The organism is Draconibacterium sediminis, assembly GCF_000949475.1.
Lineage (GTDB): Bacteria > Bacteroidota > Bacteroidia > Bacteroidales > Prolixibacteraceae > Draconibacterium > Draconibacterium sediminis.
Window position 1 is genome coordinate 922742 of the sequence record NZ_JRHC01000001.1, and the last position, 230686, is coordinate 1153427.

Consider the following 230686-nt stretch of genomic DNA (forward strand, 5'->3'; position numbering starts at 1 on the left):
CGTTGTTGGTAAAATGTAATATGTGGGCAAAAACCAATTGCGCCACCGACTGCGTGCTGTACGCCGGAATATTGCAAACGGTAATTCCTGCGTCGTTTGCGGCAGCTGTATCAACCACATTATAACCTGTTGCAAGTACTCCAATGAATTTTAGCTTTGGCAGCCTGCCAATGATTTCGCGGTTAAGAATGACCTTGTTGGTGTAAACGATCTCGGCATCTGCAGCCCGTTCAAGGGTTTGCTCCGGAGCGGTGCGGTCGTAAACGGTTAATTCTCCCAATGTTTTCATTTTCTCCCAGCATAAGTCTCCGGGATTTAGTGCATAGCCATCCAAAACAACGATCTTCATACTTCTGATTTTTTATTTCTTGTCAAAAATAAACAAAATGAGCAACCCGCTTATTTCGCGAATCGAAATGAAAGCTCTATATTTAATGTGTTATACAAAAAAAGATAAAATAAGGACGAATTAAATTGTGGATTCTTTGCCCGGCACAATACTGTCTTTACTGTGCTGTGTTAGCCATTCACAAAAACTAATGACCCTATGGAAACGAGTAACCCGGGCAGTGCACCTGCCATAAAAAAATTAAGAATTCTACTGGCTGAAGACGACCAGATTAATCAGAAGTTGTTTTCGTATATGTTAAACGATATTGCCGAAGAACTGCTTATTGCGTCAACGGGAGTAGAAGCCATAAATATGCATAAAGAACATTCTGATATCGATTTAATTTTAATGGATTTAAAGATGCCCGAAATGGATGGCTACGAGGCTGTAAAAAATATCAGGGAATTGGATAAGGAGATAAAAATATTTGCCTTATCGGCCTTTGCCCCCGAAACGCAGAAGGCAGCATCAAACGGAAACGATTTTAACGATTACGTGAGCAAACCCATTCGTAAAGCTGACCTTTTAAAAATTATCGGGAAACATTTTTAAAACTATTTCAACTTAAAATCAAAACTCTTTAACTATTCCGATGGTAAATCCCAGGTCATCGGCTTCGTCGGTAATAAGTGGCCGGTTGAGAACGATATCAAGCGTTGTTTTCAGGGGGACAAATTCTGCTGAAAGATCAAGAACTTCGCCTAGAACAAAAGCATCCCACTCTTTTTCCACCACTTTAACGGCAATGGTTTTCAGGTTGCCCGAAAGAATCCATTTATCGAGGTGTTTGGTGTAGTTGTACTGGGCGTTGATAAAGCCACCGTCCTGGTAGCGGTCGCCACGTTGTATCGACATCCATGGCGAAACTTCAGCAGTAAAGGTATGTACCGAATTTGAGGGTTTCCGGAGAAAGTTCCAGTTCCAGGTAACTACCGGCTGAATCCACGAAAGGTTGTCAACCGTTTCGCTGTACTGGTAACTGAGAAAAATTACCCGCGACCGATTGGGTATCATTCGTGCTTCCTGTCGCGCAAAAACAAGGCTGTCGGCTTTTTCCGATTCGCGCGTGTGGTTCACGCCGCCAATTAAATAAATCGGAGTCAGGTTTTTTAAATCGTGGGCGTAGTAAAAATACAGACTCCAGGGGCCGCCAACCGAAAACTCAGTACTAAACTCGCCCGTTGGTTTTTCTTCGGTAAATAAATTGGTAGGATCTAGCCATTGCGAGCGCAACGAAACACTGGTTTGCGCCTTGCAATTCAATACAAATACGAATAGAAGTGCGGCGATGCCAATGCGGTAAATACAGGTTTTAGTTGTCATGGTTAAGTTGATTGTAGTCAAACCAAAAATCACAGGATTTCTGATTTAAATGAATACTTTCTGAATAAATAGACGCTTAATTCCGGGAAATACCTATTGATTTTAACATAAGATGTTTAAATTTAGAGCACCAAAAACGTTAAACCTTTGCCGTTGCAGGCAGAAATAATGAAGTTCTTCTTATTGCAATAAAGCAGTTGCCCATTAAAAATAGCACAACAAAAAGCAAAAAATGAAAAACAATCGAATCAGAAATGTATTAAAAGGCCTCAGTTTTACATCAGCGATGTTCATCTTTCAGGCGTGTTATGGTACCCCGCAGGATTTCGGATACGATAGACTGGTTGAAGGACAGGTTACTTCCGAAACAACCGGATTGCCGATAAAGGGGATTAAAGTATCGGTTGCCGGTGATAACAGTTATTACGTCACAACAGATGATGAAGGGAAATTCTTGATGTATTCGGAAAAATTTGAGAATTTAGTGGTTGGATTCGAGGATATTGATGGGGCAGAAAACGGATCTTTTCGGGATTTGTTCAAAACGGTTGAGGATATAAGCGAATCGGTGTACCTGGAAATCGCGTTGAAGGACAAACTATGATTTCGCTTAAAAAATATGCTTTCAGGCAATTTAAAAAGATAGAGACCCGGGCGCACGAACTTAATTATTTGTTTTGGGAGTGTACCACCCGATGTAATTTAAATTGTATCCACTGCGGAAGCGATTGTGCAAAAGACAGCACTTTTAACGATATGCCGCTCAATGATTTTCTGAAGGCCATTGACACCATTGAAGGTAAAGCCCCAAATTTTACCATCGTATTTACCGGAGGAGAACCTTTGTTGCGAAACGATTTGGAACAGTGTGGAAAAGAACTGAGAAGGAGAGGGTTTCGGTGGTCGATGGTATCAAATGGGCACCTGTATAATAATGAAAGACACTATTCCTTATTAAATGCCGGAATGGGCGCATTAACGATTAGTCTCGACGGGTTGGAAGCATCGCATAACTGGATGAGAAATAACAGCAACAGTTTTCAGAAAGTGCTAAATGCCATTGAGTTGGCAGCTTCGTCCAAGCGTTTAAACTTTGATGTGGTTACCTGTGTAAATCAGAAAAACATTAACGAGCTGAGGCAGATTAAAGACCTGCTGCTTGCAAAAAATGTCAAAGCCTGGCGTTTATTTACCATTATTCCGATTGGCCGTGCGGCAAACAATCCCGATTTGCAATTAACCGATAAGCAGTTTGTCGAGCTGATGGATTTTATTGCTGAACAACGAAAGTCAAAAGACATTGATGTGAAATTTAGTTGCGAGGGATACGTGGGCAAATACGAATCGCTGGTGCGCGATAGCTCATTCTTTTGCCGGGCAGGCATAAATATTGGCTCGGTTTTAATCGACGGCTCCATTTCGGCTTGCCCAAATATAGATAGAAGCTTTGCGCAGGGAAATATTTATACCGACAATTTTTACGAAGTGTGGCAGAATAAATTTCAGCCCTTTCGAAATCGGAACTGGACAAAAACCGGGCAATGTAAATCGTGCCGCGAGTACAAGGATTGCCAGGGAAACGGATTTCATAACTGGCACGGCAACAAACAGAATGTTTTGGTTTGTCATCATCAGAAAATAGAAAAGGGAAGTGCTTAGTTATCCCTGCAGTGTTCCGAAGCTTTGGGACTTACCCGCTACGGGAATAAGGTTAATAAGGTTTTGTAATGTTGGCTATTGGTTGCTACAAAGGTTAATTTTGAAAATAAGGTTTTTACGCGAAGAAATTATAAACCTTATCGAATTGGGAACCTTAGTAGCCTGTGTTTATCAATTCCAGCCAACCTTATTATTTTTTGTTGGCGCCTTGCACAGCAATTACAGAATCAGCGATTTTAAGTGTTTGCTCTGCCGCTCATTCGTAAGCCAACGGAAACTCCTCTTGTAGAAGTAAGCTGGTTTTAATAAGGTTTTGCAATGTTGTGTGTGGGTTGCTTCTAAGGTTAATTTTGAAAATAAGGTTTTTACGCGAAGAAATTATAAACCTTGTCGAATTGGGGAACCTTAGTAGCCTGTGTTTATCAATTCCAGCCAACCTTATTATTTTTTGTTGGTGGCTTGCACAGCAAGAACGGTGAGATTGCGTCATACTGATGTCCGCTGCCCGTCTTCCCCTTGTAACAGAACGCCCCTCAATGCGTATAAAACAAAGCCTGATGCGTACCGTAGTGATCATTTTTTACGACCGTATATTTTAAAGTTATAACATTAAATCAAAAGCTATGAATCCAACAAGTAACATAAAAAATCGCGAGCGAATAGTTCATATCCCGGTTCCCGGAAAACTAAAACCGATGGCCCATGCAAACCGCATACAGGCATTGATTGATGATATAGATGAGGAACTGAACAGCAAATTAAAAATCGGCTATAAAGCCTGGAAAGAGGATGGTAGTCCGATTGAAAAAGGAGACGAATTTAATTTAGATATTATCGTCTCGGTAGATGATAAGCACTACAAGAATTTAGCCTTCGAGAATATCAAGGTCACCTTTGCGTCCGATAATAAATTTGCTACGTTGCTAAATCCAACACAGACAAAATTCATCCGGTGTATCGAAAAAGAATTTAGCCGGATTACCGGATCACATTCGGCAAAAGTACAAGCCCGGCTTTTGGCCACTGCAGCCATTTATACTGAAGATGTTAAGGATACAATCGAAAATATGGGAATGTTGGTGGTTGAAGCCGATCCGATCATTCAGTCACTATTCCATATCCACCGGGTAATGAGCGATATTCCTGTTGAGATACAACCTGGGCATTAACTGAAAATACCGCCCGCGTTCTCCAGATGTTTCAGGATGTATTTGGTGCGCTATTCGTTAGAGTTGAAATGAAAGATTCATTCATTGGCAGAGGTACGGAATTTAAATAATTAGGATGAGTAAGGATTCAGTCTGTCAGGGAGTTACTGTTTGTGTTTTTATGGCTGAAGCAACAGTCGGTTTTCACCAATAAACAAGCAAAAGTTTAATCTGGTACAAGCGCATACAACCAAAAGTGCATTTGTGTGTTTATAGTTCAAAAAAAGACTAATTTTTGTGCATTGGTAAAACAATAAATTTTCAGTCTCATCGGAAGTTTATTCGCCAAATACCTTTATTGCGCACGAGAACTAACTTGTACCGCTATGACTAATCTAAAAACCTTACTCAAATCGATTGCCTATCTGGGCACTGCTGAAACGTATTTAATTGTTGAAAAGAGTGCAATTGCGCTGGTAAACATGATCAGCTTTTTTTCGGTTGGCGTGTTGCTAACAGTTTCCATTCTCGATTTTATTTACTCGCCGGGCGAATTCTACTTTAATATTCTGTACCTGTTTTTATTTCTGCTGCCGCTGTATTTGAATCATAAAAAGCGTCATGATTTGGCCAAAACAGTGCTGCTGGGCATTTTTTTGTCGGCCATTTACCTCGGAACGTTTGTAATGAAATTCGGTGGTTACTTCCAGTTTACCATCATTCTGCCCGTATCGCTGTATTTTTTGCTTTTTGTTGAAATCCGGGGTTGGCGGTTTTATTCAGTATTGTCCGTTGCCGGGCTTTATATTGCCCTTAATATTGTCGAGTTCTTTTTCAGTGATTCGGTATTCACCCTCAACAGTGTTATCGATTTTCTGGTGTATCTCGGCTCGCTGTTGGTGTTTACATTGGCGCTTATTTTCTTTATTAAAAAGATTAAGTTATCAGAAGATCTGTTAAAGGCAAAGTTGCGGTTTGAAAATGCCATTGCCGAATTTTCGCAGGCGATTTTAACCCATGGCAATAACGGCATAAAACGAGGATTGGGTATTGTGCTGAATGCATCGAAAGTGTCGCGCATTTATATTTTCGAACTTTCAGCCGACGGGGGATTTATAAGTCAAACCTACGAAGTTTGTGCGAAAGGTGTGAAACCCGAAATCGATAATCCTGCATTGCAGCACATTCCGGTTAGCGAACCCGTAATATCCCGCTGGGTCGAAAATTTCAAACAGAAACAGATAATTAAAGGTCTGGTTGAAGATTTCCCTCCAATAGAAAAAGAGGTTCTGAAAAACCAGGGCATTCAGTCGATACTTGTAATTCCAATTTATTCGGGCAACGAATGGGTTGGGTTTATAGGATTTGATGATGTGTACGAGAAACGAATCTGGGATCGTGCATTTATTGGTTTGTTGTATACCATTGCCGATATTATTGGCCTGCACATGTGGAATGTAAAAAACCAGGAGAAAATAATGAGGCAAAACGAAGAACTGCAAATGCTGAATGCCACAAAAGATAAGTTCTTTTCGATTGTTGCACACGACCTGAAAAATCCATTCAATTCGTTGATAGGCTTTAGCGATTTACTCGAGGAGGAAGTAAAACGGAGCGATAACAGTATGATTAAACAGTTTTCGCACTACATAAACAGAGGATTGTTGCAGTCGTACGATTATTTAACGAACCTGCTCGAATGGTCGCGCATTCAATCCAAACGAATAGAATACCGGCCCACCGAGTTTCGTCTCGATCATTTAGTGCAGGAAGCCGCCGATATGCTTTTTATTCAGGCCCAAAGTAAAGACATAAAGCTAAAGGTGTCGGTGCAGCCCGAATTAAAAATTGTAGCCGACCTTAATATGATAAGAACGGTGATTGTAAACATGGTTTCGAACGCCATAAAATACAGCGAAAAAGGCGAGGAGGTAAAAATCATCAGCGAGCGCCGGCCAGAACATGTATCCATTCAGATAGTGGATAACGGTGTGGGCATTAGCAACGAGATGTGCGAGAAACTTTTTTGCATTGAAGGGTCGAGCAGTACGCCCGGCACGAACAACGAAACCGGAACCGGGCTGGGGCTGATTATCTGTAAGGAACTGATAGGTATGCACCAGGGAGATATTCGTGTTAACAGCGAAGAAAACAAGGGAAGCGTATTCCAGATTTTATTGCCTGTTGGCTTAAACTAAACTCCGCTGGCGCCTTCCTTAACCTGGGGATGTAATTGGTGTGCAAATGGGAAGTATTAATAAGAGCAAACTTTTAGCCGCTGGCAGAGGCGAGAGTTATAAATCCGCATCAACGAAGGATATAAGGTTAATAAGGTTTTTGAATGTTGTATGTTGGTTTCTACTAATGTTAATTTTGAAAATAAGGTTTTCATGTGACGAAATTACAAACCTTATCGAATTTCGGGTAAGCTTAGTAGCCTGTGTTTATCGATTCCAACCAACCTTATTATTTTTTATTGGTGGCTTGCATCGCGATTATGGGAGATTTCTTCGGTCGTTAGATAAGCGACAACCGTTTACCACCCCATCCGTCAGCCGACGGATACACCCCTCCTGGCAGGAGGGGAAATTGGGCTTCTGGAAAATTGGTTTTGTCATTGAGGTATGAAGGTGAGTACGAACGTTTCTCCTCCTCGAGAGGAGGAGTACACCACGATTCATCGGGGTGGGAGGTGGTGTCGATTTTCAAACTCATTTCAAGCGGCTGTTCCGGAGGGCAGCCTTTTGTTTTTGGAAATAGTCCGTTAATAACTATTGGTCGATGTAAATCCTGATATATGTTTGTTGGGATTTTTTTGTTAAATTGGAAGTTTAATATTTGTATGTAAAACATTGGTCTCAAAATTATGGAGGTAAAGGATCTTTTAACTACTTACTGGAGTCAAATGACATTGGTGCTTTTAGGCATTGGGTACTTAATAAAAAGGGTTTTAGATATTAAATTGAAAAAAAGAGAAATAAATCATGATTTGTTTCAGCGTAATAGGATTGGTGTTGTTAATAGGTTTTTTGAGAGCTATGCTCAAATGGAGCTAGTATGGGAACATATTGCGGTATATGAAATATTAAATAGAAAATATAGCACAAAAGAGATAGATGAAATTATTTTTCCATCATTAAATAAGTTGTCAAATATACTGTTTGAATTGAAAATTTATTTTGCAAAAAGTGATATGAGTAATTTCGAAGAGGTTGTGGAGGGAATGAAAAAAATTAATTCAAGGTTGAGTGAGTTATATTTTAGACATAGCAAGGAGGATAAGGTAACAGAGAAGGCAAACGATTTTTGGATCTATAGAAGAGAAGTGTTAAAGAGGAATAGCGAGTTGATTGAAAAATTATGTATAAATATTCGAAAAACATATGGTGAATATAGATAGTGGATTTTGAGTCAATATATCAATTGAAAGCATTTTTGGTTAACTTCCTCGCTCGCGCCAATATTCAATCGGTGTGCAATTCGGTAGAATTGAATTTACAATCGCATTACAAAGTGTATATAAAAACAAAAGGGAAAAACTTAGTTTTTCCCTTTTGTGGTGCCACCTGGAATCGAACCAGGGACACACGGATTTTCAGTCCGTTGCTCTACCAACTGAGCTATGGCACCTTTCTAAAGTTGGGCTTTAAGTAGCACCCCCTTTATTTTGGTGTTGCAAAAGTATACATTTTTTTAAAATCACAAAGTTCAACACAAAAAAAAGTGAAAAAAAATTGATTTTTTCAGCTCAGAGAATTAGTCGTATTTATATAGGACCGGGCATTAATTATGTGTTTTTATTTGAAATAGAATTACTTGAGCCCCTAAACTCCCAAAGAGAGATAGTTCCACCTCTTTTTTCGGGTTAGTGTGGCGCTACAAATTCCGCAATAAGCATTTCGTAAATTTTGGCCGATCATCGATGTTTTCGATTTTACATAGAAACCTTTCATGCGTTTTGTATACGGTATGAGCTTGCAATCCAATACTTTTTATACTTTTGCACGATTAGTTTAAAAGACAATGGTTGATACTGATTATCTGATACATACATTACATAACGGCATTCGAATAATTCATCAGCAAACCGATTCGCCGGTGGGGCATCTGGGGGTTTTAATAAATACCGGATCGCGCGACGAAATGGAGGATGAACATGGCCTGGCACACTTTATCGAGCACTCGGTTTTTAAGGGCACAAAAAAGCGCAAGTCGTTTCACGTGTTGAGCCGCATCGAGGGTGTTGGCGGCGAGCTGAATGCCTATACCACAAAAGAAGAAACCGTGCTGTATGCTACTTTTTTAAGCGAGCATTACGAACGCACGGCCGAACTGCTGAGCGATATTCTTTTTAACAGCACTTACCCCGAAAAAGAACTCAACCTCGAAAAAGAGGTGGTGGTAGAGGAGATAAATTCGTACTACGATTCGCCTTCGGAATTGATCTTCGATGAGTTTGAGGAGCAGGTTTTTGATGGTCATCCCATTGCCCGCAATATTCTGGGCACAAAAGAAAAGCTGCGTTCTTTTAACCGCGATATGATTTTCAATTTTATTGCCAATAACTACCATACCGATCAAATGGTGATCAGTTCGGTGGGGAATATTGATTTTGCGGCTTTGCTAAAAATGCTGGAGAAGTATTTTGGCGAGGTGGAGCAAAGTTTGCGTCAGTTGAAAAGAGAGCAGTTTGTGAATTACCAGCCGCAATCAAAAACGGTAGTAAAAGATACTTTTCAGGCGCACTGCGTGATGGGTAATCTGGCTTTCGATTTTAAAAATCCGAAGCGAATTGCCATGGTTTTGCTGAACAATGTGCTGGGCGGACAGGCGCTAAACTCGCGCCTAAACCTGGCCATGCGCGAACGTCGCGGAATGGCTTACAACGTGGAATCGGCCTACACGGCGTATTCCGATACCGGATTGTTTAACGTGTATTTCGGTACCGACAAAGAAAACCTGAACAAAGCGGTGGCGCTGGTGCATAAAGAGTTTGATTTGCTGCGCGACAAAAAAATGGGAGCCGTTCAGTTAAGTCGGGCAAAAAAGCAGTTGATTGGCCAGATTGCCATTTCAACCGAAAGCCGCGAAGATATGATGCTCACCATCGGGAAAAGTTTTATGCTGTTTGATAAGGTGGATCCTTTGCGTGTGATCTTCAAAAAAATTGAGGCGATTAGTGCAGAGGATATCCAGGAAGTAGCCAACATTATACTGGACAAAAACCAGATGAGTACGTTGATTTATAAATAGAAGGGAATGGACAGGCAGAAGGCATTGCACCAATATATTTTAGATCATATCGATGAGGAAGATCCGGTATTAATTGAACTGGATCGCGAAACCAACCTGAAAGTACTGGGTGCCCGTATGATTTCGGGGCATTTGCAGGGACAGGTGCTTACTATGCTGGCAAAAATGATCCGCCCGAAAACGATTCTCGAGCTGGGAACCTTTACCGGTTATTCGGCTATTTGCCTGGCAAAAGGTTTGCCTGAAGATGGCAAGCTGATTACCATTGAGGTTGATGATGAGCTGGAGATGCTGGCCGCTAAATATTTCGAAAAAGCCGGTGTGGCGCATTTAATCGAACAAAAAATCGGGGCTGCCACAGAACTGATTCCTTCGCTCGACCAATCCTTCGACCTGGTTTTTATCGATGCCGATAAGCGCGAATATGTGCAGTACTACCAGCTACTAATCGATAAAATGCGGCCGGGAGGCTACATCATTGCCGACAACACACTGTGGAGCGGAAAAGTGCTGGATAAACCCCGTTTCGATGATACGCAAACCATTGGTATTCTTGAATTCAATAAGCTGGTTAAAAACGACGACCGTGTGGAAAAGGTCATCCTTCCGTTGCGTGATGGCATGACTGTTATTCGTAAGAAGTAGTTTGTCGTTGTCTTTCCATATATCATTAGGAGGAGTCCGTATGGCGTAAAGGCCAAAAGAGGCCGTTCCACTGCTGTATTGTAAGCTGCAATGAAGCTGGGCCTCGTCCGCCAGCTGGCGGACGGAAAACAAGCGGTGACGGCGTTAAAAAATTACTGATGTTTGAGGAGCCCCGAAGTTTCGGGGGGAGTTTCAGGAATTTTAGACGGCATCGTGTAGCTTTTCCGAGAGAAGCGGGCGCAGCCTTGGGTTTTGTGTCTACTCTTTGGGCTAAGCCAAAGAGTAGAATCCGCCTGATAAGGCATAAAGATGATTTCTTATGCTTGGTTACTTATATTTAAATTTCGAAATTTGATCAACTCAATTCCTTAGTTGTCACTACTATTCCCCGTTGCCGGTTGTGCCTTTTTAGCCTGAAACCCCGGTTTCCGCTTTCTGTTCGGATTGTTATTCCTTCGTTTGTTTGGTCTTTTGTTTTTGTCGCCACCTTCCGAAGCGGTTTGTTTGTTTTGCGGAGTGTTGCTCTTATTTTCGAAATTCCGGCCTCCCTTTTTGTTGGTTCCCCGGTTGTTGCGTCGTTTTTTGTTGCGCGCAGGCTTTTTATCATCGAAACGATCCAGGCTTTCATCAAGGGTAACTTCCATACTATTTTGCTCTTTTGGCAGAGCACTGAAAGTCTGGACTTCGGGTTTTATACCCCTTTTGTTTTTCTGAATGATATCGCGCACCTGCTTTAACGACAGGTTAAAAGTAGTTCCCATACTTCCTTGTAACCCGTACCAGATCTCTTTCTTCAGGTAATCGGTTTTAAATGGTTTGGCAATTCCCGATGCCAGTTCAAGGTCGAGTAGTTCGCGCGGAAATTCATTTCCTGCCTCAATGTAAGCGTCAAGTTCGTATAGCAAACAGCATTTTAGTTTTCCGCAGGCACCGGCCATTTTTTGTGCCGATGGCGACAAACCTTGTTTCAATGCCGCTTCCGACGAGATACTTGAAAAATCGGTTCGCCAGCTCGAGCAGCACAATTCGCGTCCGCATGAGCCAATTCCTCCAATCAAACCGGCTTCCTGACGGGCACCAATTTGTTTCATTTCCACTTTAATGCGGAATTCGCGGGCATACACTTTTATCAGCTCCCTGAAATCAACACGGCCTTCGGCCAGGTAGTAGAAAATTGCTTTTTTGTTGTCGCCTCTGAACTCAACATCGCCAATTTTCATGTCGAGCCCAAGTTCCTGTGCTGCCTGACGTGCCCGTATCATGGTGGCTTTTTCGCGGCTGCGTGCCTCGTTTAGTTTCTGAATATCGGCATCCGAAGCTTTGCGGTAAACCACATTCAGGTTATAACGCGACGGGTTTTTTATTCGCAGCTTAAACTGTTTTTCGGCCAGGTAACCGGTTAGGGTTACTTCGCCAATGTCGTGCCCCGGCGAGGAGGCAACAACTATGCGGTCTCCACGTTTTAGCGGAAGATTTTCAACATTTTTATAGTATTCTTTGCGGGTTGACTTAAACTTAACTTCAACAATATCTGATTTATCGGTGGTGTCTGGCAAATCACTCAGCCAGTCGTATCCTTGTGTTATGCTACTTGTTGAATTATTGAACGAACATCCATTACAACTCATATAATCCTCTCTGCTTTCTGTCTGATGCGTGGCTTGCGCATTTATTGCACTGAGCTTCACGCCCATCCTGTAAATAATTCAATGCAAAGATTGGAAAAAAGAATTGATTTTTCTAATCTGGAACAAGTCTAAATTAAAATATTGTATTTTATTTATGCCGGAAATGAGCTTTTTTGTTCCTTTATTGGAAATTAAATAAGGCAGAAAATTCTCATGAATCTCTTAAAGCGGCTTTTAGTTGTAGTCTTTGTGGCCCTCGCATTCGATGGGCTGGCTTTTCAATTGTCTCCCAAGGCAACAGTTAGCATCATTACCTGCAACCCGGGAAACGAAATGTATTCGGTTTATGGTCATTCGGCCATTCGGGTAAAAGATCCGCATCTGAACTACGACGTGGCTTTTAATTACGGAATATTCGATTTTAGCAGCCCCAATTTTTTGTATCGTTTTTGTGCCGGGCAAACCGATTACCTGCTTGGCGCTTATCGTTTTGATGTTTTTTTGAACGAATACCGTCAAGATAAACGCAGCGTTTTTGAGCAGGAACTAAACCTCACAGCGCAGGAAAAGCAAGCGGTTGTTGATTTTTTGGTATGGAATGCCCAGCCCGAAAACCGGGTGTACCGCTATAATTTTTTCTTTGATAACTGTGCCACGCGGGTACGCGATGTAATTGCCGATAACGTAAATGGAGGCATAACTTACACCGACAGTGCCAGCCATAAAACCCTGCGAACGCTGATAAAAGATTATCACCTCAAAATACGGTGGCTGAATTTTGGTATCGATTTTTTGGTCGCTGCAGAATCCGACCGGGAGGCAACGCTCGAAGAAGAAATGTTTTTGCCCGATTATGTGATGCAGCATTTTGCATCGGCAAAAAGAAATGATAACGGGCAGTATATCGCACAACCGGGGCAAGTGCTTTACCAGGCACCTGAACAAAAACAAGGACTGACATGGCTTTGGGGGCCGCTTGCAGTTTTTTCGTTGTTGTTGCTGGTGGTAGCCTATTTCACCTGGAAACAGTTAAAGAACGAAAAAATGAAGCCCGCGCTTGATATTGTGCTTTACGTTATAAACGGATTGGGTGGTTTATTGCTTACCTGGTTTACCATTTATTCCGAACATCCGGCAATGAGCCCGAATTACAATCTCATGTGGCTGGTGCCGCTGAGTCTGCTGTTTGCAATTGTTTACATACGAAAAAAGTGGCGTCCGGCAGTGCGTTATTATCACCTTGTCTTTGCGGTGTGGATGATCGTGTTTTTTGTTTCATCGCCCTTTATTCCGCAAAAATTTCATCCGGTGTTTTTTATTATGGCAGCCACATTTTTTATCCGTGCACTGGCGCATTCTCTGCTAATTCTGAAGTCTTTAAAAGCCGCTCGCAAATAGGCTTCGCCAGGGGAAGTGTTGATGACGAATGATATCCTTTGCACCGGCTTTCAAGGAGGTGATATATTTTTGCCTTTTGCCTTTCAACTTTTTCCTTGATGCACCCCGTGAATTGTTGAAAAGTTTGGATGAACAAATTTGTCATGGATTTCTTCCATGCTTTGAAACAATTATCTTTGCTCAACGATGGCAAAAAATGATAAGAAATATGTAGAAACTCCGCTGATGAAGCAATATTATACCATCAAGGATAAACATCCTGATGCGGTGTTGCTTTTTCGGGTGGGCGATTTTTATGAAACATTTGGAGAGGATGCCATAAAGGCGGCGGAAATTCTGGGGATTACATTAACGCGCCGGGCAAATGGTTCCGCCAGTTATGTGGAGTTGGCAGGTTTCCCGCATCATGCGCTGGATACCTATTTACCCAAACTGGTACGGGCCGGGCAGCGGGTTGCGATTTGCGAACAGCTGGAAGATCCGAAAATGACGAAGAAGATCGTGAAACGCGGTATTACCGAACTGGTAACTCCCGGTGTTTCCATCAACGATAATATTCTTGAGAACCGCGAAAATAACTTCCTCGCATCGGTCCATTTCGACAAAAAGCGGGCTGGTATTGCCTTTCTTGATATCTCGACCGGTGAGTTTTTGGCGGCCGAAGGAAGTTTTGAATACATCGACAAATTATTGAATTCGTTTCAGCCCAAAGAAGTGTTGTTTCAACGCGGAAGAGGGAAGGAGTTCAACGATCTGTTCGGGACAAAATTTTACACCTTTAACCTGGAAGACTGGGTGTATACCGATGATGCGGCAAACGACCGACTGAAGCGGCATTTCGAAACCACTTCGTTAAAAGGATTTGGTGTGCACAGCATGCAGTTGGGCATTATTGCTGCCGGAGCGATTTTGCATTACCTCGATATTACACAACATCAGAAGCTAAGTCATATTTCGGGATTGAGCAGGATTGAGGAAGAACACTATGTTTGGCTCGACCGGTTTACCATTCGTAACCTCGAGTTGTTTGCGCCGCTTCACGAAAGTGGAAAAGCGCTCATTAACGTGATCGATAAAACCATTACGCCAATGGGATCGCGCCTGCTGAAACGCTGGATGGCGCTGCCTTTAAAAGATATCGATCCGATAAACGAGCGGCTGGAAGTGGTGGAGCTGTTCCTGAAAGATCCGGAGACCAAAGAAAACCTGGAAGAACATCTTCGCCAGATGGGCGATTTGGAACGACTCATCTCAAAAGTTGCGGTCGGCCGCATCAACCCGCGCGAAGTAGTGCAGGTGAAAAATGCCCTGGCGGCAATTGTGCCGATAAAAGCTGCGTGTGCCGGCGTTGACAATACGGCCTTAAATCGTTTTGCCGAGCAGCTAAATCCTTGCGATTTAATTAGAGCGCGAATTGAAAAGCAGATTGTTGCCGATCCGCCAACAGCCGTCAATAAAGGAAAAGTGATTGCCGAAGGTGTCTCGGAGGAGTTGGATGATCTGCGGAAAATCGCTTACTCAGGAAAAGATTACTTGGCGCAAATTCAAAAACGCGAAAGCGAAAAACATGGCATTCCATCGCTGAAGATCAGTTTCAACAATGTTTTTGGGTACTACATCGAGGTGCGAAATACGCATAAAGATAAAGTGCCCACCGATTGGATTCGTAAACAAACGCTGGTAAGTGCCGAGCGATACATTACAGAGGAGCTGAAAGAATACGAGCAAAAAATTCTTGGTGCTGAGGAGAAAATTCAGGCGCTGGAAGGTAAATTGTTTGGTGAGCTGATTTTTGAGCTGTCGGAATACATTTCGGCTATTCAGTTAAACTCGCACATTCTGGCGCAAATCGATTGTTTATTGTCGTATGCCACGTGTGCAACAGCTTATAAATATTTCCGCCCGGAGGTAAACGAGGCCACTTCAATTGAGATCAAAGAGGGGCGACATCCGGTTATCGAGCACCAGTTACCAATTGGTGAGTCGTACATTGCAAACGACGTAATACTCGATCAGGAAGATCAGCAGATCATCATCATCACCGGGCCAAACATGGCCGGTAAATCGGCACTGTTGCGTCAAACAGCATTAATTGTACTGATGGCGCAAATGGGATCGTTCGTCCCTGCTGAAGTAGCGAAAATCGGTTTTGTGGATAAAATTTTCACCCGTGTTGGAGCCTCTGATAATATTTCGCTGGGCGAATCAACTTTTATGGTGGAAATGAATGAAGCGGCCAGCATCCTGAATAATGTTTCCGATCGCAGCCTGATTCTTTTCGATGAGCTGGGGCGCGGTACATCAACTTACGATGGTATTTCCATTGCCTGGTCGATTGTGGAGCATCTGCACGAACATGCCTTTACCAAAGCAAAAACGCTTTTTGCCACCCACTACCATGAGCTTAATGAAATGGAGGGAGCTTTCCCAAGGGTGAAAAACTATAATGTTTCCATAAAAGAGGTGGGGAACAAAGTTATCTTCTTACGAAAACTGGTGCGTGGAGGCAGTAACCACAGTTTTGGTATCCATGTGGCGGGCATGGCCGGAATGCCAAAATCGGTAATTCAGCGTGCCGAGCAGATATTATTGAAACTGGAAGGCGGAAAAGAAAAGGAAAGTTTAAGTAAACCTTTAGTGGAGATTGGCGAAAAACGTGAGGGGATGCAACTGAGCTTTTTTCAGTTGGATGATCCTGTACTAAAGCAAATTAGAGATGAAATAGCCGGGCTTGATGTGAATAATCTTACGCCAATAGAAGCCCTAAACAAGCTAAATGAGATAAAGAAATTGACAGGAATTTCTTAATGCACTTCAATAATTTTTGCCAGATAAAAAAATAGCAATATATTTGCATCGCTTTTGAAAAAGCAAGTTCATTAAAATATGCGAGAATAGCTCAGTCCCGACAAACCAGAAATCTTTGATTTCATTGTTTGCCGAGGATGCTCGAAAATCAATCAAATTATAAATTTGAGTTTTTCGGCATTGGTAGAGCACAACTTTTTGGCAGAAGTTGAATATCGGTATTTGAAAAATATTTTGCGAGAATAGCTCAGTTGGTAGAGCACGACCTTGCCAAGGTCGGGGTCGCGGGTTCGAGTCCCGTTTCTCGCTCATTCACGATAATGCAAAGGATGCCCGGGTGGTGGAATGGTAGACACGTTGGACTTAAAATCCAATGATCATTATGATCGTGGGGGTTCAAGTCCCCCCCCGGGTACCAAATTGCGAGAATAGCTCAGTTGGTAGAGCACGACCTTGCCAAGGTCGGGGTCGCGGGTTCGAGTCCCGTTTCTCGCTCTTTAAAAGGCTTCACAATTTGTGAGGCCTTTTTTTATTGCCCTTAAACTGATAACTTGCTCTTATGAGCTATTTTGTTTACATCCTATATTCTCCTAGTGCTGATGTCTATTATAAAGGGCAAACTTCAGATATTTCGGAACGCCTCAAACGTCATAATTCAGGGAGAGAAAAAGCAACTAAACACGGAATTCCCTGGGAATTAGTTTGGGCGACCAATAAAGCAACAAGAGGGGAAGCTTTAAAATTAGAACGGAAGCTGAAAAATTTGTCAAGAGAAAGAACTACTCAGTTTATTCAAAAATATAAGGTCGGGGTCGCGGGCCCTGACGATTCCCGAGGAATGTCAGGATGCTGACCAAAAGCGTCAGCATTCGAGTCCCGCCTGTGCTGACAATATCGTCAGGATTTCTCGCTCTTTTAAAAGGCTTCACAATTTTGTGAGGCCTTTTTTTATGCCTTATATTTTGCATTTGGTTGGCTGCCGGGCTTTTCGCTTTACCGGTTTTGTCAAGCTTGGTTTTTGTAATTGGTACGTGGGCTCCCGTCGTCGCCTTCGTCCAATAACAAAAACTTGTCGCTTATCTGCAACAGGGTGTCGCTGCAATCCCTGCCAAAGGGGGCGGCGGTTCTTTAGTTTTTGCACCATGCTTTAGCTACGTGTCACTTTAATTAGGAAAAGGAATGGCTTTAGCCTTTAATCTAATACTTAAAGGCTAAAGCCCTAGTTTTACCATGTATTTAATCACCGGGCTAAAGCCACGGTGCAAAATACGGTATTTCGAATTTTAAGGACTAAAGTCCGAAGTCGGGAATTATGCTTAACCCCGGCATTAATGCCGGGGTTAGTGAACTAAAAAACAAGCTGGACTTTAGTCCTTAATGAATAACTTCCCTTTTTTCTCACCTCCCAATTTGTTAGGCCTTTCACTTTCCCAACATTATTACTATTTTCACCACAAACCAATTAAACTATACCATGCAAAAACAAATTCATCTATCAATTTGGGTACTGTTTTTAACTACCATTCTGTTTTCATGTCAACCAGTGCAGCAAAAAGCAGAACAAGAGGCTGACGCGACACAATTTATTACCATCGACGGGCCTGATTTGATCGCACCCAACGGAGAGAAATTCTTTATCCAGGGAATTAACCTTGGCAACTGGCTGAATCCGGAAGGTTACATGTTCAAGTTTCAAAAAACAAGTTCGGCACGGCTTATCGATGAGATGTTTCGTGAAGCAGTGGGACCCGATTTTACCAACCAATTCTGGAAACAATTCAAAGATAATTACATCACCCGCGAGGATATCCGCTACATAAAAAGCACGGGCGTGAATTCCATTCGTCTGCCTTTTCATTATAAACTGTTTACCGATGAAGATTACATGGGACTCTATTCCAATCAGGATGGTTTTGCACGTATCGACAGTTTGGTGGAGTGGTGCCGCGAATCGGAACTGTACATTATTCTGGATATGCACGATGCGCCCGGAGGGCAAACCGGTGCCAATATCGACGATAGTTATGGTTATCCGTGGTTAATGGTCAGTGAAGAAAGTCAGGAGTTGTTTGTGGATATCTGGCGAAAAATAGCCGATCGGTATAAAAACGAACCGATGATTTTAGGTTACGATCTGTTGAACGAACCCATAGCCACCTATTTCCCTGAAGATGAGGCGATGCTCAACAAACAACTGGAGCCTTTGTATATGAAAGCGGTTAAGGCCATTCGGGAGGTGGATATTAACCACATTGTTTTGCTGGGTGGTGCCCAGTGGAACGGTAACTTTACAGTGTTTACCGACTCGAAATTCGACGATAAGATAATGTACACTTGTCACCGTTACTGGTGTGATACCTTGCAGGCAAATATTCAGGATTTTGTTGATTTCCGCAACTCAGTGAATCTACCCATTTATATGGGCGAAACCGGAGAGAATACCGATGAGTGGATTGCTGCCTGGACACGCCTGATGATCAGAAACAACATCGGTTATCATTACTGGCCTTACAAGAAAATGGGGAGCCCACGTTGTATGGTAACTATCCCAACACCCGAAAACTGGGATGTGATTGTAGATTTTGCCGAAGGACCACGCGATACCTACGAAGCAGTGCGGGCAAATCGCCCTGATCAGGAGCTGGTTAAAAAAGTAATGATAAATTATATTTCGAATCTTAAATTGTCGAAATGTGAAGTAAACGGGGGCTACATTCGGGCGATGGCTATGGAGCCGTAATGATCTTGATTTTCTTTTTGAAAAATACTTTATAAAAAAATCAAAAAGTCTGGCATTTGTTTGAACTTCCCAAATTGAATGACGATATTGGTCGCCCTATCCTGCAGTGCGCAGAAGGAATACTGATACAAAAATTCAAATCCATTAATCATGAATTTCAAAATCAAACTGTTGTTATTGTTTTGTGGGATTTTCTCACTTGCAAAAGTTCAGGCTCAAGATGCGAAGAAGCCCAATATTATACATATTCTTGCCGATGACGTGGGTTTTGACGACCTGAGTTGTTTTGGCTCGAAAGACATTAATACGCCCAACCTGGATAAGCTGGCGGCAGAAGGAATGAAATTTACGAGTTTTTACGCGCCACACGGCACATGTACCCCATCGCGGGCAGCCACTTTAACCGGAAGGTATGCGCCAAGGGTAAATAACGGCACTGGTTTGTACGTATTGTTTCCACATTCGAAACACGGCCTGGAAGACGAGCTGGAGGTTTCAATCACCGAATTGCTGAAAGAACAGGGCTACACGACCGGATTATATGGGAAATGGCATTTAGGGCACTTGCCGCAATATTTGCCTTGTGTTCATGGTTTCGACGAGTTTCTGGGGATTCCATATCCCAACGATCATGGCCCGGAGCGTATCGGAAATTCAGGATGGCGGCCAAATGGCATCAGCGATCCGGAAATTCCGTTGATCGAGCAGGCACAGATTATAAAGCGATGTGATAATAATGATCTGGCCGAGTTGCCAGCATTATTTACACGCGAAGCCTGCAAGTTTATTTACAGAGCAACACAGGAGGAAAAACCGTTCTACCTGCAATATGCGAATATTGAGACGCACACGCCCTGGTTTGTGCCAAAAGGTTTCGAAGGGCAAAGCAAAGCGGCTGCCTATGGCGACGCTGTTGAATACCTCGACCGTTCGGTTGGCATCATTCTAAATACTTTAAAACGACTGAAAATTGAAGACAATACCATTATTGTATTTACATCGGATAATGGCCCTTTGGTGCACCGCGACGAAGAATTGGAAAATTGCTACGGGAAATTTGGTTTTACCGACCCTGACCGCGAGCATATTTTGCGCGAAGGCAAATACCAGGAGCGTTACGAAGGTGGAATCCGCGTATCGTGTATTATGAAATGGCCGGATGTAATTCCTGCTGAGACGGAATGCGATGTGCCGGTGACGGGAATGGATTTGTTTACCACATTTGCCAATATTGCCGGTGCGGAAATTCCTGCCGACAGGGTAATCGATGGTAAAAATATTTTGCCTCTCATGAAAAATGAAGCAGGAGTTGCTGCACCTCATAAGGCTGTGTATGGTTTTACAGCAACAGGAAGGCTAATGAGCGTGAGATACAAAAACTGGAAATTGATTTTGCCCGGAAAACACTGGACCGGCAATTTGGATAAAGCACATTTATACGATGTAGAAAACGACCCGGGTGAGAAAGAAAATGTTGCAGATAAGAATCCCAAAGTGGTGGAAACGATTTTAGCAATGGCTGGTGAGGCAACGGACGCTATTAAAAACAATAAACCAATATCGGAATAGGGTTCAATCCTAACGAAAAATTACAGCATAAAAAAAGCGTGGCAGTGGCACGCTTTTCTTTTTATTTTACTTTAATGGTTTATTCAAACACATAGCGGATATTCAAACCAAAACCTCCCCAGTGGAGGCTGGTTTCGTCGATCACCTCCAGCGATGGGCGGTAATCAAGCCCTAAGGCGATCGGGATATTTACAAAGCGGTATTCGAGCCCGATTTCAAAGGCAGCACCCAGGTTAAAATTGGTTTCGCTGTCTTTTGCTCCCTCCTTATACACCGTTTCATCTAAAATTGCCAGGTACGGTCCAACGCCCATATACCAGTTAAATGCTTCGTCGGTTATCGGGCGGTACAGGAAATCCCAAAGCAGGTCGGCTGCAACGCCATCGCCAAACGAAAGGTCGGCATGCAGGCGGTTAAATTCACCTGTAGAGAAAATTCCATCGATGGCAACGCTTCCGGCCGAAACATCGCCAAAACGCACCCCCAGTTCCTGGGCGTTTCCAATAAAAATACCTGTAACAGCTAAGATGGCTGTTAATACAATTGTTTGTAATGTCTTTTTCATTTTAATAAAAGTTGTTTTCTGAATTTTAATTTATTTTCCTAGAATTTTAATCATATCTCCACGTTTCAACACATCGCTCAATTCGCGGTTGTTTAGTAAGGCCATTTCTTCGAATTTATCTTGCGGAACTTTGTAATAAGCGAAAGCATCTTTTAACGAAACCGTTGCACTATTGATAGAAATTACCTTTATCCGGTCGGGTTTAATATTCAGTTTCGAAGCATCGGTAAGTCGCGCAAAGTTTTTCATTGTCGACTCAAACGCGGGCTTGTGTTGGCTAAAATTCGCATCCAAACAAAGGCCATGGAAGGTATAAACCATTGCATCTTTTTCGATAAAATACGACAGGATTTTTACCACCTGCTCTTGACCTGCATCGTTTTGAGATACCTGGTCCGAAATTGTTGCAACAGCATTCAGGCCGTTCAGTGTCAGGTTGCTTTTGTCTACCAGCGTAAGTTTTAAGTCGGATATCGTTTTTTGCGCAACCGCGTCGGCACCTTTTTCCTGCGACAGCTCAAAAATCATAGCTGCATTTTTGTCTTCAGGAACAATCTGCACCTGAAGTGGTGAATTGATCAGTGTCCAGTTTTTGGGTATCGGGAATTGAAAGGCCAGGTCGGGATGATAAAACATATTGTTCTCCACAAAACCGTGGCGTGGATTTTCCCCATACACAATTCCATCAATCATTTTAAGATATTCGTCGGTGTTTACCGCGTAATTCTGTTGGGGTAATTGAGCTTGCCATTCAGCAGTAGTTTGTTTTACCGCAATATTTCGCTGCCCCGGATCGGGGTGTGTCGACATCCAGGTGGGAACACCTTCGTGGCTGCTTGCCATTTGCATTTTGTTCAACACTTCAAAAAAGTCGGCCATTTTATTGGCATCGTAGCCAATCTTTGATGAGTATTCAACTCCCAGGCGGTCGGCTTCGCGTTCGTTGGCACGGCTAAAACTTAAAAATAGAAGTTGCATTGCGGCCATAGCTTCATTGGCAAACTGTGCCACTTCAGGTACGGCTACCATTCCGGCGGCAAGGGCAACCTGGCTAATTTGTTGCCGCGTTTGTTGTTGCGCCGTGTGGCGAGCGGTAACGTGTCCCATTTCGTGTCCCAATACGCCCATCAGTTCTGCTTCGTTGTTAAACTGGGCTAAAATTCCGCGGGTTAAATAAATGTATCCGCCCGGCACGGCAAAAGCATTTACCACCGGCGAATCCAAGAGCCTGAAGTGGTATTGCAGGTTAGGGCGATGCGAAATCTTACCCATTTCTGTTCCCTTTTCGGTAATAAAATTCAGCAATGCCTCATCTTCATATAATCCAAATGTTGAAATTACCGTCGGGTCGTATTGCGTTCCCAGTGCAACTTCCTGCTCTTCCGACATCAACATGAGCTGTCGCTGTCCTGTAACCGGATTAACGGCGCACGATGGGATCAGCAGTAATAACGAAACGGTTAAAAGAATTACCGAAAGTGTTTTGATTGTTTTCATTTTTCCTGAAATTTTGAAGTATGGTTAAGAATTCACATTTAAACGTGTCAAATTGTTATTTATAGCTTGCCTGTATTAGCTTAATTGTTAAATTCGCTTCTATACAAAGATAATATTTACTTCATTTTTTAAAATCACCCGTATGTTAATACGTAAAACTGTACTTGTTTATTTTAGCCTCCTGGCGTTTCTTTTTTCGGCCAGTGCGCAGAACGAAGCATTGTCGAAAATTGATATTCCTGAATTAAAAGAATACCTCACATTTATTACGTCTGATGAATTACAGGGACGCGCATTGGGTACCGAAGTTGATGGCCTTGAAATAACGGCGAACTACCTGGCCGCTTATGCAAAAGAAATTGGGCTGAAACCTGCTGCAGATAACTATTTTCAGACAGTTCCGATTTTGCACACCGTACCGAGCACAGATGATTTTATTGAAGTAAAAAATAAAAAGGGGAAGTCGGTTTACCGGTCGGAAGAGCTGGTGAAATTAACCCAGACTTCCGGCATTTTTAGTCTTGATGAGGAACCCGTTACATTTATTGGTTTTGGCGAAAATATTGAGTCGCTGGATATAAATGATAAGCTTGTAATTGTAGCTCAGGGAAGTGCTGAATCGTTTTCAGGCGAAGAAAAATTTGAATGGCAAAACCGTGTAGAGAGCACAAAAATAAGTGCCATAATGGAAAAGCAACCGAAAGCTTTGCTGGTGATTACCAATCCGAAAGACACGGAAAATAAAACCTTTAAACAATTGCAAGGCTGGATGAGTAGGTCGGGCTACAGCGTAAAAACCAACGACGATATTACCGCACAGCCTGCGGTTTTACTGGCCACGTCAAAAGTTGCCGATGCCTTGCTGGGTAAAAAAGGACAATACCTTAAGTACCTTGAAAAGGTGGCTGCCGGATCGGAGGCAGTTATTGAAGTTGCGGAAACACTAAGCCTTAAAGCAGGAACAAAACCTGAATTGCTGGAAGCAAAAAATGTTGTAGCATATATTGAAGGATCAGATCCGGTTTTAAAAAACGAATACGTTGTATTTATGGCGCACTACGATCATTTGGGAGTTGGAAAAGATGGTGATGTATACAACGGCGCCGACGACAACGGATCGGGAACAGTGGCCATTATGGAAGTGGCCGAAGCTTTTGCATCGTTAAAAGTAAAACCGAAACGAAGTATTGTTTTTCTGTGGGTAACCTGCGAAGAGAAAGGGCATTTCGGATCAAGTTATTATTGCGATCACCCGGTGTTTCCGTTGGATAAAACCGTGGCTTCCATTAACCTTGATATGGTAGGCCGCGTTTACGATGGCCCACGCGACGATGTTTGGAAAGATTCGCCCAAAAAAGTGAAAGATTTTGATGGATTGTACACCCTTTCGAACGATGTGTGGCCCGAATTGGCTGAAATAAATGCAACACACTGTGCCGAGCTGGGATTGGTTCCCGACACGAGTTTGCCAAAAGAGCGTTTTTTACGTGCCAGCGATCATTACCATTTCCACAAATATGGTGTACCTATCTTAAATTATGCCACCGGTTATCATGCCGATTACCACAAAGTTGGCGATGAGATTGAAAGAATAAATTTTGAAAAAATAAAACGTGTTGCCGATCTTTGCTTTTTGGTAGGTTTTGATTTGGCCAACAAAAAAGATATAGAGTTTTAATCATAATATTTCAAACCGAAGAACATGAACACCAAACTTCTTTTCACACTGCTTTGTGTAGCAGTTTCGATAGTGGCTGTTGCTCAAAAAAACGAATTACAAACCATTACCGAGAATGACCTGAGAGCACACCTTGAAATTATTGCCGGCGATAATATGCGTGGTCGCGATTTTTTTACCGAAACGCCGGGCCTTGATCTCGCTGCGGATTACCTGAAAGCTCAATGTGCAAAAATGGGACTGACTCCCGGAGTTGAAGGCTATTTCCAAAATGTTGAATTGCAGGCTGTAACACCTGATCCTGACCAGACGGTATTAAGTTTAAAAGACGCCAACGGAAATAAAAGTTACCAAACAAAAGATATTTTTTCGCTGGGAGGGCCTCCAAAAAACGACACCATTTCAGGCGAAGTGGTGTTTGCCGGTTATGGTTGGTACAACGAGGATACAAAATACAACGATACAAAAGACCTGGATTTAAAGGGCAAAATTGTGCTGGTGATGACCCGCACCCTCGAACAGGTCAAAGAAGGATCCGGGCCTGACATGGATACCGAAATGAAAAAAATGTCGAGAGCCATGATGGGAGGCGCAAAAGCGGTGATTTTGGTGAATGATCCGATGAATCCAAATCCCGAATACATTGAAAGTATACGAAAATATGCAACCGGTGGTAGTCTGACCCTAAAAGGAGCAAAAAGCTCGCTTATTCTTCCTATAAGATTGATCTTTGGGTCGGAAGAACTGGGTAATAAAATGTTGGAAGGATCAGGGAAAACTTTGGATGGCTTACAACAGGAGATACTCGAAAGTAATAGCCCAAAATCATTTGCCATAAACAATTTAACAACTGAAATTAATCTGGTTAAATCAAATGAATCAATTGTCGGAAAGAATGTCATCGCAGTGGTTGAAGGCAGCGATCCGGAATTAAAGAAAGAGTGCATTGTTTTTACCGCGCATTACGATCATTTGGGAACCGACGGCGAAGGCGGTATTTATAATGGTGCCGACGATAACGGATCAGGTACTGTTGCCCTGTTGGAAATTGCCGAGGCATTTCAAAGCATGAAAAAGAAACCCAAACGCAGTATCGTTTTTGCCTGGGTAACCGGCGAAGAAAAGGGGCTGCTGGGTTCTGATTATTACTCACAGCATCCGGTTATACCGATGGAAAATACACTGGTGGATATTAACCTTGATATGATCGGTCGCTCGGCAGAAACGGAACTGGATTCAGTGGATGTGAACTCAAAAAGTCTGGCAGGTCCTAACGGAATGTACATTATTTCCGGAAGGCAAAGTTCAGAGCTGCTGGATATCAGCGATGAGGTTTGTGAAGACCTGGGACTTGTACCGAGCGATGAATTAACAAAAGCCTTTTTAACGCGCAGCGATTACTACCACTTTTATAAAAACGGTGTACCGATTCTTGGTTTGTCAACCGGTCTGCACGACGATTATCATGAAATTACCGATGAGCTCGATAAAATCGATTACCATAAGATGAAAAGGGTTACGCAGTATGCGTTTTCGGTAGCTTACAAGCTGGCCAATCAAACGAAACGATTGGTTGTTGATAAGCCGGTTAAATAGTTTCGAAAATTACTTCGCAGGGAAACAGCTCTTTTAATTCATTTTGAAAGAGCTGTTTTTTTTGCTCCAATCCGTGCCTTCAAAGTCATGACTTTTGACTGATAAATTTGTGTTAATTTTTACCACCCGCCATTTGTGTTTAAAATGAGCAAAAGTTAATTATATATTTTTGTGCTCTAAAAATATAGATATATACATATAACAATACGAAATGTCTAAATATTTAATCATTGGAGGAGTTGCCGGCGGTGCAACAGTGGCGGCCAGGCTACGTCGTTTAGACGAGCAGGCGGAGATAATAATGTTTGAACGTGGAGCACATATTTCATATGCAAACTGCGGATTGCCCTATTATATCGGAGATGTTATTAAAGATCGGGAAAAATTGCTTTTGCAAACACCCGAGAGTTTTAAAGCCCGCCTAAACGTTGAGGTTCGGGTTTTTAATGAAGTGGTAAAAATTGATCGCGAAAATAAGGCGGTTGTTGTTCGCAATGTGGAAACCGGCGAAGAGTACACCGAATCGTACGATAAGCTGGTATTGTCGCCGGGCGCAGAACCGATCAAACCTCCTATTTCCGGAATTAAGGATCCATCCATTTTTACCTTACGCAATGTTGTCGATACCGATAAGGTTAAGGCCTACTGCAACGACCATCAACCAAAAAGAGCAGTGGTGGTTGGCGCCGGTTTTATTGGGCTTGAAATGGCCGAAAACCTACACCATTTAGGGATGAAAGTTTCTATCGTAGAAATGGCGAAACAAGTGATGGCGCCGCTCGATTACGAAATGGCGGCAGTAGTTCACCAGCACCTGAAAACAAAACAGGTGGAGTTCTTTTTGAAAGACGGTGTTACTTCGTTTAAACGTGAAGGTGGCGTATTGAATGTTACTTTACAATCGGGACGACAGATTGAAACGGATCTGGTAATTCTGTCGATTGGAGTAAAACCTGAGAATAAACTGGCGCGCGAAGCCGGGTTGGAGCTCGCTCCAAATGGCGGAATCATTGCCAACGAATATTTGTTGAGTAACGATGAAAACATTTATGTACTGGGTGATGCGATGGCTTTCCCGCATCCGATAACAGGAAAACTGAGCAATATTTATCTGGCTGGTCCGGCCAACAAACAAGGCCGTATTGTTGCTGACAATATTGTTAGCGGAAACACGCGGAAGTACAAAGGTGCCATCGCAACGGCAATTGCCAAAGTGTTCGATATTACTGTGGCATCAACCGGTATTCCTGAAAAAACGCTGAAGAATGAAATGATGCCTTACACAGCAAATATCATTCACGGTGCCTCGCATGCCGGTTATTATCCCGATGCTTTGCCATATACGCTGAAAATCCTTTTCCACCCTGAAAACGGAAAATTGTATGGCGCGCAAATGATCGGTTACGAAGGAGTTGACAAACGAATCGACCTGATTGCAACCGTACTGAAACAAGGTGGAAGCATTTATGATTTGCAGGATATTGAACACGCTTATGCACCTCCATTCTCATCGGCAAAAGATCCGGTGAACCAGGCAGGTTTTGCGGCTGAAAATATCGTGAGCGGCAAACTTAAAATCGTAAGCTGGGATGAGATTCATAACTTTCATTCGGAAAACATTGTGTTGCTTGATGTTCGTACCGCAGCAGAAAATGAACTGGGACATATTGAAGGTTCGGTGAATATTCCTGTTGACGATTTGCGTGGCCGATTGGATGAATTGCCAAAAGACAAAAAGATAATTGTTTATTGCGGCGTTGGTTTGCGCGGTTACATTGCCTGCCGGATTCTTACACAATCGGGTTTTAGCGAAGTGTACAATCTTAGCGGTGGATACAAAACTTACGAGCACTCGATTTGCAAACAGAGTAACGAAGATATTTTCGAGGCCAACTACATTACCAAAAACGACCATATTTATCGCGGGAAAGCAGATAACGGGCAGGAGGTAATTGAAGGCGCTGCCGTAAAAACCATTCAGGTTGATGCTTGCGGTTTGCAGTGTCCTGGCCCGATATTGAAGCTGAAACAGGAAATTGAAAATATTAAACCCGGGGAGCGTCTGGAGCAAATTGCCACCGACATGGGGTTTATGAAAGATGTGAAGTCGTGGTGTAACATGACCGGTAATAAGCTGGTTTCGGTTTCTGCTGAAAAGGGAAAAGTAAAAGCCCTGATTGAAAAAGGTAAAAAACAAGAGGAAAGCAGTAAGAAGACAAGTGCGGCACCGGCAAAAAATAAAACCATGGTGGTTTTTAGCGACGACATGGATCGTGCGCTCGCATCGCTGGTAATTGCCAACGGAGCGGCAGCCATGGGAAGCAAGGTAACTTTGTTCTTCACTTTCTGGGGATTGAACGTGATCAAAAAATCAGACAAGCCACATGTTGAAAAGGACATAATGAGCAAAATGTTTGGTTCGATGATGGCCAAAGATGCCGGCGATTTGAAACTCTCGAAAATGAACATGATGGGAGTGGGTGCCAAAATGATGAAAAAGCGCATGCTGGCTAAAAAAGTGGACTCGCTGGAAGATATGCTTCAAACAGCCATGGAGAATGGTGTACAAATGATTGCCTGCCAAATGTCGATGGATGTAATGGGCGTTGACAAAGAAGAATTAATGGAAGGCGTTGAAATTGGCGGTGTGGCTACTTATTTGGAAGAAGCTGACCAGTCGAATTTGAATTTGTTTATTTAAGAGATTGGAACGCTGAGAACGCAGATTTAAAAGATTTGTGCGGCTAATATTATTGAGGGTCTCACGAACAGTGAAACCCTCATTTTTTTTCGAAATTATTGAAATCAATGGTACCCGGTTTGAGTATATCGACCAATGATTTTTGATGACAGATTATTAAGGAAGATACTTCTTAAATCTGCAATCGACATTCGTTGATCATCATTCGTTATTTAAAGCAGCCTTCAAACCTTCGGTAGTGGTGTAGTATTTTACAATCATATTTGGTACTTCCCATTCCGGAAGTTTACCATCAACCAGATATTTCAGATATTTTTCGGTTACCTGTCCGAAATGGGCTTCGTGACCCACACTGTACTCTTCCGGGATATTCATTACCCACCTGTTATCACCAATTTTTTCTACAGCGATCCCCGGGTATGTTTCCGCCAGGCCGGTAACAGCATTATTCAGACTTCCGGCAAATTCTTTCACATCAGCGTTGGTCGATTCAATGTACAGTTTTGGCTTATAACCTTCTTTCTCTCCCTGAACAATTTCCAGGTTACATTTGGTTCCACGCATAATCGAATAGTGGGTATCTGCCGCACCTTCCGGAGCCTGGAAATTCCAGATTACCGATGCTTTGGCATGAATTCCTTTAAGCTTGTAATTGATCTCTCCGTTAGAGTAGACTTTTAAAATATCCCCATCAACATCTTTTTTCAAATATTCCGGATATTCATCAAGATAGGTGACCTTTTTAAACATCTCGGGAGTAAGATCAGTGGTCCAGCGACGGGCTGAAACAATTTCCACATCATCCTTCGATAAAATAACTTCAGGAAAAGCTTCCCACTGGATCAAGTCAACCAGGTGGGTATTCACGTCAACTATACCTTCGCCTTGTTGATTTGTGTCGAAAAACCATGCCGGACGTTTTAGCGGATTTCCCGAAACATATTTAAAGAAGTGGTGCACACTTTCTTTTGTTATTGCAGGTTCTTCTTCAGTTCCTTTCACAAGCGTACCAAAAACCTCAGGAAGTTGCGATAATTCGCGCTGCAACATGGTGGTAATTTCATGGCGCTCGGTCATAATATCGTACAACAAAACCCCGTTTTCTTCGGCCACCTGAAATGCTTTTTCAAGTTTCGAAAATTCCTCCGGCGTAATTACCATTGGTTTATCGGCCAGCACATTAATTCCGGCTTCAACAGTTTTTAAAATATAATCGGTTTTTTTTCCGTTATTTCCTGCCGTTACCATAACGTTGCCGGGTTTTTCTGCCAGCATTTTTTCAAGGTAATCTTCACCTTTATAAACCTTTTCTACCCACGAAGTAGGATTTTCTGCGCGTGTGTTGTAGCCTTCAATTCGTTTCAGGTGATCCTCTACATCTGCACCATCAGGTGCATATACGTTTACAAGCGGATCAACCTGTTCGTACATCGATTTTTGCACCAAAGCTGCATGAAAATGTCCCGGGTCGAGGGTCATAATTTTCACTTCTCCTTTTGCTCCCGTAAACATATTCTTTTCTTTTTCAGAATCAGTTGATTTTTGGTTGCTGCCCGTGCATGCTGAGAACAGAATTGCCAGTGCGGCGGCTGCAGTTGATAGATGTTTCATGAAATAATTTTATTAGTTAATAGATTTCCGTTAGCGTACACGCAAAATTATACTTTTAATTCTGTTTAGAAAGCGAATGGGCAAAAAGATGCTATTTTAGAAAAAATGGTTCAAGATTGTACAACTAATAAATTGCCAAATTAAAGAAGTTCAATGACTCATAACCTTTCAATCTGCCATTCCTTTAGCAATCAAAAATCGTTAATCAAGATTAGAAATCTATGAACCCAATGCCCAATGATTTAATCTTTCTAAGGTTCAATGTAGTATTTTATGCTGCAATCGTAATCGGTGTAATGAATGTACGTGTTGTTTTCCATCCATAAAACCACTGTTTTTGCATCTTTTGGCTGATAGCGGGGGATGTATGGCCGTACATTATCCAATGTTGAATTTTGCGTAATTGGCTCAATGTCCCACGAATTTCCACCATCGCCCGTAGTACGTTTTTCAATTTCAAAAACGCCGTTTATCTCTCGCGACAGGTAAATTTCGTTGGGTTTATTCGGGTTGAAAGTCATGTTGCCCATGTAATGCGGTTCGCGCTCCGTTTGGCCTTCAGGTGTTTGCGGAAACCATTTCCCGGCTTTGCAAATTTCATGGTCTTCCCAGGTTTTTGTGTCGGCATTGTACCAGGCGTAATAGTAACGATGATCGGTTTCCTGCGGGTGACGAGAGTACAAAATGTACGGTGTACCTTCTTTTTCAACGATATCGCAAATCCAGCCACGGCCGGTTTCTTCATTGGCTTTGTACACCACAGTAGCATCAGTAACCTGAAACGGCAGACCGCCGAGATCACAAATTTTTGTACCGTCAGCTTCCCAGAATGCACCTTTTTCGTAATAGCAATAATAAACCGAGTTGGTTGGTTCATTCCGTGGATGCCCGTCGGTAAATATCATGTGGATTTTTGATTTACCATCGGAATGATATTTTACGTAAGGCCGGTTGTTGTGTGTAAACGGAACATCGCTCATTACCACATATTGTTTGTTCCAGCTTTTGCCGTTGTCTTCCGAAATAATCAGGTTGGGTTTATAGCCAATCCAACGGCCAAACACAAACAGTTTATTATCTTCTTCGCTTAACACAAAAGGATTGGCATAGGTGTAAGTTTCTCTTGGAAAATTCGTCAGCAATTCTTCGGTTTTTGGTTTGAAAACCACGTTCTCGCCAAAACTTTCAATATCAGTACCCTTTGTTGTAGTATTGCTCAAAACCCCTTTACCTGTTGAATGCCAGGCGTACATGGTAAATAGGTTTCCATTTGGAAGCATCGTAAAAGCCGGATTATCATGATCGTCAACTTCAAGCTGCGAATAAATGGTATTGAATTTTGCGTCACCGGTTTCCGGATTTAAGGAAGCCACCTCAATCGATCCGTCTTTTTTTACCCAACCGGTAACAATATTATCGGCATCGGTGTATATCGCACGCGGATCGGAAAACCAACACCACGCACCATCATCACTAAGTGTATGAATAGCTGGGCTTTGTTGTTGTGTTGTTTCGGTGCCCTTTTTTGTTGAGTAATTGCATGCCACGAGAAATACAAGCGAAAGAACAGGTAATAGCAGAATAGGTTTCATGATAAATATTTTGGGAGTCAAAGTTATTAAATCATACTTCTCTACTTTGATTCAGTATTATCAAATTTTCCATTTTTTCTGTTAAAGATTTGATCTTTATAGTATTTTTAAGGGTAATAATCGGACAAACAACAACTATGATGAAACGAGCGACCACCTTGTTTTTAATTCTCACATTTTATCTCAATACTTTTTCGCAGCAGGTTGATTTCCTTCCAAACGACTGGCAAAATCCGGCCGTTTTTGAAAAAGGACAAAATGCACCTCATGCATTTCATATTCCTTACGCATCGGCTGATGACGCCATTCAGAATATGCCAAAGAAATGCGCGAACTATAAATTGCTAAACGGCCAGTGGAAGTTTAAGTGGGTGGAAACACCAAAACAGGTGCCTGTAGATTTTTGGCAGCCCGGTTTTGACGCTATAGGTTGGGATGAAATAGAGGTTCCATCGAACTGGCAAATGGAAGGTTACGGGCATCCAAAATTCCGGAATGTGGCCATATCGTTTGAGAACGATCCGCCGAATATTCCCGATTATTACAATCCGACCGGATGCTATAAAAAGAAATTTACCGTTCCTGAAAGCTGGGAAAACAAAGAGGTGATGTTGCGTTTTGAGGGCATAAAGTCGGCCTCGTATGTTTGGGTGAACGGACAACGCGTTGGATACAATCAGGGCGGTTTTGAACCGGCAGAGTTTAATATCACACCGTTTATAAAAAAGGGTGAAAACGATCTGTCGGTTCAGGTGATTCGTTTTTCCGATGGTTCGTATCTCGAGAACCAGGACATGTGGCGTTTGTCGGGCATTTTTCGTGATGTGAAATTATGTGCCCAGCCAAAAACTTTTATCCACGACCATTATGTGGTGACCGATTTTGATGAATATTATAAGGATGCAACTTTAACGGTAGAAACCCATATTCAGAATCAGTTGCCGGAGGTGGCAGCGGGCGAAATAATTGTTGATGTTTATGATCCGGAAGGCCGGTCGATTTTAAAAGACGGATCACTTCGGGAAGATTTTGAAGTGGATTCGATGGGGAATGTTAAAGTGCAGTTGTCTGCTTTGGTGGTTGAACCGCCGCAGTGGTCGGCTGAGTTTCCTAATCTTTTTGTTCTTCTGGTGCAACTAAAAAATGCAGATGGAAAGGTAACCGAAGCATTCACCCAAAAAATTGGTTTTCGCGAAGTGGAGCACAAGGATAAGATTTTAACAGTGAATGGTGTTCCGGTTAAGCTGAATGGCGTAAACAGCCACATGCATCATCCGGAACACGGGCAGGCGGTACCACTGGAAACGTTAAAGCAGGATTTGCTGCTGATGAAACAGCACAACATTAACTGTGTGCGAACCTGTCATTATCCGCCAACACCTGAATATATTGCTTTGGCCGATGAACTGGGGATGTACATTTTTGATGAAGTGGGCGATGAGGCGCACAACAATATCTGGTTATCGGAAAAACCGGAGTGGACCGAAATGTACCGCGACCGTTCACGGAAACTGGTATATCGCGACCGGAATCATCCGGCAGTGATTGTTTGGAGTGCCGGAAACGAATCGGGTAGTGGCCAAAATATCAACGAAGTAATTAAAACCGGAAAGGCGATCGATCCGAGCCGCCCGGCGTGGATGTATGGCGGAAACGCTTTTTATATTCCTTTCGAGGATTTGGTGGGGCCGCGTTACTGGATTCCGGTTGATTATAAAAACCTTGCACAGGGGAAAGTGTTGCCAGCCAACGATATACGCGCGTCGTTTATGGATGAGTACCTGGCTGCCACAGGAAATGGCCTGGGCGGAATGGACGAATACTGGGAATACATTTGGAAATATCCGCGATTAACAGGTGGCGCCATTTGGGACTGGATCAGCCCCGGAATAAAAACGCCACGCTGGATATTGCCGGATCTGTCGCCACAAAAAAATGATGGACAGATAATGGGACGCCCCCTATTTCAGCAGGGCGTTTATGGTTGGGGGCTGGAATTCTCGGGACATGATGATTGGGTGGAGTTTTACCGCGATCCGAGTCTGGATATTACCGGAAATCAGCTAACCATTGATTTTTGGGTGAAACCATCTGAAATTCCACAGCCCAATGTTTTTGTCGCCAAAGGAGCACACAGTTATGGTATTCAAATGGCCGATGCGGAAACGCTTGAATTTTATGTGTTTGGAAACGAACGTATTTCTGCCAAAACAAAAGTGGGTGAAAATTTTTATGAAAACTGGCACCGTATCACCGGTATCTGTAACGGAAGTCAATTGCAGCTTTACATCGATAATAAACGTGTTGCCACTACTTCGTTTTCTGGAAATATTAGCTCAACACCTTTCCCGCTTTGTATTGGTCGCGAGGCCGAAACGCAGGATCAGGGCGAACACTCAGGGCGTTTGTCAAAAATGGTGATCGACGATGTGCGGGTGTTTAACCGGGCTGTAAATATCAATAATATCGAGAAGGAAAAATCAGGATTGGTGCTGCATCTGAACTTTGAAGAAGATAAAAAAGACGGTGATTTCTATGCTGTTGGTTTGGGCGGAAGAACTTACGGAATCATCTGGCCCGACAGAACGGTTCAGCCTGAAATTAACCAGATCAAACGATCGGGGCAGCCGGTAAAAATTGAAGCTGTTGACATTGAAAATGGTGTGCTGAAAGTAACTAACCGTCATCATTTCAAAAATTTAAATGAGCTGGAAGGGTTCTGGCAGGTTAAAGTAGATGGCGAAACCAGTCAGCGTGGATTTTTTGATTGCGATATTCCGGCAGGCGAAACAGGCGAAGTAACAATTGATTACCGCCGGCCACGAATTGAATCTACCACGGAGTGTTTGCTGGAAGTTTCGTTTGTGCTAAAAGAAGACCGGAACTGGGCACCAAAGGGCCACGAAATTGCCTGGGAGCAGTTTGCAGTGCCAACCGATTTTTATTTTGTTGATGAGGAAGAGAACAACCAGAAGGTAACGGCCACCGAGGATGAAAATTATATACGGATAAACGGCAACGATTTTAGCTATTCCATTAATAAAAAAACAGGAAGTTTTGTGTCGTTAAAATACAAGGGCACCGAGTACCTCGAGGGCGGACCGGAATTTATGGTTTGGCGCGCACCAATTGCCAACGATATCGATCCGTGGGGAAGTTACATGTTTGGCGACAGCAATGTTACGCCGGGAATGGGACGAAGTATCGATAACCAATTACGAACACTGGGAATGCGCGACCTGGTTTCAGTCGTGGACGACTATGAGTTACTGCAAGTGAGCGAGGATGAGGTAACGCTGAAAATGGATGTATTTGCCAATTCAAGTCTTGATCCATCGAAGCGAAAAGATCAGTGGTTTTTTTATTCGGCATTCGAGCAAAAACAAACGTGGACATTTTCTGCAGACGGAAGCATTCATTTGGATCAGGAAGTTATTCCGCATGGCCCAATGCCCGAAATGTTGCAAAAAGTTGGCCTGCAATTTCAGCTACCAAAAAGTTTTAACCAGGTTCAGTGGTATGGCCGCGGCCCGTTTGAAAACTACCCCGACCGCAAAACAGGGGCAAAAGTGGGGCTCTATCATTCAACCACCGACTCCATGTATGTACCTTACATTATCCCGCAGGAATACGGTAACCGTAGTGATGTGCGCTGGCTAAAAGTGCATAACGACGACGATCGTGGATTATTGATACAAGGAAATGAGCTGATGAATTTTAGCCTGCATAAATACACCACCGATAATTTGTCGCGCGCCATGTACACCTACCAGTTGGAGGAGGCTCCAACTACGATTCTGAATGTTGACTACGAAGTTTCGGGAGTTGGGGGTACGGCCATCCGCCAACTGCAAAAATACCGCGTGCGGCCCGATGTGAAAAAGTATAAGTTAACGATTAAGCCGTTCTGATTAAATATAAACCTTCTAGGTTTTTAACACCTTGAAGGTTTATACATCAACAAATAGGATTCCGGTTAGGGGTGAAAAACCTATAGCCTGCCAATATCCCTGTTGCCCGAACCTTTTTCCATTCCCACATTTAAGTCGCCCAGTTCTGCACGTGCTTTTTCAACTACCTGCATCAACTCGGCAGCTTTCTCAGGATAATATTCTATTACATTGTACTGTTCTCCCGGATCGCGCATCATATTATAGAGCTCGGGTGTTTCAACGGTCATTTGAATACGCTTTCCACCATTTCCGTCTCTACCCGGTTCGGTGTTGTAAGATGCCCATGTATGAGGGAGTACCAGTTTCCAGTTTCCTTTACGAACGCCATTCAGGTTGTTTTTGCCGTAATAAAACAAAATGGTTTCGCGAGGATTGGCGGTGGTATTTCCTTTCCAAAGTTCAGCAATACTGGTACCGTCTATATCTAAATCGGGAAGCGATGTTTCGGCTATCTCTGCAAAACTGGGTAGTATATCGATGGCGCAGCCCAGTTTATTACAAATTGTTCCTGCTGGAGTTTTTCCAGGCCATTTTATAATAAACGGTACACGCTGTCCGCCTTCCCAACTGGTGGTTTTCCCTTCGCGCAATCCTCCGGCCGACCCGGCATGGTTGCCAAAATTAAGCCACGGACCGTTGTCGGTGGTGAAAATAATAAGGGTATTTTCGGCAAGCCCATTCTCAGCAAGCACCTTTTCAATCTGACCAACACTCCAGTCAATTTCCATCATTACATCGCCGTATAAACCCTGTTCGCTTTTCCCGCGAAATTTATCGGATACTCCCAAAGGGATATGAGCCATGGAATGTGGCAGGTATAAGAAAAACGGTTGGTTGGCATTTCGGTTAATAAAGTCGACCGCTTTTTCGGTATAAAGAGTGGTAAGTGTATCTTGTTCTTCCCAACTGTTAATGGTAAAAAGCACATCATTATTATGCATCACCGGAAGAGGCGGGTTTTTTAACCGGTCATGTCCTTCAGGAAGTTTTTGCCCGGTATTGGATAGTGGCCACATATCGTTGGAGTAGGGTAGCCCAACATATTCATCAAATCCATTTTGAAGTGGTAAAAACGCATTATGATGTCCAAGATGCCATTTCCCGTAAATTCCGGTTGCGTAACCTTTTTCTTTCAGCATTTCGGCAATAGTTGTTTCATCAGGATTAATGCCGACCTTGCTGTAAGGGAACAGTGCGCCCGAAATTCCAATGCGGTTAGGGTAACAACCTGTTAGTAACCCTGCCCGCGAAGCACTGCAAACAGGTTGTGCGGCGTAAAAGTTGGTAAAACGCATGCCCTCAGCTGCAAGCTTGTCGATATTTGGAGTGCTGTATCCCGTTCCTCCATAACAACAAGGGTCGCCATATCCCATATCATCGATAAAAATAACCACAAAATTTGGCGATTGCTGCGTGGTTTTTGTTTGCTGGTTTTTGGGTGTACACGAAGCAGTAAATAAAACTACTACTGCAAAAATGAGAGAAGTTAGATTTTTCATTTTTAAAGGTTTAGGTTAATTCTGAATAACAAAAATAGGATTTTGTGCGAGACCGGCTCAGCTTTTATGTGCATAATGTTTGTGAAGGAATTCAAAAAAGCGGTTAACCCGTTCCACTTTCGTATCGTCATTTTTTGATTCCTCAATATGCTGAATCCAGAATTTCTTGCCGGATATGGGAAGCTTGTCAAAATATTTCTTCATGTCGCAGTCGTTGTCGAGCAGCCATTGCAGGTAGTCCGGAATCTCAACCGTACGAGGCTTAGGTGCTTGTTGCAATTCAATAGTTATGTTATCTCCCTCGCGTTTACCAATTTTATCTCTGATTTCTTTTTTCAGATGAAGCCAGTGTCCGCCTTTTCCGTTTGGTAGTAAATTCATTGAAACAACATGGCCATCAATCGAAACCTGGCACCACACATGTCGTTTTGTACCAAATTCTTTGTGGCTGTCAAAAGGAAATTCAGCATAAACGCCTTTAAACGGCCCGTTAATCAAAGTCGCTTCAAATTTAAATTTCTTCGTCATTTCCCAGGAATCTTAGGTTTCGTTGCAACCCTTTATAACCGGTTCGTTTTACCGCCGAGTTTTTAAAAAGCTCGTTAAACAACGGGCGTTCCATATTTTCCCAATCCTGTTTCTGAAGCGTTAAAAGTTTGGGGTGAGGTTTTAAACCTGCTTCGTTGTGTGGTTCCGATTTTAAGTTCCAGGGACACACATCCTGGCAAATATCGCAGCCAAACACCCGGTTTTCAAACTGGCCTTTTAAATTGGAGTCCATTTCGCCACGCACTTCGATGGTTTGGTACGAGATACATTTCCGGGCATCAACCACGCGCTCGGCAACAATGGCTTTTGTGGGGCAGGAATCAATACATTTTGTGCATCTCCCGCAATGGTCGCGTACCAGTTTGGGGTCGTCATAAGGTAATTCAGTATCGATGATCAGTTCGCCAATAAAAAAGAAACTACCATGTTCCGGCGAAATGAGGTTGCTGTTTTTTCCTACCCAGCCAAGACCGGCTTTTCGAGCCCAGGCGCGCTCTAAAACCGGTGCCGAATCAACAAATGGCCGCCCTGAACAAGGCGCTATTTCTTCCTGAATAAACTGAAGTAACTCCTTCAGTTTATCTTTCATCACAAAATGATAGTCGGTGCCGTAAGCATATTTCGATAGTACCGGCGCTGCTGGATCATCTTGCGTTGTTTCCGGGAAATAATTCAGCAGCACAACAATAATTGTTTTCGCATTTTCAACCAGCAACGAAGGATTCAGACGCTTGTCGATATTACGGTTCATATAGCCCATTTCGCCATGCATATCGTTTTCGAGCCATGTTTTCAGGCGCGTTTCTTCTTCCTCCAAAAACGAAACCGGAAGAATGGCGTGATCGAGAAATCCGAGCGATTGTATTTTTTGTTTCAGTTGCTGCAGCATACTTAAATGTTGTTGTGCAAATTAATACAATCAGCCTGAACTAAAAAATAGCGGCAGTTCGGAAACCCTGAATGAAATCAAACGAAAGCTTTGGATATTATAGCAAAGGTGTATTAACTTGGCGCCATTCAACATCACAAGATTATTTTATGCGCATTGCTGTTATCGATTTAGGAACCAACACCTGCAACCTGCTTATTGCCGAAATGCATGGTGCAGACTACAAGCTGTTGCACCAAAGCAAGGAAATGGTGAAACTGGGCGACGGAAAAATCAGGGATAATCAAATTAGCGACGAAGCTACTTTTCGGACTAAAGCAGCATTTGTTTCGCATAAAAAGGTGATGGACACTTTTGGTGTTGATGAAATAAAAGTTTTTGCCACATCGGCGGTGCGCACAGCCGATAATAAGGAGGAATTTGTAGCGGCAATTGAAAAGATTTGCTCTTGTTCCGTTGAAGTTATTTCCGGCGAACGCGAAGCAGAACTCATCTTCAAAGGTGTTTTGCTGGCTTTTCAAAAAATTGAATTCCCTTCTGTAGTCCTGGATATTGGAGGTGGCAGCAACGAGCTGATATTAACCCACCAAGAAGCAATTCTCTGGAAAGAAAGCCGGCCAACAGGCATGTCGCGGATTATTAATTCATTTGATCTCTCTGACCCGATAAGGGATGAGCAGATTCGCGAACTTCAACAATTTTTTGCAGCCGAACATCAAATGGCAATTCATAACTGTAAAGAAAAAAAGGTTGCCACTTTAATTGGTTGCTCTGGTGCTTTTGATACGATTGCAGATATGATTGATGAGGTAAATCCGGGGGAGAAACAACGGGTAACACAGGTCGTTACGCTGGAAGAATTTTATACGGTTTACGAAAAATTGCTGAAATCTACCCGCGACGAACGTTTGCAAATGAAAGGAATGGATTATGTGCGTGTCGACCTGATTGTGCCGGCAGTAATCCTGATTGAAACGTTGATTTCTGCCATTGGAATTAAACAGATCGTGCAAACCGATTTTGCTTTGCGCGAGGGTGTGCTTTACGAAATGCTTGCTAAATAATTACAGAAGCGTAAGTCCCGCATTTTTTACATTTTCCATCCGCATCAAGCGTTGTGATATCCGTATTGTAGTGATTTCGTGAAATAAGTGGCGCGTTGCAATTCTTGCAATAAGTGGTTGATCGTTCCTGGTCGCTAACGTTTCCAAGATAAACATGTTGAAGTTGTGTTTTGGCCACATCGTACAACTCAACTAATGTTTCAATTGGCGTGGCGGGTGCATTTAACTTGTATTGCGGGTAGTAGCGCGATAGGTGCAGCGGAACTGATTCTCCCAATTCACTACTAATCCAATTTATCATGTTTTTAAATTCTACTATGTCATCGTTCAACCCTGGAATAACCAACGTTGTAATTTCCAGATGGGCCTGACTTTCTGCAATTTGTTTGAGTGTATTTAAAACCGGTTGCAATTTCCCTTTGGTGTATTTTTTATAGAAGTTGTTTGAGAATGCTTTCAGATCGATATTAAAAGCATCAATAAAAGGCAGCAATTTTTTCAACGGTTCTTTATTGATATAACCATTGGAAACCACTACATTTTTTAATCCTTCTGAATAAGCCAGTTGTGCGGTATTCAATAAAAACTCGTAAAAAGTAAAAGGTTCGTTGTAGGTGTATGCGATACCGATGTTGTTCCAGGTTTTTAGCGCTTCTTTTACAATCTTCTCAGCGCTTATGTTGTGAAAGCCTGAGAACTCAGAAGCTTTACATTGCGAAATCCGGTGGTTCTGGCAAAAGCTGCATTGCAGGTTACAACCCACTTCGCCAACCGATAAAATGTTTTTGCCGGGGTGGAAATGGTAAAGCGGTTTTTTCTCGATGGGATCCGAACCAAGCGCAGCCACTTTATTATACACGTTGGTAATTAAAACGCCTCCGTGGTTGGTTCGCACTTTACAAATTCCTGTTTGGCTGTCGGATAAAATACAGTTCCACGGGCAGAGTTCGCACTGAACTTGTCCGTTCGTGATTTTGCTATAGAATAAAGCTTCCTGCATTTCCTGTCAAACTTTTTTAAAGTTACGAAAGGAAAACGAGAGTAGTTGCTTTGGTCTTATCCAATTTTTGATCCGAGCTTTTTGATGGCCTGTTGCATATCGTCCATTTGTTTCATCAGGCGATCGATGTCAGTTTCAGGTTCCGGAATTTTGGTATTCAGGTAACATACAAATTTCCAAACTTCGGTAACTTCTGCTATTGGCAAGTCGTAAGATTGAAATTCTTTATTCAGCGAAATCAGGTGCAGCGAGCGTTCTGTTTTAATATTATTATGTGCCACTTTAAAAACAATGCCTTCGTCGCGCGTAACAATAATATAGGCATCGTTGCTTTTTATATTGAAAAAATCCTGAATGAATTCTCCAATTACGATCGATCCGGCGGGGATGGGCAACATCGAGTCGCCTTCGATGGTAAAAGCTCTGTATTTTTTTTCTTTCGACAAAAACGGCAACTGAAAAACCGGAAGTTTCCCGATGTATTCCGGGTCGGCAAAACAATTTACATAACCTGCTTTGGCTTTTTCGCTTACAAACTCAATATTGTCGTTGTTGTCTGAATCAACCGTTGTGGCAATTACCCGCAACTTGGAGCCGCGTATAAACACATCAAAACCATTTTGCAGATCGGCAAACTGACTTTCTGATAATTGTTGCAAATCCACATTAATCAGTGTGTCGATGGCGATGCCAAAATATTTCGAAAAAGCCTGAAGGTGCGAAACGGTGGGTTGGCTGATCTCATTTTCGAGTGCATTTACCGAAGTTCGTTTTAACTCCATCGCTACAGCCACCTCGTTTTGTGTGCGTTTTTTTCTTTTTCGTAACAGTTTGATATTCTTGCCAAAATAGTTCATGTGGGAAAAATTATTTCTTCAAAAGTAAAAAATATTCTTGCAGTTTAAAAAGAAATGATTAATTTATTATCGTCAGAAATGATAATATAATTATCAAAATAGAATGTATTTGTTTTTGATCAACATATTTCCTTAATGTTCCTAAATGTTTAAACCCAAAATGAACTGAGGTTCCTGATCCCCGGCATAAACGCCGGGGATTTTTTTGACTACAAACTACAATATGAGATGAAACGAGCATGAATGAATCCGTACATGAGAAACTGAAAATATTATCCGACGCTGCAAAATACGATGTGTCGTGTGCATCGAGCGGAAGCAACCGGGCCAACACCAGCAAAGGAATTGGCAGCGGTGTGGCGTGCGGCATTTGCCACAGTTTTACCGAAGACGGACGCTGTGTGAGCCTGTTTAAAATACTGATGACCAACAATTGTATTTACGATTGTGCTTACTGTATTAACCGCCGTACAAACGACCGTCCGCGGGCAACTTTTACGGCACAGGAAATCGTCGACCTTACCATTGGTTTTTACCGCCGAAACTACATTGAAGGATTGTTTTTGAGTTCGGGCGTGATAAAAAGCCCTGATTACACCATGGAGCGAATGGTGTTGGTAGCTAAAAAATTGCGTAAAGAAGAAAACTACAACGGCTATATTCATCTGAAAGCAATTCCGGGAGCGAGCCGCGAGTTGATTCATGAAGCCGGAATCTGGGCCGACCGGCTGAGTGTAAACATGGAAATCCCGACTGAGCCGAACCTGAAAAAGCTGGCACCGGAAAAGAACTACCCTGATATTGTTACACCCATGGGGCAAATCCGCGATTCGATTTTGGTGGCGAAGGAAGAACGGCAAAAGTACCGCAAGGCACCTCGTTTTGCTCCGGCCGGACAAAGCACACAATTGATTGTTGGAGCAACTCCCGAAACCGACCGGCAGATTATTTTACTGTCGTCGGGATTGTACAAGCAGCAAAACCTGAAACGCGTATATTTTTCAGGCTATCTGCCGGTGAACAGTTACGATGAGCGTTTGCCGGCGATTAACCGGCCGCCGTTGGTACGCGAAAACCGTCTGTACCAGAGCGACTGGCTGATGCGTTTTTATCATTTTAAAGCTGAAGAGATTTTAAGCGAAGATCAGCCGTTCCTTGATTTGGACGTAGATCCGAAACTGGGATTTGCCCTGCGAAATATGCACCTGTTTCCGGTGGATATTAACCGCGCAGATTACGAAATGATTCTTCGGATTCCCGGAGTTGGGGTGCAGTCGGCACAGAAGATTATTCTGGCGCGTAAACACCGCCGGCTAAATTCATTGCACCTTAAAAAACTGGGGATAGTGATGAAACGTGCCAAGTATTTTATAACGTGCAACGAACTACCATCGCCGGGAATGGGGTGGGAGCCGCAGCGACTAAAACACAAGTTGTTGTGCGAAATGAATTCGAAATACAAAAAGTCGCTTGATACGCAGTTGAAGCTGTTCACCGATTTTAAACCGGTGCTGCCAACGTTGCATTAGTCTCAGTTTTCAGTCGCAGTATCCAGATCCAGTATCCAGAATCTAGTATCCAAAAATCCAGTATCCAGTCATGAAAATATACACCTACGATAATACTTTTGAGGGATTTTTAACCTGCGTTTTCGATTGTTACAGCCGAAAAGATTTTCCGGTTGATATCTGTTCGCGATATGGTGAGCAGCGCTACCTTTTTGTTGAAAGCATTGATGTGCCTACTAATCCTATAAAAGCCGAGCGGGTTTGGAAAGGCATCCAGAAACACCTGTCGGGGAAAAATAAACAACTGTTGTTTTATGCTTACCTGTCGGAAGAGCTGGGGATTGAAATGAAAATCTACCGTTTCTTGCGTCGTATGTTCAGCGGGCATTTGAACCTGGAAACCGATTATGGCGATCCGGATGTGTTGTATCTTACACAAGCCTCGCAAAAGGTGAAAAAGGAGGCCATGCGAATGATGCAGTTTGTGCGGTTTCAGCGCACCAAAGACCGGATGTATTTTTGCGGCATCGAACCCAAATATGATGTCATTCCGTTAATCATTAATCACTACCAAAAACGTTTTACCGACCAGCGCTGGCTGATTTATGATTTGCGGCGCAACTACGGAATTTTGTACGGTAACGATAAGGTAGAAGAAGTGGTGCTTACAAAAAAGCAGTTTAATGCATACAACGGCCAGGTAAAAGAGGAGTTGCTGCACGAGGGCGAAGATTTTTATCAAAAACTATGGCGCTCGTACTTTAAACACATTACTATTGAAGAGCGCAAAAACCTCAAATTACAACGCCAACATATGCCGCGGCGCTTTTGGCGTTATCTGCCCGAAAAGCAGGAGGCGAATTGAAAGAATAAAACAGCAGGGTTGTTTTCAGAGTCGTTTGCTGATAAAGTGATTAAGAAGGCGTTAACATAACCTGTTGTGTTTTTTATTTATATTCGCATGAGTCAACACTCTGTCAACAAACCGAAAATTAAATAACCGAAAATGAAAAAAATCAATTCTTTATTCTGTCTGATTGTCTTATTATTCCTCAGTCAATTTGCAATTTCACAAACCGTTTACCAGTGGCGCGGTATCGATCGCGATGGAAAGTACAACGAATCCGGCCTGCTCAACGAATGGCCCGAAAATGGTCCGCAGTTATTGTGGTCAACCGAAAACCTTGGTCCCGGTTATGCCGCCCCGGTAATTACTTCAGATAAATTACTGATTGTAGGAGTTGAAAACGGTATCAGCAAACTGTTTGCTTTCGATCTGAACGGTAACTTATTGTGGAAAACACCAAACGGAAAATCATTTGTAGGAGATGGATACTCTGCCCGGTTCCCGGGGGCCCGGTCAACACCAACCGTGGTGGGCAACATGGTTTATGCAACTTCGGGGTTGGGGAGACTGGCCTGTTTCGATTTGAACACCGGAAAAGAAATGTGGGCAGTTGATATGGTAAACGACCTGAAAGGGCATTTGAATGATTTTGGTTATGCCGAGTCGGTGGTTATCGACGAGCGCGCGGTTTATTGTTTCCCGGGCGGAAAAGATATAAGCGTAGCCAAACTCGACCGCTTTTCCGGAAAAACCATCTGGACATCGGAAGCAACCGGCGATACCACTCACTTTGTTTCACCAATTCTTGTGAACCTGCCTTCGCGAAAAGTTTTTGTTTCCGTATCGCGGCACTATGTGTTTGGCGTTGATTGCGCAAGTGGTGACTTACTCTGGAAATACGATATTGCCATGCGCTACGATGGCGATCATGCCAATTCGCCTGTTTATAAAGCACCGTATTTGTATATTGTTACCAACGATGATAAAGGAAAGGGTACCACAAAACTGGAACTTTCGGCCGACGGGAGCAGTGTAAAAGAAGTGTGGAGTAATGAAGAGGTGAAGAATAATATGGGAGGTTTTGTTTTACACGACGATAAATTGTTTGTTACTACCGAAAATAAATACCTGAATATACTGGATCAGGAAACAGGAAGTGTTTTGGATAAAGTAAGATCGTCATTTGGGTGTACCGTTTTTGCCGACAATAAATTAATTGTTTATGGTACCAATGGCGATGTGCGCCTTTTCAATTACGAAAACGGTAAACTTAATCAGGCTGGTTTATTTAAAGTAACGATGGGAAGCCAGGAGCATTTTTCGCATCCGGTAGTGGCTAACGGTGTACTTTATATCCGGCACGGAGAAGCTTTGATGGCCTGGGAGATTAGGTAAAAAAATACGAAAACAATGTTCCGCAGCTCCGGAAAGGCCAAACTCAACTGCAAACAGGCTTTCCGCAAGCGCGGAAAGTCAGAAATGAGTTCGGAACAGGGTTTCCGCAGCTCGGGAAAGTTACAAATGAGGTCAAAACAAAGTTTCCGCAGGCGCGGAAAGCCGGAAATGAATTTATGACAAGCTGTCTGCACCCAGGGAATGTCAGAAATAGAGCTTAGATATAATTTCCTATAGGAAAAAGAAAAAGGATCGGATCTTTTAAAAGATCCGATCCTTTTTTTATCTCGAAGCAAGCAACTCGATCCTTCTTATAAATCTTCTTTTTTAGTTGCCGGTAATACCAAATTCAAAATGATACCAACTGCAGCAGCCAAACCAATGCCTGCCAGCGAGAAGGTTCCGTATGAAATAACGGCACCACCAATTCCAACAGTAAGAACAATTGAAACAATAACCTGGTTACGGGTTTCGCCCATGTTGGTTTTTGAATCAACCAACGTTTTAATACCGATAGATGCGATCATTCCAAAAAGGAGAAGCATAATTCCGCCCAGCACTGCCTGTGGAATGGTTTTCAGGAAACCACTGATTTTTCCAACAAAAGCAAAAACAATTGCGGTTATTGCCGCTATGCGTAAAATAAATGGATTTGTAACCTTGGTAAGTGTTATGGCTCCGGTTACTTCCGAGTAAGTGGTGTTAGGCACACCTCCAAAAAAACCGGCCAGTCCGCTGGCAATACCATCACCAAGCAGCGTACGGTGCAAACCTGGTTTTTCAATAAAGTTTTTGTCGCATACACCACCAATGGCATACATATCGCCCACGTGTTCGATAATCGGAGCAATAGCTACCGGAATCATGTACAAAATAGCCTGCCAGCTAAATTTAGGAGCGGTAAACTCGGGTAAACCTATCCAAGCAGCCTCTTTAATCGGGGTCATATCAACTTTCCCCATTATTATGGAAAGAACGTAACCAACAATTATGGCAATGAATATAGGAATCAGTTTGATCATCTTTTTGCCGAAAATAACTACTGTTACGGCTGTAAGTAACGAAACCACGGCAATCAGCCAGTCGGTTTTTGCCATGTCAACAGCGGTAGATGCAAGCGATAATCCAATTAACAGAATAATTGGGCCAACAACAACCGCTGGGAAAAGACGCTCGACAAAGGTTAATCCACGTAATTTAACCAGTGCTGAAACTACGCCGTAAACTACACCAACAGCAATAATTCCTGAAAGTGTACCGGGCCAGCCATAAAGTTTTGTGGCTTCAATAATTGGTGCAATAAAAGCAAAGCTGCTACCCAGGAAAACAGGTACCTGTCCTTTGGTAATTAAATGAAAAAGCAGCGTGCCAATTCCGGCAGTGAAAAGTGCAACGGCGGGATCGATGCCCACAAGCAGCGGCACCAAAACGGTAGCACCAAAAGCCACAAATAAGAACTGTACACCCAATACGGTGTTTTTGAAGGTTAATTGTTCACGTAAAGTTTTACCACTCATGTTTTTTGTATTTGTTTAAAATTTGCGCAAAAATATACCCGTTTGCGAAAGAAACGGGTATAAAGTATATTTTTTATTGAAGGATTTCGGCAGGAATCTCCTTAATTGGTTTTATCCGAACTGATTTTACAAATAAATCACCGCCTTCAGACTGGATTTGGATTTTTCCTGAACTCAGCGGTTTTATTTGTCCATCTTCATTAATTCCGGTATTGGTATTTACCATGGTAACTTGTCCGTTAATCACATGAACCGTAGTTCGGCCATAAGTGTACAGTTCAACAGTGTTCCATTCTCCTAATGGGTTTTCTGCATCAACCGCTTTTATTATGCCGGGGCCGTTAAAGTCTTTTCCAAACTGGGTAAGTTCTCCGCCTTTTGAAAATTGAAATCCTTCATCTGTTTTTGTTACTTCAGTTTCGCAGCAAGTATTGTTCATCAGGTAAGTGTCTCCCAGCTTTTCGTGCATTAGCTGGCATTCAATGTTGGTCATCCATGTGCCAATAGCTTCACCAAATTCGCCAAAACTATGATACAGCAGTCCGCTGTTTCGTTTGGTGTAAACCTGGTCGCCCCACTTAAATACCAATTCCAGGTGGTAGTTGGCAAAAGTGTCGACAGTAGCCAGCGAGCCGTTTACTTCGCCTGAAATGTGAATAAGCTTTTCGCCCTCAACATCAACAACTTTAAAAACCTCTTCGGGTTTGGCCTGTTCGTGTAGATCTTCGAATCCGGTAAGCGGAGTTCCGATGAATGTTTCCCATCCATCGAGATTTTCACCATTATACACCGGTTGCCAGGGTGCTTCGCACGAACTAAATAATACTGTTAGAAATGCAAGTGAAATAAAAAATGTAAATTTTTTCATGAGTTAATGGTTTAGATATAATTGACATAAAAAAACTGCCCCATAAATATAGGACAGTTTCTTAAATATTTTTATTTTTTTCTCTATTAAACCGCTGTGCCAGCTAATTGCTGCGCTCGTTCCAAAATTGCCGTATCGTCCAGGAGAACTATTCCTCCGTTTGGTCCCGGCTCCATGTGAATTCCCACTGCTCTTCCATCGGTGTAGTTAGCGCCTCCGAAATAATTCCTGACAGTTTCTTCTCTTAATTCAAATTCTTGCGCTATTTGTCTAATCGAACCGTCAGGTAAGCTGTCTTTAATTTTACGCAGCTCGTTAAATGTTATTCTTTTTTCCATATCGCTGTGGTATTAATTAATAAATATTGTATTTGTAAAGAACGTGCATTAAAATTATAATTAATAATTTAATAATAAAAGCGTCATGAACAGCTATTGTTAAATGTTATAACACAAGAGGAAAATTATGTGTATTACGGAGGTGCTTGATTGTTGTAAAGGGCTGGTATGTAGCGATATTAGATTTTAGCGATATGTTGTAGAACAGGTGAGATTAGGGAGTCTGTTAACATTTTTTAAGGGAAGAAGGTCGGCCCGATTTTATTCCGAGATAATGCTGTCGTAAATGGCCTGATGCATCGCCGTACGAATGTTCAATTCGTAGAGTTTGCTGTTGTTGCGGGTAGGGTAAACACGGTTCGACATAAAAATGTATAGCAGCCTGTTTTCGGGATCGGCCCAGGCAAAAGTTCCGGTGTATCCGCTGTGCCCAAAACTGCTTTTGCTGCTCGACACTGCAGGGTAGGCATCTTCCAGCTTGTTTTTGTAGTTATCGATGAGGGGTTTGTCGAAGCCCAGCCCTCTGCGGTTTTTGTTTTCGGGATACTGAATACGTGTAAATTCGTTAAGCGTTAAATCGGAAATATATCGGCGTCCACCAAAATATCCTTTTTGCAGGTACATTTGAAATACTTTGGCCAGATCGTTTGTTGATCCAAATAAACCGGCATTTCCCGATACGCCGCCCATCATCGCCGCTCCTTCGTCGTGCACATAACCCCGCAGTTTCTCCATTCTGAAAAAGTCATCTGTTTCGGTAGGAATAATCTGGCTAAGCGGAAAATGTTTGTAGGCATTAAAGGTAATGGTATGCGCGCCCAAAGGCCGGTAGAAAGAAATTTTCACATACGATTCGTACGGGGTGCCGGTAAGGTTTTCAATAATATCTGGGTAGAGGTAAAAGCTCAACCCTGAATACAGGTATCTTTTTCGGGGCAGCAGGTTTGATGTGCGGATGGTATCGAACATTGTTTTTTTGAAATCGTGATTCATGCATAAACGTTCTGATACGCGAATATCATAAAGTGGCGAAGGATGATCTTTAAACACATTTTTATCAAGTGTGCCATCTGCCTGTACTGTCATTGTCCAGAACGGGATCCACGAAGCCAATCGAGCCTGATGCGCTAAAATCTCGCGAAAGCTCAGGTTTTCTTTGTTGCTGCCAATAAAATCGGGCCAGTATTTACTAAACTTATCATCAACGTTCATTTTTCGTTCGTCAACCAAGCGCATAATGGCGGGTAGCGGCCCCGTAACTTTGGTAACCGAAGCCCAATCGTAAATATTATCCCGGTTTACCGGGTAAATGCTGTCGTAGGTCTGAAAACCGTAGCACTTGTGAAAAACCACCTTCCCGTCTTTGGCTACCAAAACCTGGCAGCCGGGGTATGCACCTTCCGAAATGCCAAGATTCGCCAGTGAGTCGATTTTCCGGTTCAGAATAGCAGAACTCATTCCGGCTTCCTCGGGAATGGTATATGAAAATGTTTGGTTGGAGGCAATTTCTAATCCGTCGCCGGCTTTAAAACGCCTGTCGGAAGTAACCGGAAGTTTTCCGTTGGCTTTAAATGCCCCAAAAACGAGCTGTGCTGCCAGCTCCTGTGTAAGTTCATTATCCTGGTGCGCCACGATCAAGGCATCGGCATGATGAATGTTGGCAAAATGTTTCAACGCATAAGCGTTTCCGAAAAGCGTAAATACCACGTTTTGTTCATGTACAAGATCAATAACCGCTTGTTTTTGTATTTCAGAAATGCCGTATTCGTTTGATGAGTATTTGTTAATCCCTGTAATTCCGGCAATGACAAAGTTGTAGTTATCCAGTTTTTGGCGAAGATTTGCCCAGGTTTTTTCTGTGGCATCTTTTGGTAGCCAAAAATGATCCATACCTGAATATTTTTCCAGCGTATTTTGGAAGATTGATTTTTGGTTGCCGCCAATCATTATTGTTGCAATATTGCGTTTTTCTAAATCCTGCACCGGAAGTGTACTGTCGTTATTTACGACAACTGTCATCGATTTTTTTATCAGTTTTCGGTTGGTAACCTGATATTCGGGAGCGTTAAGATCAGCAGTGATATTTTTTAAATCTACCGCTTGGTAGTTGTTTAGTCCCACCCAGCGTTTTAGCGCCAAAACGGTTCTGCACTTTTCGTTGATCTCATTTTCGGTAATTTCGCCATTGGCAATGGCCGCTTTTATGGTTGCCACAGCTTTTCCGGCATCATCCACAAACTCTATCATATCGTTTCCGGCAATCAGTGCTTCCAGTTCGGCTCTTCCGGCGGTGGTTTGTACGCCTTTCATGGTTATGGCGTCGGTAACCACAAAACCTTTGAAGCCAATTTCGTCTTTCAAATAATTGGTAATTATTTTTTTCGATAGCGATGAGGTAATTCCTGAATTATCGAGAGAAGGAACATTTAAATGCCCCGACATAATTCCTGCAATTCCTTTATCCGATAAATAACGAAAGGGGTAACTTTCAATACTGTCGATCCGGCTTTTCGAATGCGGAATAAGCGGCAGAGTTTTGTGCGAATCGGTTTTGGTATCGCCATGCCCGGGAAAATGTTTAGCCACGGGAATAACGTTGTTGTCTTGCATCCCTTTTGCCACCATCCACGACTTCTCAGCTACATTGTGTTTTTGTTCTCCAAACGAACGAAAACCGATAACCGGGTTAAATGGATTGGTGTTAATATCGGCAACCGGTGCAAAATTCATCTGAATGCCCATACGTTTTAGCTGGCTGGCAAAATCCTGGCCCATTTGGTAGAGCAGGGAAGTATCCTGCACGGCACCCAACGATTGTGCGTAAGGATAAACAATTGTGCTGTCGGTTCGCATAGCCGGTCCCCACTCGCCGTCGATAGCCACCAATAGCGGTGTTTCAGAAGCTTCCTGAAACTGATTGATCCAATCAGCATTTTTTGTTGGCGAGCCTTGCATTACCAAAATTCCACCGGGTTTCCAGTCCTGTATTCTTTTCCTGAAAATGGCCTTGGCCGCATCGTTCTGTTTCGGGTAAACGGTAATCATCATCAGCTGTGCTATTCGCTCATCCAAACTCATTTTTTCGAGTTGCTGGTTTACCCATTCATCGTTCTTGTATTGCAGAAACGGAGGTTCCTGGGCAGAAGAACAGTTGACCAGTGAGAATACCAGAATGATACAAAGTAGAAATATTGTAGGTGTTGGTTTCATCGTTATAAATTCGCTAAAAATTTGTGCTACACATTAAACGTTCATCGAAATAAAATAGTACAAATAGCGCATCATAATTTTATTTCGTTTCCGTTTCAACTTTTTAACTAAATCGTTGCTTTTTAAAAAATTTAAAAACTATCTTCGCTTGCGCAAATGTAATATTTTAAAGCCTATGTTCAGGATTTTTTTAGTGTTAGTTTTATGGATATCTGCCAGCGGTTGCATGGCACTGCAAGATAATGAAATTATTGTAGGAGCGGAGCGTACTTCGCTATATTTAGATGCCTTGAAAGGCAAAAATGTGGGGTTGGTTGTAAACAACACCTCTATTGCTAAAGGCCAGCACCTGGTTGATTTTTTATTGAATCACGAAGTTGATGTAAAAAAGATATTTGCGCCTGAACATGGTTTCAGAGGCGATGTTTCGGCCGGAGGAGAAGTAGTGGACGGGCTGGATAAAAACACGGGCTTGCCGGTTTTTTCGCTCTACGGAAAAAACAAAAAACCGACTGAAGAACATTTTAACGGTCTGGATGTGGTTATTTTCGATATTCAGGATGTAGGTTGCCGCTTTTACACCTACATTTCAACCATGCATTACGTTATCGAGGCCTGTGCTGAGTATGATATTCCGTTAATTGTTTTCGACCGTCCAAATCCGAATGGCGATTATGTGGCCGGCCCAATCCGGGAAGAAGGTTTTGAATCGTTTGTTAGCCTCGATCCCATTCCTATTGTTCACGGATGTACGGTTGGCGAGCTCGCCAATATGATCAATGATGAAGGTTGGCACGCTGCCAACAAAAAATGCGATCTTACGGTTATTCCGGTAGAAAACTACGATCATTGGATGGCTTATTCTTTACCGGTGCGCCCGTCGCCCAATTTGCCCAATGATCTTTCTGTGCGCTTATATCCGTCGTTATGCTTTTTTGAAGCTACCAGTGTAAGCGTTGGACGCGGAACCGATTTCCCGTTCCAGGTTTTGGGTGGTTTAAACGAAAATCTTGGCACTTTTGAATTTACTCCGCGAAGCATTCCCGGAGTGGCCATAAACCCACTAAACAAAGACAAAAAATGTTACGGTGTTGATTTGCGAACATTGGAAGAATCGCCAAAATTTACCTTGAAATACTTCCTCGACTTCTACAATAAATACGAGAACGAGTCTGATTTCCTTACGCGCGAACGCTGGCTGAACCTGCTTGCCGGAACCGAATCGATGATCAAACAAATCAGAGAAGGGAAAAGCGAAGCTGAAATTATTGAAAGCTGGCAACCCGGGCTGGAAGAATTTAAACAACTGAGAAAAAAATATTTATTATACCCCGATTTCGAATAAACAAAAACTATGAGCCCATATCTTGTTCTTGGAATTGTACTTGGTTATTTTTTAGTACTTATTTTTATTTCGTGGTTAACCGCGCGGAAAGCCGATACACAGGCCTTTTTTACTGCAAACCGAAAATCGCCGTGGTATTTGGTGGCCTTTGGAATGGTTGGAGCTACTCTCTCGGGAGTAACGTTTATTTCTGTTCCGGGGGAAGTTGGTAATTCTGCCTTTTCATATCTGCAATTTGTTCTCGGAAACCTAGTGGGATACTGGTTGGTAGCAGGTATTTTACTGCCTTTGTATTATCGTCTAAACCTGGTTTCTATTTATTCGTTTCTTGATGAACGTTTTGGACCACGATCATACAAAACCGGCTCTTTTTTCTTTTTGATATCGAAACTGATTGGGGCTGCATTCCGGTTATTTCTGGTAGCTGGAGTATTACAAATCGCCTTTTTCGATGCTTTTAATATCCCTTTTTCGTTAACCGTAATTGTTACCATCGCACTAATTTGGGTGTATACTTTTAAGGGAGGTATTAAAACCATCGTTTGGACCGATACGCTGCAGACACTCTTTTTAGTGAGCGCGGTTATTTTTACCATTGTAGCCATTTCTCGAAGCCTTGATTTGAATCTGTCAGGCTTGGTGAAAACCATTGCCGATGACAATAACTCACAACTTTTCTTCTGGGACTGGCGCTCTGGAAATAACTTCTTCAAACAGTTTGTTTCCGGAATGTTTATCACCATTGTTATGGTTGGTATGGACCAGGATATGATGCAGAAAAACCTGACCTGTAAAAATAAGTGGGAGGCCCAGAAAAACATGCTGGTGTTTAGTATGTCGTTTCTTTTCACAGTGGTGCTGTTTCTTAGCCTGGGAGTAATGTTGTACATTTTTGCCCGCGAGCATGGAATTAGCATTCCTGAAAATACCGACGATCTTTACCCGATGTTGGCTTTAAAATATTTTGGATTGCCTGTGGGAATTGCCTTTTTATTGGGTATTACAGCAGCAGCCTATTCAAGTGCCGATTCGGCATTAACTGCGTTAACAACATCGTTTACTGTCGATTTCCTGAAAATCCATAAGTATCCTGAAGAAAAGAAACGCCGTATAAAAATGTTGTCGCACTTGATGTTTTCAGTGCTGTTAATTGCGGTAATTCTTGTTTTCGATGCTATTAATAATCAGAGTATTGTGGTGGCTGTGTTTACCGTTGCCGGATATACTTACGGCCCAATTTTAGGCTTATTCCTATTTGGCATGTATTCATCGCGAAAAGTGAAGGATAAGTGGGTTCCGTACATCGGTATTTTTGCACCCGTTTTGTGCTACTTTATTTCAAGTTACTCCGAAGTACTTTTCAATGGCTATCAGTTTGGATTCGAATTGCTTATCCTGAATGGGGCAATAACAATGCTTGGTTTATTACTTATTTCTGAAAAAAGTGCAGTTAAAGGCTAAGGATTGCAAAGAAATGTTAAAAATTGTGAATTGATTTTTTATATTTGTAAAATAACGGCGAAAAGTGGACGTTATAAGGATATAAATTAATTCGAATTGGTTAAATATTTACTTCAAATACTGGCTGCAGCCCTTGTGCTTGTCATGCTCTTTTCGTGTGAGGATGAGGGATATTTGACGTCTACCGATGCGCAACTTAAGTTTTCTGCTGATACGGTAACATTCGACACCATTTTTACTTCCATTGGCTCAACAACCCGACGATTTACGGTGAGTAACCCTTATAACGAGGATGTTCTTATTTCGCGTATTCGTTTGGCAGGAGGCGATGCTTCAAGCTTCAGGTTAAATATTAATGGTTTTGAAAGCAGCGAACTCTACGAAATTACATTACCTGCAAAAGACAGTATTTATATTTTTGTTGAGGTTACCATCGATCCAACCGGACAAAACCTGCCAATGGTTGTGCAGGATTCGATTGAATTTACAACCAACACAAATTTCCAGAGTATAATGCTGGAAGCTTACGGTCAGGATTTTAAGCTGATAAAAAGCGAACGGATTAAAACAACTACCTGGACGGCTGAAAAACCCTATCTGGTTTATGATTATGCCTATGTTGACAGTTTGGCGACACTAACGATTGAGCCGGGGACAAAAATATATTTCCATAAAGGTGCCGGAATGTATGTTCGTGGAAATGTAGTTGCCGAAGGTACTTTTGAATCGCCGATTATATTCCGGGCCGACCGTTTGGAGGCATCGTATGAGAATATTCCTGATCAGTGGAATGGCATTGTGTTGTATTCCGGAAGTCATGATAACGTATTCAATTTTACAACCATTAAAAATGCAAATATTGGGTTACAGGTCGGAACCATTGAAAACGAGGGGTATGCCTCGGTAACGCTTACCAACTCCAAAATTGAAAATATGGCTTATGCCGGAGTGTTTGCGTTGAAATCGAAGATTTATGCCTACAATGCACTGATTAGTAACTGTGGTTTTTATGCTGCTGCGTTGCTTGTTGGTGGCGAATATGAATTTTACCATTCAACTATTGCCAACTATTGGGGTAATTACGGACAAGCTGTGCGAACCACACCATCATTGGTTGTTTCGAATGTGCTGGTTGTTGAAAATTCAAACGGCGAACAAGTTTCGTATAATGGTGATTTGACCAAAGCAACCTTTGGCAACAGTATTATTTACGGTAATATTGGCAACGAATTGGAGTTGGGTAATAACGAAGAAAACACATTCAATTACCTGTTCGATCATTGTATTATACAGGCACCCGATACCTTAAATACGAGCAATACAAATCATTTCATTAATGCGATGATCGGGATGGAATTTGATCCTCGTTTTGTTGATCCGTACGATGATTACAACTTCGAGTTGGATACTTTGTCGGCAGCAAAAGACGTAGGAACAAAGAAGTATTCAGAGCGATTTCCGGTTGATTTGCTGAACAGAAGCCGAACCGGCGAAGATGGCCCCGACCTGGGAGCATACGAACGCATTGAAAAGTAAAATGAAATACTTCTTTATTTGTTTATCCCTTATTCTGCTCATTGTAAAAAGCAATGCTCAAAATGCTGATGCCGAATTTTCAATACTCTTTTATAACGTAGAAAACCTGTTTGATGTACGAAACGATTCGTTAACTGCCGATGATGAGTTTACGCCTTCAGGAGAGAGGCATTGGACGCGAAAACGTTTCGAAAACAAAATCAATAATATCTCGAAAGTAATACTAAATGCCGGCGGTTGGCAAATGCCCGATTTAATTGCTTTGGCAGAAATCGAGAATCGTTATGTACTGGAAAAACTTACCGAAGATACACCGCTAAATACTACGCCGTACAAAATTATCCATAAAGAGTCGCCGGATCCGCGTGGTATTGATGTTGCTTTGATCTATAATTCCGAAACCTTTTATCCGCTTGATTATGCGTATTATCCGCTGGAAGATAAAAACGGAGGCGTTAGAAGAAGTCGAGAAATACTTTATGTATTGGGAAAAGTAAATTGTGGTGATTCCATTCACGTGTTTGTAAATCACTGGCCTTCGCGGTATTCCGGTTTGTTGGAAACACGACCGGCACGACAGCAAGCGGCGCGTTTGCTTTTGTCGAAATACAAGGAGATCATTCAAAAAAACGAAAAGGCAAAAGTGGTTATCGTAGGCGATTTTAACGATCAGCCAGGTGATGAAAGTATAGCACAGGATCTTGGTGCTGCTGATTCTTTAAATAGCAAATCCGCTGGTTTATACAATCTCTCTTTGCCCTGGATGAAGCAGGAGGAGGGGACTTTAAAGTATCAGGGGCAGTGGTTTGTTTTCGATCAGATTATTGTTTCACCGGAATTGTTGACCGCAACGAATGGATTAAAGACAAAACCGGAAAATGCAACAATTTGCAAACTACCCTTTTTATTTGAGCCCGACGAGACCCGCGGAGGCCGAAAGTTGCATCGCACCTATACGGGCTTTCGATACAATGGCGGATTTAGCGACCATTTACCTATTCTGTTAAAGTTGCAGGTGGATTAACCTTTTGGCTTCAGCCCCATTTCTTCTGCTTTTTTCATCATAAAAGCAAAAGCTTCTTCGTAATTGTTATGAATCTCTCCATCCAAAATAGCTTCTTTAATGGCATCTTTTAGCAAGCCAACTTCTCGGCATGGCGATAAGTTGAACGTCTCCATAATCAGGTCGCCGTCAACCGGAGGCTGAAAATTACGAATAGCATCTTTCTCTTCAATCTCCTTTAACTTTTGGCGAACCACTTTAAAGTTTTTCATGTAGCGTTTCACCTTCTCCGGATTCTTCGATGTGATGTCGGCCTCGCAAAGCGTCATTAAATCATCAATGTCGTCACCGGCCTCAAAAAGCAGGCGTCTTACTGCCGAGTCGGTTACAATGTCTTCCGAGAGAACAATTGGTCGCATGTGCAGGCCTACCATTTTCTGAACGTATTTCATCTTTTCATTCAGCGGTAATTTCATTCGCTTAAATATCTTGGGAATCATTTTTACACCCACAAAATTGTGTGCGTGAAAAGTCCAGCCCAGGCCTTCAACAAAACGTTTTGTTTTGGGTTTGGCAATGTCGTGCAATAATGCCGACCAGCGTAACCACAAATTATCTGAGTTGGGTACCAGGCGGTCGAGTACTTCAATGGTGTGATAGAAATTGTCTTTATGACCGATGCCATTTACTTTATCAACACCTTTCATATTTTGCAACTCCGGGAAAATTATCTCCAGCAAACCGGTTTCTTCCAGTAATCGAAATCCTTTCGAAGGTTTCGGTGCCATAATAATTTTATTCAGTTCCTCGATGATGCGCTCGGCCGACACAATTTTAATACGGTCTTTGTTTCGGGCAATTGCTTTTAGCGTTTCATCCTCAATCTCAAAATCAAATTGAGTGGCAAACCGAATGGCACGCATAATACGTAAAGGATCGTCGGAGAAGGTAACATCCGGATCGAGCGGAGTGCGGATGATCTTATTATTCAAATCATCCATCCCGTTAAACGGATCGACCAGCTCGCCAAAACGATCGCCATTTAAACTAAAAGCCATGGCATTGATGGTAAAATCGCGGCGGTTTTGATCGTCTTCCAGTGTACCGTCTTCCACAATCGGTTTTCTCGAGTTGCGTTGGTACGATTCTTTTCGGGCACCTACAAACTCAATCTCAAGATCTTTGTATTTTAACATGGCGGTGCCAAAGTTTTTAAATACATTAACCCTTGGGCGTGGTTTTAGGTTTTTGGCTACTTCTGTAGCGAAATCGATGCCACTGCCAATGGTTACAATGTCGATATCTTTTGAAGGTCGTTCGAGAAACAGATCACGTACATATCCTCCAATCACATAAGTTTCTGTTTCAACACGGTCGGCAACCGCCTGTATATCTTTGAAAATCTTCTCTTTTAGCTTGCTGTTCATCTGACAAAAATCGTATTTCAAAATGGGCTATTCTGCCACTTTGATAAAAAATCGTGACAAAATTACAATTATTTAGTTGAAATTAAGTAGTAACTTGGGAATTCAAAATTTGGTATTATCTTTGATATGTAAATATCGAAATAAATAGATATATAAATACTGAAAAATATAAGATTATGTTGGAACATTTAACAAAAGAAACATTTAAAGAGAAAGTTTTCAATTTTGAAACGAATAAAGAGTGGAAATACGAAGGTGAAAAGCCATGTTTGATTGACTTTTACGCCGATTGGTGTGGACCATGTAAAATGGTTGCTCCGGTGCTGGAAGAGTTGCAATCGGAGTATGGCGACAGCATCGTAATCTACAAAGTAAATACTGAAGAACAGCAGGAATTAGCCGGAATGTTTGGTGTACAAAGTATCCCTTCATTGCTGTTTGTGCCGCAAGACGGACAACCGCAAATGGCAATGGGAGCACTTCCGAAACAAACTTTCGAGAAAGCAATTTCTGACGTGCTGAAAGTTGAAAAACCTCAGGCTAATTAAGAAGATCGAGTACTTTTTCAAGTTGTATACCGCGGGAACCTTTTATTAAAATGTTCCCGTTTTTTATGGGTTCACTTCTCAGGTAAGCACATAATTCATCAACATGAATAAATGATTTTATGCTGTCCCCGGTGTTGACTTTCGTGAATTCTTTACCCACCAAAAAAGTGCTGCTTTTCAAATCTTCGGGAATCAGTTTAACGATCTTTGTATGTTCATCCTCTGAATATTCTCCCAGTTCAAGCATGTCGCCAAGAATCAAATATTTGTCGCCTTTTAAATTCTCCAGGAAACTTTCGATGGATGCCGCCATACTTGTGGGATTGGCATTGTAGGCGTCCATAATAATCTTTAGTTCGCCTTTGTTTATCAACTGCGAGCGATTATTGGTGGGTTGGTATTCTTTTATGGCTTGCTGAATTTTTAGCGGATCAACATCAAAATAATTTGCGATGCAGGCAGCCGCTAAAATATTTTCAAAATTAAAATCGCCAATCAGATTGCTGTTCAGGTAAAGTACGCCCTTTTTAAAATTGGCTTTTACATGAATAAACGGAGGACTTTGGATGGTTTCGCCGGTGAACGACGCATTTTCTTTTCCGTAAGAAATACGTTTAGGAAGTGCTTCGCCAATTTCTTCAAGTAATTTATTGTCGGCGTTGTAAAAGATAACTCCATTCTTTTTCCCGATGTAATCGTACAATTCGCCTTTGGTTTTAATTACCCCTTCAAACGATCCAAAACCTTCGAGATGTGCCCGGCCTATATTGGTGATTATTCCAAAATCAGGATCGGCAATTTTGCACAAATCGGCAATTTCACCCGGATGATTGGCTCCCATTTCCACCACGCCAAATTCGGTGTTTTTATCCATTGCAAGCAGCGTTAATGGCACTCCTATATGGTTGTTTAAATTCCCCTGAGTAAAGCTTACTTTGAATTTTTTAGCAAGTACTGTTGAGATCAGCTCCTTCGTGGTCGTTTTTCCATTGGTGCCGGTAATAGCAAGTATTGGCAGTCCCAATTGTTTTCGGTGATAATGGGCCAGTTGCTGTAATGCTGTAAGAACATTATCTACCAAAAGAATTTTGTCATCAGTGGCGTATTCCGCTTCGTCAACAATGGCATAAGCTGCTCCTTTTTTAAGGGCATCGTAGGCATATTTATTGCCATTAAAATTGGCCCCTTTTAATGCGAAAAAAATACAGCCATTCTCAATTTTTCGGCTATCGGTAGATACTTGTGTTGATTTTAGAAAACAACCGTAGATAGTTTCAATACTTGTCATAAAGCAAAAATACGATTCAATTTGGCATAAAAAAAGCTCCGCAATTGTACGAAGCTTTTCTGAAAATATTTTTATGAATTAGAAACCTTCAGGGCTTCCAACTCTGGTCATTGCACAACGGAAACCAAGATCGTTCTGTGCCTTGGTTTGCTCCAGGTAACGACGTGTTCCGGGAACCAGCCAGTAAGGGCGATCTAGCCACGATCCGCCTTTGTAAACACGAACTTCATCATCAATTAATGAAGAGAACGCGCCAGGCCTGTCGTCCTGAATATACATGCCTTCGGTTTGTTTGTCGTTACCAATCCATGTATCTCCTTCAACAATTTGCGAGGTAGGATCACCATCCAAAACATTTCGGTAGTCCATTCCGGCAATTGTATCTCTTATAAGTTCACCATATTGATCTCTCATCAGTTGACCGTTTGGGTCGCGACGGTATTCTGTAATTACGTTACCACGGAATGGGTTAAACTCTTCCACATCGTTTAACGACATTGGACGGTAAACATCGGCCACCCATTCGTTAACGTTACCCGACATACAATACAGGTTGTAATCGTTAGGTTCGTATGAGAAAACTGGTGCAGCAATATCTGCGTTATCGTTCAGTGCTCCTGCCATACCCATCATATCACCACGTCCACGAACAAAGTTGGCTTTTAAGCGGCCTTTTTCTTTTTTCTTATCCTGACGCAGGTACGAACCGTTCCACGGATACAATTTACGGTCGGTAAGTAATTCTCCATCGGTATTACCAATTAAACCGTAGGCTGCATATTCCCATTCTGCTTCGGTTGGCAGGCGGTAATTCGGGAGCATAATACCATCTTCCCATTTTGGGCGACGAGTTGTTCCGTCAGGATTTTCAACAGGTTTGTCACCTTCTGTTCCCTGGTATAATCCTGCTAAATAAGTATCTGTTGTATATACGTTTTCGCCCGTTTGGGTATTGTCATGCGTAATAATCTCTCTGTCTACCAATATTTGTTCGTTAACCCTGTCGGTACGCCAGGCACAATAAGCTTCGGCCTGTTCCCAGCTAACTCCAACCACCGGATATTCTGAATACGCCGGATGACGGAAATAATTATTTACGTAAGGTTCGTTGTAAGCTAAATCTCTACGCCAAACACTTGAGTCAGGCGTAATGGCCTTCATTCTTTCTACATCGCCGGGGTATACACGACCTGTCCAGTGGGTAAATTCACGATAGTCCTGATTTGAAACTTCTGTTTCGTCCATATAAAACGAAGCTACAGTAACTCTTCGCGGGTAATTGTCGTTGCGGTACATAACGTCCTGCTCAACACGACCCATAGTAAACGTACCACCCTGAACAAAAACTAAACCTGGTCCGGCTTCCTGCTCGTAACCCGAAATATTTGGAATATTTCCGGTCTCTTCAGCATTGTATTCCCAACCAGTAGTTCGTGATGAATCTCCTTTGCCTCCTATTCCGAATAATCCACATCCGGAAACGAATGCAGCTAAGGCAATAAAAACGAATGGTTTTAATCTTTTAAAATTCATTGTTTGTATAAATTTTCTCATCGACACAAATATAACTAATTTGTTCAATTCTTATTGTTCAGTCTTTTCAATTATTTTATTCTTCATTTAAGAAGGATGTTAATATCTTTGGCACTATTCGGTGTTAAACCGTGGTTGGTTTGCGGCTTTATTTGCAATATTTGAATGCGGTAGCCGTTTACAAGCTTATATTATTGACCGTGATTTTATGAATAAATATATACTTCTATTATTTGTTTTTTTGCTTGGCTTTGCTGTTAACGATGTGCATAACGAGATTATTGTACTCAGCTGGCAGGAAAATCCGGGGCGCCACGACGGAGAAGTATTAGAATTTTTTGAGAATGCTGATATATCGGGCGATCTGGCGCATCTGGCTTTGCCCGTTTATACCCGGCTTTATAAGCTCGAAAATCCAAATAAAATACTTCGGTTTAGTATCAGGAATCCCGTTTTTGAGGAGGTGAGTGACAGTATAAAGAAACTGTTAGCTGTTGAAATTCCATCAGAACTGCAAGTTACTACATCTGTTTTGCAGTCGGGGAACGAAAAAAAAATAGAACTTCAGATCATTCCGCTGAAAGAAGAGAATGGTAAAATTTACCGGTTAAAAAGTTTTGAATTACGCGCTGCTCCCGATGTTTATAAAAAGTCGGTTCAAACCATAAATTGGAAATCAGAGTCCGTTCTTGCAACGGGTAATTGGGTAAAAATCCGTGCAACAGGAAAAGGGATTTACAAGATACCCCATTCGAGATTAATTGATTGGGGATTTTCAGATCCTGCGCAGGTTGGTGTATTTGGAAGCGGAGGAAAAATACAATCGGAAGATCCCGGTGAGATTGATTACGATGATTTGGAAGAGTGTGCCGTTTGGACAGCCAGTAATAATGGCGAGCAGTGTTTGTTCTTTTATGCACCCGGAATTACTGAATGGGATTTAAACACTTCAGGAATTTTTTCACATCGTTCGAATGAATATACCACGCAGGGATATTTCTTTCTGGGAAACACAGGAACACCAAAACAGCCCGAAACACTTGACAATGTTTCAGATGAGATAACCCATTCAACATCAACGTTTGATTGCCTCGACCTGATAGAGTATGAAAAATACAACTTGCTGGAACTGGGATCAGGGAAGCGCTGGTTTGGCGACCGGTTTACCAATGGCGGATCAAAAAGCTACACTTTTACGATTTCTGATCCCGCAGAAGGTTCGACAGCCAAATTAACAGTTAGCGGTGCTGCGCGATCGTTTCGGTCGTCGAATTTTTCGGTTGCTGCCGAAGGAGCAGAAGCCGGAACGGTATCATTCAGAAGTGTTGACACCGGTGAAACATACGGTATTTATGCCGATTCGGAAAAAGCAACCATGGATGTGGGCTTATCGGAAGGCGAGCAAGAGATTCGTGTGACCTACAATGCCGCGAACAGCAGTGCCGAAGCGTGGCTCGATTATATAGAACTGAACTACCGGAGAAACATTGTTGCGGGTGATTCTCCTTTGTTTTTCAGAGATTCGGAATCGGTTGGAGCGGGCAGTATTGTTGAGTTTCAGATTGCAAATGCAGAAGATGCTACTAAAGTATTGGACGTTTCAGACATTAACAATGCAAAAGAAATAAATGCGGTGCTCAATGGTGCCGAGTTACGATTTAAACAGGAAGCTTCGGAACTGAAAGAATACGTGGTATTTAATACTACAGGCAGTTTCCCGGAGCCGGCTTTTGTTGAAGAAGTTGAGAATCAGAATCTACACGCCATAAATACACCGGAGTTTCTAATCATTTCGCACAGTAATTTTATGAGCTCTGCCGAAGAACTGGCCGATTTTCACCGAACACAGGATGGAATGAGCGTGGAGGTGGTTGATGTAAATGCTATTTATAACGAATTCAGCTCGGGAAGTAAAAGTGCCACCGGAATCAGGAATTTTATAAAAATGATTTACGACCGGGGGAATACATTAAAATATGTCTTGCTTTTTGGCGACGGTAGTTACGATAACCGAAATATAACCGGAAGCGGACTGAACTTTATCCCCACTTATCAGTCGGCGAATTCGCTTGATCCGCTAAATTCATTTGTAAGCGACGATTATTTTGTAATGCTCGATGCCGGAGAAAGATTATCCTATGGTTCTATCGACCTGGGTATTGGACGAATTCCTGCATCAACGGCTTACCAGGCGCAGCTGGTGGTTGATAAAATAAAACGATATTACGAACCGGATGCTTTGGGCGACTGGCGAAACGTAGTTTGTATGATCGGCGATGATGGAGATACCGGAATTCATATGCGGCAGTCGGAGCAAATTGCCGATACACTCAATCGAAATCATGGAGAATTTATTACCGACAAGATATTTTTTGATGCTTATACCGAGGATGTTACGCCGGCTGGCGAACGTTACCCTGATGTAAATGCCGCAATAAACGAAAGGGTAGAAGAAGGGGTACTGATTCTGAATTATATCGGGCATGCCAACAATAGTTTTCTGGCGCACGAACATGTATTGGAAAAAGGTGACATTAACTCATGGTCGAACCGAAATCAGTTGCCAATTTTTGTAACAGCAACTTGTGAGTTTAGTAGGTTTGATGCGGATGAAACCTCGGCCGGCGAGGAAGTGTTGATGAATCCAAACGGCGGAGGAATCGGACTGTTTTCTACTACTCGTGTGGTAACTTCGGGAGCGAACTTTTTGCTGAGCCGCAGTTTTTACCGTTTTATCTTTGCCAAAGACGAGAATGGTGAGCATTACCGCATGGGCGATGTTATGCGTCTCGCCAAATCGAACCTGGCCAATGGAATTAATAAACGCAACTTTTCGTTGCTGGCCGATCCGGCATTAAAACTTTCGTATCCGAAATACCAGGTGATAACCACGTCGATAAATGGCGCCGATGCAACAAGCAGCCCCGACACTATTGGTACGCTCGAAAAAATTACCATCGAAGGTTATGTGGCCGATTATTTCGATAAGCGGATAGATGACTTTAACGGTGAGATAACGCACACGGTTTACGATAAGGAAATAGATATGACAACACTTGGAAATGGCGATGATAACCGGCCATTGACTTTCCAGGTGCAGAACAACATTATCTACTCGGGAACAACCAGCGTTACCAACGGGAATTTTAGCTTTAGTTTTGTGGTGCCCAAAGATATTTCATATAAAATTGGCTCGGGAAAAATTATGTATTACGCCCAAAATGGCGAAGAAGATGCGCACGGTGCGTTTACAAATTTTAGTATTGGTGGCGAAGGATCGAACATTGCCGATAACAGCGGACCTGAAATTCAACTTTACCTGGATTCAGAAGATTTTCAGTCGGGCGATAAAACCGGTAAGAACCCAACGCTGCTGGCATATTTGTCGGACGAAAACGGCATCAATACGGTTGGAACCGGAATCGGACATGATATTACAGCGGTGATCGACAACGATTATTCAAAAGTGTACGTGCTTAACAATTATTACCAGGCCGAAAAAGATGACTACACAAGTGGCTCATTACAATTTCCGTTAAACAATCTTTCGGTTGGAAAGCATACCTTGTCGCTAAAAGCATGGGATGTTGCCAATAATTCAACGGAGGTGGAAATTGAGTTTGAGGTTACCGGCGATTTTATCATCAACGAAATAAGTAATTATCCGAACCCGATAACGAATTATACCTATTTTGTAATCGGGCACAACCAGGCAGGCGAAAGCTTTTCGGCTGTTTTCGACATTTATAACATCAACGGTAAACTTATCGATCAGTTTGAAACGGAGATAAGCTCGAACGGAAGCACTACTAATCCGGTGCGCTGGGATCTGTCAGAATCAAAAATTCCGCTTACTCAAGGTGTATATGTATACCAGGTTTTTCTGAAAAACAACGAAGGGGTAATTGCTTCTAAGTCAGGTAAATTACTGGTGATGTAATAATTTTTCGCTTTCAGTAAAATTTTTTCTTAAAAGCTGCGTTCTCATTCTTGTAAGCTTACAAGCTACAGCAAAAAGAAATGCTACACCCGGAATGAAAGTATTCAGGGTACAGATTTAACCTATTGTTGCAAAGACAAATGTTATATCTTTGCACGCTCAATTTTTAAAAGTATGATTAAATTAATACGAATTTTATTTGTGGTGGCGCTGGTTGCCATGGTAAGTAAAAATGTACAGGCCCAGACAGTTTCGGGTGCCAATACGATAACCACCGCCGTTCCGTTTTTGGCGATTACGCCTGATTCGCGCGCCGGAGGTATGGGTGATGCAGGTGTGGGTACCACTGCCGATGTAAACTCGCAGCACTGGAACCCGGCAAAGTATGTTTTTATGGAGAGCGAAATGGGAGTTGGCTTATCGTATTCGCCATGGTTGCGTAACCTGGTTGATGACATCAACCTGGCTTACCTGACAGGATACAAAAAACTGGATGACGTGCAGAGTCTTAGTGCTTCACTTCGTTATTTTGCGCTTGGCGACATATTAACGATGAATGATCAGGGAGAGCAGGGAATTCAGCTGAACCCAAACGAATTTGCCATAGATTTTGGTTACTCTCGTTTGTTGAGTGATGTTTTCTCGGGTGCGGTTGCGATACGTTACATTCGTTCCGACCTTACCGGTGGACAACTTGTAAATGGTGTCGCTTCTCAAGCGGGTAACTCGTTTGCGGCCGATGTGGCTTTTTATTATTATAACGAATTCAGTGCGGGTCGACAAGACAATATTTTTGCTGCCGGTATTAATATTCAGAATATTGGTTCTAAAATATCTTATACCGATGGAACGGTAAAAGACTTTATTCCAACCACACTGAAACTGGGTGCATCATACACGATGGAGCTCGACGATTACAACTCGTTTGCTTTTGCAGTTGAAGCCAATAAATTATTAGTGCCAACGCCGAATGACTCGCTTTACAGTGATGGTGCTGTAATTTCCGGAGGAATTGGGTCTGATATTGGTGTTATCGAAGGTATTTTTAAATCGTTTGGCGATGCGCCGGGCGGATTTAAAGAAGAAATGCAGGAAATAACCTGGTCGGTAGGTGTTGAGTACTGGTACAACCAACAGTTTGCTTTGCGTGCCGGTTATTTCTACGAGAATGAAAATAAAGGTAACCGCCAGTTTATTACTGCAGGTGCCGGTTTAAAAATGAACGTTTTTGCGCTCGATTTCTCGTACCTGTTGCCAACACAACGTAACCACCCGTTGGAAAATACGCTGCGTTTCACGCTGGCGTTTGATATTGACGCATTTAGTAGCCAACGCTGATGGATTTCAGAATTGGACAAGGATATGATGTTCACCGTTTAGCCGAGGGAGAAACCTTGTGGTTAGGCGGTGTTCTTATTCCCCACAGTAAGGGAACCGTGGCGCATTCTGATGGCGATGTGCTGATACATGCCATTTGCGATGCCATGCTGGGCGCGTTGAAATTACGCGACATTGGTACACATTTCCCTGATACCGCTGCCGAATTTAAAAATATCGACAGTAAGATTCTGATGAAAAAGTCGTACGAGCTGGTAAAACAGAAAGGATACGAAATTGTAAATATCGATTCTACTGTGCAGGCGCAACAACCAAAATTAAAGCCGCATATTCCGGCAATGGAACAATGTATGGCCGATGTTCTGGAAATTGATGTAGATCGAGTGTCGGTGAAGGCTACAACTACCGAAACGCTTGGTTTCGAAGGCCGCGAAGAAGGCATGTCGGTTAATGCGGTGGTCCTTTTAAAACGTATGTAAATGAGCAAACGCACACTTGTTATCGGTGCCAGCGAAAATCCTGCACGATACTCCAACAAAGCAATTCATGCACTTCGTCGTAATCAACACGAGGTGGTAGCACTGGCCAAACGAAAAGGACTGGTTAACGATGTTGCCATTGAAACAGCTTTCCCGGAAAAGGAAGATATACATACTGTTACACTTTATGTAGGGCCTCAACATCAACCGGAGTATTATACCAATATAATTGATCTGAATCCGCAACGCGTTATTTTTAACCCGGGGACAGAGAATCAGGAATTTGCCGAAAAACTGGAAGCCAATGGAATTGAAGCCGAAGAAGCTTGTACCCTGGTATTGTTAAGTATCGGGGCATATTAACCTATACGAAATATCCAGCATCAAATATCCGGCATCCAGTATCAAGCATTCAGTACCATGTTCAAAGAAATAAAATCATTAGAAGAGTTTATTGCACTGAAAAAAGAGCAGGCTGCTGTTCTTGCTTATTTCTCAACTGATGCCTGTTCGGTGTGTAAAGTGTTAAAACCAAAAGTGGAGGAAATGGCAACAGCCAGATTCCCGAAAATGCAGTTGGTTTACATTAAATCGGATGTGTTGCCCGATGTGGCTGCTCAAAACAGTGTATTTACTGCTCCTACCATTGTGGTTTTTTTCGATAACCGCGAAACCATTCGAAAAAGTCGCGCCTTTAGTGTTGGAGAACTTCAGGATGAAATTGGGCGCTATTATTCAATGCTTTTTGATTAGTTTATTGCACCAGCGTTTTTCCTGGAATGAAGATGCAATCTACCTTTTATTCTCTAGTTGCACGCGGACAAAACCTTACAAAATATTTTTTGATGGCATTGCCGGTGGCAAAACGTTGCCGAAACATTTTTTGAAGCCATTGTCAGCGGCAAAAGCTTCAAAAACCCGGTAGCGATGCCATTGCCGCGGGCAAAAGCGTTAAAAAGTACTCCGTGAACCCTGTGCCGATGGCAGAAGCTTGGTTAACGAGTTTTTCTTTTCATTGCCGCGGGCAAAAGCCTGCCGAAATAATTCTTGGTGTTGTTGCCACGGGCAAAGAGACCTAATTAGTTTTAAAAAGCCCATCCAGCAAAGCATCATCTGCGTCTTCGGGCAGTGTAACTTTCAAATCCGGATTTTCTTTCATCGCCTGCTCAATAGCAAAACGTGCCGGTTTATTGCGTGCCCAGCTGCGGCGTGAGATGCCGTTGTTCACATCCCAGTGCAACATCATTTTCAGGCGTTCTTCTGCTTCGGGCGATCCATCAATGGTCATTCCAAAGCCACCGTTTATAACTTCGCCCCAGCCAACACCGCCACCGTTGTGCAACGAAATCCATGTAGCTCCACGGAAACCGTCGCCAACAAAGTTCTGCACGGCCATATCGGCTGTAAACGTTGAGCCATCGTATATATTTGAAGTTTCGCGGTAAGGCGAATCGGTACCCGACACATCGTGATGATCGCGCCCCAGAACAATGGGTGCCGAGATGCGTCCGTCGGCAATAGCATCGTTAAAGGCTTTGGCAATTTTTGTGCGGCCGTTACAATCGGCATATAAAATACGTGCTTGTGAACCTACCACCAGTTTGTTCTTCCCGGCTTCTTTTATCCAGTGAATATTGTCTTCCATTTGTCTGGTTATTTCATCCGGAGCTGAGGCAGCGATTTCAGTTAAAACTTCTGCTGCAATTTTATCAGTAGTTTCCAAATCCTCTGCTTTTCCGGATGTGCACACCCAACGGAAAGGCCCAAAACCATAATCGAAAAACAGTGGTCCCATAATATCCTGAACGTACGAAGGGTATTTAAATTCGCCATCGGCTTTGGTAATATCGGCACCGGCTCTACTGGCTTCCAGCAAAAAGGCATTGCCGTAATCCCAGAAATACATGCCGTTTTTAGTCAGTTTATTCACTGCGGCTACATGTCGGCGGAGGGTTTTATAAACTTCTTCTTGAAACTGTTCCGGATTTTCGGCCATCATTTTATTCGATTCTTCAAAACTCAGTCCGGCCGGGTAATAACCTCCTGCAAAAGGATTGTGCAACGATGTTTGATCCGATCCCAACTCTACCGGAATATTTTCCTCAGCCAGTTTTTCCCATAAATCAACAATGTTCCCCTGATAGGCGATTGAAACGGCTTCTTTGTTTTTTCGGGCTTTTAGTGCACGGGATATCAATTCGTTCAGGTCGGTATAAACTTCATCTACCCAACCCTGACTATGGCGAACTTCCACAGCTTTCGGATTCACTTCGGCAACAATACAAACCATTCCGGCAATTACCGTTGCTTTTGGTTGAGCTCCCGACATACCACCAAGGCCGCTGGTAACAAATATTTTTCCGCCAAAATCGCCGGGCGAGTGCAGACGGGCAGCATTCATAACTGTAATTGTGGTACCGTGCACAATTCCTTGCGGACCAATGTACATGTACGATCCGGCAGTCATTTGCCCGTATTGCGATACGCCAAGAGCATTCATACGTTCGTAATCGTCGCGGCCCGAATAGTTAGGAATTACCATGCCGTTGGTAACCACAACGCGTGGTGCATTCTTGTGCGACGGGAACAAACCCATCGGGTGACCGGAATACATCACCAATGTTTGTTCATCGCTCATTTCAGCCAGGTATTTCATAGTAAGCAGATACTGCGCCCAGTTTTGAAAAACCGCACCATTTCCACCATAGGTGATCAGTTCGTGCGGATGTTGTGCCACGGCGTAATCCAGGTTGTTTTGTATCATCAGCATAATCGATGCAGCCTGTTTCGATTTGGCCGGGTATTCGTCAATAGGGCGTGCATACATTTTATAGTCGGGACGAAAACGGTACATGTAAATACGCCCGAATGTTTCCAGTTCGTTCAAAAACTCGGGGGCGAGCACCTTGTGAAATTTTGCAGGGAAGTAGCGCAAGGCATTTTTTAACGCCAGCTTTTTTTCATTCGCCGATAATATGTCCTTTCTTTTGGGGGCGTGGTTAATGTTGGTTTCATAGGCTTTCGGCAATGGAAGTTCGTCCGGTATCCCTTGTAGAATGGCTGTTTTAAAATCTGCTAAATTCATGGTGCCTCTGCTTTAATCTTAAATATTTCGAAATACAACGGCAAATTATCGCCTTTCCCCGAATTTACTTCTGATATTTCACACCTTTTGAAAATATTTGCAGTTATTGTATACGTATAAGGGAAAACAAATAATAATTGAATAGATGAAAAGATTTAGAATTGTATTAATAGCGTTAGTAAGTGTAGTTTTATTTTCGAGTTGTGGTTACAACAAAATGGTGGAAATGGATGAGCAGGTAACGGCATCGTGGGCGCAGGTAGAGAACGTGTATCAGCGTCGTGCCGATCTGATTCCGAATCTTGTTAATACCGTAAAAGGTTATGCCGAGCACGAGCAGGAAACGCTTACCGGCGTTATTGAAGCGCGCTCGAAAGCTACTTCTGTAAATATCGATCCTGCGAACTTGAATCCTCAGACTATTCAGCAATTTAACCAGGCGCAGGAAGGACTTTCTTCTGCTTTAAGTAAATTAATGGTAGTTGTTGAACGTTATCCGGATTTAAAAGCCAACCAGAATTTTATGGAATTACAGGCGCAGCTCGAAGGCACTGAAAACCGAATTGCTGTGGAGCGACGTAAATTCAACCAAACCACACAGTCGTACAACGCCTATATCCGGAAATTTCCGCGGGTAATTTATGCCGGTTGGTTTGGTTTCGAAAAGAAAACCTATTTCGAAGCGCAGCAAGGTGCAGAGCAGGCTCCTGAGGTACAGTTTTAATAGTTTTGCGAAGTAGGTCATGCTGTTCGTCAGCTGACGGATTCAGCATCTGACGAGTGAAGGAGATAGCATCCTTTTGGGATGCTGTAATTACAAAAAGGAAACGAAATTATGGGAGTACAAAAATATTTTAGCGAAGCAGGGAAACTGCAAATTACCAACGCCATTCGGGTGGCTGAAACCAATACCTCGGGAGAAATAAGGGTGCACATTGAAAAACATTGTAAAGAAGATGTCTTGGATCGTGCTGCTTACCTTTTCGAAAAGTTGGAAATGCACAAAACAGAATTACGCAACGGCGTTCTTTTTTACCTGGCAGTAGAGGATAAAAAGTTTGCCATTTTGGGTGATGGAGGAATAAACCAAAAAGTGGCCGACGATTTCTGGGAAAGTACCAAAGAAGTGGTTATTGCCAAATTAAAAGAGGGTAAGTACGCCGAAGCTCTTGCTGATGGAATTATTATGGCAGGCGAACAGTTAAAAACACATTTTCCTTACCAGGATGATGACGTGAATGAATTATCAGACGAGATTTCGTTTGGAAAATAAAAATCACTGTTCCGCTTTTTCTTCCCTAGTAAGAAAAGCGGGTGGATAGCAGAGGGGTTAAATTTAGAAAATATGAAACGAACAATAATATTACTAATTGCAGTTATCGTAAGCGTCACAAGCGTTTTGGCACAAATACCCGAACGTCCGCAACCGGCACGTTTGGTAAACGATTTTGCCAATATTTTAAGCGATGGCGAAAAGCAAAACATGGAAAATGCCTTGGCACAGTTTGCCCGAAAAACCTCGACACAAATAGTTGTGGTAACTGTTCCTGATCTTGAAGGATATGATCGTGCTGATTATGCCCAACGACTGGGCGAAAACTGGGGAGTTGGTCAGAAAGGCAATGATAATGGTTTGGTGGTTTTGGTAAAACCCAAAGTTGGTAACAGCAGGGGGCAGGTGTTTATTGCAACCGGTTACGGACTGGAAGGTGTGTTGCCCGATGCCATATTAAATACCACAATCGTTAACGAGGAAATGATTCCCCGCTTTAAGGAGAACGATTATTACGGTGGTTTGGCAGCAGGACTAAACGTAATTATGGATATCACCCGTGGCGAATATACCGCAGAAAATTACCAGGAAAAGGTTAACGCCGGCGGCAGTGCCGGAATTCCTTTTGGAATAATCTTTTTTATTCTGCTGATAACCTTATTCGGAAGACGCCGGCGAGGTCGGTTTTACTCACCGGGCAGAAGTTTACCATTCTGGTTAGCTATGGGTATGATGTCGGGAAGTCATCGTTCATCAGGCTCGTTCGGAAACTTTTCGTCGGGTAGCGGAAGTTTCGGAGGCGGAGGCTTCGGTGGTTTTGGTGGCGGAAGCTTTGGCGGCGGAGGCGCTGGTGGAAGCTGGTAACAGAAGTTCATTTTTCGTTACATAAATAACAATGTTCAAATTTGATGAAGTCGTTTCTGTAGGAGCGGCTTTTTTCATTTTAAGGATTTTGGCAGTAGGTGTTAGGCAATTATAACCCCGGTTTTAAGTAGGCTTGTGCAGCCAATTTCGAAAAACATCATACAGAAATGCTGCTTTTGTCGACTCCGATTAGGCAAAAAATAGTGCTGGCCCTCAAACGTATCTGCTACATTTGTATCATACAAACCCGTTTTATACAAACTCTTAATAACAGAGTCGATCAAAAGAAGCATAGATGCAATGAAGAAAAAATCCCGGAGTGGACGCCGGGATTTTTTTATACGCGGAATTTTAAAGTATTCTTTTTAAAACATCCTGCAAAAAAAGCCGGTTCAAAAATCTTGAACCGGCTTTTTAAAAATAATATCTTAATGCTTAGTCTGCAATATCTTCCACTACGTTAATATTCTGGTCAACCAAAATACGACCACAATATTCGCAAACAATAATCTTTTTGCGGCTGGCAATGTCCATCTGGCGCTGAGGTGGGATTTTATTAAAACAACCACCGCAAGCATCACGCTGAATAGTAACCACTGCTAAACCGTTGCGTGCATTTTTACGAATACGCTTAAAAGCGCCCAGCAAACGAGGTTCGATAAACGACTCGATTTTTTCTGATTTCGCTTTTAGCTTTTCTTCTTCAATCTTGGTTTCTTCAGTAATTTCAGAAAGTTCGTTTTTCTTTCTGTCCAGATCTTCTTCACGCTCTTTCAGCTGCTCCTTCGAAGCTGTAATGGCTTCTTTTTTCTGAGCCATTTCGGCTGTGAACTCTTTAATACGTTTTTCAGAAAGTTCGATTTCCAGGTTTTGGAATTCAATTTCTTTCGAAAGCGAGTCGAATTCGCGGTTGTTACGAACGTTGTTTTGCTGTTCGGTATATTTTACAATCAACGCCTGCGAATCTTTAATCGCAATTTTTTTGTTGTTGATTGAAGTATCCAGATTTTTAACCTCGTCATCAAGGTTTACTAACCTGGTTTTTAAACCGGCAATTTCGTCTTCCAGGTCCTGAACTTCCAAAGGAAGCTCACCCCTTAGGGTTTTTATTTTATCAACTTCAGATACAACACTCTGCAACTCATGCAATGCGCGTAATTTCTCTTCTACTGAAATGTCTTTGTCTTCTTGCCTTGAATATGGTGCATTCATGCTCGTAATATTTTTATATACATAAAAATCAGAAGTAAAAAACCGGGTTGGAATTCACCTCTGATAAATGGATTGCAAATTTAGGGAATTTTTTCGTAAGTAACTCATAAAAAAGTTCTTTAGTGAACTGTTCGCTCTCAAAATGTCCGATATCGGCAATAACTATTTTATTTTCGGCGTCAAAAAATTGATGATATTTAAAATCGCCGGTCACAAAGAAGTCGGCGCCCGAAGCAATCGCCTGGTTTAGCAGAAATGAACCTGACCCTCCGCAAACCGCTATTTTCTTTACTTTCTTGTCAAGTAAAGCTGTGTGCCTGATGATTTTAGTGTTAAAAGTTTTCTTCAGTTGACGCAGAAAAGCAGTTTCGCTTTTTTCTTTGGGTAAAGTCCCGATCATGCCGGCACCAATCTGATCGAATTTATTGTCGAGCGAATAAATATCGTAAGCAACTTCTTCGTACGGATGTGCCTGAACAAGGGCATTTATAACTTTTCCCTGAAGGTAGTCGGGAAAGATTGTTTCAACACGGATTTCGTTTTCGTAATGCTGTTCGCCTTTTTTCCCAACAAAAGGATTGGTGGTGTCGCTTCCACGAAATGTGCCCTGCCCGTGCGCATTAAAACTGCACGAGTCGTAATTCCCGATTTGTCCGGCTCCGGCAGCAAAAACAGCTTCGCGAACTTTATTGGCATGATCAACCGGAACAAAAGTTACCAGCTTTTTTAGCAGACCTCCGGCGGGCTGAAGAATTTTGCAGTTCTCCAAGCCAAGTTTTTCGCAAATCTTTCCGTTTACTCCGCCTGTAACATTGTCGAGATTGGTGTGTGCAGCGTAAATGGCCACATCATGTTTTATTGCTTTTATAAGCGTGCGCTCAATGTAATTTTTACCCGTAATTTTTTTCAATCCCGAAAAAACAATGGGGTGATGGGCAATAATTAATCCGGCTTTTCTTTTTATTGCTTCATCAACAATCGCCTCGGTGACGTCGAGCGTAACCAGGGCCGCCAATACTTCAGCGTTTTTATCGCCAAGAATTAGCCCTGCATTGTCGTAAGATTCCTGCAATTTTAAAGGTGCAAGATCTTCCAAAAAATTGGTAATATCTTTAATTTTCATTTTCCCCAAGTCCTTGTTTTATCGCGATTAGTTCTTGTCTGATATCCTGTAAACGTTTAACCACCTCGAAATTGTTTAAGGTGTCTTCCGGATTTTCTTTCAGTTTTTTTCTTGCACCGTCAATGGTCAGGCCGCGTTCTTTTACCAAATGGTGTATCATTCGGATCGTTTCCAGATCTTTCGGCGTAAACTGGCGGTTGCCTTTTTTGTTTTTTACCGGTTTCAGCGCCTCGAACTGATTTTCCCAATAACGGATGTGCGACACGTTTACGTCAAACATATCGGCCACTTCGCCAATGGAGTACAACATCTTTTCTATTTTGGGCTTTTTGTATGGCACGCGCTAATAATTTGATGCAAGATAAAAGATTTTAAAGCTGCGACAAAAGAGTGAATGATTTTTTGAAGTACGGACGTACAGAGAATAAAAAACTTCCACCGGAATAAACCGATGGAAGCTTCAATATTTTGTTATTAATCGCTAATCCGTTAGTCAAGCGACTGACCGATATTCGACGAAATAGCAATCATCTTGTCGTATTCCTGTGGTGTAAGATCTTTAAACATGTAATAAGCCGGATTTACTTTGCGTCCGTCTTTATGCACTTCGTAGTGCAAGTGAGGAGCAGTTGATCCGCCGGTATTTCCAACATAACCAATAATGTCGCCGCGTTTTACCTGCTGGCCACGTTTTACGTTAAATTCGTTCAGGTGACCGTAAACCGTTTCGTAACCATATCCATGATCGATCTTTATGTTCAGGCCCAAACCAACTTTGCTTCTTTTCGAACCTGAAACATCGGTAACCTTTCCGTCGCCGGTGGCATAAATCGGAGTTCCAACAGGTGCCGTAAAGTCTTGTCCCCAGTGCATTTTTCGCACTTTATAAATTGGGTGGACACGGTAGCCCCATCCACTTGAAGTTCGTTTTAAATCGGTATTGGTAATGGGCATAATTGCCGGTAACGAAGCCAGCATTTTTTCTTTGTTCAACGCAAGTTCCAGCACTTCGTCGTACGATTTCGACTGGATATACGCCTGTTTCGAAATTACATCCAGCTTATGTGCTGTAGCAATAACCAATTCGGCATTGTCCATGTCTTCCAACTCCGAATATTTATTCGCTCCTCCAAATCCTGCATTTCTTACTGTTGACGGAATGGGTTCTGCTTCAAAAATTACACGGTAAATATTATCGTCGCGTTGTTGCAGTTCCGACAGTACACTGGCTACTTTATCCAAATCTTTTGAAAGTAACTCGTATTGGGTAAGCAAACGTTTGTTTTCGCGCATCAATCGTTTTGATCGCGGCGTATCGTAAAAATTTACGAAGATTAACGTAATTACAATAGCCAAGGCTAAACTACTCGAAAAATAGGTGAGTATTTTTGCTGCTTTGGCTTTCCAACTTAATCCTACGCTCTCGTAGCTGAGCGTATCCGGGTTAAATTTATATTTCTTTTTTGCCATATAAAAGGCCGGTTTTATCTCTTTATTAATGCTGATTCATTAAATCCTATAACTTTGCATGGATTTAATAAAACGTGATTTTTCACGCGGCAAAGGTAAGTAAATAACTCATAATTAATGAATTTGTTTTCTTTGCATTAAATATTTTTAACGAATTGATAAATCATACAGACGGAAAATGAAGACTTCTAAAGAGATACGTAAGGCTTTTCTCGACTTTTTTACCGAGAAAGAACATCAGATTGTAAACTCTGCACCAATGGTGGTAAAAGGCGATCCAACGCTGATGTTTACCAATGCGGGGATGAACCAGTTTAAAGACCAGTTTTTGGGTAACGAACCGGTAAAATATCCGCGGGTGGCCGATACGCAAAAGTGTCTGCGTGTTTCAGGGAAACACAACGATTTGGAAGAAGTTGGTTTGGATACCTACCATCACACCATGTTCGAAATGTTAGGAAACTGGTCGTTTGGCGATTACTTTAAAAAAGAGGCGATCGACTGGGCATGGGAGTTTTTGGTAACTCGTATGGGAATTGATGCCGACCGTTTGTATGCTACCGTTTTTGAAGGAAGTGCCGATGATAACCAGGAACGCGACAATGAAGCTGCCGGTTACTGGGAGCAATACCTGCCAAAAGACCGCATTCTGAACGGTAACAAAAAAGATAACTTCTGGGAAATGGGCGATACCGGACCTTGCGGACCATGTTCGGAGGTGCACGTTGATATTCGCTCGGAAGAAGAACGTGCAAAAGTTCCGGGGCGCAATTTGGTAAACATGGATCACCCGCAGGTGATTGAAATCTGGAACCTGGTATTTATCCAGTTTAACCGAAAAGCAAACGGTTCGTTAGAAAACCTTCCTGACAAACACGTTGATACCGGAATGGGTTTCGAGCGTTTATGTATGGTTTTACAAGGTGTTCAGTCGAATTACGATACCGATGTTTTCCAAAGTACAATTGCCGAAATTGGCAAGTTGTGTAACAAAAAATATGGAGAAGACGAAAAGGTTGATATTGCCATGCGCGTTATTGCCGACCACCTTCGTGCGGTTGCTTTTGCCATTGCCGACGGTCAGTTGCCATCGAATAACAAAGCCGGTTATGTAATCCGCCGTATTTTGCGACGAGCTGTGCGTTACGGTTACACTTTCCTCGATTTAAAAGATGCCTTTATCTTCCGTTTGGTTGACGTACTAAAAGATACAATGGGAGATGCTTTCCCCGAATTGGTTAGCCAGCAAACACTTATTGAAAAGGTGATTAAAGAAGAGGAAGAGTCGTTCCTGCGTACCCTTTCAACCGGTATTAGGTTACTTGACGATATGATTTCGAAAGCAAAAAATGATGGCGCAACAGAAATTGCCGGAAAAGATGCTTTTGTATTGTACGATACCTTTGGTTTCCCGCTCGACCTTACCGAGTTAATTACCCGTGAAAACGATTTGGGTGTTGACGAAAAAGGTTTTGCCGTGGAAATGCAGGCACAAAAAGATCGCTCGCGAAATGCAGCTGCCCAGGAAACCGACGATTGGGTGGAACTGCGCAAAATTGAAAAGACAGAATTTTTAGGCTACGACAAACTGGAAGCCGAAATTAAAATAGCACGTTACCGCAAAGTAACACAGAAGAAAAAAGCGTTTTACCAACTGGTATTCGATCAATCGCCGTTTTATGGCGAATCGGGTGGTCAGGTTGGAGACGCAGGTTATATTGAATTCGACGGTGTAAAAACATCGATTTTCGATACGCAAAAGGAAAATAACCTCACCGTTCATTTGGTAAACGAGCTTCCTGAAAATCCGGAAGAAACTTTTTATGCAGTGGTAAATGCCAAACGCAGAACAAACATTGCCAATAACCACACAGCAACGCACTTGTTACATGCCGCACTGCGTGAAGTTTTGGGATCGCACGTGGAGCAAAAAGGATCGCTGGTAAATGCCGATCATTTGCGTTTCGACTTTTCACATTTCCAGAAAATGAGCGATGAAGAAATTGCGGCGGTTGAAAAACTGGTGAACGAAAAAATTCGCGCCAATTCAGTAAAAGAAGAAAACCGCGAAATGCCGATTGAAGAAGCTAAAGCATCGGGAGCAATGATGTTGTTTGGCGAAAAATACGGCGAGGCGGTTCGGGTAATTAAATTTGGCGAATCGGTTGAATTGTGTGGAGGAACGCACGTTGCCGCAACCGGACAGATCGGTATGCTGAAAATTGTATCGGAAAGTGCTATTGCTGCCGGTGTTCGCCGAATTGAAGCAATCACTGCCGACCGTGCTGAGAAATACATTAACGATCAGTTGGCGTTGATTAACAACATTAAAGAAACGCTGAAAGGTTCGAAAGATCTCTTGGGAAGTGTAACTACACTGTTGCAGCAAAATAGCGAGTTGAGCAAACAAATTGAAGCTTTCCAGCAGGAGAGTTTGAAAATGACCAAAGCCAACCTGAAGAGCAAAGTGTTAAACGAAAACGGCGTAAATATTATCGCCGATAAAATTCTTATCGATAATGCCGGATTGGTAAAAGATTTGGCTTTCCAGCTAAAAGGCGAGGTTGATGACCTGTTTTTGGTGATTGGTGCCGACATAAACGGCAAACCAAATTTAACGGTAATGATTTCGGACAATATTGTTGCTGATAAAGGTTTAAACGCCGGACAGATTGTTCGCGAAGCCGGAAAAGAAATTAACGGTGGCGGCGGTGGCCAGCCATTTTATGCAACCGCCGGCGGAAAAGATGTTGACGGTTTGCAAGCAGCTATCGAAAAAGCCCTTTCGTTTTTGCAGTAAGATGAAAATGGAACGCTGATGACACTGGTTTAGCTGATTCTAGCAGATTTGCGGGTTAACCGCTGCTTACAAAGACCTTCAAGGTTTCCAAAACCTTGAAGGTCTTTTTGTTTCCTGTTGGCGTCCGCAGGTTAAAAAAGGGTTTCCTCCGACCCAAAATGGCCGTCCTACATGGGGGAAATGGTCTCCTACGATGAAAAGTTGACTTCCTACACCGAATAGAACCGTTCCTACATCATTAAAAAGTTGTCCTACACCGGGAATTCCATCTCCTACATTGCATTTGTCTTGTCCTACATGTGTAAGACGAACATTCTGTAGCGCAGGGACGATGATATTCGCTCGTTTTCTGACATTTTGTAATTTGTGATCCGGTTTTTAGGTAATAAGAGAACGAGGCAAAATCTTGCTGCTTCGTTCGGTTCCCATAAGCTGCTAAAAAAATACCAAAGGGGTTTTTGTTTCGCCTCTTTTTTTTGAATTGTTCTAAATAAGGATTATTTTCAGCAACTATTTTGTAAGGAAATGGTTATACCAATTGATATTATAAAAAGACTTGAAACTAAATTGAAAAAATAGAGATGAAGAAATTCTTTGCGTTTATAACATCCATGCCGTTCGCGGCATTTATTTTTCTTGCGCTTGCTTTTTCAATGGCTGTGGCCACATTTATCGAAAGCAGCTATGGCACACCAACTGCCCGTGCGTTGGTGTACAACACGCATTGGTTCGAAGTACTTTGGGGGCTGTTTGCGCTCAACCTTATCAATAACATTTTTCGTTACCGCTTATTCGCCAACCGGCGTTATACGCTCGGCATTTTTCACGTGTCGTTTTTGGTGATGATATTGGGCGGCGCCGTTACGCGTTTCATTAGTTTCGAGGGAGTAATGCACATTCGCGAAGGTGAAAGTGCCGACTATATTCTTTCGACCAAGGATTATTTTTATGCCGGATATGAAGGACAGGAAGAGGTTACACAGGTGAGGTTTTCGGAAATTACACCTAAGCAGTATTCTGCAAAATTTGATGTTGACGGAAAATCGGTAAAAGTGAAAGCGGTTGGTTTTATCGAAAATGCGGAACAAAAAGCCATTGCTTCCGATTCGGGTGAACCGGTTATCGATTTTGTTTTTTCGGCGCCCGAAACACAGGGTATGCAGTCGTTTTCTTTTAAAGAAGGCGATGTGCTGGATTACCCCGGTTTTTCAGCCGGTTTTGAGGTTGATGAGGAAAAAGTGATCAACTTTTTTATGCAGGATGGGGCCTTGTTTATGACCTCTTATGCGAAACTTGAAGAAACGACCATGGCAACACAGGAAACAGTTGATTTATCGCCGGGTGATACAATTCCGGTAAAACCGATGTTTTTGTATGGTTATAACAATTTCCGCTTTCTGATCCGTAAATTCCTGCCAAGCGCAACATTTACCGCAGTAAAAAGCCAGATGGAAACCAGAGAAGATGCCGTGATGATTCAGGTTTCGGATGGCATACGCCAGCAAAATGTACCGGTGTTTGGCCATTCAGGGCAACGCCCCGATATCGTGCGCGTTCCGCTGGGTAACGGCACACTAAAACTGGCTTACGGTGCATTGCCGCTGCAGGTTCCGTTTAGCATTCATTTAAAAGATTTTCAATTAGAACATTATCCCGGATCGAACTCTCCTTCGTCGTTTGCTTCGGAAGTTGTTTTGGTCGATCCAGAAAAAGGCATTAACGAAGATATTCGCATCTTTATGAATAATACACTGAGTCATCGGGGCTACAAGTTCTTTCAATCGTCGTACGATGTGGATGAACAAGGAACGATACTTTCCGTTAATTACGACTTTTGGGGAACCTGGATTTCGTACCTCGGTTATTTACTGCTCATTGTTGGAGTGATTATGTCGCTGATAAATCCCAATTCGTATTTCCAGTACCTGGCTAAAAAGTTAAAAGCCAGTTCGGTTAAAGTAATCGCACTTATTTCGGTGTTGGGAAGTGTGGCTTTTTCAGCGTCGGCACAGAGTGGTGTTGGAGCCGGAATCCCACCAATTGACAAGGAGGTTGTAAAAGAATTCAGCGAATTGTGGGTACAGGGTGTTGATGGACGGATTGAGCCGGTGTCAACGCTGTCGGGTGAAATTGTACGTAAGATTAGCCGTAAATCCGGTTTGTATGGTTTGTCGGCCGATGGCGTGGTGCTGAGTATGATGGCATATCCCGAAATCTGGCAATCGATGCCCATTATCAAGGTCGCTGATAAATCGTTGGAAGGGGCACTTGGCGCACAGAATAAATACATTACGGTTGAGTCGCTTTTTGATGCAAATGGAAATTATAAAATTGCGGATGCTGTGCGCGCGGCATATGCCAAAGCTCCCGGAATGCGCAATCGAATGGATAAAGAATACATCAATGTTGATGAGCGTGTAAATATCTGTTTTATGGTATTTCAGGGCTCTATTTTCCATCTGTTCCCGCGCGAAAGAGTGGAAGATACCTGGTATGCGCCCGGAAGTACTGCTGCCGAATATAGCGATGGTGATTCCATTTTTATACAAAGTGGGTTCCAGTTACTGTTGCAGTCGATTACTGAAAACCAAAGTACCAATGCCGTGCAGGTTTTGCAGGCGGTAGATAATTTCCAGGTGAAATACGGAGCCAACCTTTTGCCCGGCGATAAAAAGAAAAACGTTGAAATTCTATTTAATAAAGTAAATCCATTTAAACGCATCTTTCCGTATTATCTGTTGTTCGGGTTCCTATTGCTGACCGTACTTTTTATAAATATTTTCAGGCAAAAACAGTTGCCGTCGTTTCTGCGGATATCATTTTTCGGGTTCATTTTAATACTGTTCCTCGTACACACGGTTGGTTTAATTGTACGCTGGTACATATCGGGTCACGCACCGTGGAGTAACGGATACGAATCGGTGGTGTACGTTGCCTGGGCAACCATGCTGGCCGGAATTATATTTGGCCGAAAATATCCGATGGTAATAGGTACTGCTGCATTCTTAACCGGTATTGCGCTTTTTGTGGCTCACCTTAGTTGGATGAATCCGGAGGTGACAAACTTGGTTCCGGTACTTAAATCGTATTGGTTGGCTATTCACGTGGCCATCATTACTGCAAGCTACGGATTTTTTGGATTGAGTATGTTCCTTGGAGTTTTGGTCATGATTCTGATTGTTTTGCGAAGAGGAGCGAATGAGGCCAAAGTAAACGGTTTTATCGAGCAGCTAACAACCATCAACGAAATGTCGGCAACAGTTGGTTTGTATTTTCTTACCATCGGAACATTCCTTGGCGGAGTTTGGGCCAACGAAAGCTGGGGCCGCTATTGGGGCTGGGATCCAAAAGAGACCTGGGCACTGATTACTGTGGTCATCTATTCGTTTATTGTACACATGCGATTGATTCCTTCGTTAAAAGGTGTTTTCAATTATAATTTTGCATCGATACTTGGTTTTGCTTCGGTACTGATGACCTACTTTGGTGTGAACTATTACCTGTCAGGCTTACATTCGTACGGAAAAGGAGTTGCCGATGGTGTTGATCCTGCCGTTCCTGCATCGATTTTAGTGTTGGCCGGATTAATAATCTGGGCCTATGTAAAAGACAATAAATATCAGGCTCAACAAGCTGAAACCGAGTAAGAGAAATAGTGCCCGGTTAAATAAAACTTTGGAACAATAGGCTCTGAAAGTCGATAGTTGGCGTTTTAATTTATTGTTTTACAGCTATTTGAAATTATTTAGAATACATATAAATAGTAAGGGGCTGAAAAATAGCATAATCGCTTTGTAAATCAACCAACAACAAAAGCCTTATATTTCGAAGTTTTTAAAATTGAAATATGGGACAGACAGTTACACGTACTTTTGATGTTCTCGAACGCGCATTAAAAGAATTCCCCCGTGAAGATTCCATTGCCGGTAAAAAAGATGGTAAATGGTATACTTATTCGACCAAAGAATATTACGAAAAATCGCACCAGTTTGCTCTTGGCCTCATGGCCCTGGGTTTAAAACGCGGCGATAAAGTGGCTACGGTTACCACCAACCGCCCCGAGTGGAATATTGCCGATATGGGCCTGGCAATGGGTGGTTTTGTACATGTACCTATTTACCCAACTTTGGGCGACGACGAGTACAAGTATATCTTGAAACATGCCGAGGTAAAAATTATTCTGGCGGGCGACAAAAAGCTTTTCCAGAGTATGTGCCCACTGGCCAATATGATTGATGGCGTTGATGCTGTTTACACCTTCGAAGAAGTGGAAGGAGCAAAACATTATGAGCAGATACTTGAACTTGGCGAGTCAAAAAGAGAAGAGTTTTCTTCCGAACTTGAAAGCATTAAAAACGATGTTAAGCCTGAAGATCTGGCAACGATTATTTATACATCGGGAACAACAGGGGTGCCCAAAGGCGTTATGCTGAGCCACAACAACCTTGTATCGAATTTTACCGAGCATGCAAAACTGCACGACCTGGGAATTGAGCACAGAGCTTTGAGTTTTCTGCCACTTTGCCATGTTTACGAACGCAGTGTGAACTACCATTTTCAGTATCGGGGCATGGGGGTTTATTATGTGGGCAACCTGGCGCAGATTGTTTCGTCGATTAAAGAGGTGAAACCGCACATGTTTAACTCGGTTCCACGCTTGCTCGAAAAAGTTTACGATGGATTTGTGGCCAAAGGAAAAGAGCTGACCGGTATTAAAAAGAAACTGTATTTCTGGGCGCTGAATCTTACCCGTCATTTTGAATACAACAAAAAGTATGGCCCGCTGATGAGACTGAAAATTTCGGTGGCCGATAAGTTAATATATTCGAAGTGGCGCGAAGCACTGGGCGGTAACATCACCTATGTTGTATCGGGTGGGGCAGCACTACAGCCGCGCATTGCCCGTGTGTTTGGGATGGCAAAACTAACTACACTCGAAGGCTACGGGTTAACCGAGACTTCGCCGGTGATTGCTGTAAACAATCCAACGACCATGGAAATGATGGTTGGAACAGTGGGGCCGATTTTGCAGGGATATGATGTGAAATTTGCTCCTGACGGTGAAATTTTGTGTAAAGGCCCGGGAATCATGATGGGGTACTATAAAGCACCTGAGTTAACCGACGAAGTGATTGATGAAAACGGGTGGTTTCATACCGGAGATATTGGAATGCTGGTTGATGATAAATTCCTGAAAATTACCGATCGTAAAAAAGAAATTTTCAAACTTTCGGGCGGAAAATATATTGCTCCTCAGATGATTGAGAACAAGTTGAAAACATCTGAACTGATTGAGCAGGTAATGGTTATTGGTGCCAACGAAAAATTTGCAAGCGCGATTATTTCGCCATGTTTCCCAATTCTGCACGACTGGGCGGGCGAGCACAAACTGCATTACGAGAACAATGAGGAGTTGATTCAGCTTCCGGAAGTCATTCAAAAATTACAAAAAGAAGTTGCAAAAATTAACAAGACGCTGGGATCGCACGAACAAATCAGCCGGATCCGACTGGTGCACGAAGAGTGGACTCCAACTTCGGGCGAACTGTCGCCAACACTGAAACTGAGACGAAATGCCGTAGCAGTAAAATACCAGCACTTAATTGATGATATATATGCCGTAGGGGCAAAGAGGTAGCGGTAAAAAAACAGGTGCGAAAGCACAAGCTGAACCAAGCTTAAAAGGTTGCAGGAGTTTATCTCTTGCAGCCTTTTTTATTCGCTAAACATTTCCCAAATTACAAACTTTGGAAATGGCAATTGAACAGGGAGCCTTTTATATTATTAACACACTTTATTCTCCGTATCGTTATTATTCGTCAAACGTACTCAGTACGATGCTTCACCAACGCAGTTTTCGCCAAACGTACTCAGTACGATGCTCAACCCACGCTTTTTTCTTCAAACGTACTAAGTACGATGCTTCACCCTCGTAGTTTTCTTCAAACGTACTCAGTACGATCATTCACCCACGCAGTTTTCTACAAACGTACTCAGTACGATGCGTCACGCAGGTGTTATTCTTTAATCGTACTCAGTACGATGCTCCTTTTTTTTAATCGACTTTGGTTAAAACAAAGCTCTGTCCCACGGAATGGCTGCCAAAATCAGCACCAATGCCAGACCATAAAAGATTGCCGCTGCCCGGTGTTTTTTTAATGGTGCTACATCTTTTTTCGCTTTTGCCCTGCCAATGTGTACCAGTGCAAGTGCAATAATCATTAACAGAATGTGTTCTACAGCGTAGAAACGCAGGTCGCTGTTTTTCATGGCAGCTCCAAAGTCGGCAAATGCCGCTTTTGTAATCGGGCTTACAAAGGCATAAAGTACAATGCCCACCAGAAACTGAATATCCATTATCATAACCAGTATTAATCCCGACAGGTTATCGGCCCGGCCCCATGAACGTTTACTTGCTACACCGCTTATGGCAAGCAATACTGTAAATAAAAGCGCGATTAAAACCAACCAGCGAAATCCGTTATGTGCGTGTAATAGTCCTTGATACATAATTTTATATTTTATTGAAATGTAACACCAGATTTTGCTTTTGGTTGAAAGTTTTTGAAAAAATCCGGAACTTCTGAATATTAAATCACTCTCATTTATACTTTAATATTTTGATATCTTTAATGCATGTTTATTATGAATAATTAATACCAAAACGATGCATAAAACTCTTCAGTTTATTTTAGTTTTTCTAGCTTTTTCATACTTTCTTTTAAGTTGTGCAGCTCATCAAGAGAATAAATCACCCAAAATAAAAATACTCATTGATACGGATGCCAACAACGAGTTGGATGATCAGCACGCTTTAGCCTATGCTTTTTTAAACAAAGATATTTTTGACGTTGTTGGTGTCACTGTTAATAATACCCGAAACGGCTATGGAATACAGGGGCAATATGATGAGGCAGAGCGTATAATTCAACTCTTTAATCTTGAAAACGAAGTGCCATTGTATATGGGAGCAGATAAAAGTTATACTGAAATTGCTCTAAACATTTCTGAAAATAGCTTCGATGGACAACCCGCAGTAGATTTTATAATTCAGGAAGCGATGAAGGTTGAAGATGAAAAGCTGGTGTTGGTGCCCGTTGGAAAACTAACCAATATTGCGCTGGCCATTTTAAAAGAGCCACGAATTGTTGATAAGGTTCGGGTTGTTTGGTTGGGAGGAAATTACCCCGCTCCGGGCGAATATAACCTCGAGAACGATACCACTGCCGTAAATCCTGTGCTTCAGTCGGGAGTTGAATTTGAAATGGTTACAGTGCGTTATGGTAAGCCAAGTGGAACTGCTGCAGTAGCTGTTGTTCGTGAGGAAATTAATCGGAATATGAAAGGAAAAGGACCGCTTTCGCACCATACGATTACGGGACGACATGGTGGTGAGTTTAATCGTTTTGGCGATTATTCTGCCAATCTTTTCGAAGAAGCAGAAATGTATGGAAATCCACCTTCGCGCTCCTTATTTGATATGGTTGTACTTGCTGTTTTAAAAAACGAAGCCTGGGGAGAAAAAGTTGAAATACCTGCCCCAAAACTTGTTGGAGATAGCTGGATTGATCGACCGGAAAACCGTCGTAAAATAATTTACTGGCAAAACTTTAACCGCGATGCAATTGTAAACGACCTGTTCGATCTCATGCAAAAGTCTACTTCAGAAAAATAATCAAGCACCTAATAGCCGAATGCAGGAAGTAAAAAAACAGCTGGAAGTTTTGTTGGTGAACTATTTTCGAGATTGCTACCCCGATTTTCCGAAAGGGAAAGTTGTGGCATCCGAGTCGCCCGATTTTGTGGTGAAAATGAAAAACGCACACAAATTGGGAATTGAACTTACCCGGCTCAATCCCGCCAACGCTGTAACAAAAACAGAAGAGGTGCAATCATTGATAAACTTCAGAAACGAATTGGTTGAGGATATGAAGGAGCTTTTTGAGGCCGGATCGGATGCGAAACTTTTTGTGAAATTTATGTTTTCGGAGAAACACCAAATCACTCCTGAGCGAGAATTAATGGTACGCTCGAAAACCGTAGCAACAATAAAATCTGCCATTGCCGACAAAACCGATGCAACATTCTATCATAAAATACTTACGAATACTGATTTGCCCCAAGGGCTGGAACAGGTGCTGATTGCTCATCATCCGGAACTTAAAGAGTCGGTCTGGGAATGTTCGAATAACCTGGGAATATCAAATAATGTGGTTGAAGATATCCGGTTGGCGATCGCCAAGAAAGATGAAAAACTGCGAATCTATCAGAAACAACAGCTGCAACAATACTGGCTTTTAATAACCACGGATTGTTTGCGGGCTGATAAAAATATCAACCTGTTGAATAAGATCAGTCATGAACAATTTGAATCGCGGTTTCATCAGGTTTTTGTGCTCGATCTGATGCGTGCCAAGGTGTTCCCGCTGGTTGAGAACTCGAAATAACCGAAGCCCGGTTCTTCAGGCTTCGGCTATTAAATATCTTAGTTTACAATGGCTGCAATTGCTGCGCCCAGTAAACTTGAGTTTTCCACTTCCACAATTTCGTAGTAACGTTGATTATCGCCCGAGAGGAAATTCTGCAGGTATTTTTCAAACATTTTCTGAAAATTATGAAGCTTGTAAAATGTTGTTCCTTCAATGGTCATTAATACCGGTTTTTCGTGGTGTTTGCCTTTTCCGGTTTGCAAAATTACCGCAGCCAGGTTGGCAGCTACCAGTTTTGCAGCACGCTCGATAAGTTTGTCGATAATTTCGGCAACAAGCATTTTATCCGAATCGCTGGTGAAAACTCCGGGCAATACATTGTGGGCACTTTCAATACCATGCACATAATTATTTACCTCTTCTGATGTTAATTCCTGCAGATTCTCAAAAACTTTGGGGTCAGCAAAAACGCCTTCTGCGGCTGCAGTTTTTAAAGCCTTGGTACATAAACCGCCAAAGTAACCACCCGAGAACATTTTTTCAAATGCATAACGGCCCGGATTCTCGGTAGTGTTATCAAAAGCGATGTCAATATCGGTGCGCGGTGCCAGCGTAAATGCGCCCGATTCAATATTGATGATCTGGCTGCCTTCCATGTTGAGACCGTCGGTTTTGGTAATATTTTTATTGGCCTCAATGTAACTGGTGTTGGTTCCGGTGCCCAGAATAAAACCAATGTAAGTGTCGTATGCTTTTACCGCCCTCGCTGCTTTTCCGGCAAGCAAGGTAGAAACGGTGTCGTTCATCAGCACCAGTTGTTTTTCGGGTGTTTGCATGGCGTTCAAAAGTCCTTCACCAATCATTTCACCAATTACATCTGGTGCTTTAACTTCTTTGCTCCATTCAATCAGTTTTCCGTCTTTGTTCGGGAAAATCTCTGCAGCATACGAGAAACAAAATCCCAGTTTATCCGATGTGTTTTTGTAATCTGCCAGGTAATCTGCAAATGTGTCGAAGAATTCAGCCTTGGTAAGTTCTTTTTCCACGCCCGGCATTTTGGCCTTTGTAATGTTTTCAGTTACCAGTTTCAGGTTGTCGTCGAAATAAACTTTGGCTGCCCTAAAGTTGGTTCCGCCAGCATCAATGGCAACAACAGGTTCGTTGGCTTTTACTTCTCCGTCAGCTTCAATATAAGTTGGAAGCATCAGCAGCGAGCTTTCTTTGCCGGCCAATCCTTTTGCCATTTCGTCCAGAAAGGCGTTCACCACCTCTTTCATTTTAATGTCTTCAGCCGTCATTTTGTGGCTTTTCAGAAATTCAGTTGCTTTGGTCATTTTGCTATAACATTTATTTGTTTATTCGTATTAAAGTACATTTTCAAGTTTGAATACCCAGGCGTAAGTTTGGGTAAGTTTGCCCGGTGTTAATACCGGCGCTGAAATGGTAATTGTTTTACCTGATTTTTTGAATTCTACATCATCATGATATCCCAATAAACTAACCGACGATGCTTTTTTCACTCCTTTAATTTTTAAATCAGATGTAGGATATTTTGTGCAATGTACGTACAAATCCTTCCCTTTTTTAGTGAAATATACGTCAGCGATATCATTATCTTCAGCACCGTCCCATGTTCTGGTTTCGTAAATTGCTTCGCCGTTTGTCTCCAGCCATTTGCCAATATCTAGTAGGCGTTGTTGCTGAATTACAGGAATGCGGCCATCAGCAGTTGGTCCAACATCAAGCAGGAGATTGCCTCCTCCGGCAACTTTTTCAATCAGTAAATGAATCAGTGCTTCGGAGCTCATGTAATTTTCAACGGTTTCAATCTGGTTATATCCAAACGAAGTTCCTATTCCGCGACACTCTTCCCATGCTTTTTCCAATTTGTCACTTTTACCATCGTGAACTAAATCGTATTCGGTCGTATAAAATCCTCCGTGTTTGCTACGTGTTTCTTTACCCCAGCGGTCGTTAATACAAATCCGGTCTTTTACCGGCGATTCATTGTACAGCCAGGACAAAAATTCCGTGCTTTTCCAGTCTTCACTCGGGTGATCCCATTCGCCATCGGTCCATAAAATATCAGGTTCGTAGCTGCTAACCAGGTCTTTCATTTGTGGAATCATATGGTCGTCGACATATTTTTGCAGATTGTTATGGTAAAGCGGATTGTACCACTCGTAAAGCGAATAGTAGAATCCCATGTGCAGTCCGGCATCTTTAACAGCAGTGGTTAAATCGCCGCAAATATCGCGGTGCGGACCAATGTCAACGCTGTTCCAGTTCCAGCTTTGGGCGCTTGGCCACAGTGTAAATCCTTCGTGGTGTTTCGATGTTAATACCACATATTTTGCTCCGGCGCGTTTAAACAAATCGGCCCATTGTTCCGGGTTCCAGTGTTGCGCTTTAAACCGTGGGGCAAAATCCTGATAGAGGAAATCTTCACCATACATTTTGTTGTGGTAGTCTCGGAAAAGTTTGCCGGCTTTGCTATCGTCGTTAATCCGGAAGCCATACCATTCGGCGTATTTGGCATAAACGCCAATATCGGCATTGGCCGGTGCCCAGGCCGGAACCGAGTAGACCCCCCAGTGAATGAAAATGCCAAATTTAACATCCTCGAACCATTGCGGTATGGGGCGGCTATCAATCGATTTCCAGTTTGCATCGTATTTTTGGGCGTACGAGAAAGTAATTAAGAGAGATAAAAGGAACGGCAAAATAAGTCGTTTCATTTTGTTGGTTTTAGATTATGATTTAAGTTATACAGAAAAGGTTTCTGATACCATAAACTTACAATTATTTTTATTTTAGTTTTATAAAAAAATATACTTACATGAAATTTCTTCTGACTTCCGTTTTTATTTTGCTTTTATTTTCTTGTACGCTAACTCCTAAAAAACCAGCCGGTGTAGTTTTTTCAGAACTTAATACGAATACTGAAGCTAGTTTTCGTGGTTTGCATGTAGTTGATGAAAACACTGTTTGGGCAAGTGGCTCGGGAGGAACTGTGTTGGTGTCGACAGATAGCGGAAACAGCTGGGAAGATGTATCGGTACCGGGAGCTGAACAAAACGATTTCCGGGGCATTCATTCATGGGACGAAAATACGGCCACCGTTTTTGGTGTTGCCGGCCCTGATTTTGGCTACAAAACCATTGATGGCGGAGCTACCTGGAATGTGGTTTTTAGTGACACAACAAGTGGTTTGTTTTTTAACTCGGTAAAATTTGCCGATGCACAAAATGGTTTGGCGGTTAGTGATCCGGTTGACGGAAAGTTTTTTGTGTTGCGAACAGAAGATGCCGGAAATACCTGGGAGCAGGTTACTAATCTTCCGGAAGTGGTTGCGGGAGAAGCCAACTTTGCCGCGTCAAATACCTGTATTGAATATTTGCCAACAGGAAAGGCCTGGATTGCCAGTGGTGGAAAAGCCGCGCGTGTGTTTTATTCGGATGATTTTGGAAAATCGTGGAAGGTGAGTAAAACGCCAATGGTTCGCGGACTGGCATCATCAGGAATATTTTCTGTAGCCTTTAAGAATGACAAAGAGGGAATAATCGTTGGTGGAATTTATGACCAACCGGAATTGAATACCAATATTGCATCGTATACTTTTGATGGTGGAGTAACGTGGCAGCCTGCGGTAACAATGCCAAAAGAGTACCGCTCGTGTGTGCAGGAGGTGAAAACGGAAAACGATTCGTTTGTATTCGCTATCGGGAAAACCGGTTGCGATATCTCAACGGATGGTGGTATAAACTGGAACTTTCTTGCCGATGACGGTTATTATACTTTTAGAGCAATTCCCGGGAAACTTGCCGGTTTTGCCGCCGGAGGTCAAGGTCGAATTTCGAAAGTAATATTTGAATGATATAAAAAAGACGGGCTGCATTTCTGCAACCCGCTTTAATATTTTAATCCAATCCGTTTCTTCTATTCTTCCCACGGAACCAGCACCGATTTGTAATAATCAATTCCCAGCGCTTCGAAACGTTTGCCATGTTTCGCCAAACGTGTTTTATACTCGTCCCAGCTTCTTTCTCCTGATGCTGTCCAGCCAATTTCGGCATATCCCGGCAGACGAGGGAAAACCATGTATTCCACTTCATCGATATTGGTAACAGTTTCCGACCAAAGCGGAGCTTCAATTCCCAGAATGTTTTCTTTTGTGATGCCTTCAACCAGCGTTGCCGGATTCCAGTCGTAACCGTGATCCACTTCAATGTAACCCGCCCAGTGCAAGCCCAGATGAGTTGTTGAATCGTACTGCATATCGAGGTAAGCGCGTGCTGCCGGCGACATTAATACCTGCGCACCTTTTTCAACGCCCATTGTGGTGTTTTCAACATCGGCCCAGAATTGTACGGTAACATCATCAATCAATTTGGCGTTGGCAATTTCGTCCCAGCCAATAATTTTTTTGCCGTGTTTTTTAACGATGTCCTGAACTCGGTTTACAAAATACACATAGTCGTCGTGGGCTGTAACGTGCGATTCATCGCCGCCAATATGGATGTACGGGCCGGGAGTTATTTCAGCCAACTCGCGAATAACATCGTCGATAAACTGGTAAGTAATTTCTTTGTCGGTACAAAGCGTACTAAATCCAACCTCGGTGCCGGTATAAAGCTCGCGGGCTTTGCCGTCGCAATTCAGCTCGGCATACGATGCAAGTGCTGCGTTGGTGTGTCCCGGCATATCAATCTCAGGAACGATCATAATCTGGCGATCAGCTGCGTACTGAACCAATTCTTTGTATTGTTCCTGTGTATAAAATCCTCCTTCGCCGCCACCAACTTCGGTTTGACCACCAATTTCGGTAAGTTTTGGCCACGACTTAATTTCAATTCTCCAGCCCTGGTCATCCGTTAAGTGCAGGTGAAGTACATTCATTTTGTACATGGCCAGAAAATCGATGTATTGTTTTACTTCTTCAACATTAAAAAAGTGACGCGAAACATCGAGCATGGCTCCACGGAAGGTGTATTCCGGTGCGTCGGTAATAATTCCGGTAGGTACGTATAATGGCTGCGTATTATCGGCCTCAACAGGTAATGTTTGTAGAAGGGTTTGAATGCCAAAGAAACATCCGGCAGCGTCGGCTCCCTGAATTGAAATCAGATGTTTTTTAATGTTCAGCTCATAACCTTGTTCACTTAAGTGTCCGTTGTCGACATTCGAAATATAAATCTCTCTCGATGGGGGAGTAGTGGTTGGTTTCACGGTGATTAATTCCCCGGTAAGCTGATTGATTTTTTCAGCCAGTAACTCAGCCGAACGAAGCACTCCTTCGCTACCTGCCTGCACATAAATTACGCTGGCCTTGTTAAGGTTGAAGCCATCGCCCGTGGCAGTTACACTTGTTGGTTTTGGTATAAAAGCCGTTTTTGTAAGATCGGTTTCAACTTTCTCTGTGCAGGATTGAAACATAGATAAGAGGATTACAAAAATTGACAAAACTGATATCTTTCTCATTTAGTTAGTTATTAAAAAATTTAAATAGATGATAAAAATATGGAAAAAATTTAATATATAAGCTAACTCGATATGTTTTTGCACGATTAAAAGAGATAGTTTTTGCCCAATATATTTTTGGGTGAAATTCTGTTTTAAAAGCGTTCAAATGTTTTGAGATTATCGTTCAGTGGTTCAGGATGGATAGTGGTGATAAAACCAAATTCCTTTTTGATGGCTTTCTCAATCTTTGTGCAGATTTCGTGCGTTTCGTAGAGTGTCATTTCCGGAGGAAGTTTTATATGGCAGCTCATTTCGGTGTGGTTGCCGTAGTGGTGCAGGTGTATATGATGCAGGTTAACCCGGATTGTGCAATTAAGGGCAACGGTTTTATGAATTTTTTCCAATAAGTCGTCAGAAGGACTTTCGCCCAGAAGTGATTTGATTTCCTTCGACAGGATTTCGAAACTGGCATAAGCAATCATAATGGCAACAATAAAACCTAAAACAGCATCTGTCCACCAGAAATACTTACCCACAAGCATACCAATCAAGATAATAACCGATGAAAGCGCATCGGTACGGTGATGCCAGGCATCAGCTTTTAAAATGGTTGAGTTGGTTTTCCGAAATCCGAAAAAGGCATATTGGGCCAGTAACTCCTTGGAAATAATAGAAATAATGGTAACCACCCAGGCAACGGTTCCGAAAACGGTTTGTTCGCGTGTGCCAAACTTATCTACCGATTTCAGGACAAAGTCGAAAGCAACAATTGCCAGCAAAACACCTATAATAATAGCAGCAATGTGTTCGGCACGGCCATGTCCGAAGGGATGATCGTCGTCGGCCGGTTTGCTCGAAATCTTTCCGCCGATTAAAACAATTACCGATGAAACGGAGTCGGTGAGTGTATGCCAGGCATCAGCAATTAAGGCCACCGATCCTGTTACAATTCCAGCCCAGTATTTTAAGCCGAAAAGCAGGGTGTTGACAATAATTGATATCCAGCCTTCACGAAATATGTACCTGTTGTTTTGCATCCGGTATGGTATGTGGTTTAAAAGTAGGTAAAACAGATTAAAAACGGAAAGGTTTATTACGACAATAGTTTCTGAAGACCGGGTTTGTAATTGCGGCCAACAGGTAGTTTTTTACCCTTAATTTCGACAAAACCTGCACCAATCGATTCAATTTTATCGACAGAAACGATATAGCCGCGATGAATTTGCATAAAGCGTTTGGCCGGAAGTAAATCAGGCAGATGACTGATTCTCTCCTTGGTTACAATCTTTTGGTCGTTGGTGTAAGCAATTACATAATCGCCAAGGCTTTCGAAATACAGGATGTCGCTAAGATTTACTTTATGATGTTTCTTATCGGCTTTCAGAAAAATAAAATCGCGGGTTTCCTGCTCAAACGATACCGACTCGTTTGAACTTGTTTGCAACACCAGAAAATGGTTTATGGCTTTGGTAAAACGTTCGAACGAAATGGGTTTTAGCAAGTAATCGACCACGTTTAGTTCAAATGCATCGATGGCATAATCGCGGTAGGCTGTTGTAAAAATTACTTTGGGCGGGTGCACTAACGATCGGATAAAATCAACTCCCGTAATTTGAGGCATCTGAATATCGCAAAACAGCAGGTCGATGTTTTCCTTTTGCAGAACGGGCATTGCTTCCAAAGCGTTGCTGCACTCGGCAACAACCTCAAAATCGGTAAAAGCCGACAGGTGGTTCCGGATTACCCGAATGGCAATGGGTTCGTCGTCTATGATGATACAGCGGTACATTATTCAGCTAATTCTAATGCTAAAGTTACTGAAAAAGTCGTTTCTTTTTCGTCGATTTCCAGCTTGTATTTTTGGGGGTAAAGTAACTCCAGTCGTTTTTTTACATTACTCAGGCCAATTCCTTTCGACAGATTTTTAATGTGTGATTTCGCCGGATTTTTTGAATTTTCGATTTTAAATACCATAGAAGTATGTCGTGTTTTTAAACTGCAGCTAATATTTGCCGTTCCGGGATTGTGGCTCACGCCGTGTTTAAACGCATTCTCAACAAACGGTAACAGAAGCAGTGGTGCAATTTGCAGGTTATTGGTTTCTTGGGGAAAATCAGTTGTTATGCTTAATTTCTCTGAGTAGCGTAACTTTTCAATTTCGATATAGTTCTTCAGGTTCAAAATCTCGTCGAAGAGCAAAACCTTTTGTTCGTTGCAGCGGTAAAGAATATAATCCAGAATATCGGAAAGGCGCAGCACCAGCCCGGGTGCTTCATCCGATTTTTCAATGGTAAGCCCGTAGAGGTTATTCAGCGTGTTGAACAGAAAATGCGGATGAATCTGTGCTTTTAGCAACTTCAGTTCAGCTTCTTTCAACTTCAATTCGGTATTTAGTTTTTTACGTTCCAGCTCATTCTTTTCCTGCTGAATAAAAAAGGCACGTTTTATCTGTTTAACCGCAATGGCAAAAAACACGATAAAATTCAGCGAAATAACCTGTAGCTCAGGCCGAAGCACCGACGGATCGATAATTGCTTTGTTGTTCAGTATATAAATGAGTGCATAAAACACGATTAGTAACGAAAGCCAGACACCCGTAAGCAAGGTGAAAAAACTGTAGAGGAGAAACAGTTCATAGCGTTTTTTCCAGAGGTAGCGCGGCACTAAAAAGTGGTTAAAAAAGTAGGTAAGCAAAATAGCCACCGGCAGTAACCCGGCCGAGAAAATAATGGTTGCCTCGCGAAAAGCACTGTTCCAGTTAAACATGAAAAAGTAGAAACAGGCAACCAGTATCCAAAATGCTACGTGGTAGGCAGGTCGGATGTACTTCGAGTTTTTTACCCGGGTTATTATATAATGGATCTTATCGGTCATAACACAATTAATACGTAAATTATCGAGGATTTTTGGATTAACCTATTATTATCGTCTAAATTCACAGAAATGGAGATGAATAACTTAAAACCCGAACGGTAAGTTATCCTCACCGGAAATTGTTACTGAGCGTTGGTTTGTGGTTGTTAAACGATTAAATTCTTACTAAATACACAAAGTGCAGTAGCTTGCCGGTGTAAACTTTAAAATTAATGATCATGAACTTTTTAGAATTTCATAAAGCAGGTGGCCCGTTTATGGGAGTAATAACTGTAATGGGCTTGTTAATGCTGGTAGTAGCCGGAATTAAAATTTATCAGATGGCTGTACAAAAGCATTATGATTTGAAACTGGTGAGCTTGATTCGAATGGCCGGATTATTTGCCGCAGCATTGGGTGTACTGTCGCAAATTATTGGAATTGTGCAGGCGTTGGAAGCGATAAGGGCAGCTGCTGATATTTCGCCTGAGATGGTGATGGGCGGAGCGATTGTTAGCTTTTACAGCACCATTTGGGGGCTAATAGTGCTGGTGGTTTCCTTACCGATCTACTATGTGCTAAAAGAATTTATTAAACTGAAAATGACTGGAAACAATTAAACAAAGTAATTCAGCTTAATAATTAGAGCAGGCTTTCTTCGGAAGACCTGCTTTTTTTATCAGCTTTTTTCGACCCCTAAATCCCCATAGAGGACTTTTGGTTAATGAATAGAAGTAGGGCCTTGATTCTTACGACCGTCGCATTCCTCCCCTTTGGGGAGTTTAGGTGGGATCAGTATTTTGTCTTTGAAATATGCGGTAAAAGTGATTGAAAATGAGGCTACTTAATCTTTTCCGAAACCTTACCGATAACCTTGTTTAGCACCGGAATTTTGTTGAGCCTTTCGAACAAACTGCTTTTGCCATAATGTAAAGCAATATTTCGCATGTAGGTAAACAGTCCTAAACTGTGGGCTGCAAAAAGAACCGGATCAAGCCGGATGATTGAATAGGTGAAAATCATTAACGAGCCGCAAGTGCTGATAATCCAAAATCCCAGCGGGAAGTACGATTCCTTTTTACTCTCGGAATGAATCCACTGGTAAAAAAAGCGCGAGATAAATACTACCTGCGCGGCGGTTCCCCAAATCATCCAGAAAAGCGACACGTCTTCGTTGTGCAGGATGTGGGCAAAACTGCCCGATGTAAGCAGCCAAACCCAATAAGCAACAGGAATAGCCAATGCAAGAACTTTTATTGCCCAGTACATTTTGGTCCAAACATTTTTAAGCTGCAGGTTCCGGATGTAAATTCCGTATACCAGCGACTGACCCATTACAATGGCAAAATCGTGGCGCAGAATTCCGTAGGTTAGCATCATTATCGACGCTACCAGGCTAATTTGCCAGTAAATAACAGGCGATATTACTTCACCTTCTTTTTCCGATTTAAACCATTGCGCAATGGTGCGGATAAAGAATAATCCCTGGGCAAAAAATCCAAGTCCTATAATTAAAATGCCTTCCATGTATTGTTATTGCGAGGCAAATTTAATAAACGTAACGAATAAGCTGTGTGGACACCAAAATTAATGAAGCTGTTGGAGTTTTTTTAATGTTTCGTGTGCTGCTTTTTGGTGGGCTTCTTTTTTAGAAGTTCCAACACCCTCCCCGGCTTTTTTATTATCGATCTTTACTACCGCTTTAAACCGTGGCTGCTTAATTTTTTCGTCGGTTTCTTCAGTAGTCTCAAACTCTATTTCGCGTTTATTTTTCTGGCTCCACTCAATTAGCTGGCTTTTAAAATTCGAATCTTCCTGTTCTATTTCGTTCAGATCAACAAATTGAGGAAGGATTTTTTTGGTAACAAAAAACTTTGCCGCCTTGTAGTCTTTATCGAGATAAATGGCACCAATCAGCGCTTCAAGCGCATCGCCGTAAATGTGACTTTTATCGATGTTTTTTGTAGTGTTCGAATCAATAAAAACATGCAATCCCATTTCGTGCGTTAACTGCGTGAGAATGGCACGGTTTACCAGTTTCGATCGGGTTTTGGTTAAAAAACCTTCATCTTCCTGCGGGAAACGGTTGTACAAAAAATCGGCAATTATGGCACCAAGAATGGCATCGCCGAGGTATTCCAATCGTTCGTTGTTTACAAAATTGCCCTGCGAATCGACAATTGAAGCCGACTTATGGATAAAGGCAATATCGTACAAACGTAAATTCTGGGGGTAAAATCCTAAAAGATCTTTTAAAAACAAATAAAACTCTTTTCGATCAGACGAAAAGAGTTTTACTCGTTGTACTATTTTTCTAACCACAGTGTACTATAGTTTTTTAAAAACTACTGTTGCATTATGTCCACCAAAACCAAATGTATTGCTAATAGCTACATTGATTTCCCTTTCTTTGGCTTTGTTGAATGTGAAATCCAACTTTTCGTCAATTTCAGGATCTGGTGTAGAGTGGTTGATTGTAGGTGGAACAATGCCTTCGCGCATGGCGAGAACACTTGCAAGACCTTCAACAGCTCCGGCAGCACCAAGAAGGTGACCGGTCATTGATTTCGTTGAACTGATGCTTAATTTATAAGCATGTTCGCCAAAAGTTTTCAGAATAGCCTTTGGTTCTGCAATGTCGCCAAGCGGAGTTGAAGTTCCGTGAACGTTAATGTAATCAACGTCTTCAGGTTTTAACCCTGCATCTTCCAATGCCCATTTCATAACTAAGTGAGCACCTCTTCCTTCCGGATCGGGAGCTGTCATGTGATAAGCATCGGCCGACATTCCGCCACCTGCAATTTCTGCATAAATTTTTGCTCCGCGAGCTACGGCATGTTCGTATTCTTCGAATATGAACGCTGCTGAACCTTCTCCCATAACAAAACCATCACGGTCTTTGTCGAATGGGCGCGAAGCCGTTTTTGGATCATCATTGCGAGTTGAAAGTGCGCGCATCGAATTGAATCCGGCAACACCGCATTCATTAACACCGGCTTCTGATCCTCCTGTCAATATCATGTCGGCTTTTCCCATACGAATGGTATTCATCGCATCGATCATGGCATGAGAAGCTGAAGCACATGCACTCACTGTTGTGTAGTTTGGTCCTCTGAAACCATATTTCATCGATACCAAACCACCCGCAATGTTTGCAATCATTTTAGGGATAAAAAACGGAGAAAAACGAGGACGCTCCTCTTTGTAAGCTCTAACTTCCTCGTGGAAAGTTTGTAAGCCTCCAATTCCTGCACCCCAAATAACGCCTACTCGGTCACCGTCAACTTTTTCCAGATCAATGCCGCTGTCAACAACAGCTTGTTCTGAAGATGCAAATGCATACTGTGTATACAGGTCGTATTTGCGGATTTCCTTTTTCTCCATGTACTGAAGAGGATCAAAATCTTTAATTTCGCATGCAAATTTTGTGGCATGCAACGAAGCGTCGAAGTGGGTTATAGGCCCAGCTCCGCTTACTCCGTCTTTCAGATTCTTCCAGTACTCTTCAACGGAATTCCCTAAAGGATTAACGGTTCCAACACCGGTTATTACTACCCGTTTTAATTCCATAAATGAATTCTATGAATATAACTTCTTTTGGTAAAATTAGAGAGCAGCTTCGATGTGAGCTACTGCTTCACCTACTGTAGAAATTTTTTCTGCCTCGTCGTCTGGAATAGCAAGATCAAATTCTTTCTCGAATTCCATGATCAATTCAACTGTGTCAAGTGAATCTGCACCAAGATCGTTAGTGAAAGATGCTTCAGTAGTTACTTCACTCTCGTCAACACCTAATTTATCAACGATTATTGCTTTTACTTTTGCTGCAACGTCAGACATAATTCTTAATTTTAATTAATACTAAATTTTGTTTTAAATAATTCGCTGCAAAGTAATACATTTACGCTTTAAATCTCCAAGAAAAAAATTAAAAAAGATGTTAACGTTGCAGCTCATATAACTATTAACCGCCTAAAATTGAACGAATTGTTTAAAAGTTCTAAAGTCTAAAGAAACGTTAAAATGGAACAAAAGAGGATTGCAGTCTTTGCTTCGGGATCGGGAACCAATGCCGAGAATATTTTTAAGTACTTTCTTGGAAATGAAAAAATTATGATCGATTCCTTGTGGGCAAACAAATCTGAAGCCTATGCATTGGTGCGGGCACAAAAACATGGGGTGGAAACCTTTGTGTTTAATCGCAACCAATTCTATAATACCAACGAAATTGTTGAAACATTAAGAAATCGTAAAGTGGATGTTATCGTGCTTGCAGGTTTTTTGTGGCTTATCCCCGACAACCTGGTCGAAAACTTCACGATTATTAATATACATCCGGCTTTGCTGCCCAAATATGGCGGAAAAGGAATGTACGGAATGAATGTGCACAAGGCGGTGGTTGAAAACAAAGAAACGCATTCAGGGATCACTATTCATTACGTAAACCAGAATTACGATGAGGGAAAAATCATCTTTCAGGCAAAATGCGAAGTGTTGCCTGAAGATACGCCCGAGGAGGTAGCTGCAAAAGTGCACGCGCTGGAATACAAGCATTACCCACCGGTAATAGAAAAAGTGTTAAGCGGAAACAGCTAATAAACGTCAATAATTAACCGGAATTATGACTGGTTGGTTAATTAATTTTACAAATTACAATATCCTGTTAAATAATGTTAAGTGCCATATTCTCAGCATTTCAATAAAATTATCTTTGTCGCATGAGTCGTAAAATGCTAATAACATTAATTGTGTTGATGGCGGTTGTGCTGTCGGGTTTGATATTGGTTCAGGGATCGATGATCAAAGCAGCAGCAGATATTAGGGAGGAACAATTTAATAAGCAGGTAATAAATGCATTGGCTCAGGTAGCCAGGCAACTAGAGGCTGATGAGGAATACATTGCACGACAATACGCACGCAGTGGTATAATACCTGGGAGTGGGAATGCCAATGAGTTTGGTGGAGTATTTCCTCGAAATAACAGTGGAAGTGTACTTAGTTTTCAATTTTCGATTTCGCAGCAAAATAATTACGGTCAGTTGGAAGAAAGTTATCGAATGCAATATCAGGATACTTCTGCTTCAGGGAGTGGTGTCTTAACTATTGAACAACTTCTGATTAGTCGGCAGGAAATTGAGCGCCGACGAGAACAATGGCTAAAGGACGTTGACTGGAAGAACTTTGAAATTTTGTACCTGGAGGACCGACCAATTGAAGACAGAATTGACACTTCTCGGCTTGCCGAATTACTCTCACGTGCAATGAATCAATCGGAGATTGAATTGGGTTACAAATATGCAGTAACAAACGCAACCCGTGGGAGAGAGGATATTTTGGTTGGAGAGCCAGGCTACCATGTTGGAAAAAGTACCAAGGAATTCAGCCAGTTGTTGTTTCAAAACGACTATGGCGGTGCCAAACCCAACTATTTGAATGTATATTTTCCTGACCAAAAAGGATATCTATTCAGACAAACCGGACTTACTATTATACCTACAATTATTTTAACCGGGCTGCTGATCGCCATTTTTGCTTATGCTTTAATGGTTATTATGCGGCAGAAGAAACTGTCGAACATTAAGAACGATTTTATTAATAACATGACACACGAGCTGAAAACACCAATTTCAACTATCTCGCTGGCCAGTCAAATGTTGCAAGACGGTAGTGTAGCCAATACACCGTCGATAATTGAACACGTTGCAAACGTAATTAACCAGGAAAGTAAACGTTTGGGATTTCAGGTGGAGAAAGTACTGCAGATGGCTGTTTTTAACGAAGGCCGTTTAAAGTTGAAGTTCCGCGAGTTCGACGCGAATAAGATGATAAAAACCGTAACCGCTAACTTCGAGTTGCGGGTTAACAATAAAAACGGAACACTTCATACCGAGATTTTAGCTGATAATGCACTTATTAAAGGCGACGAGGTGCATATTACAAATGTTATTTTTAACTTGCTTGACAATGCAATGAAGTACAGCAGGGAGGTACCCGAGATTTGGGTAAAAACCGAAAACCGAAAAGATCAGTTTGTTATTTCGGTTCAGGATAATGGCATTGGAATTGCTAAGGAACATCATGCGCAGATTTTTGATCGCTTTTACAGGGTGCCAACAGGTAATGTTCACGACGTAAAAGGATTCGGTCTGGGATTAAGTTATGTGAAGAAGATTATCGACCTTCACAACGGTACAATAAAAGTTGAAAGTGCTTTGAATAAAGGAACGAAATTTAAAATTTATTTCCCACAAATAAATAATTAACCATGGAACAAAAAACAAAATTACTACTGGCAGAAGACGATGAGAATTTAGGCTTATTATTAAAAGAATATTTGGTTGCAAAAGGATATGATGCAGAGCTGTATCCGGATGGAGAAGCAGCTTACAAAGGATTTATGAAAGAGCATTTCGATATTTGTGTGTTGGATGTGATGATGCCAAAAAAAGACGGATTTACACTGGCAAAAGATATACGTATTATAAATGCCGACATCCCGATAATTTTCCTGACAGCAAAAAACATGAAAGACGATGTACTGGAAGGTTTTCAGTTGGGAGCCGACGATTACATTACCAAACCTTTTAGTATGGAAGAGCTGATTATGCGTTTGGAGGCCATTTTGCGGCGTACTTCGCAGGAAGGACAGACCAGCGCACAACAGGTTTTTACGCTGGGTAAATTTACTTTCGATACCCGGAAGCAAACGCTTACAGAAGGCGAAAACACCGTAAAACTGACTACAAAAGAATCGGATTTGCTGAAATTGCTTTGCCAGAATGCCAACAAAGTGCTGGAACGTAATTATGCATTAAAATCGATCTGGATCGACGATAACTATTTTAATGCACGCAGTATGGATGTTTACATTACCAAACTGCGCAAGCACCTGAAAGAAGAACCTACCGTTGAAATTATAAACGTACACGGAAAAGGTTATAAACTGATTGTTTGATAAAACGCTATAGCAAAAGAAAAGCCTGATAATTTTATCAGGCTTTTTTATGGTTTTGAATTTCTTTCAATCCAGTTTCAATACAGCAAGGAAAGCTTTTTGAGGTACCTCAACGTTACCCACTTGTTTCATTCGTTTCTTTCCTTTTTTCTGTTTCTCCAGCAGTTTTCGTTTACGCGTAATATCACCACCATAACATTTTGCTGTTACGTCTTTTCGAACAGCTTTTACAGTTTCGCGGGCAATAATTTTTGCACCGATAGCTGCCTGAATGGCAATGTCAAACTGTTGTCTCGGAATTAGTTCTTTTAGTTTTTCGCACATTCGGCGTCCGAAAGCATAAGCATTGTCGAAGTGAATTAATGTCGACAGGGCATCAACCATCTCGCCGTTCAGCAGAATGTCCAAACGTACCAGTTTTGCCGGTTTGTAGCCACTCATGTGGTAATCAAACGACGCATAACCTTTCGAAATACTTTTTAGTTTGTCGTAAAAGTCGAAAACGATTTCTCCCAGCGGAAGATTAAAAACCAGTTCGGCACGCTCGGCAGTCAGGTAATTCTGGCTGACCAGTTCGCCGCGTTTATCGAGACACAAGGTCATTACCGGCCCAATAAATTCCGAAGCTGTAATGATGTTCGCCCTGATGTATGGTTCCTCAATCTCGTCGACTGTTGTTGAAGCCGGCATTCCCGAAGGGTTGTAAACCGTAATTTCACTTCCGTCGGTAAGGTGAGCTTTATACGAAACGTTGGGTACTGTTGTAATAACGTTCATGTCGAATTCGCGCTCCAGTCGTTCCTGGATAATCTCCATGTGCAAAAGCCCAAGGAAACCGCATCGGAATCCAAATCCCAGCGCTGCTGATGATTCCGGTTCGAAAGTTAACGATGCATCGTTTAACTGCAGTTTGTCCATTGCTGCACGCAGATCTTCATAATCATCTGCGTCAATAGGGTAAACTCCGGCAAAAACCATAGGTTTTACTTCTTCAAAACCTTCAATGGCCTTGTCGCACGGGTTGACAACGTGAGTAATCGTGTCTCCAACTTTTACCTCCTTCGCTGTTTTAATCCCCGAAATAATGTATCCAACATCACCGGGACCCAACACATCGCGTGGTTGCAAACTTAGTTTTAGTACACCCACTTCATCGGCATCGTATTGTTTGCCGGTGGCCACAAATTTCACCAGGTCTTTTTTCCTAATTTCACCATTCTGAATTTTGAAATAGGCAATAATTCCACGAAACGAATTAAAAACCGAATCGAAAATAAGTGCCTGCAACGGTGCTTTCGGATCACCTTTCGGGTGTGGTATTTTGTATATAATCTGATTCAGAATTTCCTGAACTCCTTCTCCGGTTTTTCCGCTGGCGCGAATAATATCTTCGCGGTCGCAGCCGATAAGGTCGATGATTTGATCTTCAACAACTTCGGGCATCGCATTGGGGAGGTCCATTTTATTCAGTACCGGAATAATTTCCAGATCGTGTTCAATGGCCAGGTACAAATTCGAAATGGTTTGCGCCTGAATTCCCTGGGTAGCGTCGATAATAAGTAAAGCTCCTTCGCATGCAGCAATTGATCTCGAAACCTCGTACGAAAAATCCACGTGTCCCGGAGTATCAATCAGGTTTAATTTATAGGGTTCTCCATCGTGCACATAATCCATTTGTATGGCATGGCTTTTAATCGTAATCCCACGTTCCTGTTCCAGATCCATACTATCGAGCACCTGGGCGTGCATTTGGCGTTCGCTAATCGTCTTGGTAAATTCCAAAAGGCGGTCAGCCAACGTGCTCTTTCCATGGTCGATATGCGCAATGATGCAAAAGTTTCTAATTTTCTCCATTTACTACCTCTTAACAACCATTCAATTAAATGGTTCCTTCTATTTTGCGCAAAGATATTTTATTTTTTGATATAAATCAGGGCAGCATTGCCGATGCCGAAGATTTAATTTTTACAATTAATTCGGTAATAAACCGGTAGGTTCGCGGGTAGGCGTCAGTCCATTCGCTTTCGCGGGGACCGGCAACATTCAACGTGTTTATATTATTCAGGATTAACCATGGTATTAAGTGCGAAGGATTTGTATCAGTCCGAACAATTCGCAGCGGTTTTTTTAGCTTTTGTGCAAACTGCTGGGTAAGCAGTGTTCCGCCTGTTAAATCTTCTGAAACCAGGATTAAAGTTCCGTCTGAATCTGTGACGTTTCGGTGTGTTCTGGCAGCATAGTCTTCTTCGGGCAATTCCTTTAACGGATACTTTGCAGCTATTTTTCCATCTTCAGCTTTCCGGTTTTTAGGGCACCAGCCACCACACGGGAAGGAATAGTTCAGGCAAGCATCTAAAACTGCACGATCGACACCAGTTTGCCCTCCGGAAATCAACTTTTGGCACGGTATTTGTATTTTATTTTTCGTCATGAAAACAATTAAACTGAGTACTATTAATAGTGTTCAGAAAATAGATTAGATACAAAATACTTCACAGCAATATGCTGTTTTTTCATAAGTTTGGTTTAGTTAGGTTTAGTTTGAATCCCGGTAGCAGAGGCGCCGGGATTTTTCTTTTATGATTCTTTTCGTTTGTAATATTCAATTCCTCCCGACTCAGCCAGAAGTTTTACTTTGTCGATAAGATTTTGTTTTTCGTCTTCCGATAATTTTGAGAATGAGCGTGCCAGGGCAATTTTTTCGCGCATGTATGTTGCGTTTTCATTCCCCGATATCAAAACTGAGACAGGTAAGGACCAAACAAAATGCATCGCTTCTTTTATGCTTACATAGTTCGGAATAACCGGATCGTCAGATGTCCAGTCGGCTTCTTCTTTTTTCGAAAAGAATCTTCCGTCAGCCAGCGATTTAATGGATAGAATTCCCATGTTTCGATCAAGTGCCTTTGGCATTACGTTTTCGATAAAACTATAATACGATGCATCAAGAAGGTTAACCGGCATTAACACGGTGTCGAAAATATCACTTGCTTCTGTTTGTTCGAGCATTCGCGTGTGCGCATAAGGATTTTGGTGGCCGGTAAATCCAAGGTATTTTATTTTGCCCTCTTGTTTTGCTTTTAACAGTACGTCTAAAACACCATTGTTTATTCTGTTGTCAACATCACCGGGCGTTGAAATGGCATGAACCTGATACAGGTCAATCTGGTCAACTTTTAGTCTTCGTAACGAGCCCTCCAAATGTTCCTGCACGGTTTTGGCATCGCGGCCGGTTGATTTTGTCATCAGAAAAATCAGGTCGCGGTACTTTGGAGTCAGGTATTTCCCGTAACGTTCTTCGCTGGTTCCTCTTGAATAACTTTCTGCAGTATCGAAAAAACGGACACCGCCTTCAAGAGACGCTTCTATTACTTCCTGTGCATCGCGTTCGGTTGTCCAGCCCACGTGGTAGCCACCGGTGCCAAGCATGGTAACGTGTTCGCCGGTTCTGCCTAATTTTCGTTTTGGCAATACTTCTCCCAATCTGTCACGCGTTTCCTGACCGGAAGCAAAGGAGCCTGAAGCCAAACTAATTCCGGCAGTTGCACCGGCAAGCGATTTCAAAAATGATCTTCTGTTGGTCATAGTCATTAAGTTTTATGGTTTTTCTGTTTTAATACTTATTATTTCAAAAAAGGTTCACTAAAATATTTCACAGATAGTCGGCATATTTTGTAAATTTACCCTATAACTTAAAACCAATTAAAATGGCTAGTGTTCAGCAGCTTGCAAAAATGATCGATCACTCGATCCTTCATCCTACCATGACAGATTACGATTTAGAGCGGGAATGTGCCGTTGCGGCAAAGTATAATGTAGCATCGGTTTGTGTAAAACCATATGCGGTAAAACAGGCCCGGCTGCTTTTAAAAGATACGGAGGTTGCGGTAGGTTGTGTGATTGGTTTCCCGGCGGGAAATTCAGCCATTGAGGTAAAGGCTTTTGAAGCGGAAACAGCCTGTAAGGATGGTGCGGTTGAGATTGATATGGTTATAAATATAGGGAAAGCTTTGCAGGGCGACTGGGAATATATTGAGCTTGAAATTGGTACAGTTGTGAAAACCTGTCATAAAAACGGGGCGATTGTAAAAGTTATTTTCGAAACCGATTACGTTACGAATGAACTGGACATTAGAAGGCTGTGCGAGATTTGCACAAAAGTTGGTGCGGATTACGTAAAAACGTCCTCCGGGTTTGGCTTTGTAAAAGGTTCTGATGGGCGCTATTCGTACATGGGAGCAACCATTGATAACCTGAAGTTAATGCGCGATAACAGCGGACCGAACGTAAAAATTAAAGCTGCCGGAGGGGTGCGTACGCTCGATGCTTTGCTGGCTGTGCGTGAAGCCGGTTGCTCACGCTGTGGAGCTACTGCAACCGTTGCCATTCTTGAGGAAGCAAAAAAACGATTTGGGGAATAGGCAAAAAAGTACTTCAGTTTTTACGTAGCGCTCGCTTTTATTTCTTCAAAATTTTATACGTGTTATAGTCGCCGTTGCTTAATTCTACTTTTAGCATAAATAGCCCGGTTAAATTTTGCGGTAGATAGAGTTCTGTCGAATTTTCATTGGGCTGCACTTCTTTGATTTTTGCACCGGTGCTGTTGTATACCGAAATACGCAAGATTGTTTTATCAGCAGTGATCATCAATCTTCCTTCAGTTGGATTTGGGAATACCTTAACAGAAGCTGATTCGATTCGCTGTGCCGAGAGTACAAGTGTACCGTCGTTTTGTTTAAAACGATAAGCAAATTGCTGGTAATACTGGTTGGCAATATCAGCATCGTGAATAATAAGTGTGTTTTCGTCATTTCGGTCGTTGGCCGAACTGCTCCAGTTGTGGCTGCCGGTTATTGTTTGCGGATCAGATTCAGGGTTGTTTGCGTCGATCAGTGCTACTTTGTGGTGAAGCTGACCTGCTGCATCATCGAAAATATATTTTTTGGCAGGAAGTGTACTGCTAAGATTCGTATTCACGATGTCGGTATTGTCGCTTTCGCGTTCAGTAATAACATTAACGTCAACACCGCGGTCGTAGGCATCCATTATGGTGTAGGCCAAATCAGATCGGGTGATCAGCATGGTTTCGATATCCAGATCGTAATCTGCCGTGTTAATCGCATTTATCAACTGCTGGTTGGTGTTGTCCGACGGACTAAAATAACAGGCAATCAATTTGTCGCCCACCTGTATGTGGTGCGGCGTATTATCAGTTTTTGCATCTCCAAATTTTGCATTTCCTGCATTTGGCTGGTTGCCGGAGCTTCCCCACATTTCTTCAAATTCAAGCTCATAAACTTTAGCCAGCGACTGGTCTTGAATAAAGATCATATTATTGCTGTCGTAAGTTAACTGGCTTGGTGTAAGGTTTGTGGAGCCCGACCAAACCCAGGCAGCGTTAGCATTTGTTGCGTTTGCATCGAAGATGGCAAATTTGTTGTGCATTATTCCGCCTTCCGTTATTTCCGGACGTTCAAGAATTGGGATATTGTTCTCCAAATCGTTAACGCTGGCATGGGTAGTTGATCCGCAGGTGATAAAACGAATGCTTACTCCACGATTGTAGGCGGCATTCAGTGCCTCTGATATTTTCGAATTGTCGATGTTGTAAATACAGAAGTCGATGGATTCGCTGGCTCTGTTAATGTAGGCAGCGAGAGTATCGGCCATAAAATCGTCGATATTTGAGGCAACAGTTGGATCGGCGTAATTTTCATCAATTTCGGTGTTGAAATACACTTTTATGTCGCCCGTAGAATTTGATTTACTTACAAAAGCACTGATGGCCGAAAAAGCGGTGTCGCCTTCGTTAACCGAAAAAGCCTGCGCGTAAACAATCTCCGAACTTTGTAAACCCGTAATCTGCGCCTGGTGCGTATATTCATCGGCACTAACTGTTGATTCACCACTTACATGATTCGTCAAAGCCGCTAATTCCATGGTCGATCCATATCTAATTTCGGAGGTGCCATCGTTGTCGGTGTTCCATTTTATGGTAATCGAACTGCTTGTGGTTTCAACTACTTCGAGTGCTGACGTAAGCTGAATATTTGTATTAAAAATAAAATCGTTGGCATCGCGCGGAAGAAGCTGGTAGCCTGTGTTAGCTTCATTCTGCGACCATTGCGAACAGATTGCCACCAGGTCGAAAGTATCCCTTGGCATAATTTTGTCCACAAGTGGATTGTCACGGTAAATTCGAAGTACCCCGGTGTTGGTCCCATCGGTAAATGAATAATTTTTATCTCCTGCAAATAGATTTTCAGAATTTGTAAATACAACATTATTTATTCGTATCAATTCTGCTTCATAAGCTTCACCAATATTGCTTATACTGATGATTTGCGGTTCGGGCAGCGACACCCCCGAGGCATGTGTCGTAAAGTTGGTGACCGGACTAATCTCCAATAGGTTATTGTAATCGTCAAGCTCACCGGTTAAAGTAATGGAATCTCCTCGTAGTACTCCGGATAAGGCATTGTCGTATATTCCAATTCCGCCGGTGTTATCCTGAATATACCTGATGGGGCCAAGTTCCGAGCCGTTGGTTACTATGCCCGAAACCGTAACGCTTGTGCCTACCGCTTTCTGACGAGCCTCGTTAATACTTGTTTGAGCAAATAACCCAACACTTATAAAGAGAAGTAGGATGAGTGTAGAGATTTTCATGTGATTAAAAAGTTTGTTCTTAAGGTAGAAGATGAACTCGCATGATTTTGATTATTCACTTTTGCGTGATACGCTTATTGGCGGACTCATGTTTGTTTCAAAACGTGCAATTTAATTTTTAGGTGAATTTAGCTAAATACGGTTGTAAATTACAGGCGAAAAAGAAAATTGTTCAAAAATTAATTTCTCGAGATCATCAGTTTTTTTACCGTTCGTTTATCGTCGGTGGTTAAGATCTGAATCAGGTAAATTCCGTTAGGAACATCGTTAAGTTGTAGCTGTATTTTTGAAACAGGAAATTTGTACTCTTTAAAATAAACCTGTTTCCCTGTTATATTGGTGAGACGGATTTCGCTGATTTCCTTTAACGAATAATCAATGGTGACTTTATTGTCTTTACAAGGGTTCGGGTAAATCTTTACCTCGTTTTTTGTTTCTTCTTCATTTTGGAATGAAGAGAACCCGGTGTCTTGAGCAAAAGACGCCGAAGCAATAAATACTGTAAATACGACAAGTATAATATATTTCATGGCAGCACTGTTTAATTGTTTCCTGAGTATACGCAGCAAATAACATGCCTGTATAACGTATAATGACAGGAAAAGATTAAAACAGTTGCAAAGCGGCCTCCAAATCTTCGGGAGTATCAATACCCATGGTAGCTGAAGTGGTTTCTGCGGTTTTTATTTTGTAGCCATTTTCGAGCCAGCGCAGCTGTTCCAGCGATTCGGCCATCTCCAGTTCCCCTTGTTCCAACTGAGTTATTTTTTGTAAAACGTCGGCCTTAAAAGCATACATACCGATGTGGCTCCAGAATGTATGTTTTTTTACCCAGTTTTTGTTTTCTTCTCCACGGAAATACGGAATAGGAGAGCGGCTGAAATACAAGGCAAAATCATTTTTGTTGAGCACCACTTTTGGGCGGTTCGGATTAAAAAGTTCCTCTTCCGAATCGACTTTTTTTACCAGTGTGGCAATTTCTGTTTCGCTTTCAAAACACGATTTGATCAACTCAATTTGTTCCGGTTTTACAAAAGGTTCGTCTCCCTGAATATTTACAACAATATCAACAGGGCGGTTTTTAGCAATTTTTAAGGCTGCCTCGGCACAACGGTCGGTACCACTTTGGTGGGTAGGAAGTGTTTTTACTACTTCGCCGCCAAAAGCTTTTACTGCATCGAAAATACGATCGTCGTCGGTGGCAACACAAACATACGGAAGGGCTTTTGATGCATTTTCGTACACCCACTGAATCATAGGTTTGTCCTTTATTTTAGCCAGTGGCTTTCCCGGGAATCGTGATGATTGATAACGTGCTGGTATAATTCCAATGAAGTTCATTCTTCTCTTTTTAAATTCGTTTACAGTCTGTTTTGCGAACAATTTGTCAGAAATATTTATCGACGCATCAAAGATAATAATCGCTTAAGATATAACCTGCATTGCGCAGAAAATATGTTGGAACGGGTTTTGCAAAACACTACCGGATATAGAAAAAACCTAAAAAAACTTAATTGTGACTGACTTTCTGTCATTGCCATCGAAAAATTGTAAATTTGCAAGTTGTTGACTAAATACAATATGGATATACAAGCAGTAAAACAAAGATTTGGAATAATAGGAAACACCGCCGGAATAAACCGGGCCATTGAAGTTGCCGTTCAGGTGGCGCCAACGGATTTGTCGGTTTTGGTAACCGGAGAAAGTGGTGTTGGTAAAGAAATATTCCCACAAATAATACATCAGTTCTCGAGCCGGAAACATGGTAAGTACATTGCCGTAAACTGTGGGGCAATTCCTGAAGGAACCATCGACTCGGAGTTGTTCGGACACGAAAAAGGAGCATTTACCGGAGCACTTGCCGACCGGAAGGGATACTTTCAGGAAGCCGATGGAGGAACCATATTTTTGGATGAAATTGGTGAACTTCCTTTATCAACCCAGGTACGTTTGCTGCGTGTATTGGAAACGGGAGAGTTTATGAAGGTTGGTTCGTCGCAGGTAATAAAAACCAATGTACGGGTAATTGCTGCAACCAACGTTAATATTCCGAAAGCAATTGAGGAAGGAAAATTCCGCGAGGATTTGTATTATCGTTTAAATACGGTGCCGATTTCAATTCCGCCGTTGCGCGAACGCCCCGACGATGTAATTTTGTTGTTTCGAAAATTTGCGCGCGATTTTGCCGAAAAATACCGGATGCCACCCGTGCGTTTAGAAGAAGATGCCCGAACTGTTTTGGTAAGTTTTCGCTGGCCCGGAAACATCCGCCAGTTAAAAAACATTACCGAGCAGATTTCGATAATTGAACAGGAACGCGATATCTCGGCCGAATCTTTACGCACGTATTTGCCTGTTAGCGGAGGGGCTAATTTGCCGGCTTTACTGGCGCGCGAAGAAGACAATAAATCGTTTGCCAACGAGCGCGAAATACTGTACAAAGTTCTTTTTGATATGAAGAGCGATATGAACGACCTGAAAAAGCTGGTGCTCGATTTAATGGAAAACCGCGATGCCCCAATTTCAGGCGACCAGGCGCAGATTATCAGAAATTTGTACAATACCAATGATGGTAATTTTGTGGCAAAAGAACAGGTTTCAAATCCAATTCATATTACCTCGGTTGATAAAGATAATATTCAGGATACGGAGGAATTTGTGGAAGAATCGCTTTCTTTGGCCGATAAAGAAATTGAGTTGATTCAGAAAGCACTGGAGAAACACCGCGGTAAAAGAAAATATGCTGCTCAGGAATTGGGAATTTCGGAGCGGACATTATACCGTAAAATAAAGGAATACGATATTAAGGGATAAAATATGTTGAGAAAGCTATTGTTTGTTGCCGTTTTGGCGGGATTGGTTGGCATTTTAGCGCCATCGTGTACAGTCAATTATACATTTACCGGAGCTAACTTGTCGCCCAAGGTAAAAACGTTTACTGTGTATTATTTTCCCAATCGGGCACGTTTAATCAATCCGACGTTAAGCCAGAGTTTTACCGAAGAATTGCGTGAAAAGTTAACACGTCAAACATCGTTAAACGAGCTGTCGGAAAGCGGCGACCTTGAATTTGAAGGACAAATTACGGGGTACGAATTCCGCCCGATGTCGATTCAAAAAGAGGACGAGTCGGCCCAAACACGACTTACGATTACAATTAATCTGAAGTACACCAACAACCAGGTTTCCGAAGAAAATTTCGAAAAATCATTCTCTGCTTACGAAGACTTTGACAGTAACCTGTCAATCAGTTCGGTGGAAGAAGAATTGAGTGCTGAAATAATTAAAAAACTTACCGAGGATATTTTTAACGCAACCATTGCAAACTGGTAGTATGGAAAGGGAACAGTTTCTGACCTATATAAATAAATCGAAATCGCTGAATGGGGAGACCTTGGCTGAGGTGGAAAAACTCACTTCCGATTTTCCTTGGTTTTCAGGCGGATGGCTGCTGTATTTAAAGAACCTGAAAAATCTGGGGCATCCTGATTATGATGCTGTTTTAAAGAAGGTGGCAGTAATGGTTCCGGACAGAAAAGTGCTGTTTAAATTTTTAAATGATGAATTGCCTAAAAAACAGGTGGCAAGTTCAAAAGACAACACTTCGCCGACGTATCGTTTGGAAGGAGATGTTGAATTGCAGTCGGAAATTTCGTTGATCGATAAATTTCTGTCGACCGATAGTGAACGATTGCGGACTATAAAGCATAATCCGGATACTAATGGAAACGGGAGCGAAAGGGCGCTTGTAGAACAATCGGTAAAGGAAGATGAAGAGCTGGTTACTGAAACTTTGGCATTGATTTATTTTCAGCAAAAGAACTTTGATAAAGCTTTGGATGCCTATAAAAAATTAAGTTTGAAATATCCGGAAAAAAGTGTTTACTTTGCAGGCCGTATTGAAGAAATTGAATTGTTAAAGAATAATAATTAGAAAAGATGTATACTTTAATCACCGTTTTACTATTTATCGTTTGTATCCTTTTGGTACTGATTGTACTGGTACAAAACTCTAAAGGAGGAGGTCTGGCAAGTAATTTCCAGTCTTCAGGACAGGTTATGGGCGTGAGAAAAACAACCGATTTCCTTGAAAAAGGAACCTGGTTTTTGGCAGGAGCTTTATTATTCCTTTCTGTTATAGGAGCGGGTTTTATTCCTCGTGAGCAGGCAGAAACAGAAGGAAGTCGTGTGCAGGATCAAATTGAAACAGCTGTTGATCCTACTCAGGTACCAACGTTCCCAACAACTACTCCGGCTGCAACGGAAGAAACTCCGGCTGCCGACGATGAAGGTGGTGAAAATTAGGATTCAAAGAAAATGATATATAAAAAGCCGTTCGATTTCGAGCGGCTTTTTTTATTGATGTCGTTCTTCGCTTTTATTTGCAATTTATTCAGATGGGAGCGGGCTGGTTACTTTTCCTGTAATATCATCAATAATAAGGATGATGTATTTCTCTTTTCTAAAATAGAAATGCCGGGTTGAAAACTGCAGGTCTTTCATTTCGCGTTCGCCATGCTTGTTAAAAAACGGGCGCCTGATGTGCTGCTTGTAAACAGTAGTATTATTGAGGTATGAATCGAAAGCTGCCAGCCGTAACTCGCAGGTGCAACATTTGGTGGTTTTTCCACAATCTTTTGCTTCTTCAATTTGGTAGGCACATCCAATTGCTTCGCCACAAAGCATATATAAAAGATCTTCGTCAGTTTTGTTCGAAAAGATCGTCTTAATCGCGTTATTAAACGCTTGCAGTCTCATGTCTTTGTCGAGTAGTAACACACAGCTGGTAATATTGTCTAAAACCAGATTCATAAACTCACCCGATTCGGCAAGCATGTCGAAGCTGTGATTGGCCATGGTTTTTTTTGATTGCATAGTAATGCTGTTTGGTGTATTGGTGATAAATGTACAAAAAAGATATTGAAAATCAATAAGTAAGATTGGTTTTGATAACTGGCTGATTATCGTTTTTAAGACACAAAAAAAAGGGAATAGCTGAACACTCTTTTTGTTTGGTTGAATGCTCAGTTGCTTTTCTGTCAGGATGTTTCTTATTCTTCGGTTCTCTATAAAGTAAATCGTGGTGAATTGTATTCGCTCTCGATAATTAGAGGAATGGTAAATTGTGCATCGCTTGAAAGTTTAAAGTTTGCCAGTCCGTTAATTTCAATTGAAATAAAATAGCGTGGATTTTCGTTCAGCCGGTTGATGAGCGGAGCCAGAACATCATCTAAAACCAACGAGTGGGTTGCGCTGTTTAAAAAACTGCCATCCTGCAACAAATTTACCGAATGGATTTGCTGGTAATCGTCGTCGCCCTGTGTTTTGTATGCGATTACAAGCTGGAGCTTTTCAATTGTTTCGCTGTTTTGCAGGGCCTCAAACGAAATGGTAGAACCCGCTCCCGGAATGATCTGAACAACATCGCCCGGACATTTCTTGAGTTCATCGCTGTATCCCAGACAGAAAATTCCTACACCATCAAAATGATAGGTTTCCGGAGATTCGCTGAGATCGACTAAATAGGATTTTGTAGGAATGTCGATGATTAGTTTGGTTTCGGTTGTGTAGTCGGTGTCTGCATCGTTACAGGCAAACAGAGGTAGTAAGAGTACCCCCAACAAAATTAAATTTTTGAGTTTCATGGCTTCCCGTTTTAAGTGTTATAGCACCAAGGTACTTTGGCTCTGTTTTCTGACTTTAATAATTACGAATAAAGTTAGGTAATAGTTGCGAAAAGAAAAAAATAAAAGACAATTAAGTATTAATAAAGTTTGAAATATGATGTGCTTTATTGTGCTGTCACCATGGCAGATATTCTGACATCTGTGTAAGGCGTTGAAAAACAGGGTGAAGCATGGGGTGAAATGGGTGGGTTATGGGTTTCTGATGTAATTTTGTCCTTAATTTGAAGGGCTTTAATGCGTTTTGGCGATTGGCATAGAATATGATACTGGAAGTGCGTTAAAATGAAAAAAATATTTAATCATAAAAACTAAAACAAAATGGCAGATTTAAAAGGTAAAATTCTTGCTGGCAAGATCCTGGTTCAGCCGCAGGAAGCAGAAGAAAAAACAGTGAGTGGAATCATTATTCCTGATTCAGCAAAAGAAAAACCACAGGTAGGTACTATCGTATTGGTAGGTGCTGATAAAAAAGATGAGCCAATGGAATTAAAAGTTGGTGATATTGTTTTTTACGGTAAATACTCGGGTACTGAGTTGAACATTGATGGAGTAGATTATTTATTGATGTCGCAATCTGACGTTTTATACATTAACTAATTTCAAAAAGTAAAAAATCAGAAAAGATGGCTAAAGAAATTAAATTCGATATTGAAGCACGCGATTTGCTTAAAAGTGGTGTTGACCAACTGGCTAATGCCGTAAAAGTTACTTTAGGACCAAAAGGTCGTAACGTAGTTATCGAGAAAAAATTTGGTGCACCACAAATTACTAAAGACGGTGTTACTGTTGCAAAAGAAATTGAGTTAAGCGACGCATACGAAAATATGGGTGCTCAAATGGTAAAAGAAGTAGCTTCAAAAACCGGAGACGACGCTGGTGATGGTACTACAACTGCAACTGTTTTGGCGCAATCAATCGTTAACGTTGGTTTGAAAAACGTTACTGCAGGTGCAAATCCAATGGATTTGAAACGTGGTATCGACAAAGCTGTTGAAGCAGTTGTGGCAAGCATTAAAGAGCAAGCTCAAACAATTGGCGACGACTACGCAAAAATTGAGTCGGTTGCTAAAATCTCTGCCAACAACGATGCAGTTATCGGATCGTTGATTGCTGAGGCAATGAAAAAAGTACACAAAGAAGGTGTTATCACCATCGAAGAAGCAAAAGGTACTGATACTTACGTTGACGTAGTTGAAGGTATGCAATTCGACCGTGGTTACCTTTCTCCATATTTTGTAACCGATGCAGAAAAAATGGTTGCAGAACTGGATAATCCTTTCATCCTGATCCACGACAAAAAGATCAGCACAATGAAAGATCTTCTTCCTGTTTTGGAAGCTACAGCTCAAACAGGTCGTCCGTTGATGATCATTTCTGAGGATGTTGATGGCGAAGCATTGGCAACTTTGGTTGTTAACCGTTTACGTGGTTCGTTAAAAGTGTGTGCTGTTAAAGCTCCTGGTTTTGGCGATCGCAGAAAAGAGATGTTGGAAGACATTGCAATCCTGACTGGTGGTACTGTTATTACCGAAGAAAAAGGTATGAAACTGGAGCAGGCTACAATTGATATGTTGGGTCAGTGCGAAAAAATTACTGTTGACAAAGAAAATACAACTGTTGTTAATGGTGCCGGTGCACAAGAAGCTATTGCTGCTCGTGTTAACCAAATCAAAACTCAGATGGAAACTACAACTTCAGATTACGACAAAGAAAAACTGCAGGAGCGTTTGGCTAAATTGGCCGGTGGTGTTGCTGTTATCTATGTTGGTGCTGCTTCAGAGGTAGAAATGAAAGAGAAAAAAGACCGTGTTGACGATGCATTGCACGCAACCCGCGCTGCTGTTGAAGAAGGAATTGTTCCTGGTGGTGGTGTTGCTTTGGTACGTGCTATTGCTGCATTGGAAGACCTGAAAGGCGAAAACGAAGACGAAACAACAGGTGTTGAAATCGTTAAACGTGCTATCGAGGAGCCATTGCGTCAGATTGTAGCTAACGCTGGTAAAGAAGGTGCTGTTGTTGTTCAAAACGTAAAAGACGGTGAAGGCGATTATGGTTACAATGCTCGCACTGATGAGTATCAGAAACTTTACGAAGCCGGCGTTATCGACCCTGCAAAAGTAACTCGTGTTGCACTTGAAAACGCTGCTTCAATTGCCGGTATGTTCTTAACTACTGAAACAGTAATTGTTGAAGTTAAAGAAGATGCTCCTGCAATGCCAATGGGTGGTCCAGGTATGGGCGGCATGGGCGGTATGATGTAAAAATCAGCTCACAAAAATACAGAAAGCTCTTCCCGTTTGGGTGGGGCTTTTTTTGTGCTCTATAGACTACGGTTTCATTCTACCCCAATTAGCTTCCGTGATAACTTTTGTTTGTTGAATGAAACTGGGCTAAGTTTTTTGATACTTTGATAGAAAAATCAGGTTTAAAATAACAAGCACTAAAGTTTATGAATTGCAACAGTTATGAATTTAAACTTTGTCTGCAGAAATGCTTACAAATGCCTGTTTTTGAGGTGTTTCGGGGAATGATGTCGGGAATGCTGATTTCCGTCACACAGTGTTTTTTAACATCTTTTTGATTAGGGGTAATAGTCAGATATACAGAGAGATATGTGTTTTGGTAAATCTTCGGAAAAGCTTGTTATTTATTTTTTTACTTCTCTACCTTTGCCAAACAATCATTATTTGATTGCAAAAGTGCATAAATGAATATGATTTTTAATGGGGCAGCCGTGTATTGGTTGTCTTCTAATTTTTAACCTTATGAAAACAGATATAAATGAATTCATCGCAAATCTGGAGCACAGAACTCCGGGCGAAAATGAATTTCACCAGGCGGTAGAAGAAGTAATTGGTTCGGTTTGGGATTTTTACGAAAAGAACCCACGCTACCAGCGCGCTAAAATTCTGGAACGCATGGTTGAACCCGAGCGGGTAATTATGTTTCGTGTACCTTGGGTCGACGACCGTGGCGAAGTGCAAATAAACCGTGGTTACCGTGTTGAGTTTAACTCGGCATTGGGACCGTATAAGGGAGGTTTGCGGTTTCATGCCAGTGTAACCTTGAGTATTTTGAAGTTTTTAGGATTTGAACAAACATTTAAAAATAGCCTTACAACTTTGCCAATGGGTGGAGGAAAAGGTGGATCAGACTTTAGCCCGAAAGGAAAAAGCGATGGCGAAATTATGCGGTTTTGCCAGAGTTTTATGACCGAACTGTATCGCCATATCGGGCCACATACCGATGTTCCTGCCGGTGATATTGGTGTTGGCGGACGTGAGATTGGTTACTTGTTTGGACAATATAAACGAATTAAAAACGAATTTACAGGTGTATTAACCGGAAAAGGTTTGGCCTGGGGCGGAAGTTTAATTCGTCCGGAAGCGACAGGTTTTGGTGCAGTATATTTTGCACAACACATGTTGCACCGTATTGGAAAAGACATTGAAGGCCAAACAATCTCAGTGTCGGGATTTGGAAATGTTGCCTGGGGAGCCATCTCTAAAATTAACGAGCTTGGAGGAAAGGTGGTTACTATTTCGGGGCCTGATGGCTACATTTACGATAAAAATGGAATTACCGGTGATAAAGTGGAGTATCTGCTAGAGTTGCGCGCCACCAATAATGACATTGTTTCGCCATATGCCGACGAATTCGGTGCCGTGTTCGTTGCCGGTAAGCGCCCTTGGGAAGTACCGGTTGATTTGGCAATGCCTTGTGCCACCGAAAACGAAGTTGGTTTGGAAGATGCAAAAGAATTGGCTAAAAATGGGTGTAAACTGTTGGCCGAAGCATCAAATATGGGATGTACTGCCGATGCGGTCGACTTTTTAAGCGAGGCAATGGATTATGCTCCTGGCAAAGCAGTAAATGCCGGCGGTGTTGCTGTTTCCGGACTCGAAATGTCACAAAACAGTATGCGAATTAACTGGCCACGCGAAGAAGTGGACGAACGTTTAAAGGGAATTATGAAAGCGATTCACGAAACGTGCGTAAGTTATGGCACAAAAGGAAATAAAGTTGACTATGTAAAAGGAGCCAATGTCGGCGGCTTTGTAAAAGTAGCCGAAGCCATGCTGGCACAGGGAGTTGTGTAGTCCGGTTAAGAAATACTTAATATTGATAAGATAAAAACATCCGTCCGGATTTCGGGCGGATGTTTTATTTTATACGCAGTTCAGCGATGTGGCAATCCCGGAAAGTGAAAATTTAATTTTTAGGTAAAGTTAAAAAGAGGGTAAGGAACAAACACTTTTTTACTTTTGTCGGCAATTAAGGTTAAAATATCTGGTTTCACAGAATATTAAAAGTATAAATAAAGGATAGATAGGAGAACTGGCAACAGTTAGCTTAAGGTAAACGTACCTAGATGTTAATAGATACACATTCGCATATATATTCAGAGGATTTTATTCACGATCGCGACGAAGCATTAAAGCGGGCCGATGAGAGTGGAATCAAAAAGATTATTCTGCCGAACATTGATTCCGGCTCGATAAAACATATGCTCGATCTGGCCGGGGCTTATCCAAATTTATGTTTCCCGCTTATTGGGTTGCATCCAACCTCGGTAGAAGAAGACTACGAAGAGGAGTTGGAAGCCATTGAATACTGGTTGCAACGACGCAAATTTTATGGTATTGGCGAGATAGGTATTGATTTGTATTGGGAAAGCAAATATGAACAGGAACAAAAAGAGGCTTTCCGGTATCAGATACGTTTGGCAAAAAAGTTAAACCTGCCCATTGTTGTGCATGTTCGAAAGTCATTCGATCAAACCTACGAAATTGTAAAAGAAGAGCAAGACGGAACATTGCGCGGAATTTTTCATTGTTTTAGCGGAACGGTGGAGGAAGCGCAAAAAATAACAGAACTGGGATTTTTGCTCGGAATTGGTGGAGTTGTTACTTTTAAAAACAGCAACCTCGGTGAAGTAATCAAAGAAATCGACCCGCATCACCTGGTCCTCGAAACCGATTCACCTTATCTGGCACCGGTTCCAAAAAGAGGTAAACGCAACGAGAGTTCCTATCTTATTCATGTAGCCCAGAAAGTTGCTGATGTATACCGCTTACCGCTAACTCGTCTTGCCGAAATTACCACAACCAATGCCCGTAATTTATTCGGAATTTGATAACTTGCAGTCCTAATTAAAAACTGCAATGACCGCAAGAGCTGCCAAAAAGACTTCTATATTAATAATATATACCGGAGGTACCATTGGTATGGTTCAGGATGCCAAAAATGGTGCCTTGAAACCGGTGAAGTTTGATAAAATCCAGGAGGTGGTTCCTGAGTTGAAGAAGTTTGATTTCATAATAAAGACCATCACTTTTAATCCGGCTCTCGATTCTTCTAATATGAATCCGATTTCGTGGATTAAAATTGCCAAAACTATCGAGCGGCATTATAATGCATACGATGGTTTTGTTGTTCTTCACGGAACCGACACGATGGCTTATACTGCTTCGGCCTTAAGTTATATGTTCGAGAATCTGGATAAACCAATCATTTTTACCGGCTCGCAACTGCCCATTGGTGTAATCCGTACCGATGGAAAGGAAAACCTGATAACTGCAGTTGAAATTGCAGCCGAAAAAGTTCAGGGAGAATGCCTGGTACCTGAAGTGTGTATTTATTTTGATTTTAAATTGTACCGCGGAAACCGCACCTTAAAACGCGATGCCGAATTGTTTAGTGCGTTTCGTTCGGTGAATTATCCGGCATTGGCTGTGGCCGGTATCGACATAAAATATAGTATCGAGTTTATTCATTATCCTGAAAATAAAGGGATTTTAAAGGTAAACACCGATTTTGATGACAATGTGGTTATCCTGAAAATATTTCCGGGGATTAACCAGAACGTTTTTAACTCGGTGCTGAATACTCCCGGGTTAAAAGGTGTTGTGCTCGAGACCTTTGGCTCCGGCAATGTGCCTACATCGCGCTGGTTGATTAACGCAATTAAAAGGGCCATTAAAAGGGGCATTGTGGTATTGAATGTTACGCAGTGCCAGGGAGGTAAAGTGGTAATGGGGCAGTATCAAACAAGTGTTGAGTTACTAAATGCAGGGGTAGTTTCGGCAAAAGATATGACTACTGAAGCGGCAGTTACCAAGCTGATGTTTTTGCTCGGGCAAGGCCTTAAACCTGAAGAAATCAAAATGTATCTCAATAAAAGTCTGCGCGGGGAAATTAGTGAATAGCAAAGTTTTTTTTTCACAATTTTTTATTAATTTGCAGCCCTCATTTTTGGGAGGCCGCGCTAATGAAAACTGGAGAGGTGCAGGAGTGGCTGAACTGGCACGCCTGGAAAGCGTGTGTACCCCGAAAGGGTACCGAGGGTTCGAATCCCTCTCTCTCCGCAAAAATGGGACGTTCATTAAAAATGGAAACAAGCTTTTGAATAGAGGCATGTTTTTTGTGGGACAATGGATTAATATTTTAAAAATCAATACAAAAACAAATTCAAAGAGATTATTAATTAAAAATTCAAATCAATTATGAAAAGACTATTCGCGTTAATAGCCGTATTTGGGATGCTGTTTTTTATGGCATCGAATGTAGCGCTTGCTCAGGAGGAAGAAGCAGCTGCCACAGAAACTGCTACTGAACAAGTAGAGCAAACATCTGCTGCAATAGCTGAAGAAGATGCTGCAGCCGCTGCAGAAGAAGGAAAATCACTTCACAGTCAGATGAAACAAAAATTTATTGAAGGTGATCCTGCTTTCATGAGCTTCGTATTGGTAGCCCTTATTTTAGGTCTTGCCTTTGCAATTGAAAGAGTTCTTTACCTTAACCTTGCAACCAGTAATACTAAAAAACTGTTGGCTAGTGTTGAAGAAGCATTAGAAAGTGGTGGTGTAGAGGCTGCAAAAGAAGTATGTCGTACTACTCGCGGACCGGTAGCCAGTATTTTCTACCAAGGTCTTGATCGTTTCGATCATGGTATCGATGTAGTTGAAAAAACAGTTATTTCTTACGGTGGTGTTCAAGCCGGTCTTTTGGAAAAAGGATTAAGCTGGATCGCACTTTTCATCGCTTTGGCTCCTATGTTAGGTTTCATGGGTACAGTAATCGGTATGATTGGCGCTTTCGATGCTATCGAGGTAGCTGGTGACATTAGCCCATCTCTTGTGGCTGGTGGTATTAAAGTAGCTTTGATTACAACTGTATCAGGTCTTGTGGTTGCTATTATTCTTCAGATTTTCTACAACTACTGTGTAGCTAAAATCGATAGCATCATTAACAACATGGAAGATGCTTCTATCTCGTTGTTAGACTTGTTGGTAAAACATAACATGCAAAAATAAGGAGTAGAGAAATGGGTAAAACAGCAAAAATAGTAACTATCATACTATGGGCTCTTATCATTGTTTCTACCATTCTTCTTGTGTCGTTATTTGTAAACATAAGTGATGTAGATACAGACCCTACTATGGGGCGTTGGATTAATTCCAACTTGGTATGGAGCTACATACTTGTAGCTGTTGGTGCCGGTGTTGCAGTTCTTTCAGGACTGTTCCACATGTTCACCGACAAAAAAGCTGCAAAATCAGGGCTTATTTCCCTGGGATTCATGGCAGTGGTGGTTGTCGTAGCCTACTTATTGGCTTCTCCTGAAATTCCACAATTTATAGGAGTTGACAAATTTTTGGCAGACGGAACCTTAAATGAGAAAGTAGCAAAATTGACAGACACCGGGCTGTATGCAACTTATATCCTTTTAGGATTGGCAGTATTGTCGGTTGCATCATCAGCAGTAATGCGTTTGTTTAGATAAGTTTAATCGTGGTAATTAAAACAGGAAAAAGTTATGGCTAAGAAAATACCTGAAATACCGGCAGCATCGTTAGCAGATATTGCATTTATGTTGCTGATCTTCTTCCTGGTAACAACCACGATGGACGTTGACAGCGGTCTTCGAAGAAAACTTCCGCAATGGGTTGATCCTGACGAATTAAAGGATCAGAATAACGAAATCAACGAAAGAAATATCTTCGTTGTGCTTGTTAACAAAAATAACGACCTATTGGTAGAAGGAGACTACGAACAAATTGAGAACTTGCGTGAAAGGGCAAAAGAATTTATGGCGAACCCATATAATGCTGAAAACTTGCCTGAGAAAGAACCAGTGGAGGTACCATACTTCGGACAAGTTATGGTAACCAAAGGGGTAATTTCGCTACGAAACGACTTGGATACTCAATATGGAACCTATCTCGCTGTTCAAAACGAACTGGTTGCTGCCATTAATGAATTAAGAGACGAGTTGGCTAAACAACAGTTTGGTAAAGCATACGAAGATCTTGAAGATGACAAACAAGATGCCATCAGAAAGATTTATCCGCAGAAAATCTCGGAAGCTGAACCAAAAGGTAAAATTTAAAAGAATAGATTATGAGCAAGTTTAGAAAAGATGATGGTAAGGAATTACCTCCTATTTCAACGGCCTCGTTGCCTGACATTGTGTTCATGCTTCTGTTCTTCTTTATGGTTAGTACAACAATGCGTGAGGTAACACTAAAGGTTAAAATGCGTATTCCGGAAGCTACAGAATTGAGCAAACTGGAAAAGAAATCTTTAGTAAGTTACATTTATATTGGTGAACCACTACCTACGTATCAAAAAACGTTTGGTAAGGCACCACGTATTCAGTTGAACGATCAATTCGCAACAGTAGATGAAGTACAAGATTTCGTTATTGCTGAGCGCGAAGCCAGAGATGAGGCTGAACAACCATTTATGGTTACTTCGTTGAAAATTGATGAGAATACAAGAATGAGTATTGTAGGTGATGTAAAGCAAGAGCTGCGTAAATCGGCTGCACTGAACATCAACTACTCGTCAAGAAAAAAAGCTGAAAGATAATTCATTGAATTAGATACAAAAAAAGGGAAGCAAACGCTTCCCTTTTTTTGTTGCCGTTTTTTTGATTCGAAAATGGCGAACAACACCTGGCAGGTCATACGGTTTTTTAGACCCACAATTTTTATCATCTGATGCTACAATAATAATCACAAGTGTTTAAATTAGAAAAGACAATTTGTAACTTAAAAAATAATATTTCGCCGAATTTCTGATTAAGAATTACAGCGATTAATTAATTTTGATTTTCCTGTTTTACGTCTTAAAAACAAAATAGAAGTGCCGATCCGGAAAACACGAAAAGCCTTGCACCAAAACAAGTATAACCGAACATAAACGATTAAAAAAACACAATGAGAGTAGCTGTTGCACAAATTGAGGCCGTAAAAGGCAACATTGAAAAAAATGTTGAGACTCATCTTAAGTGGATAAAACAGGCCATTCGAAATGAAGCCGACATGGTGGTATTTCCTGAATTATCGTTAACCGGCTACGAAAGGGAGCTGGCCGGGGAGTTGGCTACCAACCAGGATGACAAAAGACTGGATGAAATGCAACGATTAAGTGATGAGAGCTGCATTACCATCGGAGTTGGATTACCAACACGAAAATCGGACAATGTATTTATCAGCATGATTATTTTTCAGCCTCATACCGATCGAATAACCTATTCGAAACTATATTTGTACCCTCCGGAAGAACCGTTTTTTACCGCAGCCAAAAATCCAATGGTACTTAACCTTGAAACAGAAGTAGTGTCGCCCGCCATTTGCTACGAAGCCTCAAATGACGCACACTGGGAGTATGCCAGCCAGAATAATGCAACAATTTATATTGCAAGCGTTTTAAGTTCGGTTGCAGGAATTGAGGCAGAAATTAAAAAACTTTCAGGCATGGCAAAAACCAAAAATCTGGTAACACTTATGTCCAATTATGTGGGGCGTTCAGGAGGTTACGAATGCGCCGGAAGATCATCGGTATGGAGTGAAAAAGGGGAGCTGATGGGGCAACTTGACGCAAAAACTGAAGGCTTGCTATTATTCGATACAGAAACAAAAAAAATTAAAACTGTCATTGACGGCGAGGCATAACAGGCAAATTAAAAATCGAAACTATGAACAAACTTTTAGACAACTACGAGCTTAGTAATAAAGCAGCCGGGCTTTTCTGGCAGGATTATAATTGTGCGCAATCTGTCCTGATCGCTTATTCCGTTGTATTACAAGTAGATAGAGAAGTCGCAATTAATCTATCGTGTGGATTTGGTGGCGGCATGGGCCGGCTGCAGGAAACTTGTGGAGCCGTATCAGCAGCCTATATGATTTTTGGTTTGGTTAACGCCAATTCGAAAGATAACCCGGAAAGAGTGGAAAAGACCTATGGTATGGTTCAATCGTTTCATAATCGGTTTACGCAGCAGAAAGGAACAACGGTTTGCAAGGCATTAATCAATTGCGACTTAAACACCGACGAAGGCCAGAATTATTTCAGAACCAATAACCTGAAAAAGGAAGTATGTGAAGGTTGTATCCGCGATTCAGTAAAGCTGATAAATGAAATAATCGCAGAAACCAACGGGGAATGATTTTCAATGGTGCCGGGTCAATTCATTTCATGAGATGCTCCCGATTTTCTTTATTGTGGCTTTTGTTGCCCTTTAAGAAAGGTGATAATACCCCCGGCGGATGCCATAACAAAAAAGTACTCGGCAATAACTCCAATATAGAAAAATGGTGATTCTTCACCTCCTGTATTACCCGAGTGTATTTTGTGTATAACTAAGCCGGCGATGGCTACAGTAAGCGAGATGGCTGCAATTGCCAACAGCCCTTTTAACCTTTTCTGAAGTTTTTCAGCACGCGTGGCTTCAATTTCTTGCGAGAAAAACGATTGCTTTTTACGCGTTGTTATTCCCAAATAAATCCAAAAAGCCACCGAAAGAATTATCCCCCATGGAAAGGCAAAAAGAATCATCATAACTACGCCTACACCAACAACAAATCCATACAACAACATTTTATCGGGAGTTACGATTTCTGAAATATTTTTATGTTTTAATGAAGCCGCAATAAATGTAAGTATGGCGGCTGTTATGTCGCAGGCTATACTTACGAATATTAGAATGGAAATGTAAAGAACATCGGTATTGTGTAGGTATGCAAATGCACCATCGGTATCTATTAAGCCTAAAATAAGCAGAAGTACCCCGATTACGATGTAGTTGCCAATACGAATGTTGAAGTTTTGCCTGATTCTTTTTATTATGCGCAAATAGCCAAACAAGAGTACCAACCGAAAACCAATGGCCAGTGATATTCCTATTAAAGCTCCTGTGTTATTTTCATCGGGTAGAGTTTTGGTATACACTCCGGGCGTAACGATGAGTAAAAAAAGGATTGACAGTAACAATATACCGACTGCAATAACCAAAAGCCTGATATCTTCCTGCATTGTTTTCATAATAACTTGTTTGTTTTGCTACTCTTGCCGTTGTTCAAAATATAATCGTATCTTTTTTTACATAAATATTATGAAAAAGGTTACGGGATTTCGTCTGTTGAAACCGCTTCAGATTCCGGAAGAATTTTACGGTTTCGGATTCTAAAACCAGGCGAATAAGTTGTTGAACTTACGGAGTACAAAAATTAAATCAAGGAAAATAAATTAGCAAAGAAGAGGTGTGTAGAGCGTATTATTAAATAAGCGAAATGCGTACTTTTTTATTTTTCAATTTAGTGTTACTGACTTCTGCAATTACTGACTCAACCTTATCCGATCGAACGGCTACAAAAGCGCAGTCGTGTTTTAATTCGATCACGCCCAATTCATCTTTACCGAGTTTGCCCTGTTTAAAAAATAATCCGGCAATATCGCCTTTCGAGATTTTATCTTTTCGACCACCCGAAACAAAAAGTGTATCCCATCCTGATGTGGTAGGGAGAGCTGCCTCTGTAAGTTCTTCAATTTCGGTAGGTTGAATAAATTCTGGATAATCTTCACCTTCCCATTTAAGTATATATGCGGTTCCTTCACTGTGCATTCGTGCCGTTCGCCCGTTGCGGTGTGTAAACTCCTGAAAACGTAAGGGGAGATGGTAGTGCAGAATAAATTTTAACTCCGGAATATCTAATCCACGTGCTGCCAGATCGGTTGCAACAATTAAACGGTATGTCCCGTTTCTGAATTTAATCAGTACCCGCTCGCGGTCGGTTTGTTCCATTCCGCCGTAAAAAGTACCGTGGCTAATCCCGTTTTCAGTAAGATATGTACTAACCCGGTCAATCGATTCTTTAAAATTGCAAAAGATAATCCCGGGTTGGTTGCCTAAATGGCGCAGTGCTTTTACCAGTGTTTCCAATTTATCTTTTTCGGGCGAAACAATTGTTTTTATCTCCAGCTCAGGAATCTCATCCTTAAGGAAATTAACGCTTAGCGGATTTTTAAACGCCAGAAAATCGGGGATGCGCACACGATGAGTCGCCGATGTAAGCACCTTTTTCTCTACTTCGGGAAGGAAAGAAACAATGTCTTGCATGTCTTTTTCAAAACCAATTTCCAGCGATTTATCAAACTCATCAAGCACCAGCGTTTTTATTTTGTGCGTGTAAAACGTTTCACGGCGCATGTGGTCGGCAATTCTACCCGGCGTGCCAATTAAAATGGCCGGTGGCCGGTTTAAATCAATGCGGTCTTTACTAAAATTCCGTCCACCGTAAAAAGCATTGCATTTGTAACCGGTACCCATGTCGCGGGTAACCTGCTCAATTTGTATTGCCAGTTCGCGCGAAGGAACCAAAATGAGCACCTGAACAAATTCGCAATCCGGATCGAGTTCGGCAACAATGGGTAACATAAAGGCCAGCGTTTTTCCTGTACCGGTTGGCGAAAGTAAAATGGTGTTATCGGCTTTATGAATGGCAAGTTTTGCTTCCTCCTGCATCGGATTAAGCTTCTCAATATTTAGCTTGCTGAGAATATTTTTCTGGTTCTTCTTTTTTCCTGACATGGCGCAAAGGTAAGTTTAATTCGTTCAGTTTGATCGAATCGAAACTTAACGGATTATAATTTAACGGTACCAACGCGATTACCTTCTCCTTCTACGCCGGTCCTCTTTGGTAAAATTCCAGGTCAGTTTAGTACCGATCATTTGTGGAGAGCCCGGCACAAAAGTGGGTACACCAAACAGGCTTCCGGTGTTTCCGGCGCTGGTAATAAACCGTTCGTCGAGCACGTTGTTGGCCCAAACCGTTAATCGGATGTTCGGATCGGCCAGTTCAAGCCCGCCGTTAATATTCAGCAATCCATAAGCATCCTGTTCCAGTCCGGGAGTGTTGGCATCCTCAAAATACATGTGCGATTTATACGAATACGTTGGCGTTACAAACAGCTTAATGTTGGGAGTAATGTTCACGCGTGCATTCAACCCTACGGCAAAACTGTGTTCCGGTGCCAGGCTAAACACATTGCCTGAATATAGCTGTGCAGCTCCATCTACATCGGTAGAGTCGAACTCAGTTTTTAACCAGGCGTAATTGGCAAACAGGTCAAGTTGCTCGATTATGGCTACTTGTATATTTGCCTCGGCACCGTATGATGTTGCCTGCCCACCATCTTTAAATAGCAGGTTGTATTCGCCCGATTGACTGTCGGCCACCCACGCGCGGGTTTGAAAATCTTTGTAAAGCGAATAAAAACCTGTTACATCAAAGTACACGCGGTCGTAAAACGCTGCTTTAAAGCCCAGTTCATAATTGTCGAGGATTTCCGGCTCCAGAACTTCCTCTTCTCCTGTTGAGGTAAACTGCAATACGGCAGGCCGGCGTCCGCGCGAGTAGTTGGCATAAATATTTCCGTATTCGTTAAAGCGGTATTTTAACCCTCCGCGCCAGGTATACGAAATTGTATTTTTTTTGATCTCCTTTGAATCATAGGGCAAAAAGAAAACGTTGGGAGCATTACCTGTATACATTCCCAGTGTTGAAGGCGAGCCGCTTACAAAAGAAGATTCACTGTTCAGTTTATAACGGTCGTAAACCATCCGTACTCCTGCCGAAACAAAAATCTTCCGCGAAACCTGGTAGTTGATATCCATAAAACCTTCCACTGCCATGTTGTTGGCCTGGCTGTACATTTCTTCCTGATGATTTGTTGGAAGAGGGATGTAAATCGTTGTGTCCAGATCAGGATCATAATTGGGTATTGCCTGAATTGAAATTGGCTGACCACTGGCATCCACTAATGGCATTGGAGGACTTGCCAGCATTAGATTGGCTAAATGCTGCTCATTGGGCGAGAACCAGTAAGTCTGGTCGGCTTTTTCCCTCCAAAAGCTTCCTCCCAGCGAACCGTTCAAACGGCTGTTCTGCGAGAAGTTTCCACGAATTTCCTGGTAAAATTGTGATGATCCGGCATATTCTGCCATATCGATGGCCGCCGAGGCCGTACCGTCGCCATCCCACCGTGATGTGGCATCTGTTTTTCGATACGAAGTGATACTGGTCCAGTAAGTATGTTCGCTCATGTAAAGGCGGTAGTTCAGTGTTGCATCAAAAATTTCTTTTCCGGTTCCAAGGTTTTTGCCCTGCTCGTGCGATGCTACGCCACTAAAAATGCCAATATCGCCATTTGTATTTGGCAGACCAGCGGGCATAAATGCTATTCCCGGTGTATCGTCTTTCTGGTAATTTACCACCACATCAAAACGATGGTTCCATTGTGGCTTGAAGCGCAAAGAAAAACGTCCGGCAATGGTTTCTTTACCCATCAGGTCGCCGCCAAAAGTATTCTCCACATAACCATCGCGCGTAGTGTAAATTCCTGCAGCACGCATCATCAATTTATTCTCGATTATCGGCGCATTAATCATTCCCCTGTATTCTTGCAGCCCGTAATCTCCCAATCCGGCGGTAATGCTTCCGTAATATTTATTCTCCGGCATTTTGCTAACGTAGTGAACAGCTCCGGCCTGTGCACCACGTCCGAAAAGCGTGTTTTGCGGTCCTTTTAGCACTTCCATACGATCCATATCGTACAGCTCGAGCGAAGCTGAATTGGCCCGGTTTACAGGCACATTATTAAAAAATACCGAAACACGTGGTTGGGCGCTGGGACTAACTTCATCGCTGCTTAGTCCGCGAATGGCAAAAGTGGGGCGGTTGGCGCCCTGCTCGCGTACGTATAATCCCGGAACAAATTCACCCAGTGTGCTTAGCTCGGTGATGTTGGCCTCATTCATCAGTTGGTTGCTTACCGATGAAATGGCTGTTGGAACATCAAGCAATTGTTGCTCACGTTTTTGTGCGCTTACCAGTATCGGTTCCAGATGGATGTCGGCTGTAGGTAGCATTACATTCTTTTCATTCCGGCCTTCCTGTAGAATAATATCAGCAGTATGGGTTTCATAACCGATAAACGAAACCCGGATTCGTGCTCTTCCCGGTTCCAGGTTCGTGATAAAATATTCACCGTCTTCGTTCGTGTTCACTCCTTTATAAGTCCCGTCAATTGTAACCGTGGCACCGGGTAGCAGGTTGTAATCGCTGTCGTATACCGAACCACGTACATAAACAGTTGGCTGTTCACGCGAAACGGCTTCAACATTTCGGTATTTGCGTTTTACCTTATTGCGTTTTTTGCTTTGACCAAAGGAGGTTGAAACAATAAATACCAGGAGAATTATACTGAGAAGAGTCTTCATGTTTCTTTTGTTCTGAGTTTGTTTGAATAAATAACGGAAAATCGGGGGAAATAATATATCGCTGTTATGGAGAATTAACGTTGCACTACAAATAAAAGTTTAATGCTTTGTACTGTAAACCGGCAAATGCAGCCAAATGGCCAGTTCGTCCATCCCTCGTTGCGCGTCTTCGTTTGTTTTACATTTTTTTACAGCAATGGAGGGTCGTTTCTTTTTATTCACAAAATAAACTCTGAACTCTTTCTTGCCGGAAGTTATATTGCGGTTCGATCGGCTGTACAAACTGTATACCTTGTTCATCGATACCAATGTAAGGCCAATGTATTTGCCAACGGGTTCCCATTTCCCGGTTTTTACAAGTCCAAACCACATATTAAAACTTCGGAACAGTTTTTTTTCGGTGTCGATATCAACACCTGAATAAGAGCCAAGAAGAAACCAACCCAAAACAGCGTGAATGCTGAAAATGATCCAGGCTTGCTCGTAAAAGGATATCGCAGCTACAAACACAAAGTAAAAGCCAATAAAACGATACGGGCCTTCAAGTGTTCTTGAGATTTTGTTGGAAACGAGCATGGTTTAAAGGTAGTGAAAATCTTTACAGTGTGATTTTCTGTTTTAACTTTTACTCCAGAACCAGCTTACGTTTTTGAATGTAGAAATGCCACAGAATATAGGTTGCCACCGAGCGGTTGGGCGAAAAACGTTTCATGTACTCAACAATTTCCTCTTTTGTGGCTTCGGGTGCAACAAGCTCCAATTCGTAAACTGCTTTAATGGTTGCCAGGTCTCCGGGAGGAAAAATATCAGAATAATGAAGACTCATCAAAACATACATATCGATGGTCCAGTTACCTATGCCTTTTAGTTTTATCAGAATTTTTCGGATGGCAGCTTCATCCATTTCGTTTAATTCGTCGAGATTAAGTTTGCCGCTTACAATTTCATTGGCAAGAATCCGGCTGTATTGTATTTTCTGGCGGCTAAAATAACAGGCGCGCAACTCTTCGTCCGCAAGTTTCAACAGGCTTTCAGGTGTTACATTTTTTATTTTATCCTCTAATTTATTGTATGCTGCTTTTGCTGATGCGAGCGAAACCTGCTGTTCCAAAATGGTTAGGATGAGTGTGGCAAAATCCGGTTTGCGATACCACAGCGGAGGGTAATCGAATTCCCTGATTACGTTCTCCAGCTTTGGTTCTACACCGGTGCACCAGTCGCAAAGTTCTTTAAAATGGCTTTCGTTTTTTATTTTGGTCATGTTTTAAATTTGCTTATAACGAAGAACTGTTTTTTGAAGAATATGTTTAGTGGAAACGACTATTTATAGGAATTGCTGACAATGTTAAATGTTGGAATTTACCCTCTCTCCTGTCTCTCCCTTTATAAAGGGAAAGACGATTATCCTCTAAAAACAACGACGTATATGGATTAGATGAAGTTTATTTTTACGAACCACTATCCAATCGTCCTTCCTTGCTGGCAGGGAAGGATAAGAGGATGGGTATAAATACTATTCGCGATATTTTTGAGATTAAAAAAAGAGGAACTCCAGGTGTTCCTCTTTTATATAATACCGAATTAAATAAATAAAATCTTCTCTCGCAGATTGTTTTCTGCTTTCTTTTAAAAAAACGGAGATAGCGTATTTTTAGTGCTACTGTTTAAGTATTGATTTTATAATTCCAATTTAAGTTTCAGGTTTTTAGTTCCTTTTACATGCAGGTTTTTCACTTCAACCCAATTATTAAAACCATTAGGAATATTTACCATTGTTTCTCCGTTGGCAGGAATGGTAAACAGATCTTCTTCCGACGATAAAACAAATGGAACATCTGATTTATTTGCGATGATGTAGGTTTTGCCTTTTTCATATTCACGGTAAAATTCAATTTTTACCGAAGCCTCAAAAATGGCTTTCAGATATTCTTCTTTTCCGGTCAGAATATTGCCAAAATAAGCCACGGTGCGGTTGGCAAACAAGGCTTCGCGAATCGATTCCTGCGTGCGTTCTTTTGCCAATACCAATGTCATCGGACGGTGGTAATCTTTCAGGTTATACATTTCTGAGTTTATTCCGTGAATATCAGATGCAGCATGTGGTGCAATGTTTTTGTCCATGCACCAGTCCAGAGCAATTGGGTACCATTCTTTCTCATTAAAAACTTCAATGGCATGAAGCATTCCGTTTTCAAAAAGTTCGGTGTGTTCGTCCCACCACAAGCAGGTGTCGGGTTGCTGAGCTTTCCACCCCGGGTGGTTCCAAATAAAATACGCCCCTTGCTTTTTAGCTTCGGCAAAAGCATCGCGCCAGTTTTCCACGTCAAGTGCCTGAGTGTCGTTTAAAAATAAAGCATTAAAATGCCCCGGAGCCATGCTTCGTGTAATCTCACCGGCTTTTATAAGAATGATATTTTTTTGTTGAGCACGTGGCAAAGCAATCTCATACGATGAATTGTCGTCTCCGGCAACATCCTTTTTTGAGGGATGGCGTTCAATATGATCGGTAATGGCAATCACATCAAGCCCTTCGTTGTACGCTTCGTCAACCCGAATTGTAGGCCACACACTTCCATCGGAAAAAACGGTGTGCATATGAAAATCGCATTTTAAGGTTTGGTAGCCCAAAATATCAGGGATGTTTATTGTTTTGCGTGAATTCTTGTTCAGGAGTTCGGGCATTTGAATGTTATTTACATTTTGTGCAAAAAGAGAAATACCCATTAGTAGAAAAATTGCTGTGAAAATTTTTGTTTTCATTGGATAAAAAAATTGTGGTTTAAATAAGTTTATAAAAGGCCTGCATAAATATACACAGACCTTTAGTTTTATTTCTATGAAAAAAGAGTGAATATTATTTTAACCACCAGCTTGTTTCTCTGATTTTATCTTTGCCTTCGCCAAACTGAGTAGTAATGGCAGCACTTACATGTTCGCTGTTTTGCTGGTATTCGCTGGTTGGGTACATCCATCGCAAAGGAGGAGTATTGGTTCCATCAATCCGAAATTCAGGATACCCGGTGCGTAAGTGGTCGAAGTACATTCGCCATCCGCCTTGCAGAAACGAAGGAATATATTTCTGAAGCATGATTCGCTTTAATTGCTCTTCGTTTGATGAAGCATTGGAAAAATCGACCAACTGGACCTGCAAATATTCGTTTGCTGCATCGGCATTTACATACTCTGCAAAATCGGTAGCATGGGCATTATAAAACTCAAACGATGCTTTTACCGCATTTTCGTAGTGATCCTTGGCCGAGGTACTGATCCACCCACGAACGGCGGCTTCTGCCAAAATAAGTTGCAGTTCAGTATATCCCAAAAATACATGCGGTTCAGTGGTTGGGTCGGTGGTGTATCTCAGGTTTACCTTCGATACTTTTCCTGCGGCTGCTTTCAGGTTTACCTCGTTATACGGAGCAATCGGATCTCCACCTTCGTAGGCCGAAAAATCGTTGATGGCCAAACCGGCTTCTTTCGCATTACGTGTTTGTCCGCAGAAAATAAATAATCGCGGGTCGCTCAAGTCCTGGAGGCGCTTCACATAAGTTGAGTCCATATAACGGGCCGAACCATAGCTACTGCTGTTGTATTCAGTATAACGACTTCCCAATTCGTCGATAAAAATGAGCTGACCATTGTCGTCGTTCGATTCAAGAATCGGCGAGTTGTTGTAAATGCCGGCAAAGGTGCTTTTTACATTCAAATCAGAATCCGATTCTTTCTTTGAAAGCGTGATAAGCACTTTTAAACGAAACGAGTTGATACATTTGCGCCACTGGCTTGTGCTTCCGTTATAAATAATATCGCCGGCAATAATGCTGTTGTTGTTGGCTAAAAGGGCATCAGCATCTTCAAGCTCCTGTAGTATTCCTTTGAAAATATCTTTTTGCGTATCGTAAGCCGGGGCATAAATTTCGTCGGTTTCTCCTTGTAAGGCATCGGAGTAGGGGATGTCGCCAAAAGTTAGGGTGAGATTATAAAAATAATAGGCGCGGAAAAATTTGCCCAGAGCTGTATAAGCGGTGTTTCCAATGCGTTCGGCTTCTTCCATCATTTTTGTAATATTCCGAAGCTTCGCATAATCGCCAAAACCTGCACGATTCCAGTTGTAATACTGGTTGGCATTTTCGCCATCGGTTTGTACCACCATTCGCGAGGCAAACATTGGGCTCACTCCTTCAACCTGGAAAGCATTCCATTCAATATCGGTAAGTAAAAGTTGCGGGTGTGTTTCGGGTACATTGTTCGGGTTCAGGTTTAACTCCTCTAAATCGCTGCATGAGCTGAATCCCCAAACAAAAAGTATTGCTGATAAAATATATTTTTTCATCGTCGTAAAATTTAATTATTCGTGTTTTTTAGAATGTTACAGTTAATCCCAAACCAACATAACGCGTTGAAGGATCCTGCAGGTTGTTGTCATCTCCGTAATCAGGATCAATGATGTCGGCCTTTTTCCACATTGCCAGGTTGTAGCCGTAGGCAGTGGCTTCAACTTTTTTGAATGCGTTTATATTCACCAGGGTAGTGAGGTCGTAACTGAATGCCACTTTTCGAAGCTTTACATAACTACGATCGAAAATATTGGCAAACGTCTCATTTTCGTCTTGCGATACTTTTGCGCGATACGGATAGTTTTGCGACCATGTTTGCCAGCTTACCGCTGTTTCGTTGGTTTGGTACTCGCGTGTGTCGGAGATTACGTTTCCTTCAGTGTCGGTGGTTAGTTCGCCACTAATAACGTTCACCGCATCGGGAACATAAACAGGATGCCCGGCAGCATATTCAGCATCGCGGTATTCAACCGAGTTCGGGTGTTTGCCTCCCCACCACATTTTTTCAACTGATAATGATCGTATAACACCGCCAAGCGAACCATCTATGTCAACATCCAACGAAAGATTTTTGTATTTGAAATGGTTTTGCAAGCCAAACATCCAGTTCGGAGCGGTATGACCAAAAAGTTGCGGATTTGGATCTTTCGATGGCAGACCGGTTTCTGCCGAAACGATAAGCTGGCCATCGGCAGTTTTCATCCAACCCGTGGCATAGTAGTTATCAATGCGCTCATTCAACGAATAGTTCCCGTATTTTTCTTCGCCACCATAAATTTGTGTAAGCTTTTTAACGCTGGTTGTCCAGTTTAACCCAAGGTCCCAGCGGAAATTGCTTTTACGCACCGGGTTGGCATTTAGCATCACCTCAAAACCATTGGTTGTGTATTGGTTTCCGTTTACTTTTCTTGAGTCGAAACCACTGGCTTCCGAAATATCCAGGTTAATAATCTGGTTTTCGTCTACAATGTTGTAGTACGTCAAATCAAAACTTAAGCGGTTTTTCAAAAAAACAGACGACAAGCCCAATTCAAACGAAGTTGACTTTTCCGGTTTGATATTCGGATTTACAATCGTTCCCGGATAACTTACTTTTGAATTTCCATTGTACATTCCGCTGTTGCTGTAGTACGACGAGATCTGGTAAGGACTCAAATCACTTGATACCACAGCCCATGATCCGTATAATTTTAAATAATCAACGGCTTCCGGAAGATCAATAAGGTTCGATAAGAGGGTACTTAAAGAAACTGAAGGATAGAAGTACGAATTGTTTGACGCTGGCAAGGTTGAAGACCAGTCGTTTCGTGCAGTAACAGTAAGGAAGAAGGCATCCAGCATATCCATTGATAAAGTACCGAAAACGCTTCGTATTTCGCGTTCCTGGTAGTAGGTTGATGCTTTTACATTGCCCAGCGAGTTGTTTAAACTGTACACCCACGGAACCACTAAACCATCGGTAGCATTGTATTCCTGCTGGTATTTTTTGTAGAACATTGAGGCGCCGGCGTTGGCACTTAAGCCAAACTTATCGGAGAAATCTTTTTTATACGACAGCAAAATATCATTATCGATATTTACCTGATCCGTATTCCATGTTTTGTAATCCCCTTCGCGCGGATCGCCATAGTTCAGGTACGACTTTGGGCTTTCACGGTCTTCGAAAGTATGTTTTAACACTGCAGAACTCCTTCCTTGCAGGCTGAGGTCTTCGGTAATGTCCCATTTCATTTTAACCTGCCCGTTACTGGTGTTGCGGTCGTGTTTCTGGTTCAGCTCGTGAGCAGCAAAATACACGTTGTTATACCAGGCGTAGTTATAGTTGGCCTGGCGGTAGCCTTCCTGTCCGGGGATATACATGTGTTCTTTCAGTTCCTGTCCATTCACATCGTCGCCCATCCATATTAAAATGGTGTACATGTGGTTTTTGGGGCCGTAACCGTAACGCGGGTAATTGGGCGAATAAACTTTGTTGAACGATAATTTGGCATCGAGTGTAAGGTTTGAAGTAAGGTTGTACAAACCGTTAAATGTTAGTCCGCCGGTTTTCAGGTTCGAGTTGGGTACCCTGCCTTTTTCTGATTGGTAAAAGCCTGAAAAGCGTGTTGATGCTTTTTCATTTTTCGAAGCGATGGAGAAATTCGTGGTTGAAACCACGCCCGTGCGCATAAAATCCTTCAGGTTGTTGTGGTATTCCCACGGAATTGGAACCCGTGAGTAGCGCGATTTATCGTCATATTGTGTTCCCGAAACATCGCCCCACCACGGTATAGTTTCGCCGGTTACATTGTCGTAAATCGGGCTGTTCCACTGCGGAATTTCAAGGTTGTCGGAGAATTTTGGCCCCCAGATCATATCTCCGTCCGAGATACCACCGTCTTGTCCGTCCCAAAATTCATACTGGCCATTCGATCCGTTTCCGTATTCGGTTTGTGTTTCCGGGAAAACGGTATAACCTGCCGAAATCATGGTACTGTTTGAAATGGTAATGTCAAGACCTTTTTTAGCGGCTTTTTTGGTAGTAATTAGAATTGCACCATTTCTTCCGCGCGATCCGTAAAGCGACGAAGCAGTGGGCCCTTTCAATACCACAATGTTTTCAATGTCGGCGGATGAAACATCAAAAAAGTCGGTTTCAACCGGAACTTCATCAATTACGATGAGGGGCGCTTTTCCGCGAAGTTGAAAATCGGGGCTTTGAAAAATACCGGTTTTGGTATCAACTGTTAAACCTGCCACCTGGCCGCTTAACATGTTACCCATGTTGGGTGCATTAACACTGGTTATGGTTTCCGATTTTACTTCCTGTGTAGAATAACCAAGCGCTTTTTTCTCCTGGCTGATACCCAGAGCGGTAACAATAACTTCGTCAATTTCCTGAAGATTTTCTTCTAAAACCACATTAACTCGGGTGTTGCCATCAAGCGGTATTTCTTTTGCTGTATAGCCAATAAACGAAAACACGAGTGTTGCGTTCTCGCTCACCTCAATTCGGTAGTTTCCATCAGAGTCGGAAACTGTTCCGTTCGATGTTCCTTCTTCCATAATACTTACTCCGGGTAAGGAAAGTCCGTTGGTTTCCGTAATTTTTCCCGTGATTTCTTTTTTCTGAGCAAAAAGGACTATGCCCATCAGCAGAAATCCAATAGTTACAATAAAGTGTTTCATAAATACATAGATTTTTGTGTAAATTCTTAACTTGATTTCTATTAAATTTTAATCATAGTAATCCCATTTTGACCTATATGCGTAAGTCAATCCTTATGAAATGCAGTGTTTATTGTAGCTGAAAAATGGCTCCTCAGAAACTTAGGAGCGTTGGATGATTATCGGGTGTTCATTCTATTTCTTTATTTAGTTGGATTTAGAATTTGTATTCTTTTAAATTGGTAATAATATCTCCGTTGGCATAAAAGTCGATTATTGCGTAAGCCGGGCCAAATTCCTGGTAATTGCCGTCCCACCATCCGCCACATGCGGCACCGTTACAATGGTATTGCACGCCAAGATATTCTGTTTTGTCGGCCAGATGAATGTGTCCGCTTAATGCAGCTTTTACATTTTTGTGTTTATAAAAAAGGTCTTTTATTTTTTTTGAATCGGTGTGCATCCAGGCACCGGGTACCTGCCAGTTTCCGTCTTTTAAATTGTCGCCATCGTAAAAAACCGAGGCCGATAAAATTGGAATATGAGAAACAATACAAACGGGTGTTGATGATGCTGTGTTTTCCAACTCGCTTGCTAACCACATAAATTGTTCATCATCGAGCCGGGCAGTGTAACTTCCTTCGTTTACCGAAGCCGGACTATCGAGAATAATAAACTTCCATCCTTTGTGTTCGAATGAATAGTACCGGTTTTTTAATTCCAGCATTTTTAATGCCCATGCTTTCCCGTAAAGCGGATCGTTCTGAATGGGCTGTTCTTTTAATCCCCAACCCCAAACATCGTGGTTGCCAATGCAGTTGTACAACGGATATTGTAACTCATTTTTATAATAGCGAGTCCAGGCATTCCATTGCTGTTCCACCTCTTCTTTCGAATGTTTAAGGGCATCCATAATATTATCACCGGTATTGAGAACAAAATCGGGTTTGTCTTCCAACTGGTGAATCTCTTTTAATAGCTGTTTTATTCCGCGAGCTACTTTTTCCGATTCAAAAATGTGCATGTCGGTTAAATGAACGATGCGGAATAAGCGATTTTTAGGCGCATCGGGGGCCGCGTTTGTTGTAAAGGATAATGTTGATACGGCGAGCGCTGATGTTCCAAGGGCTCCAAGAAAATTTCGTCGTTTCATTACGTTAATTTTAGTTCCCGCAAGTTGTCGACTAATTGTAAATAATATGTTTTCTAAGCTTTATTTATTCTGCATAAAAAGAATAATAACGTTAATATTATGTTATGCGAATCTTCTTTTCCTGTGCATTTGCTCCAAAAAAGGCGCTGGAATTTAAAATTTAAATAATGCTGAAATAACAAAGTTCAGGCCGGGGGATACAACTCCCGAAGAATAAGGACGATAGCGTTTGTTAAAAATGTTTTCTATTCCGCCACTTAGTGTCAGGTTCGAATTTAGCTGGTAGTTCGATTTTAGGTTGGCAGTCCACCACGCCGGAGAATACGGATTACCGTTTTCATCGGGAACATATAGATGAGGTTTACTTTGTTCGTCGGTGGCAAGATCCTCGAAATGAAGTTTGCCATTGTAGTTTACGTATAAATCGAGGTATAATTTTGGCCCTTCGAAAATAATGTGCGACGAACCAAATACCGGTGGAACATGCCGGATTGGCAAACCTTCCGAATCTTCTCCTTTTGTAATTGTAATATCATGCCGGGTGCGCCATTGGTTATTAAAAAGGTAATCTACGTTCATCGTTGTTCCGTATATGGTTGCCGACTCGGCATTCACCAATGCTTCCACGCGGCTCATTTCTCCGTCGTATAAAATGGAGTCTTGTTCCAATCCATCGAAAGCCCGTCGAACCATGGCATCTTTCAACCAGGTGTAAAACCCGGTGAGTTCAACCTTAACTTTATTCTGGTACGAACGAATAAGGCTTAACTCCAAATTGCGCGCATATTCCGGTTTCAGGTCGGGATTGGGAACCACAACTGTGCCTGGTTCCGAATCGAAAACCTTGGCAACATCATCGATATTTGGCGAGCGAAAACCGGTGGAGCCATGGATATTAATTTGCCAATCGGTGGTGGGGTGCCAAACCAGTCCCAGATTGCCGTTAAATGCCGAATTGTTCATGTTAAAACCATCGAACGGAAACTGATAATAATCGGTATCAAATTCGCCTTCCAAATGCGTGTAGGTAAAGCGCGAACCCATTTGGAAAATAATTTTCGGGCTGATGGAATATTTAAAGGAGTAATAAGCTGCCAGGCTCGAATAGTTAGAATCATCGGGATATCGGGGAGCAATGTTTTCCTGCTCTCCCGAAATCAGATCTTCGGAATATCCGTTTGACCCAACCTTGTTAAAGTAGCTTTCCAAACCATAAAACAGTTCGCTTTTTATATCGATATTTTTTCCAAAATCGAGGTTAATCGAATATACATTTACATTTTCGGTACGGTTACGCAGTACTTCTTTATTCCGTTTACGGTCGTGGCGGCTTTCGGTGTAATCCTGGTAACCAAGCAACAGGTTGGCTTTGTCGAAGAGCATCATTTCTTTTTCCACTTGCAGTCGGCCTGATACAAGTGTCCATTCCTGAGGACCGTAATACCACTCGGCGTATTTTAATGCGTCGCCACTGTACTCAATTAATCTGTCGTATCGCGGAATATCGCCGGTTTGCGAGTGTTGGGCGCTTAGCAAAATGTCGATGGCTTCATTGGGCCTGAAACGTAGTTTCCCCAACAGGTTGAACTGATTGTAGCCAGTATATATTTGTTCCCGGTTGTTGCTGTTTTGCACTATCTGATCTTCTCCGGAATACGCAGTATTTTCAACATATTCAGGGCGTAGATATTCGTCGGGGCCGGAAGTTCCCATCAGTAAATCATCAAAATCAGTAAAGGTGGCACTAATTACTGATGCCCACTTTTTGCCCCCGATATTGTACGAGAGATGTCCGGTTTTCTCAAAATTGGCACTTGAGTAGCGGGCGTATACTTTTCCAAAATTTTCGAAATCATCGTTGGTAGAAAGTTTGGGCGACAGCATGTTAAAACTCATTACGCCACCCAGTGCATCGCTTCCGTAAATTACCGAACCCGGCCCAAAAATAACCTCGGTATTTTGCAGGCTTTGTGCATCAACCGAAATTACATTTTGCAGGTTTCCGCTACGATAAATGGCGTTGTTCATCCTGATGCCATCAACCATAATCAGTACCCGGTTGGCAGCAAAACCACGTATCATCGGGCTGCCGCCACCCATTTGGCTTTTTTGGATAAATATTCCACTTTCGGTACCCAGCATGTCGGCCGTGGTTTGCGGATTGTAATGCATTATTTCTTCGGGCTGTATCGATTTTATGGTATGCGGAATTTCTGTTTTCGATTGTTTCCAACGGTTAACCGAAATAACCACTTCATCAAGCCGCACCGGACTTTCAATCAACAGCACTGTTCGGCTTTGGTTTTCAATTTTTTGGCGGGTGCTTACGTAAGGTATATATGATGAATGTTTAAAGAGGATTTTTTCATCCGCCAGGAAACCGTCGAGTTTTGCTCTGCCTTCGTTATCTGTTTGTGTAAGAAAGTTATCTGAAATAAGCATGGCATGTTCAATTGGATTACCTGTTTTGGCATTTATAACCCGAACATACGACTGGCTGAAAGCCGCGAATACAGAAAACAGAAGTGTAATAAAAGTAAGATTGAATTTCTTCACCGAAAATAGTTTTGTGCAAATGTATTAATCGGGCGCATTACAGCAAAAATTGTGCCCCGATGTCCTGATTTCTGAATTATAAATTGAAGCGAACTGTACGACAGATAATTTCTACAAAAAAATCCGGCCTGAAAAACCAGACCGGATAGAATATAAATAATTATTGGTTAGTAATTAGACTAATCCCTGAGCCATCATCGAGTTGGCAACTTTTACGAATCCTGCAATGTTTGCGCCTTTTACGTAGTTGGTAAATTCTGAATTTTCTTTTCCATATTTTACACACATCTCGTGTATGTTGCGCATAATGGAGTGCAGTTTCGTGTCCACTTCTTCGCGGCTCCACGAAATACGCATACTATTCTGAGTCATCTCCAAGCCCGATACAGCTACACCGCCTGCGTTGGCTGCTTTGCCCGGTCCGTAAAGAATTTGTTTCTCGATAAAATAATGTACCGCCTCTTCGGTGCTTGGCATGTTGGCGCCTTCAGCAACCACAAAACAACCGTTGTTAAGCAGCATTTTTGCTTCTTCCAGATTCAGTTCGTTTTCTGTTGCACAAGGCAGGGCCACGTCGCATTTTACACTCCAGGGCCGTTGTTTTTCCAGGTATTGAATCGCGTATTTGTCGGCATATTCTTTTATCCTTCCGCGATGTACGTTTTTCAACTCCATTACAAAATCCAGTTTTTCCCGGTCAATACCTTCCGGATCGTATATAGAGCCGCTCGAATCGGAGAGGGTCACCACTTTTCCGCCCAGCTCAATAACTTTTTCAGTAGCATATTGAGCAACATTACCCGAGCCGGAAACAGCTACCGTTTTTCCTTTAAAACTTTCACCGCGGGTTTCCATCATTTCTTTGGCAAAATACACGGCACCGTAACCGGTAGCTTCGGGGCGGATAAGCGAACCTCCCCATTCAACACCTTTTCCGGTTAATACTCCGGTAAATTCGTTGCGCAGGCGTTTGTATTGCCCAAACAGGAAGCCGATCTCACGGCCGCCAACACCAATATCGCCGGCAGGCACGTCGGTATACGGCCCTATATGACGCGATAATTCGGTCATAAAACTCTGGCAGAAACGCATCACTTCATTGTCTGATTTGTTTTTCGGATCAAAATCAGAACCTCCTTTTCCGCCTCCCATTGGCAGCGAGGTAAGGCTGTTTTTTAAAACCTGTTCAAAAGCTAAAAACTTAAGAATACTTTGGTTTACGGTTGGGTGAAAACGCAAGCCACCTTTATACGGTCCAATAGCGCTGTTCATTTCCACCCGGTAGCCGCGGTTAATGTGAATTTTTCCACGGTCGTCGATCCAGGGAACACGAAACTGGATAATACGCTCCGGCTCAACCATTCGTTCCAGAATTTGAGCGTGAAGGTATCTGGGATTGTCGAGTAGAAAATCGGCCAGTGATTCTACAACTTCGTGCACTGCCTGGTGAAATTCAGGTTGACCGGGGTCTTTCGCCCGTGCGTAGTTCATAAAGTCGTCAACAAATAACTTGCTATTTTTAGTGTTCATTTTAAAGGTTTTAGTTTATATATGTTGAAGTTACAAAAAATGATAGAGTTATCTGGTTGCTTTTCAGCATATTAATTAACACTAAAAATATTATTCTGTAATATTTGACAGGCAATTGGTTGTAAACTCAAACATTTTCAGTTGATTTATTTTGAATGTGTAAAATCACCTGATACATCCAACAAAAATTTTATCTTTGCGCCTTTAAAATCAGAATCTTATTAAGTAAGAAAATGGAATATAAATTCGCAGAAATAGAGCCGAAATGGCAAAAGTACTGGGAGGAAAACAAAACGTTTAAAACCAACGACGATTACTCAAAACCAAAATATTACATACTCGATATGTTCCCTTATCCGTCGGGAGCAGGGCTGCATGTTGGTCACCCTGAGGGGTATACCGCAACCGATATTTTAAGCCGTTACAAACGTATGAAGGGCTTTAATGTGTTGCATCCAATGGGCTACGATGCTTTTGGTTTGCCCGCCGAACAGTACGCCATGCAAACGGGTACACACCCGGCCATTACCACTCAGAAAAACTGCGATAATTTCCGTCGCCAGATTAAGGCTATTGGTTTGAGCTACGACTGGGACCGCGAAATTAATACCACCGATCCAAAATATTTTAAATGGACACAGTGGATCTTCAAAAAATTATACGACACTTATTTTGATGAAGAGCAGCAAAAAGGCCGTCCAATTTCGGAATTGGTAATTCCTGAAGCAGTAAAAGCAGAAGGTGAAGAGGCTGTAAAAGCTTACATCGGCGAAAAACGCCTGGCCTACTACGACAACGCACAGGTTTGGTGGTGTAACTCGTGTAAAACAGTGTGTGCCAACGAAGAGGTGCTTACGGATGGTTCGCACGAAAAGTGTGGCAACACCGTTATTCGCAAAAACCTGAAACAATGGTTGCTTCGCATTCCACATTACGGAGAAAGATTGTTAAACGGACTTGAGAACCTGGATTGGCCTGAAGGAGTAAAAGACATGCAACGCAACTGGATTGGAAAATCAACCGGTGCTGAAGTGGATTTTGCCATCGATGGTTTGGATAAAAATCTACGTGTTTACACTACCCGCCCTGATACTTTGTTTGGTGCAACTTACATGGTAATTGCTCCTGAGCACGAGTTAGTAGATGAAATTGTAACGGAAGACAAAAAAGATGCGGTAGAAGCATACATAAAAGCTGCGGCTTTAAAATCGGATTTGGATCGTACGGATCTGGCAAAAGAGAAAACCGGAGTATTTACCGGTCGTTATGCTGTTAATCCGGTGAACAAACAGTTGATCCCGATTTGGGTAGCCGACTACGTATTGATGGGCTACGGAACTGGAGCAATTATGGCAGTTCCGGCACACGATACACGCGACTTTGAGTTCGCCAAAGAGTTCGATATTCACATCAACTGTATTCTTGATCCAAAAGATGCAGAGAACCGCGAAGAGATTTTAGCCGGTGATGCCTGCTGGACAGAGGACGGTGCATACATCAACTCATCGAGCGAGGAAACCGGTTTGGATATCAACGGATTAAACAAAGCTGCCGGAATTCAAAAAGTAGTTGAATGGCTGGAAGGAAAAGGAATTGGAAAAGCAACCACAAACTTTAAGTTGCGCGACTGGTTGTTTAGCCGCCAGCGATACTGGGGCGAGCCTTTCCCTGTTATTCACTGGGAAGATGGCGAAGTTACTTTGGTGGAGGATGAAAATCTGCCTTTGGAATTGCCAAATCTGGAAGAATACACACCAAGTGAAAGCGGAGAGTCGCCATTGGCAAATGCTGAAGACTGGCTGATGGTTACCGATAAAAACGGACGTAAAGGTCGCCGCGAAACCAACACTATGCCACAGTGGGCAGGATCGTGCTGGTACTACTTACGCTACATCGATCCGAATAACGAGGACAGTATTTTCGATGTGAAAAAAGAACAGTACTGGATGCCTGTTGACTTGTATGTTGGTGGTGCCGAGCATGCGGTTCTGCACTTATTGTACTCGCGTTTCTGGCACAAAGTGTTGTTTGATTTGGGCGTTGTTTCAACCGACGAACCTTTCCAAAAACTGTTTAACCAGGGAATGATTCTGGCTTTTGCTTACGAAACTGCAACCGGAGCAAAAGTAGCTTCTGATTTGGTAGAGGAAAAAGACGGTAAATATTTCCACACAGAAACAGGTGAGGAGCTGAGACAAATTGTAGCAAAAATGTCGAAGTCGCTGAAGAATGTGGTGAATCCTGACGACGTGATCGCACATTACGGTGCCGACTCGCTGCGTTTGTACGAAATGTTTATGGGGCCGCTCGACGAGCGTAAACCCTGGGCAGAAAACGGCGTTAAAGGGGTTTTCAACTTCCTTGCACGTGTTTATCGTTTCTTTGCCGATCCGGCGAAAATTGTTGACGGAGAAGAAGATAAAGAGGTGGCAAAATTGCTGCATCAGACCATACAAAAAGTAGAGCACGATATTGAGAACCTGAAGTTCAATACCGGAATTTCGGCATTGATGGTATTCAATAACATGGCTATTAAAAAGGGAAAAGTTACCAAACAAACTGCTGAAACATTCGCCAAAATACTGGCACCTTATGCACCACACATGGCCGAAGAGTTGTGGTCGATGTACGGAAATGCTAAAACACTGGCTTACGAAGCATGGCCGCAAGTTGATCAGAGTTTACTTACTGAAGATTCGCACGAATACCCGGTATCGTTTAACGGAAAAATGCGTTTTAAAATTGAGTTGCCTTTGGATATGCCAAAAGACGAGATTGAAAAAACAGTGCTTGCCGATGAACGCGCTGCCAAATGGATGGAAGGGAAAACCGTTCGGAAATTCATTTTTGTGCCGAAAAAAATCATCAATATTGCTGTAGGATAATACTTCAATAGATAATATCAAAAAAAGGGATGGCAAACTGCTATCCCTTTTTTCATGAAAAAAGTTGTGGAATTTAGAAGCTCAACAGAGCGGCTCCTTCTTTTATCCTTTCATGAATGGCAACTGAACCAACGATCTTCACGCCATCAACCAGATCTTCTTCGCTGTAACCGCGCACTTTTGCGCATGGCGGGCATACACTAACGTTACAACCTGCATTGAATACGTTCTGGATCATTTCTTTGATCGTTGGATCTTCAGGATTTGGGCGTGCTTTTTCGGCCGCACCTTTACGCACCCAGTCGATTGCTGAGCTTACCAGAAAGATTGAAACTTCCAGTCCGTTGTTAATACCTCCGTTAGCAATACTCCATGCTACCGATGAACGCTCGTCGTCGTGACCTCTCGAAATAACTACTACTAATTTTTGTTTAGTTTCCATGATGTGAAATTTTAATGGTGAATAAATTGTATGATTAAAAAATATTTTCGTTGTATGATTTTATTGTTCCGGGCGTGTACACATGTAGGCTGACTGCAGAGCTGCCAAATGGATTTCCAACTGCGTGATAGCCCATCCGATCGTCGATGTAGGCCATGCTGCCGGCACGGTAACCATTTGAACAAAGGATGGTTTGTTTTTCGTCGGCTGAGTAACGCAGTTCCTCCAGTTTGCCATGTAGCAATTTGAACACACATCCTCCGGCCGGATGACCATGAATGTCGCTAACTTTTCCGGGTTTCCAGTGAATCAGCACTACTTTCATCCAGCGATTATTAACCAAAACGTGGCGAGTTTCCCTGTTTTTCAGAAAGCGTTTCAGTTCTTCTTTATCGAATGTCATATCTTGCTGCATTACCGGAATAAACTGAAGTGCTGTATAGGGTGCCTGCTGCCCGCGAAAAGTGTTGAACAATTCGCGACAAACTTTTCTGAGGTTCGGAATATTGCCTGCACTCATTCCAAAAGAAGCTTCCGGAGTTAAAAGTGTATTCCCGCCAATTTCCGCCTGGTAAGCGGTGCTTCCAACATTGTTATAAGTTTCATGGCTGCTGTTTGATGTTCCTTTGATGAAGAAGAAAGGAGAGAATCCGTTGTGTTGTCCGGACCTGTTTTCTGAAGTGTAAATCAAGTTTTTCATCGTTCTCTGTTTTTGTTGGTACAAAGTTGAGAACTATCCGGGCGCCATACTTTGCTAAAAAGTCCGAAGTGTTGACGATTTGGCTCAATACGCAAAAATGGGTCAAAAAACCAGTGATTTTTTGTAATCGGAAGGACTTTTTCCTGTGATCTTTTTAAATACACGACTAAAATGTGAGACGTCTTCGAAACCTGATTCATAAGCAGCCTGGGTAACACTTTGAGAAGAATTTGCAAGAATGGCGGCTGCGTGTTCAACTCTTCTGCGTATAATCCATTTTCCGGGCGAATCCTGGAATATTTGCTGGAATTCTCTTTTAAATGAAGAAAGGCTTCGGTGCGAAAGTTCAGCAAAATCTTCCAGTTTAAGGTTGAAACAGAAATTCTGCTCCATAATTCGCTTTAACGAAGGTTTGTCAGACTGTGTAAGGCTTGTGAAGTAATTCGTTAACGTTGGGTCGGAGTTGATCAGTGTGATCAGTAGCTCCTTTAATTTAAGCACCAGAATCTGATCGGGTGGCCGGTTTATGCCACGAAAGTAAGTGAGCATGGAATGAAAATATCCTTCCAGATAATCAGAGGTATTTACTTTCCGCGCAGTAAAATTATTTGGTTCGTGATTTATTTTGAGTACTTGTTTTCCCTGAATTTCCTCCATCGTTTCGCGTATCAGTTCATCGGAGATAAAAAAGCCAAGCATACAATACTCATCGTCAAAATACTGATGAATAACTTCGGCACCTTTCTTTAAATAAAGAGTTTGCCCGGGAGTTAATGTCCACTCGCCGTTGATGGTTTTGTAGGTTTTTTTGCCGCTTAGTACATACACAATGTAATCGTTGCGGGAAAAAATTCCGATTTGTTCGGCATCAATCGGACAAGTGTATTCCAGGCAAACCGTTTCCCGAAATTCAAACCGGTTGAAATTAAGATTCTCTTTTACGATTTTGTAGAAATTAAGCATCTTTTGAATGTTAACGATTTATTACAATTTAAGATATAATTGTCTTAAAATCAAGAAGTCGGAATGGCGTGGTTGTAAAAACGGACTAAAATGCCTTTAAATTCAGGTGGTTTAAAAAATATATTGGAAGTACCTCTCTGTGATGTAGGAGAAACTGTTTAACAGAAGATGTTTGTGAACTTAACGTTATATCGCAAATCCCTGACAATCATCACTATTTTTTCAGTAAAGGCTTTGTTCATTTGCGCGATTTTTTAATACACATTAAATACTAAAAATGGTTAAGGAGATATTGTCGGATAACACACGGCTGGGACGCATGATTCAGGATTATGCAATAATTACTTTCGGGCTGCTGTTGTTTGCAGCAGGCTGGGTATTGTTTCTAATTCCTGCCGAGATAACCGGCGGAGGAATAAGTGGTGTTGCAGCGGTTATTTATTTTGCCACAAAAATTCCGGTAAGTATAACATATCTGATTATTAATGCGTTTCTGGTGCTGGTAGCCATAAAAATTCTGGGAGCTAATTTTGGTGTGAAAACCATTTACAGTATCCTGGTTTTGACCGGATTCTTTGCCCTGTTTCAGAATATTTTGAAAGAACCATTGGTTAACGACACATTTCTTTCGGCAATTTTAGGCGGAATGGCCGGCGGAGTTGGCCTCGGTGTTGTTTTTTCGAGAGGTGGAAGCACCGGCGGGACTGATATTTTTGCCATGATTATAAACAAATACCGCAATATTAGTCCGGGGCGTATAATTTTATTGTGCGACGTTATTATCATTGCTTCGTCGTATATGGTTTTCCGTTCGCCCGAAAAACTGGTTTACGGTTATGTTTCCATGTGGGTGGTTTCTTATTCGCTCGATTCGTTTTTAAGTGGAGCCAACCGCTCGGCCCAAATGTTTATTATCTCTAAAGAGTACGAGCAAATTGCAGAATACATTAACAACGAGGCCATTCGTGGGGTAACTATACTAAATGGAACGGGCTGGTATACCAAAAAAGATACGAAAGTAATTATGTCGGTTGTTCGAAAAAAAGAGACCAGCGCCATTTTTCGTAAAATCAAACAGATCGATCCGGATGCTTTTATCTCAATGGGAAGTGTTATGGGCGTTTACGGGCAGGGTTTCGATAAGTTGAAATTGTAAGCTGTTCTTTCTGCGATCATTTAATTTTTGTCTAATAATTCAATTTTTTAAATAAATACATACTAATCTTGTTATCTATACAGTTTTCTTATTTTTGCGTTTAATAAAATTTGAAGATGAGGAAGTTGAGATCGATTTTAGTGGGGATGGGACTCGTTGTTGGACTGAGTCAATTGTTTTCGTGTGCACCTAAAAAGGCCCAAAATGAAGAGGCACCGGTGTTGGATACCGTTGTTGAAGTAAAAATGCCGGAGTTAAAATACGGACTTCCGGTTGATTCGTTTACGATTGAAATGGGCAAGGTGAAAAACAATCAGTACCTCAGTCAGATTTTGAATGCACGTGGTGTGGGAATGGGAACCATCGATAAAATTGCCCGAAAATCAAGAGATGTTTTCGATGTCCGAAAAATTAAAAGCGGCGAGAACTTTTGTATTCTTTCGACCCTCGATTCAGTTCCGGTGGCCAAATATTTTGTTTATGAAAACTCACCTGTTGAATATACAGTTTTCGAGTTAACCGATACATTAGGAATTTATAAGGGTGAAAAGGAAGTGAAAACCCGCCAACGAACTGCGCATGGAGTGGTTGAGACTTCGTTGTGGAATGCCATGGTGGATAACGGGCAAGACCCGATGCTGGCACTCGAACTTTCCGATATTTTTGCCTGGACCATCGATTTCTTTGCTATCCAGAAAGGCGATCGTTTTAGGGTGATTTACGATGAACAGTTTGTTGATTCCGTTTCCATTGGCATTGGCGAAATTTATGCAGTTCAGTTTGATCACTATGGTGAAGATAACTATGCATTTATCTTCAATCAGGACGACCGTTGGGATTATTTCGATGAGCAGGGTAAAAGTCTGAGAAAAGCTTTCTTAAAGGCACCGCTGAAATTCTCGCGAATCAGTTCCCGCTTTTCGAACAATCGTATGCATCCGGTTTTACGTATCCGTCGTCCGCATCATGGAGTGGATTATGCGGCACCCAAAGGAACTCCGGTAATGAGTATTGGTGATGGAACAGTTGTTGCCAAAGCCTATCAGAAAAGTGGGGGCGGTAATTATTTGAAAATAAAGCACAATTCTGTTTATACCACTACCTATATGCATCTTTCAGGGTATGGAAAGGGGATTCATACCGGCGCACGCGTAAAGCAAGGACAGGTTATTGGTTATGTCGGTTCAACCGGATTGGCATCAGGTCCGCACCTCGATTTCAGGGTGGCAAAAAACGGAAGTTTGGTCGATCCGCTTAAGGTAAAAGCACCACCCGTTGAGCCGGTGAAAGAAGAAAATATGACACGATACAATGCCGTTAAGGATTCGTTGATGCAGGAATTGCAAAAAATTCAATGGGATGATCTGGATCAAATTCTTGCTAATTCTAATTAGTGATAGAATTATTTTGAATCCGTTGAGTTGATTAAGGCCCCGGCATTATAGTCACAACTTTATCCTGTAAATTCATATTATAGCTCCCGGGTTTAAAATTTAAACGCTGTTTAAATTGGCTGGTGTATAAACTTCAATTTATTTCTCAATTTGCAAGCTAAGCAGTTCATGTGCGTGAAAAATATGCACCATAGTTTGTAATAAATTGCGCTTAAAATGTAACCTTCTAATTTCGAGACAGTTTAAAATACTATTCTTCCTGTTCTGAACGTATATCATTTTAGAAATTAGTTCTAGCTTTAAGTTACCAACCTAAATTGAAGTGGATAAATGGGACGGCATTGGCATTCGTTGTATTTACTATTGTTAGTATCAATTACAATTTTTGTATTTGTCTTTTTAGTTGTTTACGGAGCTGATTATTATTTGGCAGATATCGGTGAACGGCATTTTCATGAGCAAGATGCTTTATTGAGACCAACCGGTTTAATCGGGCACGGACTCGGAATTATAGGAGCTACGTTAATGGTAGTTGGCGTTTTGGGTTATATGGCGCGTAAACGATTCCGGTTTCTGTCGCGGCTGGGCGTGTTAAAATACTGGCTCGAATTCCACATTTTTTTATGCACACTGGGGCCGATTATGGTTCTGTTTCACACCTCATTTAAATTCGGAGGTATTGTTGCCGTAAGTTTTTGGAGTATGGTTGCAGTAGTAATCAGTGGCGTGATTGGCCGTGTTATCTATTTGCAAATACCGCGCACTATTGAAGGACGTGAAATGAGTCTAATTGAGCTGAATAAAATGGAAACCGAACTTTGGGCACAGTTCAGCGAGGGGAATGAAGCACTTTCAGCTGGTCTGCAGAAAGTAAACGCAGCATTAAAAACACAATCGTACCGCGAGGATGGTAACTACGTGAAACGCCTGGCAAATCGGTTCCAATTTGAGCGCACGTTAATTGCCGACTTGAGAAAAGAACTGAAAGAGAAAGGCTTTAAGGGAAAAAATTACCGGAAGGCAATAAAAATATTGAAATTGAAGATTATTATGAACCGAAGAATTGCGTGGCTTTCAACCATGCAACAATTAATGCGTTACTGGCACGTGGCACACCTTCCGTTTGCCTTAATTATGCTGGTGATTATGCTGGTTCATATTGTTGTGGCTTTGCTGTTTGGTTACACCTGGATTTTTTAAACTATGGAAAACTTGCTTGAACAACTATTGATTTACGGTGCGGTAGTACTATTTCTTCTTGGGGTGGTTTTCATCTATATCCGAAAATTGCGGCGTGAATCGAAAATTGTTGAAGAGAAGATACAAAGGGCAAAAGAAGATGGATTGCATGAGCCTGTTTCCTTACATCCGGTGGTTGATGTAAATTCATGCATCCAGAGTGGAGCCTGTATTCGGGCTTGTCCCGAACATGATATTCTTGGCATTCGGAATGGAAAAGCAACCGTTATAAATGCCAGCCAATGTGTGGGTCACGGGGCGTGTTTTCATGCCTGTCCAACACAGGCCATTTCACTTTTTATCGGAACCGAAAAGCGGGGTGTTGATCTGCCACATGTTAATCAAACATTTGAAACCAACGTAAAAGGAATGTTCATTGCCGGCGAAATGGGCGGAATGGGATTGATCCGAAATGCGGTGGAGCAGGGACGACAGGCTGTTCAAAACCTGGCAAAAGGAATAAAAAAAGAAAGCGATGCGCAATACGATTTGATTGTAATTGGCGCAGGTCCGGCAGGAATTTCAGCTACACTTGAAGCGAAGCGGTTGAAGTTGAAAACAATTACCCTCGAACAGGATACGCTGGGCGGAACTGTTTATAATTTCCCAAGGGCGAAAATTGTAATGACCTCGCCAATGGATTTGCCGTTATATGGTAAGGTAAAACTTTACGAAACCAGCAAACCCGAGTTGCTGGATTTGTGGAACGAAGTTTTGTCGAAGAACGAGATTAAAATCAATGAAAAACAAAAGGTTAATAAGATATATAAAACCGAACAGGGATTTTGTGTGGAATGTAACAACGGCGAACTGTATACCTCGCAGCGCGTTTTGCTGGCTATTGGCCGGCGGGGTACACCACGAAAGTTAAATGTTCCCGGTGAAGATTTGCCAAAAGTTGCGTACCGATTACTCGAGCCTGAGCTTATTTCGGGGAACAAAATATTGGTAGTTGGCGGTGGCGATTCGGCAATTGAATCAGCCCTGTTGCTGGCTGCCGGAAATGAAGTTACCCTTTCGTACCGGAAAGAAACTTTTTCGCGCCTAAAACCAAAAAACAGAAAAAAACTTGACGCAGCCATTGAATCAAAGCTTTTGGATGTGATATTGAACTCAAACGTAAGTGCGATTGAAGAAGAGTGTGTGCGCTTGAAAATTGCAGATCAGCAAGAGGAGTTGGTAATTGAAAATAACCTGTTATACATTTTTGCAGGAGGGGAACTGCCCGCCGAGTTTTTACGAAACGCAGGCATTGAAATAACTACAAAATTTGGCGAAGCAATATTGAAACACGCTTAGAAACTTGAAAAACGCAGGTAACCATATCGGATTTCTTTTGGCAGTATTTTTTATTGCGGTAAAATCTTTTGCCCAGTTATCGCCGGGAGAATTGTCTGATGTACATGCCCATTTGGAAGGTATAACAAACTGTACAAAGTGCCATGTTTTGGGTGAGAAGGAAACCTCGGCAAAATGTTTGGCTTGTCATACCGAAATAAAAAAGCTGGTGGATCAGAAGAAAGGTTATCATGCATCGGCGGAAGTTACAGGGCAACGATGTGCAGCATGTCATGGCGAACATTATGGTCGCGATTTTGAGGTGGTTCGGATGAATCAAGATAATTTCAATCACAACCTAACGGGTTTTAAACTGGAAGCCAAACATGCTGAAATAACCTGTATCGATTGTCATAAGGCCGCGTTAATTAAAAACAAAATTTCGCAGAAAAAATCGGCCGGTACCTTCCTTGGGATGGGCACCGAATGTATCGATTGCCATACCGATGTTCACCAGAATACTTTGTCGCAGAATTGTACGGCTTGTCACAACCAGGAGGCTTTTGTTCCGGCTACCGGATTTGATCACGCAGCAACTAAATTCCCATTGGTTGGTAAACACAAGGAAGTTGATTGTTCCAAATGTCATGAGAAGACGACGTTGAATGGCAACCCATTTCAACAGTTTGCCGATGTACAATTTGCCAGCTGCACCAGTTGCCACGAGGATGTGCACAACAATAAATTTGGTAACGACTGTCGTAAATGTCATGATGAATTTTCTTTCACGCAGGTAAAAAACATTGGCGCTTTTAACCACAACAACACCGACTATCCATTGCGGGGCAAACATGTTTCGGTAGATTGTAAAGAATGTCACACCTCGGGAAATCATACAAAAGCAGTACCGCATACTAATTGTACCGATTGCCACAGCGATTTTCATAAAGGTCAGTTGGCAAAAAACGGGGTTTCACCCGATTGTAATTCCTGTCATTCTGTTGATGGATTTTCGCCTTCTTCTTTTGGCCTTGAGCGGCACAACAACACCGAATTTGCATTAAACGGCGCACACATGGCAACACCGTGTTTCGAGTGCCATAAAAAAGGTGAAGAATGGAATTTTAAGTTCGAAGAAATCAATTGCACTGCTTGTCACAAAAATATTCACGAGGATAAAATCAGCAGTAAATTTATGCCTGATTCCGATTGTCGTGCGTGTCATAACGAAACGATCTGGAGCCAGATCAACTTTGATCATAACAAAACGAATTTTAAGCTCGAAGGAAAACATACAACGGCATCGTGCCGCGATTGCCACTTTAACGAAACTGCCGAAGTTTCCAGGCAAAAGTTTGCAGGACTCGCGGCTGACTGTGCGAACTGCCATGATGATATTCATTTTGGGCAGTTTGAGGAATCTGGGAAAAATGATTGCGAGCGGTGCCACACGTTTAAAAACTGGTTGCCCGAAAAATTCAATCATGAAAATTCACGGTTTAAAATCGATGGAAAACATGAGGGGCTGGAGTGTATTGCCTGCCATAAACCCACCGATAATTTAATCCGGAATTACATCGTTTATAAATTTGAAGATATAACATGCGCAAGTTGTCATTAATAATTGTAGTGTTGTTTTTGGTCTTTCAACTGAGGGCACAGGAAAATCCCCATGGCGAGGACCTGTCAATTGATTGCCTCGACTGCCACACAACCGAAGGCTGGATTTTCTCGAAAGCAACGGCACGTTTCTCGCATGATTCAACTGATTTTACGCTTGACGGGCAGCATGCTTTTACCGATTGCAGAGCGTGCCACACAACACTGGTTTTTAACGATGCAAAATCGAATTGTATGGATTGTCACAACGACATGCACAACAACACGGTTGGCCTCGATTGCAGGCGCTGTCACGATTCGCGCTCGTGGCTGGTAAGTAACATTACCGAAATTCATCAAACAAGCCGTTTTCCGCTGATGGGAGCTCACAACACCGCCGATTGTTCGGACTGTCATACCAGCGCTTCATTGTTGGAATTTCAGCCTCTGGGAGTGGAATGTATCGATTGTCATAGCCAGGATTATTACGCAACCACTGAGCCCAATCATGTTGAGTCCGGTTTCTCGACCGACTGTTTTGAATGTCACCGGATTGATGCATTCTTGTGGTCGGCACAAGGTATTAATCACGATTTTTTCCCCTTAACAAAAGGACATGCTGTTAGCAGTTGTACCGAATGTCATACCTCGGGAGTTTTTGAACCGATTTCAACCGATTGTTTTAGTTGCCATGAAACTGATTTTGTTTCGGCAACAAATCCATCGCACCAAAACAGCGGTTTTTCAACGCAATGTTCCGACTGTCATACAACCGACCCGGGATGGAGTCCGGCACAGTTTACTGTTCATGATGACTACTATTTCCCTATTTATTCGGGCAGGCACCGTGGCGAATGGAACAATTGTTTTGATTGCCACACGCAGCAGAATAGCTACTCACTGTTTAGCTGTACCGATTGTCACGAACACAATCAAACCGAAACGGACAGTCGCCATAGAGATGTAAATGATTACGTATATACGCCAACAAGTTGTTTCGATTGTCACCCAAGAGGTAATGCAGAAGATGATTAAGATACGAAAACCAAATATCAGATTATTCGGATTGTTTCTTTTGTTTTGGGGAACAATGGCCGTGAATGCGCAAGAATCCGGGGAACTTCTCAATGGGAAAGTATCGTACGTTACCGGAGAAAATATTTATGTGCGATTTGCCTCCACCAATCAGATTGAAAATGGTGATACCTTGTTTATCCGGGATAAAAACGGCCTGACGCCGGCCTTACTTGTCGATAATAAATCTTCCATTTCATGTTTATGCTCTGTTTTGGGAGAACATACGTTTAAGGTCGACGATATTGTTTTTGGCAGAACAAATAAGCCGGTTCGTGAAGTTGTGCAACAGCAACAGGATTTGCCTGAAAAGGATGTGAATGAACGGGTATTAATTTCTCAGGAACCGACAAAAGAACCGACGAGAACACAGGATATAAACGGTAGATTGTCCCTGTCTTCTTACTCCAATATTTCTGATGAAGCGGATAATATTCATCGCTTCCGTTATACTTTATCAGCAAAAGCTTCGCATTTGTCAGGATCAAAAATTTCTGCTGAAACGTATGTGTCTTTCACGCATAAACTAAATCAGTGGGAGGTGGTGCAGGAGAATCTGAACAATGCCTTGAAAGTATACAGTTTGGCGCTGAAATATGATATCAACGAGTCGGCCACTTTTTGGGCCGGGCGAAAGATAAATCCGCGCATTGCAAATGTTGGAGCCATTGACGGGGTACAGTTCGAATATAAATTTAAAAATATGTTTGCTGGAATTGTAGGCGGTACACGGCCCGATCACCAGGATTACGGCTACAATTTTGATTTGTTTGAATACGGCGCTTACGTAGGGCAAAGCAAAAAAACGTCCAATGGTTTTGTGCAGTCGTCGCTGGCTTTTTTTGAGCAACGAAATTCGGGGAATATCGACCGCCGGTTTGTTTACATGCAGCACACCAATTCGGCCATTAAAAATTTGACCTTGTTTTCTTCGATGGAACTCGATTTGTATAAGGTGGAAAATGAAAAGCCCACAAACACCGTGAGTTTAACCGGCCTGTATTTTTCAGCACGTTATCGTTTTTCAAAACGACTTTCGGTTTTTGGTTCGTACGACAATCGGAAGAATGTAATTTACTACGAAACCTTCCGGAATTATGCCGACGAGATTTTGCAACAGGCAAGCCGGCAAGGAGTACGCGCCAGGATTAACTACCGACCTGTAAATGGCTTTATTGTTGGTGCCAGCGCCGGAACACGATTCCGCGACGAAGGTCCGCGACCAACAAAAACATTAAATGGTTTTGCAACCTGGACAAAAGTTCCGGCCCTGAATGCTTCGTTGAGTATTACCGCCAATTTGATGCAAACCAGCTATCTCGACGGGCAGGTTTATGGTGCACGTTTATCAAAAGATCTTGTTTCAGGAAAATTATATACAATGCTACATTATCGTTGGGTAGATTTTCAATATGTAAATACTTTAACTAATTTGCAGCAGCACATTGGCGAGCTTGATTTGTCGTGGCAATTCAGCAAAAAACTGTATTTGTCGGCCAATTACGAGGCAACATTTCAGGATCAACAGTTGTTTAACAGGTTGTACCTTAACTTGAGAATTAAATTTTAAAACAATAAAAAGAATGATGAGGATGAAGATGACTAAGATTTTGATGATACTGGCCGTTGCCGGTATGTTTTTATCGTGTGTACGAAATAAAAATGGCGCTTCGGCTCCGGCTCAGAGTGAGAGTGCATTCAATATGATTAAGGTTTCAGAAGTGATTCAGGGAGGAAGTTACACCTACATTAGCGCAACTGAAAATGGTATTGCAAAGTGGATCGCAGTAGCGAAACAAGAGGTGAGTCCGGGCGAAGTTTTATATTACTACGATGCCTTGCCAATGGAAAATTTCCACAGTAAAGAGATCGATAGAACCTTTGATGTAATTTACTTTGTGAATAAAATAACCAAAACTCCCGGAACTGAGCAGCCTGCCATGGGTAGTGCTATGCCTCGGTCGCATCAGGGGAAAGTGGCTGTTAGCGATGCAGAAGTTGAAATCGAGAAAGAAGAAGGAGACTTGAGTATTGCCGATGTTTTTGCCAACAAAGCCGATTATAGCAACAAAGAATTTGAAATTAAAGGGGCTGTGGTAAAAGTAAACGAGCAGGTGATGGGTAAAAACTGGGTGCACATTCAGGACGGTACCGGCACCGGTAGTAATTTCGATCTGACAATTACAACACAAGCCGATGTAAAAGTTGGCGACGTGGTTACTTTTAAAGGAAAATTGACGCTGGAAAAAGATTTTGGCGCGGGCTATTTCTACGATGTAATTATGGAAGACGGAACCCTTGTACAAAAGGAGGGAACCCAGATTTAATTTTTATCGATATATCCTTTTAAAACCTGATTTCGAGTTTAAAATATTCTCACAGAAAGTCATAATTATGTCAGATTTAGATTTAAAAATCTGTAGTAATAGCGGGTTATTTCACAGAATTTTAAATCTAAAGATGGCGTGAGAAGGACTTTTGCTTTGCTCTTTTTTTCATAAACTTCTCCCAATTTTCTTATATTATCCCGATAGTACTACGAAAACCGGAAAAAGTTTCTGATTAAAATAGCTAAAGCTGTGTGTTATTTTAAACTCGAAATCAGGTTTATGGCTTCGAGATAAGCTGTTAAAGGATATAATTTTTCATCGTACCACAACGATGCAAAATACAATCCGATTGGGGCTTTTTTAAGCCCATTTTTTTTGTAATAATCGTCGAGCCACGCTAACCCTCTTTCAATCTCAGTTTCCGATTTTGTTTCCTTCAAAGCTGCTACGGCAAGCGCTGTTTCTTCAATCGTACCTTCAATTCCAAAATCACCTCCCCAGCTGCCATCTTCATTCTGAACTTTCCGCAGGAAGTCGGTTCCTTTTGCAATCATTTTCTGAATTCTTTCAGTAAGAACCGGCTCATCTTTCAACAACAAATTTGCTTTCTGAAAATAGGTGAGTACCCGCGCAGTTCCGTACACCGGGTTTTCATGATTCTGGGCGTGCTGGTTACCAAACCAAAGTGGTAACCACGAACCGTTTTCTTTTTGGTGTTTGCCCAGATAATCGACAGCCTTTTTTATTGCTGTAGAATACAGTTTTTTCTGTTTTGAATTCAGTTCTGATTTGTATACATCCAACAGTTTGGAAAGCGCTAAAACGCAGTGCCCGGTTAAATCGGCACAACTCTGGTCGAAAGGTAATTTTCCCCAGCCCCGCGAAAATGTAGGAAAGCCGCCATCATTATTTTGAAGTTTTAGCAACCATTCGCCACCACCCAGAATTTCCTCCCTTATTGTATGGTGAGGCGCCAGTTCTAAAAGTGCCAGAATCGCTCCGGGTGTATCGTCGCAGTCGGGTACCGATCCCGTGTAATTTGTCCAGCCCCAACCGCCCGGCGAAGTGCCGTTAAACGGATGTACTGTTTTATTTTGCACCGAAAGCAAATGACTGATAATGCTCTTTTGTTGGGTTTCCGAAAGCACTTTGTTTTTTCTATCACCCAAAGCTTTTACACTAAGTGTGGTCACCCATGTTGACAGGTCGATGTCAATGGGCCAGCTACCATCTTCGCGTTGTATACGTTTTAAAAAAGCAATTCCTTTGTCTACAACAATCGAATCTCTTAATCCTGCATTTATTAGGCTTAAGGCAACAAATGCGGTGAGTGGAATAGCTTCCAGGAAGCCGCCGCTTTCCGGTAGCGATCGTTCCAGTATTTTAAGGGCTTTCTTCTCCGCTTTTGCCCTGATGGTTCGTGTAAATCCATTCGATTTTTTCTTGCGGAAAACCACAATCCCAACAGCAATCAATGCCGGAATTGCATAACTTACCACACTCAGATTCAATATACGATAAAAACGTCGTGGCAGCAAAGCCAGCTCGAAAGGCAGCTGCGGAATGTGTTTAAATCCGTCGTCGCCGGGAACGCCACAAAGTGCGCACAATGTTAAAATTGGTACCGAGAACGTATAGTCTTTTTGGTAGTGATCAAGAATAACTTTTGCCACCTGGTCGGAGCGAACATCAACATTTTGTGTAAGCAGGTAGCCTGCCAGTTTTTGCTGTGTTGACTTTACTTCCAAATTGGTTTCTGCATATAAATTCAACGCCGCATAAGAAAGTAAAGAAGTTGAAATATTTGCCGGACTTTCGGGTGTGTCGCCATAACCACCGTCAGTATTCTGATTTAAAGAAAGCCATTTCAGGCCTTTTGTAATTTCGTGCTGATGAAGATTGGCATCGTGGAAATGAAGCGCTGCAACAGCAACAGCTACCCCCAGCGCACTCGACGATAATTCTCCGGACCAAAAGCCATCATCGTTAAGCTCATCAAGCAAAATATCGCTCAGTTCCTTAAACCGTATTTCCAACTCTTCTTTTTTCACTTTTTAGATTTTAAACACAAAGACGCAAAGACACTAAGAATTTCTTCTCGCAAAGGCGCGAAGGCGCAAAGTTTTTGCTTATTGTTATTTGCCAATTGCCTATTCCTTCTTAAATCAAAAATCGTTAATCTAAATTCTTCATTCAACTTTAATCCTTCTTCCTTCCAATTAATCCTTAACAAGGCTTCCCAATGCCAACAGCCCATAAAACGTATATTCCAAATCGCGGGTTTCATCGCCATCGCCGGAAAGAAAGGCTCCTGAAAGATAATTCATTTGAATAAAATCAAGACAATCTGGAGTGATCAGCCGCAAATCATAATTGGTTTCTGCCAAAGAGAAAAGTGCTACCCCGGTTGATAAAGTATCGCTGAATGGTGTGGTTTCAAAAGCCCTGAATCCAGCTTCTTCCCGGTGAAACTCCAATAAAAGTTGTTGGTATTTCTTGTAGGCTAACCCCAGATCAAAGCGGGCAAAACAAAGTGCCGCGACCAAACTACAGGGTGAGTTTTCTTTCACTTTATAAAAGGGTAGCCAGACACGTGCCATCAGGTTAAAAAGAAAGCGGTTTTTTGCAGTGGCATCAATGGTTAAGGCCAGCAGAAAAAAGCGGTAAGAAATATCCATGAAGTTGTGACCCGAAAATACTTTCCTGAGCAACGAGAACACTGATTCGTTTTTTTGTTGCGGAAGTAACTCCGTTTTCATCAGGTTTAGCGCCAGATCTTCGACTGTACTTGATGTCTCAGGTTGTCTTGATATGTATGTTCTTAATTGCTCAATTTCTTTGTTTTGTCCGGTGGCTAAACTTAGCCAGCAGCCGAAAAGCGAGTAGTAAGGATCGGGATTTCCGGCACGATCGCAAAAGCCACCCGAAGCTTGTTGCTGACTTTTTATAAAATCAGTGATTTCCTGTTGTATTTCAGGCGATAAAGTTTCAAATCCTAAAGAAAGTCGCCGAACCAGTTTTTTATAGATCGCGATCTTCTTTGGGTTACTCATTGGTGGTTTCTGATTTGAAGATTTTTCCCATCACGCCATAAAGACTTAGGCGAAGTTTGGAATTATCAAGTTTATCCAGTTCTGCGTAACAGTTATCGATGTATTGCTGCAAGTATTCTTTTGCAGCTTCCAGCAATCCGGTTTCATCAATTAGCTTTCTGAATTCACCAACTTGCCCGAATAAATTCGCTGGCGTCTCTTTTTCCTGATCGGCGAAATGTTTATTCAGCAAGGCCAGCAGGAAGGGATAATCGCCGGTTTTTTCGGCAGCGTGTTGTTCCGTATATTCATTCAGGTCGTCGCGAATTTGGTAAGCAATTCCCATATAATCGGCAAATTGCTCCAGAATTTCCTGCTCCTGTTTGTTTGCTCCTCCAACAATTGCTCCCAGCAGCAAGGCCACTTTTATGGCTTCACCGGTTTTGTTTTTAAAAACCTCGATCATTTCAACGGGCAGCAATTGGATTTTGCCGTCGTTGAAAAGAATGTCGACGCCTTGTCCGCGTGTTAATTGTATGTGCGAGTGGGCAATAAAACGCAGGCAGTTTCTCATGGTTTCATTCGGAACATCCAGATTGCTTAACAACTCGTAGCCTTTGCCAATCAGAAAATCACCTGCATTGATGGCCTGCGCAACACCATATTTTTCATGCGCCGTAAGGGTGTTGTAACGCTGGTTGGCATTGTCCTCAATATCGTCGTGAATTAGCGACGCCTTATGGAAACACTCAATAATAAGCGTTAAGGGCTGCAGAAGCTCATCCGCATCGTTAGTTGAGTAGGCCTGGAAACTTAAAGCCGCAAGCAACGGTCGTATCCGTTGCCCGTCTACAAGCAGATATTCCTGTGCAATTTGTTCAGTTTTATCGCGCCCCTGAATGTATTTTTCGATGTTTTCTTTTGTAAATAAAGCTTCGATTCGGTTCTTTAACAACGACACCGAAATGGGTTGGCGCGCTTCATCCGGCTCATACGAACGCATTTCATCCAGAATCCATTTTATATCTGCACGCGTCTCTTCACAACCATCAAAAAGCAGCGGAATGCCAATTACCGGTACGGCAGCATTTGATACCGGCTCAAACGAACGTTGCAAAACCGGCATACAACTCACGCCGATTACAGCATCTATTGATCCTTCTTCAACCAAACCAACCGCAACCGTGGTTCCTTCGGCTACCAGATTGGCATATCCTTTTGATTCGGCTTCAATCAGCAGATCATCGATGGGGCAGGCCTTACATCCTGCACAATTCAGTCCCAGTTCGTCGAACAGGCCCTCGCATTTATTGTTGTCGTTCAGGCATTGTGGGAGCAGCAAAAGCCGGCGGTTCATAGGCGTGGCTTTTACCGTTTTTCGCCACGATTCGTTACCTAGCAATACCATTGCAAAAGGAATAAATTCAGCAGAAATTTCCTGTTCGCGCACCAAATCAGCGGCCAGTTCTTCCAGTTTTTGGATGTTTACAGGAGGACGCAGCTCCAACATCCCGACCATAGCTGCAGCAGCCTTACGCATTTTATTGCGCACGAACGATTCCTCAGGAACTTTTAATATGCCATTTGTCTCCTTCATATTAACCGTAGGCGCCAAAGCCAAAAAATGCCCGTTTTTTTGCAAAGCGATACACCCAGCTCTTTTCGCGAACGGGTTTGGCCGAACCATGACTGGAAACTTTTTCCATTTTGCTCAAACGTTCAGCTTCGTTCTCTCTGCCCGATGTATCTTTTGCGGCGTGTTGTTTTGTATAATTAACCAACCACTGCGGGTCGTCCATAACGATGCAACCCGTTGTCAATTTTGGTATTTCTGTTTTAAATCCTGCAAGGAAAGGTGAATTGCGGTAAATGCTTTCCAGGTCGCCATCGGCCACATTGTTGGTGGCGAATTGAATGACCGGGCAAGGTTCGATGTCGCCCGAAGCGTTAATGTGGTGACTGAGTCCGGATGCCGCGGGGCACAATCCTTTTCCATTCTCATCCCAGTACGCATCGATAATGGCAATGTTGTATTTCTGTCGTGCATCTACAATAAACAGGCGAAGTTGCTCAATCTGTTCTGCCGAAAGACAGAGGTCGACTGTAGCGTCTTGTCCCACGGGACGATAAATGTAGTACCACAAATAAAGCACTCCGCGGTCGATCAGCGACCGGATAAATTCATCGGAAAATGCAAGGTCGATGTTCGATTTGCAAACACTCATTGCCACTCCCGTAATTAATCCTGCATCGGTTGAATGATCTATGGCAGCCTGCGCTTTTTGGTAAACGTTTTTTCCTCCACGGCGCACATCGGCAATTTCTGTGTCGCCCTCAAAACTGATTAGCGGTGAAACGTTGGCCAGTTTGCGTAAACGTTCGGCAATATCTTTTGTGAGCAAAGTCCCGTTGGTAAACAGCTGAAAATAGCAGTCGGAATGTTTTTCGAAAACATCAAAAAGCGGTTTGTACATAAGTGGCTCGCCACCCAGTATTCCGAAAAAGTACGATCCTTTTGCTTTCGATTGCGTGATTATCGAATCCAGCATTTCGGGCGACATGCGCGCATTTTGTTTTTTATGCGTTACCCAGCAGCCCTGGCAATTCAGGTTGCAATCGTCGGTAACCGAGATAAAATGAAATGCCGGGAAAAAATCGCCGTTTTTTATTCGTTTCTGAAAACGCTGAATGCCACGGGCACCTTTTATGCCCATGTTATATGCAAACTTATACAGGCATTTTTTATCTGTTTTCAGGATTTGTTTAAGCATCTTTTTTTGGGTTCTTTAAACTGTTCTTTAATTCTTCCAGGGCTCTTTTTTTCTCTTCTTCGGCCTGTTGAAAAGCGCCTTGTTTGAAAATGTTTCTCCGGGCATTGTTGCGTTCGTTCAGCATAACAAACAAATTTCCTTTTTGATCGTTTCCCTGTGCTTTTTTATCCTCGCCGGGTTCTGCTCCTGATAAGGCCGAATTTTCGGGTAATCGCGGGAATATAATCGCCGATGCCGGGCAGGTTCGTCCGCAGGCCGGACAATTGTTTTTGCACGACAACGGATTGACAACCTTGAGGCTTTTTTTATTGTACGTATAAACTCCAAAAACACAGAACCGGGCACACTGTCCGCAAAGGGTACAACGCTCTTTGTCGATAATCGGATACCACGCCGGAACTTTTAGCCCGGTCTTTTTTATTTCGTATTTGCTGTTTTCCTGCTTTTCTTCAATCCGGGCAGCTAAATCGGAGGTAATTTCTTTAGTGTCGGTCTCCCTGAAATTAAACACCTCGTAATTGCTGAGCTGAACCCCGTTCTGCTCAAACATATTTTTAATGGCCCGCGGGTAACAGGCAGCAATCAGTGTTTTGTCGTAATCGTTATCCAATTGGTGCAGGAAGTCCTTTTCATTCAGCGAAAAAGCACACAGGTCGTGCAGCTCATAAATATCAACTCCAAGCGGTTTGAAAGCTTCTGAAAGCTCTTCCTTCTTATCGTCGGAAATGATGCCAGCACCACAATTGCAAAAAATCAGGCAAGTTTTGTTTGTCATTTTTCTGGTAATGAAAAGCTAAATAAACAAAATTCTGCTCAACTTAAAAATGCTTGCCCGCCTTTAACAATCAATTAAGACGGATAGGCTTTTAACTGCGATGAATCTTGTTGTTTTGCAGATGAGTTGAGCCCATTGGCAGAGGAAATAATACGCACATTGAATTAATGACACAAAAGACGAGGAATGGCCTGTTTTTGTAATAATTATTCCGAAATTTATACCTGTACATTAAACAGACAATTTTATATTATGAACCGCTTATTGCTTATTGCCCTGTTTGCCCTGCTTTTTGTTTCGTGCGATTCGAAAAAGGAGGAGAAAGCCAAAAAGAATGTTGAACTATCGGCTCACGATCAGAAAATGGAGTGGTGGCGCGAAGCCCGCTTCGGAATGTTTATTCACTGGGGTTTATATGCCGATCCGGCAGGTGAATGGAAAGGCGAACGTATAAATGGGATTAGCGAATGGATAATGGCCCGTGCCGAAATTCCGGTGAAAGAATACGAGAAACTGGCAGAAAACTTTAATCCCGATAAATTTGATGCCGAAGCATGGGTGAAACTGGCAAAATATGCCGGAATGAAATACATAGTGATCACTTCGAAACACCATGATGGTTTCGCGATGTTTCATTCAAAAGCCAGCAAATACAATATTGTTGATGCTACTCCTTTTGACCGCGATCCGTTAAAAGAACTGGCTGAAGTTTGTAAAAGAGAAGGTATACGTTTGGGTTTTTACTACTCGCAGGCACAAGACTGGCACGAGCCAGGCGGAACGTACTGGAACATTGAAGAAGGTAAACCACACTGGGACCCGGATTTAGAACGCGAACCACTGATGAATTACATAAACGGAAAGGCGGTGCCGCAGGTAAAAGAAATTCTGGAAAACTACGGAGGGCTGGATATTTTGTGGTGGGATACGCCACGCGGAATGACAGAAGAAGCGGCTAACGCTTTAAAAGCAGTTACCGATGATTACCCTAACCTGATAACGAATAACCGCCTGTATCGTCCATGGCCGGGCGATTTTCAAACACCCGAGCAGCATGTGCCGCCAACGGGGCTGGATTACGATTGGGAGGTGTGTATGACCATGAACACCAGCTGGGGCTACAAATGGTACGACGAAAACTGGAAATCGACCGAAGAGTTGATAAAAATGCTGGTTGATATTGCCAGTAAAGGTGGTAATCTGTTGCTGAACGTGGGGCCAACTGCAACAGGTGAATTCCCCAAAGCCAGTGTTGAGCGGCTAAAAGAAATGGGCCACTGGATGCAACAAAACGGCAAATCAATATACGGTACAAGTGCCAGTCCGTTTTATAAATTGCCCTGGGGCCGCTGCACGACAAAAAAAGAGGGCGGCGTAACCAATCTTTACCTGCATGTTTTCGACTGGCCAAAAGATGGCTTATTAAAAGTGCCGGGTCTGGAAGCAAATGTACGCGATGTTTACCTGTTGTCGAACCCGAAACAGCATTTTGCCTGGAAATTTGAAGAGGGTGATTTACATGTTCATGCGCCGTCGGTAATATTTAATGAGATAAATACCGTGGTTGTTGTGAAAATACGTGGCGAAATGACGGTAACAAGTAATAAACCACACTTAAAAGAAGGTAGCGTGTTGTTACCTGCCGATTTTGCCGACATTTATAATCCCGGTTATGGCGAACATGCCGTACTAAAAGGCAGTAGTTCAAACTCAATAATTGCCAACTGGGTGGATGCCCGCACTCGCTTAGAGTGGATTTTTGATGCTGAACCGGGCAAATACCGGGTTGAAGCTTTGGTGTGGAGTGCCGAAAGAGGAGGAGTGTCAGTTACGTTAGGCGATCAGAAAATAGAAACTGAAATCCGCGATACAGGAGAAGATTATGAACTGCTAAAGCTGGGCGAAATTGAAATAATGGAAAGCGGTGAGCAATCAATTTCATTGCTGCCTGCCACCGGAAATACAAGCGATAAACAATTGATGTATCTGGAGTTGATAAAACTACAGCAACAATAAATCAGACGAGGACACAACCTATTCGAACTTACATCTGTTTCCTCAGCATTCAAATTTGTTAATCTTTGGGGGCGTAATCCGGATTAGAAACAGGAAACTTCGCATTTGTTGATTTTAGTTTCTCATCAAGAAGGGATTTAAGTTCCTGTGTTTTCTCTGGAAATAGTGTTGACACGTTTTTCGTTTCGCCCGGGTCTTCGGCCAGGTTAAAAAGTTCAGTTTTATTGTTTTCGTAGTGAACAACCAGTTTCCATTCTCCTTTACGCAATGCCGATCCGGGTTTCCATGCACTGCCATGGTAGTGCGGGTAATGCCAGAATAATTCGTCGCGTGTCAAATGTTTGTTCTCCGTTAATACCGGCAGCAGGTTTTCTCCATCGTTACCGTCGTGTTTTGTTCCTGCTATGTTCAGAATGGTCGTAAAATAGTCCATGCTGATAACCGGGCTGTCTTCCGTTCTGCCCGGGTTGGTGAGTTCAGGGCCAGAGATAATCAGTGGTACACGTATACCTCCCTCGTAACACCACCCTTTTCCTGCACGAAGCGGACCATTATTTGTTGGAGCATTTTTTCCTCTCAGTGTAGAAAGCCCGCCATTGTCGCTGGTGAAAATTACCCAGGTATTTTTATCCAACCCCAGTTCTTCAAGTGTATTCAGAATCCGACCAACATTCTCGTCCATGGCTGCCACCATCGATGCATAAGCTGCATTTTCCTGTACTAAGTGGGTCCATCCGTCGCCCTCCGCTTTTATCGGAACCTCATTAAGGCCCAGTTGCTCACGTTTTGTTTGATAGTGGTTGATGTAATCTTTAGCTGCCTGAATTGGAGTATGAACCGTGTAAAATGAGAGGTAAAGGAAAAATGGATTACGCTTGTTGTTTTTAATGAAGTTTATACTTTCACTGGTCAGCCGGTTCGTAAGGTATTCTCCTTCCGGGCCATCTTCCAGCTTTGGATTTTTATAAGGTGAATAATAGCCTCCCGGAGGGCTCCCTTTATCATGACCGCCAAAGTTGATGTCAAATCCCTGGTCTTCCGGAAAAAATCCTTCATCTCCTAAATGCCATTTTCCAACAAAACAGGTTTTATAGCCCGTCTCCTTTAGTTTTTCGGCAATGGTAATTTCTTCCAGAGCCAGTTCTGTACCATCCTGAGGACCGAGTAAAGGTTTCATCTTTGGATCCAGGCCCGGAATCCAGTCGGTAATATTTACCCGGTTGGGATGTTTGCCTGTAAGTATTGCCGCACGAGTAGGGCTGCAAACCGGATTTGCTGCGTAGGCATTGGTGAAGCGTACTCCATGTTCTGCGAGTTTATCGATATTGGGCGTGTCGTAAAAACTTTCAGGGTAATTACAGGTTACATCTGCCCAGCCAAGGTCATCAACCAAAATAAAAACAAAATTAGGATGGTTATTTCTTGCACAGGAGACGAGAAGCAAGGCAAAAAACGAAAGGATAATTAGTTTACGCATGGTTCTTTGTTTGGAATAAAGTTATAAAAAAAGCGGGCTTTGCATTCAACAAAGTCCGCTTCTGCATTTATCTGCCTGCGTATAATTTATTTACTCATTTCCGCAAAATATTTATAGAAGAGCGGAATGGTTTTTATGCCTTTGTAAAACTGTTCCAGCGGGTAGTTTTCGTTGGGTGAATGAATTGCATCCGATTCAAGGCCGAAGCCCATCAACACCGTTTTAATTCCAAGCACTTTCTCGAAAGTTGAGATAATCGGGATACTTCCACCTGAACGAACAGGCACCGGGCGATTGCCAAAAGTATCGGTGTAGGCTTTTTCGGCAGCCTGGTAGGCCGGAATATCAATCGGGCAAACATAAGCGGGGCCACCGTGTAGGTAGGTAACCTCAACCTTTACTGATTTTGGGGCAATACTTTCAAAGTGGTCTTTAAAAAGTACGGCTATTTTTTCGTGATCCTGGTCGGGCACCAAACGCGATGAGATTTTTGCAAAAGCTTTTGATGGCAATACGGTTTTTGCACCTTCTCCGGTGTAACCACCCCAAATGCCGCATACATCAAACGACGGACGAATGCCGGTGTGCTCACTCGTTGAAAAACCTTTTTCTCCTTTCAGCTCATCAACACCAAGTGCTTTTTTATACTTTTCCTCGTTAAACGGAGCTTTGCCCAGCAAGGCACGTTCTTCGGCCGATACTTCCTGTACGGTGTCGTAAAAACCGGGGATGGTAACCTTCCCATCTGCGTCAACCATCTGGTCGATCATCGAACAAAGTACATTGATCGGGTTGGCAACTGCGCCGCCAAAAATACCCGAGTGCAGGTCGCGGTTTGGGCCGGTAACTTCTACCTGCCAGTACGACAGTCCGCGCAATCCGGTGGTAATTGATGGAATATCGGCTCCCAGCATCGAAGTGTCGGAAACCAAAATGATATCGGCTTTTAGCATTTCCTTGTTCTGCTCGCACCATTTTCCCAGGTTAGGCGATCCTATTTCCTCTTCGCCTTCAATCATAAATTTTACGTTGCAGGGAAGGGTATTGGTTTTTACCATCAGCTCGAAAGCTTTGGCGTGCATCATTCCCTGACCTTTGTCATCGTCGGCACCGCGGGCATATATTTTTCCGTCGCGCACCTGTGGCTCAAACGGTGGTGTGTCCCATAAATCGATGGGATCAACCGGCATCACATCCATATGACCGTAAACCAATACGGTTGGCAGTGCCGGATCGATAATCTTTTCGCCATAAGTAACCGGGTTACCGGCGGTTTCAAAAACTTCGGCTTTATCGGCACCGGCTTCCAAAAGTGTTTTCTTCCAGTACCCGGCGGCTTTATACATATCCGGTTTGTGGGCAGCAATCGAACTGATCGACGGAATGCGTATCAATCCAAATAATTCCTCCAAAAACCGGTCTTTGTTTTCCTCTACATACTTGTTTATGTACTCCATAACATTTACTTGAATTTCCCTTAATAATTGAGCTTGAAAAATAGTGTTTTACGCAGGATTAAAAAAGAGGTTTTGTCATGAACCGGCACAAAAAAAGGGCGATCAAACGATCGCCCTTCCAATAAGTTTATCACAACTTAATTATACCGATGTGAAATCAAATTGAGTCTTTAAATTTTCAATCGGCATTAACCATTGTAATTTCAGTGTTTCGCTAATGGCTCACACTGAAAAACAATTGGTATTAGTCAACAATAGCTTTAAATTTAGCATTGTCGAAATATTTTGCGAATTCCATATCTGTTTTGGCCACTTCTTTCAAACCGGCATTCATGTCAACAGCAGCTTTCAGGCTTTCGAACAATAACGATTCTTTAGCAGTGCGTGCACCAATTACAGCTTTGAAATATTCAGTCATATAACAACCTTCAATTGTACAAGCCTCAAGATCTTTAACCGCACCGTTGTTGTTACCGGCCAGTAATTTTGCCAATCCCGAGTTTACATCGGCAAAACGGTTGAAATACTGAACCGCTCTGTCGTATTCGGCTTTTTTAACGCTAACAATTCCCATGTTGTAGTTAACAGCGTCGCCGGCACCTGCAGCAGCACCAAATAAAGCTTCAGCAGCGTCAACATCGCCTTCGGTTAAAGTAACCGCACCAACGTTGTTTTTAACGATAGGCTCGTTGTTAGCCAGTTTCTCAGCTTTTTCGAATAATGGTTTTGCATCGGCATATTTGTATTGCTGAACCATTACATAACCTGCGTTGTTTGGTCCTCTCCAGTCGTTCGGATAAACTTCCATAAACGTATTGTAAACCGAAAGTTGTTCGTTAAGATCTTCGAACAAAGTAGCAGCGTAAAGTAACTCTGCCGGATTTAATGAAGAAGGATCAGCTGTGGCAGCTGCTTTTAATTCTTCGTCGGTTTTACCAATCATATCAACGCTGGTAGTCATTTTTGCACGACGCAACTGAGGAAGAATTTCGTCAGCAACTTCATTAAAAGTCTCACTAAGGTTACGGATTTCACGCTCGCGAACTTCTGGGTCGTTGTACATCGAAAGTACACGCAGGATCAGTTCTTTGTCTTTAATGTTCGATTGCTCCAACAAGGTTTTAAAACCGTCCCAGTCTTCAGGAGTGTATTTTGTTTTCAATTTAACATCAATACCGGCTTCTTTTAATTTTTTAGCCAAAAATGCCGAAGATGTTTCTTTACGTTTTGCAGCAAGATCAAGGTTCAGATCGATTGTACCGTCAGGTGATGCATAAGCTGAAACCTCAACATCTTTCAGATCGATTCTTTCGTCTTCGTTTGCTTTTTTAGTGTAGTCTTCCAGCGCTGTTACTTCACTTTTTGAAGTTTCGTCTCTGCGAATGTTTGAGCGATTGATAAGGTATTTGATGTCTGCAGTCATTTCGTCTGGAACGATACGCTGGAAAGCATCGATGTTCGGGTCGTATTTCCCGCTGTTGTTGGCTTCGCGCTCAACACCTAAAATCGCTTTAGGGATCATGATCACTTTTTCGCTGGTAGCAATAATACCATCGGCAACTTTTATTGGTTCGAAATCAACCGATTTTGCACCTTGCGTAGCTTTGATGTTTACGTAAAGCTCTGATTTAGCCATGGCTTTATCGTAGGCAACAGCATTTTTGTAATTTACACTACCACCGTTGTAGCTAATTACTTTGTTGTTGGCTTCAACGCTTTCGCCCTGTACCGAAACAGGATCATACGCAGTTTCGCCACCATCGTATTTTAGCACGGGTGTAGCAGTTAATGTAACTTTTTTGTTGAAGTATTTGGCGGGGAAACGTGTGTCGATTGCAACGGCAACTTCACTGGCATGTGCCTCAAGTACCTCAGGGGTAACTTTGAAGTTGATTTGATCGGCATTTTTCTTCATTTTGTTTAGTCCGGAACATCCGGCGAACAATACCGCAATACCAATGAAAAGGGGGATAGGTTTAAAGTTGATTCTTCTCATAACAGACATTATTTATACTATAATTAAAATTCACATTCGAGCAGACAAAAGTAAAAAGCTTTTCAATATTTAAAAGCTGTAGCCCATGTTTTTATCACAATATCAGACGGTTTATTCCTAATTTATATTCACTATTAAAAATGGCGGATTTTAACTGCTGATAATGGTCGGGATTTTGTACAAAATCAATGCCGTTAATGTCGATAATAAGGATAGGGAAGGTGGAAATTTGTTTAAAAAAGTTAAAGTATCCGTCACCGATTTTCTCCAGATAAACAGGATCCATATTTTGTTCATAATCGCGCCCGCGCATTTTTATATTTTTCATCAGTCGGTCGACATCCGAATGGAGGTAAACATACAAATCGGGTTTGGGCATCGATTCGAAAATAATGTTGAAGATTTGCCGGAACAGATGGTATTCATCTCTCTTAAGCGTGGTTTCGGCAAAAATTGCTGTTTTGGCAAAATAGTAGTCGGCCACCATAAACGGGTGAAAAAGATCGAGGTTGAGCACTTCGTTTTTGATTTGCGTATAGCGGTCGGCCAGAAACGAAAGTTCCAGCGGAAATGAATAACGTTCTTTGTCCTGGTAAAACTTGGGTAAAAAGGGATTGTCGGCAAATTGTTCCAACACCAGTTTGGCGTTGTAATCTTTGGCAATCATTCGCGAAAGTGTTGATTTGCCAGCCCCGATATTTCCCTCAATAACCAGAAATTGCATTGTTCTTCAACATAAAAATTCCCGGTAACAAATCGTGCTACCGGGAATTCAAAAGTAGTATTTCTTGATTGAAAATTCCTGTACTTGGTAGTTTATTTTTGATATGAAACAGGCTTTGAGGAATGAGTTATAACTAACCCCGTCTTTTAAGGCGGGGACTAAAATAGGTTAGAGAAAAAGGAACAAAAGGGAATTTTGTAATTTTTAATTTACAAAATTCCCTTTTATTCCTGCGATCAGGCTGAATCTGTTAGTCCCCACCCTAAAGGATGGGGTTATTCATATTCGTCACCCGGAGACTTCGAATTTTATTCAGTCAGCGACTTAATGCCCATATTCCACAATGTGAAGCCATAAATATCGGCATACTGCTCAATGGTTTTGCTTACCGGTGTTCCTGCTCCGTGCCCGGCATCCGTTTCAATGCGGATAAGAACCGGGTTGTCACCAGCTTGTTTTGCCTGTAATTCGGCAGCAAATTTAAAGCTGTGCGCCGGAACTACACGGTCGTCGTGGTCGCCTGTGGTTAGCAGCGTTGCCGGATATTCAACACCCGCTTTTACATTGTGCACCGGAGAATATCCTTTCAGGTATTCAAACATTTCTTTGCTGTCTTCGGCTGTACCGTAATCGTAGGCCCAACCTGCACCTGCGGTAAAGGTGTGGTAACGTAACATATCCAGCACGCCAACTGCCGGAAGTGCCACTTTCATTAAATCGGGGCGTTGTGTCATTACGGCGCCAACCAATAATCCTCCGTTCGATCCACCGCGGATAGCCAGGTAATTACTCGATGTATAATTCTCGGCAATCAGGTATTCGGCAGCGGCAATAAAATCGTCGAAAACATTTTGCTTTTGCATTTTTGTTCCGGCATCGTGCCACTTTTTACCGTACTCGCCACCGCCACGCAAATTGGCAACAGCATACACACCACCTTGCTCGAGCCAAACAGCATTGGTAACCGAAAAACTTGGCGTAAGGCTAACGTTAAAACCACCGTAACCGTAAAGGATCGTTGGATTTTTGCCATTCAATTCAGTGCCCTTTTTATAGGTAATGATCATCGGGATTTTAGTACCGTCTTTTGATGTATAGAAAACCTGTTTGCTTTCAAAATCGTTCGGATTAAAATCGATAGCCGGTTTGCGGTACAGTTCCGATTCGCCGGTCTCAAAATCGTATTGATAGATGCTTCCCGGCGTAATGTAGTTGGTGAAAGTGTAATACATTTCGGTAGCCTTTTTCTTCGCCCCAAAACCACTAACCGAACCCACGCCCGGCAGTTCCACTTCGCGAATCATATTGCCATCGTAGTCGTACTGAAATACTTTTGATACGGCATCGATCATGTATTCGGCAAAGAAATAACCACATCCGGTTGACGGGCTAAGTACGTTTTCGGTTTCAGGAATAAAATCCACCCAGTTTTCAGAAGTTGGGTTGCTTACATCGGTAGTAACCACTCGTTGGTTGGGCGCATTTAAATTCGTAACCAGGTAAAGTTTGGTGCCCACATTATCGATTACGTAAGTGTCGCTTTCGTCGGTTCCGATTACAGTTATTAATTTGCTGTTTGGTTGGGTAAGGTCTTTAATAAACAGTTTATTGCCGGAAGTGGAAACGCTGGCTGTAATTACCAGGTAACGATTATCGTCGGTTACGCCACCGCCAACATAACGGTGTTTTTCTTCGGGTGTTCCTCCAAATACCAGCTCGTCTTCGTTTTGAGTTGTGCCCAGTTTGTGGTAGTACAATTTATGCTGATCGGTTTTTGCCGATAATTCGCTGCCTTCCGGTTTGTCGTAGCTCGAGTAGAAAAAACCTTCGTCGCCTTTCCACGAAATACCGCTGAACTTTACGTCAACAAGTGTGTCGCCCATTTGCTCTTTCGTGTCGGTATTTATAATAATTACTTTGCGCCAGTCGCTGCCACCTTCCGAAATTGAATAGGCGGCAATTTTACCGTTTTCCGAAAAACTCAAGGCATCCAACGATGTTGTTCCGTCTTCAGCAAAAGTATTCGGATCGAGAAAAACTTCGGCAGTAGATGCATCTTCTCCGGTTTTAAAACGGTAAACCACATATTGGTTTTGTAGTCCGTCGTTTTTGTAGAAATAGGTCCAGTCGCCCTCTTTAAACGGCGCACCCACTTTTTCGTAGTTCCATATCGACGACAGTCTTTCTTTTAACTCTTCGCGGTACGGAATCTGGTTCAGGTAGCTGTAAGTTACTTTGTTTTCTGCCTTTACCCATTCGGCAGTTTCTTCCGAGTGGTCGTCTTCAAGCCAACGATACGGGTCGGCCACTTCAACACCAAAGTAGGTGTCTTTTACGTCTCCTTTTTTTGTCACAGGATAATCCAATTTTTGTTGTTCATTACAGGCAAACAGAACAAGTGCTGCCAGTACAAATAAAACAGTGTTCTTCATCTCATTTCAATTTAAAACATTTAAAGGTATTCGATGGAACTCGCTTACAAATTTTTCTCCCTGTATGGAGCTATTTATATGCTCGTTTCATTGTGCAGTTATTTTTCGCTAAATAAATATTTCTTGATTACAATTTCCTTGATATCAGTCATGAGTGTGTGGGGAAAGTAACAGCAGATCACCATTTTCGAGACTAAGCCTACATTAGCCGCTTCTCTTTTCTCAGCTTTTTGTCTTTTAAATGCCCCCAAATGTAGGTTGGTAACAGCCCGATGGAAAAACCAATAAGGAACAGTTCGAGTTTTATATCGGCATTTAGTTGCATTAGCAGGTAGCCCAAAACGGAGCCGCCAATAATTCCAAAAAATGAAATGAGGTAGGTAAAATAGTAGGGCGCGTAAAAACCGTGCTCCTTTTGCATGTGTTTTGAGAGGCGGGTGATCAGCCGGTCGTACTCGCGGCGTGGTTTGCCAACGTGATTTACGGCCTGGGCAATGTTGTTTACCGCTTCTGTAATATTAATTTGTTCTTTTTTGCATTCCGGACAGGAATTCGAAAATTCATCAACTCTTGAGATATTACGTTTAAACTCGTCGATACGGAAAAAGCGCAGGTCTTTATCGTTGCCGCCTTGTAATTGTTCGTCAATTTTATTGTGAAGTTGTTCTGACCAGTTGCCCATGTTTCTATAATTTTAGTGGCGAAGTTAAGAAAAGGAAGTTAAAGTTCCGCGTGGGAGCAAGTTCTCAGTCTCAGTATTCAGTCTCAGTATTCAGTCACAGTCTATTAGTCCCTCAATCCTTCAGTTCCTCAGTCCCTCCGTCTTCCAGTACCATTGATTCCAGTTGCAGTGCTCATCTTACAGGAGATGAAGGCTATCTGCTGTCTGTGAATGGTTTTCTGCTGTCAGCGAAGGATTATCTTTCATCAGATAATGATGATCTGGTAAAAGATGACGGCTATCTTATGAAAGATACAGTTGATCTTATGGAAGATACGGTTGCTCTTATTGCAGATGAAGACTATCTTATTTCAGCGCATTAGCCGCTGGCGGGAGCGAACGATTATCGGGTGTCAGCGATATGTCATCTTTTAGTAGTGAACTGTTAATAACAAAAAAACGCCCCACCAAAAGGCGGAGCGTTTTATTATTTTGCTTGAAATTTATTCAGCTCTTATACCGATGTGAAATCAAATTAAAACTTTAATTTTTCAATCGGCATTAACCATTGTAACTTCAGTGTTTCGCTTAAGGCTCACACTGAAAAAATTGGTATTAGTCGTTATCGCGACGAGGACGGAATTCTCTGCGATCACCACCTCTGCGGTCATCACCTCTGCGATCATCACGTCTTCTGTCTCCACCTCTGCGATCATCGCGTCGACGATCACCTCCACGGTTATCTCCACGAGGTCCGCGGTTATCTCTTGGCGGGCGCTCTACATAACCTTCAGGTTTTGGAAGCAACACTTTGCGCGAAAGTTTCAGTTTACCGGTTTTTTCGTCAACACCGATCAGTTTTACTTCAACAATTTCGCCTTCTTTAGCAAAGTCCTCTGCGTTTTCAACGCGTTCCCAAGCCATTTCAGATACGTGCAACAGACCTTCTTTTCCAGGAATAATTTCGATGAATGCTCCGAAAGAAACTACCGATTTAACTTTTCCCTGGTAAATTTCACCCACTTCAGGCAGTGCAGTGATCGCCTTAATTTTAGCTTTTGCAGCTTCAATTGGCTCTAATCCGGCTCCTGAAATCTGAACCAAACCAGCATCGTCAACTTCTTCGATAACAATAACGGTTTGAGTTTCTTCCTGAATAGCCTGAATAACTTTTCCACCAGGTCCGATTACCGCACCGATCATATCCTTAGGAATTTGAACGGTTTCGATACGTGGAACATTTGGTTTAAAGTCTTCGCGAACTTCAGGAATCACTTTCAGCATTTCGCCCAAAATGTGTAAACGGCCTTCTTTTGCCTGTTGCAATGCTTGCGCAAGCACTTCGTATGGCAGTCCGTCAACTTTAATATCCATTTGAGTAGCGGTAATACCATCGGCAGTACCGGTTACTTTAAAGTCCATGTCACCCAGGTGGTCTTCGTCACCTAAAATGTCAGAAAGAACAGCATATTTTTCAGCACCTTTATCGGTAATCAATCCCATTGCGATACCCGATACCGGCTTTTTGATTTTTAATCCGCAGTCCATCAATCCCATTGTTCCGGCACAAACTGTAGCCATCGATGATGATCCGTTTGATTCCAGAATATCAGAAACAATACGAACTACATAAGGCGAATCGGCAGGAAGCATTTTCTTCAGTGCGCGGTGTGCCAGGTTTCCATGACCGATCTCGCGACGGCTGGTTCCGCGTGGCGTTTTCGGGTCGCCAACACAGAATGGAGGGAAGTTATAGTGTAAAAGGAATTTCTCTTTTCCCTGAACAGTTACCTGGTCGATAATTTTCTCATCCATTTTGGTACCCAAGGTAACCGAAGTTAACGATTGAGTTTCACCACGGGTGAAAATTGATGATCCGTGTGCACCGGGAAGGTAATCTACCTCACCCCAGATCGGACGGATTTGGTTAGTAGCACGGCCATCCAAACGAATTCCATCGTCAAGGATCATGCGGCGCATAGCTTCTTTTTCCACATCGTGGTAGTAACGGCGAATGAGTTTTTCGTTGGCCACAAGGTCAATCTCCTCATTTTCGGCGTTAGCCTCAACGTAAGCTGCAACATATTCGTCAACAACAGCAGCAAAAGACTCCATACGCAGGCTTTTGTTGGTAATTTGTTGTTTCGCAATAGCGTATGCTTTTTCGTAAAGATCGGCTTTTACCTGTGCACGCAATTCTTCGTTGTTGTTTTCGTGGCAATATTCACGTTTAACAACTCCCAGTTCTGCAGCCAGTTCTTCCTGAACTTTACAGTGCTTTTTAATTTCTTCGTGCGCAACCTTAATCGCTTCCAACATTACTTCTTCCGAAACTTCATTCATTTCGCCTTCAACCATCATAATGTTTTCGTACGATGCGCCAACCATAATGTCAAGATCGGCTTCTGCTAACATCGCCAGAGATGGGTTGATAACGAATTCGCCATCGATGCGGGCTACGCGAACTTCCGAAATCGGAGTAGTGAAAGGAACATCTGAAACAGCGATTGCTGCTGATGCTGCCAAACCGGCTAAACAGTCAGGCATTTCATCTTTTCCTGATGAGATCAGTGAGATCATTACCGCGGTTTCAGCGTGGTAATCTTCCGGGAAAAGTGGACGAAGTGCACGGTCAACTAAACGTGCAACCAAAATTTCTTCATCGCTCGGACGGGCTTCTCTTTTCAGGAAACCACCCGGGAAACGTCCTGCGGCTGAAAATTTTTCGCGGTAATCAACCGATACCGGCATGAAATCTACATCTTCTTTCGCTTCTTTTGCCGACACAACTGTTGCCAGCAACATGGTGTCACCCATTCGAACCACTACCGAACCATCGGCTTGTTTTGCCAATTTGCCGGTTTCAATGGTAATCGTCCTGCCGTCGGCAAGTTCGATTGTTTTAACTGTAGCGTTTACCATAATTTAAATCAATAATTTTTGCGGCCTGTATGCGGCCTTTGTTAATTACAATGGGTGGTGAGGTTTTGCAATTTACAAAAAAGAAAGGCAATACCAATGCATTGCCTTTCAATATAATTTACTTACGTAAGTTCAACTCTTTGATAATCGCACGGTAACGTTCGATATCTTTTTTGATGAGGTAATCGAGTAAGCTACGACGCTTACCTACTAGTTTAATCAATGCACGACGAGTGCTGTGGTCTTTCTTGTTTTTTTTCAGGTGTTCAGTTAAGTGGTTAATTCTTAACGAGAACAATGCAATCTGACCTTCTGCACTACCTGTGTCCTGAGCTGATTGGCCATGTTTGGCAAAAAGCTCTTGTTTTTTTTCTGATGTTAAATACATTTTTAAAAGAACTATTTGTTATACAATGTTTACGCCGCAACATCGCTTTCAATAGAAACGGCATAAAATTAATTGGCCGCAAAAGTAACTAAAAGATTTCTGATTGACAAAGGTTTGACATTTTTTACTGATTAATAGTAATTAAGCCGGGTTGAAGAGGCAAATATAGCACGTTTTTCACCAGAAGTAAAAAAAGTTAATAACAGGGTTGAGAATTTTCGCAGGGACGATATTCCGCTAATTTAAACCGTGTTGAAGATGCGCTATTCACGTTAAGTTGTTGATAAGTAGCGAACTAAAAAAGAAACATTCCGGGCTCGATTCCTTAAACTTGTTGTACCCTTATTTTTTATCATTATACATTATTAAATGTGAGGGGTGGTCGTTGGGCTACCCTTTTTCTTTTTCCGAAAAAAAAGAAAACCACCCCTTGATTAAGAGGTGCCCCAATACTTAAATCTATGATACCTCCAATGGTCAGTTCCAATAAACGTAAATGTTAGCAGTTATTTTAATCCCAGCAGAGTTTCCAGTTCAGTGGTTCCTTTTTGGTTATTATAGTCTTCAAGTAACGTTAATGCTTCATCCGATATGCCTGAATGTTGCATTCTTGCCCAATCACCCATAGCTCCTTCTTTATCTCCCAATTCGTATTTGCACAAAGCGCGTCCTAATAAAAGACAATCTTCATTTGGGCGATAATTTATTCCATGGTTGAAAAACTTTAATGCTTTTTTTGCATTGTTTTTATTCATTAGTTCTTCTGTGCCTTTTGTCATGTAATGTTTTGCCAGTGCATCAAAATCTTTCTCACTGTTCAGCGATTCAAATTCTTTCCATTTAAATTCGATTGCAATTTCTTTTTCCATCGACACCGGCTCACCATTTGCCTCACCTGCTTTCCACATACCACAGGTGGTTAGTAAGATATCGTATATGGCTTCATCAATTTCCGATGCAACACTGTTTAATACTTCAAACGATGAAAGTTTGCCATCGGCACTCACTTCAAACCGAACCAACTCTGTTCCCTCTGCTCCAATACTGATTACTTCTTGCGGGTACTGCAGGTTATTGATAAGGTACTTTTCGAATGATGCAAAATCGTCCTCACCTGAGATTTGAGGATACTGAACTATTCCTGTAAACCTGGGAGGAGTAACTTTAATTTCCTCGAGTTCTGTTTGAGCCTCCTGAGCAAATAGCGATGACGTGGCCAGCACTATTGCAATAAGAATTGTAATTGTTTTCATGACTTTAAACTTTAATTTTAAAAAACTTTGTTGAATCAAAGGTCCGAATTAAAGTCATGTTCAAGGTAGAAGCTATTTGGAGGCTGGTTAAATCTATTTATTACCGCTTGAAATTATTAGTCAGTGATTAAAATTATGTCGCATCATTGAAATCAAGATGGATTTGTTGAGAGAAAATCAGTTGAATTCAATATTGTTCTCGAAGATCCAGTTCTTAACTTTTTGGTGTTCTATTTCATACCTGTCTCTATATCTTTTTTCCAACGATATGAATTGACTCTCGTTTCGAAGTTTATCAAACTGAGGATCGTTTTTCACAATATCATAAAGCCAAAACGGAATACATACCGGTTGGTCGATAATGAATTGCAGGTATTTGTATGCATTTTCTTTATCGCCTCTGAATGCATAAACCTCGGCAAGGTCTATTAATCGGAATTGGTGAAACGGGCGCTTTAAGTCGAGATCCTTTAGTGTGTTTTTAATTTGCAGGTCGAAATAATAATCCGCTTCGTCTTTTTTGCCAATTTGCCAGTATGCATATGCTACCCGGTGTACAACACCCAGTCCGTCGATGGCGTTTCGTTGTTCTAAAAAATCAATATACTCATCAAAGTACCGAACTGCCTCTTCATATTGTCCGGCATCGGAATAGGCTTTACCCAACAATAAAAGCAGGTTCGAATTTTGTGGATTTATGGCATATGCTTTCAAAAAATGCGCTGTACCTTTTTTATGATTTCGGTTGGCATTTTCGTAACCTGCTAAATTCATATGCCATAACATCGAATCATTATCAAGCTCGAAAGCTAGTTCTGCATAGTATTTTGATTCCTCAAAAAATCCTGCCTCGGAAAGATGGAATGAAAGGGTATGAAGCATCACTGGCTCAATTTCTCCACTTAGGGAAACTGCTTTGTAGTAGCTTTCTATGCACTTTGCCAAATCAATATATCTGTATATTCTACCTTTTAATTCATAAGCATTAAAATAACTACCGTTTATTGCAGTTGCTGCATCCAGCTCTGTAAGTGCTTTTTGCATTTCGTTCTGATGGTAAAAATACGTTGCCCTTGCCAGGTATGCTTTGTATGAATTGTTATTTATTTCAATAGCTTTATTTGCAAAATAAAGAGCAGAGTCCAGGAAGTTGTTTTTATGAATATTAAGCCAGTAATTTCTGTTCGTGTGAATAAAAGCAAGTTCTTCGTATGCTTTGTAATATAACGAATCAGCATTTAACGCTCTATATAAAAACAGCTCGGCATTTTTGTATAATTCAACATCTCTTTTTATGTCATCTCCATTAAGAATCTTGATTGCCTGCACATAGAATTTTTCTGCAGTAAGGCTATAAGGTGGAATGTTCTGAAGACTTTTTTTCTTTTGTTCGTTTAATGTGATATCAAACTCATTGGCAATATCTTGAACAATTTGTTGAACTACTCTCTGGCTTGTATTTTCCCCGATTGTAGCTTCTCCCGATTTTATAACAACACCGTCGCTGTTCCTTGTAATGTGCCAGGCGATTTTGGTGCTTCCATTTTCTCCCTGAATCAATGTGCGAATTGTATAGGCATCCACTGTTTTTTCTATTAGCTTTCTTCTATTACCGGATTGGCTTATATAATTTTCAAGTATATCCGGGTCATAAACCTTAATGCCCTGAATTGATGATAAACTATTAATTAAGACTTCATTCACCCAAATCGCATAATATTCATATTCCGAATTCCCTGAAAATTCAGTAGATGATACAATGAATGACCAGCTTTTTGGTCTGGCTGGTACATCTTTTTTTGAAGTGAAAACAATTATAAATATAATGAAGAAAGGAAATATAAAAGTTAATACTTTCAATACTTTTAATCGATCTGTATTTCCTTTTTTTTGTTGAATCTTTCTGTATTCACCCGGCGAACATCTGAAATATTCATGAAAGCATTTATTAAAGTAGGTTGCACTTGCAAAACCAACTTTGTAGGCTATTTCTGCAATCGTGAGGTTCTCGTTGAAAAGTAACTCGCTTGCTTTTTCGAGTCTCAGTTCACGAATAAACTGACTGATGGTTTTGCTTTCGTTTTGTTTTAGCCAGCGATGAAGCGTTGAATGGCTAATACCCATTTCCCGGGCAAGTTGTTCAGGGCCAAAATTTTCATTCTCCAGGTTTTCCTGAACGACTAAAGTGAGTTTTTGAATAAAATCATGGTTCATCTGAATAAAGGCGTAGCTTAGTTTTTTCCCTATTTCCCGTTACGGTTGAAGCAGATTATTGTTGCATTGGCCATTTTTCATCTCGGCATAAGAAAACCACCTCCACAATCAGAGGTGGTCCAAAACTTAATATTTAAGGAGGTTTGGGTGATTGCCCGGTTTTTAATTAAGGTTAGTTAGACAGGCAATACCCGGCACTTCTTCAATTTTTCTTTCTTTTCATGTTGTGAGACAGAAAAATATGTTGGCGATAAGGACTAATAACACGATTAAGATTTCATGACCTTAATTTTCAGAAAATGAAGAAATGACATTTAGTGAATTCAAAGTTCGGGAATAAAACGATACTTATGTTAGTAATAGAGCATCAGAAGGTAGAATCTATAGCTTTTGAGTTGAACTTATATTGCAAAAATTGAAATTATATTTCAAAACCACATTTATTGAGAGGTTTGGCCCTTCATTATTCTAACCGGATATTGTTGTTTTCGAGCCATACTTTCACTCGTTCGTGTTCAGCGTTGTATTTTGTCTCAACCCTGGCAACTATCTCTTTAAAATCAGGTTCTCCGCTGATTGTTTCAAATAGGGGATCTGTTTTTATTAGGTCTACCGTCCAGCGCGGCATTTTATTCAACTCGCTAAATTTTGATAGCCATAAATAAGCATTCTGTTTATCCCCATTGAAGGCATAAATACCAGCAAGATCGTAAAGTAAAAAATTGGAATAGTACCTGCCTGATTCGATTGCTTCGAGGCAGGAATTCTCCTGCAAATTAAAAAAATAGGCTGCTGAATCTTTCATTTCTTGTTGGTAATAAATGTATGCTATCCGGTGCATGGCATTAATAGTAAGATCTGCAGGAGTAGTGTTTAAATTCATGTATTTATTTAGATATGAAAATGCCTGCTTGTTTTGGCCTGCAAAAGAATAATAAATAGCCAGGTGCTGAAGAATTACAGTATTTGAAGAATTAAAGGTGAGCGCTTTTTCCAAAAGTTGAATAGATGTAGGGATGTCTTCGAGCGTTTCCTGGTTTAGAAGGTACAGAGCCGAATCGAAATCAAGATTTAAAGCTTCATGCCGGTAATGTTCTGCTTTCTCCGGGAATCCCGTACTCGAGTATGAACTTGCTAAAAGGCGTAAAATGGTAGGTAGCATAACTCCCTTATGACGCGATGCAGCCTGGTGGCAATAAAGTATTGTTTTTGAGAGGTCTTCAAAATTATACAACTGTGCCATCCCGAAATAGGCCATCCAGTTGTTCGGATTTAGTTGAATGGCTTTGTTGTATTCTGAAAGAGCTTTATCGTAAAAACCTTTTAAACGATTGTATTCCGCTTTAATAATATAAGCGTCGGAATTATTTTTGTCTATCGAAAGTGCTTTTTCGGCCAGCCAAAGAACCGAGTCGAGATAGTTCTCGGAGATGTTGGTTTTCCATACATTCTGATTCCATTCCAGAAGTGCCATTCCGGTGTAAATGGGTGCAAAGTTAGGGTCGTATTCAAGGGCTCTCGAATAGAGTTCCTTTGCGTTCCTCAGTGCCTGCTGGTCTTCGTTTATCCAGTATTTCCATTGCTGTTCGCGTGCACGTTGGTAAAAATCGTTGGCTATTAAACTTACTGTTGGTATTTTTTCAATTCGTTGTCTTTCGTCGGCAGTTATATTTGCTTCCATTACGTTTGCTATGGACAGAGCAATATCGCCTTGTGTTGCAAATAGTTGTTTTTGATCGCTATTATATCTTTCCGAAAACAGTATTGCTCCGTCATCGGCATTAATCAGGTTCACAAAAAGTACAATATCTGTTTCTGTTTCCTGAAAAGTTATTTTTAGCAAAGCACCTACCTTTAATTCTTCACCGATTCCTTCTTCAGGTATTTGGGTGGCCTGATACAGATTTACCGAATTCATGTCTACTACGCGCAGGTCTTTAATTTTTGCCAGGTTATTTTGTATGTCTTCGCAGATACCATCGGCCAGGTATTTGTGTTGCGGATCTCCAAGGTAGTTAACCGGAAGAACGGCAATTGATTTTTCTAGCGGAGATTTATTGGATAGCAGGTTATATTTCTCTATCGCAAACAAAATGATAATGGAAAGTAACAATACCGGCGCAACAACAAAAATGTACTTTTTTGAAAATTTTCTTTTCCGGGTTTGTAACGTTTCAGTTTGGATTGGCAGTTCTCTTTTTTTGAATTCGCCCGGCGAACATCCGAATTGCTCATGAAAGCATCGGTTAAAATAGGTAGCGCTTCCAAAGCCAACCTTATAGGCAACTTCCGAGATGGTGAGGTCTTCGTTCAAAAGTAATTCGCTGGCTTTTTTTAGTCTGATATCGCGAATAAACTGGCTGATGTTTTTATTCATAGATTGTTTTAGCCAGCGATGAACCGTTGAATGACTAACTCCTGTTTTATGAACAAGCTGATCCGGCCCAAAATCTTCATCCGCAAGGTTTTCCTGCACAATTAGGGTGAGCTTTTGAATAAAATCATGGTTCATTTATGTTAAGGTATGAATTCGTGGTTTTTTTCCCTACCACAAAATACGTTGGAAGCTGTTTATTGTTGCATTTGGGTTGAACAGACAAATGATAGCTGGCTAATGAGTATGAAAAGCTTAAACGGTTTTGCTTCATATAAATAAACCACCTCAGAATTCTAAGGTGGTTTATTTATATGAAGTAAGTCTTGTAAATTCTGTTATTTTAGAATTAGTGTGATTTCGCCTTCTTCTTTCCAAGTTATGCCTCCGGTTTCAGAAACCATAACTGCCTCTAGAATTTGAGTGGTGCCGGAAACTCCTTCAAACCGGCCTGTTCCTCCCACAAGGTCGTTGTGTCCCCAAATATCGCCGGTGGCAACATTAATATACATATGGCAAATTACATAGGTTCTGTTCCCATTTGTTCTTAGAACATCTGCGCTAACAACATTATGCGCAACAGGTCCGTCTGGTGTGATTGTTACATCGCACGAAACTTTTTCGTAAGTGCTTTCTTCCTGTACAACCGTGCCTAAGATGTTTTCATGCCCGGTTACCCAGCCTCTGGTACAAAAGGCAATTCCATAATCTTCCGGGGTGCAGGGGAACATGCCTGAATCCCAATCTGGTATAACTTCAGCCCAACCTTTAATTTTAAAAGTCTGTGTTTTTTCCAACTTGGCACTTTTTAGACTGTCTTCAGTTTCAATATAATCATCCTGGCAAGCTGTAGCCACAATGAATATTCCGATCAATAAAAAGATAATACGTTTCATGACAAAATGTTTAAAGTTAGTAGTGGCTACAAATTCTGAAATTTAAGCTTGCCAGGTATAGCAACTATGTTTGGGAATGTTAGATGTATATGTCAAAAGTTTCGATTATGAGTCAAGCGATAGTGGACTTAATAATTCTTGCTGGATGGCCCAGCTTTTAAGTTTATCACGTTCTGTTTCTGCCTTGGTTTTTACCCGGTATAAAATTTCCTGAAAACCCGGATCATTGCGAATGGCATTTAGCAGCGGATCATTTTTCATGTAGAAATAGATAAACCAGAGGTTGGTGTTCTGTTGTTGCACTTTTCTTAGGTTCTCGAAAGCTTTGTCTTTTTCGTTTAAAATGGCGTAGGTGGCTGCAAGGTCGTAAAGCGCTTCTTCTGCATTTCCCATTGCAATTAACTTTTGGCTGGCATCAATTTGCCGTTGAAAGTATTTTGTTGCGTTTAGCGTATCGCCATTTACCAGGTATACATAGCCTATCCGATGATGCTCGTTGTTTAGTTTAAAATTGATATTGTTCGAGATTTGTAAAATTCGTTCATTATAAAATGTCGCTTTCTTATACTCTTTCAGTAGAATATAATTGAAAGCCAACAGGCTATTTGTGTTTAAGTTGGTTGAATCGATTGACCGGGCGTTCAGTGCATACTCGGTGGCTTCAACAAAATGCTCTTTATATTCCTCAATGAGCGCTAATCGCCGGAAATAATACATCGAGTCGTTATCATACGATAGTTTCCGGTTAATTAGCTCCTGCCCCTCGTCGAATAAGCCGTTCAGAATAAATATAAAAACCAGGTTATCGAGCATTATGGGGTATTCCGGCCCTCTGCGCCGTTTTGTTGCTTCAAGAATATTCTGCGCCGATTTAATGCTGTTTTTTAATAAAAAGAAATTACCTAAACCATAATAAGCCTGCCAGCTATTTGGATTAAAATGCAAGGCCTGTTCGTATTGCCCAATGGCCTTATCCGAAAAGCGGGCGCGGTAATAATCGCCCCGCAATGTATAGGCATCTGACAGGGTGTTGTCGAACGACAAAGCCTTGTTGGCAAGACTTAAAACAGTGTCGAGATAAGTATTCTTAAAAATATCGGACCACGTGGTTTTATCGTAAGCAATCTGGGCCAGTCCAACATAGGCCTGCGCATAAGTAGAGTCGTTGTTTAGTGCTTTTTGGTAGTAATCTTCAGCCTTGCTTAACGATTCGAGATCGGTGTTGTTTTTCCAGTATTCCATATGTGCCGCCCGGCCCAATTGATAAAAATCGATGGCTTCTGAACTGAGGGTAGGTACTTTTTTTATTCGCGCTTTTTCATCAGGTGTTATAAAGGCATTTAACTGTTGCGCTATTGCCCGCGAAATATTACTTTCCACATCCAATATATTTTCGAGACCGGAGTTATAAGTGTCCGACCACTCAATTTCTCCGCTTTTTGTATTGGTAAGGTGAACAATCAATTTCATTTTGTTATCTTCTGTGTGCAGGTCGCCCTTTAGGAGATAATTTACACCCAGTTTTTTTGCCAGATGGCTGTCAGTTTCTTTACTGTCAGTATCAATTGCCGGAATTGAAAGTACTACCAGGTTTTCAATCATCGATAGTTTGCTGGTAATTTCAAGCATCATCACATAGGCGAGGTATTCCTTGTCTTTTCCCGATCCCAAATAGTTAAAGGGTAATACGGCAATCGTTTTTTCGACAGTATTTTTATTGGCAAACAACGAAAAACGATGGTTGGGAATTAAAAAAAATATGAGGAGTAGCAGAATAAGCAGAAGGGAAATAATTCGATAGTACCGGTTTTCTGTTTTTTTCGACTTGAACTTCTTTTTAAACTCTCCGGGAGGCATCCCAAATTCATCGTGAAAACATTTGTTAAAATATGCCGGACTTCCAAAACCAACCTTGTATGAAATTTCGGCAATTGTATGGTCGTCGGTTAAAAGTAATTCTTTGGCTTTGTTTAAACGAATTGCCCTGATAAACTGGCTGATGGATTTCCCCGAATGTTCTTTAATCCGTCGATGAAGGGTGGAATGACTTTTCCCAATGATTTCAGCCAGCTGCTCAGGCCCAAAATGCTCATTTTCCAGGTTGTCCTGCACAATTTGGGTGAGTTTCTGAATAAAATCAAGGTTCATCTGAATTAAGGTATGAATTAGCGGTTTTTTACATACCTCAAAATACGTTGGAAGCTCATTATTGTTGCATTTGATTCGGATATGGAATTTTTCTCCGTGGTGATAGATTAAAATTGCACAAAGCATTAAACTTTTTTACCGGGTTTTGGTCTTACCAAACGTAACAGGCTCGTAATGAAACTAAAATCGATTTTCCCGAAATTTATTGAGTGGCTGATATCGCCCGCGGTGTTTGGCAGCAAAAAAAAGCTTATTCCCGGCAAGTGGCATTTGTTTGAATATTACGTAGATGAGGGAGAGGAGCTGTTACATATTGATGAAGCTGAGTTGAAGAAGAAGAAAATAATGTACGTTTTTTCTTTTCTCGAAAATCATGAATTTATTGTGGACGGAAATGCGCCGGTAAAATTGCTGGAGGGATCAACCGAAGGAAAGTGGAGCGTCGCCCGAAACTTTATCACATTAATTAATCCGAAAGAGTTCAGGAACAATATTGAGTTTCAGTTTGCTTTTGAAAAAGGCAATTTGAAATTGCTAAAAAAAGATGCCATGGGCAAGATCGAGTTTTTTGGCTTCTTTCATGCGCCAAAACAAAATCCTAAGTAACTTCTGATTTTTGCGTTGAAAATTGCTCGTACTCTTTGTTTTTTATAATCTCCTTAAGGCGTTGAGCCGTGAGCCGCACTTCGTTAAAAGTTGTGTAAAGCGGCGTAAATCCAAAACGAATATTGTTTGGAGCACGAAAATCGGGAATGATTCGAATCCTTGATGTTTTTGGATGAATTAAAGCCTGGCAAATGCGGTAAGCTTCGTCGTGTTTTAATGAAACGTGCGATCCCCGTTTTTCTGGCTTCGCCGGAGAACCTACTTCAAAACCATAATTACGTAATTCTGTTTCAGCCAGGGAAAGAAAGAACTCGGAAAGCCGGATGCTTTTTTGATGAATGGTTGCCATCCCGGCTTCGTTGATCATATCAATGCCGGGTTCTATGGCCATAAGATTTAATACCGGAGGTGTTCCTGTCAGGAATTTTCGAATACCCTTTGCAGGGCGGTAGTTTAAATCGAACTCAAAAGGTAGAGCCTCGCCAAACCAACCCTGAATGGGAGATGATAATTTTTCCTGTAAATCTTTCCGAACGTAAAGAAAAGCAGGTGAACCCGGACCGCCGTTGAGGTATTTGTAGGTGCAGCCAACCGCCATATCTGCATTGCATTTATTCAGCTCAATTTCAACAGCACCAGCAGCATGACTAAGATCCCAAAGAACAAGTGCTCCCATTTTTTGCACGTACCTGGTTATTTCTTCCAGCTGGTACATAAAAGCACTTTTAAATGCCACCAACGACAGCACCACCAGGGCCGTGTTTTTTGTGATTATCGATTTTAGCTCTTCCGTGTCAATTGTAATGCCGTCAGCTGTTTGCGCCAGTTCGAGTTTATATTCCGGGCCAAATTCCTTTAAAAGTCCCTGTAAAATGTACAGGTCGGTAGGGAAATTGAGTGTGTCGCTTACAATTTTAGTTTTTCCTTTCTGCAGTTTCAGCGTGGCATGTGCCAGTTTGTAGAGGTTAACCGATGTACTGTCTGAAACAATTACTTCTCCTTCCGAAGCACCAATAATTGGAGCGATTTTATCGCCAAGCTGAGCGGGTTTTTGGTACCAATACCGGTTCCAGCTTTCGATTAGTTCCGTTCCCCATTGTTTTTCCACCACTTCAGAAAGCAACGCTTTGGTTTTAATTGGAAGGCGGCCAAGCGAATTTCCATCGAGGTAAATGGTATTCTCCGATTTGATGTAAAACCGGCTTCGGAATTTATTTAATGGATCGTCTCTGTCAAGTTGTTTGGCTAAAACAAGGTTCTGGTCAGTTGTCATTTATTTTTGGCTTTCGAGTATTTTTTTTGCTTCAGGAAGAATTTTTTCTACCCAGCGCCGGTACATTTCTCCCGAAGGGTGCAATCCATCGGAAGCCACAAGCGTTTCATTGTTAAGTGCTTCGCGCGATATGGCAGTTATCTCCACGTAACGCGCATTGGCCTGCTGTGTTTCCTGAAAATTTATAGCGTTGTATTCATCAATTTCTTTGGCAATCTGTTCCGGGTTGCGGCTTTTCCCAAAAGGAGTAACTCCATAATCGGGGATTGAAATTACAATTACGTTTTGAGCCTTGTTACCCGCATATTTTATTGCGGTTTGCAGGTTGTTCCTGAATTCTCCCCGGTATTCGTCGGCGCTTCTTCCCCTGTACTGGTTGTTTACGCCAATTAACAAGGTCACTAAATTGTAGGAGTTTTTTAGATTCTCATTTTCAATGGCAGCGGCCAATTCATCGGTGGTCCAGCCGGTGCGTGCCACAATTTTTGCAGCTTGCATTTCAAAACCTTCAGCTTTTAATTGTTCAACCAGTTGAACCGGGAAACGTTGGTTTTCGGCCACGCTTTCGCCAATGGTGTACGAATCGCCTAAAGCAAGGTAATAAAAGGTAGAATCCTTATCCGCATTTTCGACAGGATCACCTGGTTCCGGTTGTTCATTCATAATTACGGGGTCTTCTTTGTCGGTGCAGGCCAGTCCTGCAAACATCAATATTAAAAAAACTATCCGGCTCATTTTTCTCTTTTATTCTTTTAACAACTCAGCTTTGTTCCGGGTTTGAAAAAAGCATTCAGTATTTTAGAAGCTAATTTCCAACCCCGTTTTTATAAATGTCTAATGCTGCCGGGAATGGTTGCAAAGCACGCTCAAAAATTCCAAGCGAATAGGCAATGGTCAATCCGTAATTCGTAATTGCAACTCCTGCTTGTTTGGCTTTCATAATTCGGCTTAACATTTCGCGGCGGTTCCACATGCAGGCTCCGCAATGTATGATAAGTTTATAATCGGAAATATTAGGCGGGAAATCGTGCCCGCGTGTACTTTCAATTTCCAGTTTGCCGCCGACATACTGGGTGAGCCAGCGCGGAATTTTTACGGTGCCAATATCTTCGCCAATGGGGTGGTGCGAGCAGGCTTCGGCAATTAAAACCTTATCGCCGGTTTTTAGCTTGTCGATGGCCATGGCTCCGCGAACCATTTCGTTTAGATCGCCCTGGTGGCGTGCAAACAAAATGGAAAACGAGGTTAGTGGTATTTCCGGAGGCGTGTCGGCAGCCACTTTTAAAAAGGCTTGCGAATCGGTAACAACCATTTTTGGCGGCTTGTTAAACCGTGACAATGCTTCGCGCAATTCGCGTTCTTTTACCACCATACAAAATGCATCGCTGTCCAATAAATCGCGGATGCTTTGCACCTGAGGTAAAATCAGTCTGCCTTTTGGTGCTTCTTTATCGATGGGAACTACCAAAACCGCTGCTTCTCCGGCACCAACTAGGTCGCCTAAAATACTGGGGCGATTTATAAAATCAGCAGGAGCTGAATTCAGCAATAACTGTCGTAACTCGAGTAATCCTGTTTTTTCGATTACTGAAGTCTGCACCAGCTTTATTTTTTGGCCATCAAGAGCACCGATAATTTCAAAGTTTTCTTCGTACAGATCGCACTTGTTAAACACCACCACAAACGGAATCTCGCGCTCGTTAAACTCTCCGATAAGCGATTCTTCGTATTCCCCCCAATCGTTAAAATTCGAAACAATTACACCCAAATCTGTTCGGTCGAATACGGCAAGTGTTTTGGCAATTCGTTTTTCGCCAAGTGCTCCAACATCGTCGATTCCGGCTGTGTCGATAAAAAGTAACGGCCCCAAAGGAAGTAGCTCCATTGGCTTTTCAACCGGGTCGGTGGTAGTTCCGGCAACATCCGAAACAATAGAAACATCTTGCTGTGTTAAAGCATTTAACAGGCTGGATTTGCCGGCATTTCTGCGGCCAAAAATTCCAATATGTAAACGAAATGATTTTGGTGCTCTCATGTTTTCTGTTTTGCGCGACTGAAAGTACAAATTCAATCCAATTCACACAATTATTGGAATAAAAAATAGATTCTGCCGTTGTGTAAAAGTTCGTTGCTGCGAGAAAGCAGGCTCCCGGCAATGCCAAAAGGGCTTCTTCTCATTAAAAAAGGTGCTTCTCCCACCTCTGCAGGCAGTTCTCCCACGTTTTTTTCCGGTTCTCCCATAAAAAAAGATGTTCTCCCACGGTTTTTGGTGTTTCTCCCAGGCTTATGAACAGTTCTCCCATGCCTGGATGTCGTTCTCCCTTACATTTGTCTTGTTCTCCCGTGGGAGAGTTTACAAAATGTAAGGGAGGATTGGTTTTTTCGTGTGAAAATTTACTTTTTGTTTGCGATGAGGCATAAAAAAAGGGTGCCGAAGCACCCTTTAATTGATTTATTTGAAGTTGATTTTACTTCGATCCTCCACAACAACTTTTTTTCTCAGTGGTGGCTTTTTTGTCTCCACAGGTTTTACCCGATGCTTCACAACTTTTCTTTTGTGCGTCGGTGCAACCTGTTGCCTTCTTGTCAGATGTTTTAGTCGCTGTAGCTTTCTTTTCTGTTTTCTTCTTTTTTTCTTCCTCTTCTTTGTTGATTACAACCGAATTATCGTCGGCAACAACAGTAACTTCCGATTTTTTTGTTGTATTAACCTTTGCATTTGTACTTGCCATGGCAACACTAAAAGCAGCAATAAGAGTGATTACAATTAGAATTCTTTTCATGATTTTTTAGTTTTTTTTTGTGATCGTGATACAAATATATTGTTTACTGATTAAAGTATGCGTTAATGCGAGGTTAAAGTAATTAACGGCCGGACTGATTGTTGATTTAATGGTTATTTTTGATTTTTATAAACGCCATAAAACAATTGGTTATCAATATGGTTATGGTAGTAAATAGTTCATCGACGAGGATAAGGGAAATTTATACGTGAAAACAGTATTCAGAAAATATACATTTCTGTTAGCATTGCTCATTATTCTGGCACTGCTGGCAACACAAATAAAATGGATTGTTTATTCCATTCGCTTTCAGGACAAAGTATTTGAGAAAAGTGTGGAGTTAGCTTTAAGCGAAACTATGACAAATCTTACTGCCGATAAACCATTGTGTAACAAGGTTAAAGCTTGTGTTGATTGTGACTCCGTTCGCCTGAAAACACAACTGACATCATCAGGTGTTTGGCAAAAAATTCACGACGCTATTCAAGACGAATTAAAATCATACGACATCGATCTGGATTTCGAAATGTACGTTCTTGAAGATGGTTCGGAGGAGCTAAAAGTAATCGAGGCCGAATACGATAAAGGATTGTATTACTCGCGTTGTATGGGCGGAATACTTGGGCAGACCGGGTATCAATTGGTGGTGGAATTTCCGTCGCGAACCCGTTTTTTCTTTGCCACGGCAGGTTACATGTTCCTTGGGTCGGTAATTCTGATCTTCCTGCTTATCCTTTCGCTCCTTTATCTTTTGCGCATTTATAACCGCGAAATTCGTATTGCCAAACATACCAAAGAGTTGCTGAATAATGTGAGTCATGAGTTTAAAACGCCTTTGTCGTCAATTGCTCTGGCATCGAATATGATTCGTAAAAAACGCTATGGTGAGGATGAGCAAAAATTAAGCAGTTACGCAGATCTGATAAGCAAAGAGAACCGTAAACTTCAAAACCTGGTAGAAAGTTTATTGCGCCTGGAAGCTGTGGAGCGAAACGAATTTGATTACAACAAAGAAGAAACATCGATAGAGGATGTGGTAAAAGAAGCTGCATCAACCTGCGAAATGTTGCTGAATGAAAGGTACGGACGAATTACATACGATTTTGAAGCAGGGAACACTCCGGTTTTTATAGATCGGTTGCACTTTATAAACGTGTTCGTTAACCTGCTTTCGAATGCTATAAAATACTCCAAGCGCAATCCTGACATTGCTATTTCTACCCATATTGAAAACGATAAGCTGGTAATCCTGGTAAAAGATAACGGAATTGGTATCCCATTTAAATTTCAAAAGTATATTTTTGATAAGTATTACAGGGTGCCAACGGGCGATGTGCACAACGCCAAAGGTTTTGGAATTGGGCTGGCCTACGTTAAACAAATTGTAGAAGCGCATAACGGAACCGTTGCTGTTGAAAGTACAAGCGATGAAGGGACTGTTTTTAGGATTCAACTGCCACTAGAAAAATCGTAAAGATGGACGAAAAAAACTTAAACATTATTTTAGTTGAGGACGACCTTAACCTTGGATTTTTGTTAGAGGATTTTTTGAAAAGCCGCGGAGTTGGCGTTACGCTGTACCGCGACGGAGAAGAAGGGCTGGAGGGCTTCAAAAAAAACGGAGATTTCAACTTTTGCATTTTTGATGTGATGCTCCCGAAAATGGATGGATTTACACTTGCCAAAAAGGTGAAAGCTGTTCAACCTGAAATTCCCGTAGTTTTTCTTACGGCGCGCGCCATGAAAGAAGATAAAATGAAAGGCTACAATATTGGCGCCGACGATTACATCACTAAACCTTTTGATGAGGATGAGTTGTGGTGTAAAATTGTGGCCATCAGTAAACGCAGCGATTTTATCCAGGAAGAAAGCGAAACCGTTTACCAGGTGGGTGCTTATGAGTTCGATTATGAAAACCTTTCGCTCAGTTTGGATGGAAATATAAAACGCCTTACAACACGCGAGGCCGAAGTGTTGCGTATGCTTTGTAAGGAGAAAAAGAATGTAGTGCGCCGCGAGCAGATTCTTACTGCCATTTGGGGCGAAAATGATTATTTTGCCGGACGAAGCCTTGATGTATTTATCTCGAAACTTAGAAAGTATTTCTCCGGAGATCCTTCAATTTCTATCGAGAATGTGGTGAAAGTGGGTTACATTTTACATTGCTAGAAAAACTCGTTCGAGATTATTGGAAGTTACCAATAGGCATGGCCGATTTTTTTTCATTCCCTTTTGTTCCCCTTCAATGGGGAATTCGTATTAGACTACTGCAATAGCTTATCGCAAATCCTCCTTGTGAAGGAGGTGGCTGCCGAAGGAAGCCGAGGATGATTTTACGGGGACCTGTTTTTACGAGCCAGACTTTCATAAAAAAAAAGTCGCTCATTAATTAATGAACGACTTTCGTTTATGAATGGTAATCAACTATGATTTACCTGATTTTTCGCCACCACAAGTTTTGCTGCAGTCGCTTTTCTTTTCTGCTGATTTTTCGCCACCGCATCCGTCAGCTTTTGCTTTGGCTTTTGCCTCACCTCCTGAACAACCTTCGCCTTTAGCTTCAGATTTTGCGGCTTTTTTGGCATCTTCTTTCTTCTCTTTTTCTACTTTATCAGCGTTGTCTACAACCTGAACGATTTCATCGTTGGTAACAACTGTTGCTTCAGTCATTGCTAATGATACTCCGTAAACTGCAACAAACGCTAAAAGAAATAATACTTTTTTCATGATTTACAATTTTAGTTATTAATGAAAATTTTTGTCTCAATGTTTATTTAGACTCAATATTAATAACTAATACAATTAAAAGCAAGTCAAGAATGAGATAAATCAGTCTTTATTTCATGCGAATTATATAACAAGCAGGAATACAGCAGGTTGCAGTCATGTTAATGTGTTGTTAAAAATGTTAATGCTTAGTTGCCTAGGCGACAAACTGCTTCGGGAGTGATCAACTGATCAAATTCATCGGCAGTTAAATGCCCTGATTTTAAGGCTGCTTCCTTGATGGACAGGCCGTTGTTTTCACTCAGTTTTATGATTTCGGAACAGCGGTCGTAGCCAATTTTGGGAATAAGCGCAGTAATTGTAGCCGTTGAGTTATTTACATGCATCAGGCAAACCTCTTCATTGGCGGTTATACCTGAAACACATCTTTCGCTGAATAATTTACAAGCATTTTTAAGTAAATCGATCGACTCAAGAAAAGTGTGGGCAATTAGCGGCATAAACTGGTTGAGTTCGAGATTTCCGGTGCTGCAGGCTTGTGCCACAACCTGATCGTTGCCCATAACTTTTATGGCGGCCTGTGCCACAGCTTCAGGAATAACCGGATTTACTTTTCCCGGCATAATCGATGACCCCGCCTGAAGTTGCGGCAGGTTAATTTCTCTCAGTCCGGCATGCGGGCCGCTGGATAACAAGCGAAGGTCGTTGCTGATCTTTAGTAAATTAACAGCACAAGCTTTTAAGATTCCCGAAACTTCCACAAAAACATCTGCGTTTTGTGTTCCGTCAATCAGATTTTCGCTGCGTGCCAGGCCAATATTGGTGTTTTCGCGTAGTTTGTCGACAACCCTAAAAATAAACTGTTTGGGTGCACCAAGCCCCGTTCCTATGGCTGTTCCACCAAGATTTACCACGCGCAATCTTTCTTCGCATTTATAAATGCGCCATCTGTCGCGGTTAAATGCTTCGGCATAGGCGCTCATTTCGCGTCCTAATGTTGTTAAAACGGCATCTTGCAATTGTGTACGGCCAATTTTTACGATGTGTGCAAATTCCTTTTCTTTTTGCTGAAAAGCCTCTTGAAGATTCAGCACATGTTGTTCCAGATCGCGCAATAAACGTATGGCAGCAATTTTAAGTGCAGTGGGGTAGGTGTCGTTGGTGCTTTGGTGCAGATTGATATCATCAAGTGGAGAAATGGTGGCATAATCGCCCAACTCTTTTCCAAGAATTTGCAGAGTACGATTAGCCAGCACCTCGTTCACATTCATATTGGTAGATGTTCCGGCACCGCCCTGCAAAGCGTCCACCACAATGTGCTCATTCAGTAATCCCTGACTCATCTCAAAAGCAGCCTTTTCAATGGCTTCAGCTTTTGTTTTATCTCCCCAAAATCCGAGTGTATTATTGGTTTGTGCACAGGCCAGTTTTACCTCGCCGTAAGCTTTAATAAGTTCGGGATGAACCTGCTGCCCCGAGATGGGGAAATTCTCTACCGCGCGAGCTGTATGAATGCCCCAAAGCGCATCGGCCGGTAGTTGTTTCTTTCCAATAAAGTCACTTTCTTCTCTTGTGTTGACCATGATTCGTCGGATTTTCCTGATTACATGATTTGGTAGTTGCTCGTCACTCGTCACTCGTCACTCGTCACTCAACGCTCGTGGCTCGCAGCTGTTTTAACAATAAACATCGTCGCGTCCGGCTTCTACACGATTTACCAGTTTTTCAGCTCGTTGTTTTGCTATGCCGCTCATTCCTGCAATGGTTTCACGAATTAGCTGGTCGCCAATTTCACGTGTTTCCGACGATGCATAATTTTGCAAATATTCTTTAAAAGAACTAAGCCCGTTAGGGGCACAGTGCAAACGAATGTCGCCCGGTTTTGCCAGGTCCATAAAATCCTGTCCTGTTCTACCCATGCGGTAACAGGCTGTGCAAAAAGAAGGAATATAACCCATTGATGCCACATCGCGAATTACTTCATCCAGCGGACGGTGATCGCCAAGACTAAACTGGCCTGAGATTTCATTGGCTTCTTCATAACCTCCCGGATTGGTTTTGCTTCCCGCTGAGATTTGGCTCACTCCCAACGCAAAAGTATCGCGGCGCATTTTGGCGGTTTCGCGTGTCGACATGATTATACCGGTGTAAGGAACCGCCAAACGAAGAATGGCTACGATTTTTCGGAAATCGATATCCGATACCGGGAATGGCGGGTGCGATGCCATATCGCTGTTGGTTGCCGGCTCCATACGCGGAACACTGATGGTGTGCGGGCCAACTCCAAATTTATCTTCCAGCTCGAAAATATGCTGCATCATCGCCATTATCTCAAAACGATAGTCGAAAAGGCCAAACAATACGCCAATTCCCACGTCGTCGATTCCGGCTTCCATGGCGCGGTGCAATGCCCAAACACGCCAGTTGTAATCGCGTTTTTTTCCGCCCACATGAACCTTTTGGTAGGTTTCGCGGTGGTACGTTTCCTGGAAGATCTGATAGGTGCCAATACCTTCCGCTTTTAGTTGTTTGAATTCGTCAACAGCGAGCGGAGCTACGTTAATATTCACACGGCGTATTTCTCCGTGCTCATTTTTAACGCTGTACACGCTTCGAATCGACTCCAATACATAATCAAATCCTTTTTTCGGATACGACTCTCCGGCAACAAGCAGTACTCGTTTGTGTCCCTGGTTGATGAGCACTTCTGTTTCGCGAGCAATGTGTTCCTGCGATAGTGCATGGCGGTCGATTTCCTTATTCGTTGCCCTGAAAGCGCAGTACAAACATTCGTTCGCGCACAGGTTTGAAATGTAAAGTGGCACAAACAACACCAGTCGTTTGCCATAAATGGTTTCTTTAACGGTGTTGGCCGTGTTAAAAAGTTCGCCCAGCATTTCCGGATCGCTGATTGAAGTTAAAACCGCTACATCAGCAAGGTTTAAACCTTTCATTTCGGCCGCCTTGGCAAGTACTTCCTTTAATTGTGCCGGTTCGGGATTTTTGTTTTGCTCCAGTGTTTCCCAAACTTTGGTTTCGTTGATAAAATCGGCAGGTACGTTGTACATATTTTTTATGAGTTAAAAGATCGGTTTTTATTCTACTATTTTTTGGCAAGGCCTGATTTTACAGATACACCCGGAATGTTTCCCAATTTTCCGGTTAGTTGGCCCAACTCATCGGTTGTGGCATCAATTACAAGTGTAATAACGGAATAGTTTTCTCTTGCATTGGGCAGACCGGTGCGGGCCAGAATAAGTTCAGAGTACTGACTTAGTACCTGGTTTACGCTTCCCGATGATTTTTCACGGTTTTCAATTATTATACCTACAAAACCCAGTCGTTTCATTTTTAGTATTGAGATTTGAGTCCTTAGTAATGAGAATACTGCATACTCAGTTAATCAATTAAATTCTGCGGGAAATAATGGAGATAAAGGAATTGAAAGACTTTTGCTCCCGACGTTTATGTCGGGATTTGGCTGTGGCCGATTTTCAATTCGCCCAGCAAAGCTGATCTCAACTTTGTCTTTTTGTTTTTGCCTTGTTCTCCCTAAAGTCAGCCGTGACCTTCCCGCAGGATTGTGGTACAAAAGTAAATTTAATTTCCATTGACTAACATGAGAAATGTTGTAAAGTGCTAATGTTATGCAACGTAGTTCTAAAACATAACATACCGTTTCGTTCTTGAGCTTTATTGCGCAGAAAAGCATATTTTTGTGGCTCAAAATATTTGGTTTGGATAAACAGGAAATCATACAGTTACTAAAGACCACAGGCGAAGAGCGCACCGCACTTTTAAAGCGGGCACAGGAGGTGAAGGTAAAAGAAACAGGGAATAAAGTCTATTTCCGCGGTTTGGTGGAGTTTTCGAATATTTGCGCCAAAGACTGTTTGTATTGCGGTATTCGTAAGGGAAACGACAAAGTTATTCGCTACGACGTGAGCGATGAAGAGATTTTGGAATCGTGTCGTTTTGCCTGGGAAAATCGATTCGCTTCGGTGGTGTTGCAATCAGGCGAACTATCGTCGCCGGCATTTATAAAACGGGTTGATGATTTACTGAAAAAGATCAAGCAGATTTCGAACGGAGAGTTGGGAATTACACTAAGCTGCGGAGAGCAAAGTCTGGAAACCTATCGTCGCTGGTTCGAGAGTGGGGCACACCGGTATTTATTACGCATCGAGTCATCGAATCGTGAACTTTACTATAAAATTCATCCTGAAAATGAAACTCATTCTTTTGAGAAGCGAATAGAAGCCTTAGAAAACTTAAAAACTGCCGGTTACCAGGTAGGAACAGGAGTGATGATCGGATTACCTTTTCAAACCTACGAACACCTTGCCGACGATCTTTTGTTTTTCCAAAAACTCGATATTGATATGTGCGGAATGGGGCCTTATCTCGAGCATGAGGACACGCCTTTATATCAATATCGTCACCTGCTAAAAACAAAGCAGGAACGTTTTGATCTGGCCCTGAATATGATTGCTGTTTTACGCTTGTTAATGCCTGATATTAATATTGCTGCTGCCACTGCTTTGCAGGCCATTGATCCGGCAGGACGTGAAAAGGCGTTGGCCATTGGCGCAAACGTAATTATGCCGAATTTAACGCCAACGGCGTACCGCGAAGAATATCAGCTTTACGAAAATAAACCCTGTTTGGACGAGGATGCCGAATTGTGCCGTAATTGTCTGGAAGCACGAATTCATATGGCCGGTTCGGAAATTGGTTATGGCGAATGGGGTGACTCGAAACATTTTCAGAGCCGAAAGAAAATGGAACGCAGATAACACTGATTTAGCAGAATTTCGCTGAAGATTTTTTAGAAAACATCTTCGAGCATCCGAAAAATCTGCGTCTTCAGCGTTCTAAATCGAACAACAAAAAAGCAGCCTAAAACTGAAAGATGAACATTGTTTTTGTTTCAGGCCGCTTTCAAAGCTAATCCGTAAAAGCTTTTCTGCATTTAATGACAAGTTTTTGTTTACGAGGTTGCATTTTTATTCAATTTTGCCTGTAACTTAATTAACTTGTTGTAGTGGTCGATGGCCACAAAATAATTCGGATCTTCCAATACATTTACATCGCAAATAGCTTCTGCCTTTTTCACCAGTTTAATACAATCGTGGCTTAGGTGGCGAAGGTGGATTGTTTTGCCTGCTTTTTGGTAACGCTCGGCCAGTTTGTTAATGGCTTCAATTGCCGACTGATCGGCAATACGCGACTCTTTAAAGTCGACGATAACCTCATTGGGATCGTTTTGTACATCAAACTTACTTTGGAAAAGTGCAGTAGATCCAAAAAACAGAGGGCCAAAAATTTCGTAGTGTTTAATGCCATGTTCGTCTACACTTTTGCGGGCACGAATACGCTTGGCATTTTCCCACGAAAATACCAGTGCTGAAACCACAACACCCGCTAACACGGCTATTGCCAAATCGAAAGCCACGGTAAGTCCGGTAACCAGAAGTATTACGATAAGATCGGAAACCGGAATTTTATTGATGATATTGAAAGTACTCCAGGCAAAGGTGCCAATTACCACCATAAACATAACGCCTACCAGTGCTGCAATCGGTATCATTTCAATGTACGATGAGGCGAACAAAATAAAAACCAGCAACATTACGGCTGCAACAATCCCCGATAAGCGTCCTCGTCCACCCGATTTTATATTGATGATACTTTGACCGATCATGGCACAACCGCCCATTCCTCCAAAAAATCCGTTAACGATGTTGGCCAATCCCTGAGCTGCAGCCTCGCGGTTTCCGCTACCACGTGTTTCGGTTAGCTCATCAACAAGGTTCAGTGTCATTAAAGATTCTATCAGTCCAACTGCTGCAAGTATCATTGCAAATGGGAAGATCAATTTTAAGGTCTCGAGATTGAATGGAATGACAGGAACATCAAACGTAGGCAGGCCGGCTTTAATACTGTCGCCGCCACCACTTTGAATAAAACTACGTACTGTTTCCGTTTCAATATTTCCGAAGATTACAATGGCAGTAACCACCAAAATTCCGATCAGTGCTGCCGGTATGGCTTTACTTAGTTTTGGGAGAAGAACCATTATCGCCATGGTTAGGCCAACCAGCCCAAGCATGGTGTACAAAGGCGTTCCGCTTAGCCATTCGCCTCCGGCTTTAAACATATTCAGCTGCGACAGGAAAATAACAATGGCTAATCCGTTTACAAAGCCCATCATTACCGAGTGAGGCACCAGTCGAATAAACTTTCCGAGTTTGAAAAAGCCAAAAAGTGCCTGTATCGTTCCGGCCAGAATTAATGTGGCAAATAGGTATTGCAAACCTTGTCCGTCGCCTATGGCGTTACCCTGTTGTACCAGGCTAACCATTACAACGGCCATCGCTCCTGTTGCTCCCGATATCATTCCGGGGCGGCCTCCAAATATGGAAGTAATCAGCCCCATCATAAACGCACCGTACAAGCCAACAATTGGCGACACGCCTGCCACAAAACTAAAAGCCACCGCCTCGGGTACCAGTGCCAGTGCAACGGTTAATCCCGAAAGGATATCATCTTTTATGCTTCCCTGCTTCTTATCTATAAATTTAAATTCAAACTTCATTCTTTCTACTTGTTTCTGGTGTGGAAAAACCCGGAAGGTGGGAGACCCCAGCACTATGGCTGGTTGGAGAAGATGGTTTTGTATTCTCCAGAAGTCTCGTTCCGGCGGATTATCAATAAAAATTCAAAAAGACTATTCGTTTAATTGTTCGTGCAATTAAAGGGCGCGAAAATAGAGCAAATTTTTAGAAAATATGTTGTAGAGCATATTTGAAGGGGGATTGTTAATGTAGGGGTAAAGTGCCTTTAGGGGAATGAAAATAAAAAGGAGGCATCTGCTTGCCTCCTTTTTAGCGCTACTCAATAGCTGATATTTTTACTGCCCAGGCTAAATCGCAAGGCAGGTTTTTCCGAATGCCGGAAGGGATGGTAACTTTTACCCCATCGTTGGTGTTTTGCCACTTTAGGTTGCCTTTGGCACCCAGTAGCGTAAGTTTGGCATTTTTAGCCGCTTTTATTCCTTTTACCGTAAACGATGCAGGAAGTCCGCTGCCGTCTTCTTCTTCAAGATATAGCGCATAAACTGCTTTTGTATCTTTTTGCTGACTCAGACAAATATTGTCGGTTTTATATGGCGGAATGGCGCGTGTTGAGTAGATGGCTTCGCCGTTTACATCAATCCAGTTGCCCATGGCAGCCAGTAATTCGTAAGCTCCTTCGGGCCATCTCCCATCGGGGCCGGGAGCAATATTGTACAACAGGTTTCCGCCTTTTGCCACAATATCAATCAGCATATGAATGGCTTGTTTTGGTGTCATGAATGATGCATCCGGCACCCACGACCAGCCGCCACCGGCAATAATACAGCTTTCCCATGGGTAAGGAAGTTGCGTCTCCGGTACCTTATTTTCCGGTGTCAGGTAGTTTTGGTTTGGTCCTTTTACTGCACGGTCAACTACAATTAATCCGGGTTGTTTTTCGCGGGCTTTGGCCGCCAGCTCATCCATTTTTATATCCTGATCGATTACGCGGTTTTTGATAAAACCACCCGGGGCTTCTTCATGTCGGCTTTTATAATATTCTTCCAGGGCCTCATCCGACTGTTTACAAACCCAGCCACCATCGAGCCAAAGAATGTCGATTTTTCCGTAATCGCTCATCAGCTCCATAATCTGGTTGTGTGTGAAATCCACAAACTTGTTCCATTTCTCGGGATAAAGTCGCGGATCGTAATTTACGTTTCTGTCCAGCGGCGGAAATTTCGGGTCCCAATAGTAGGGGCTGTTCCAGTCGGGTTTCGAGAAATAAGCACCTGCCCACAATCCTTCGTTACGAAAAGCATCAAAAATTTCTTTGGTAACATTTGCCTTTGGATTCGAGCTAAACGGAGACTCGGGACTGGTAATTTTATAATCGGTGTATTTCGAGTCGAACATACAAAAACCGTCGTGGTGTTTGGTGGTAAAAACCACGTATTTCATTCCGGCATCGGCAGCTGCTTTTGCCCAGTCATCAGGATTAAAACCGGTTGGGTTAAACGACAATTTCAGGTTTTCATATTCCTTTTTGTAGGTAAAGTAATCTTCGGGATTACTGCCTTTTTTGCGTTCGCACCACCCGTAATCCTCTGGGCAAATCGACCACGATTCCACAATTCCCCACTGACTGTATGCCCCCCAGTGCATCAGTAATCCAAATTTCAAATCCTGCCAGTCTTCCAGCTTATCCAATACTGCCTGGTCGGTTGGCCATTCATAGCCGGTAATTTCGTGTTCCAACTGGGCATTTACCATTAAGGCCAGAAAAACCGGTAGTATTACCAGTAATTTTTTCATAGTTCGATTATTTAGGTTTTGTTTGAATTAATTTCTACAATGTCAGGTCGCCAACAATTTTACGGCCGTGTAATTCAGTTGTGCCCGTAAGCTGTTGAATTTCGTTAACGTTTTCATTGGTTACTTTTCCGGCAACCAGAATGGTAATCTTTCCTTCTGTTTCGGCAATCATTTTGCGGATTACTTCCTGTCCTTCAAGCGCTGTGGCTTTTCCGCCTGAACTAAGAATTCGTTTAATATTGGGGATGGTTTTTAAAACGCGCACGCCTTCAACCGGATCGTCCATTTCGTCGATTGCTTTATGAAAAGTAACTTCCAGTGGTTGTGCATATTCAACCAGCATTTTAGTGTGTTCCACATCAATTTGATTCTCCTTTGTTAACAAGCCTAACACGATGCCCGCAGCGCCTGCTTCTTTGGCGTAATTAATGGCCACTTTCATTTGTACCAGTTCAACATCCGAATAAACAAAATCGCCGGCACGTGGTCGTGCCATAACCATTACCGGAATCTTTAGGGCAGCCACGGTTCTTTTCATCAAACCAAAAGTTGGAGTGAGTCCGTCATTGGCCAAATCTGCACATAACTCAATTCGATTGGCGCCTTTCTCTTCAGCAAGCAAGGCTTCTTTTAACGATTCAACACATGCTTCTTTTATCATTCTATGGTTTTTTCGTATAATGGCATCAAAGATAAATATTACGACAATGATTTATAAAAACAGAGATGGTTTTTTAAATAATTTAAAAAGTAATTGAAAAATGGATAAGCCACTTATATTTTGTTATTTTGTGGCTAAAACTAGGGAATTTTGAAAACCAATTTAGTTACAATACTAGGCCCAACGGCAACCGGAAAAACCGGTTTGGCTGCACATTTGGCCGCACAGTTAAACGGAGAAGTTATATCGGCCGACTCACGACAGGTATATCGTGGAATGGATTTGGGAACCGGTAAAGATTACGAAGATTATTTTGTTGATGGCGTGGAAGTGCCGTCGCATTTGGTGGATATTGAAGATGCCGGTGCGCATTACAATGTTTATCGTTTTCAGACCGATTTTATTAAGGTTTTCAACGAGATACAATCGCGTGGAAAATTTCCGGTGTTGTGCGGTGGCAGTGGTTTATATCTCGAGGCGGTTTTACGAAACTACCGATTAATTGAAGTTCCGCCGAATAAAAAATTGCGAAAAGAACTGGAAGGAAAATCGCTGGAAGAACTCACCAAAATTCTGAAAGATTTAAAGCCTGAATTGCACAACGAAACCGATGTGGAAACCGACAGACGTGCGATTCGTGCGATTGAAATAGAACATTATTATCGTGAACACCCGCAGGAAGATTCGGAAATGCCCGAAATAAACAGTCTGAATGTGGGGATTGATTTCGACCGGCAAATGCGCCGCCAGCGAATTACAACCCGCTTAAAACAACGACTTGACGAGGGAATGTTGGACGAGGTGCAGAAATTGCTTGATTCAGGTTTAACACCGGAGCAACTGATCTATTACGGACTGGAATATAAATTTCTGACACTGCATTTAATTGGCGAGTTGAATTTTGATGAGATGTTCAGCAAGTTGGAGATAGCCATTCATCAGTTTGCCAAGCGCCAGATGACGTGGTTCAGAGGAATGGAAAAGCGGGGAACAAAAATTCACTGGATAAACGGGCACTTGCCAATGGATGAAAAAGTTGGTGAAATTTTGAAACTGTTAGAAAAACCTTCGTAAAAAGGAAAAGATAACAATCAATAATCATTTAAACCGAATTGTCATGGCTGAATCAAATTGTGCAGATTGTACACTTCGTGCCAAGTACGATCAAAAACCAAAATCGTTTGCCGGCCGCTTTTGGCGCTGGCACATCAACTGGTGCCCGGGCTGGAAAGGGTATATGAAATCGTTGGATGAGGCAGAACGTGCTGAAATAAAACAGCATTACCGGCTAAAATAGAGTGCTATTCTGGCAGTATTTTTCTTATACTGAACGCTGTAGTTGCTTATCCCGGAGACATTATGTTTTATGTGTATCAGTTGTAGTGTTTTTTTTACTTTTTAAAAAGCATACCTTTGTATTCAACTAACTATCATTAACTAAATGTATCCGAATCAAAAAGAAGATGCAAAACTTTGGAAGGAGTTTCTTGAAGGAAATCAAGGAGCACTCTCCAAAATATATCTCACCAATGTAAATGACCTGTATGCATTTGGTTGCAAATTTAGTGTCGACAAGTCTTTGATCAAGGATTGTATACAGGATCTTTTTGTAACGCTCATTCAAACCCGGACAAAACTTAGTCCAACCGACAATGTAAGAGCATATTTGTTTACTTCCCTGAAGCGAAAAATTGTGCGTGAGACAATTCGTTCAAGTAAATTTGAACAAGTGATGGAACGTGGGGACTATCGTTTTGAAGTAGGTTTTGAAAAGCTGGATACGCAAGCATTCGAGAATGATAATTACTCCAAAAAAACGCTCGCTGTCCGATCTGCAGTCGAATCGCTTACAAGCAGGCAAAAGGAGGCGCTATATCTTCGTTTTTATTTTGGCTTAAGCCATAAAGAAATTGCTGAGGTGCTCCATCTGGAGGAGCAATCATCCAGATCGTTAATAAGCAGGGCTGTCAAAAAGGTTAGAAATGTGATACATAGTGATAAAAAGAGGATTTCGAACTTCTTATTTTTTCTATTCCCCCGGCTGGCTTGGTGATCTGCATTAACATGTTGTTCAACATGTTATTTTTTTTAAAAAAAAGTATCAACACATTGGCAGGTGCTGTCTTATAATGATAGTTGAGGCCACTGATATTTGGCGCTTTTCAACTTTAAGAAGCAAAATTGTTATGGCCTTTGTTGTACGTTAAAGTGTTGATGCAGTAATGAATAAATACAAATTATATAGTTCTACTGATTTTTTAAACGACGACTCGTTTATTCAATGGTTATTGAAATCAGATTCTGATGCTGAACTTTATTGGGACACTTTCATTGAGGAACATCCCGAAAAAAAGGAAGAGTTAGATGAAGCAGTTGAAATTTTCAATCATTTTAGGTTTTCACATGAAGAGTTAAGTCTTGATGAAGTCTTTTCAATATGGAACAATGTAAAACATCAGTCAGTTAATAAAAGAACCAGCCTGTTAACGATTCTTAAATATGCGGCAGTTTTCTTACTTGTTTTTACAACCGGGGCCCTGAGTTACTATTTTTATAACGAGGCTGACAAAGAAACAGAATTTACAATTGCAGAAACTGAGCCGCTTAACTTTGATGAAGCCCAAATCATTCTATCCGACGGAAAATCAATTCCATTAAATTCAAAAGCTTCTGAGATAAGATATGATGCAACAGGAGATAAGGTAATTGTTGATAACGATACAATTAACCAGCTTGTTGGAGCAGATAAACCAACAACCAACCGAGTAATCATTCCGTACGGCAAAAGTTCGCAAATAACCTTAAGCGATGGAACACGTGTTTGGCTGAATGCAGGTAGTCAATTATTATATCCCTCGGTATTTGATAAAAAGCAACGTGAAGTATTGCTAATTGGCGAAGCCTATTTTGAGGTTGAACATAACGAACATGTACCATTTGTTGTTCGCACCGAACATGCCGATGTTGAGGTACTGGGAACAAGTTTTGATGTGTTGGCCTATCCTGATGACCACATGTTTCAAACCGTGCTGGTTACAGGAAGTGTAAGTATCGAATCGAAAAAATCAGGCTTATTATCAGGAAAAGATAAGATGGTTCTGGTTCCAAATCAAATGTTCTATCTCGATAAAGAAAGTGGTGTTAACTATATAAATAATGTTGAGGTAGACAGTTACACTTCATGGAAAGAAGGGATGTTCAACTGCAATAAGCAAGATCTTAGCCGCGTAGTTCGAAGACTTGAAAGATATTACAACAAACAAATTCATATAAAAGATCCCCTGCTTGGTACATATAAAATTTCAGGAAAGCTCGACCTGAAGAGTGATATTTCAGAAGTATTGGATGTGCTTCAGGCTTTTGTACCGATCGATTGGGGAAAACAACAAAACGGAGATTATTTTATCGTAAAACCAAATTAAACTTCTTGCCTATGTAAAAACCAAGTCAATACTATCTAACTAAAAAAATGAACCGGAAAGTGTTCGTACCACCTGCCGGTTCAATGAGAATAATTAATTAACATCTTTAATTAAACGCTTTAAATTTATGAATAAAATTTGTAAGAATGGCATTGCCGTGCAATCTCGGCTTGTCAAAAAAACATTCCTTATCATGAGGCTAACTATTATCCTGCTACTAACTTCTATGTTTGCCGTTAGTGCAAACACTTATTCGCAAACAGCACGATTTTCAATGCATCTGAATGATGTTACACTTAAACAAGTGTTTCACGAAATTGAAAAATCGAGTGAATTTATTATTGTCTATTCCGACGATATTGTAAATCCAAACCAACGAGTTGACGTGAAAGTTAACGACGTTGCTGTTGAAAGTGTGCTGGATAAGGCACTGGAAGAAACTAATCTTACTTACACTATTAGCGACAGGCAAATTGCCATTGCGCGTGAAACAGAAGTAATTGACGCTTTGTCGATACAGCAAAACAGAACTGTTTCGGGTGTTGTTAATGATGCCGGAGGCCAACCAATTCCAGGTGTATCAGTGGTTGTAAAAGGAACGACTATTGGAACGGTAACAAATTTCGATGGAAATTTTGAACTTGATATACCTGTTGATGCAGAAATACTTTCATTTTCTTTTGTGGGATTTCAGACACAAGAGGTGCTAATCGGTACCCAGTCGTTGTTTAATATTGCTCTACAGGAAGACGTAATGGAGCTCGATGAAGTAGTGGCCATTGGTTATGGCGTGCAACGCAAAAGCGATCTTACGGGAGCTACCAACCGCTTAACCGAAGATGATATGAATAAGAGTGTGGCTACCAACCCGGTTGAAATGATGCAGGGAAGAGTTTCGGGTGTAAATATTACTCAAAACAGTGGTGAGCCCGGAACAGGCATGTCAGTACGTATTCGTGGATCGAACTCAATACGTTCGGGTCAGGAGCCATTGTATGTTGTTGATGGAATTCCATTGGATAACGCCGATATAACACCAACCGGAGGAAGTGCAGCCGGTTATGGAAGTGGCTCAAGTAAAAACCCGCTTAGCTTTTTAAATCCTGAAGATATTGAATCCATTGATATTCTTAAAGATGCCTCTTCAACGGCAATTTACGGAGCACGCGGTGCCAATGGTGTAGTAATTATTACCACTAAAAAAGGAACAAAAGGAGAAGGTACATTATCATATGATGGATACATGGGAGTCTCTCAAATTCGTGAAAAACTTGATATGCTCTCGGCAAGTGAGTTCCGCTCGTATACAAAAGCCGATGGAACTAAATTGTTAGACCTTGGAGCAAGCACCGACTGGCAGGATGAGATATATAGAACAGGGATAACTCAAAGTCATAATCTGTCGTTTGGAGGTGGCACCGATAAATTTACTTACCAGGCATCTCTTGGTTATCTCGACCAGGAAGGTATTGTTGATAAAACCGGACAGGAGAAAATAAATGGGAAAATTAAAGTTTCGCAAGACCTTTTTGATGGGAAACTTAAAATTGGAGGAACATTGATCGCATCACATATTATCGATTCAAGGTCGCCCATTACCGAACAGGATGGATCGGGTTATGAAGGAGATTTGATTTTGTCGGCTCTGAAACTGAATCCTACTTACCCCGTTTTTAACAGCGACGGAAGTTATTATCAGCATGCACACGATCAGCGAAATCCAAGAGCAATGCTTGATTTGGTTGATGATGAGACATTAACTGACCGTATTATCTTTAACGGATCGGCCGAATATGAGATCATTAAAAATCTGAAATACAAACTAAATATAGGTTTAGACCGGACAGTTGCTGAACGTCGTGTAAATCAGGATCAGGAACTTAGTTATCTGGTAAACAAAGGAGAGGCGAATATTAATACCGTTGCTGCAAATAACAAATTAATTGAGAACTATCTAACCTATGAAACAACCTTAAACGAAGATCATCGTTTCAATTTCCTTGCCGGCCATGCTTATCAATTTATAAAATTCACCACAACCGAAATGAATGTGAATGGTTTTGAGGTGGATGATATAAAATATACCGATAACCTTCAATATGGTAACTTTTCATCGGCTATTGTTAATTCATCGGCTTACGAACGCGAATTACAATCGTTTTTCGGTAGGGTAAATTATAGTTACAAAGATAAATACCTGTTAACGTTTACCGGCCGGATGGATGGTTCTTCAAAATTCGGAGAGAACAAAAAGTACGGATTTTTCCCGTCTGCTGCTTTTGCATGGCGCGTTTCGGAAGAGGACTTTATGCAAAGCATGGAATCACTTAGTAACCTGAAGTTTCGTTTGGGATGGGGAATGACAGGAAACCAGGAGATCCCGGATAAAATATCTTTGCTGGCTGTTGGAACAACTCCTTCGGCAAATGGATATTTTAATGGTACTTTAAGTCCGGGTATAACTTTCCTGCGTACTCCAAATCCCGATATTCAGTGGGAAACAACGCTACAAACAAATATTGGAATCGACTTTGGATTCTTCGACAACCGACTAAATGGAACCATTGATGTGTTCAGCAAATCAACCAAAGATGTGCTTCTGGAGATACCTGCAAAAGCACCTGCAGCCACGCAAACACAATGGCAAAATGTTCCTGATCTTCGAATTGTAAATAACGGATTTGAATTAGGATTGAATGGTTTGATTGTAGATAAAAATGATTTCTCGTGGGAGATTGGTGGTAACTTTGCTTACATTAAAAACGAAGTAAAAGATTTGCCGGTTCAGTTAATCGAAACAGGAAACGCAAGTGGACAGGGATTATCTGGTACTCGTGTACAAATTATTACCAATGGAGAACCAGTGGGTACATTTTACGGAATGGTTTACCAGGGATTGGACTCCAACGGTTTAAGTATTTATAAAACCGACAATGAAGGCGTTGCAGTAAAAGAATATTTGGGTTCTGCCTTGCCAGATTTCACGTATAGTCTTTCTACGAGCATCGATTTCAAACGATTTGATTTTAGCATGTTCTGGTACGGATCTGTTGGTAATAAAGTATATAATAATACGGCCAATGCACTATTCCTGAAGGGACCACTTGATAAAGGCTTTAACGTAACCAAAGAAGTATACGAATCAAATGAAAGCCCCGATAACTCAAATGCTTTCTCATCACGTTTTATTGAAGATGCTTCATTTATGCGTTTGTCAAACCTTACTGTAGGATATACTTTCGACACCAAATCGATCGATTGGTTAAGTAATGCACGCGTTTATGTAACCGGAAATAATTTATTGGTAATTACCGATTATACCGGCTACGACCCTGAAATTAATACTGTTGCAGACGAAAACGGTGTGCCTTCAATGGGAATTGATTATACATCGTATCCGAAACCGCGAACATTTACATTTGGTGTAAACCTTCAGTTTTAGTAACACTTTAAAGACGATTAATTATGAAAAAGTATAAGATAATATTGTTGATAACCATAATCGGAATGTTTTTTACACTAGGATGTACCGATTTGGAAGAAAACGTACTTGATGAACAGCTTGGAGCAGATCTTGTAAATAATCCTGATAATATAGAATCACTGATTAATCCACCGTACGGAAGTTTAAGACGAACAATTGAGTGGTATGACTACTGGGCTTTGCAGGAAGTTACAACCGATGAGGTTATCATTCCGACACGTGGAACCGACTGGTACGATAATGGTGCCTGGATGGAATTGCACCTTCACACCTGGACGTCGGATCATATCCGTCTCAAAAATGTTTGGGATGCTCTAAACCAGGGCGTTTCAAGAGCGAATACAGCTATATATTACATTGCTCAATTCGAACAAACATCAACTTCAGAACAATACATTTACGAAGCACGTTTTCTGAAGGCTTATTTTATGTATTTAATCAATGATCTTTTTGGTCAGGTGCCGTTTCGCGAGGCAGATGATCTGGATTTTTCGGTTTCACCTGAAGTTTTGGACCAGAAAGCAGCAGCGGATTGGATTATTGATGAGGTAAAAGCTGTTCTTCCTAACTTAAAAACTAAAGCCGAAGTTGGATCTGAGCGCGTTACTCAGGAAGCCGCAAAAGCCTTACTCGCAAAATTATATTTGAACTACGAGGTTTACGGGGGAGAAACAAAATGGACAGAAGCCATTGATTATTGCAACCAGCTGATAAATTCCGGAACATTTACCGTGGCTGATGATTACTGGAGTATGTTTCAGAAAGATGTAGCGGAACATCCGGAATTTATTTTCCGGATTCCTATGGACGATAATGTTGACATGGGGAGTGGCAGTGTTTGGGTAAACTTTACGCTGCACTATAGTCAGCTGTTCGGAAATTATACAAGTACCTGGAATGGGCCGTCTACAACCTCAACTTTTTTTAATACATGGGATAAGGAAGCTGATGCCCGGTATTACGACGATAGAATAAAAAGTGAAACCGGATTTAACCAGGGTTTCCTGGTTGGTCAACAGTACGGTGTGGACGGAACTGCGTTGAAACAACGTAATGGCGATCCATTAATATTTGTTCCCGAGATCAATCTTGCCAGCTCTCCTGAGAATTCCGGTGTTCGTGTAATCAAGTTTGCCCCAAATCCTGACACTGAGCGACAGTTTTCATCGCCAAATGATGTGCCAATTATGCGTATTTCCGATATCTATTTAATTCGGGCCGAGGCCTATTTACGCAGTGGCGACGAATCTCAGGCTTTGGAAGATATTAACTATATCCGCTCGAAAAGAAGTGCTGAGGGAAATACCTTACCTGCTCTGACAAGTTTAACACTGGACGATGTGCTGAATGAACGTGGTTATGAGTTGTATTGGGAAGGATTACGCCGTCAGGACCTTGTACGCTTTGGTAAATTTACCGAATCATACCAGGAAAAACCTGCCACCGATGCTACCAAAGCATTATTTCCGCTGCCAACTTCAGCATTAGATGTAAATGAAAATCTGGTTCAAAATCCGGGTTACTAGTTTAAGTTAGATAAGTTTAATTGAAAAACCATTACCGGTACGCCGGTAATGGTTTACTGAATTAGAATTTGAAAAGTAATGTTCTGAAAAAATCCTTTGTTTAACGATTTTGTGAAGCATTACTAAATATATCATTAATAAGTGCGGAAGCTAACTTAACATCCGCGTGACTTTTTAATCAACCAACTAAATACTGGATTTATTCATCACTATATAGCTCTTCTGAAATGGAATGTTAACAACGGATAGGTTATCCATGAAGGAATTGCTAATGAAAAATACTATTCCGGAGAGGCCGGAATTGGTTTTACGAATAATAGCCACCGGCAAAAGGTCGGTGGCTTTCATTTTAAATATATCGCCCGAAGAGATATTCGCTCTTTATTATGCTTATAACTTCTTCAGTCCTTTTAACTCCGACTTATCAGTAACGGGAATAATTCTAATTGCATAACCGCCGCCGGGAGCACATTGTTGTTTTAATTCTGATTGACTTGTGACCACATATTTTTTGATCTCGTAAGCTTGTGGATTGGTTTTCCAGTCTGCATCTTTTGCATCGGCATAAACTGTTGCAACGTACTTCTGATTCGGATTCAGGAAATCAAAACTGATTTCAGAAGTGCGCACTTCTTCGTCGTTTGTACGGCCTACAAACCAGTTTTCACTGCCTTTTTCTTTCCGGGCGTAAGTAATATAATCTCCCGGTTCTGCCTCCAAAACCAACGATTTGTCCCAGTCAAGAGCTACATCTTTAATAAACTGGAAAGCATCCATGTATTTTTCGTACGTTGTTGGCAAATCGGCGGCCATTTGCAACGGGCTGTACATGGTTACATACAATGCCAGCTGACGCGCAATGGTTGTACGAACCTGCGAATTGTTGTCAGGATTGTATGCGCTAACATGCGTTTCGAAAATACCCGGCGTATAATCCATCGGTCCTCCAATCAAACGGGTAAACGGAAGGATAGTAGTATGATCAACATTGTTCCCGCCAAAAGCTTCGTACTCGGTTCCCCGTGCCGATTCGTTGCCGATCAGGTTCGGATAAGTCCGGCACAATCCGGTCGGGCGAACAGCTTCGTGCGCATTCACCATTATTTTGTAGTCAGCTGCTTTTTTTATCGCATACAAGTAGTGGTTTACCATCCACTGCCCGTAGTGGTATTCGCCACGCGGAATAATGTTGCCCACATAACCACTTTTTACCGAGTTGTAGTTGTTATCGGCCATAAACTGGTAAGCCGTATCCAAATGACGTTCGTAGTTGCGCACTGAGCCTGACGTTTCGTGGTGCATCATTAAGTTAATATTTTTGCTTTTGGCGTAGTCGCGCAATTCGGCAACATCAAAATCGGGGTAGGGTGTTACAAAGTCGAAAACATAGTCTTTCGATTTGTTGAACCAGTCTTCCCAACCTTCGTTCCAGCCTTCCACCAAAACAGCATCAAAACCATTTTCTGCGGCAAAATCAATGTATTTTTTTACCTCTTCGGTGTTGGCAGCATGAATTCCGTTTGGAGTTGTTTTTGAATAATCGGTTTCGCCCAGTTTTACACTTGGCAGGTTGGTATAAGCCCACGAGCTTTTTCCGGTGATCATTTCCCACCACACGCCAATATATTTCACCGGTTTAATCCAGTCGGTGTTCTCGTAAGCACAAGGTTCATTCAAATTAAGCGTGATGTTTGAAAGCAGAATGTCTCCGGCCTTTTTACCTGCAATAATGGTGCGCCACGGGGTTGTGCAAGGCGCTTGCATGTAAGCCATGTTTCCTTGTGCATCGGGAGTTAAAACCGATTTGAAAATCATGTTTTTATCATCGAGTTCAAGGTGAATACACGAATAATCTTTTAACGCTGCTTCGTGGAGGTTGATGTAGTAACCATCGTTGGTTTTCATCATTAAAGCCGTTTGAACAGCAGTTGCCGAAATTGGTGTTTGCGAAGTATTGGGCGTAATCGCTTTATCCATCAAGCCGCGAATTTCCGATAACTTCGATTTGGAGTAATCGTATTCCTGCGTGTCGTAATCGCCCGGAATCCAGAAAGCAGTGTGATCACCGTCCATGGCAAATTCGGTGCGCTCGTCTTTCACTACAAAATAAATCAGGTTGTCTTGTTCCGGAAATTCATAACGAAAACCCAGTCCGTCGTTAAATACACGAAAACGGATTATCATTTTTCTGTTGGTGGCCGATTGGTTTAAAGTCACCTCCAGCTCGCTGTAATGGTTACGAATTTCGCTTTGTTCGCCCCAAACCGGTGTCCATGTTTCGTCGAAAGTTGTGGTTTGGCTGTCGGCAAGGGTAAATCCGCTTAACAGCGGTTCGGCATCTTTTAATTCAAGCCCGAGTTTGCTCGATTTGATAATGGTTTTGCCTTCCAGTTGAAGTTGATAGACCGGTGTTCCATCCGATAAATCGAAAGTAAGTTTCATTTTTCCGTTCGGAGAAGTAATCTCTTCAGCCTGGCTAAAGAATGTGCCCATGGCAAGCACAAAAATCAATAGTAATCTCTTCATTTCCTTTAAAGTATTGCAGCCTTAATAAATCTTTAATTATTGGCTTTTGTTAGTATAAATAATTCAAAATAAACTTCTCAAAATCAATGCAAACGTTTGAAATTGCCTGATTTTTTTTTGATCATTTCGCCTTACTTATTCTTAAAAGAAAAAGAGACTGTGATTATTGAAAAGAACCGTATCGTTAAAACGACTGTTTCCGCGGGCTCCAGACGAGTCGGGCGCGAATCAGATCGGCTTCATCGCTTTCGCGGACAACACTACAAATATGATTATTTTTGTCCAGTATTTGCTTCTTAATTCCCAGGCTGTCGTTTTGTGTGCCTTCTTTTACAAAATTCACCTCAAATTCGATGAGTTCATTCTGATTGTTGAAATCAAAATCATAACTATCGATAATGCGTTCCAGGTAACGACCGCTGTTAAAATGCTGGTTAACGTCAATCTCGTTGAACAGCACCGGTGTAAAAACCACTTCATCGTTGGATTTAACCGGCTTTACTTTTCCTGCATTCATTTCCAAAACCCGATCGTCGTGTATCGGAATGGAGCCGAGTTCCAGTTTTACAATACGTTTGGTTTCCTGATTAAGAACCAGCCAGCTGGTGGTAGCTTTAATTATACTCTCGCCGTTGGCATCGATAAAATGAATATCGCGAAGAGCCAGCAGTCCGTCAATTCCGGCAGGCCAGGTTTCAACCGTAAATTTTTCGCCCCATTCGGGCCGGCGTTTTATTTTAACCAACAGTCGTGATAACACCCAAAACTGTTTATCCTTTTGAAGATTATCGAACCCGAAACCCAATTTTTCGGCATGTTCCCAGGCAATATCCTGAATTTGCCAAAAAAGAAAGGAAGTAGAAAGTTGCCCAAAACGGCTAACGAAATATGATTTTGTCGATAATTCCTGTTTGTGTTTCATGCTAAAACGATTAGAAGTCTGAAGTGTGAAATTGCAAGTCGTCTTTCTGTTCGTGCTTCCGACTTGGTTCTTTTTGTAAACTTTTTCGCAAATTTATTGTTCGGTTTTTGAAAATCAACAACAAATGTTCAATTTTGCAGCAAAATATAACGATTAATGGGAAAAATTATAATAAAAACTCCGGAGCAGATCGAGGGCATCAGGCAAAGTGCAAAACTGGCGGCAAAAGCTCTTGATTTCGCTGAGCAGTATGTAAAAGAAGGAGTTAATACAGAATATATCGACGATAAAGTGGAGGAATTTATTCGTTCCCATGGTGCAATTCCTGCAACCAAGGGATATAATGGTTATCCTAAATCGAGTTGTATTTCGTTAAATAACGTGATTTGTCACGGTATTCCCTCAAAACAAACCGTTTTAAAACAGGGCGATATTCTGAATATTGATGTCACCACAATTTTAAATGGCTACTATGGCGATACATCGCGTATGTTTACAGTGGGAGAGGTAAGTAAGGAGGCTGAAGATTTGATTGACATAACCGGTCACTGTCTCGACCTTGGAATTGAGCAGGTAAAACCGGGCAACCGTTTTGGGAATATAGGATTTGTGATTCAGCGATATGCCAAAGCGCAAGGTTACAGTGTGGTATACGAGTTTTGCGGACATGGTGTTGGTGTTGATTTTCATGAAGAACCGCAGGTCGATCATGCCTCACGAAGAAATACGGGACCGGAAATGAAACCCGGAATGATATTTACCATCGAGCCAATGATAAACCAGGGGAAACCAAAAGCGGTGATTGATAAAAATGATGGCTGGACAGCGAGAACAATTGATAATAAATTGTCGGCACAGTTTGAACATACCGTTTTGGTAACCGCAACCGGTTGCGAAGTGCTTACCGATATTCACAACGATTATCCGATAACATAGATCGCTCGTTTCAAATAAAGGCAAGAATCAATAAAAAACCGCCGCTCTAATTAACGAGCAGCGGTTTTTTTATTAAAATGAGTTATTCGTAATTAGATGTTCCAGTTTTTTGCGTCGGTCATCCATGGTTCCACTTCCAAAGCTGCTTCTGTTTCTTCTTCAACGTCTACCGATATAACTCCGAAGTAGTCAGTATTTTGCATCCATGGTTCCACTTCCAATGCTTCTTCAGTATCTACTTTTAAGTAGCTTGCCATTCCATCAAAGTAGCTTTCGTTAGTCATCCAGTTTTCAACTTCAAGTGCTTCTTCTGCCTCAATTGCCACATCTACTGTTGTAAAGAAATTGTTTTCGGCCAGCATCCAGTTTTCAACGTCTAATTCTTCTTCTGCGTCAACGGCTGCATACCTGGCATAGGCACTCATATCTGTAGTTGATGAAGCATCGGCTGATGCTGAGCTAGCTTCAGTGTTATCTGTCATTGCCATGGCTATTTGGCTGAAGCTGTTGTTTTCCATTACGGTTCTCCAAAAATCCTGTGCATTTACTGTAATGCTGATCAAAACCAAACTAATAATAACCGCCAGTGATTTTGTGATTGCTTTCTGAACATTGTTTCTTGTTTTCATGACTTTTCCTCCTGCTTTCGTTTTTGTTTTCTTGTTTTGTTGCTTCGACTTTTTTGTTTCTTGTTTTCTCGTTCTGTTTTCTTGTTTTCGATATTAAGACGACCAAAAATTGGATTCGTTACAAAAATTTAGAACTTTTTTTAAAAATGTACTGGTTTAAAACCTGAACTTTGTATTGCAAATATAAGTACAAAAAATGGTACTATGCAAAACAAAGTAGTATATTTTTTTGAAAATATTTTCATGGAAGTGTTTAATTGGTTGAAAAAGAGATATTACGGAGCTTGTGTGCAATATGGAAAAATAGAACAAAAAATTAAATTAGACGATAAAGGAGTATTGCCTGACAGAAAACACATTTCAGTTTTGTAGAAAAAAAATTTTGAATGAATAACTTTTTTTACTGCAAATTCGAAAACTTCTATCTTTGTCAACAGAAAAAATGTATTGTTTATGTCGTTAGTAATTGAAGAAAAAGATCTGGAAAAGTTTATAATGGTTGGCGACCGGGTTTTAGTTAAGCCTAAAAATCCTTCGGGTAAAACCAAGTCGGGCTTGTATTTGCCGCCATCGGTTCAAGAGAACGAGAAAGTACAAAGTGGTTATATCGTAAAAGTTGGACCGGGTTACCCGATTCCGGCAGTGAGCGAAGAAGACGAAGCGTGGAAAGAAAAAAAGGAAGAGGTAAAATATGTTCCGCTGCAAACGCACATTGGCGACCTGGCCATTTATTTAAATAAAAGCGGACACGAAATTGAGTTTAACAATGAGAAGTACATTATTTTGCCACATTCGGCAATTCTGATGATCATCAGGGATGAGAATTTGTTTGACTAGATAATCAATATAATATATGTGCTGAGCCGTTTCGGGAATTTCCGGAGCGGCTTTTTTTATTCAGTGAGACCCAAATTACAGGAGAGTAACGAACTGTAATTTGATGGTCGAACTAATCCCGATAGCAGAGCGTGTCGGGATAAATGAGTTATACTCCAAGCTTACATCGTCCTCAAACTAAATTCCACATCGATAGCTCGTTAGCTTGTTACGAGGTTGTTCATTTCAGAACCTCCAGCGTTTTTTTGTAGCCCAGGTCGAAAAGCTCATCGGCATGTTTTCGCTGAAATACATCGAATTCGTCAATTCCTTTTGGCTCAATATAAAAGTCAACCTGTTTTTTTATTTCGTCCAGTTTTTGATTTACGCTCATATAAACGATTCGTGTGGCAATTTGTATGAGGTTTTTCATTTTGGCTTTCGGGTTTATAGGGCTGATGTTCGATGCAATAACGCGTTGGCAATCTTTCCGGATAGGTGCTACCGGAATATTATCCATCAATCCGCCGTCGACATATAGATACCGGCCCAGTTCAACCGGTGCAAAAATAACCGGAATAGACGCCGAGGCCAGCACCGTATCGCCAAGGCTGCCGGTGTTTCGGTATTCAACAGTACCTTTATTCAGGTTCGAAACACAAATATAAAACGGTATTTTAAGGTCTTCGATGTTTTTTTCGGCTATTTCCTTTTCCAGAATTTCCTTTAAGCCATCCAGCTTAAGCAAACCGTCAACCGGTAAATGAATTTTGGTATATTGAAAAAACCAGCCGCGTTTAAAATTGTCACGTACCTCTTCGGGCGATTTTCCGGCGGCAATAAAAGCGCCAACTATGGCGCCGGCACTAACACCCGAAATTACATCGGGCTGCATACCCAGTTTATCTAATGCAGCAATTACCCCCAAATGGGCAAAACCACGAGTTCCGCCGCCACTTAAAACCAGACCGTTTTCGTATTTCTTTGTCATACCTCTCAAAGGTAGAAAATCAATTGAAATGGTATTAATAAAATAAGATTTCAGATGGATGGTTTGATATTTATTTTGGAAAAGAAAATTTCGAGGGTATTTTTACTGATGTAGCAGCGCATGTTTACACGCTGTAATTATATTACTATTATATAATGAAGATAGATAAATTCGTTTTGGCCATTATCAGTGTAATCATTCTGGCCTGGTTTTTTCCCGGAATTGGAAGTCCGGAAAGTGGTGTGCCACTGGATTTAATTGCGAGTATCGGTATTTCGCTGATTTTCTTTTTCTATGGATTAAAGCTGAGCCCACGCGATATAAAAACGGGGCTAAAAAACTGGAAGTTACATATCGTGGTTCAGGCAACTACCTTTTTGGTTTTTCCTTTAATTGTTCTTGCTTTTTATCCTTTTATAAAAACCGAAAACGGACAAACGATCTGGCTGGCATTTTTGTTTTTGGCTGCGCTGCCTTCCACCGTTTCATCTTCAGTGGTGATGGTTTCAATTGCAAAAGGAAATATTCCGGCTGCCATTTTTAACGCAAGTATTTCAGGATTAATCGGTATAGTGTTAACGCCGCTTTGGATGGGATTGTTTTTAAAACAGACAACCATTGATTTTAACCTTGGCGAGATCTATTTTAAACTGCTTACCGAAATTTTGCTGCCTGTTATTGTCGGTGTTTTTCTGCAACGTTTTTGGGGCGATTATGCCCGAAAATACAATCGATACCTTACTTTATTCGATAAATCGGTGATCCTGCTGATTATCTTTAAAAGCTTTTCGCATTCATTCGAGAACAAGGTGTTTAGCGCTGTTGATGCAGTTGATCTTTTTCTGATAGTATTGGCAGTTATTATCCTTTTTTATGCGATTTATTTCCTAACGCTTAAAGTGTCGCAACTGCTGCGATTTAATATTGAAGATCAGATAACCACGCAATTTTGCGGAACAAAAAAGTCCCTGGTCCACGGAACTGTTTTTGCCAAAATATTGTTTCAGCAATCGGCAACTACCGGAATAATGTTACTGCCCATTATGATTTTCCACCCCATACAAATCCTTATAATCAGTTTTGTGGCTACTAAATTGGGTAAGCGAAAATGAAGCTGAGCGGATCTATTACTCGTGTTCGAGCGTAAACCACTTACTCAACAATTTCTGATCATCTTTTTCATCTTTGTGCCAGAACGTGTTGGTGCGATTTACGTACTTGTAATCCTTTTCGTATTCGTTAATGTTCGAAATAATATCATTTAATGCTTCGATCATAATATCAACTTCCTCGTCGGTCATTGTCGGGTGAAGCGACCAGCGCACCCAACCCGGTTTATCCGACAGGTCGCCGTGGTTGATTTTATCGGTAATTTCCTCTGATTGCTCCAGCGAAACCTCCAACAAAAAGTGTCCGTATGTTCCGGCGCAGGCACAACCCCCGCGTGTTTGAATACCGTATTTGTCGTTTAGCAAGCGCACCAACAGGTTGTAATGAATTCCTTCAACGTAAAAGGAAATTACTCCTAGGCGGTCGCGTACGTTATCGGCCAGAATATTTAATCCTTTAATGGAATCAAGCCCTTTAAAGGCATGTTCAAGCAATTCTTCTTCGCGCTTGCGGATATTCTCAATCCCCATCTGGTCTTTCAGATCGAAACAAAGTGCGGTTCGTATCGATTGTAGGAATCCGGGAGTTCCACCGTCTTCACGGGCTTCAATATCGTCAACGTATTTATATTTTCCCCAACGATTTGTCCAGTCAACAGTACCGCCGCCGGGATTATCCGGAACGGTATTTTTATACATGCTGGCATCAAAAACAATTACGCCGGATGAGCCGGGACCGCCCAGGAATTTATGAGGCGAGAACATCACGGCATCCAGTTTTTCCATCGGATCTTCAGGATGCATATTTATTTCGTCGTAAGGTGCCGAAGCAGCAAAATCGATAAAACAAACACCGCCGTATTCGTGCATGATCTTCGCCATTTCGTGATAGGGTGTGCGCACCCCGGTTACATTCGAACAAGCGGTAAAAGAACCAATTTTAAACTGGCGGTCTTTATATTTTTCCAATGCTTTATGCAAGTTGTCGGTGTCGACCAGTAATCCTTCGCCGGGTTCAACAACCACCACATCGGCACTGGTTTCGTACCACGAAGTATGGTTCGAGTGGTGTTCCATGTGCGTGACAAAAACCACCGGTTTTTCGCGCTCGGCAATACAGGTTTTTCCTGCCACTTTACCGCAGTATTTTAATCCAAGAATCCGCTGAAACTTGTTGATCACAGCAGTCATTCCAAAACCGGCAGTAATAATAATATCATTTGGCCCGGCATTTACATGTTGTTTTATCAACTGATGCGATTTATGGTAAGCATGCGTCATGCGTATTCCGGTTTCGCTGGTTTCAGTATGAGTATTGCCTACATAAGGTCCAATCTCGTCAGTAATTTTACACTCGATAGGGCGATACAACCGACCACTGGCAATCCAGTCGCCATAATTAATTTTCATTGTGCCATACGGCGTTTCAAACTCCTGATCGATCCCAACAATATTTTTCCTGAATTGGTTAAAATATTTTTCCAGACTTGCCATAAATCACTTTTTATTGAAAGACGCAAATAAAACGTGTTTGGGTGAAATAAATATAGGGTAAAAATCAGCTTTCCGCCATAATTAATGTAGGAAAACGCAATTTTCTGTCAAATCGTCACAAAAAACGAATGGCACAGCGTTTGACTTTTGGCGAGCGTAAAAATTGATAGTATAATTTAAAATATAGAAAAATGCAAACAGGAAAAATTGGAGTAACCAGCGAGAATCTTTTCCCAATTATTAAAAAGTTTCTCTATTCTGATCACGACATTTTTTTGCGTGAGATTGTATCAAACGCAGTTGATGCAACACAAAAACTAAAAACACTTGCCGGGAAAGGCGAGTACAACGGCGATGTAAGCGATGCAAAAGTAGTTGTAAAACTGGATCCCGAAGCCAAAACAATTACGGTTTCGGATAACGGTATCGGGATGACTGCGGAAGAGGTGGAGAAGTACATCAACCAGATTGCTTTCTCGGGCGCCAACGAATTTCTTGACAAATACAAAGACGATGCAAATGCGATTATCGGCCATTTCGGATTGGGTTTTTACAGTTCGTTTATGGTGTCGGAAAAAGTGGATGTAATTACAAAATCGTACAAAGATGGTTCGCAGGCAGTAAAATGGAGCTGTAATGGAAGCCCTGAATACGAGCTGGAAGAAGTAGAAAAAGAAGACGTTGGAACCGACATTGTAATGCACATCAGCGAAGAGGAAAAAGGATTTCTTGATGATGCGAAAATTTCGGAGATTCTGAATAAGTACTGCAAATTCCTTCCTGTTCCGGTAATTTACGGAAAGAAAAAGGACTGGAAAGATGGCAAGCAGGTTGATACCGATGAAGACAACCAGATTAACGATGTAGCTCCGGCCTGGACAAAAATGCCCGCTGATTTAAAAGACGAGGATTACAAAAGCTTCTACCGGAAATTATACCCGATGGGCGACGAGCCGCTATTCAATATTCACCTGAATGTTGATTATCCGTTCAACCTGACAGGTATTTTGTATTTCCCAAAAATCAAAAACAATTTCGAGGTTCAGAAAAACAAAATCCAGTTGTACTGCAACCAGGTTTTTGTTACGGATTCGGTTGAAGGAATTGTTCCTGAATTTTTGACATTGCTGCACGGTGTGATTGACTCGCCGGATATTCCGTTGAACGTGTCGCGTTCGTACCTGCAAAGCGATTCGAATGTGAAAAAGATCAGCAGCCACATCAATAAAAAAGTGGCCGACCGTTTGAATCAGCTGTTTAAAGACAGCCGTGAAGATTTTGAAAGTAAATGGGACGACCTGAAGATCTTTATCGAGTACGGAATGCTGACCGAAGAGAAATTCAACGATCGTGCAATGAATTTCTTCCTGCTGAAAAATAGTGAGAGCAAGTATTTCACCTGGGAAGAGTACGAAAAACTGGTTAAAGAGAACCAAACTGATAAGGATAACAACACCATTTACCTGTATACAACCAATGTTGAGGAGCAATTCACTTTTGTTGAAGCAGCTAAAAACAAAGGTTACGATGTGTTGATTTTGGATGACGTGCTGGCACCTCACCTGATCAACAAATTCGAGCAAAAATACACCGACAAACGTTTTGTGCGTGTTGACTCTGACGTGGTTGAAAATCTGATTCGAAAAGAAGATACCGCAAAAGAAGAGTGGACATGGGAGCAAAAACAAGAGTTGTCGCCGGTGTTCCAGGCAGTTTGTCCGCAGTCGAACGCTCATACTTACATTGTTGATTTCCAGGATTTGGGTGAAAACGGTTCGCCGATGGTAATTACCCGTAACGAGTTTATGCGCCGTATGAAAGATATGAGTGCTGCTCAGGGGGGAATGAGCATGTATGGCGATTTGCCCGATTCGTTAAACCTGGTAGTAAACACGGCTCACCCGCTGGTGAAAAAAGTGTTGGATGCCAAGGACAAAAAACTGGGTAGTAAACTGGAAGAGATGACAGGAAAGATTTCTGCTACGAAAGAAGAAATTGCCGGTTTGGAAAAAGCAAAAGAAGGCAAGAAAGAAGAGGAGATTCCGGCAGCAGATAAAGAAAAGCTGGAAACACTAAATTCAGAACTGGCAAAGCTTGAGGAAGCAAAACGCGAAGAGCTGGCCGGATTTGGTAAAAAGAATAAACTGGCAAAACAAATGGTTGATTTGGCGCTGTTGGCGAATGGCCTGTTAAAAGGTGCCGATCTGGATCAATTTGTGAAGCGCAGTGTTGAACTGATTAAGTAGTGTGAGAAGTCCGTCAAACTGACGGATAGGTGAAGGGAGAGTGAGTAAAACGTCGGTCCGTCAATTGACGGATTGGCGTTTGTTTTTTTGTTGCTCGCAGATTACGCAGATAGCCGCAGATATAAACTTAAAGCCCCGGTCTGTATATTCTTTACGAATACGGACCGGGGCTTTTTTATTTCTTTATTCTTCAGCGTAAATCAGCACAATCTGCGAGCAATTCTATTCCCCGTCAGCAAAATCCTGCAGATACGAGAATTTTTCGGTTAACGCACCATCTTTTGTAATAGAAGCGCGTTGGATAATTCCGTCGGTATCTTCGCCAAATAAACTTGGGAATACTTTTTCGATGAGGTTACGCCCAAAATCAAGCGATGCGTCTTTGGGCAGTTCGCAGGGCAGATTATCCACCGCCTGAACCGACACGTTGTTCGGATTCGAGAAAGCCTCTTCCAATTCTCCGGTTTGCAGATTATAATCGTAAAACGGATCGGCAATTGTTGCAGCACGTTTTGTAGATGGAATAGAACCTTCAATATCGCAGGTAATATCCGAGATCACTCCAATGCGGAATTTATCTTCTTTCATCTCTTCGGCCGTAAAAAGTACCGGAGATTTTGGATCCCAGTAAGCCGATGCGATCAGCATATCGGTGGCCTCAGCGAAAGGATGAAAGCTATTCTCGTATAGCGACGGGTTATTGAAAAAATGCATCAGATCAAACGGTTCTCCATCAATACGTTTTGCATAATTCCGGGGCAGCAACTGCACATAAATGGCTTGTTCCGGCTCCTCATCATTTAAATAAGCCTCGGGCGAAACCCGCATAATGTTCATGTGGTTCAGAATCTCTAAAACACCCTGTGCCACACGTCCGTCGCCGGTAATTGCTATTTTTATCGGTGGCAGATTAACCTCGTCGAGGTGTTGTAACATTTCCTCCAGGTCTTCGCATTCGTGCGCCGGTTTCAGGTCAAACAAATCGTATTTCAATCCAAATGCACGGAAGCCGTTGTAAGCGCCAACCAATCCGGCAAAACGACCAAACCCGATAATACGAAATCCTGCCTTATCCGTCAGCACTTCGTAATCAACCAGCTGAATGTTTTTTTCTAAAACCGTTTGTAACAACTTGCGGTTATACGCTTGCTTTTTTATGGTGTGCGAAAAAAACAGGTAGATTTTTCCGGGGAGGAAATCCTCGATGCGGACTTCTTTTACCCCCAGTAAAACATCGCAATCCGAAAGATCTTCCTGTAACGGAATGCCCAAAGCACTGTACTCTTCGTCTTTATAACTTCGTATGGGGCTGGGTTGAACAATAATTGAAACATGTGGAAATGTTTGCTGCACTTCCACACATTGTTGCGGGGTTAACGGCACACGCTTATCGGGAGGTGTTTTCCCTTCTCTCAGAATACCTACTAACATTGTTTTGAAATTTTTCCGAATGTACGAAAATTTAAATATACCGATACAAGATGGGGCAACAATGCCCGAAAAGAGTGGCACTTGAATTGGCGATCAAAACAGAATGACTATTTTTAGCTGCAAATAAACTAAACTGACTAAATAGCAAAACATGACGATTAAACTTATTTCACAACGAATTTTAACCCTTGCATTTCTCGCGTTTATTGGTTTTGGTTGCGCCACTTCAACAAAAGAAGAAAGTAAAGAGCGGCCAAACATAGTCTTCATCATGAGCGACGACCATGCTTTTCAGGCTATTAGTGCCTATGGTGGTCCGTTGGCCGAACTGGCGCCAACTCCAAATATCGACCGGCTGGCTGAGGGCGGAATGCGTTTTAACCAGTGTATGGTTACCAACTCCATTTGCGGTCCGTCGCGGGCAACAATTCTGAGTGGAAAATACAGTCATTTAAATGGTTTTATTGATAACACCGGAGGTTCGCATTTTGATTTCAGCCAGAATTCGTACGCTAAAGTGTTGCAAAAAGCCGGTTATAAAACGGCGGTAATTGGCAAAATGCACCTTGGGGGCACGCCAACCGGTTTCGATTATTTCGATATACTGCCGGGGCAGGGGCGCTATTACAATCCAACTTTTATAAACCAGGAGGGGGAGTACAAAATGGAAGGGTACACCACCGAAATTATTACCGACAAAACAATTAACTGGTTGGAAAGTGAAAAAGAATCGGAGCAGCCTTTTATGGTGATGATGTGGCATAAAGCACCTCACCGTGCGTGGGAGCCCGGACCAAATGAACTGGGGATGTACGAGAACACCACTTTCCCGGAGCCGGAGACATTGTTTGATGACTACGACACCCGCGATGCAGCTGCAAAAAATAACATGTCGATTGCCAATACTATGTTTATCGATCGCGATTTGAAAATGACCGACCAACCCCGCGCAGGCTACACCGAAGATCAACTGGAGCAGTGGAATGCTGTTTATCAGCCCATTTACGAAAAGTTCAGGGAAGAAAACCCTACCGGAAAAGATTTGGTAAGCTTTAAATATCAGCGTTACATGCGCGATTACCTGGCGTGTATTGCTGCCGTTGATAAAAGTGTTGGGGAATTGCTTGATTATTTGAAAGAATCGGGATTGGATAAAAATACCATTGTAATCTATTCGTCCGATCAGGGGTTTTACCTGGGTGAGCACGGTTGGTTTGATAAACGCTGGATGTACAAAGAATCGTTAAATACGCCGCTGCTGGTTAGCTGGCCCGGAGTAATTGAAGCCGGATCAGTGAACAACGATCTGGTTTCGAACCTCGATTTTGCGGAAACACTGATTGATGTTGCCGGTGCCGAAATTCTGGAAGAAATGCAGGGAGAAAGTCTGCTGCCGATATTAAAAGGCGAAACTCCGGCCGACTGGCGCGATGCACATTATTATCATTACTACGAACACCCGTCGGAGCACGCGGTAATGCGTCATTACGGAATCACCACCGATAAATACAAACTCATTCATTTTTACTACGATATCGACGATTGGGAATTGTACGACCTGGAAAAAGATCCGATGGAAATACATAACGTATACGACGACCCGGCTTATGCTGATGTGCAGGCGCAGTTGCACGTTCAGCTGGAAGAACTACGCAAAAAGTACGGTGATAACGACGAGCTGAACCAGAAATTTATCGATGAATACCAGGAGAAGGTAAAAGCCAATCCGCGAATTGAATACTGGAAATACTGGTAGTAACAAACTTTTTCATCATCTACTGCGCTAAACTGTATAGATGTTCAAAAACAGTCCCAAAAAAACAGATCGTTGCTGTTGATCAGCTAAATTTATAAATCGTTAGCATTTGCTGATATTCTAATAACTAAAACAATAATCAATGAGTCAAAAATCGCTTACTCTTGTTTTGCTGACCATGTTCGCGTGTTCAGGAATCCTGAAAGCACAACAAACATTTTCTGTGTCAGTTGACGAAGTAAAAAACGGAAAAGTTAAAGTAGAACCTGCCATTCCGGCTGATGGGAAAGTAGCCGAAGGAACGGTACTTACCATTTCGGCCAAACCCGATAAAAACTATGCACTCGATGCGGTTTACTATTCGGTAAAAGGAATGTGGGGCGACATGTATCACGAATGTATGGCATCACCGTACGAGGTGGTGATCAACCAGGATACAAAACTGGGCGCGTCGTTTATCGAAGAAGATGAAGTAGACCACCTGATGGTTGCTCAAAATATTCCGTATGCCAAACCGGGCGTTAAACAATTAAAATACGATGTATTTGCTCCCGAAGGAGCGCGTAACCTGCCTTGTATTATTATCATTCACGGAGGAGGCTGGATTTGGAATACCGAAGATATTATGCGCGGAATGGCCCGCGAATTAACCAAAAGCGGAAAGTACGTTGTTTTTAGTATCGATTACCGCTGGGCCGGAAACCGCGATGGCGACGAGGTTGGAAATACCATGGCCGACATTATTGGCGATGTGTTTGGCGCCATTGCACACATTATGGAACACGCAGCCGATTATGGCGGCGATCCGACAAAAATTGCTGTAACCGGCGACAGTGCCGGAGGTCATTTGTCGGCAGTGGCCGGAACCATGCCAAATAAAATTGGCGACGGTGGTTTTGGCCAAACCGAAGGCGTATTTGAGTTTATGCCATCGTACATGCCAGAAAATAAAACGGTTGACCAGGTGCGTGCTGAAATGATGGCAGCCATAAAAGCGGCGGCTCCGAGTTACGGTGTATTTGGCAGCGACCGACTGAATCATTATTCCGAAGATCCGAAAGCCGACGATAGCTGGAAAGAAGCGATCGCGCCATTGAGCAATATCCCCAATGCAGAGGAGCGTAAAATTCCGCATTACCTTACCCGCGGAACAAAAGACGGTTTGATACCTGACGATGGCGTTAAACCTTATGTTGATGCGTTGGTGGAAGCCGGTCAACGTGTGCAGTACGTGCAGGTAGGTGGTGCCGGACATGCTTTCTTCGATTGGAAACCGGACGACAACACAAAAGCTACATTTAAAAAATATGGTGTTTACTACATCAATGAGATGGAGACTTTCTTCAATTCGGTGTTTTATCAGAAAAACTAACTAACGCTAATAATACCAAAAGCAGTTTATTCTCATTATGAATAAGCTGCTTTTTTTGTTTTCAACATTTTGAAATTTGTATCTTGCCGCATCAATTAAATGATTCAAAATATTTAATTATGAATTTCCATAAATCTCAGATATTAGTTGTTGTTGCAGTAATGCTAACGGCAATCTCCTGTAAACAAAAACCAAAAGAGGTAAGTAACGAATTCACCGGATCGGCAAGTTGTATCGAATGTCACGAGAACTTCTACAAGCTTTGGGAACCATCGTATCACGCACAGGCAATGATGCCGATAAATGCGGAATTTATGGAAGAGCATCAGTTGCCCGATAGCGAACCTGTTGAGGTGGAAGGCCACCTGTTTCAGGTGGAGTTTAAAGATTCAACCATGGTAATGTACGAACGCGATGGCGACGAACTGGTAAAAACCTACGACGTAATCTGGGCCATGGGTGGACACAATGTGTATACTTTTCTTACACCCTTCGAGAAAGGGAAACTGCAGAATATTCCGCTGGCTTTTGATGCCAACCGCAAAGAGTGGTTCAATTACCCCATGGCCGGTATGCGCCATTTTGGTGGAGACATGCCGGATGATGAAGCCTTGCCCTGGAAAGACGACATGTTTGCCTTTAACACGGGGTGCTACAGCTGCCACATCAGCCAGTTGAATACCAATTACGATTTGGAAACCGACACCTACCATACCACCTGGAAAGAACCCGGAATTAACTGCGAAACCTGCCACGGGCCGGCAAGCGAGCACGTGCGTATTTTCAAAGCATTAAAAGAAGGCGAGGAAGCCGATGAGTTGGGTTTGATCAGTACAAAAGTATTTACGCAGGAGCAGCATGTTGCATCGTGTTCGCCTTGTCATGCCAAAATGAATCCGATTACGCCAAGTTACATGCCCGGCGATAAATATTTCGACAATTATAACGTGACAACGCTTGAGGATCGTGACTTTTATCCTGATGGCCGTTCGCTGGGCGAAAATTACACCCTTACCGAGTGGATGATGAATGCGTGTGCCGATAACAGCGAGTTGCATTGTGTTACCTGCCATACATCGAGTGGCCGCGACCGCAACAAGGACAACCCCAACCAGGCATGTTTGAAATGCCATAATAACCGCACCGAAGATCTGGAAACACACACAGGGCACCCGGCTTCGGCAGGACTTACCTGCTTAAGCTGTCACATGCCAAAACGCGAATTTGTTGGCCGCTTCCTGCGCAGCGATCACTCGTTTCGCCCGCCAATGCCCGAGGCGACCATTAAGTTTGGTTCGCCAAATGCCTGTAACCAGTGTCATAAAGATAAATCGCCCGAGTGGGCCAATGAAATTGTAAAGGCGCGCCCTAATGGCGATTACCAGGAAGAAACGCTGAAGTGGGCACAACTGATAAAAGAGGCCCGCGACATGGAATGGGAGAATGTGGATAAAATGTTCGAGTACATCCGCGATCCTAAAACCGATGACGTAGTAGCTAATTCGCTTATCCGTTTGTTGAATAATTACCCCGATGCATCGAAAGCCGATGTGCTGATCGACGCGCTGAATAATGAATCGGAACTGGTGCGCTCGTCGGCAGCATATGGTTTGGGAGGAATTCTTACCGATGAGGTGAAA

Annotated in this window: 181 protein-coding genes and 5 tRNA genes (2 of these 186 cut by a window edge); 92 read left to right on the forward strand and 94 right to left on the reverse strand. The window is 42.0% G+C overall.

Annotated elements, in window-relative coordinates; all coding sequences use genetic code 11:
- Nucleotides 1–349, reverse strand: the 5' end (the start) of a protein-coding gene (locus LH29_RS03825; protein ID WP_045026172.1) for a D-2-hydroxyacid dehydrogenase. Its footprint begins 602 nt before the window's first position; the window shows 349 of its 951 coding nt (coding positions 1–349); the start codon lies at nucleotides 347–349; its stop codon lies off the left edge, out of view.
- 198 nt (nucleotides 350–547) lie between these two features.
- On the opposite strand from LH29_RS03825, the gene LH29_RS03830 reads away from it, so the two are divergent.
- Entirely contained in the window at nucleotides 548–943 is a 396-nt protein-coding gene (locus LH29_RS03830) for a response regulator (protein WP_045026173.1), read from the forward strand.
- A gap of 18 nt (nucleotides 944–961) precedes the next feature.
- Here LH29_RS03830 and LH29_RS03835 read toward each other — a convergent pair whose 3' ends face one another.
- Entirely contained in the window at nucleotides 962–1714 is a 753-nt protein-coding gene (locus LH29_RS03835) for a hypothetical protein (RefSeq protein WP_045026174.1), read from the reverse strand.
- 232 nt (nucleotides 1715–1946) lie between these two features.
- Between LH29_RS03835 and LH29_RS03840 the strand changes: the two genes are divergently transcribed.
- The 4 genes from LH29_RS03840 (at nucleotide 1947) to LH29_RS23620 (ending at nucleotide 6719) form a co-directional block, all read left to right on the forward strand.
- Complete coding sequence (locus LH29_RS03840; RefSeq protein WP_045026175.1) at nucleotides 1947–2318, forward strand: peptidase associated/transthyretin-like domain-containing protein; 372 nt, start codon at nucleotides 1947–1949, stop codon at nucleotides 2316–2318.
- The gene (locus tag LH29_RS03845; protein ID WP_045026176.1) at nucleotides 2315–3373 is read left to right on the forward strand and encodes a TIGR04133 family radical SAM/SPASM protein; all 1059 of its coding nucleotides are present in this window, start codon (nucleotides 2315–2317) and stop codon (nucleotides 3371–3373) included. The genes LH29_RS03840 and LH29_RS03845 overlap by 4 nt, the downstream gene beginning before the upstream one ends.
- Before the next feature lie 623 nt (nucleotides 3374–3996).
- Complete coding sequence (locus tag LH29_RS03850; RefSeq protein WP_045026177.1) at nucleotides 3997–4542, forward strand: hypothetical protein; 546 nt, start codon at nucleotides 3997–3999, stop codon at nucleotides 4540–4542.
- Nucleotides 4543–4907: 365 nt separating this feature from the next.
- Complete coding sequence (locus tag LH29_RS23620; protein WP_052670588.1) at nucleotides 4908–6719, forward strand: GAF domain-containing sensor histidine kinase; 1812 nt, start codon at nucleotides 4908–4910, stop codon at nucleotides 6717–6719.
- A gap of 319 nt (nucleotides 6720–7038) precedes the next feature.
- Here LH29_RS23620 and LH29_RS03860 read toward each other — a convergent pair whose 3' ends face one another.
- On the reverse strand, nucleotides 7039–7374 hold the full coding sequence (locus LH29_RS03860; protein WP_045026178.1) for a hypothetical protein: 336 nt from the start codon (nucleotides 7372–7374) through the stop codon (nucleotides 7039–7041).
- A 13-nt stretch (nucleotides 7375–7387) separates the two neighbouring features.
- Here LH29_RS03860 and LH29_RS03865 point away from each other — a divergent pair, with 13 nt between their 5' ends.
- Nucleotides 7388–7921, forward strand: a complete 534-nt coding sequence (locus LH29_RS03865; protein ID WP_045026179.1) for a hypothetical protein — start codon at nucleotides 7388–7390, stop codon at nucleotides 7919–7921.
- Nucleotides 7922–8078: 157 nt separating this feature from the next.
- Here the strand turns inward: LH29_RS03865 and LH29_RS03870 are convergent.
- Nucleotides 8079–8151: transfer RNA gene (locus LH29_RS03870), tRNA-Phe, on the reverse strand.
- A 393-nt stretch (nucleotides 8152–8544) separates the two neighbouring features.
- Between LH29_RS03870 and LH29_RS03875 the strand changes: the two genes are divergently transcribed.
- Together LH29_RS03875 and LH29_RS03880 are read left to right on the forward strand one after the other, a co-directional pair.
- On the forward strand, nucleotides 8545–9774 hold the full coding sequence (locus LH29_RS03875; RefSeq protein WP_045026180.1) for a M16 family metallopeptidase: 1230 nt from the start codon (nucleotides 8545–8547) through the stop codon (nucleotides 9772–9774).
- A gap of 6 nt (nucleotides 9775–9780) precedes the next feature.
- Entirely contained in the window at nucleotides 9781–10419 is a 639-nt protein-coding gene (locus tag LH29_RS03880) for an O-methyltransferase (RefSeq protein WP_045026181.1), read from the forward strand.
- 368 nt (nucleotides 10420–10787) lie between these two features.
- Here LH29_RS03880 and LH29_RS03885 read toward each other — a convergent pair whose 3' ends face one another.
- Entirely contained in the window at nucleotides 10788–12113 is a 1326-nt protein-coding gene (locus LH29_RS03885) for a PSP1 domain-containing protein (RefSeq protein ID WP_052670589.1), read from the reverse strand.
- A 147-nt stretch (nucleotides 12114–12260) separates the two neighbouring features.
- Here LH29_RS03885 and LH29_RS03890 point away from each other — a divergent pair, with 147 nt between their 5' ends.
- From LH29_RS03890 to LH29_RS03930, 8 genes are all read left to right on the forward strand, one after another.
- Nucleotides 12261–13445, forward strand: coding sequence for an Lnb N-terminal periplasmic domain-containing protein (locus LH29_RS03890; RefSeq protein ID WP_082063405.1), 1185 nt, complete (start codon nucleotides 12261–12263; stop codon nucleotides 13443–13445).
- Between the two features lie 186 nt (nucleotides 13446–13631).
- Entirely contained in the window at nucleotides 13632–16253 is a 2622-nt protein-coding gene (mutS, locus tag LH29_RS03895; RefSeq protein WP_045026183.1) for a DNA mismatch repair protein MutS, read from the forward strand.
- A gap of 236 nt (nucleotides 16254–16489) precedes the next feature.
- A tRNA-Gly gene (locus LH29_RS03900) sits at nucleotides 16490–16562 on the forward strand.
- 22 nt (nucleotides 16563–16584) lie between these two features.
- Nucleotides 16585–16671 (forward strand) — tRNA-Leu (locus LH29_RS03905).
- A gap of 4 nt (nucleotides 16672–16675) precedes the next feature.
- Nucleotides 16676–16748, forward strand: a tRNA-Gly gene (locus tag LH29_RS03910).
- Between the two features lie 64 nt (nucleotides 16749–16812).
- Nucleotides 16813–17106 (forward strand): GIY-YIG nuclease family protein, encoded by a 294-nt coding sequence (locus LH29_RS03915; protein ID WP_045026184.1) that lies wholly within the window; start codon nucleotides 16813–16815, stop codon nucleotides 17104–17106.
- 621 nt (nucleotides 17107–17727) lie between these two features.
- The gene (locus LH29_RS03925) at nucleotides 17728–18993 is read left to right on the forward strand and encodes a glycoside hydrolase family 5 protein (protein ID WP_045026186.1); all 1266 of its coding nucleotides are present in this window, start codon (nucleotides 17728–17730) and stop codon (nucleotides 18991–18993) included.
- A gap of 150 nt (nucleotides 18994–19143) precedes the next feature.
- The gene (locus tag LH29_RS03930) at nucleotides 19144–20562 is read left to right on the forward strand and encodes a sulfatase family protein (RefSeq protein WP_052670590.1); all 1419 of its coding nucleotides are present in this window, start codon (nucleotides 19144–19146) and stop codon (nucleotides 20560–20562) included.
- A 79-nt stretch (nucleotides 20563–20641) separates the two neighbouring features.
- Here LH29_RS03930 and LH29_RS03935 read toward each other — a convergent pair whose 3' ends face one another.
- Entirely contained in the window at nucleotides 20642–21127 is a 486-nt protein-coding gene (locus LH29_RS03935; protein WP_045026187.1) for a hypothetical protein, read from the reverse strand.
- Nucleotides 21128–21157: 30 nt separating this feature from the next.
- Entirely contained in the window at nucleotides 21158–22624 is a 1467-nt protein-coding gene (locus LH29_RS03940) for a M48 family metalloprotease (RefSeq protein WP_045026188.1), read from the reverse strand.
- A gap of 142 nt (nucleotides 22625–22766) precedes the next feature.
- On the opposite strand from LH29_RS03940, the gene LH29_RS03945 reads away from it, so the two are divergent.
- From LH29_RS03945 to LH29_RS03955, 3 genes are all read left to right on the forward strand, one after another.
- The gene (locus LH29_RS03945) at nucleotides 22767–24302 is read left to right on the forward strand and encodes a M28 family metallopeptidase (RefSeq protein ID WP_045026189.1); all 1536 of its coding nucleotides are present in this window, start codon (nucleotides 22767–22769) and stop codon (nucleotides 24300–24302) included.
- A gap of 24 nt (nucleotides 24303–24326) precedes the next feature.
- Nucleotides 24327–25898 carry a M20/M25/M40 family metallo-hydrolase gene (locus tag LH29_RS03950; RefSeq protein WP_045026190.1) on the forward strand — a complete coding sequence of 524 codons (1572 nt, stop codon included), beginning with the start codon at nucleotides 24327–24329 and terminating at the stop codon, nucleotides 25896–25898.
- 211 nt (nucleotides 25899–26109) lie between these two features.
- A complete protein-coding gene (locus LH29_RS03955; protein ID WP_045026191.1) occupies nucleotides 26110–28599 on the forward strand; it encodes an FAD-dependent oxidoreductase in 2490 nt (829 codons plus the stop codon).
- Between the two features lie 201 nt (nucleotides 28600–28800).
- Here the strand turns inward: LH29_RS03955 and LH29_RS03960 are convergent, their stop codons facing one another.
- Complete coding sequence (locus LH29_RS03960) at nucleotides 28801–30210, reverse strand: putative oxidoreductase C-terminal domain-containing protein (RefSeq protein ID WP_045026192.1); 1410 nt, start codon at nucleotides 30208–30210, stop codon at nucleotides 28801–28803.
- Nucleotides 30211–30461: 251 nt separating this feature from the next.
- Nucleotides 30462–31802, reverse strand: a complete 1341-nt coding sequence (locus LH29_RS03965) for a BNR-4 repeat-containing protein (protein ID WP_052670591.1) — start codon at nucleotides 31800–31802, stop codon at nucleotides 30462–30464.
- Between the two features lie 137 nt (nucleotides 31803–31939).
- Between LH29_RS03965 and LH29_RS03970 the strand changes: the two genes are divergently transcribed.
- Entirely contained in the window at nucleotides 31940–35713 is a 3774-nt protein-coding gene (locus tag LH29_RS03970) for a beta-galactosidase small subunit-related protein (RefSeq protein ID WP_082063406.1), read from the forward strand.
- Between the two features lie 80 nt (nucleotides 35714–35793).
- Here the strand turns inward: LH29_RS03970 and LH29_RS03975 are convergent, their stop codons facing one another.
- The 3 genes from LH29_RS03975 to queG are packed head-to-tail and all read right to left on the reverse strand — an operon-like array spanning nucleotide 35794 to nucleotide 38692.
- Entirely contained in the window at nucleotides 35794–37254 is a 1461-nt protein-coding gene (locus LH29_RS03975) for a sulfatase family protein (RefSeq protein ID WP_045026193.1), read from the reverse strand.
- Nucleotides 37255–37311: 57 nt separating this feature from the next.
- On the reverse strand, nucleotides 37312–37782 hold the full coding sequence (locus LH29_RS03980) for a DUF1905 domain-containing protein (protein WP_045026194.1): 471 nt from the start codon (nucleotides 37780–37782) through the stop codon (nucleotides 37312–37314).
- Entirely contained in the window at nucleotides 37766–38692 is a 927-nt protein-coding gene (gene queG, locus LH29_RS03985; protein ID WP_045026195.1) for a tRNA epoxyqueuosine(34) reductase QueG, read from the reverse strand. The genes LH29_RS03980 and queG overlap by 17 nt, the downstream gene beginning before the upstream one ends.
- 71 nt (nucleotides 38693–38763) lie before the next feature.
- On the opposite strand from queG, the gene LH29_RS03990 reads away from it, so the two are divergent.
- Nucleotides 38764–39756, forward strand: coding sequence for a Ppx/GppA phosphatase family protein (locus LH29_RS03990; RefSeq protein WP_045026196.1), 993 nt, complete (start codon nucleotides 38764–38766; stop codon nucleotides 39754–39756).
- Here LH29_RS03990 and amrS read toward each other — a convergent pair.
- Together amrS and LH29_RS04000 are read right to left on the reverse strand one after the other, a co-directional pair.
- The gene (gene amrS, locus LH29_RS03995; protein ID WP_045026197.1) at nucleotides 39749–40756 is read right to left on the reverse strand and encodes an AmmeMemoRadiSam system radical SAM enzyme; all 1008 of its coding nucleotides are present in this window, start codon (nucleotides 40754–40756) and stop codon (nucleotides 39749–39751) included. The genes LH29_RS03990 and amrS overlap by 8 nt on opposite strands.
- A gap of 56 nt (nucleotides 40757–40812) precedes the next feature.
- Nucleotides 40813–41613 (reverse strand): XRE family transcriptional regulator, encoded by an 801-nt coding sequence (locus LH29_RS04000; RefSeq protein ID WP_045026198.1) that lies wholly within the window; start codon nucleotides 41611–41613, stop codon nucleotides 40813–40815.
- A gap of 239 nt (nucleotides 41614–41852) precedes the next feature.
- Here LH29_RS04000 and LH29_RS04005 point away from each other — a divergent pair, with 239 nt between their 5' ends.
- From LH29_RS04005 to LH29_RS04015, 3 genes are all read left to right on the forward strand, one after another.
- On the forward strand, nucleotides 41853–43142 hold the full coding sequence (locus tag LH29_RS04005; RefSeq protein ID WP_045026199.1) for a putative DNA modification/repair radical SAM protein: 1290 nt from the start codon (nucleotides 41853–41855) through the stop codon (nucleotides 43140–43142).
- A 70-nt stretch (nucleotides 43143–43212) separates the two neighbouring features.
- Nucleotides 43213–43986, forward strand: coding sequence for a TIGR03915 family putative DNA repair protein (locus LH29_RS04010; protein WP_045026200.1), 774 nt, complete (start codon nucleotides 43213–43215; stop codon nucleotides 43984–43986).
- Nucleotides 43987–44127: 141 nt separating this feature from the next.
- A complete protein-coding gene (locus LH29_RS04015; RefSeq protein WP_045026201.1) occupies nucleotides 44128–45363 on the forward strand; it encodes an outer membrane protein assembly factor BamB family protein in 1236 nt (411 codons plus the stop codon).
- A 311-nt stretch (nucleotides 45364–45674) separates the two neighbouring features.
- On the opposite strand, the gene LH29_RS04020 is transcribed toward LH29_RS04015, so the two are convergent.
- The 4 genes from LH29_RS04020 to LH29_RS04035 form a co-directional block, all read right to left on the reverse strand.
- A complete protein-coding gene (locus tag LH29_RS04020; protein WP_045026202.1) occupies nucleotides 45675–46880 on the reverse strand; it encodes a uracil-xanthine permease family protein in 1206 nt (401 codons plus the stop codon).
- A 73-nt stretch (nucleotides 46881–46953) separates the two neighbouring features.
- Entirely contained in the window at nucleotides 46954–47748 is a 795-nt protein-coding gene (locus LH29_RS04025; protein WP_045026203.1) for a 3-keto-disaccharide hydrolase, read from the reverse strand.
- Between the two features lie 86 nt (nucleotides 47749–47834).
- Nucleotides 47835–48086 carry a hypothetical protein gene (locus LH29_RS04030; protein WP_045026204.1) on the reverse strand — a complete coding sequence of 84 codons (252 nt, stop codon included), beginning with the start codon at nucleotides 48084–48086 and terminating at the stop codon, nucleotides 47835–47837.
- Between the two features lie 261 nt (nucleotides 48087–48347).
- Nucleotides 48348–51296, reverse strand: a complete 2949-nt coding sequence (locus tag LH29_RS04035; protein WP_045026205.1) for a glycoside hydrolase family 3 N-terminal domain-containing protein — start codon at nucleotides 51294–51296, stop codon at nucleotides 48348–48350.
- Nucleotides 51297–51522: 226 nt separating this feature from the next.
- On the opposite strand from LH29_RS04035, the gene LH29_RS04040 reads away from it, so the two are divergent.
- The 4 genes from LH29_RS04040 to LH29_RS04055 all read left to right on the forward strand — a co-directional run bounded on the left by LH29_RS04040 (nucleotide 51523) and on the right by LH29_RS04055 (nucleotide 56662).
- On the forward strand, nucleotides 51523–52641 hold the full coding sequence (locus LH29_RS04040) for an exo-beta-N-acetylmuramidase NamZ family protein (RefSeq protein ID WP_198152341.1): 1119 nt from the start codon (nucleotides 51523–51525) through the stop codon (nucleotides 52639–52641).
- A gap of 9 nt (nucleotides 52642–52650) precedes the next feature.
- Nucleotides 52651–54102, forward strand: a complete 1452-nt coding sequence (locus tag LH29_RS04045) for a sodium:solute symporter (protein WP_045026207.1) — start codon at nucleotides 52651–52653, stop codon at nucleotides 54100–54102.
- A 96-nt stretch (nucleotides 54103–54198) separates the two neighbouring features.
- Nucleotides 54199–55638: a hypothetical protein gene (locus LH29_RS04050; protein WP_157493557.1), complete on the forward strand. Its 1440-nt coding sequence runs from the start codon at nucleotides 54199–54201 to the stop codon at nucleotides 55636–55638.
- Between the two features lies 1 nt (nucleotide 55639).
- Nucleotides 55640–56662, forward strand: a complete 1023-nt coding sequence (locus LH29_RS04055; RefSeq protein ID WP_082063407.1) for an endonuclease/exonuclease/phosphatase family protein — start codon at nucleotides 55640–55642, stop codon at nucleotides 56660–56662.
- On the opposite strand, the gene LH29_RS04060 is transcribed toward LH29_RS04055, so the two are convergent.
- A complete protein-coding gene (locus LH29_RS04060; protein ID WP_045026209.1) occupies nucleotides 56659–58068 on the reverse strand; it encodes a CCA tRNA nucleotidyltransferase in 1410 nt (469 codons plus the stop codon). The genes LH29_RS04055 and LH29_RS04060 overlap by 4 nt on opposite strands.
- Before the next feature lie 176 nt (nucleotides 58069–58244).
- Between LH29_RS04060 and trxA the strand changes: the two genes are divergently transcribed.
- On the forward strand, nucleotides 58245–58616 hold the full coding sequence (trxA, locus tag LH29_RS04065) for a thioredoxin (protein ID WP_038556556.1): 372 nt from the start codon (nucleotides 58245–58247) through the stop codon (nucleotides 58614–58616).
- On the opposite strand, the gene LH29_RS04070 is transcribed toward trxA, so the two are convergent.
- Nucleotides 58609–59904, reverse strand: a complete 1296-nt coding sequence (locus LH29_RS04070) for a UDP-N-acetylmuramoyl-tripeptide--D-alanyl-D-alanine ligase (RefSeq protein WP_045026210.1) — start codon at nucleotides 59902–59904, stop codon at nucleotides 58609–58611. The genes trxA and LH29_RS04070 overlap by 8 nt on opposite strands.
- Before the next feature lie 78 nt (nucleotides 59905–59982).
- Nucleotides 59983–61437 carry an SUMF1/EgtB/PvdO family nonheme iron enzyme gene (locus LH29_RS04075; protein ID WP_052670593.1) on the reverse strand — a complete coding sequence of 485 codons (1455 nt, stop codon included), beginning with the start codon at nucleotides 61435–61437 and terminating at the stop codon, nucleotides 59983–59985.
- 208 nt (nucleotides 61438–61645) lie between these two features.
- Here LH29_RS04075 and porU point away from each other — a divergent pair, with 208 nt between their 5' ends.
- The 5 genes from porU (at nucleotide 61646) to LH29_RS04100 (ending at nucleotide 67947) form a co-directional block, all read left to right on the forward strand.
- Nucleotides 61646–65377 (forward strand): type IX secretion system sortase PorU, encoded by a 3732-nt coding sequence (gene porU / locus LH29_RS04080; RefSeq protein ID WP_157493558.1) that lies wholly within the window; start codon nucleotides 61646–61648, stop codon nucleotides 65375–65377.
- A gap of 174 nt (nucleotides 65378–65551) precedes the next feature.
- Entirely contained in the window at nucleotides 65552–66715 is a 1164-nt protein-coding gene (porV, locus tag LH29_RS04085) for a type IX secretion system outer membrane channel protein PorV (protein ID WP_052670594.1), read from the forward strand.
- A complete protein-coding gene (ispF, locus tag LH29_RS04090; protein ID WP_045026212.1) occupies nucleotides 66715–67194 on the forward strand; it encodes a 2-C-methyl-D-erythritol 2,4-cyclodiphosphate synthase in 480 nt (159 codons plus the stop codon). The genes porV and ispF overlap by 1 nt, the downstream gene beginning before the upstream one ends.
- The gene (locus LH29_RS04095; RefSeq protein WP_045026213.1) at nucleotides 67195–67557 is read left to right on the forward strand and encodes a CoA-binding protein; all 363 of its coding nucleotides are present in this window, start codon (nucleotides 67195–67197) and stop codon (nucleotides 67555–67557) included.
- Nucleotides 67558–67614: 57 nt separating this feature from the next.
- Nucleotides 67615–67947 carry a thioredoxin family protein gene (locus tag LH29_RS04100; RefSeq protein ID WP_045026214.1) on the forward strand — a complete coding sequence of 111 codons (333 nt, stop codon included), beginning with the start codon at nucleotides 67615–67617 and terminating at the stop codon, nucleotides 67945–67947.
- A 322-nt stretch (nucleotides 67948–68269) separates the two neighbouring features.
- On the opposite strand, the gene LH29_RS04105 is transcribed toward LH29_RS04100, so the two are convergent.
- Complete coding sequence (locus LH29_RS04105; RefSeq protein WP_045026215.1) at nucleotides 68270–70279, reverse strand: urocanate hydratase; 2010 nt, start codon at nucleotides 70277–70279, stop codon at nucleotides 68270–68272.
- A gap of 145 nt (nucleotides 70280–70424) precedes the next feature.
- On the opposite strand from LH29_RS04105, the gene LH29_RS04110 reads away from it, so the two are divergent.
- From LH29_RS04110 to LH29_RS04120, 3 genes are all read left to right on the forward strand, one after another.
- Nucleotides 70425–71003 (forward strand): LemA family protein, encoded by a 579-nt coding sequence (locus tag LH29_RS04110; RefSeq protein WP_045026216.1) that lies wholly within the window; start codon nucleotides 70425–70427, stop codon nucleotides 71001–71003.
- A gap of 111 nt (nucleotides 71004–71114) precedes the next feature.
- Nucleotides 71115–71552 (forward strand): TPM domain-containing protein, encoded by a 438-nt coding sequence (locus LH29_RS04115; protein ID WP_045026217.1) that lies wholly within the window; start codon nucleotides 71115–71117, stop codon nucleotides 71550–71552.
- A 72-nt stretch (nucleotides 71553–71624) separates the two neighbouring features.
- Nucleotides 71625–72416 (forward strand): TPM domain-containing protein, encoded by a 792-nt coding sequence (locus tag LH29_RS04120; RefSeq protein ID WP_045026218.1) that lies wholly within the window; start codon nucleotides 71625–71627, stop codon nucleotides 72414–72416.
- Between the two features lie 435 nt (nucleotides 72417–72851).
- Here the strand turns inward: LH29_RS04120 and LH29_RS04130 are convergent, their stop codons facing one another.
- From LH29_RS04130 to LH29_RS04145, 4 genes are all read right to left on the reverse strand, one after another.
- Nucleotides 72852–73628, reverse strand: a complete 777-nt coding sequence (locus LH29_RS04130) for a zinc ribbon domain-containing protein (RefSeq protein ID WP_045026220.1) — start codon at nucleotides 73626–73628, stop codon at nucleotides 72852–72854.
- Nucleotides 73629–73656: 28 nt separating this feature from the next.
- Nucleotides 73657–74751 carry a Nif3-like dinuclear metal center hexameric protein gene (locus LH29_RS04135; RefSeq protein ID WP_045026221.1) on the reverse strand — a complete coding sequence of 365 codons (1095 nt, stop codon included), beginning with the start codon at nucleotides 74749–74751 and terminating at the stop codon, nucleotides 73657–73659.
- On the reverse strand, nucleotides 74741–75091 hold the full coding sequence (locus LH29_RS04140; RefSeq protein WP_232302816.1) for a MerR family transcriptional regulator: 351 nt from the start codon (nucleotides 75089–75091) through the stop codon (nucleotides 74741–74743). Before LH29_RS04140 ends, LH29_RS04135 begins: the two co-directional genes overlap by 11 nt.
- A gap of 149 nt (nucleotides 75092–75240) precedes the next feature.
- Nucleotides 75241–76221, reverse strand: a complete 981-nt coding sequence (locus LH29_RS04145) for a M23 family metallopeptidase (protein WP_045026222.1) — start codon at nucleotides 76219–76221, stop codon at nucleotides 75241–75243.
- Nucleotides 76222–76399: 178 nt separating this feature from the next.
- Between LH29_RS04145 and alaS the strand changes: the two genes are divergently transcribed.
- From alaS to LH29_RS04160, 3 genes are all read left to right on the forward strand, one after another.
- Complete coding sequence (gene alaS / locus LH29_RS04150; protein WP_045026223.1) at nucleotides 76400–79021, forward strand: alanine--tRNA ligase; 2622 nt, start codon at nucleotides 76400–76402, stop codon at nucleotides 79019–79021.
- Between the two features lie 581 nt (nucleotides 79022–79602).
- Nucleotides 79603–82668, forward strand: a complete 3066-nt coding sequence (ccsA, locus tag LH29_RS04155; RefSeq protein ID WP_082063408.1) for a cytochrome c biogenesis protein CcsA — start codon at nucleotides 79603–79605, stop codon at nucleotides 82666–82668.
- A gap of 200 nt (nucleotides 82669–82868) precedes the next feature.
- Nucleotides 82869–84659: an AMP-dependent synthetase/ligase gene (locus LH29_RS04160; RefSeq protein ID WP_045026224.1), complete on the forward strand. Its 1791-nt coding sequence runs from the start codon at nucleotides 82869–82871 to the stop codon at nucleotides 84657–84659.
- Nucleotides 84660–85090: 431 nt separating this feature from the next.
- On the opposite strand, the gene LH29_RS04165 is transcribed toward LH29_RS04160, so the two are convergent.
- Nucleotides 85091–85531: a hypothetical protein gene (locus LH29_RS04165; RefSeq protein ID WP_045026225.1), complete on the reverse strand. Its 441-nt coding sequence runs from the start codon at nucleotides 85529–85531 to the stop codon at nucleotides 85091–85093.
- A gap of 157 nt (nucleotides 85532–85688) precedes the next feature.
- On the opposite strand from LH29_RS04165, the gene LH29_RS04170 reads away from it, so the two are divergent.
- Entirely contained in the window at nucleotides 85689–86696 is a 1008-nt protein-coding gene (locus tag LH29_RS04170; protein WP_045026226.1) for a nucleoside hydrolase, read from the forward strand.
- Nucleotides 86697–86715: 19 nt separating this feature from the next.
- Nucleotides 86716–87468, forward strand: coding sequence for a hypothetical protein (locus tag LH29_RS04175; RefSeq protein WP_045026227.1), 753 nt, complete (start codon nucleotides 86716–86718; stop codon nucleotides 87466–87468).
- Between the two features lie 38 nt (nucleotides 87469–87506).
- Here LH29_RS04175 and LH29_RS04180 read toward each other — a convergent pair whose 3' ends face one another.
- Nucleotides 87507–88784, reverse strand: a complete 1278-nt coding sequence (locus LH29_RS04180; protein WP_045026228.1) for a hexokinase family protein — start codon at nucleotides 88782–88784, stop codon at nucleotides 87507–87509.
- A 30-nt stretch (nucleotides 88785–88814) separates the two neighbouring features.
- On the reverse strand, nucleotides 88815–90188 hold the full coding sequence (locus LH29_RS04185) for an alpha-L-fucosidase (RefSeq protein ID WP_045026229.1): 1374 nt from the start codon (nucleotides 90186–90188) through the stop codon (nucleotides 88815–88817).
- A gap of 101 nt (nucleotides 90189–90289) precedes the next feature.
- Between LH29_RS04185 and LH29_RS04190 the strand changes: the two genes are divergently transcribed.
- A complete protein-coding gene (locus LH29_RS04190; protein WP_052670596.1) occupies nucleotides 90290–91327 on the forward strand; it encodes a WD40/YVTN/BNR-like repeat-containing protein in 1038 nt (345 codons plus the stop codon).
- Between the two features lie 62 nt (nucleotides 91328–91389).
- Here the strand turns inward: LH29_RS04190 and LH29_RS04195 are convergent, their stop codons facing one another.
- The 4 genes from LH29_RS04195 to LH29_RS04210 all read right to left on the reverse strand — a co-directional run bounded on the left by LH29_RS04195 (nucleotide 91390) and on the right by LH29_RS04210 (nucleotide 95787).
- The gene (locus tag LH29_RS04195) at nucleotides 91390–92931 is read right to left on the reverse strand and encodes a beta-N-acetylhexosaminidase (RefSeq protein ID WP_045026230.1); all 1542 of its coding nucleotides are present in this window, start codon (nucleotides 92929–92931) and stop codon (nucleotides 91390–91392) included.
- Nucleotides 92932–93065: 134 nt separating this feature from the next.
- Nucleotides 93066–93950 carry a cation diffusion facilitator family transporter gene (locus LH29_RS04200; protein ID WP_045026231.1) on the reverse strand — a complete coding sequence of 295 codons (885 nt, stop codon included), beginning with the start codon at nucleotides 93948–93950 and terminating at the stop codon, nucleotides 93066–93068.
- A gap of 56 nt (nucleotides 93951–94006) precedes the next feature.
- Entirely contained in the window at nucleotides 94007–94702 is a 696-nt protein-coding gene (locus tag LH29_RS04205; protein WP_045026232.1) for a LytR/AlgR family response regulator transcription factor, read from the reverse strand.
- Entirely contained in the window at nucleotides 94702–95787 is a 1086-nt protein-coding gene (locus tag LH29_RS04210; RefSeq protein WP_045026233.1) for a sensor histidine kinase, read from the reverse strand. The genes LH29_RS04205 and LH29_RS04210 overlap by 1 nt, the downstream gene beginning before the upstream one ends.
- A gap of 218 nt (nucleotides 95788–96005) precedes the next feature.
- Here LH29_RS04210 and LH29_RS04215 point away from each other — a divergent pair, with 218 nt between their 5' ends.
- Entirely contained in the window at nucleotides 96006–96386 is a 381-nt protein-coding gene (locus LH29_RS04215; protein WP_198152342.1) for a MotA/TolQ/ExbB proton channel family protein, read from the forward strand.
- A 220-nt stretch (nucleotides 96387–96606) separates the two neighbouring features.
- On the opposite strand, the gene LH29_RS04220 is transcribed toward LH29_RS04215, so the two are convergent.
- The 4 genes from LH29_RS04220 to LH29_RS04235 are packed head-to-tail and all read right to left on the reverse strand — an operon-like array spanning nucleotide 96607 to nucleotide 99606.
- Nucleotides 96607–97293 carry a lipid-A-disaccharide synthase N-terminal domain-containing protein gene (locus tag LH29_RS04220; RefSeq protein WP_045026235.1) on the reverse strand — a complete coding sequence of 229 codons (687 nt, stop codon included), beginning with the start codon at nucleotides 97291–97293 and terminating at the stop codon, nucleotides 96607–96609.
- Nucleotides 97294–97353: 60 nt separating this feature from the next.
- On the reverse strand, nucleotides 97354–98088 hold the full coding sequence (gene rnc, locus LH29_RS04225; protein WP_082063409.1) for a ribonuclease III: 735 nt from the start codon (nucleotides 98086–98088) through the stop codon (nucleotides 97354–97356).
- Nucleotides 98089–98094: 6 nt separating this feature from the next.
- Entirely contained in the window at nucleotides 98095–99336 is a 1242-nt protein-coding gene (gene fabF / locus LH29_RS04230) for a beta-ketoacyl-ACP synthase II (RefSeq protein WP_045026236.1), read from the reverse strand.
- A gap of 36 nt (nucleotides 99337–99372) precedes the next feature.
- Nucleotides 99373–99606, reverse strand: coding sequence for an acyl carrier protein (locus LH29_RS04235; protein ID WP_045026237.1), 234 nt, complete (start codon nucleotides 99604–99606; stop codon nucleotides 99373–99375).
- A 183-nt stretch (nucleotides 99607–99789) separates the two neighbouring features.
- Here LH29_RS04235 and purN point away from each other — a divergent pair, with 183 nt between their 5' ends.
- The 3 genes from purN (at nucleotide 99790) to rprY (ending at nucleotide 102721) form a co-directional block, all read left to right on the forward strand.
- Nucleotides 99790–100362 carry a phosphoribosylglycinamide formyltransferase gene (gene purN / locus LH29_RS04240; RefSeq protein ID WP_045026238.1) on the forward strand — a complete coding sequence of 191 codons (573 nt, stop codon included), beginning with the start codon at nucleotides 99790–99792 and terminating at the stop codon, nucleotides 100360–100362.
- Between the two features lie 122 nt (nucleotides 100363–100484).
- Nucleotides 100485–102029, forward strand: coding sequence for a sensor histidine kinase (locus tag LH29_RS04245; protein ID WP_045026239.1), 1545 nt, complete (start codon nucleotides 100485–100487; stop codon nucleotides 102027–102029).
- 2 nt (nucleotides 102030–102031) lie between these two features.
- Complete coding sequence (gene rprY, locus LH29_RS04250) at nucleotides 102032–102721, forward strand: response regulator transcription factor RprY (RefSeq protein ID WP_045026240.1); 690 nt, start codon at nucleotides 102032–102034, stop codon at nucleotides 102719–102721.
- Nucleotides 102722–102787: 66 nt separating this feature from the next.
- On the opposite strand, the gene lepA is transcribed toward rprY, so the two are convergent.
- The 3 genes from lepA to LH29_RS04265 form a co-directional block, all read right to left on the reverse strand.
- Nucleotides 102788–104575 carry a translation elongation factor 4 gene (gene lepA, locus LH29_RS04255; protein WP_045026241.1) on the reverse strand — a complete coding sequence of 596 codons (1788 nt, stop codon included), beginning with the start codon at nucleotides 104573–104575 and terminating at the stop codon, nucleotides 102788–102790.
- Between the two features lie 76 nt (nucleotides 104576–104651).
- Entirely contained in the window at nucleotides 104652–105152 is a 501-nt protein-coding gene (locus LH29_RS04260) for a putative molybdenum carrier protein (RefSeq protein WP_045026242.1), read from the reverse strand.
- Nucleotides 105153–105298: 146 nt separating this feature from the next.
- Nucleotides 105299–106306, reverse strand: a complete 1008-nt coding sequence (locus tag LH29_RS04265; RefSeq protein ID WP_052670599.1) for an aldo/keto reductase — start codon at nucleotides 106304–106306, stop codon at nucleotides 105299–105301.
- Between the two features lie 122 nt (nucleotides 106307–106428).
- On the opposite strand from LH29_RS04265, the gene deoC reads away from it, so the two are divergent.
- Nucleotides 106429–107142, forward strand: coding sequence for a deoxyribose-phosphate aldolase (gene deoC, locus LH29_RS04270; protein ID WP_045026244.1), 714 nt, complete (start codon nucleotides 106429–106431; stop codon nucleotides 107140–107142).
- Nucleotides 107143–107179: 37 nt separating this feature from the next.
- Here deoC and LH29_RS04275 read toward each other — a convergent pair whose 3' ends face one another.
- From LH29_RS04275 to kdsB, 3 genes are all read right to left on the reverse strand, one after another.
- Nucleotides 107180–109390, reverse strand: coding sequence for a phospholipase D-like domain-containing protein (locus LH29_RS04275; RefSeq protein WP_045026245.1), 2211 nt, complete (start codon nucleotides 109388–109390; stop codon nucleotides 107180–107182).
- A 179-nt stretch (nucleotides 109391–109569) separates the two neighbouring features.
- Entirely contained in the window at nucleotides 109570–109920 is a 351-nt protein-coding gene (locus LH29_RS04280) for a T9SS type A sorting domain-containing protein (RefSeq protein ID WP_045026246.1), read from the reverse strand.
- 76 nt (nucleotides 109921–109996) lie between these two features.
- Nucleotides 109997–110731 carry a 3-deoxy-manno-octulosonate cytidylyltransferase gene (kdsB, locus tag LH29_RS04285; RefSeq protein WP_045026247.1) on the reverse strand — a complete coding sequence of 245 codons (735 nt, stop codon included), beginning with the start codon at nucleotides 110729–110731 and terminating at the stop codon, nucleotides 109997–109999.
- Between the two features lie 240 nt (nucleotides 110732–110971).
- Between kdsB and LH29_RS04290 the strand changes: the two genes are divergently transcribed.
- Genes LH29_RS04290 through secG form a run of 4 tightly spaced genes read left to right on the forward strand, consistent with a single transcriptional unit; the run spans nucleotide 110972 to nucleotide 113695 of the window.
- Nucleotides 110972–112204, forward strand: coding sequence for a sigma-54 interaction domain-containing protein (locus tag LH29_RS04290; protein ID WP_045026248.1), 1233 nt, complete (start codon nucleotides 110972–110974; stop codon nucleotides 112202–112204).
- Between the two features lie 3 nt (nucleotides 112205–112207).
- Nucleotides 112208–112723 carry an LptE family protein gene (locus tag LH29_RS04295; RefSeq protein WP_045026249.1) on the forward strand — a complete coding sequence of 172 codons (516 nt, stop codon included), beginning with the start codon at nucleotides 112208–112210 and terminating at the stop codon, nucleotides 112721–112723.
- A 1-nt stretch (nucleotide 112724) separates the two neighbouring features.
- Nucleotides 112725–113324 (forward strand): tetratricopeptide repeat protein, encoded by a 600-nt coding sequence (locus tag LH29_RS23625; RefSeq protein ID WP_052670600.1) that lies wholly within the window; start codon nucleotides 112725–112727, stop codon nucleotides 113322–113324.
- 5 nt (nucleotides 113325–113329) lie between these two features.
- Entirely contained in the window at nucleotides 113330–113695 is a 366-nt protein-coding gene (gene secG, locus LH29_RS04305) for a preprotein translocase subunit SecG (protein WP_045026250.1), read from the forward strand.
- An 84-nt stretch (nucleotides 113696–113779) separates the two neighbouring features.
- Here the strand turns inward: secG and LH29_RS04310 are convergent, their stop codons facing one another.
- Together LH29_RS04310 and LH29_RS04315 are read right to left on the reverse strand one after the other, a co-directional pair.
- Nucleotides 113780–114265: a hypothetical protein gene (locus LH29_RS04310; protein ID WP_045026251.1), complete on the reverse strand. Its 486-nt coding sequence runs from the start codon at nucleotides 114263–114265 to the stop codon at nucleotides 113780–113782.
- 191 nt (nucleotides 114266–114456) lie between these two features.
- Complete coding sequence (locus LH29_RS04315; RefSeq protein WP_045026252.1) at nucleotides 114457–115035, reverse strand: hypothetical protein; 579 nt, start codon at nucleotides 115033–115035, stop codon at nucleotides 114457–114459.
- 360 nt (nucleotides 115036–115395) lie between these two features.
- Here LH29_RS04315 and LH29_RS04320 point away from each other — a divergent pair, with 360 nt between their 5' ends.
- From LH29_RS04320 to LH29_RS04375, 12 genes are all read left to right on the forward strand, one after another.
- Nucleotides 115396–115674, forward strand: coding sequence for a co-chaperone GroES (locus LH29_RS04320; protein WP_038556475.1), 279 nt, complete (start codon nucleotides 115396–115398; stop codon nucleotides 115672–115674).
- 26 nt (nucleotides 115675–115700) lie between these two features.
- Nucleotides 115701–117338 carry a chaperonin GroEL gene (gene groL / locus LH29_RS04325; protein WP_045026253.1) on the forward strand — a complete coding sequence of 546 codons (1638 nt, stop codon included), beginning with the start codon at nucleotides 115701–115703 and terminating at the stop codon, nucleotides 117336–117338.
- Between the two features lie 504 nt (nucleotides 117339–117842).
- Nucleotides 117843–119177, forward strand: coding sequence for an NADP-specific glutamate dehydrogenase (gene gdhA, locus LH29_RS04330; protein ID WP_045026254.1), 1335 nt, complete (start codon nucleotides 117843–117845; stop codon nucleotides 119175–119177).
- A gap of 272 nt (nucleotides 119178–119449) precedes the next feature.
- Nucleotides 119450–120214 carry a TatD family hydrolase gene (locus LH29_RS04335; RefSeq protein ID WP_045026255.1) on the forward strand — a complete coding sequence of 255 codons (765 nt, stop codon included), beginning with the start codon at nucleotides 119450–119452 and terminating at the stop codon, nucleotides 120212–120214.
- A gap of 28 nt (nucleotides 120215–120242) precedes the next feature.
- Nucleotides 120243–121286: an asparaginase gene (locus LH29_RS04340; RefSeq protein ID WP_045026256.1), complete on the forward strand. Its 1044-nt coding sequence runs from the start codon at nucleotides 120243–120245 to the stop codon at nucleotides 121284–121286.
- A gap of 71 nt (nucleotides 121287–121357) precedes the next feature.
- A tRNA-Ser gene (locus LH29_RS04345) sits at nucleotides 121358–121445 on the forward strand.
- A gap of 138 nt (nucleotides 121446–121583) precedes the next feature.
- Nucleotides 121584–122393: a MotA/TolQ/ExbB proton channel family protein gene (locus LH29_RS04350; RefSeq protein WP_045026257.1), complete on the forward strand. Its 810-nt coding sequence runs from the start codon at nucleotides 121584–121586 to the stop codon at nucleotides 122391–122393.
- 11 nt (nucleotides 122394–122404) lie between these two features.
- Entirely contained in the window at nucleotides 122405–122863 is a 459-nt protein-coding gene (locus LH29_RS04355) for a hypothetical protein (RefSeq protein WP_157493560.1), read from the forward strand.
- Nucleotides 122864–122896: 33 nt separating this feature from the next.
- On the forward strand, nucleotides 122897–123469 hold the full coding sequence (locus LH29_RS04360; RefSeq protein ID WP_045026259.1) for an ExbD/TolR family protein: 573 nt from the start codon (nucleotides 122897–122899) through the stop codon (nucleotides 123467–123469).
- A gap of 11 nt (nucleotides 123470–123480) precedes the next feature.
- Nucleotides 123481–123951, forward strand: a complete 471-nt coding sequence (locus LH29_RS04365; protein WP_045026260.1) for an ExbD/TolR family protein — start codon at nucleotides 123481–123483, stop codon at nucleotides 123949–123951.
- A gap of 350 nt (nucleotides 123952–124301) precedes the next feature.
- Complete coding sequence (locus tag LH29_RS04370) at nucleotides 124302–125039, forward strand: carbon-nitrogen hydrolase family protein (protein ID WP_045026261.1); 738 nt, start codon at nucleotides 124302–124304, stop codon at nucleotides 125037–125039.
- A 23-nt stretch (nucleotides 125040–125062) separates the two neighbouring features.
- Complete coding sequence (locus tag LH29_RS04375) at nucleotides 125063–125533, forward strand: C-GCAxxG-C-C family protein (protein WP_045026262.1); 471 nt, start codon at nucleotides 125063–125065, stop codon at nucleotides 125531–125533.
- A 50-nt stretch (nucleotides 125534–125583) separates the two neighbouring features.
- Here the strand turns inward: LH29_RS04375 and LH29_RS04380 are convergent, their stop codons facing one another.
- From LH29_RS04380 to gdhA (LH29_RS04430), 11 genes are all read right to left on the reverse strand, one after another.
- Nucleotides 125584–126408 (reverse strand): hypothetical protein, encoded by an 825-nt coding sequence (locus LH29_RS04380; RefSeq protein ID WP_045026263.1) that lies wholly within the window; start codon nucleotides 126406–126408, stop codon nucleotides 125584–125586.
- A 235-nt stretch (nucleotides 126409–126643) separates the two neighbouring features.
- Nucleotides 126644–127954, reverse strand: coding sequence for a DEAD/DEAH box helicase (locus LH29_RS04385; RefSeq protein ID WP_045026264.1), 1311 nt, complete (start codon nucleotides 127952–127954; stop codon nucleotides 126644–126646).
- Between the two features lie 78 nt (nucleotides 127955–128032).
- A complete protein-coding gene (locus tag LH29_RS04390) occupies nucleotides 128033–130645 on the reverse strand; it encodes a TonB-dependent receptor (protein ID WP_045026265.1) in 2613 nt (870 codons plus the stop codon).
- A 99-nt stretch (nucleotides 130646–130744) separates the two neighbouring features.
- Complete coding sequence (locus LH29_RS04395; RefSeq protein WP_045026266.1) at nucleotides 130745–131221, reverse strand: hypothetical protein; 477 nt, start codon at nucleotides 131219–131221, stop codon at nucleotides 130745–130747.
- Nucleotides 131222–131270: 49 nt separating this feature from the next.
- On the reverse strand, nucleotides 131271–131906 hold the full coding sequence (locus LH29_RS04400; RefSeq protein ID WP_052670601.1) for a DNA-3-methyladenine glycosylase family protein: 636 nt from the start codon (nucleotides 131904–131906) through the stop codon (nucleotides 131271–131273).
- 416 nt (nucleotides 131907–132322) lie between these two features.
- Complete coding sequence (locus LH29_RS04405; RefSeq protein WP_045026267.1) at nucleotides 132323–133405, reverse strand: PHP domain-containing protein; 1083 nt, start codon at nucleotides 133403–133405, stop codon at nucleotides 132323–132325.
- 94 nt (nucleotides 133406–133499) lie between these two features.
- The gene (locus tag LH29_RS04410; RefSeq protein ID WP_045026268.1) at nucleotides 133500–134978 is read right to left on the reverse strand and encodes a SusD/RagB family nutrient-binding outer membrane lipoprotein; all 1479 of its coding nucleotides are present in this window, start codon (nucleotides 134976–134978) and stop codon (nucleotides 133500–133502) included.
- Nucleotides 134979–135006: 28 nt separating this feature from the next.
- Nucleotides 135007–138150, reverse strand: coding sequence for a SusC/RagA family TonB-linked outer membrane protein (locus LH29_RS04415; protein ID WP_045026269.1), 3144 nt, complete (start codon nucleotides 138148–138150; stop codon nucleotides 135007–135009).
- Between the two features lie 196 nt (nucleotides 138151–138346).
- Complete coding sequence (locus tag LH29_RS04420; protein WP_045026270.1) at nucleotides 138347–139282, reverse strand: metallophosphoesterase family protein; 936 nt, start codon at nucleotides 139280–139282, stop codon at nucleotides 138347–138349.
- A gap of 153 nt (nucleotides 139283–139435) precedes the next feature.
- Nucleotides 139436–141838, reverse strand: a complete 2403-nt coding sequence (locus LH29_RS04425) for a TonB-dependent receptor plug domain-containing protein (RefSeq protein WP_052670602.1) — start codon at nucleotides 141836–141838, stop codon at nucleotides 139436–139438.
- Between the two features lie 174 nt (nucleotides 141839–142012).
- A complete protein-coding gene (gdhA, locus tag LH29_RS04430) occupies nucleotides 142013–143368 on the reverse strand; it encodes an NADP-specific glutamate dehydrogenase (RefSeq protein WP_045026271.1) in 1356 nt (451 codons plus the stop codon).
- 233 nt (nucleotides 143369–143601) lie between these two features.
- Here gdhA (LH29_RS04430) and leuS point away from each other — a divergent pair, with 233 nt between their 5' ends.
- Nucleotides 143602–146253 (forward strand): leucine--tRNA ligase, encoded by a 2652-nt coding sequence (gene leuS, locus LH29_RS04435; RefSeq protein WP_045026272.1) that lies wholly within the window; start codon nucleotides 143602–143604, stop codon nucleotides 146251–146253.
- 73 nt (nucleotides 146254–146326) lie between these two features.
- On the opposite strand, the gene LH29_RS04440 is transcribed toward leuS, so the two are convergent.
- From LH29_RS04440 to LH29_RS04450, 3 genes are all read right to left on the reverse strand, one after another.
- Nucleotides 146327–146695, reverse strand: a complete 369-nt coding sequence (locus LH29_RS04440) for a DsrE family protein (protein WP_045026273.1) — start codon at nucleotides 146693–146695, stop codon at nucleotides 146327–146329.
- 34 nt (nucleotides 146696–146729) lie between these two features.
- The gene (locus LH29_RS04445; protein WP_045026274.1) at nucleotides 146730–147395 is read right to left on the reverse strand and encodes a cysteine dioxygenase; all 666 of its coding nucleotides are present in this window, start codon (nucleotides 147393–147395) and stop codon (nucleotides 146730–146732) included.
- A 102-nt stretch (nucleotides 147396–147497) separates the two neighbouring features.
- A complete protein-coding gene (locus tag LH29_RS04450; protein WP_045026275.1) occupies nucleotides 147498–148358 on the reverse strand; it encodes an AraC family transcriptional regulator in 861 nt (286 codons plus the stop codon).
- A gap of 277 nt (nucleotides 148359–148635) precedes the next feature.
- Between LH29_RS04450 and LH29_RS04455 the strand changes: the two genes are divergently transcribed.
- From LH29_RS04455 to LH29_RS23630, 8 genes are all read left to right on the forward strand, one after another.
- A complete protein-coding gene (locus tag LH29_RS04455) occupies nucleotides 148636–149514 on the forward strand; it encodes a YitT family protein (RefSeq protein ID WP_045026276.1) in 879 nt (292 codons plus the stop codon).
- A gap of 116 nt (nucleotides 149515–149630) precedes the next feature.
- Nucleotides 149631–150908 carry a M23 family metallopeptidase gene (locus LH29_RS04460; RefSeq protein ID WP_045026277.1) on the forward strand — a complete coding sequence of 426 codons (1278 nt, stop codon included), beginning with the start codon at nucleotides 149631–149633 and terminating at the stop codon, nucleotides 150906–150908.
- Nucleotides 150909–151238: 330 nt separating this feature from the next.
- Nucleotides 151239–152108, forward strand: coding sequence for a hypothetical protein (locus tag LH29_RS04465; protein ID WP_045026278.1), 870 nt, complete (start codon nucleotides 151239–151241; stop codon nucleotides 152106–152108).
- 3 nt (nucleotides 152109–152111) lie between these two features.
- Nucleotides 152112–153446, forward strand: coding sequence for an NAD(P)-binding domain-containing protein (locus LH29_RS04470; RefSeq protein ID WP_045026279.1), 1335 nt, complete (start codon nucleotides 152112–152114; stop codon nucleotides 153444–153446).
- A 37-nt stretch (nucleotides 153447–153483) separates the two neighbouring features.
- Complete coding sequence (locus tag LH29_RS04475; RefSeq protein ID WP_157493561.1) at nucleotides 153484–155046, forward strand: cytochrome c3 family protein; 1563 nt, start codon at nucleotides 153484–153486, stop codon at nucleotides 155044–155046.
- Nucleotides 155028–156059, forward strand: a complete 1032-nt coding sequence (locus LH29_RS04480) for a cytochrome c3 family protein (protein ID WP_045026281.1) — start codon at nucleotides 155028–155030, stop codon at nucleotides 156057–156059. Before LH29_RS04475 ends, LH29_RS04480 begins: the two co-directional genes overlap by 19 nt.
- Entirely contained in the window at nucleotides 156052–157668 is a 1617-nt protein-coding gene (locus tag LH29_RS04485) for a TonB-dependent receptor (RefSeq protein WP_045026282.1), read from the forward strand. The genes LH29_RS04480 and LH29_RS04485 overlap by 8 nt, the downstream gene beginning before the upstream one ends.
- 22 nt (nucleotides 157669–157690) lie before the next feature.
- On the forward strand, nucleotides 157691–158425 hold the full coding sequence (locus LH29_RS23630) for a hypothetical protein (protein WP_157493563.1): 735 nt from the start codon (nucleotides 157691–157693) through the stop codon (nucleotides 158423–158425).
- Between the two features lie 257 nt (nucleotides 158426–158682).
- On the opposite strand, the gene LH29_RS04495 is transcribed toward LH29_RS23630, so the two are convergent.
- The 5 genes from LH29_RS04495 to LH29_RS23635 all read right to left on the reverse strand — a co-directional run bounded on the left by LH29_RS04495 (nucleotide 158683) and on the right by LH29_RS23635 (nucleotide 165006).
- Entirely contained in the window at nucleotides 158683–160479 is a 1797-nt protein-coding gene (locus tag LH29_RS04495; protein ID WP_045026283.1) for a prenyltransferase/squalene oxidase repeat-containing protein, read from the reverse strand.
- Nucleotides 160480–160647: 168 nt separating this feature from the next.
- Nucleotides 160648–161481: a prenyltransferase/squalene oxidase repeat-containing protein gene (locus tag LH29_RS04505; protein ID WP_045026285.1), complete on the reverse strand. Its 834-nt coding sequence runs from the start codon at nucleotides 161479–161481 to the stop codon at nucleotides 160648–160650.
- Nucleotides 161474–163057 carry a polyprenyl synthetase family protein gene (locus tag LH29_RS04510; RefSeq protein WP_045026286.1) on the reverse strand — a complete coding sequence of 528 codons (1584 nt, stop codon included), beginning with the start codon at nucleotides 163055–163057 and terminating at the stop codon, nucleotides 161474–161476. Before LH29_RS04510 ends, LH29_RS04505 begins: the two co-directional genes overlap by 8 nt.
- A 1-nt stretch (nucleotide 163058) precedes the next feature.
- A complete protein-coding gene (locus LH29_RS04515; RefSeq protein WP_045026287.1) occupies nucleotides 163059–164231 on the reverse strand; it encodes a radical SAM protein in 1173 nt (390 codons plus the stop codon).
- Nucleotides 164224–165006 (reverse strand): 4Fe-4S binding protein, encoded by a 783-nt coding sequence (locus LH29_RS23635; RefSeq protein WP_052670604.1) that lies wholly within the window; start codon nucleotides 165004–165006, stop codon nucleotides 164224–164226. The genes LH29_RS04515 and LH29_RS23635 overlap by 8 nt, the downstream gene beginning before the upstream one ends.
- A 252-nt stretch (nucleotides 165007–165258) precedes the next feature.
- Here LH29_RS23635 and LH29_RS04525 point away from each other — a divergent pair, with 252 nt between their 5' ends.
- Nucleotides 165259–167022 carry an alpha-L-fucosidase gene (locus LH29_RS04525; RefSeq protein WP_045028707.1) on the forward strand — a complete coding sequence of 588 codons (1764 nt, stop codon included), beginning with the start codon at nucleotides 165259–165261 and terminating at the stop codon, nucleotides 167020–167022.
- Between the two features lie 58 nt (nucleotides 167023–167080).
- Here LH29_RS04525 and LH29_RS04530 read toward each other — a convergent pair whose 3' ends face one another.
- The 13 genes from LH29_RS04530 to LH29_RS04590 form a co-directional block, all read right to left on the reverse strand.
- On the reverse strand, nucleotides 167081–168499 hold the full coding sequence (locus tag LH29_RS04530; protein ID WP_045026288.1) for a sulfatase: 1419 nt from the start codon (nucleotides 168497–168499) through the stop codon (nucleotides 167081–167083).
- 86 nt (nucleotides 168500–168585) lie between these two features.
- Nucleotides 168586–169956, reverse strand: coding sequence for a dipeptidase (locus LH29_RS04535; protein ID WP_045026289.1), 1371 nt, complete (start codon nucleotides 169954–169956; stop codon nucleotides 168586–168588).
- A gap of 244 nt (nucleotides 169957–170200) precedes the next feature.
- Nucleotides 170201–171952 carry a tetratricopeptide repeat protein gene (locus LH29_RS04540; protein WP_045026290.1) on the reverse strand — a complete coding sequence of 584 codons (1752 nt, stop codon included), beginning with the start codon at nucleotides 171950–171952 and terminating at the stop codon, nucleotides 170201–170203.
- A gap of 94 nt (nucleotides 171953–172046) precedes the next feature.
- Entirely contained in the window at nucleotides 172047–172676 is a 630-nt protein-coding gene (locus tag LH29_RS04545; protein WP_045026291.1) for a deoxynucleoside kinase, read from the reverse strand.
- 308 nt (nucleotides 172677–172984) lie between these two features.
- Nucleotides 172985–175108: a prolyl oligopeptidase family serine peptidase gene (locus LH29_RS04550; RefSeq protein ID WP_045026292.1), complete on the reverse strand. Its 2124-nt coding sequence runs from the start codon at nucleotides 175106–175108 to the stop codon at nucleotides 172985–172987.
- A gap of 199 nt (nucleotides 175109–175307) precedes the next feature.
- Complete coding sequence (locus LH29_RS04555; protein ID WP_045026293.1) at nucleotides 175308–175790, reverse strand: SoxR reducing system RseC family protein; 483 nt, start codon at nucleotides 175788–175790, stop codon at nucleotides 175308–175310.
- Between the two features lie 594 nt (nucleotides 175791–176384).
- Nucleotides 176385–178691 carry a polyribonucleotide nucleotidyltransferase gene (gene pnp, locus LH29_RS04560; RefSeq protein ID WP_045026294.1) on the reverse strand — a complete coding sequence of 769 codons (2307 nt, stop codon included), beginning with the start codon at nucleotides 178689–178691 and terminating at the stop codon, nucleotides 176385–176387.
- Between the two features lie 118 nt (nucleotides 178692–178809).
- Nucleotides 178810–179079: a 30S ribosomal protein S15 gene (gene rpsO / locus LH29_RS04565; protein ID WP_045026295.1), complete on the reverse strand. Its 270-nt coding sequence runs from the start codon at nucleotides 179077–179079 to the stop codon at nucleotides 178810–178812.
- A gap of 506 nt (nucleotides 179080–179585) precedes the next feature.
- The gene (locus tag LH29_RS04570) at nucleotides 179586–180332 is read right to left on the reverse strand and encodes an energy transducer TonB (RefSeq protein WP_045026296.1); all 747 of its coding nucleotides are present in this window, start codon (nucleotides 180330–180332) and stop codon (nucleotides 179586–179588) included.
- 177 nt (nucleotides 180333–180509) lie between these two features.
- Complete coding sequence (locus LH29_RS04575; protein ID WP_045026297.1) at nucleotides 180510–182546, reverse strand: helix-turn-helix domain-containing protein; 2037 nt, start codon at nucleotides 182544–182546, stop codon at nucleotides 180510–180512.
- Between the two features lie 463 nt (nucleotides 182547–183009).
- A complete protein-coding gene (locus LH29_RS04580) occupies nucleotides 183010–185058 on the reverse strand; it encodes a helix-turn-helix domain-containing protein (RefSeq protein WP_045026298.1) in 2049 nt (682 codons plus the stop codon).
- A gap of 200 nt (nucleotides 185059–185258) precedes the next feature.
- Nucleotides 185259–185816: a hypothetical protein gene (locus LH29_RS04585; protein ID WP_045026299.1), complete on the reverse strand. Its 558-nt coding sequence runs from the start codon at nucleotides 185814–185816 to the stop codon at nucleotides 185259–185261.
- A 105-nt stretch (nucleotides 185817–185921) separates the two neighbouring features.
- Nucleotides 185922–187964, reverse strand: coding sequence for a helix-turn-helix domain-containing protein (locus tag LH29_RS04590; RefSeq protein WP_198152344.1), 2043 nt, complete (start codon nucleotides 187962–187964; stop codon nucleotides 185922–185924).
- Nucleotides 187965–188138: 174 nt separating this feature from the next.
- Here LH29_RS04590 and LH29_RS04595 point away from each other — a divergent pair, with 174 nt between their 5' ends.
- Nucleotides 188139–188570 carry a hypothetical protein gene (locus LH29_RS04595; RefSeq protein ID WP_045026301.1) on the forward strand — a complete coding sequence of 144 codons (432 nt, stop codon included), beginning with the start codon at nucleotides 188139–188141 and terminating at the stop codon, nucleotides 188568–188570.
- On the opposite strand, the gene kynU is transcribed toward LH29_RS04595, so the two are convergent.
- From kynU to LH29_RS04615, 4 genes are all read right to left on the reverse strand, one after another.
- Nucleotides 188563–189843, reverse strand: coding sequence for a kynureninase (kynU, locus tag LH29_RS04600; RefSeq protein ID WP_045026302.1), 1281 nt, complete (start codon nucleotides 189841–189843; stop codon nucleotides 188563–188565). The genes LH29_RS04595 and kynU overlap by 8 nt on opposite strands.
- On the reverse strand, nucleotides 189844–190578 hold the full coding sequence (locus tag LH29_RS04605; RefSeq protein WP_082063411.1) for an SGNH/GDSL hydrolase family protein: 735 nt from the start codon (nucleotides 190576–190578) through the stop codon (nucleotides 189844–189846).
- Between the two features lie 70 nt (nucleotides 190579–190648).
- Nucleotides 190649–191878: a [FeFe] hydrogenase H-cluster maturation GTPase HydF gene (hydF, locus tag LH29_RS04610; protein ID WP_045028712.1), complete on the reverse strand. Its 1230-nt coding sequence runs from the start codon at nucleotides 191876–191878 to the stop codon at nucleotides 190649–190651.
- Nucleotides 191879–192311: 433 nt separating this feature from the next.
- On the reverse strand, nucleotides 192312–192626 hold the full coding sequence (locus tag LH29_RS04615; RefSeq protein WP_045026303.1) for a hypothetical protein: 315 nt from the start codon (nucleotides 192624–192626) through the stop codon (nucleotides 192312–192314).
- Between the two features lie 208 nt (nucleotides 192627–192834).
- On the opposite strand from LH29_RS04615, the gene LH29_RS04620 reads away from it, so the two are divergent.
- Nucleotides 192835–194100, forward strand: coding sequence for a sensor histidine kinase (locus LH29_RS04620; RefSeq protein ID WP_045026304.1), 1266 nt, complete (start codon nucleotides 192835–192837; stop codon nucleotides 194098–194100).
- A 2-nt stretch (nucleotides 194101–194102) separates the two neighbouring features.
- Entirely contained in the window at nucleotides 194103–194795 is a 693-nt protein-coding gene (locus LH29_RS04625; RefSeq protein ID WP_045026305.1) for a response regulator transcription factor, read from the forward strand.
- Between the two features lie 255 nt (nucleotides 194796–195050).
- Here LH29_RS04625 and LH29_RS04630 read toward each other — a convergent pair whose 3' ends face one another.
- From LH29_RS04630 to LH29_RS04645, 4 genes are all read right to left on the reverse strand, one after another.
- Nucleotides 195051–195353 (reverse strand): hypothetical protein, encoded by a 303-nt coding sequence (locus tag LH29_RS04630; protein WP_045026306.1) that lies wholly within the window; start codon nucleotides 195351–195353, stop codon nucleotides 195051–195053.
- Between the two features lie 188 nt (nucleotides 195354–195541).
- Entirely contained in the window at nucleotides 195542–196936 is a 1395-nt protein-coding gene (locus LH29_RS04635) for an aspartate ammonia-lyase (protein WP_045026307.1), read from the reverse strand.
- Between the two features lie 93 nt (nucleotides 196937–197029).
- Entirely contained in the window at nucleotides 197030–198421 is a 1392-nt protein-coding gene (hydG, locus tag LH29_RS04640; RefSeq protein ID WP_045026308.1) for a [FeFe] hydrogenase H-cluster radical SAM maturase HydG, read from the reverse strand.
- A gap of 35 nt (nucleotides 198422–198456) precedes the next feature.
- A complete protein-coding gene (locus LH29_RS04645; RefSeq protein WP_045026309.1) occupies nucleotides 198457–198702 on the reverse strand; it encodes a TM1266 family iron-only hydrogenase system putative regulator in 246 nt (81 codons plus the stop codon).
- A gap of 388 nt (nucleotides 198703–199090) precedes the next feature.
- Between LH29_RS04645 and hydE the strand changes: the two genes are divergently transcribed.
- Nucleotides 199091–200149 carry a [FeFe] hydrogenase H-cluster radical SAM maturase HydE gene (gene hydE / locus LH29_RS04650; RefSeq protein WP_157493564.1) on the forward strand — a complete coding sequence of 353 codons (1059 nt, stop codon included), beginning with the start codon at nucleotides 199091–199093 and terminating at the stop codon, nucleotides 200147–200149.
- Nucleotides 200150–200343: 194 nt separating this feature from the next.
- Here the strand turns inward: hydE and LH29_RS04655 are convergent, their stop codons facing one another.
- The 3 genes from LH29_RS04655 to LH29_RS04665 form a co-directional block, all read right to left on the reverse strand.
- Nucleotides 200344–201951 (reverse strand): SulP family inorganic anion transporter, encoded by a 1608-nt coding sequence (locus LH29_RS04655; RefSeq protein WP_045026310.1) that lies wholly within the window; start codon nucleotides 201949–201951, stop codon nucleotides 200344–200346.
- 295 nt (nucleotides 201952–202246) lie between these two features.
- Complete coding sequence (locus tag LH29_RS04660) at nucleotides 202247–203725, reverse strand: alpha-L-fucosidase (RefSeq protein WP_045026311.1); 1479 nt, start codon at nucleotides 203723–203725, stop codon at nucleotides 202247–202249.
- Nucleotides 203726–203759: 34 nt separating this feature from the next.
- Nucleotides 203760–204386 carry a copper homeostasis protein CutC gene (locus tag LH29_RS04665; protein ID WP_045026312.1) on the reverse strand — a complete coding sequence of 209 codons (627 nt, stop codon included), beginning with the start codon at nucleotides 204384–204386 and terminating at the stop codon, nucleotides 203760–203762.
- Nucleotides 204387–204536: 150 nt separating this feature from the next.
- Here LH29_RS04665 and miaA point away from each other — a divergent pair, with 150 nt between their 5' ends.
- The 6 genes from miaA to LH29_RS04695 all read left to right on the forward strand — a co-directional run bounded on the left by miaA (nucleotide 204537) and on the right by LH29_RS04695 (nucleotide 212818).
- Nucleotides 204537–205460: a tRNA (adenosine(37)-N6)-dimethylallyltransferase MiaA gene (miaA, locus tag LH29_RS04670; RefSeq protein WP_232302817.1), complete on the forward strand. Its 924-nt coding sequence runs from the start codon at nucleotides 204537–204539 to the stop codon at nucleotides 205458–205460.
- Between the two features lie 43 nt (nucleotides 205461–205503).
- Nucleotides 205504–205683: a hypothetical protein gene (locus LH29_RS04675; protein WP_045026314.1), complete on the forward strand. Its 180-nt coding sequence runs from the start codon at nucleotides 205504–205506 to the stop codon at nucleotides 205681–205683.
- A gap of 144 nt (nucleotides 205684–205827) precedes the next feature.
- The gene (locus LH29_RS04680) at nucleotides 205828–206439 is read left to right on the forward strand and encodes an RNA polymerase sigma factor (protein ID WP_045026315.1); all 612 of its coding nucleotides are present in this window, start codon (nucleotides 205828–205830) and stop codon (nucleotides 206437–206439) included.
- A gap of 169 nt (nucleotides 206440–206608) precedes the next feature.
- Nucleotides 206609–207808, forward strand: a complete 1200-nt coding sequence (locus tag LH29_RS04685) for a FecR family protein (protein ID WP_045026316.1) — start codon at nucleotides 206609–206611, stop codon at nucleotides 207806–207808.
- Nucleotides 207809–208001: 193 nt separating this feature from the next.
- Nucleotides 208002–211250 (forward strand): TonB-dependent receptor, encoded by a 3249-nt coding sequence (locus tag LH29_RS04690; RefSeq protein ID WP_232302818.1) that lies wholly within the window; start codon nucleotides 208002–208004, stop codon nucleotides 211248–211250.
- A 23-nt stretch (nucleotides 211251–211273) separates the two neighbouring features.
- Nucleotides 211274–212818, forward strand: a complete 1545-nt coding sequence (locus tag LH29_RS04695; protein ID WP_045026318.1) for a RagB/SusD family nutrient uptake outer membrane protein — start codon at nucleotides 211274–211276, stop codon at nucleotides 212816–212818.
- Nucleotides 212819–213208: 390 nt separating this feature from the next.
- Here the strand turns inward: LH29_RS04695 and LH29_RS04700 are convergent, their stop codons facing one another.
- Entirely contained in the window at nucleotides 213209–215344 is a 2136-nt protein-coding gene (locus LH29_RS04700) for a glycoside hydrolase family 97 protein (protein ID WP_045026319.1), read from the reverse strand.
- A 184-nt stretch (nucleotides 215345–215528) separates the two neighbouring features.
- Nucleotides 215529–216266, reverse strand: a complete 738-nt coding sequence (locus LH29_RS23640) for an acyl-[acyl-carrier-protein] thioesterase (RefSeq protein ID WP_052670605.1) — start codon at nucleotides 216264–216266, stop codon at nucleotides 215529–215531.
- 156 nt (nucleotides 216267–216422) lie between these two features.
- On the opposite strand from LH29_RS23640, the gene map reads away from it, so the two are divergent.
- On the forward strand, nucleotides 216423–217202 hold the full coding sequence (gene map, locus LH29_RS04710; RefSeq protein ID WP_045026320.1) for a type I methionyl aminopeptidase: 780 nt from the start codon (nucleotides 216423–216425) through the stop codon (nucleotides 217200–217202).
- A 92-nt stretch (nucleotides 217203–217294) separates the two neighbouring features.
- On the opposite strand, the gene LH29_RS04715 is transcribed toward map, so the two are convergent.
- Entirely contained in the window at nucleotides 217295–217831 is a 537-nt protein-coding gene (locus LH29_RS04715) for a hypothetical protein (protein WP_045026321.1), read from the reverse strand.
- 204 nt (nucleotides 217832–218035) lie between these two features.
- Between LH29_RS04715 and LH29_RS24515 the strand changes: the two genes are divergently transcribed.
- On the forward strand, nucleotides 218036–218203 hold the full coding sequence (locus LH29_RS24515; protein WP_157493565.1) for a hypothetical protein: 168 nt from the start codon (nucleotides 218036–218038) through the stop codon (nucleotides 218201–218203).
- A gap of 81 nt (nucleotides 218204–218284) precedes the next feature.
- Nucleotides 218285–218668 carry a co-chaperone GroES gene (locus LH29_RS04720; protein WP_045026322.1) on the forward strand — a complete coding sequence of 128 codons (384 nt, stop codon included), beginning with the start codon at nucleotides 218285–218287 and terminating at the stop codon, nucleotides 218666–218668.
- Between the two features lie 220 nt (nucleotides 218669–218888).
- Here LH29_RS04720 and LH29_RS04725 read toward each other — a convergent pair whose 3' ends face one another.
- Complete coding sequence (locus LH29_RS04725) at nucleotides 218889–219638, reverse strand: patatin-like phospholipase family protein (protein ID WP_045026323.1); 750 nt, start codon at nucleotides 219636–219638, stop codon at nucleotides 218889–218891.
- Nucleotides 219639–219793: 155 nt separating this feature from the next.
- On the opposite strand from LH29_RS04725, the gene LH29_RS04730 reads away from it, so the two are divergent.
- On the forward strand, nucleotides 219794–220750 hold the full coding sequence (locus tag LH29_RS04730) for a bile acid:sodium symporter family protein (protein WP_045026324.1): 957 nt from the start codon (nucleotides 219794–219796) through the stop codon (nucleotides 220748–220750).
- 15 nt (nucleotides 220751–220765) lie between these two features.
- Here the strand turns inward: LH29_RS04730 and LH29_RS04735 are convergent, their stop codons facing one another.
- Nucleotides 220766–222241 (reverse strand): aminotransferase class V-fold PLP-dependent enzyme, encoded by a 1476-nt coding sequence (locus LH29_RS04735; RefSeq protein ID WP_045026325.1) that lies wholly within the window; start codon nucleotides 222239–222241, stop codon nucleotides 220766–220768.
- Nucleotides 222242–222432: 191 nt separating this feature from the next.
- Between LH29_RS04735 and htpG the strand changes: the two genes are divergently transcribed.
- On the forward strand, nucleotides 222433–224487 hold the full coding sequence (gene htpG, locus LH29_RS04740) for a molecular chaperone HtpG (protein WP_045026326.1): 2055 nt from the start codon (nucleotides 222433–222435) through the stop codon (nucleotides 224485–224487).
- Between the two features lie 222 nt (nucleotides 224488–224709).
- Here htpG and LH29_RS04745 read toward each other — a convergent pair whose 3' ends face one another.
- On the reverse strand, nucleotides 224710–225918 hold the full coding sequence (locus LH29_RS04745; protein ID WP_045026327.1) for an NAD(P)-dependent oxidoreductase: 1209 nt from the start codon (nucleotides 225916–225918) through the stop codon (nucleotides 224710–224712).
- Between the two features lie 151 nt (nucleotides 225919–226069).
- Between LH29_RS04745 and LH29_RS04750 the strand changes: the two genes are divergently transcribed.
- From LH29_RS04750 to LH29_RS04760, 3 genes are all read left to right on the forward strand, one after another.
- Nucleotides 226070–227674: a sulfatase family protein gene (locus tag LH29_RS04750; RefSeq protein WP_045026328.1), complete on the forward strand. Its 1605-nt coding sequence runs from the start codon at nucleotides 226070–226072 to the stop codon at nucleotides 227672–227674.
- A 142-nt stretch (nucleotides 227675–227816) separates the two neighbouring features.
- Nucleotides 227817–229046, forward strand: coding sequence for an alpha/beta hydrolase (locus tag LH29_RS04755; RefSeq protein ID WP_045026329.1), 1230 nt, complete (start codon nucleotides 227817–227819; stop codon nucleotides 229044–229046).
- Nucleotides 229047–229165: 119 nt separating this feature from the next.
- Nucleotides 229166–230686 carry the 5' portion of an ammonia-forming cytochrome c nitrite reductase subunit c552 gene (locus LH29_RS04760; protein WP_157493566.1) on the forward strand. The gene runs 837 nt beyond the window's last position, so 1521 of the gene's 2358 nt are visible here — the first part of the coding sequence; its start codon is at nucleotides 229166–229168; its stop codon lies off the right edge, out of view.

Bases quoted from the DNA above. Each gene is read 5' to 3' on its own strand.
- LH29_RS04320 (WP_038556475.1), top strand. From the start codon at position 115,396: ATGGCAGATTTAAAAGGTAAAATTCTTGCTGGCAAGATCCTGGTTCAG.
- LH29_RS04545 (WP_045026291.1), bottom strand. From the start codon at position 172,676: ATGCAATTTCTGGTTATTGAGGGAAATATCGGGGCTGGCAAATCAACA.
- LH29_RS03970 (WP_082063406.1), top strand. From the start codon at position 31,940: ATGATGAAACGAGCGACCACCTTGTTTTTAATTCTCACATTTTATCTC.
- LH29_RS04685 (WP_045026316.1), top strand. From the start codon at position 206,609: ATGAATAAATACAAATTATATAGTTCTACTGATTTTTTAAACGACGAC.
- hydG (WP_045026308.1), bottom strand. From the start codon at position 198,421: ATGTACAACGTACCTGCCGATTTTATCAACGAAACCAAAGTTTGGGAA.
- LH29_RS04635 (WP_045026307.1), bottom strand. From the start codon at position 196,936: ATGGTCAACACAAGAGAAGAAAGTGACTTTATTGGAAAGAAACAACTA.
- LH29_RS03875 (WP_045026180.1), top strand. From the start codon at position 8,545: ATGGTTGATACTGATTATCTGATACATACATTACATAACGGCATTCGA.
- LH29_RS24515 (WP_157493565.1), top strand. From the start codon at position 218,036: ATGCAAAACAAAGTAGTATATTTTTTTGAAAATATTTTCATGGAAGTG.
- LH29_RS03845 (WP_045026176.1), top strand. From the start codon at position 2,315: ATGATTTCGCTTAAAAAATATGCTTTCAGGCAATTTAAAAAGATAGAG.
- LH29_RS04655 (WP_045026310.1), bottom strand. From the start codon at position 201,951: ATGAAGTTTGAATTTAAATTTATAGATAAGAAGCAGGGAAGCATAAAA.
- LH29_RS04680 (WP_045026315.1), top strand. From the start codon at position 205,828: ATGTATCCGAATCAAAAAGAAGATGCAAAACTTTGGAAGGAGTTTCTT.
- LH29_RS04145 (WP_045026222.1), bottom strand. From the start codon at position 76,221: ATGGCAAAAAAGAAATATAAATTTAACCCGGATACGCTCAGCTACGAG.
- LH29_RS04590 (WP_198152344.1), bottom strand. From the start codon at position 187,964: ATGAACCTTGATTTTATTCAGAAACTCACCCAAATTGTGCAGGACAAC.
- LH29_RS04205 (WP_045026232.1), bottom strand. From the start codon at position 94,702: ATGTACCGCTGTATCATCATAGACGACGAACCCATTGCCATTCGGGTA.
- LH29_RS04595 (WP_045026301.1), top strand. From the start codon at position 188,139: ATGAAACTAAAATCGATTTTCCCGAAATTTATTGAGTGGCTGATATCG.
- pnp (WP_045026294.1), bottom strand. From the start codon at position 178,691: ATGGTAAACGCTACAGTTAAAACAATCGAACTTGCCGACGGCAGGACG.
- LH29_RS23630 (WP_157493563.1), top strand. From the start codon at position 157,691: ATGAAGATGACTAAGATTTTGATGATACTGGCCGTTGCCGGTATGTTT.
- LH29_RS04110 (WP_045026216.1), top strand. From the start codon at position 70,425: ATGAAAAGATTTAGAATTGTATTAATAGCGTTAGTAAGTGTAGTTTTA.
- LH29_RS04440 (WP_045026273.1), bottom strand. From the start codon at position 146,695: ATGGAAACTAAACAAAAATTAGTAGTAGTTATTTCGAGAGGTCACGAC.
- deoC (WP_045026244.1), top strand. From the start codon at position 106,429: ATGGCTAGTGTTCAGCAGCTTGCAAAAATGATCGATCACTCGATCCTT.
- LH29_RS04115 (WP_045026217.1), top strand. From the start codon at position 71,115: ATGGGAGTACAAAAATATTTTAGCGAAGCAGGGAAACTGCAAATTACC.
- LH29_RS23620 (WP_052670588.1), top strand. From the start codon at position 4,908: ATGACTAATCTAAAAACCTTACTCAAATCGATTGCCTATCTGGGCACT.
- LH29_RS04465 (WP_045026278.1), top strand. From the start codon at position 151,239: ATGGGACGGCATTGGCATTCGTTGTATTTACTATTGTTAGTATCAATT.
- groL (WP_045026253.1), top strand. From the start codon at position 115,701: ATGGCTAAAGAAATTAAATTCGATATTGAAGCACGCGATTTGCTTAAA.
- LH29_RS23635 (WP_052670604.1), bottom strand. From the start codon at position 165,006: ATGACAAACAAAACTTGCCTGATTTTTTGCAATTGTGGTGCTGGCATC.
- LH29_RS04060 (WP_045026209.1), bottom strand. From the start codon at position 58,068: ATGAACAGCAAGCTAAAAGAGAAGATTTTCAAAGATATACAGGCGGTT.
- LH29_RS04120 (WP_045026218.1), top strand. From the start codon at position 71,625: ATGAAACGAACAATAATATTACTAATTGCAGTTATCGTAAGCGTCACA.
- LH29_RS04645 (WP_045026309.1), bottom strand. From the start codon at position 198,702: ATGAAACGACTGGGTTTTGTAGGTATAATAATTGAAAACCGTGAAAAA.
- LH29_RS03850 (WP_045026177.1), top strand. From the start codon at position 3,997: ATGAATCCAACAAGTAACATAAAAAATCGCGAGCGAATAGTTCATATC.
- LH29_RS04515 (WP_045026287.1), bottom strand. From the start codon at position 164,231: ATGCTTAAACAAATCCTGAAAACAGATAAAAAATGCCTGTATAAGTTT.
- LH29_RS04410 (WP_045026268.1), bottom strand. From the start codon at position 134,978: ATGAAAAAATATATTTTATCAGCAATACTTTTTGTTTGGGGATTCAGC.
- LH29_RS04415 (WP_045026269.1), bottom strand. From the start codon at position 138,150: ATGAAACACTTTATTGTAACTATTGGATTTCTGCTGATGGGCATAGTC.
- LH29_RS04290 (WP_045026248.1), top strand. From the start codon at position 110,972: ATGGATATACAAGCAGTAAAACAAAGATTTGGAATAATAGGAAACACC.
- LH29_RS04550 (WP_045026292.1), bottom strand. From the start codon at position 175,108: ATGAAGAACACTGTTTTATTTGTACTGGCAGCACTTGTTCTGTTTGCC.
- LH29_RS04395 (WP_045026266.1), bottom strand. From the start codon at position 131,221: ATGCTCGTTTCCAACAAAATCTCAAGAACACTTGAAGGCCCGTATCGT.
- LH29_RS03975 (WP_045026193.1), bottom strand. From the start codon at position 37,254: ATGAAAAATCTAACTTCTCTCATTTTTGCAGTAGTAGTTTTATTTACT.
- hydF (WP_045028712.1), bottom strand. From the start codon at position 191,878: ATGAGAGCACCAAAATCATTTCGTTTACATATTGGAATTTTTGGCCGC.
- LH29_RS23640 (WP_052670605.1), bottom strand. From the start codon at position 216,266: ATGAAACACAAACAGGAATTATCGACAAAATCATATTTCGTTAGCCGT.
- LH29_RS04695 (WP_045026318.1), top strand. From the start codon at position 211,274: ATGAAAAAGTATAAGATAATATTGTTGATAACCATAATCGGAATGTTT.
- LH29_RS04310 (WP_045026251.1), bottom strand. From the start codon at position 114,265: ATGCAATCAAAAAAAACCATGGCCAATCACAGCTTCGACATGCTTGCC.
- LH29_RS04700 (WP_045026319.1), bottom strand. From the start codon at position 215,344: ATGAAGAGATTACTATTGATTTTTGTGCTTGCCATGGGCACATTCTTT.
- LH29_RS04135 (WP_045026221.1), bottom strand. From the start codon at position 74,751: ATGAAAATTAAAGATATTACCAATTTTTTGGAAGATCTTGCACCTTTA.
- LH29_RS04755 (WP_045026329.1), top strand. From the start codon at position 227,817: ATGAGTCAAAAATCGCTTACTCTTGTTTTGCTGACCATGTTCGCGTGT.
- LH29_RS04630 (WP_045026306.1), bottom strand. From the start codon at position 195,353: ATGAAAAAAGTATTATTTCTTTTAGCGTTTGTTGCAGTTTACGGAGTA.
- LH29_RS04605 (WP_082063411.1), bottom strand. From the start codon at position 190,578: ATGAGCCGGATAGTTTTTTTAATATTGATGTTTGCAGGACTGGCCTGC.
- LH29_RS04025 (WP_045026203.1), bottom strand. From the start codon at position 47,748: ATGAAAAAATTTACATTTTTTATTTCACTTGCATTTCTAACAGTATTA.
- LH29_RS03930 (WP_052670590.1), top strand. From the start codon at position 19,144: ATGAATTTCAAAATCAAACTGTTGTTATTGTTTTGTGGGATTTTCTCA.
- LH29_RS04385 (WP_045026264.1), bottom strand. From the start codon at position 127,954: ATGTCAGGAAAAAAGAAGAACCAGAAAAATATTCTCAGCAAGCTAAAT.
- LH29_RS04360 (WP_045026259.1), top strand. From the start codon at position 122,897: ATGGCTAAGAAAATACCTGAAATACCGGCAGCATCGTTAGCAGATATT.
- LH29_RS03860 (WP_045026178.1), bottom strand. From the start codon at position 7,374: ATGTTTTACATACAAATATTAAACTTCCAATTTAACAAAAAAATCCCA.
- LH29_RS04055 (WP_082063407.1), top strand. From the start codon at position 55,640: ATGAAATACTTCTTTATTTGTTTATCCCTTATTCTGCTCATTGTAAAA.
- LH29_RS23625 (WP_052670600.1), top strand. From the start codon at position 112,725: ATGGAAAGGGAACAGTTTCTGACCTATATAAATAAATCGAAATCGCTG.
- LH29_RS04570 (WP_045026296.1), bottom strand. From the start codon at position 180,332: ATGAAAACAATTACAATTCTTATTGCAATAGTGCTGGCCACGTCATCG.
- LH29_RS04400 (WP_052670601.1), bottom strand. From the start codon at position 131,906: ATGACCAAAATAAAAAACGAAAGCCATTTTAAAGAACTTTGCGACTGG.
- LH29_RS04015 (WP_045026201.1), top strand. From the start codon at position 44,128: ATGAAAAAAATCAATTCTTTATTCTGTCTGATTGTCTTATTATTCCTC.
- LH29_RS04455 (WP_045026276.1), top strand. From the start codon at position 148,636: ATGGTTAAGGAGATATTGTCGGATAACACACGGCTGGGACGCATGATT.
- LH29_RS04720 (WP_045026322.1), top strand. From the start codon at position 218,285: ATGTCGTTAGTAATTGAAGAAAAAGATCTGGAAAAGTTTATAATGGTT.
- LH29_RS04730 (WP_045026324.1), top strand. From the start codon at position 219,794: ATGAAGATAGATAAATTCGTTTTGGCCATTATCAGTGTAATCATTCTG.
- LH29_RS04660 (WP_045026311.1), bottom strand. From the start codon at position 203,725: ATGAAAAAATTACTGGTAATACTACCGGTTTTTCTGGCCTTAATGGTA.
- LH29_RS04470 (WP_045026279.1), top strand. From the start codon at position 152,112: ATGGAAAACTTGCTTGAACAACTATTGATTTACGGTGCGGTAGTACTA.
- LH29_RS04035 (WP_045026205.1), bottom strand. From the start codon at position 51,296: ATGAAACCAACACCTACAATATTTCTACTTTGTATCATTCTGGTATTC.
- kynU (WP_045026302.1), bottom strand. From the start codon at position 189,843: ATGACAACTGACCAGAACCTTGTTTTAGCCAAACAACTTGACAGAGAC.
- LH29_RS03935 (WP_045026187.1), bottom strand. From the start codon at position 21,127: ATGAAAAAGACATTACAAACAATTGTATTAACAGCCATCTTAGCTGTT.
- LH29_RS04335 (WP_045026255.1), top strand. From the start codon at position 119,450: ATGTTAATAGATACACATTCGCATATATATTCAGAGGATTTTATTCAC.
- LH29_RS04295 (WP_045026249.1), top strand. From the start codon at position 112,208: ATGTTGAGAAAGCTATTGTTTGTTGCCGTTTTGGCGGGATTGGTTGGC.
- secG (WP_045026250.1), top strand. From the start codon at position 113,330: ATGTATACTTTAATCACCGTTTTACTATTTATCGTTTGTATCCTTTTG.
- LH29_RS04070 (WP_045026210.1), bottom strand. From the start codon at position 59,904: ATGACAAGTATTGAAACTATCTACGGTTGTTTTCTAAAATCAACACAA.
- LH29_RS04510 (WP_045026286.1), bottom strand. From the start codon at position 163,057: ATGAAGGAGACAAATGGCATATTAAAAGTTCCTGAGGAATCGTTCGTG.
- LH29_RS04625 (WP_045026305.1), top strand. From the start codon at position 194,103: ATGGACGAAAAAAACTTAAACATTATTTTAGTTGAGGACGACCTTAAC.
- alaS (WP_045026223.1), top strand. From the start codon at position 76,400: ATGAAGACTTCTAAAGAGATACGTAAGGCTTTTCTCGACTTTTTTACC.
- LH29_RS04580 (WP_045026298.1), bottom strand. From the start codon at position 185,058: ATGAACCATGATTTTATTCAAAAGCTCACCCTAATTGTGCAGGAAAAC.
- LH29_RS04010 (WP_045026200.1), top strand. From the start codon at position 43,213: ATGAAAATATACACCTACGATAATACTTTTGAGGGATTTTTAACCTGC.
- LH29_RS04555 (WP_045026293.1), bottom strand. From the start codon at position 175,790: ATGGGCAACTGGTCAGAACAACTTCACAATAAAATTGACGAACAATTA.
- LH29_RS04200 (WP_045026231.1), bottom strand. From the start codon at position 93,950: ATGCAAAACAACAGGTACATATTTCGTGAAGGCTGGATATCAATTATT.
- porV (WP_052670594.1), top strand. From the start codon at position 65,552: ATGATTAAATTAATACGAATTTTATTTGTGGTGGCGCTGGTTGCCATG.
- LH29_RS04185 (WP_045026229.1), bottom strand. From the start codon at position 90,188: ATGAAACGACTTATTTTGCCGTTCCTTTTATCTCTCTTAATTACTTTC.
- map (WP_045026320.1), top strand. From the start codon at position 216,423: ATGGGAAAAATTATAATAAAAACTCCGGAGCAGATCGAGGGCATCAGG.
- LH29_RS04195 (WP_045026230.1), bottom strand. From the start codon at position 92,931: ATGAGAAAGATATCAGTTTTGTCAATTTTTGTAATCCTCTTATCTATG.
- LH29_RS03865 (WP_045026179.1), top strand. From the start codon at position 7,388: ATGGAGGTAAAGGATCTTTTAACTACTTACTGGAGTCAAATGACATTG.
- LH29_RS03940 (WP_045026188.1), bottom strand. From the start codon at position 22,624: ATGAAAACAATCAAAACACTTTCGGTAATTCTTTTAACCGTTTCGTTA.
- LH29_RS03890 (WP_082063405.1), top strand. From the start codon at position 12,261: ATGAATCTCTTAAAGCGGCTTTTAGTTGTAGTCTTTGTGGCCCTCGCA.
- LH29_RS04175 (WP_045026227.1), top strand. From the start codon at position 86,716: ATGCAGGAAGTAAAAAAACAGCTGGAAGTTTTGTTGGTGAACTATTTT.
- LH29_RS04100 (WP_045026214.1), top strand. From the start codon at position 67,615: ATGTTCAAAGAAATAAAATCATTAGAAGAGTTTATTGCACTGAAAAAA.
- LH29_RS04105 (WP_045026215.1), bottom strand. From the start codon at position 70,279: ATGAATTTAGCAGATTTTAAAACAGCCATTCTACAAGGGATACCGGAC.
- LH29_RS04530 (WP_045026288.1), bottom strand. From the start codon at position 168,499: ATGCGTAAACTAATTATCCTTTCGTTTTTTGCCTTGCTTCTCGTCTCC.
- LH29_RS04275 (WP_045026245.1), bottom strand. From the start codon at position 109,390: ATGAAAATCTCTACACTCATCCTACTTCTCTTTATAAGTGTTGGGTTA.
- LH29_RS03945 (WP_045026189.1), top strand. From the start codon at position 22,767: ATGTTAATACGTAAAACTGTACTTGTTTATTTTAGCCTCCTGGCGTTT.
- porU (WP_157493558.1), top strand. From the start codon at position 61,646: ATGAATAAATATATACTTCTATTATTTGTTTTTTTGCTTGGCTTTGCT.
- LH29_RS04260 (WP_045026242.1), bottom strand. From the start codon at position 105,152: ATGACGAAAAATAAAATACAAATACCGTGCCAAAAGTTGATTTCCGGA.
- LH29_RS04575 (WP_045026297.1), bottom strand. From the start codon at position 182,546: ATGAACCATGATTTTATTCAAAAACTCACTTTAGTCGTTCAGGAAAAC.
- LH29_RS03830 (WP_045026173.1), top strand. From the start codon at position 548: ATGGAAACGAGTAACCCGGGCAGTGCACCTGCCATAAAAAAATTAAGA.
- LH29_RS04535 (WP_045026289.1), bottom strand. From the start codon at position 169,956: ATGGAGTACATAAACAAGTATGTAGAGGAAAACAAAGACCGGTTTTTG.
- LH29_RS04245 (WP_045026239.1), top strand. From the start codon at position 100,485: ATGAGTCGTAAAATGCTAATAACATTAATTGTGTTGATGGCGGTTGTG.
- LH29_RS03980 (WP_045026194.1), bottom strand. From the start codon at position 37,782: ATGACGAAGAAATTTAAATTTGAAGCGACTTTGATTAACGGGCCGTTT.
- LH29_RS04390 (WP_045026265.1), bottom strand. From the start codon at position 130,645: ATGAAGACTCTTCTCAGTATAATTCTCCTGGTATTTATTGTTTCAACC.
- LH29_RS04540 (WP_045026290.1), bottom strand. From the start codon at position 171,952: ATGAGAAGAATCAACTTTAAACCTATCCCCCTTTTCATTGGTATTGCG.
- LH29_RS03955 (WP_045026191.1), top strand. From the start codon at position 26,110: ATGTCTAAATATTTAATCATTGGAGGAGTTGCCGGCGGTGCAACAGTG.
- purN (WP_045026238.1), top strand. From the start codon at position 99,790: ATGGAACAAAAGAGGATTGCAGTCTTTGCTTCGGGATCGGGAACCAAT.
- LH29_RS04420 (WP_045026270.1), bottom strand. From the start codon at position 139,282: ATGAAACGACGAAATTTTCTTGGAGCCCTTGGAACATCAGCGCTCGCC.
- LH29_RS04525 (WP_045028707.1), top strand. From the start codon at position 165,259: ATGAACCGCTTATTGCTTATTGCCCTGTTTGCCCTGCTTTTTGTTTCG.
- LH29_RS04675 (WP_045026314.1), top strand. From the start codon at position 205,504: ATGGCTGAATCAAATTGTGCAGATTGTACACTTCGTGCCAAGTACGAT.
- LH29_RS04665 (WP_045026312.1), bottom strand. From the start codon at position 204,386: ATGATAAAAGAAGCATGTGTTGAATCGTTAAAAGAAGCCTTGCTTGCT.
- LH29_RS04165 (WP_045026225.1), bottom strand. From the start codon at position 85,531: ATGTATCAAGGACTATTACACGCACATAACGGATTTCGCTGGTTGGTT.
- LH29_RS04180 (WP_045026228.1), bottom strand. From the start codon at position 88,784: ATGACCAAAGCAACTGAATTTCTGAAAAGCCACAAAATGACGGCTGAA.
- LH29_RS04380 (WP_045026263.1), bottom strand. From the start codon at position 126,408: ATGAAAACAATGCAGGAAGATATCAGGCTTTTGGTTATTGCAGTCGGT.
- LH29_RS04045 (WP_045026207.1), top strand. From the start codon at position 52,651: ATGAGCCCATATCTTGTTCTTGGAATTGTACTTGGTTATTTTTTAGTA.
- LH29_RS03965 (WP_052670591.1), bottom strand. From the start codon at position 31,802: ATGAAACCTATTCTGCTATTACCTGTTCTTTCGCTTGTATTTCTCGTG.
- lepA (WP_045026241.1), bottom strand. From the start codon at position 104,575: ATGGAGAAAATTAGAAACTTTTGCATCATTGCGCATATCGACCATGGA.
- LH29_RS04715 (WP_045026321.1), bottom strand. From the start codon at position 217,831: ATGAAAACAAGAAACAATGTTCAGAAAGCAATCACAAAATCACTGGCG.
- LH29_RS04370 (WP_045026261.1), top strand. From the start codon at position 124,302: ATGAGAGTAGCTGTTGCACAAATTGAGGCCGTAAAAGGCAACATTGAA.
- LH29_RS03950 (WP_045026190.1), top strand. From the start codon at position 24,327: ATGAACACCAAACTTCTTTTCACACTGCTTTGTGTAGCAGTTTCGATA.
- LH29_RS04750 (WP_045026328.1), top strand. From the start codon at position 226,070: ATGACGATTAAACTTATTTCACAACGAATTTTAACCCTTGCATTTCTC.
- LH29_RS04075 (WP_052670593.1), bottom strand. From the start codon at position 61,437: ATGAATTTTAAAAGATTAAAACCATTCGTTTTTATTGCCTTAGCTGCA.
- LH29_RS03960 (WP_045026192.1), bottom strand. From the start codon at position 30,210: ATGAAACATCTATCAACTGCAGCCGCCGCACTGGCAATTCTGTTCTCA.
- LH29_RS04375 (WP_045026262.1), top strand. From the start codon at position 125,063: ATGAACAAACTTTTAGACAACTACGAGCTTAGTAATAAAGCAGCCGGG.
- fabF (WP_045026236.1), bottom strand. From the start codon at position 99,336: ATGGAATTAAAACGGGTAGTAATAACCGGTGTTGGAACCGTTAATCCT.
- leuS (WP_045026272.1), top strand. From the start codon at position 143,602: ATGGAATATAAATTCGCAGAAATAGAGCCGAAATGGCAAAAGTACTGG.
- LH29_RS04020 (WP_045026202.1), bottom strand. From the start codon at position 46,880: ATGAGTGGTAAAACTTTACGTGAACAATTAACCTTCAAAAACACCGTA.
- LH29_RS03915 (WP_045026184.1), top strand. From the start codon at position 16,813: ATGAGCTATTTTGTTTACATCCTATATTCTCCTAGTGCTGATGTCTAT.
- ccsA (WP_082063408.1), top strand. From the start codon at position 79,603: ATGAAGAAATTCTTTGCGTTTATAACATCCATGCCGTTCGCGGCATTT.
- LH29_RS04040 (WP_198152341.1), top strand. From the start codon at position 51,523: ATGGCACTGCAAGATAATGAAATTATTGTAGGAGCGGAGCGTACTTCG.
- LH29_RS04315 (WP_045026252.1), bottom strand. From the start codon at position 115,035: ATGAAACTCAAAAATTTAATTTTGTTGGGGGTACTCTTACTACCTCTG.
- LH29_RS04745 (WP_045026327.1), bottom strand. From the start codon at position 225,918: ATGTTAGTAGGTATTCTGAGAGAAGGGAAAACACCTCCCGATAAGCGT.
- LH29_RS04725 (WP_045026323.1), bottom strand. From the start codon at position 219,638: ATGACAAAGAAATACGAAAACGGTCTGGTTTTAAGTGGCGGCGGAACT.
- LH29_RS04220 (WP_045026235.1), bottom strand. From the start codon at position 97,293: ATGGAAGGCATTTTAATTATAGGACTTGGATTTTTTGCCCAGGGATTA.
- LH29_RS04130 (WP_045026220.1), bottom strand. From the start codon at position 73,628: ATGAATGCACCATATTCAAGGCAAGAAGACAAAGACATTTCAGTAGAA.
- LH29_RS03835 (WP_045026174.1), bottom strand. From the start codon at position 1,714: ATGACAACTAAAACCTGTATTTACCGCATTGGCATCGCCGCACTTCTA.
- gdhA (WP_045026254.1), top strand. From the start codon at position 117,843: ATGAAAACAGATATAAATGAATTCATCGCAAATCTGGAGCACAGAACT.
- LH29_RS04280 (WP_045026246.1), bottom strand. From the start codon at position 109,920: ATGAAATATATTATACTTGTCGTATTTACAGTATTTATTGCTTCGGCG.
- LH29_RS04505 (WP_045026285.1), bottom strand. From the start codon at position 161,481: ATGAGTAACCCAAAGAAGATCGCGATCTATAAAAAACTGGTTCGGCGA.
- LH29_RS04480 (WP_045026281.1), top strand. From the start codon at position 155,028: ATGCGCAAGTTGTCATTAATAATTGTAGTGTTGTTTTTGGTCTTTCAA.
- LH29_RS04450 (WP_045026275.1), bottom strand. From the start codon at position 148,358: ATGCTTAATTTCTACAAAATCGTAAAAGAGAATCTTAATTTCAACCGG.
- rpsO (WP_045026295.1), bottom strand. From the start codon at position 179,079: ATGTATTTAACATCAGAAAAAAAACAAGAGCTTTTTGCCAAACATGGC.
- LH29_RS03925 (WP_045026186.1), top strand. From the start codon at position 17,728: ATGCAAAAACAAATTCATCTATCAATTTGGGTACTGTTTTTAACTACC.
- LH29_RS04735 (WP_045026325.1), bottom strand. From the start codon at position 222,241: ATGGCAAGTCTGGAAAAATATTTTAACCAATTCAGGAAAAATATTGTT.
- LH29_RS04005 (WP_045026199.1), top strand. From the start codon at position 41,853: ATGAATGAATCCGTACATGAGAAACTGAAAATATTATCCGACGCTGCA.
- trxA (WP_038556556.1), top strand. From the start codon at position 58,245: ATGTTGGAACATTTAACAAAAGAAACATTTAAAGAGAAAGTTTTCAAT.
- LH29_RS04095 (WP_045026213.1), top strand. From the start codon at position 67,195: ATGAGCAAACGCACACTTGTTATCGGTGCCAGCGAAAATCCTGCACGA.
- LH29_RS04405 (WP_045026267.1), bottom strand. From the start codon at position 133,405: ATGAAAACAAAAATTTTCACAGCAATTTTTCTACTAATGGGTATTTCT.
- LH29_RS04355 (WP_157493560.1), top strand. From the start codon at position 122,405: ATGGGTAAAACAGCAAAAATAGTAACTATCATACTATGGGCTCTTATC.
- LH29_RS04350 (WP_045026257.1), top strand. From the start codon at position 121,584: ATGAAAAGACTATTCGCGTTAATAGCCGTATTTGGGATGCTGTTTTTT.
- LH29_RS04210 (WP_045026233.1), bottom strand. From the start codon at position 95,787: ATGACCGATAAGATCCATTATATAATAACCCGGGTAAAAAACTCGAAG.
- LH29_RS04615 (WP_045026303.1), bottom strand. From the start codon at position 192,626: ATGAAAAGAATTCTAATTGTAATCACTCTTATTGCTGCTTTTAGTGTT.
- LH29_RS04235 (WP_045026237.1), bottom strand. From the start codon at position 99,606: ATGTCTGACGTTGCAGCAAAAGTAAAAGCAATAATCGTTGATAAATTA.
- kdsB (WP_045026247.1), bottom strand. From the start codon at position 110,731: ATGAACTTCATTGGAATTATACCAGCACGTTATCAATCATCACGATTC.
- LH29_RS04265 (WP_052670599.1), bottom strand. From the start codon at position 106,306: ATGACCAACAGAAGATCATTTTTGAAATCGCTTGCCGGTGCAACTGCC.
- LH29_RS04365 (WP_045026260.1), top strand. From the start codon at position 123,481: ATGAGCAAGTTTAGAAAAGATGATGGTAAGGAATTACCTCCTATTTCA.
- amrS (WP_045026197.1), bottom strand. From the start codon at position 40,756: ATGCAGGAAGCTTTATTCTATAGCAAAATCACGAACGGACAAGTTCAG.
- gdhA (WP_045026271.1), bottom strand. From the start codon at position 143,368: ATGAACACTAAAAATAGCAAGTTATTTGTTGACGACTTTATGAACTAC.
- LH29_RS04190 (WP_052670596.1), top strand. From the start codon at position 90,290: ATGAAATTTCTTCTGACTTCCGTTTTTATTTTGCTTTTATTTTCTTGT.
- LH29_RS04030 (WP_045026204.1), bottom strand. From the start codon at position 48,086: ATGGAAAAAAGAATAACATTTAACGAGCTGCGTAAAATTAAAGACAGC.
- LH29_RS04215 (WP_198152342.1), top strand. From the start codon at position 96,006: ATGAACTTTTTAGAATTTCATAAAGCAGGTGGCCCGTTTATGGGAGTA.
- LH29_RS04340 (WP_045026256.1), top strand. From the start codon at position 120,243: ATGACCGCAAGAGCTGCCAAAAAGACTTCTATATTAATAATATATACC.
- htpG (WP_045026326.1), top strand. From the start codon at position 222,433: ATGCAAACAGGAAAAATTGGAGTAACCAGCGAGAATCTTTTCCCAATT.
- LH29_RS03990 (WP_045026196.1), top strand. From the start codon at position 38,764: ATGAAATCAAACGAAAGCTTTGGATATTATAGCAAAGGTGTATTAACT.
- LH29_RS03885 (WP_052670589.1), bottom strand. From the start codon at position 12,113: ATGGGCGTGAAGCTCAGTGCAATAAATGCGCAAGCCACGCATCAGACA.
- LH29_RS04000 (WP_045026198.1), bottom strand. From the start codon at position 41,613: ATGAACTATTTTGGCAAGAATATCAAACTGTTACGAAAAAGAAAAAAA.
- LH29_RS04485 (WP_045026282.1), top strand. From the start codon at position 156,052: ATGATTAAGATACGAAAACCAAATATCAGATTATTCGGATTGTTTCTT.
- LH29_RS04170 (WP_045026226.1), top strand. From the start codon at position 85,689: ATGCATAAAACTCTTCAGTTTATTTTAGTTTTTCTAGCTTTTTCATAC.
- LH29_RS04690 (WP_232302818.1), top strand. From the start codon at position 208,002: ATGAGGCTAACTATTATCCTGCTACTAACTTCTATGTTTGCCGTTAGT.
- LH29_RS04160 (WP_045026224.1), top strand. From the start codon at position 82,869: ATGGGACAGACAGTTACACGTACTTTTGATGTTCTCGAACGCGCATTA.
- LH29_RS04585 (WP_045026299.1), bottom strand. From the start codon at position 185,816: ATGAAACGTATTATCTTTTTATTGATCGGAATATTCATTGTGGCTACA.
- mutS (WP_045026183.1), top strand. From the start codon at position 13,632: ATGGCAAAAAATGATAAGAAATATGTAGAAACTCCGCTGATGAAGCAA.
- ispF (WP_045026212.1), top strand. From the start codon at position 66,715: ATGGATTTCAGAATTGGACAAGGATATGATGTTCACCGTTTAGCCGAG.
- LH29_RS03880 (WP_045026181.1), top strand. From the start codon at position 9,781: ATGGACAGGCAGAAGGCATTGCACCAATATATTTTAGATCATATCGAT.
- LH29_RS03840 (WP_045026175.1), top strand. From the start codon at position 1,947: ATGAAAAACAATCGAATCAGAAATGTATTAAAAGGCCTCAGTTTTACA.
- LH29_RS04445 (WP_045026274.1), bottom strand. From the start codon at position 147,395: ATGAAAAACTTGATTTACACTTCAGAAAACAGGTCCGGACAACACAAC.
- LH29_RS04460 (WP_045026277.1), top strand. From the start codon at position 149,631: ATGAGGAAGTTGAGATCGATTTTAGTGGGGATGGGACTCGTTGTTGGA.
- queG (WP_045026195.1), bottom strand. From the start codon at position 38,692: ATGCTGCAGCAACTGAAACAAAAAATACAATCGCTCGGATTTCTCGAT.
- rprY (WP_045026240.1), top strand. From the start codon at position 102,032: ATGGAACAAAAAACAAAATTACTACTGGCAGAAGACGATGAGAATTTA.